Consider the following 227,923-nt stretch of genomic DNA (forward strand, 5'->3'; position numbering starts at 1 on the left):
GCCACCAAGGCGGGCGTGGACGCGGTCGTCGGCTCCGCCGAGGACCTGCCCGAGTTCTACCGGCTGCTGGGGATCACCGAGGAGCGCGACGGTTTCCGCCTCGGCCGCTCCCTCGCGTACTACCAGCGCCAGTACGAGGCACTCAACGCGGAGGAGCCCGGCCGCATGCGCCTCTACCTGGGCATGTACCAGGGCGAGATACTCGCCGCCCACACGATGATCGTGGCCGGGCACCGGGTCTGGTACCAGACCGGGGCCTCCGCCGACCACCGCCGCGAGGTGCGGCCCAGCAACGCCCTGCAGTGGCGCATGATGTGCGACGCCCACGCCCTCGGGGCGGAGGAGTACGACATGCGCGGGGTACCCTCCACCCTTGACCCCGACGAACGCGCCTTCGGGCTGCTGCGCTGGAAGCTCGGCACCGGCGGGCAGGTCGTCGAGACGCTCGGCGAGTGGGAGACCCCGATGGACGGATACGCCAACACGGCGCTCTACAAGGCCTTCCAGGCCTACCTGGCCCGCCGGTGAACCAGGGCACGACAGCGGCGGCGGCCGCCGCGGGCGGCGTGGGCACGGCCTCCGCACCCGAGCCGCGGCACAAGAGCTCGGTGCTGCGCAGCGGCGCCGTCATGGCCGCCGGTTCGATCGTCTCCCGCGCCACCGGGTTCGTGCGCTCCGCGGTCGTCGTCGCCGCACTCGGCACCGGGCTGCTCGGGGACGGCTACGCCGTGGCCAACACGGTCCCGAACATCCTCTACATCCTGCTCATCGGCGGCGCCCTCAACGCGGTGTTCGTCCCCGAGCTGGTCCGCGCCGCCAAGGAGCACCAGGACGGCGGCGCCGCCTACACCGACCGGCTGCTCACGGCGTGCACGGCCGCGCTGCTGGCCGTCACCGCCGCCGCCGTGCTCGCCGCCCCGCTGATCGTCTCGGCGTACACCGGTTACAGCGGCGGCCAGGAGTCCACCACCGTCGCCCTGGCCCGCTACTGCCTTCCGCAGATCCTGTTCTACGGACTGTTCACGCTGCTCGGGCAGGTGCTGAACGCCCGCGGCCGGTTCGGCGCGATGATGTGGACCCCGGTCCTCAACAACCTCGTCGTCATCGCCGTCTTCGGACTCTTCCTCTTCCTCTCCCACGACGCCGCGGACGGCCTGACGGCCTCGGAGACCCGGCTGCTCGGCCTCGGTACGACCGCCGGCATCGTCGTCCAGGCCGTCGCCCTGATCCCCTCGCTGCGCGGCGCCCGCTTCCGCTGGCGCCCCCGCTTCGACTGGCGCGGCGGCGGCCTCACCCGCCCCCTGCGCAACGCGGGCTGGCTCGTCCTGCTCGTCCTGACCAACCAGCTCGCCTACTGGGTCGTGACCCGGCTCTCCACCGCCACCGGGCAGCGGGCCGCCGACGCGGGTCTGGCCGCGGGCGCCGGCTACACCGCCTACAGCAACGCCTACCTGCTGTGGATGGTCCCGCAGGGCATCATCACCGTCTCCCTGGTCACCGCCCTCATGCCACGGATGAGCGCCGCCGCCGCCGACGGCGACCTCGCCCGCGTCCGCGGGGACGTCTCCTACGCGCTGCGCTCCAGCGCGGCCCTCGTCGTCCCGGCCGCAGCGCTCTTCGCCGCCCTCGCTCCCTGGGTGATCGGCAGCGTCTTCGAGTACGGGCGCACCGGCGCCGCCGACGTCGCCGTCATGGCGGGCATGCTGGCGGCCTTCGCGCCGGGGCTGATCGCGTACTCCGCGCAGTACGTGCTCTCCCGCGGCTTCTACGCCCTGTCCGACACCCGGACCCCCTTCTTCCTCAACCTGGTCATCGCCGCCCTGAACGCCGGTCTCTCGGCGGCCGCATACCTCCTGCTGCCGCCGCGCTGGGCGGTCACCGGCATGGCCGCGGCCTGCTCGGTCGCCTTCACCGCGGGCGCCGCCGTCACCGCGTACGTCCTCGCCCGCCGGCTCGGCCCCCGCGCGGGAACCCGTACCCCCGGCGGACGGCGCACGAGCGCCGTCGCCACCCACCTGCGACTGCTCGCCGCCTGCGCGCCCGCGGCCGCCGCCGGGTACGCCGTCGCCCGCGCCGCCGACCCCTTCGGGAACTTCGCCGCCGTGGCGGCGGGAACCGCGGCCCTCGCGCTGGTCGTCGTCCTCCTCGCCGGGCCGCTGCGCCTGACGGAGATCACCGACCTGCTGGACTCCCTGCGGCGCAAGACCGGCCGGTAGGGGAGGCCCAGCCTGAAAAGATCTTGGATACTGACCGGATGCCACGCGTACTGCTGATCGAGGACGACCCTTCCGTCCGGGAAGGCGTCGGCCTCGGCCTGCGCCGCCGCGGCCACGAGGTGAGTGCCGCGGAGACGGGCGAGGACGGGCTCGCGCTGCTCACGAGCTTCCGTCCCGAGCTGGTCCTGCTCGACCTGATGCTGCCGGGGATCAACGGTGTGCAGGTCTGCCGCCGGATCCGCGACACCAGCGAGGTGCCGATCATCATGCTCACCGCGCGCGGCGACGACTTCGACGTGGTCGTCGGCCTGGAGGCCGGAGCCGACGACTACATCGTCAAACCCGCCCGCACCGAGGTCATCGAGGCCCGCATCAAAGCAGTCCTGCGGCGCCACAGCGACCCCACCGGCGGCCGCCCGGGGATCGAGTTCCACGCGGAACTGGCCATCGACCGGGGCGGCCTGACCGTCGCCAAGAACGGCGAGCGCGTACCCCTCGCCCCCAGCGAACTCAGGCTCCTGCTCCACCTGTCGGCCTCGCCCGAGCAGGTCTTCTCCCGCCAGCAGCTCCTCGAGTACGTGTGGGACCACAGCTACCACGCCGACGCCCGGCTCGTGGACGCCTGCGTCCGCCGCCTGCGCCACAAGATCGAGGCCCCCGACGCCGCCCCCCGCTACATACAGACCGTGCGGGGCTTCGGCTACCGCTTCGGCCCCCTGTAGGAGGCGGCGTTGAGACGGATCGCGCCACTGGGCCTGCGCACCCGGCTGATCGCGGCCTTCCTGCTGGTCGCCGCGATCACCGCGGTGTCCACGGCCGCCCTGACCTACCAGAAGGCGCGCAACGCGATCCTCACCCAGACCCAGGACACCGCCGTCTCCACCCTGCGCGACCAGATCGAGCAGGAGGGCATGCAGCTGCCCATGGACCAGAAGGAACTCCAGAGCCGCGTCAGCGACCTCGCCAAACGCGGGAAGCCGCACCCCTGGACGATCTTCGCCGAGTACGGAACCCTGCGCGCCTCCTCGGGCATCAGCCCGGCCACCTCCACCGTGGTCACCGACGCGCTCCGGACCAAGGTGACGGCACACCCGCACGGCGCCTTCCAGCGCGTCGGGGACCGGGCCGGGAACCCCTACCTGGTCGTGGCGATGCCGGCCGTCTTCGTCCGCGACGGCGTCCGCCAGGCCACCGGCGTCGTCTTCTACGCCACCATGCCGCTCGACGGCGAAGAGGCCACCGTCAAGGCCATGGTCGGCGCCGCCCAGCAGGGTGCCGTCCCCGGTCTCGCCATCGCCCTGATCCCCGCCCTGCTCGCCGCGCGCAGCGTGCTCCGCCCGGTACGGGACATGCGCAGCGCCGCCCAGGAGCTGGGCCGGGGCCGCCTCGACACCCGGATCGAGGTCAGCGGCGCCGACGAACTGGCCGGGCTCGCGCGCACCTTCAACGAGACCGCCCGCGCCCTCGAACAGTCCGTGACCGAACTCCAGGAGGCCGAGGTCAGGGCCCGCCGCTTCGCCGCCGACGTCTCGCACGAACTGCGCACCCCGCTCGCCGGGATGCTCGCCGTCACCGAGGTCCTCGACGAGGATGCCGAGCACCTCGACCCGGACACCGCGAAGGCGCTGCGGCTGATCAGCGCCGAGACCGGGAAGCTCGCCGTCCTCGTCGAGGACCTCATGGAGATATCCCGCTTCGACGCGCGCGCCGCCGAGCTCAACCTCGACGACGTGGACCTGGCCGAGGCCGTCGGCAAGACCCTGCAGCGCCGCCACTGGGACGACGGCCGGGTGGTCGTCGTCACCGATCCGGGCGCCGAGGTCCGCGCCCGCCTCGATCCGCGCCGCTTCGACGTGGTCCTCGCCAACCTCGTCGGCAACGCCCTCAAGCACGGCAGCGCGCCCGTACGGATCACCGTACGGACCGGACCCGGACCGGGTCCGGACGGCGATGGCAACGGCAACGGCGACGGCGACCGGCTGCTCATCGAGGTCGCCGACAGCGGACCGGGCATCGCCCCCGACGTGCTCCCGCACATCTTCGACCGCTTCTTCAAGGCCGACGCGGCCCGCACCCGCTCGGCGGGCAGCGGCCTCGGCCTTGCGATCTCCCTGGAGAACGCACGCCTGCACGGCGGCACCCTCCGCGCGGCCAACGGGCCCGCCGGGGGAGCCGTCCTCACCCTCGACATGCCCCTGGAGGCCCGCGCATGACCCGGACCCGGGCACGGGCGAAGGCCGCCGCCACGGCGCTGCTGGGCCCGCTGCTGCTCGCCGGGGCGGCCGGATGCGGGATCAAGCCCACCGGCCCGGTCGACAGCGGCTCCGCCGCCACCGTGATGGTGGCCGGCCCGGAGGGCTTCTCCATGCTCTGGTTCGTCGCCCCCGACGGCCGTCTCGTACCGTCCCCGCAGCGGGACCTGCCCAAGGTGACGCCGGTCGAGCTGCTCAACCGGCTGCTGGAGGGGCCCGGCCAGCGGGAGAAGGAAGCGGGCCTGACCACCGAGGTCCCCTCCGTCCACGGCAAACGCCTGGACGCCCCGGCCATCTCGTCCACGGCGAAGGACGTGATGACCGTCCACCTGCCCTTCGACGTCCAGGACCTGACCCCGAACGCCCGCCGCCAGCTGGTGTGCACCCTCGGCTCCGCGGCGTCCCGGGGGACCCGGCTCACGATCGCCCTCAGGGGGACCTCCGGCACCCTCGACCCGGTCGGCTGCGACGACAGGCCCTAGGGCCCGGGCCGCCGTTCCCCCCCCCCCCGCGGGCTTGCGCGAACGGCCCGGCGGCCGCCACCGTGGCCCCATGGACCACGCCGGTGACGTCCCCGACGTCTTCGACCCCCGCGTCTACGCCGAGGGCGTCCCCCACGAGCGCTACCGGCTGCTGCGCGAACGGCACCCGGTGGCCTGGCAGGCGGAGCCCGAGATCCAGGGCTGGCCCGCCGGCCCCGGCTTCTGGGCCGTCACACGGCACGCCGACGTCGTACGCGTCCTGCGCGACCACCGCACGTACTCCTCCTGGCTGGGCGCCACCCAGATCCGCGACCCCGACCCGGCCGACCTGCCCTTCCTGCGGCGCACCATGCTCAACCAGGATCCCCCCGGCCACGGCGGGCTGCGCCGGCTCGTCTCCCGCGCCTTCACCCCCGCCCGCGTCGACGCCTTCGCCGGCCGGGTACGGGAGCGCGCCCGCTCGCTGCTCGCCGCCGCCCGGGACGGGGCCGAGGACGGCTCCGCCGACCTGGTGCGGGCCGTCACGGACGAGTACGCCCTGCTGAACCTCACCGACCTGCTGGGCGTCCCGGCTTCCGACCGCGCCCTGCTGCTGGAGTGGACCGTACGGATCATCGGTTACCAGGACCCCGAGGACGCGCCCGCCCCCCTGCTCGGCCCCGACGGAAAACCCCTCAATCCGCGCTCCCCGGCGCTGCTCGGCGAGATGTTCGCGTACGCCCGCCAACTCGCCGCCCACAAGCGCGCGCACCCCGGCGACGACGTGATGACCGCCCTGGCCCAGGCCGGACTCGACCCGGCCGAACTGGAGATGTTCTTCTTCCTGCTGACCGTCGCGGGCAACGACACGGTACGCAGCGCCGCCCCCGGGGGACTCCTGGCGCTCGCCGGCGCCCCGGACGCCTACCGCACGCTCGCCGACGGCCGCGTCCCGCGGGACCGGGCCGTCGAGGAACTGCTGCGCGTCCACCCGCCGGTGCTCAGCTTCCGCCGCACCGCGGCCGAGGACACCACGCTCGCCGGGCAGCCGATCCGGGCCGGGGACAAGGTGGTGGTCTTCCACGCCTCCGCCAACCACGACGAACGCGTCTTCACCGACCCCGGCCGCCTCGACCTGGACCGCACGCCCAACCCGCACGTCTCCTTCGGCGACGGCCCGCACGTCTGCCTCGGCGCCCACTTCGCCCGGCTCCAGCTGCGCACCCTCTACGAGGAGTGGTGCGCGACCATGCCCCCGCCCGAACTGGCGGGCCCCCCACGCCGGTTGGTGTCCAACTTCATCAACGGGATCACGCGGCTGCCGCTACGGGTGTCCGGGCCGCCGAAGTGACGTCCGCGACCAGCTCCGACACGTCGGGCCCGTAGGCGTCCGAGTTGACGACCTTCAGCACCAGGCAGAAGGACTTCCCGTCGTACTTGCGGGCCAGCTCGCGGTGGTGCCGGGCCAGGTAACGGGCCGCGGCCTGGTTGCTGTTGGCGGTCTGCCCCGACAGCAGGAACACCGGCCGCGAGCCCCGCTCCGTCGTCAGCCGCGCCAGCAGCACGTACTCGACGAGGCCCTTCTCCCAGCGGTACGCCTCCCCGCCCACACGGATGGCACCGCGGTCCGGGCCCGGTTCGCTGGACACGTCGACCTGTACGCCGGGGAGCATGGAGGTCAGGTGCGCCGCCGTCCGGGCGTTGGACACCGGCCCGCCGACGCAGAACTCGGCCCGCTCGCCGAAGCCCTGGCGGGCGGTGTCGTGGGTGACGATCTGGAGGTTCGCCCCGCAGTCCTTGATCAGGGCGGATATCTCCAGCAGTGCGAAGGCATCGTTGCGGTGCAGGGAGACGTCGGTGCCGCCCATCTGCCGGTTGACCACGAACAGGCAGTCCGAGCCGGTGGGCAGGCCGAAGAAGGCCTGCTTGCGGCGCAGCGCCCGCCGCCACTGGTAGGTCCGGGTGAACCAGCCGAAACCGCCGCTGACGGCGGTGGCTATCACCCCGAGCACGATGTTGCGCAGGTCGTCGTCCATGCGCGGGATGCTAGGGCATGCGGTTGCGGGGGGCACCGGCCGGTGCGGCCCCGCGGCCGACCCCGGCGCGACCGGATCCGCGGGCCCGGCCGACGCGGGCGTGGGCGGCCCGCGAGCGACCGGCGGCCGGGCGCCCTGGTGGCGGCGGGAACCGGGCCGCGGTTCCGGGGCCCTGACGTGGTGGCAGCCCGGCCGCTAGGCTCTGCGCACGCTGCCACTGGAGGTCCGGATGCATCGCTTCCTCGCCCGCCCGTTACCCCTGCTGGCCCTTGCGGCCGCGCTCGTCTCGACCGGGGCGGCAGCCCCGCCCGGCACCGGGACCCCCGCCAAGGTCCCCGTCGCGTCGGGGTACGGCGGGGCCGTCGCCAGCGTCGACGCCGACGCCTCCGCCGCGGGGATCGCCGTCCTGCGCTCGGGCGGCAACGCCGTGGACGCGGCCGTCGCCACCGCCGCCGCGCTCGGGGTCACCGAGCCGTACTCCGCGGGCATCGGCGGAGGCGGCTACTTCGTCCACTACGACGCCAAGTCCCGCCGCGTGCAGACCATCGACGGCCGCGAGACCGCCCCCGCGACCGCCACCGAGACCCTCTTCCAGGAGAACGGCGTCCCGATCCCCTTCGCCGAGGGCCAGACCAGCGGCCTCGGCGTCGGCGTCCCCGGCACCCCCGCCACCTGGAGGAGCGCCCTCGACGCCTGGGGCACCCGCCCGCTCGCCCAACTGCTGCGGCCCGCCGAGAAACTGGCCCGCGACGGCTTCACGGTGGACGCCACCTTCCGCTCCCAGACCGCCGCCAACGAGGCCCGGTTCAGGGACTTCCCGGACACCGCGAAGCTGTTCCTGCCCGGCGGCGCCCTGCCGGTGGTCGGCTCCACCTTCAAGAACCCCGACCTGGCCGCCACGTACGAGGAACTCGGCCGCAAGGGCACCGGCGCGCTCTACCGGGGCCCGCTCGCCGAGGACATCGTCCGGGCCGTCCGCACGCCCCCGGTCGACCCCGCCGCCACCCGCAAGGTCCGGGCCGGCGACCTGACCACCGGGGACCTGAGGGCGTACGGGACCAGACGCCAGGCCCCGACCCGGATCGGATACCGCGGCCTGGACGTCTACAGCATGGCGCCCTCCTCCTCCGGCGGCACCACCGTCGGCGAGGCGCTGAACATCCTGGAGGGCAGCGACCTCTCGAAGCTCTCCGAGGCCCAGTACCTGCACCGCTTCATCGAGGCTTCCAGGATCTCCTTCGCCGACCGCGGCCGCTGGGTCGGCGACCCGGCCGCCCAGGACGTCCCCACGAAGGAACTGCTCTCCCAGGCGTACGCGGACTCGCGCGCCTGCCTGATCAAGCCCGACCGCACCCTGACGAGCCCGCTGGCCCCCGGGGACCCGCGGAGCCCCGCGCCCTGCGCGACGGGCGGGCAGGCCGCCCCGACCACGTACGAGGGGGAGAACACCACCCACCTGACGGTCGCCGACCGCTGGGGCAACGTGGTCTCCTACACCCTGACCATCGAGTCCACCGGCGGCAGCGCGATCACCGTGCCGGGCCGCGGTTTCCTGCTCAACAACGAGCTGACGGACTTCTCCTTCGCCCCGGCCGCCCCCGGCGTCCCGGACCCGAACCTGCCCGGCCCCGGCAAGCGGCCGCGCTCCTCCATGTCCCCGACGATCGTCCTCCAGGACGGCCGGCCGGTCCTGGCCGTCGGCTCCCCGGGCGGCGCCACCATCATCACCACCGTCCTGCAGACCCTGACCGGGCATCTGGACCGCGGCCTGCCGCTCGTCGACGCGATCGCCGCACCGCGGGCCAGCCAGCGCAACCAGACCACCACCGAGCTGGAGCCGGCCCTGTGGGACAGCCCGCTGCGCGCGGAGCTGGAGGCCCTCGGCCAGGCGTTCCGGCAGAACCCGGAGATCGGCGCCGCGACGGGCGTCCAGCGGCTGCCGGACGGCCGCTGGCTGGCGGCCGCCGAAACCACCCGCCGGGGCGGCGGCTCCGCGATGGTCGTACGCCCGTACGGCAAGCCGTAGAGGACCGGGCCGCACCCCTACAGGGCGGTCAGGATCCTCGGCCCGCGGGAGGTGATCGCGACCGTGTGCTCCGCGTGCGCGGCGCGGCTCCCGTCGGTGGTGCGCAGGGTCCAGCCGTCCGCGTCGCAGGTGTAGTCGTCCGTGCCGCCCGCGATCAGCATCGGCTCGATCGCCAGGACCATGCCGGGGCGCAGCCGCGTGCCGCGCCCCGGCGGGCCCTCGTTGGGCACGCCGGGGTCCTCGTGCATGGTGCGGCCCACGCCGTGGCCGCCGAAGCCGTCGGGGATCCCGTATCCGGCGCGGCGGCACACCGTGCCGATCGCGTGGGCGATGTCGCCGATCCGGTTGCCCGGCACGGCGGCCGCGATGCCGGCCGCGAGGGCCGCCTCCGCGGTCGCGATGAGCCGCAGGTCGGCGGGGCGGGAGCGGCCGACCGTGAAGCTGACGGCCGCGTCCCCCACCCAGCCGCCCAGCTTCGCGCCGCAGTCGATGCTGACCAGGTCGCCGTCGCGCAGCCGGTATCCGTCCGGGACGCCGTGCACGATCGCGTCGTTGACCGAGGTGCAGACCACCGCCGGGAAGGGCACCGGGGCGAACCGCGGCCGGTAGCCGAGGAAGGGCGAGGAGGCGCCCGCCTCGCGCAGGACGGCCCGTGCCACCCGGTCCAGTTCCAGCAGGGAGACACCGACCCGCGCGCTTTCGCGCACGGCGGCCAGGGCCTGCGCCACCACCCGGCCGGCGGCGCGCATCTCGTCGATCGACCGGTCCGTCTTCAGCTCCATCATGCCAATAACTATACCGGTATAACTCTACCGGGATAGTTATTGGCCCGGCGGGGTAGGCTGGCCGCATGGTGCGTACCCCTTTGACTCCGGAAGAGCGCGAGCGCGGCGAGCGGCTGGGCGCCCTGCTGCGGGAGGCCCGCGCCGGGCGCAGCATGGTGGAGGTCGCGGCCGGCGCCGGGCTGTCCCCCGAGACCCTCCGCAAGATCGAGACGGGCCGGGCGCCCACGCCCGCCTTCTTCACCGTCGCGGCCCTCGCCGAGGTCCTCGGCCTCTCCCTGGACGAGGTGGTCCGCCGCTGCGCCCTGGTGCCCGCCTGACGGCCGGGGGGCATGCCGTTCCGCCGCGCGCGGCGGTGACCGAGGGCTAGGCTCACGGCATGACTGGGACCGCGACACTCGACGAGCTGAACCGGGGCAAGTACGTCAGCCTCACCACCTTCCGCAAGGACGGCACGCCCGTGGCCACCCCGGTGTGGGCGGTGGTCGACGCCGCCGCCGGCGAGCTGTACGTGTGGACGCGCACGGACACCTGGAAGGTGAAGCGGATCCGCAACGACGCGCGCGTCACCGTCGCCCCGTGCGACCTGAAGGGGCGGGTGGCCGAGGGGGCGCCGGTGCTGGAGGGCGAGGCGCGGCTGCTGGACGAGGCGGGCCTGAAGCGGGTGCGCAAGCTGATGTCCCGCAAGTACACCTGGCAGTTCTGGGCGCTGGACCTGCCCGCCGCGGTGGCCCGGCTGGGCAAGCGTCCGCACACCGGGATCGCCGTCAAGCTTTGAGGTGCGCGTAGCCCGCCCGTAACACTCGTGCGATCCAATGCGGTCCATGGAGACCGCGATGTCGCTGGTGATCATGCAACTCGCCGATTATTTGCGGGGGTTGACGCAGAGACTGGATCCCGGGACGGGGTGGTACGGGGAGTTCCTGCGCCGGGACCCGGATGGTGTGCGGGCCTGCCTCGACGGGCGCGCGATGGTGCCGTGGGACGTGCTGGAGTCCCTTCTGGAGGACCTGGCGGCGGCCCGGGGCGCGGAGTTCGCGGAGCGGGAGACCGTGTACGCGGCCGGGCTGCGGGCGGCGGCCGTCACGGCGTGGGACCGGCTGCCGGGCGGCGAGGCGGAGCTGCGGACGCTGCTGGCGGCGTCGGCGGCGCAGCGTGCGGACTCGGAGGCGGCCCTGCGGCACCTCACCGCGCGGCTGTCCGCGGCGAGCGACCCGGCGGAGGCGGAGGGCCTGTCCCGGGAACTGGCGTGGACCCGCGACGACGCCACCCGCGCCGCCTCCCGCCACGCCGACCTGACGTCCCGCCTGGCGTCCGCGCCCCCTCCCGGGCCGGCAGCCTCCACACCTGCGCCCCCGTCGGCGCCGGACCCCTCCTCCGGCCCGTCGGGGCCGGGTCGTCTTTCGGGCCCGGCCCGGCCGGGGCCCGGGGCGCCCGGGACCCCCGGGCCGTCGGGGCCGGGGCCCCTTTCCGGACCGGCCCGGCCGGGGCCCGGGGCGCCGCCCGGGGGCTCCGGGCCGGCGGGTGCGCGGACCTGGTTGCCCGGGCACGCGCCGCTGGACGCGGTGCCGCGGCAGCGGGTGTCCGAGGACGCCGACCGGCCCGTCGAGCGGCCGGTGGAGCGGGCCGAGGGGCGCTGGCTGCGGGGCGGGCGCCGCGCGGGCGGGGCCCGGTACGCCGGGTCGGCGGCCCCCGAGCCCCCGGTCTTCACCACGCCCCCGGGTGCCGGCACCGGCCCCACCCCGGCCCCCGCCCCGCGGGGAGCCCGCTTCGGCCTCCCGCAGCCCCCCACGGAGCACATCGCCCACGCCTCGCCCCCGTCCGGCCGGGACCGCCCGGCGTCGGACGGCTTCCCGCGGGAGCCCGCGGAGGGTTCCCTGCGGGGGGTGGTGGAGGCGTTGACCGGCCTGCGGGCGCAGCACCGGAGCGGCGAGGCGCACGCCCTGCTCTGCGAGGCCGCGGCCGGCCCCGCCGGGCGGTTGCCCGGGCTGGCCGCCGAGTTGCACCGGGCCGGGCTCGCGGCCGACTGGGCCACCCTGCTCTGGGAGGCGGCCTCGCTCCCGCCCGAGCGCCTCGCCGCGGCCGCGGCCGCCCTCGGCGAGGCGGGCCGCGAGGCCGACTGCGACCTGCTGCTGCGCCAGGGCGCGGCCCGCCCCGCCGCCGAGATCGCCGACGCCGCCCTGGCCCTCGGCGGCACCGGCCGGGACCGGGAGGCCCAGGCCCTGCTCGGCGCCTACGTCCGGCTGCACACCGCCGAGGAGTCCGCCGTCCTGGCCCGCCACGACCCGCAGTGGTTCGCCCCGCGCCTGCTGCGCGCGGCCCGCGCCCTGTCCGGCACCCATCACCGCGACCTGTCCCACGCCCTGCGGGTGTCCGGCGTCGCCGTTCCCTGATCCAGCGCCGTGACCGGAACTAGAGGGTCTGTGCGAGCGGGGCTCCGTCCTTGAGGAAGAACAGGCCGGCGATGGCGGCGTCCTCGTGGAACGTCACGCGGAACTCCCCGCCCCGCCGCTCCATCCGCAGCGGCACGTCGACCACCGTCAGATCACCGAGCGCGGTGTCCTGCGGCCCGCCGTGCGACCGGTAGCGGCCCAGCTCCTCCTGGTAGGCCGCCCAGGCCCGGGCCAGGGCGGCCGCGGGCAGGAGGGCCCGCAGCGTCGGATCGAACCGGGCCGTCGCCGCGGTGAAGTCGCCGTGCACCACGGAGTCGAGGGTCTGCGTGGCGATCGCGTCGTAACGGCTGGGCGACCGGGCCGCCGCCGGGCCGCCGGCCGGCATCAGCGCGCCGACCGCCAGCACGGCCGCCCCTGCCACCCGGGCCAGCCGCCGCACGCCGGTGCGGGCACTGTCGCTGCGAGCCATGCTCCCATCGTGCTCCGCCCGCAGCACCCCCGCACGTCAGCCGCCCGTCAACCGGTCGCCCGGCGACCGCAAACGACCGCGTGGTGACGTAACTTGATCGACTACTCCAACTGCGCAAGGTGGTCTTGCCCCAGGCTGTGACGAGGCCTACGTTCTACTCCCTACGCACACCGTCTACGTGCGTAGAACCGGCGTTCCCGTCGCGAGGAGCAGCTCATGGCCCAAGTCGTCCGCGCCGCGCTGGTCCAGGCCACCTGGACCGGAGACACCGACTCGATGATCGCCAAACACGAGGAGCACGCCCGCCGCGCCGCCGCGCAAGGCGCGCAGATCATCGGTTTCCAGGAGGTGTTCAACGCCCCCTACTTCTGCCAGGTCCAGGAGCCCGAGCACTACCGCTGGGCCGAGGCGGTCCCCGACGGCCCGACCGTCCGCCGCATGCAGGACCTGGCCCGCGAGACCGGCATGGTCATCGTCGTCCCGGTATTCGAGCTCGAAAGCGCCGGCTTCTACTACAACACCGCCGCCGTCATCGACGCCGACGGCAGTTACCTCGGCAAGTACCGCAAGCACCACATCCCCCAGGTGAAGGGATTCTGGGAGAAGTACTACTTCCGCCCGGGAAATCTCGGCTGGCCCGTCTTCGACACCGCCGTCGGCAAGGTCGGCGTCTACATCTGCTACGACCGGCACTTCCCGGAGGGGTGGCGGCAACTCGGGCTGGCCGGTGCACAGTTGGTCTACAACCCCTCCGCCACCCACCGCGGCCTGTCCGCCTACCTCTGGCAGCTGGAACAGCCCGCCGCGGCAGTCGCCAACGAGTACTTCGTCGCCGCCATCAACCGCATCGGCCAGGAGGAGTACGGCGACAACGACTTCTACGGCACCAGCTACTTCGTGGACCCGCGCGGCCAGTTCGTCGGCGACGTCGCCAGCGACAAGGAGGAGGAACTCCTCGTCCGCGACCTCGACTTCGACCTGATCAAAGAGGTCCGCGACCAGTGGGCCTTCTACCGCGACCGCCGCCCCGACGCCTACGGAGGGCTCGTACAGCCGTGACCAACCCCACCCCGCTCCACAGCCGCCACCGCGCCGTCATGCCCGACTGGCTCGCGCTCTACTACGGCCGTCCCATCGAGCTCACCCACGGCGAGGGCCGCCACGTCTGGGACGCCGACGGCAACCGCTACCTCGACTTCTTCGGCGGCATCCTCACCACGATGACCGCCCACGCCCTGCCCGAGGTCACCAAGGCCGTCACCGAACAGGCCGGGCGGATCATCCACTCCTCCACGCTCTACCTCAACCGGCCGATGATCGAGCTGGCCGAGCGGGTGGCCGCCCTCTCCGGGATCCCCGAGGCGCGGGTCTTCTTCACCACCTCCGGCACCGAGGCCAACGACACCGCCCTGCTGCTCGCGACGGCGTACCGCCGCTCCAACCAGATCCTGGCCATGCGCAACAGCTACCACGGCCGGTCCTTCTCCACCGTCTCGATCACCGGCAACCGCACCTGGTCCCCGACCAGCCTCTCCCCGCTCCAGACGTACTACGTCCACGGCGCCGTCCGCACCCGCGGACCCCTCGCCCACCTCGACGACGCCGCCTTCACGGCCGCCGCCGTCGCCGACCTGGAGGACGTACTGGGCCAGGCCCGCGGGGGAGTGGCCGCCCTCATCGCCGAGCCGATCCAGGGCGTCGGCGGCTTCACCTCCCCGCCCGACGGCCTGTACGGGGCCTTCCGCGAGGTCCTCGACCGCCACGGCATCCTGTGGATCAGCGACGAGGTACAGACCGGCTGGGGCCGTACCGGCGAACACTTCTGGGGCTGGCAGGCCCACGCCCAGAACGGCCCGCCGGACATCCTCACCTTCGCCAAGGGCATCGGCAACGGCATGTCCATCGGCGGCGTCGTGGCCCGCGCCGAGGTGATGAACTGCGTCGACGCCAACTCCATCTCCACCTTCGGCGGGTCACCCGTCACCATGGCCGCGGGCGTCGCCAACCTCGCGTACCTCCTGGAGCACGACCTCCAGGGCAACGCCCGCCGTGTCGGCGGCCTGCTCCTGGAGCGGCTGCGGGCGGTCTCCGCGCACGTACCCGCCGTACGGGAGGTCCGCGGCCGGGGCCTGATGGCCGGCCTGGAACTCACCCGGCCCGGAACCGACCAGGCCGACCCCGACGCGGCCACCGCCGTACAGGAGGCCGCCCGCGAAGGAGGCCTGCTGATCGGCAAGGGCGGCGGCCACAACACCAGCGTGCTGCGCATCGCGCCGCCGCTCTCCCTCACCGTCGCCGAGGCGGAAGAGGGCGCCGACATCCTCGAACAGGCACTTCACCGAGTCCACGGGATCCAGTAGAGGGGGACGCACCGCACATGAGCATCCGCACCCTGATCCGCGGCGGCCTCGTCGTCACCGCCGCCGACGAACTGCACGCGGACGTCCTGATCGAGGACGGACGCGTCGCGGCCCTCGCCGCGCACGGCTCGGCGGCCGCCGAGGCCTGGACGGCCGACCGCACGCTCGACGCGAGCGGGAAGTACGTCATCCCCGGCGGGGTCGACGCGCACACCCACATGGAGCTGCCCTTCGGCGGGACCTCCGCCTCGGACACCTTCGAGACGGGCACCCGGGCCGCCGCCTGGGGCGGCACCACCACCATCGTCGACTTCGCCGTGCAGAGCGTGGGCCACGCCCTGCGCGAGGGACTCGACGCCTGGTACGCCAAGGCGGACGGGCAGTGCGCGATCGACTACGCCTTCCACATGATCCTCTCGGACGTCAACGAGGGCACCCTCAAGGAGATGGACCTCCTCATCGGGGAGGGGGTCACCTCCTTCAAGCTGTTCATGGCCTACCCCGGCGTCTTCTACAGCGACGACGGGCAGATCCTGCGCGCCATGCAGCGGGCCTCCGGCAACGGCGGGCTGATCATGATGCACGCGGAGAACGGCATCGCCATCGACGTCCTCGTCGAACAGGCCCTCGCGCGCGGCGAGACCGACCCCCGCCACCACGGCGAGGTCCGCAAGGTGCTCCTGGAGGCCGAGGCCACGCACCGGGCCATCCAGCTCGCCCGGGTGGCCGGTTCCCCGCTGTACGTGGTCCACGTCTCGGCGGAGGAGGCCGTCGCAGAGCTGGCCGCCGCCCGCGACAAGGGGCTGCCCGTCTTCGGGGAGACCTGCCCGCAGTACCTGTTCCTGTCCACCGACAACCTCGCCGAGCCCGACTTCCAGGGCGCCAAGTACGTCTGCTCCACCCCGCTGAGGCCGCGGGAGCACCAGGCGGCGCTGTGGCGGGGGCTGCGCACGAACGACCTCCAGGTGGTCTCCACCGACCACTGCCCCTTCTGCTTCCGCGGGCAGAAGGAGCTGGGACGGGGCGACTTCTCGAAGATCCCGAACGGTCTGCCGGGGGTGGAGAACCGCATGGACCTCCTCCACCAGGCGGTCGTCGACGGGCACATCGGCCGCCGCCGCTGGATCGAGATCGCCTGCGCGACCCCCGCCCGGATGTTCGGCCTCTACCCGCAGAAGGGCACCATCGCGCCGGGCTCCGACGCCGACATCGTCCTCTACGATCCGCACGCCGAGCAGGTGATCTCCGCCGAGACCCACCACATGAACGTGGACTACTCGGCGTACGAGGGCAAGCGGATCACCGGGCGCGTCGACACCGTGCTCTCGCGCGGCGAACTCGTCATCGACCGGCGCGAATTCACCGGCCGGGCCGGCCACGGCACCTTCGTCCCCCGCTCCACCTGCCAGTACCTGTAAGGAGGCGCCGGGGCCCGCACGCCCCGGCGCCCGTACTCCCCAGCAAGGAGCGACGTATGGACTTCGGCCTCGTCCTGCAGACCGACCCACCCGCCTCCCAGGTCGTCAGCCTGATGAAGCGCGCGGAGCGCAACGGCTTCCGCTACGGCTGGACCTTCGACTCGGCGGTCCTCTGGCAGGAACCGTTCGTCATCTACAGCCAGATCCTGGCCAACACGCAGAAGCTGCACATCGGCCCGATGGTCACCAACCCGGGGACCCGCACCTGGGAGGTCACCGCCTCCACCTTCGCCACCCTCAACGACATGTACGGCAACCGCACCGTCTGCGGCATCGGGCGCGGCGACTCCGCGATGCGCGTCGCCGGCCGGGCCCCCAACACCCTTGCCCGCCTCGGCGAGGCCATCGAGGTGATCCGCGACCTCGCCGAGGGCCGCGAGGCCGAGGTCGACGGCAAACCGCTCCGCATCCCCTGGATCAAGGACGGGAAACTCCCCGTCTGGATGGCCGCCTACGGGCCGAAGGCCCTGGCGCTGACCGGCCGGAAGGCGGACGGCTTCATCCTCCAGCTCGCCGACCTCTACCTCACCGAGTGGATGGTCAAGGCGGTACGGCAGGCCGCGACCGAGGCGGGCCGCGACCCGGCGTCCATCATCATCTGCGTGGCCGCCCCCGCCTACGTCACAGCCGACGACTCGCCCGAGGCCCTGGCCCACGCCCGGAACCAGTGCCGGTGGTTCGGCGGCATGGTCGGCAACCACGTCGCCGACCTCGTCGGCCGCTACGGGGAGCACTCGTCGATGGTCCCCGACGAGCTCACCGAGTACATCAAGGCCCGACAGGGCTACGACTACAGCCACCACGGCCGTGCCGGGAACCCCTCCACCGACTTCGTCCCCGACGAGATCGTCGACCGCTTCTGCCTCCTGGGCCCGCCCGAGGCGCACATCGAGAAGCTGCGGGCCCTGCGCGACCTCGGAGTGGACCAGTTCGCGGTCTACGACATGCACGACGCGAAGGAGGCCACGATCGACGCGTACGGGCAGGACGTCATCCCGGCACTGCGCGACTGACCGGCCGACGGCCGACGGCCGACGCCGCACGCCGGTCCGGTGCGGGTTGCGGCGCGAGTAGCCCGGGCCCGGCGCGAATGCGCGCCTCCGGCCCGGGTAGGCGCCGTACGCAGCCACATGTGGAAGGGGACCCCCATGGATTCCACAGCGGAGGGTGACCGGTTCACCGTCGAGGTGCGACAGGTGCCCGGCGCGACGGTGCTCAAGCTCGGCGGCGAACTGGACCATGACACGGCCGAGCCGCTGCGGGAGGCCCTGGGACTCGTTCCCGCCACCAGCGGCGAGCGGGTACTGGTGGACTTCTCCGACGTGGGTTTCTGCGATTCGACGGGACTGAACGTCCTGCTGCAGGGCCGTCTGACGGCCGAGAAGGCCGGGACCACGATCGAGGTCGTGGGCCTGCGCCGGCCGGTCCAGCGCATGTTCCGCATCACCGGCGTCGACGAGATCTTCCCCGTCTACGCCGACGTCGACGAGGCACTGGCGGGACGCCCGCAGCACCACTAGCGGAGGCGCACCATGAGCGAGCGCCGTTCACCGGAACGGAGCCGGGTCTTCGTACTGGGCCCCGAGGACGAGAACGTCGTCACCCTGTGCCTCGACTTCACCCGGCGCGCCCTGGCCGACTGGAAGTGGCTGCCGGCCTCCGACGACGACGCCGCCGAGTACGCCGAGGACGTGCTGCTCCTGGTGTCCGAGCTGGTGGCCAACGCCCGTCTGCACGGCGGCGGGCCCCTCTCGCTCGCGCTCCTGCGCACCGACGACGGTCTGCGCATCGAGGTGACCGACCGGAGCTCCGTGCTCCCGGTCCGCCGCCGCAACGCGCACCCCGCCCGCCCCGGCGGCCACGGACTGCTCATCGTCGACCGGCTGGCCCGGCGCTGGGGCGCGGAACGGCGGGACGGCGGGAAGTGCGTGTGGCTGGAGGTCTCCGTACCCGGCCGGATCGTCCCGGAGGGCGCGTGATCCACTCCTCCGGGACCGCCGCCCTCTACTCCTCCGGCTCCGCCGCGGGCTCACCGTCGGTCAGCAGCCCGGTCCGCAGCGTCGTCATGATCCGGCCGAGCAGCCGGGACACCTGCATCTGCGATACGCCGAGCCGGTCGCCGATCTCCGCCTGGGTGAGGTCCTCCCCGAAGCGCAGCGAGAGGATCAGCCGGTCGCGTTCGCCGAGCTGCGCGAGGAGCGGCTTGAGCGACTCCAGGCTTTCGATCAGGTCGTACGCGGGCTCCTCGACCCCGAGCGAGTGCGGCGCGGTGCCGCCCTCAGGCTCGTCGCCGGCCGGCCGGTCGAAGGATCCGGCGGTGTATCCGTTGGCGGCCCTGCGTCCTTCGACCACGGAGGTGTCGTCGATGCCGAGCCGCTCGGCGACCTCGTGGTCGGTGGGCTGCCGGCCCAGGCGCTGCTCCAGCAGGTCGTGCGCCTTGGCGATGTCGAGCCGCAGCTCCTGCATGCGCCGGGGCACCTTCACGGCCCACGAGGTGTCACGGAAGAACCGCTTCATCTCGCCGACGACGGTGGGCAGCGCGAACGTCGCGAACTCGACGCCGCGCTCGACGTCGTACCGGTTGATGGCCTTGATCAGACCGATCGTGCCGACCTGGACGATGTCCTCCAGCGGCTCGCTGCGGCCCCGGAACCGCCGTGCGGCGTACTTCACCAGGCTGAGGTTGAGTTCGACGAGCGTGTTGCGCACGTACGAGTACTCGGCGGTGCCCTCGGTGAGTTCGTTCAGCCGCCGGAACAGTGAGACCGACAGGGTCCGGGCCTCGGAGGTGCTCACTCCGAGCGGATCGTCGGGGATGTCCGGGGCCGTGGCCCTGCACAGGGTATGGACGGGCTCCGCGGTGTCGCGGGTACTGGTCGACATGGGGATCCTCCGACGGATCGGTTCCGGCGCCTGCCCGGCGCTTCGGGGCCGTCGTGGCCTTCTAGGGGGATATACCCGCCGATGGGCGATCCGACCCGTCCGCGTGGGACAGTGGATTCAGCGAGGTCACACATGAACGATTCCGACCGGATCCTGGAAAAGCTGCTGGCGAGCCTCACCGCCGTCCATGACGGGGACCTCTCGGCCCGGCTGCCGGACGACGCCGAAGGCCTCCCGGGCGAGATCGCGGCCGTCTACAACCGCATGGTCGAGCGCCTGTCCCTGGTGACCTCCGAGGTCACCCGCGTCGCCCAGGAGGTCGGCGGCCAGGGCCTGCTCGGCGGGCACGCCCGGGTCCCGCGCACGGGCGGCGTCTGGAGCGAGCTCACCACCGGCGTGAACAGCATGGCCGACAACCTGACCTCCCAGGTGCGCAACATCTCGCAGGTGGCGACTGCCGTGGCCCGCGGCGACCTCACCCAGAGGATCCGGGTGGACGCGAGCGGTGAGATCCTGGAGCTGAAGGAGACCATCAACACGATGGTCGACCGGCTCTCCTCCTTCGCGGAGGAGGTCACCCGGGTGGCCCGCGAGGTGGGCACCGAGGGCAAACTGGGCGGCCAGGCCACCGTCCACGGGGTTTCCGGCACCTGGAAGGACCTCACCGACAACGTCAACTCGATGGCGACGAACCTGACCAACCAGGTCCGCAACATCGCCCAGGTCACGACGGCCGTGGCCGGCGGCGACCTCACCCGCAAGATCGACGTCGACGCGCGCGGGGAGATCCTGGAGCTCAAGACCACCATCAACACCATGGTCGACCAGCTGTCCTCCTTCGCGGCCGAGGTCACCCGCGTGGCCCGCGAGGTGGGCAGTGAGGGCCGCCTCGGCGGCCAGGCCGAGGTGGCCGACGTGTCGGGCACCTGGAAGCGCCTGACGGAGAACGTCAACGAACTCGCCGGCAACCTCACCCGGCAGGTACGCGCCATCGCCGAGGTGACCGGAGCCGTCGCCGAGGGCGACCTGACCCGCTCGATCACCGTGGACGCCCCCGGCGAGGTCGGCGAGCTCAGGGACAACATCAACGCCATGGTCGAGTCGCTGCGCGCCACCATCCGCGCCAACGAGGAGCAGGAATGGCTGGGTTCGAGCCTGGCGCGGGTGTCCCGGCAGATCCAGGGGATCCGTGACCTGCCCGCGGTCGCCCAGCTGATCATGCGCGAGGTGCCCCCGCTGGTGAACGCCCAGTACGGCTGCTTCTTCCTGGCCCAGGAGGGGCCGGACGGCACCGAACTCGTGGCCATCGCCACCTACGGGCTGCCCGACGGACCGGGCACCGGCCCGCGCCGCTTCAGGATCGGCCAGTCCCTCGTCGGCGAGGCCGCGGCCGGCCGCCGGGCCATCACGGTGGACGGCCTGCCGCCCGGGTACGCGACCATCGCTTCCGGTACGGGGGCCGTCGAGGCGACGTCCCTGACCGTGCTGCCGATCGTCGCCAAGGACCAGGTGCTGGGCGCGGTGGAAGTCGCGGCCCTGCACCCGATGAGCCCCCTGCACCGCGACTTCCTCGACCAGCTCACCGAGATGCTGGGCGTCAACGTCCGCTCGCTGATCGCCAACGCGCGCACGGACGAGCTCCTGGAACGCTCCCAGCAGCTGACGGCCGAACTGCGCTCCCGCTCCCACGAGCTGCAGGTGGGGCAGCAGGAGCTCCAGCGGTCGAACGCCGAACTGAAGGAGCAGGCGGCCCTGCTGGCCGACCGCAACCGCGACATCGAGCGGAAGAACCTGGAGATCGAACAGGCCCGCCAGGAACTGGAGGAACGCGCCCAGCAGTTGTCGCGCACCTCCATGTACAAGTCGGAATTCCTGGCCAACATGAGCCACGAACTGCGCACCCCGCTCAACAGCCTGCTCATCCTCGCCCAGCTCCTGGCGCACAATCCCGACGGCAACCTGACCGAGAAGCAGGTCGACTACGCGACCGTCATCCACTCCGCCGGATCCGACCTGCTGCAACTGATCAACGACATCCTCGACCTGTCCAAGGTCGAGGCCGGGAAGATGGACGTCCATCCCGAGACGATCTCGGTACGGCGCCTGCTGGGCTACCTGGACACCACCTTCCGGCCCGTCGCCGACGAACGGAAGCTGGAGCTCACCGTCGCGGCCGCCCCGGACGTCCCGGACGACGTGGTCGTCGACGAGGCCCGGCTGCGGCAGGTGCTGCGCAACCTGCTCTCCAACGCGCTGAAGTTCACCGAAGCCGGCCAGGTCAACCTGCACGTGGGCCGGGCCGCCCCCGACGAGCTGCCCCCGACCCTCGCGGACCGTGGGGACGTGCTGGCCTTCCACGTCACCGACACCGGCATCGGCATCCCCGCCGACCGGCTGGAGTCCGTCTTCGGAGCCTTCCAGCAGGGCGACCCCTCGACCTCCCGCGCCTACGGCGGGACCGGCCTCGGCCTCTCCATCAGCCGTGAGGTCGCGCGGCTGCTCGGCGGCGTCCTGACGGCCAAGAGCACCGAGGGCCGGGGCAGCCGGTTCACGCTGTACCTGCCCGCGCGCGACGGCCGGGCCGGGGCCGGAGCCGTACCCGGTATCGCCGAGCTGCCGGCCGGAGCCCCGGCCGGGGGCCAGCAGGCGGAGCCGGACACCGAACCGGCCGGCCGGACCGTCCTCGTGATCGACGACGACGCCCGCAACGTGTTCGCGATGACGGAGATGCTCCAGGAGGCGGGCGTGCGGGTCCTGGCCACGGACAACGGGGAGGCCGGGATCGCCCTGCTCACGAGCGGCGAGCCGGTGCACCTCGTGCTGATGGACCTGATGATGGCCGGAATGGACGGCTACGCGGCCACCCGCGCCATCCGCGGCCTGCCCGGCCTCGACGGCCTCCCCGTCATCGTCGTCACCGCCAAGGCCATGCCGGACGACCGGGCCGAAGCGCTGGCCGCCGGGGCGACCGACTACATCGCCAAGCCCGTCGCCCCCGAAGTCCTCATCGCCAAGATCCGCGCCTGCCTGGCCGCCCCGGAGCGGTGAGGGCCTTTGCCGCAGGCCCCGCCCGCCGCCGCAGCCGCACCGGCCCGCACGGGTCAGCAGACCCGCAGCACCACCAGGCTGGTGTCGTCGTCCGTGTCCCCGCTGACCCCTTCCATCAGCAGGTCCGCCAGCTCGTCCGTACGCTCCACCCCGAGCCGCTCGGCCGCCCGCCGCAGCACCGCCAGGCTCTCGTCCAGCCCCTCGTGCCGCCGCTCGACCAGCCCGTCCGTGTAGAAGAGCAGGAAGTCGCCGGGGCGTACCCCGGTCTCCTCCTCCGGGTACACGGCGCCCGGCAGCGCACCGAGCAGGATGGTGTGCGGCGGTTCCAGGAACCGGCCGCGCCCCTCCCGTACCAGCAGGGGAGGCAGGTGCCCGGCCGTCGTCCAGCACACGGCCCGGGCGGCGGGGTCGTACAGCGCGCACACCGCGGTGGCGGTCGGCTGGCCGGGCGCGCTCAGGGTCACCTCGTTCAGCCAGCCCATCAGCTGTCCGGGGCCGGCCCCCGTGAACGCCAGTCCGTGCAGCGCGTTGCGCAGCGCGGTCATCGCCGTCGCCGCGCCGATCCCGTGCCCGGCGATGTCACCGACCGAGACCAGGACCCGGCCGCCCGGCAGCGGATGCACGTCGTACCAGTCACCGCCCACCCGGTACTCCGCGAGGGCCGGGCGGTAGCGGGCCGCGATCTCCAGACCGGGCAGCGTCTCCAGCGGCGGCGACTCCGGCTGGAGCGCCTGCTGGAGCCGGAGCACCACCTGGTTGCGCACCTCGGCCTCCGCCTGCGCGGCGGTGAGCCGGTCGAAGCTGGCGCTGAGGGCCACCTCGGTGTGGTGCTGCGCCGTGACGTCCTGGTAGACGCCCGCCACCCCGGTCAGTACGCCCTGCGTCAGGACCGGCTCGGCGGAGATCTGCAGGCGGCGCACCCCGCCGTCGGGACGCATGACCCGCAGCTGCGCCTGGGCGCCCTCCCGCCGCTCCGTCAGCGCGGCCAGCAGCTGCTTCAGGACGTCGCCGTCCTCCGTGTGCACCCGTGGTCCGAGCGTCCGCAGCGGCAGGGGCTCCGTCCCCGGCGCCAGACCGAAGATCGCGTACGCCTTCGGGCTCCACATGGACCGGCCCGTCACCAGATCGTCCTCGAACCAGGCGATCCGGGCCAGCCGCCCGAGCACGCGCACCAGGACCGGGCTCGTGTCGACGGTGTCCCACACCACCGCGGCCCGTTCCCTGGCCAGCGCCAGTACCTTCACGTGCGCCAAGGACCCCGACTCGGGAGCCAGGCCGTCCTCCGGAAGAGCGGGAGCGAACTGCGGCCCACCGCCCTCGCCCGCCGCCGTGATCAGCCGTACCAGACCCTCGTGGGCGTACGGGAACACCTGCGCGGTCGGCCTGCCGACCGGCTCGTGGACCTCGCCGACGGCCTTGCGGGCAGCCGCGTTCACGTACTCGACGACCTGCTGGTCCCGGCCCGGGCCGACCGCCCCGACGATCGCCGCGGGCTGCTCCAGCAGGTCCAGCACGGCGGACAGCACGCGGGGCCCGCCCTCCTCGTCCCGGGCCCAGTCCACGACGCGCCCCGCGGGCTCCGCCAGATCGGCGAACTCCCGGCGCAGCCCTTCGTCCAGGGCCACCGGTCCCTCCCACGCGGCCAGGAGCAGCCCGGCCGTGCCGCCCGGCCGCCGGATCGGGAACAGCACCCGGGCGCCGTCCCGGGCGGCGCCCGGCAACCGGGGAGGCCCGCGCGGGCCGGTGGTCCCGCCGCCCTTCTCCGTGCCGTCGGGCAGCCAGACGGGCAGACCCCCTTGCATCGCCCGGTGCAGCGGCCCGCCGCACTCGGGCGGCATCCACTGCCAGTGGGCGGCCTCCGGCCGGCTCGCACCGGCCTGCCCCACCAGCTCCAGGCAGCCCGTCTCGGTGCGCCGCCACAGGAAGACCGCGCGTACGCCGAGCGGGCCCAGGCCGTTCTCCAGCAGCGTGTCCAGGGCCTCACCGACACTGTCCGAGACGAGGGCGGCCGCCACACCGCGGCGGGCCCGGCGCGCCTCCGACAGGGCGCCGGGCGGCCCCTGCGGGACGTCGACCAGACGACTGCCGGTGGCGGCGTTGACGATGTCGGCGGCGGTGTCCACGGCCCCGAGCCCCGTCGAGACCGCCAGGTGCACCAGGTGGTCCGCGGCCTCGTCGGGCGGGATGGACAGCTGGGCCGAGAGAGCCCCGGTGGCGAGGTCGAGCACCCGTCGGCGGGCCCGGTCGGCGTGGAGGGCGGCGATCTCGGCGGTCAGATCGGCGACGGCGGCGGCCAGGGCGTTGACGGAGGGGACACCGGCCGGGCCGGGCTCCGTCATGACATCACCTCCGCCGCTCGTTCCCCTCCCGTCGACGCGTCTGCCCCCACCCCCCAGTGTGAAACGGCACGGGGCCGGTACGCCATCGACCCGGTTCCCCGGCAGGCCGGGCGGCGGAACCTTGAACTCCCGGCAGGGCGGCCCGTTCATCCGGAGTACACCGGGCGTCCGGGCGGCCGCCCGGACCGGCGGTGGGGATTGTCGTCCGGGCGTGCTTTGCTAGAAACATGATCAATGAGTTCCTGGCCCAGGGCCTGTCCGATGTGGAAGAAGCCGTCCGCAAGGCGGCGGCGGTCGAGATCATGCCGAGGTTCCGGCAGTTGGCCGAGCACGAGGTCGACCAGAAGAGCGGCCCGCACGACCTGGTGACCGTCGCCGACCGGAAGGCCGAGGAGCACCTGACGGCCTCCCTCACGCGGCTCCTGCCCGGGTCCGTAGTGGTCGGCGAGGAGGCCGTGCACGCCGACCCGACCGTCTACGGGGCGCTGCGCGAGGGCGCCCCCGTGTGGATCGTGGACCCGGTCGACGGCACCCGGCAGTTCGTCGAGGGCGACCCCGCCTTCTGCACCCTGGTGGCGCTCGCCCGGCGCGGCGAGATCCTCGCCTCCTGGACCTTCGCCCCCGCCCTGGACGAGCTGGCCACGGCCGTGCGCGGCGCGGGCGCGTACGTCAACGGCGAGCGGATCCACACCGGTTCGCCCGAGCCGGGCGCCGACCTGCGCGTCGCCATGGCACACCCGCTCTACACCTCCGACGAGCACAAGCGGATCCTCTCCCGGCTGGACGTGCCCGGCGTCGCGGCCCGGCCGTGCGGTTCGGCGGGCCTGGAGTACCTGAAGGTGGCGCGCGGCGAGATGGACGGCCTCGCCTTCACCTGGCCCTCGGCCTGGGACCACGCGGCCGGCCTGCTGCTGGTCACCGAGGCCGGCGGCACGCACAGCACCGTCGACGGGGTGCCCTTCCGGGTGGACCGGGACAACGCGCTGCCGTTCGCGGTCGGCCGCGACGAGGCCACCACGGTCCGTATCCGTGACCTGCTGCGCTCGCAGTAGCCCGTACGCACACCGCCCGCAGGGCCGCCGCGGTCCCGACGGCCGGTGCGGGCGCCATATCCTGGAGGCGCAGGCGCCGCCGGACGAAGGAGTCGCAAGTGCCGTCGATTCTCGACGCGGTCGTGGTGGGGGCGGGGCCCAACGGGCTGACGGCCGCCGTGGAACTGGCCCGGCGCGGCTTCTCGGTGGCCGTCTTCGAAGCCGGCGAGACGGTCGGCGGCGGGGCCCGCACCGAAGAGCTCACCCTCCCGGGCTTCCGGCACGACCCCTGCTCGGCGGTCCACCCGCTCGGCGCCGGCTCACCCGTCTTCGCCACGATGCCGCTGAAGCGGTACGGGCTGGAGTGGCTGCACGCCCCACTGCCCCTGGCGCACCCCTTCGACGACGGCACGGCCGCCGTGCTCTCCCGCTCGGTCGCGGAGACGGCCGCGTCCTTCGGGCCGCGCGACGCGGGCACCTACCGGCGCCTCGTCGCGCCCTTCCTCGGCAAGTGGGACACCCTCGCCCGGGACTTCATGTCCCTGCCGAGCACCGCGCTGCCCCGTGACCCGCTCACCCTGGCCCGGTTCGGGCTCACCGGGCTGCCGCCCGCCACCTGGCTGATGCGCCGCTTCCACGACGACCGCGCCCGGGCGCTGTTCGCCGGGCTCGTCGCGCACGTCATCGCCCCGCTCGGCGGGATCGCCACCGGCGCGGTCGGCATGGTCTTCGCCCTCGCGGCGCACGCCAACGGCTGGCCGATGCCGCGCGGCGGCTCGCAGTCCATCTCCGACGCGCTCACCGCGTACCTGCGCGACCTCGGCGGCACGGTCCACACCGGGTTCGAGGTCAAGCGGCTCGACGACCTCCCGCCTGCCCGGGCGTACGTCTTCGACACCTCGCCGACCGCGCTGGCGCGGATCGCCCGCCTGGGGCGGGCGTACGACGGCTACAAGTACGGCCCCTCCGTCTTCAAGATCGACTACGCGCTCGACGGACCCGTGCCGTGGACCGCGCCGGAGGCGCGCCGGGCCGGCACCGTCCAGATCGGCCCGGGCAGCCGGGACGTCGACGCGGCCCTGCAGCTCACCTCGGGCGGCCGGGCGCCGCGCAACCCCTTCCTCATCACGGCGCAGCCCACCCTCGTCGACCCGGGCCGGGCGCCCGACGGCAAGCACGTGTTCTGGGCCTACGGACACGTGCCCGCGCGCTGGGACGGCGACCTCACCGAAGCCGTCGAACGCCAACTGGAGCGCTTCGCCCCGGGCTTCCGCGACCTGGTCCTGGCCCGCGCCACGGCCGGCCCGCCGCAGCTCGCAGCCCGCAACCCCAACTACGTCGGCGGGGACATCGCCTGCGGCTCCGCCGCCGGACTCCGGCTCCTGCTCCGCCCGAAGCTCTCCCTCACCCCGTACGCGACGGCCCACCCGGCGGTCTTCCTGTGCTCCTCGGCCACCCCTCCGGGGCCGGGCGTGCACGGCATGTCCGGCCACAACGCGGCGAAGGCGGTCTGGCGCCGGCTGCGTGCCACTTCCTGAGAAAGGCGCAGTCATGGTGCGCGTGACCCTGGTCCAGGGGGACATCACCACCCAGCAGGCGGACGCGATCGTCAACGCCGCGAACTCCTCCCTCCTCGGCGGCGGCGGGGTCGACGGTGCCATCCACCGCCGCGGCGGCCCGGAGATCCTCGCGGCCTGCCAGGACCTGCGCCGCTCGCACTACGGCAAGGGCCTGCCGACGGGCCGGGCCGTGGCCACCACCGCCGGCCGGCTCCCGGCCGCGCACGTCATCCACACCGTCGGCCCGGTCTGGTCGAAGGGCGAGGACCGCTCCGCGCTGCTGGCCTCCTGCTACCGCGAATCCCTGCGCGTCGCCGACGAACTGGGGGCGCGGACGGTCGCCTTCCCCGCCATCTCCACCGGCATCTACGGCTGGCCCATGGACGACGGGGCGCGCATCGCCGTCGAAACGGTCCGCGCGGCCGACACCCGGGTGGAGGAAGTGCGGTTCGTCCTCTTCGACGCGGCGGCGTACGCGGCCTTCGAGGCCGCCGCCGGGTGATCCGCCCCGTCTGTGTTCACCCTGTGTGTTCACCCTGTGGAGAAGCGGGAAGTGATCATCCCGACGCCGAGTGCTCCACGGCCCGGCCGTCGTAGCCTGAGGGCCTCACGGGGGAGGGGGATCGACTGATGGAACGACTCGGCGCCGCCGATCCGTTACGCATCGGGCCCTACGCGCTGGCCGGACGGCTGGGGTCGGGCGGGATGGGCACGGTGTACCTCGGGCGGTCGGCCGGCGGCCGGACCGTCGCGGTCAAGGCCGTACGCCCCGAACTGGCCGGGGACACCGGGTTCCGGGACCGGTTCCGGCGCGAGGTGGCGGCGGCCAGGCGGGTGTCGGGGGCGTTCACGGCCCCCGTGGTGGACGCCGACCCGGAAGCCGAAGTCCCCTGGATGGCAACGGCGTTCGTCGTGGGCCCCTCACTGCACCGGGCGGTCGTCGCCCACGGCCCGCTGCCGGGGGCCGCGCTCGGGATGCTGACGGCCGGCCTCGCCGAGGCGCTGGTCTCGGTGCACGGCGCCGGGGTGATCCACCGGGACCTGAAGCCGGGGAACGTGCTGCTGGCCCTGGACGGCCCCCACGTCATCGACTTCGGCATCGCCCGCGCCGCCGAGGGCACGGTCCTCACCACGACCGGCTCCGTGATCGGCTCGCCCCCGTACATGTCCCCGGAGCAGGCGACGGGGCGCCACCTGACCCCGGCGAGCGACGTCTTCTCCCTCGGCTCCACGGTCGCGTTCGCGGCGAGCGGCACGAGCCCCTTCGGCGACGGGGCCGGTGCCGCCGTCCTCTACCGGGTCGTCCACGCCGAGCCGGACCTGTCCGCCCTGCCCGGCAGCCTGCGGCCGCTGATCGAGCACTGCCTGGCCAAGGAGCCGGGCGACCGCCCCGCCCCGCACGAGATCGTCGCCCACATCGCGCGGGCGGCCCCGCCCGGCCCCGCACAGGGCTGGCTGCCGGGGCCGGTGGCGGCCGACATCCTCGCGCTGCGGGCGGACCTCACGGCACTGCCCGCACCCGCGCCGACCCTGCAGCTCACCGGCCCGACGCAAGTCCTCCCCGGCGGGTCCGGCGCCCCGCCGGACCCGCCGGGGGAGGGCCGGGGCCCGAGCCGCCGCAAACTGCTCCTGGGCCTGGCCGGCGGCACCCTCCTCGCCGGGGCTGCCGGGGGCACGGTGTGGGCACTGAACCGGGACACGCCCAGGAAGGCAGCGGCCCCCGGCGCCCGCAGGCCCTCCGGGGACGACGTGCTCGACGCGGACCTGGGCTGGCAGGTGCGCCTGCCAGCAGCGTGCCCCCAGGTCCGCTCGGCCGACGGCGCCGTCGCGTGCGTGTCGCTGCGCCAGGTCTGGGCCTTCGACGGCACGGGCCGCGCGAAGTGGACGGTGAACGGGGACGACCACGGGATCACCTTCTCCGTCACCGGGCCCGGCCCGACGAGCGTGGCGGCACTGGACGGCGGCCGCCTCCACGTGGGCGGGACCACCGCGGGCGCCGCCAGGACCGCCGTCCTCGGCATCCGGATGACGGACGGCAAGGACCCCTGGACCGCCGTCCTGGACGAGGCGGAGGGCTCGGGGGTCTCCGCCTTCTGCGGGGTGCGCGGCGGCCGGGCGTACGCGATCTCCCGTGCGCCCGCGAGCGGTTCCGCAGCCGAGGAGCACGGCGTGTGGGCCCTGGACCTCGGAACGCGCGCCACCGCCTGGTACCGCAAGGCCGAGACCCCGCCGCTCCTGCAGGCGCTCCCGTACTCCGGGAACGGCGTCCTGTACGCGGGCGCGGACCGGCTGGTCGCCCTCGACGCGAAGGGCACCGTCGCCTGGTCGCGGCAGACCGGGGCGGGCGCGCTCGCCACCACCGCCCGGTACGTCGTACTCGTCGACGCGCAGGGCGTGATGTCGGGTCTCGACCCGGCGACGGGCGAACCGGCCTGGCGGGTGCGGGACGCCCGGGCCGTCGCGGCGTCCGCCCGGGGCGACGGCATCGCCACCGACGAACAGGGCACCGTCGTCCACGCCCTGTGGCGCGACGCGGACGGCGGCCTCTCGCTGGCCGCCACGGACGCGGCGACCGGCAGGACCAGGTGGCGCACTGCGCTCCCGGCCGACGCCCCGGGGTCCGCCCCGCTCGGGGCCCGGCTGCTGTACGCCGACGGCAACGTGTACCGGATGGGAGCGGACTGCGTGCTCTGGGCCTTCGACGCGTCGAACGGCAGACCCCGCTGGAAGTACCCCGGCTGGAAGGGGATCGATCCCGCGACCCTGGCCTGGGGCGCCGGCGACGGCCGGCTCTGCCTCACCAATCCGCACACGACGACGGTCGCCGCCCTGCACGCGAACGGATCCTGATGACGAACCCGCCAGAGCCGGCGCGCACGCCGGAGCCGTTGGAGCCCCTCGGCTCCTCGGATCCGGCCCGGGTCGGCCCGTACACCCTCCTCGGCAGGCTGGGCACCGGCGGCATGGGCGCCGTGTACCTCGGGCGCTCGGCGGGGGGCCGGACCGTCGCCGTGAAACAGGTACGGCCGGAGCTGGCCGCGGACCCGGGATTCCGGGCCAGGTTCCGCGCCGAGGTGACGGCCGCGCGGGCCGTCTCGGGCGCCTTCACGGCTCCCGTCGTCGACGCGGACCCCGAGGACCCGGCGCCGTGGATGGCGACCGCGTACGTCCCGGGCGTCCCGCTCGGCCGGGCCGTGGACCTGGCGGGCCCGCTGCCGCGGCCGGCGTTACGGGCGCTCGCCGCCGGGATCGCCGAGGCCCTGGAGTCGATCCACGCGGCGGGCCTGACCCACCGGGACCTCAAGCCGGGCAACGTGCTGCTCGCCCTCGACGGCCCGCACGTCATCGACTTCGGGATCGCACGGGCCGCCGACGGCACCGTGCTCACCGCGGCCGGCACCGTCCTGGGGACCCCGGGGTACATGTCGCCCGAACAGGCCACGGCCGGCCGGGTCGGCCCGGCGAGTGACGTGTTCTCGCTCGGGGCCACCCTCGCCTTCGCCGCGCGCGGCGTGGGGCCGTTCGACGGCGGGCGGACCGTGGACGTCCTCAAGCGGGTGGTGCGGGAGGAGCCGGAGCTGTCGGCGGTCCCGGAGGAGCTGAGGCCCCTGGTCGCCGCGTGCCTGTCGAAGGACCCGGCCGACCGGCCCACCCCCCGCGAGGTCGTCCTGTACGTCGAACGCGGCGCGGCCCCGCCCCCGGCGGGAGCGTGGCTGCCGCCCGCCCTGACGGCGGCCGTCGAGGCGGCCGCGGCGGTCATGGCACCCGAGGCGGCCCCGGCACCCGCACCGCCGGGCCCGTCCCTCCCGCCGGGGCCGCCGTCCTTCCCGCCCGCGCCGCCGTCCCTCCCGCCCGGGCCGCCGCCGGGAGCCCCGCCGGAGCCGCCGCCGAGCATGCCGTCCGACCCGCCGCCGGGCCCGCAGTCGGGTCCGCGGGACGCCGGGCCGGGCCGTCCGAGCCGTCGTGCGCTGCTGCTCGGCGTGGCCGGCGGAGCCGTGGCGCTGGCGGGCGGCGGCACGGCCGTGGGGCTGTGGCTCGGGCGCGGGCGCTCCGCCGGACCGGGTGACGCGAAGCGTTCCGGGCACGCCCTGACCGACCCGGCGCGCCCCCTCGGCACCGGGGCGGAGGCGAGCCCGCTGTGGACGGCACCGGTCACCGAGCCCCTCGTACAGATCACCGGCGAGGGCGAGACGGTCCTCGCGCTCAGCGCCAAGAACGCCTGGGCCGTCGGCCGCACGGGCCTGCCCGTCTGGGGTCCGGTGGCCGTCTCCGGAGGCACGCCCTACGGCGCGCTGGTGAGCACCGTCGCGACCGTCGCGGACGGCACGCTGTACACGGTGGTGACCAGCGGCGCGAGCGGTCGGGAGTCGGTCCTGCGGGCCATCCGGACCGACACGGGCGCCGACGCCTGGACCGTGTCCCTCAACCCCCAGCAGTCGTCCCTCGTGCCGACCGAGATCGCGTCCGGCGTGTCGGTGCTGGGCGTGCTCGGCGGAAAGGTCTACGTCTCCGGCACGACGACCTCCACCACCGTGAATCCCTCGGCCGACCCGGCGAAACGCTACGAGATCCGGACCGGCCCGACGATCTGGGCGGTGGACCCGGCGGAGCGGAAGGTCACCTGGAAGGTCCGGCTCTCGGACCCGGACGTGCAGTACAGCCAGGGCAGGATGCTCCTGCCCTCGTCCGGGACCCGGATGATGTGGGTGACGACGAACAGCGACGGCAGCGCCGCCAGGATCGCGGGCATCGAGACGGCCGGCGAGGGCAAGGTCGCCTGGGAGCAGCCCTCCCCGGGCGCCGGGAAGAGCACGATCGACCAGCTGGTGCAGGACTCCCGGCGCCGCCTGAACGACGGGCCGCACTCCTCGGCCGGCGGCTACTTCCTCCACGTGACCGACGGCCTGTACGTCATCGACCAGGCCAACGGACAGATCGCCTGGCGCTCGCCCAAGACCGCCTTCGGGACCGTGGTGGCGAGCCCGGACGGCAGGACGGTCTACGCCGCGGGCATGGCCAGCCCCGTGGACGTTCCCGGGGTGCAGGCCATTCCCGGCCTCGCCGCCCTCGGCATCGTCGTCTACGCCTTCGACACCGCCGACGGTTCCGTCCGCTGGGCGGGTTCGGTCGAGCACCAGATCCCCGGCACCCTCACCCTCCTGAGCGCGGACGACACCGTCTACCTCGGCTCCGGCGGCCAGCTCTGGGCCCTCGACGCCGAGGACGGCAGGACCCGTTGGAAGTACGTGCTGAACTCCGGCCTGACCTACGGCGGCGCGGTCCCCGTCTGGGCGGGCGGCGGCCGGGTCTACGGCGCGGGCACGAACGGCCTGGTGGCGCTGAGCGCGAAGTGAACCGCCCGGACCCCGGACCTCAGAGGCGGCGCGCGGAGGCGCCCGGGGTGGGCCTCGGGTAGGTCCGGGACTGCTTCACGCTGCCGTACGCGAAGCTGGACTCGATCGAGGCGATGCCGGGGATGGCGTGGATCCGGTCGCGGACCAGCGACTCGTACGCCTCCAGGTCCTCGATGACGATCCGGAGCAGGTAGTCGCTGCTGCCCGCCATCAGGTAGCAGTCCTGGATGTGCTCGATGACGTGGACGTGCTCCTCGAAGGTGCGGACCGCGTCCGCCGTGTGGCGTTCCAGCCGGATGCGGACGAAGACGGTGATCGGCAGTCCGAAGGCGACCTGGTCGACCATGGCCGTGTAGCCGCGGATCAGGCCCGCCTCCTCCAGCCGCCTCACCCGGCGCAGACAGGGTGAGGGGGAGAGGCGCACGCGGTCGGCGAGGTCCTGGTTGGACAGCCGTCCGTCGGCCTGCAATTCCCGGATGATCTGCAGATCGACTGCGTCCATGGCCACTCCTTGGCAGATTCTGCCCCAAACGTATGTCCGGACGGCAGAACTGGCAATCGACTGCCCCGGCCCAGGCCCTAGCGTTGCGGGTGTACGGAATCCCGTACGCGTGAGCCCGAAGCTGGAGCCGCCACCCTTGGTCGCCATCGACACCACGGCCGCCGCCGCACACCCCGCGGCGGCCGGCCGTCTCCGGCTCTCCCCGCAGGCCCAGGGCATGGCCGCCCTGCTGGTCACCGTGGCGATCTGGGCCGCCTTCGCGCTCAGCGCCCGCGCGCTCAGCGCCTCGTCCCTGCTGCCGGCCGACGCCGCCCTGCTCCGCTTCGGCGTCCCCCTGGTCGTGCTGGCCCCCGCCCTGTGGCGGCGCAGGCACCGCGTCGCGGCGGTCCGGCCGGGCGCGGCGATCAAGATCGTGTGCGGTGCCGGGGTGCCCTTCTTCCTCGCGGCGATGCACGGCGGCGCCCTGACCTCCGCCGCGTTCGTCGGTTCGATCGTCCCCGGGATGGTCCCGCTCTTCGTCTCCGCGCTCATGACCGCCCGCGGGCGCAGCGTGCCCCGGGGCACGCAGGCGGCCGGGCTCGTGCTGATCGCCGCGGGCGTGGCCGCCCTGGTCTGGCGCTACGTCGTCCCCGTGGACACGGACGTCCTGGCGGGCTCCGGCATCCTGCTGGTGGCCAGCGGGCTGTGGGCGCTGTACACGGTCGGGCTCAAGGAGGTCGACCTCGACCCCGTCGGGTCCATCGGCCTGCTGTGCCTGCCCTCCTTCGCGATCATCGGGCTCCTCGTCCTGACCGGGGTGCTCCCGACGGGCCTCGCCCACGCGGCCGGCTCCGACATCGCGACGTTCCTCGTCGTGCAGGGCCTCGGGGTCGGCCTGTGCGCCGGCCTGCTGTACGCCTTCGCCATCCGCCGGCTGGGTGCCGAGCGCAGCTCCGTGGTCGGCAGCCTCAGCCCCGTCGCCGTCGTCCTGCTCGCGGTCCCCGTGCTCGGCGAGTCGCCGACCGTCGCCGTCCTCGTCGGCGTCCCCCTCATCACCACCGGCGTCGTCCTCGCCAACCGCCGCCCACGACACAAGGTTCCCGCAGATGCTTGAGCTCCTCCCGCCGCCGCCCGCCGACCCGCTGTGGGTCCTCACCGACGAGTTCGGCGCCGACGAGCGGCCCGAACGCCTCAACCTCGTCCTCGGCGTCTACCGCGACGAGTCGGGCCGCACCCCCGTCATGGCCGCCGTACGGGAGGCCGAGATACGGCTGGCGGAGCGTTCCGCCTCCAAGGAGTACCGGGGCCTGTCCGGCAACACCGCCTTCAACCGGGCCCTGCTGACGATGGTCCTGGGCGCCGGAGGCCCCGCGGAGCGGGCCGCGGCCGTGCAGACCGTCGCCGGCTCCGGGGCCCTGCGCCTGCTGGCCGACCTGATCTGCCGGACCCGGCCGGGCACCACGGTGTGGATCAGCGACCCCGCCTACGTCAACCACCGCCCCATCCTGGAGGCCGCCGGGCTGAAGGTGCGCACGTACGGCTGGCGCGACGCGGGAGGCGGCTTCGACACCGAGGGCGTGCTGCGCGAGCTCGCCGGCGCGGGCCGTGACGACGTCGTCCTGCTCCAGGGCTCCTGCCACAACCCCACCGGGGTCGACCCGCTCCTCGACGACTGGGAGGCGCTGGCCGAATCCGCCGTCGTCGGCGGCTGGGTGCCCTTCGTCGACCTCGCCTACCACGGGCTCGGCGACGGGCTGGAGGCCGACCTGCTGCCCACCCGGATGCTGGCGTCGCGCGTGCCGGAGATGCTGATCGCCGTCAGCTGCTCCAAGAACTTCGGTCTCTACAGCGACCGCGTCGGCTGCGCCATCGTGCTCGGCGCCTCGGCCGGCGCCGCGCGGCACGCCGAGACGGCCCTGCAGAACGCGGCCCGCACGCAGTACTCGATGCCGCCCGAGCACGGCGCGGCCGTGGTGACCGCGATCCTGGAGGACGCCGGGCTGCGCGACCTCTGGCGGGCCGAACTGGAGCTCATGCGCAGCCGCATCACGGCCAACCGGGCCGTGCTGACCGCGCACCTGAGCGCGCTGGGCCGGGGCGCGGAGGCCCGGACGCTGGCGCGGCAGAAGGGCATGTTCTCGATGCTGCCGCTCACACCGACGCAGATGCTGGCGCTGCGCAGGGAGTTCGCGGTCTACGGGACGACCTCGGGCCGGATCAACATCGCGGGCGTCCCGGGCGAGCTGATCCCGCGCCTGGCGCAGGGCATCGCCGCGGTCATGCCGTAGGCAAGACAGTCCCCGGCGGTCGCGTCGGTCCACGAGCCATCCGCCGTCGCGGGTGGCTCCCATGGTCGAACGCGGTCCGCCGGGGGCCTGGCCAGAGCCTGGACAAGGGTCGTGCGGGCCTCTGAACGTCTCCAGAGGGCGGCTTCGGCTCTATCCGGTGATCCGGTGTAATGACGAGTTTCCTCCCTATTCGTCCAGAGTCAAGAGGTTCCCGGACGTAAGCTGAAAGAGATCTGCGTCGTGCTCCGGGAGGAGCCCGAACGAAGGTGCTGCCATGACCGCATGGTCGATTTCACGCGGACCCGGAGCCACCGCCTGGGCGCCCGAAACGGTGACGTCCGAGCCCTACAACGCGCAGACGCCACCCGCCGCCCTGATCGAACCCGTCACGCCCGCGGGGGCCTTCTTCGTACGCGACCACTTCGGCATCCCGCAGACCACCCCCCAGCTGTGGCGGATGCGCCTCGGCGGCGCGGTCGCCACACCCTTCGAGATCGGCTACGAGGAGCTGCTCGGGCTGGAGCGCCGCGAATTCGACGCCGTACTGGAGTGCGCGGGCAACGGCCGCGCCCTGATGACCCCCCGCCCGCCGGGCCTGCCCTGGAGCCTGGGCGCCGTGGGCTGCGCGCACTTCGCCGGAGTCCCCTTCCGCGCCCTCGCCGCCCGCGCCGGGATCGGTCCGGCCACCGTGGAGATCGTCTTCACCGGGGCCGACTCCGGCACGGTGCACGGCCTGCCCACCCCCTTCGAACGCAGCCTGCCCCTCGTCGCGGCCCTGCACCCCGACACCCTCCTCGTCACCCACATGAACGGCGAGCCCCTCGCCCCCGAGCACGGCGCCCCGGTGCGCCTGGTGGTCCCCGGCCGGTACGCGGTCGCCGACGTGAAGTGGCTCGTGGGGGCACGGGCCGTGACGGAGCCGTTCGCCGGGGTCTTCCAGGCCGAGGAGTACGTCTACACCGCCTCGCGCGGCACTCCCGAGGGTCCCGTCACCTCCGTCCGCGTCAAATCGCTCATCACCGAACCCGAACCGGACGCCGCCGTGCGCCGCGGCCACGGGACGCTCGTGCGCGGGCGGGCCTGGTCCGGCGACGGCGTGTCCGTACGCCGGGTCGAGGTGAGGGCCGCGTACGACGGCGACGACGCACCCGGCGGCGGGACCGGAGACCTCGGCCGGCTCGGCGACCGGCACTGGAACGACGCCGTGCTGGAGCCGCCGCCCGGCCCCTACGCCTGGACCGGCTGGTCCTACCGGTGGACCCCCCAGCGCCCCGGCCCGTACCGGCTGCTGGCCCGCGCGACCGACGAGCACGGCGACACCCAGCCGCCGCGCGCGCCGTGGAACGCCCGCGGCTACGGCTGCAACCCGGTGGCCTCCGTCGAAGTGGTCGTCGTCTAGGAAGCCGGCGACCCGGTCAGGGGCCGGCCCGCATCCCCCGGGGCGGTGAGGCGCACATGAGCGAGATCGAGGTCATGACCACCGCGTCGCTCGGAGACACCAGCTATCTCCTCGTCAGCGGTGACGAGGCCGCCCTGGTCGACCCGCAGCGCGACAGCTGGGAACTGCTGGAGTCCTGTACGTCCAGGGGGGTGCGGATCCGGTACGTGCTGGAGACGCACGTCCACAACGACTACGTCTCCGGCGCCCTGGAGGTCCGCGCGGCGACCGGCGCCACCGTGGCCGGCCCGGCCCGCGCGCCCTACGCCTTCGACCACCTGAAGATGGCCGAGGACGACGAGATCTCCGTCGGCGAGGTCGTCGTTCGGGCCATGGAGACCCCCGGGCACACCGCCGAGCACACCTCCTACCTCGTCTTCGACGACACCTCCCGGCCACCCGGCGCGGTCTTCACCGGAGGCAGCCTCCTCGTCGGCAACGCGGGCCGCACCGACCTCGCCGGCCCCGGGCGCGCGGAGGAACTCGCGCGCGCCCAGTTCCGCACCCTCGGCCGCCTCGCGCTGCTGCCCGACGACACCCGGGTGCTCCCGACGCACGGCGCGGGCAGCTCCTGCGCGGCCGGGCCGGTGGCGGGGGAGCGGACCAGCACCCTCGGCGCGGAACGGCGCACCAACCCCGTGCTGGCCGCCCGTGACGAGGAGGAGTTCGTCCGGGGGAGGCTGACGGGCCTGCCGCCGTACCCCGCCTACTACCGCCACATGGCGCCGATCAACCGCAGGGGACCCCGCGTGCTGGGCGGCCCGCCCACGCCCCGGCCGCTCACCCCGGCCGTGGTGGAAGGGCTCGCCGGGGGCGGCGCGCAGATCGTCGACGGGCGCGGCCGCGCCGAGTTCGCCGCCGCCCACCTGCCCGACTCGCTCTGCGACGAACTGGACGACCGCTTCGCGAGCCTGGTCGGCGAGATCGTGCCCTTCGGCACCCGCCTGGTCCTGGTACTGCCCGAGCCGGAGGAGGAAGCGGCCCGCGAGGCCATGACCCAGCTCCTGCGGATCGGCTACGAGGACGTCGCCGGCCACCTGGCGGGAGGCATCGCCGCCTGGGCGGACGCCGGCCGCCCGCTGCGCTCCTTCCCCGCCGCGGCCGCCGCCGAACTGGCCGGCCGTCTCGACGGCCGGCGCGTGCTCGACGTGCGCCCCGGGCACCCGGAGGACGGGTTCCCCGGCACGCTCCGCGTACCGCTCGCCGAACTCCCGCACCGGCTGGCCGAACTGCCCCGGGAGCAGGAGGTCTGCGTGGTGTGCGGCACCGGCCGCCGGGCGGTCATCGCGGCGGGGCTGCTCGACCGCGCCGGGATCCCCGTGACCGCGGTGATCAGCGGCGGCGTACACGAACTGATGCGACACGAGAGGAGCGGACCATGAGCGGCAGCGGATACGCCCGTCCGGACACGCTGGTGGACACGGAATGGCTGGCCGCGCACCTGGACGACCGGACGGTACGCGTCATCGACGTCGACGAGGACACCACCGCCTACGAACAGGGCCACATACCCGGCGCCGTCGGCTGGAACTGGACCACCGACCTGCATACGGCCGTGGGCCGGGACTACCTGGACCGCGAGGCGCTCGGCCGGCTGCTCGCGGACGCGGGGGTCGGCTACGACACGACGGTCGTCCTGTACGGAGGCAACAACAACTGGTTCGCCGCGTACGCCTACTGGATCATGCGGCTGCGTGGCTTCAACCGGGTCAAGCTGCTCGACGGCGGCCGCAAGAAGTGGGAGCTGGAGGGCCGGGAGACGACCCGGGACGTCCGGACGTACGCGCCCACCGACTTCGCGGTGACGGGCCAGGAGAACCCGCAGTTCAGGGCGATGCGCGCGGAGGTCCTGGAAAGCGTCGGCCGCGGGGTGCACCTGGTCGACGTCCGCTCGCCGGAGGAGTACCGGGGCGAGAAGCTGGCGCCCCCGCACCTGCCGCAGGAACAGGCCCAGGTCCCCGGACACATCCCCGGGGCCGCCAACGTCCCCTGGGCGCAGGCCGCCAACGACGACGGCACCTTCAAGTCCGCCGACGAACTGCGGATGCTCTACCTGGGCAAGGGCATCACCCCGGACCGGGAGGTCATCGCCTACTGCCGGATCGGCGAGCGCTCCTCCCACACCTGGTTCGCCCTCCACGAACTGCTCGGCTACCCCGACGTCAAGAACTACGACGGCTCCTGGACCGAGTACGGCTCGCTGGTGCAGGCCCCCGTCGCCCTGGGCTGAGCCGCGTCTCGCGCCCGGGGCGTCCCGGCATCCGACACGGAGCCCCGCGTCCACGCCTCGGATAGGGTGAATCGGTAGGAATCGGGCCCCCCGGGGTGAGGTCGGTGCATTGGACACGTACCAGTCGGCGAGCGAGGTGCCGGACCAGCCGGCCGCGGCTGTCGGGTACGCGGGCGTGCTCCGCGAACTCCTGCCGATCGCACTGTGGCGGGAGGACGCCGACGGTCGGGTCGTGGAATGGTCGCTGGCCGCCCAGGACCTGCTCGGACACCGTCCCGAGGACATCATCGGCCGCATCGGCGCAGACGTGCTCGTCCCCGAGGCCAACCACGAACTCGCGGGTCAGCTGACCCGCCGCGTCCAGTCCGGCGAGACCGTCATCGGCACGCTGCCCGTACGCCACCGCGACGGGCACCGCGTCCCGATGGAGATGTGGATCGTCCCCGCCGCCGATCCGCGAGGCCGCACGGGCGCCATGCTCGTCGCCGTGGAGACCTCCGAGGTCCTCCACATGCGTGACTCCCTCGCCGCCCTCCAGAGCCTCTTCACGCAGTCGCCCATCGGCCTCGCCACCCTCGGCCCCGACCTGCGCTTCCTGCGCGTCAACGACGCCCTGGCCCGGATGAACGGCGTCCCCGCGGCCGAGCACCTCGGCAAACGCCTCACCGAGGTGGTCCCCGGGGTCAACGCGACCGCGCTGGAGGCCACCATGCAGCAGGTCCTCGACCGCGGCACGGCCGTCGTCGACGTACGCCGCACCGGACGGACCCCCTCCGACCCCGGGCAGGACCACACCTGGTCCTGCTCCTACGCCCCGCTGCTCGACGGCTCCGGGCGGCCCCTCGGCCTGATCGCCTCACTCATCGACATCACCGAGGGCCAGCGGGCCCAGGCCGCCGCCGACCGGGCCCGCCACCGCTTCGCCCTGCTCGCCGAGGCCGGCACCCGCATCGGCACCACCCTGGACCTGCACCAGACCGCCCAGGAGATCGTGGACGTCCTCGTACCGCAGCTCGCCGACTCGGCCGACGTCCAGATGCTGGTGGCGGTCCTCGAACCCGACGACACCGCCGCGGCCGGATCCTCCCGGGGCGTCCTGCGCCGGCTCGCCGCCGTCTTCCCCGACCCGGCCGCACCCACCGCGAAGCTGGCCGCCGGACAGACCTTCCAGCTCCCCGTGGACAGCGTCTACGAACAGGTCCTCGCCGAGGGCCGGCCCATGGCCCTGTACTCCTCCGACGTCCCCGCGCTGATCACCGACCCGCGCGCCGGAGCCCTGCGCGAGTACCTCGCCACCCTCGGCTCGGCCCGGATGGTCCCCCTCGTCGCCCGCGGCAAGGTGCTCGGCGCCGTCGCCGTGACCCGGCTGCGCACCCGCGAGCCCTTCGACGAGCAGGACTGCGTGCTCATCGACGAACTGGTCGCACGCGCCGCCCTCAACATCGACAACGCCCGCATGTTCACCGCCCAGCGCAGGGCCGCCCTCACCCTCCAGCGCAGCCTCACCAACAGCGCGCTGCCCGAAGTCGCGGGCCTCGAACTCACCGGGCGCTACCTGCCCGCCAGCGACCACGACGTCGGCGGCGACTGGTTCGACGCCATCCGCCTCCCCGGCGGACGCACCGGACTGGTCATCGGAGACGTCATGGGCCACGGCATCCACGCCGCCGCCGTCATGGGCCAGCTGCGCACCGCCGTACGGACCCTCGCGCGCCACGACGTGCCCCCCGACCGGCTGCTGCGCTCGCTCGACGCCGTCGTGGCCGACCTGGGCGCGGACGAGATGGCCACCTGCGTGTACGCCGTCCACGACCCGGCCACGGGCGGCTGCGTGATCGCCCGCGCCGGGCACCCGCCGCCCGCCGTGGTCGCCGCGGACGGGACCATCACCTTCCTCGACGGCCCGCCCGGCACCCCCCTGGGCACCGGCACCGGCCCCGGAGGCGGCCAGGACTTCCGCACCGAGGAGGTGCGGCTGCCGCCGGGGAGCCTGCTCGCGCTCTACACCGACGGGCTCATCGAGGCCCGTGACCGCGACCTCGACGAGGGCATGGCCCAGCTCGCGGCGGCCCTGCAGGGGCCCGACCGGCCGCTGGAGGTGCTCTGCGACCGGATCCTCGCCCACCTGCTGCCGGTGGCCCCGCAGGACGACGTGGCGGTGCTGCTGGCCCGTACCCGGCCCCTGTGAGCCCGCGCGGGGGCGCCGGGCACCGGGCCGGTCACCAGGCCAGGTCCTCCAGCGCGTCCAGGTCCAAGGGCGCCGCCGGCAGCTCGGCGCCCCCGGTGAGCGGCAGCTCCGCCCAGATCACCTTGCCCCGGTCCGTGTAGCGGGTGCCCCACCGCTCCGCGTACTGCGCGACGAGGAACAGCCCGCGCCCGCCCTCGTCGGTCGTGGCCGCGTACCGCAGGTGCGGCGAGGTGCTGCTGCCGTCGGAGACCTCGCAGATAAGACTGCGGTCGCGCAGCAGGCGCACCCGCACGGGCGCGCTCCCGTACCGGATCGCGTTGGTGATCAGCTCGCTGAGGATCAGTTCGGTGGTGAACGAGATGTCCTCCAGGCCCCAGGCCGCCAGCTGCGCCGCGCCCGCGTTGCGCACCCTGGAGACGGCCGAGGCCTCGCCCGGCACCTCCCATTCGGCGATCCGCTCCGCCTCCAGCCGCCGGGTGTCCGCGATCAGCAGGGCGATGTCGTCGCTCGGCACCGGGAACAGCATCGTGGCCAGGACCTCGGAGCAGGCCTCGTCGGGGTCGCGGCCCGGCCGGGAGAGGATCTCGGCCAGCATCCGCACCCCGGTGTCGAAGTCCCGGTCGCGGTCCTCCACGAGCCCGTCGGTGAACAGCACGAGCCGGCTGCCCTCGGGCAGCCGCAGCGCGGCGGTCTCGAAGGGCATGCCGCCCACGCCGAGCGGGAGCCCCGTGGGCAGCTCCGGGAACTCCACCCGCCCGTCGGTGTGGACGAGGGCGGGACCCGGGTGACCGGCGCTGGCCATCACGCAGTCCCCTGAGACCGGGTCGTACACCGCGTACAGGCAGGTCGCGCCGGTGACCCCGGCCCGCTCGCCCAGGCCCTCGCCCTCGTCGTCGCGGGAGCCGTCCCCGTTCTGCCCGTCGCCCCCGTTGTCGGTCTGGTCGATCCGGCTGATCAGCTCGTCCAGGTGGCCCAGCAGCTCGTCCGGCGGCAGGTCCAGGGTGGAGAAGTTGTGCACGGCGGTCCGCAGCCGGCCCATCGTCGCCGCCGCGTGCACCCCGTGCCCGACGACGTCGCCGACCACCAGCGCCACCCGGGCCCCCGGCAGCGGGATCACGTCGAACCAGTCCCCGCCCACCCCCGCCTGCGCGGGCAGGTAGCGGAAGGCCACGTCGACGGCGCTCTGCTCGGGCAGCACCCGGGGCAGCAGGCTGCGCTGGAGCGTCACCGCGGTCGCGTGCTCACGGGTGAAGCGGCGGGCGTTGTCGATGGAGACGGCCGCGCGGGCCCCCAGCTCCTCCGCGAAGGACAGGTCCTCGTCGTCGAAGGCCTCCGGGGTGTCGGCGGCCCGCCAGAAGTTCGCCATGCCCAGGACGACGCCGCGCGCCTGGAGCGGTACGGAGATCAGCGAGTGCAGCCCGTACTCCAGGGCCACCCGGGTAGCGACCGTGTCGTCCGCCCGCCAGCCCATGGCGGCGTGCAGGTCGGGTGCGAGGATCGCGTGCCCGGCGTCCAGGGCCGCGGCCATGGGGGCCGTCGGCACGACGAACCGGATGAGGTCGCCGACCGGCTGCAGCGGGGAGTCGTCGCGCACCCCCGTGATCGCCGCCCGGCGCATCTCCGTGTACAGGCCCCCGGTCAGCGGCTCGTCACCGCGCAGCACGGGTTCCAGCAGCTCCACCGTGACGAAGTCCGCGAAGCGGGGGACGGCGACCTCGGACAGCTCCTCGGCGGTGCGCACCACGTCCAGGGTGGTGCCGATCCGCACCCCGGCGTCGTACAGCAGCTGGAGCCGGCTGCGGGCCTCCTCGGCCCGGCCGGAGAGGGCGGAGAGCTCGGTGGAGTCGCGCAGGGTCGTGACGGTGCCGGTGGGCCGGCCCCGGTACGGCTTCGTGGGCCGTACGTTGACGGCCAGCAGCCGGTCGCCCGCCCGGTGCACCTCATCGGTCGCGGCCCGGCCGGAGGCGAGCAGCTCGGCGGTGCGCGGCTCCAGGCCGAGGTCCCCGACGTACTGTCCCTCGGCGTCGGGAGGCAGGTCGAGGAGGCGCCGGGCCTCGTCGTTGGCGAGGTCGAGACGGTGGTCGGGGCCGATGATCAGCACGCCCTCGCGGACGGCGTGCAGAACCGCCTCGTGGTGTTCGTTCATCCGGGTCATCTCGGCGGCCCCCAGCCCCCGGGTCTGGCGCAGCAGCCGCCGGCTGACCAGGGCGGCGCCGGTCGTACCGAGCAGCAGCGCACCGGCCGCCGCGCCGAGGAGCAGGGGCAGCTGGCCCTGGACGGTGTCGGACACGTTCCGCACCTCTATGCCCGTGCCCACCAGCCCGATCACCTTCCCGTCGGCGTCCCGCACCGGAACGACGGCCCGGACCGCGTCGCTGGGCTGGCCCCGGAAGGTCTCGGTGAAGGACTCCCCGGCGGCGGCGCGGGCGATGTCACCGGAAGCGCGCTGCCCGATCAGCTCGGGCCGCGAGTCCGTGTAGCGGATCCCGCTCGTGGTCATGACGGCGATGAAGTCCAGCCCCGAGGCGATCCGCGCGGCATCGGCCAGCGGCTGGAGCGCGGCGGTCGGATCCGGCGACCTCAGGGCCGCCGGGAGACCGGGGGCGTGCGCGAAGGCCTCGGCGGCGGCGAGGGAGCGGTCTCGGGCGTCGCGCTCGCTGTCGTATCCGGCCTGGATCACCAGGGCCGACGCGGCCGCGGCGATCAGCAGCAGCACGATCACCGCCGTGAGGGCGAAGACCTGACCGGCGACGCTGTGTCCCCACCGGGACGGGCGCGCCAGCAGGCGCGAGCCCCACCCGGTCGGCTGGCGACCAAAACGTCCGGTCATGAGCCCTTTCTAACACTCTCCCGGAAGTTTGGAGCGGCTGCTGCAGCCGGCGGGGCCACCCGGTACGCGCGGGGACCCCGGCGGGGACACGGCGGAGGCCCGGCACCCCTCAAGGGAGTACCGGGCCTCAGCCGTGTCAGGGGGCCGTCGGGCTGGAGGCCGTCGGGCTGGAGGACGTCGGGCTAGAGGACGTCGGCGGCGATGGCGGCCGCGACCTGCTCCAGCAGGGGACCCGCGTTCGGGATGGACTTCGCCGGGTCCGGCTCCAGGGCGGTCAGCGGGTACGCCTTGCGGATACCGGCTCCCTCCAGCGCCTCCTGGCTCAGCAGCAGCCGCCCGCAGACCGCCACCACCGGCTTGCCCGCGGCACGCGCCGCCGCGGCGACACCGGCCGGGGCCTTGCCGTGCAGGGTCTGCTCGTCCAGCGAGCCCTCACCGGTGATGACCAGCGTGGCCCGCTCCAGCGCCGGGGCGAAGCCGAGCACGTCCAGCATCAGCTCGATGCCCGGACGGAAGCTCGCGCCCAGCAGCAGCGCGCCGTAGCCGATTCCGCCCGCGCCGCCCGCGCCCGGGGAGGCCGCGAGCTCGGTGGCCTTCGAGCCGATCGACTTCTCGAGCACCTGCGCGTAGTGCGCCAGCGCAGCGTCCAGCGTCGCCACGTCCTCGGGGGAGGCCCCCTTCTGCGGGCCGTAGACCGCCGCGCAGCCCTTCGGGCCGGTCAGCGGGTTGTCCACGTCGCTGGCCAGCACGAAGTCGACCTCCGCGAAGCGCGGGTCGATCCCCGACAGGTCCGCCGAGGCCAGCTGCGCCAGCGCGCCGCCGCCCGGACCGACCGGTTCGCCGTTCGCATCCAGGAACACCGCGCCCAGCGCCGCCAGCATGCCGGCGCCGCCGTCGGTGGTGGCGCTGCCGCCCACGCCGAAGACGATCGAGCGCGCGCCCGCGTCCAGCGCGGCCTTCAGCAGCTCGCCCGAGCCGTACGTGGTCGCCGTCAGCGGGGCGAAGGTGCCCGTGGGCAGCAGCTGGAGACCGGAGGCCTCCGCCATTTCGACCACCGCAGTGCCCTCGCGCAGCGCGAAGGCGGCCGTGACCTGGTCGCCGAGGGGGCCGGTGACCCGGACCTCGCGGCGTTCGAAACCGGCCGCCACAGCGGCCGCGACCGTGCCGTCGCCGCCGTCCGCGACGGGGAGCGTCTCGATCTCCACGTCCGGTACGGCCTTGCGAAGGCCTGCCGTCACCCGCTCCGCGACCTGAACGGCCGTGAGCGAGCCCTTGAATTTGTCCGCGGCGATGAGCACGCGCGCGGCCTCAGTTACTGCTCCGTCCGTCACCTTGCTATTCCCTTGCTATCGAACAGTGCAGTCGCGCCCCCATGAGCTTATCCGGAGGATCCTCCTATGCCCATGAGTGGCCTGGGACACACACGGCGTGCCATGCGCCTAAATAGGGATATATGCCTGCATAGTGTGGCCGCATGAGCGCGGAATCACTGGAACAGGCACGTCCGGATGGGCCGGCGGGGGGACCGGACGACCCTGCGGACGGCGCCCCCGACCGGCAGGTCGTCACCATCGGGGTGATCGCCGTACTCGCCGTCGTCGCCTGGGCGGCCCTCGCCAAGAACTCCTTCGACAAGGTGTCGAGCACCGCGCTCGCCTGGGTGCTCGCCGATTTCGCCTGGCTCTTCGTGATCGCCGCGGACGTCTTCCTGGTGATGTGCGTCGTCCTCGCCCTCAGCCGTTTCGGGAGGATCCGCCTCGGCCGGGACGACTCCGAGCCCGAGTTCACCAACCTCGCGTGGATCGCGATGATGTTCAGCGCCGGCATGGGCATCGGTCTGATGTTCTACGGGGTGGGCGAGCCGCTCACCCACTACCTGGCCCCGCCACCGGCCTCCGGCGCGCGCCCGGCCTCCGGCGCCTCCGCCCTCGCGGCCATGGAGTACTCCTTCTTCCACTGGACGCTCACCCCGTGGGCGATCTACGGGATCGTCGGCCTGGCCCTCGCCTACGCGACCTTCCGCAAGGGCCGCGGCAACCGGCTCAGCTCGGCCTTCGTCCCGCTGATGGGCGAGGAACGGGCGAACGGACGACCGGGCAGGGCCATCGACCTGCTCGCCGTCTTCGCCACCGTCTTCGGCACCGCGACCAGCCTCGGCCTCGGCGCGCTCCAGGTCTCCAAGGGCCTGAACATCACCACCGGCATCGAGGACTCGACCTCCGTCGAGCTGGTCATCATCGTCGCCCTCTCGGCGGCGTTCGTGCTCTCCGCCTTCTCCGGCCTGCACAAGGGGGTGAAGTGGCTGAGCACGATCAACATCGTGCTCGCCGCCACCCTCATGCTCTTCGTGTTCGTGCTCGGCCCCACCGTCTACGTCCTCGACGTGATCCCCGCCGGCGTCGGCGGCTACCTGCACGAGCTGCTGCCCATGGCCACCCGCACCGGGGCCTTCACCGACGCGCCGTGGCTCGGCGCGTGGACGATCTTCTACTGGGCCTGGTGGCTCTCCTGGGCCCCCTTCGTCGGCACCTTCATCGCCCGCATCTCGCGCGGCCGCACCATTCGCGAGTTCCTCGTCGGCGTCCTGCTCGTGCCCAGCGGGGCCACCGTCATCTGGTTCTGCGTGATGGGCGGCACCGCCATCCGTCTGGACTCCACGGGCGCCGTCGACTTCGCCGCCGTGCTGAAGGACGGCACGGAGGCCTCGCTCTTCGCGATGCTGGACGCCCTTCCGCTCGGCACCCTCACCTCGTGGGTCGCCATGCTCCTGGTCATGACCTACTTCGTCACCAGCGCCGACTCGGCCTCCCTGGTGATGGGCTCGCTGACCAGCCGCGGCTCCCTGCACCCGCCCACCTGGCTGGTCGTCACCTGGGGCGTACTGATGGCCGCCGTCGCCGCCGTGCTCCTCGTGGCGGGCGGCCTGAAGTCGCTGCAGACCGCCACGATCCTGGTGGCGCTGCCCTTCGTCGTCGTCATGATGCTGCTCTGCTGGGCCCTGCTGAAGGAACTCCGCGAGGACCCCGGAGCCGGCCCCGCCCGCCACCACGCCCTGCACGGCATGCGGGACGCCGTCCGCGCCATGGTCGGCGACGCCGTCACCGAGCAGAACGCGGCCCGCCACCGGGGACCGCAGCGCGTCGCGGAGTCCCGAACGGCGGACAGTGGCGGGACGGGCACCCCGGGGACCTGAGCGCCCCCGGCCCGGGCCCCGGCGCTAGGGTTGCCGCGTGACCACCACGGATGACTACGCCACCTACATCGCGAGCCTGCCCCGCGTGCTGGCCGGAGCGGCCGCCCTCTACCGGGACGCCGAGGGGCGGGTGCTGCTCGTCGAGCCCAACTACCGCGAGGGCTGGGCGCTGCCCGGCGGCACCATCGAGTCCGACCGGGGCGAGTCCCCGCGCACGGCGGCCCGGCGCGAGAGTGCCGAGGAGATCGGCATCGACGTACCGCTCGGCAGGCTGCTCGCCGTCGACTGGTCGCTGGACGCGGGGCGCCCTCCGCTCGTCGCGTACCTCTACGACGGCGGAGTGCTGACGGCGGATCAACTGGCCTCCATCAGGCTCCAGGAGGCCGAACTGCTCTCCTGGAAGCTCGTCGAGCCCGCCGAACTCCCCGCCCACCTCCTCGGGGCGCTCGGCCGGCGCGTCCAGGAGGCCTGCCGGGTGCTGGAGTCGGGCGAGGGCGCGGTGGAGCTGGAGAACGGCCGCCGCCCGTCCGCGTCATAACGCGACGTTTACCGCGACCGGGACAGAATCAGCTGATGATCACGATGTACGCCTGGCCCAGTACCGCCGACGGGCCCGACGCCCTGCCCATGGTCCACTTCACGACCGACCGGCAGGAGGGCGGGGAGGTCACCCCCGACGGAACGCCGGTCTGGATGTTCGACACCGCGATACGCGACGGCGGCTGGGCCCTGTTCACCGACTTCGACGGATGGTCCGCGCCGGCCCCCGGATGGGAAGCCCTCTACCGCCGCGAGGACGACCTCTTCGCGGTCAGCGGCCCCGGCGCCTGCGAGGGCTGGTACCAGGGGAACCTCGGCGCCGACGCCGACTGGGTGGCGGCCGCCGCCGCGCAGCACAGCGTGGTCCTGCTCGCCGCCCCCGTCCAGCACCCGTCCCTCTACGGCTACGCCGTGGAAGCCGGCGCCGCGTTCGCCCTGCTCGTGCCGCTGATGGTGGTCTGACGGGCCGTCCGCGACGCGCGCCTTTCGGACTCGAAGTCCAGCAGCCGCACCTTGCGGTCCACCCCGCCGCCGTAGCCGGTCATGCCGCCGGAGGCACCGATTACCCGGTGGCACGGGACGATGATCCCGACCGGGTTCCTGCCGTTGGCCAGGCCCACCGCGCGCGAGGCGCCGGGCTTGCCCAGCCGCGTGGCGAGCTCCCCGTACGACCACGTCTCGCCGTAGGGGATCCGTACGAGCTGGTCCCAGACGCTCCGCTGGAACTCGGTGCCCTCCAGCCGCAGCGGCAGGTCGAAGGCCGTGAGCGCGCCGGCGAAGTACGCGGTGAGCTGCCGCACCACTTCGGGGAAGGGCTCCTCGGTGGCGGCGACCCGCTCCCCGAAGGACTCCTCGGCCGGCCGGTGGCGCTGCCCGGTCATGTAGAGGCCGCTGAGGACGCCCTCAGTGGCGACCAGGGTGAGCGGGCCGTAGGGGCTGTCGACGACGGTGTGCTGCTTGGCGGTCATGCCGGGTGCTCCTCGGACGGGTCAGACGGGCAGGTGGTTGATGGGGTGGCTGTCGGTGGCCCACAGGTACTGGACGGCGTACGCCCGCCAGGGCCGCCAGTCGGCCGCCCGCGCGGTCAGCGCGGCCGGGGTGGACGGCAGCCCGAGCCCCCGCGCGGCACGCCGGACCCCCAGATCGGACGGCAGGAAGGCGTCGGGGTCGCCGAGCGCGCGCATCGCGACGACCTCGGTGGTCCACGGGCCGAAGCCGGGCAGCGCGTTCAGCTGCACGCGGGCCGCCTCCCAGTCGCTGTCGATGCCGAGCGGCAGCGAGCCGTCGGCGAGGGCCGAGACCAGGGTGGTGAGCGTGGTGCGGCGGCTGCGCGGCAGGGCCAGGGACTCCGGGTCCAGCTCGGCGAGCGCCCGCGGGGAGGGGAACAGGTGGGTCAGCCCGCCCAGCGGGTCCTCGACCCGCTCGCCGTGCGCGGTGACCAGCCGGGCGGCGTGCGTGCGCGCCGCCGCCGTGGACACCTGCTGGCCGAGGACGGCCCGTACGGCGAACTCCGCCGCGTCGACGGTACGGGGCACGCGCCGCCCGGGCGCCTTGTCCACGAGCGGGGCCAGCAGCGGGTCGGTGCGCAGCTGCCCGTCCACGGCCTCGGGATCGGCGTCCAGGTCGAGCATCCAGCGGCAGCGGCTGATGGCGATGGTCAGGTCGCGCAGGTCGGTGAGGGCGAGACGGCAGCCGATGTGGTCGGGCGCCGAGGTGAGGGCGACGACGCCGGTCCCGTACGGCAGCCGCAGCGTGCGCCGGTACGCCCCGTCCCGCCACTCCTCCACGCCGGGGACGGCGGTCGCGGCGAGGTGCCCGAAGAGGTTGTCGGGGTTGAGCGGGGCCCGGTAGGGGAGCCGCAGATTGATGGTCCCGGGGATCCGGGGCTGCCGGTCGCGGCGGTTGCCCTTCTCGGAGCGCAGCCGCAGTTCGCTGGGGGAGAGCGCGAAGACCTCGCGGACGGTGTCGTTGAAGGTGCGGATCGAGGAGAAGCCGGCGGCGAAGGCGACGTCGCCCATCGGGAGCTCGGAGGTCTCGATCAGCAGCCGGGCGGTCTGGGCGCGCTGGGCCCGGGCGAGGGCGAGCGGGCCGGCGCCGAGCTCGGCGCGCAGCTGCCGCTCGACCTGGCGGGTGGAGTACCCGAGGCGGGTGGCCAGGCCGGGGACCCCTTCGCGGTCCACCACCCCGTCCTGGATCAGCCGCATCGCGCGGGCGACGGTGTCGGCGCGGGCGTTCCACTCGGGCGAACCGGGGCTGGTGTCGGGCCGGCACCGCTTGCAGGCCCGGAACCCGGCCTGCTGGCAGGCGGCCGCACTGGGCAGGAAGGTCATGTTCTCGACCTTGGGAGGCACGGCGGGGCAGCTGGGCCGGCAGTAGATCCGGGTGGTCAGCACGGCCGTGAAGAACCAGCCGTCGAACCGGGCGTCCTTCGACTGCACGGCCCTTACGCAGCGCTCGGTGTCGGTGTGCATGTCCCTAAGCATCCGGGGTCGGTCCACCGCCGGCTGGCGGTTTTCCGACATCAAGCCTACGTGCCCCGGCGGGCGCGGGCCGTGCCCACGGCTCAAGCGGCGGCGAGGCCGAGATGCCGCCACGCGGCCCCCGGGGCTCCGCCCCGCACCCCGCCTCAGACGCCGGCGGGGCTGGTGGCGGCGTGCCTGCGCTGCTCGGTGCGGCGCCGTTGCGGGGGCTCCGCCCCCGACCCCCCCGCGCCTCAAACGCCGGCGGGGCTGGGATTGACCCGGCCGATCCAACCCCGCCGGCGTTTGAGGCGGGGCGCCCGGCGGGGGGCACGCGAAGGCCCCGGGGCCAGTGGCACCCGGGGCCTTCGCGGACAGCGAAGCTAGCGCAGCGTCGCCGCGCGGGCCTCCCGCCGGTTGTGGCGGAACGTGTTCGCGCGACGGGTCGTCGCGAACAGCGGAATCGTCGCCGCCAGAGCGATCTGCAGCGCGCAGCCCGTCTGGAGGAGCAGCTGACCGCCCGGCGCGTCGAACGCCCAGGCGGCGAGGAGCCCCATGGCCCCGACGATCCAGCTCAGCATCGCCACCGCGAGGACACCCCGCGGCTTGGGGTACTCGACCCGGCTCACCATCAGCCAGGCCACCCCGATGATCGCCAGCAGCGTCGGCACGAACGGCAGCTCCAGCAGCACGATCGAGACGACCGTCAGTGCTCCGAAGGGGCTCGGCATGCCCTGGAACATGCCGTCCTTCATCGTCACGCAGCTGAATCTCGCCAGCCGCAGGACCACCGCCAGCAGCACGACGATCGCCGCGAGCGCCGACATCTTCTGGTGCGCGTCGTCGGCGACCATGCCGTAGACCAGCACGAAGTACGCCGGCGCCAGCCCGAAGCTGATCAGGTCGGACAGGTTGTCCAGCTCGGCGCCCATCGGCGAGCTGCGCAGCTTGCGGGCCACGATGCCGTCGAAGAGGTCGAAGACCGCCGCGAGCAGCATCAGTATCACCGCGGTCGCCGCGCTGTGCCGGGCCATGCCCGACTCGCCGCTGCCGGTGAGGTGCGGGATGAGGATTCCGGTGGTGGTGAAGTACACCGCCATGAACCCGCAGGTCGCGTTGCCGAGGGTGAGGGTGTCCGCTATCGACAGCCGCAGCGAGAGCGGCATGTCGTCCTCGGGGGACTCCTCCTCGGCGGCGGACTCCGGAACCCAGCCCGCGGCCGGAGTCTCAGGGTCAGTCACGGTCAATTCGGGTCACCCCCGCGGTGGTGGCCTGCCCGACCTCGACCGCGACCTCGACACCCTCGGGAAGGTAGATGTCGACGCGGGAGCCGAAGCGGATCAGACCGATGCGTTCGCCCTGCTCCACCTTGGTGCCGGCCGGCAGGTACGGGACGATGCGTCGGGCGACGGCGCCGGCGATCTGCACCATCTCGATGTCACCGAGCTCGGTGTCGAAGTGCCAGACGACGCGCTCGTTGTTCTCGCTCTCCTTGTTGAACGCCGGGACGAACCCGCCGGGGATGTGCTCCACGGACGTCACCGTGCCCGCCAGGGGCGCGCGGTTGACGTGGACGTTCAGCGGGCTCATGAAGATCGCGACCCGGGTCCGTCCGTCCTTCCACGGCATGATGCTCTGCACCACACCGTCGGCGGGGGAGATGACCCGGCCCTGGGCGATCTCACGCTCGGGGTCGCGGAAGAACCACAGCATGCCCGCGGCGAGCGCGGTGGCGGGCACGGCCGCCGCGGCCCAGCGTCCGGACTTGCGGGCCCGGGAGAGGCTGAGTGCCGCGGTGGCGACGGTCGGCAGAAGCCACGGCGATGCTCCGCGCGCGAGGCGTACGCCAAGGAGGCTGTCGCGAGGTGCAGAGGTTTGGCTGTGGGGCATGGATGACCTTCGTAGCGGGTGATTGCCGCGCCGCAAACAGGGGGACGGGACGGCGGCTTTACTGGAATGCTATCGGTTGCGCGCAACAACTGGGCAAGCCAGAAGCCGAGTCGATGGCCGTCAGCCAGTCGCCGGAAGTGGTCCTTATGCGGCGAATCGCTGGATGATTCGCCGCAAAAGGGACTTTCAGCCCTGGAGTCGGTACTCCTCGAGCAGGCGTCGCCCGATGATCATTTTCTGGATCTCGGCAGTACCTTCACCGATGAGCAGCATCGGAGCCTCCCGGTAGAGACGCTCGATCTCGTACTCCTTCGAGAACCCGTATCCGCCATGGATACGGAAGGCGTCCTCCACCACCTCCTTGCAGTACTCGGAGGCGAGGTACTTCGCCATGCCGGCCTCGAGGTCGTTTCGTTCCCCGGAGTCCTTTTTGCGTGCTGCGTTCACCATCATGGCATGGGCGGCTTCGACCTTGGTAGCCATCTCGGCCAGCTTGAACTGGATCGCCTGGTGTTCGGCGATGGCCTTGCCGAAAGTGTGACGTTGCTGGGCATACGAGACACCCAGCTCGAACGCACGCTGAGCGACGCCGCAGCCACGCGCCGCCACGTTGACGCGGCCGACCTCGACCCCGTCCATCATTTGGTAAAACCCTCGGCCGGTCTGCCCGCCGAGCACCCGATTGGCCGGAATGCGCAGTCCGTCCATGATGAGTTCGGTCGTGTCGACGCCCTTGTAACCCATCTTGTCGATCTTGCCCGGGATGGTCAGGCCCGGACGGACCTCACCGAAGCCCGGCTCCTTCTCGACGAGGAAGGTCGTCATCGACTTGTGCGGGGCCGTGCCCTCGGGGTGTCCTTCGTCACTTCGCACGAGGACCGCCACCAGCGTGGAGCTGCCGCCGTTCGTCAGCCACATCTTCTGGCCGTTCAGGACGTACTCGTCGCCGTCCTTCACCGCCTTCGAGGTGATGGCCGACACATCGGAGCCGAGCGCCGGCTCGGACATCGAGAACGCGCCGCGCACCTCGCCCAGCGCCATGCGGGGGAGGAAGTAGTCCTTCTGCTCCTGCGTGCCGTGCTGCTTGAGCATGTACGCCACGATGAAGTGGGTGTTGATGATGCCCGAGACGGACATCCAGCCGCGGGCTATCTCCTCCACGCACAGGGCGTAGGTGAGGAGCGACTCGCCGAGGCCGCCGTACTCCTCGGGGATCATGAGGCCGAAGAGGCCGAGCTCCTTGAGGCCGTCGACGATGTCCTGCGGATACTCGTCGCGGTGCTCCAGCTCGGTCGCGACCGGGATGATCTCCTTGTCGACGAACTCGCGGACGGTCTTGAGGATCTCCCGCTGGACGTCGGTCAGCCCGGCGGTCTGGGCGAGTCGGGCCATGGCTACTTCCCCTGTTCCTTCAGCTGCGGGCGGCCGGGCTGCTCGCCGCCGCGCTCCTTGATGTACGTCTCGGTCGGGACCATCACCTTGCGCCGGAAGACGCAGACGAGGGTGCCGTCCTGCTTGTAGCCCTTGGTCTCCACGTAGACGATGCCGCGGTCGTTCTTCGACTTCGACGGGGTCTTGTCGAGGACCGTGGTCTCGCCGTAGATCGTGTCGCCGTGGAAGGTCGGCGCCACGTGCCGCAGGGACTCGATCTCCAGGTTGGCGATGGCCTTCCCGGAGACGTCCGGGACGGACATGCCCAGCAGCAGTGAGTAGATGTAGTTGCCCACGACGACGTTCTTGCCGAAGTCGGTCGTGTTCTCCGCGTAATTGCTGTCCATGTGGAGCGGGTGGTGGTTCATGGTCAGCAGACAGAAGAGGTGGTCGTCGTACTCGGTGACCGTCTTCCCGGGCCAGTGCCGGTAGACGTCTCCGACGGTGAACTCTTCATAGGTGCGGCCAAACTGCATGGTGCCCCCTCCGGGGTGCTTGCCCGGGCCGTGCGGGGCCCGGGGCTGGGGATGGGTGCGCCCGACACTGCGGGATCGCCTCAGGCGGTGGGGACCTCGAACTTCGATGTCCGCTGCATACCGGCGGCGCGGCCCTTGCCCGCGATGACCAGGGCCATCTTGCGGCTGGCCTCGTCGATCATCTCGTCGCCGAGCATCGCGGAGCCCTTCTTGCCGCCGGCCTCCGAGGTGCACCAGTCGTACGCGTCGAGGATCAGCTCGGCGTGGTCGTAGTCCTCCTGGGAGGGGGAGAAGACCTCGTTGGCCGCGTCGACCTGGCCCGGGTGCAGCACCCACTTGCCGTCGAAGCCCAGGGCGGCGGCGCGGCCGGCGACCTCGCGGTAGGCGTCGACGTCGCGGATCTGGAGGAAGGGGCCGTCGATCGCCTGCAGGTTGTGCGTGCGGGCCGCCATCAGGATCCGCATCAGGATGTAGTGGTAGGCGTCCGCGCCGTAGCCGGGCGGCTGCATGCCCACGACCAGGGATTTCATGTTGATCGAGGCCATGAAGTCGGCCGGGCCGAAGATGATGGTCTCCAGGCGCGGGGAGGCGGCGGCGATCTCGTCGACGTTCACCAGGCCCTTGGCGTTCTCGATCTGCGCCTCGATGCCGATCTTGCCGACCTCGAAGCCCATGGTCTTCTCGATCTGGGTCAGGAGCAGGTCCAGGGCCACGACCTGCTGGGCGTCCTGCACCTTCGGCAGCATGATGCAGTCGAGGTTCTGGCCGGCGCCCTCGACGACGGTGATGACGTCGCGGTAGGTCCAGTGGGTGGTCCAGTCGTTGACGCGCACGACCCGGGTCTTGCCCGTCCAGTCGCCGTTGTTCAGCGCGTCCACGATGGTGTGGCGGGCGCCTTCCTTGGCGAGCGGCGCGCAGGCGTCCTCCAGGTCGAGGAAGACCTGGTCGGCCGGCAGGCCCTGGGCCTTCTCGAGGAACCGCGGGTTCGAGCCGGGCACCGCGAGGCAGGAGCGACGCGGGCGAAGGCGGTTCACCGGGTGGACTGGCGTGGTCATGCGGGGACCTCCGTGCTTGCAACGATTTCGAGAGGGTGGAGCTTGTTGGCCTTGCGGATCTCGTCGACGATACGGCCGATGATCTCCGTGATGCCGAAGTCCTTCGGCGTGAAGACCGCGGCGACTCCGGCAGCCTTGAGCGCCACGGCGTCGGCGTTCGGAATGATGCCTCCGACGATGACGGGGATGTCACCCGCCCCCGCCAGGCGGAGGCGTTCGAGGACATCCGGGACGAGCGCGCTGTGCGAGCCGGACAGGATGGACAGTCCCACGCAGTGCACGTCCTCGGCCAGCGCCGCCGAGGAGATCTCCTCGGGTGTCAGCCGGATGCCCTGGTAGACCACCTCGAAGCCCGCGTCGCGGGCTCGGACGGCGATCTGCTCGGCGCCGTTGGAGTGCCCGTCCAGGCCAGGCTTGCCGACCAGCAGGCGCAGCCGGCCCGTGCCGAGCTCGTCGGCCGTCCGGGCCACCTTCTCGCGGACCTCGTGCAGCGGGGTGCCGGGCTCGGCCGTGACCGCCACCGGGGCCGAGGAGACCCCGGTCGGGGCACGGAACTCGCCGAACACCTCGCGCAGCGCCGTCGCCCACTCGCCGGTGGTGACACCGGCGCGGGCGCACTCGAGGGTGGCCTCCATCAGGTTCTCGGTGCCGGCCGCGGCCTCCTTGAGGCGCTCCAGCGCCTGCCGGGTGGTGGGGAAGACGAACGGGTCGCCGTTCCCCTGCCGGTCCGAGGACTCCTCGCGCTCGGCGCGCCAGCGGACGATGCGCTCGACGGTCAGCGCCTCCACCGCGGGGTCCACCGTCATGATGGCGCCGTCCAGGTCGGCGGTGAGCGGGTTCTCCTCGGTCTGCTGGAAGCAGTTGACTCCGACGATCTTGTCCTCGCCGGCCTCGATCCGGGCGCGGCGCTCGGCGTGGGAGGAGACGAGCTGGGACTTCAGGTACCCGGACTCGACGGCGGCCATCGCGCCGCCCATCTCCTGGATCCGGTCGATCTCGGCCAGGCAGTCGGCGACCAGGGAGTCGACTTTGGCCTCGATGACGTGGGACCCGGCGAAGATGTCGTCGTACTCCAGCAGGTCGCTCTCGTGGGCGAGGACCTGCTGGATGCGCAGCGACCACTGCTGGTCCCAGGGCCGGGGCAGGCCCAGCGCCTCGTTCCAGGCGGGCAGCTGCACGGCGCGGGCGCGGGCGTCCTTGGAGAGGGTGACGGCCAGCATCTCCAGCACGATGCGCTGGACGTTGTTCTCCGGCTGCGCCTCGGTCAGACCCAGGGAGTTGACCTGGACGCCGTAACGGAAGCGGCGCTGCTTCGCGTTCTCGATGCCGTAGCGCTCCTTGGTGATCCGGTCCCAGATGCGGCCGAAGGCGCGCATCTTGCACATCTCCTCGATGAAGCGGACGCCCGCGTTCACGAAGAAGGAGATGCGGGCGACGACCTCGCCGAAGCGCTCCTCGGGCACCTGGCCCGAGTCGCGCACCGAGTCGAGGACGGCGATGGCGGTGGACATCGCGTACGAGATCTCCTGGACCGGTGTGGCCCCGGCCTCCTGCAGGTGGTAGCTGCAGATGTTGATCGGGTTCCACTTCGGGATGTGGTTGACCGTGTACGCGATCATGTCCGTCGTCAGGCGGAGCGAGGGCCCGGGCGGGAAGACGTGCGTCCCGCGCGAGAGGTACTCCTTGACGATGTCGTTCTGCGTGGTGCCCTGGAGCTGCGAGATGTCCGCACCCTGCTCCTCGGCGGCCACCTGGTAGAGCGCCAGCAGCCACATGGCGGTGGCGTTGATCGTCATCGAGGTGTTCATCTGTTCCAGGGGTATGTCCTGGAACAGCCGCCGCATGTCGCCCAGATGGGAGACCGGGACCCCGACCCGGCCCACCTCGCCGCGGGCGAGGATGTGGTCGGGGTCGTAGCCGGTCTGCGTCGGGAGGTCGAACGCGACCGACAGGCCGGTCTGGCCCTTGGCGAGGTTGCGGCGGTACAGCTCGTTGGACGCCTCGGCCGTGGAGTGGCCGGCGTACGTCCGCATGAGCCACGGACGGTCCTTCTGGCGCTCTGTCATCTCAGGCGATCCTTATGGCCTTTGAGCGGACTCAGACGTTGCGGAAGCGGTTGATCGCGTCGAGGTGCTGGGCGCGCATCTCGTGGTCGCGGACGCCGAGGCCCTCCTCGGGGGCGAGCGCGAGGACGCCGACCTTGCCCTGGTGGAGGTTGCGGTGGACGTCGTAGGCGGCCTGGCCGGTCTCCTCCAGGGAGTAGACCTTCGACAGGGTGGGGTGGATCTTGCCCTTGGCGATCAGGCGGTTGGCCTCCCACGCCTCGCGGTAGTTCGCGAAGTGCGAGCCGACGATCCGCTTGAGGGACATCCACAGGTAGCGGTTGTCGTACTGGTGCATGTAGCCGGAGGTCGACGCACAGGTGGTGATGGTGCCGCCCTTGCGGGTGACGTAGACCGAGGCGCCGAAGGTCTCGCGGCCCGGGTGCTCGAAGACGATGTCGATGTCCTCGCCGCCGGTCAGCTCGCGGATCTTCGAGCCGAAGCGCTTCCACTCGCGCGGGTCCTGGGTGTTCTCGTCCTTCCAGAACTTGTAGCCCTCGGCGTTGCGGTCGATGACCGCCGTGGCGCCCATGGACCGGCAGATGTCGGCCTTCTCCGGGGAGGAGACCACGCAGATCGGGTTGGCGCCGCCGGCCAGCGCGAACTGGGTGGCGTAGGAGCCGAGGCCGCCGCTGGCGCCCCAGATCAGGACGTTGTCGCCCTGCTTCATGCCGGCGCCGTTGTTGGAGACCAGCTGGCGGTAGGCGGTGGAGTTGACCAGGCCGGGGGAGGCGGCCTCCTCCCAGCTGAGGTGGGCCGGCTTCGGCATCAGCTGGTTCGACTTGACGAGGGCGATCTCCGCCAGGCCGCCGAAGTTGGTCTCGAAGCCCCAGATGCGCTGCTCGGGGTCGAGCATCGTGTCGTTGTGGCCGTCCGAGGACTCCAGCTCGACCGAGAGGCAGTGCGCGACGACCTCGTCGCCCGGGTTCCAGGCGTTGACGCCGGGGCCGGTGCGCAGGACGACGCCCGCGAGGTCGGAGCCGATGACGTGGTAGGGGAGGTCGTGGCGCTTGGTGAGCTCCGACAGGCGCCCGTAGCGCTCCAGGAAGCTGAAGGTGGACACGGGCTCGAAGATCGAGGTCCAGACCGAGTTGTAGTTGACCGAGGAGGCCATGACGGCCACCAGGGCCTCGCCCGGGCCGAGCTCCGGCACCGGGACCTGGTCCAGGTGGAGGGACTTGCGCGGGTCCTTCTCGCGTGTCGTCAGCCCCGAGAACATCTCGACCTCGTCCTTGTGCACGGTGATCGCGCGGTACGAGTCGGGCAGCGGCAGGGCTGCGAAGTCTGCGGCGGTGGCGGACTGCGACTGAATCGCGTCCAGGATGTCCTTCACGGTAGAGCCTCCGGCTAGCGCTGATGAGGGTGCGCTGAGGTGAGCGGGGGGTGCGTGGGTGTGCCGTCGGTCCGGCTGGTGCGGTGGTGCGGCGACGCCCGTGGTGGGGCGTGCGGTGGCCTGGTGACGCAGGCATCCGGGGCGCGTTCCGTGCCGAGTGGGCGTGGACCGCGGGGACGTCCGGATGAGATTCAACGTATGGCACCCCGTGTCACTCAGCAAGGCACCGCGTGCCAAAACTTTCTCTCATTTGCCGATTGACCTGCACCGATGAGCGATGATCGATCAGAGTTACCCGTGAGTAGGGGCAAGGCGGACAAAGCAAAAGGCCGCCCCCGGTGACGGGGGCGGCCTGTGTGACGAGCGTCGCGCGAGGTGCTTTCTGACTACTTGTTGCGCAGGGCTTCCTCGATGGTCCGCATGACCTCGTCGAGGGGGGCGTCCGTGCGGGCCACCGCCACCAGGACCTCGCCCTGGGTCCGCGCCTCCGCCGGGGCGGGCGGCGCGGTGGCCAGGGTGCGGCCGGCGCCGATGCCCGTGCCGAAGGTCCTGCGCACGATCGAGAAGGCGTGGTCCAGCTGCGCCTCCACGTCGCCCTGCCCGCCCGCGCGCAGCCAGCGCCGCAGCACGTGGTTGTGGGCGGTCACCACCGCCGAGGCGGCCACCTCCGCCAGCAGCGGGTCGTCGTTGCCGTCGTGGTGGTCGGTCTCGTCGAAGTGGGCCAGCAGGTAGCGGGTGAACAGCCGCTCGTACCGGGCCACGGAGGCGATCTCCCGCTCCCGCAGCGCCGGCACCTCGCGGGTCAGCCGGTAGCGCTCCACCGACACCGCCGGCGAGGCGGCGTACATCTTCATGACCTCCTTGATCCCGCGGCACACCGTGTCGAGCGGGTGCTCGTGCGCCGGGGCCACGTCGAGGACGGCCTCGGCGCGGGTCAGGGTGTCGTCGTGATCGGGGAAGATCGCCTCTTCCTTGGAACGGAAGTGGCGGAAGAAGGTCCGGCGGGCCACCCCGGCGGTCGCGGCGATCTCGTCGACCGTCGTGGCCTCGTACCCCTTGGTCGCGAACAGCTCCATGGCCGCCGCGGCGAGCTCGCGCCGCATTTTGAGCCGCTGCGCGGCCGCCTTGGTGCCGGCCGCGCTCTCCGGCGCGTCGGATGCCGTGGCGGCACGGGGTGAGGTCTTGGCGGGCTGGGACATAGAGCGAAAGTACTTCATTCGCGCGGGTGAGCGCGCCTGAGGGTGGTGGGACGGGGATGGATGCGGGGGAGGGCCCGCACTGGGCTCGGGAGGGTATGTCCGCCGTGAGGGTCCGGCGGACCCGAGCAGCCCTCCCCACGCATCCTGCTCATGAGGCCCTTGGCCAGGGGGCTGATTACCGACGGGCGTACTCACGGAATCCGCGGCCGGTCTTCCGGCCCAGGCAGCCCGCCGCCACCAGGTGCTCCAGCAGCGGGGACGGGGCCAGGCCCGGGTCGCGGAACTCCTTGTGGAGGACCTTCTCGATGGCCAGCGAGACGTCGAGGCCGACCACGTCGAGGAGCTCGAAGGGGCCCATCGGGTAGCCGCCGCCCAGCTTCATCGCCGCGTCGATCTGGTCGAGGCTCGCGTAGTGCTGCTCGACCATCTTGATCGCGTTGTTGAGGTAGGGGAACAGCAGCGCGTTCACGATGAAACCGGCCCGGTCACCGCAGTCCACCGGGTGCTTGCGCACCTTCGCGCAGACCTCGCGGACCGTGGCGTGCACGTCGTCCGCGGTCAGGACCGTCCGGACCACCTCGACGAGCTTCATCGCCGGCGCCGGGTTGAAGAAGTGCATGCCGATCACGTCCTGCGGGCGCGAGGTCACGCGGGCGACCGCGATCACCGGCAGCGAGGAGGTGGTGGTGGCCAGCACCGCACCCGGCTTGCAGACCTTGTCCAGGGCGGCGAACAGCTCCTGCTTGACCGCCAGGTCCTCGGCGACGGCCTCCACGGCCAGGTCCACCTCGGCGAAGGCGTCCAGCGAACCGGCCGGGGTGATCAGCTCCAGGGTCCGGGCCGCACCCTCCTCCGTCAGCCGTCCCTTGGCCACCGCACGGCCCAGGGACTTGCCGATGGCGGCCTTCGCGGCGTCCGCCTTCTCCTGGCTGCGGGCCGCCAGCACGACCTGGAAGCCGGCCTGCGCGAAGACCTGCGCGATCCCGCTCGCCATGGTGCCGGAACCGGCCACGCCGACCGACGTGACCGGGCGGCCCTCGCCGAGGCGGGCCCCGTCGGCCGGGGTCTGCGCGTCCGGGACCACCGTGGAGCTGCCCGGCGCCTCGTAGGTGTAGAAGCCGCGCCCGGCCTTCTGCCCGGTCAGGCCCGCCTCGGCGAGCTGGCCCAGGACCGGGGCCGGGGCGTGCAGCCGGTCGCCGGAGGAGGCGTACATGGCGTCCAGGACCGTACGGGCCGTGTCCACGCCGATCAGGTCCAGCAGCGCGAGCGGGCCCATGGGCAGGCCGCAGCCGAGCCGCATGGCCGCGTCGATGTCCTCGCGGGAGGCGTACTTCGCCTCGTACATGGCGGCGGCCTGGTTGAGGTAGCCGAAGAGCAGGCCGTCGGCGACGAAACCGGGCCGGTCGCCGACCGACACGGGCTCCTTGCCGAGCTCGCGGGCCAGCTCGGTGACCGCCTCGACGGCCGGCGGGGCGGTGAGCACGCAGGAGACGACCTCGACCAGCTTCATCGCCGGGGCCGGGTTGAAGAAGTGCATGCCCAGCACGCGCTCGGGCCGCTGCGACTCGGCGGCCATGCGGGTCACCGACAGGGCGTTCGTGCCGGTGGCCAGGATGGTGTCGGGCCGGACGATCGCGTCGAGCTCGCGGAACACCTGCTGCTTGAGCTCGTAGTTCTCCGGGACGACCTCGATGACGAGATCGGCCTCTGCGGCGGCGCCCAGGTCGGAGTAGGTGCGGAAGCGGGCCAGCACGTCCGACCGCTCCTGCTCGGTGAGCCGCTCCTTGGTGACGGAGCGCGCGGTGGACGCGGCGAGGGAGTCCACGGCCCGGCGGGCGGCGGTCTCGCTGATGTCGATGCCGACGACCTCGCGGCCGGCGCGGACGAGGACCTCGGCGATGCCGGTGCCCATCGTGCCGAGGCCGACGACGGCGATGGTCTGGAGGGCGGGCTGACTGGACGGACGGTCCATCGAGGGACTCCAGTGGAAGAGGGTGACGACTGAGGGGCGCGCGCGGTGCACAGAGGCGCGCGGATGCCGTGTCCCCGCGCGCGGGAGGCGGGCAGGGGCGGGCCGGTACGGTCCGGGGCTCCGGTGAGGGCCGGGAGGTCCCGGTGCGGGCCCGGGAGGGATCCCGGTGGTGTACGGGGCGTCCCGGTGAGGTCCGGGGAAATCCCGGCGCGGCATGCGCGGGACGTCCCGGAGGGGAGCGGCACGGACCCCGTCCCGGGGCCGCGCCGTGCAGGCGTAACGGACCGACTGACACGGGGCGGCTGCGTCACCAGGCCGCCTTCGTGCGTATGCAAGGACAGTAACCCGGCGGTAACTGCTGCGCCAGAGCGCGGAGATGTGACCTGTACCGCCCAAATGTACCGATCATCGATCATCGATCAGACGGCTCTCGGGTGAGGTCTCCCCGAACCCGGCGCGGCGGCCGCCGCGCGCCCCTAGGGTGGCCGCGTGAACGACGTACTGGAGCGCCTGCGGGCCGAGTCCGGGCGGTCGCCCGAGTACGAAGTGCTGCTCGCGGCCGGCGCCGACGACCTGGCCGCCTCCCTGACGTCGGCCGGACTGCCCCTCTGGGCCCGCGAACTGGCCGCCTACCGCCTGGGCCTCGCCGGGGACCGCCGCGCCTTCGAGTCCCTCGTCCTGCTGCTCAACCACCGCGACCCGCCCCGCTGCGCCGCCGCGGCCGAGGCGCTGACCGTGCTCGGCGACCCGCGGACCGCCCGGGCGGCGGCCGCCCTCGCCACCAACAGCCTGCGCACGGCCTACGCCCTCCAGCCCGTACGGCTGCTCACGGCCCTGCGGGCGCCGGAATCCGCCCCCGCCCTACGGGCGACCCTGGCCCGGCTGCTCTCCCCGAACGACCCGTACTGGCGGGTGGCCCTCGCCTGCGTGGAGGGCCTCGGCGCCCTGGCCGACCCCGACGCCCGCGAACTCCTCACCCGAGCCCAGTCCCACCCCCGCCTCGCCCTGGCGGCGACGAAGGCACTGCGCGAGCTCGGCTGACATGATCACCGCATGAGCGAACACAGTGGCAGCCACCTCACCCGCATATCGGCCCCGGAGGGCGTCAGCCCCGGCAGCGGCTACCACCACGTCGTCTGGGGCACCGGGCGGTTCGTCGCCGTCTCCGGCCAGTGCGCCTTCGACGAGAAGGGCGGCATCGTCGGCGAGGGCGACCCGGCGGCGCAGGCCCGCCAGGTGTTCGAGAACCTGCGCCGGTGCCTGGCCGCCGCGGGGGCCGGCTTCGACGACGTGGTGAAGCTGACCTACTTCGTCACGGACGTCGCCCACCTCCCGGCCGTCCGGGAGGCGCGCGACGCCGTCATCCCCGCCGACAGACTGCCGGCCTCCTCGGCCGTCCAGGTCGCCGCCCTCTTCCGGCCCGAACTGCTCCTGGAGATCGAGGCGTTCGCGGTACTGCCCGACTGAACGTCGGCCGGCGGCCGACGGCCGGCGGCCTAGCCCCGGTAGCCCAGCAGGCCGTGGAGGGCCGCGCCGCCCGCCGACGAGGGCACGGCGCGGGTCGCCGCCGCCGGGACCGGGGCGGGCTGGGCCGGGCAGGTGGCGTCCGTGGCCGCGCCCGTCCGCAGGTACGCCGAGACCTTCTCGTCCAGGCACTTGTTGCCGGCCAGCGAGACGCCGTGGTTGCCGCCGCCCTCCTCGACCACCAGGGCCGAACCCTTCAGCTTGTCCCGCATGCTCAGCACCCCGCCGAACGGGGTCGCGGCGTCCTCCGTCGCCTGCAGGAGGAGGGCCGGCGGGAGGTCCGCGTTCGTCACGTCCGGGGCCTGCAGCGGCGCCTGCGGCCAGAACGCGCACGGAGCGTTGTACCAGGCGTTGTTCCAGGTCATGAACGGCGCCTTGGCGTGGGTGCGCCACATGTCGGAGCGCCACACGTTCCAGTCCTTCGGCCACGCCGAGTCCCGGCACTGCACGGCCGTGTAGACGCTGTACGCGTTGCCCGCGGAGGGCTCCACCGCGCCGAACCGTTCGTACGCCGCCACCAGCGGCTTGGGGTCCTTGTCCACCGCGTACGCCGCGAAGGCCGCGGCGAGGTTCGGCCAGTAGCCGTTGTAGTAACCGCCCGGCATGAAGGTGTCCTCCAGCTCGGACGGGCCCACCTTGCCGCCCGCCGGGTCCTTGCGCAGCGCGTTCCGCATCTCGTACCAGCGCCGCTCGACCACCGCCCGGTCGGTGCCGAGCCGGTAGGTGGCGTCGTACTTGGCCACCCAGGCCAGGAAGGCCTTGTGGCGGGCGTCGAAGGCCTGGTCCTGGGCGAGGTTGTCCTCGTACCAGACCCCGCCCGGGTCGACGACGGAGTCCAGGACGAGCCGGTGCACGCGGGTGGGGTGGAGCTTGGCGTACACGGCGCCCAGGTAGGTGCCGTAGGAGTAGCCGAAGTAGCTGATCCGCTCGGCGCCGAGCGCCCCGCGCAGCAGCTCGATGTCACGGGCGGCGGCGACCGTGCCGATGTACGGGAGCACGTCCGCGTGCTTGGTCCGGCAGGACTCGGCGAAGGAGCGCACCCGGTCGAGGTTGGCCCGCTCGGTGGCCGCGTCGCGCGGCACCGAGTCCGGGCGCACCGCGGCGAAGTGGCCGGCCCCGCAGTCGAGCGCGGGTTCGCTCCTGCCGACGCCGCGTGGGTCGAAGCCGATCACGTCGTACTGGGCGGCCACCTCCTTGGGCAGGGCGGAGGCGATGAACCCGGCCAGGCCGCGGCCGCTGCCGCCGGGGCCGCCGGGGTTGACCAGCAGGGGACCCTGGGAGGTGGCGGCGGTGTGCGGGACGCGGGTCAGGGCGAGGGAGATCTGCCGCCCCTCCGGGCGGTCGTGGTCGAGCGGGACCCTGAGGGAGGCGCACTGCAGCGTCGGGTAGCGCGAGGTCGCGCAGCCGGTCCAGTTCAGGGCGGCCGCCCGCGCGGGCGCCTCGGTGGCGGGCGCGGCGGATCCGGCGGACGCGGACGAGGCGGCGGGCGCCGCCGTGACCGGGCTCGCGAGCGCGGCGGCGACCACGGCGGTGGAGATCGACATCAGGACGGCGGCGCGCTTCTTCAAGGGGTGGAGCATGGGGCCTCCCAGCCAGGGGTTCTGGGCGGAATCGTCCCGGAAACCGGGCCCGGAAGGCGGGATTGGAGTGCGGATTGGCCCGATGTGATGAGGCTTCAGGGGCCGTACGAGTTCACAGGAGCGACAGCTGCGTCGCCCCGGCGGGCGCGGGAGCGGGGGCGTCGGGGCGCACCGGTACGAGAGCGGGACGGGTCGTGCCGCGGCGGGCGGGCCCGATGCCGAATTCGGCCGCGAGTTCGTGCACCTGGCGGGTGATCCGGCGCTGGTACCAGGTGGGGGCGTACGACCCGCCCGCGTACATCCGCTCGTAGCGGGGGACGAGGTGCGGGTGGTGCGTCCCGAGCCAGGACATGAACCACTCGCGCGCACCGGGCCGCAGATGGAGTACCAGGGGTGTCACGGAGGTGGCGCCGGACTCCGCGACGGCCGCGACCGTCTCCCGCAGCTGCTCCGGCGAGTCCCCGAGGAAGGGGATCACGGGGGCCATCAGCACCCCGCACTCGATCCCGGCGTCGGTCAGGGTCCGCACCGCGTTCAGCCGGCCGGCGGGGGAGGGGGTGCCGGGCTCGACCGTCCGCCACAGGGCGGTGTCGGTGAAACCGACGGAGACGGAGATCCCGACCTCGGTCACCGCGGCGGCCTCCCGGAGGAGCGGGAGGTCGCGCAGGATCAGCGTCCCCTTGGTGAGGATCGAGAAGGGATTGGCGTGGTCGCGCAGCGCCTCGATGATCCCCGGCATCAGCCGGTAGCGGCCCTCGGCGCGCTGGTAGCAGTCCACGTTGGTGCCCATGGCGATGTGCGCGCCGGTCCAGCGGCGCGAGCCGAGCTCGCGGCGCAGCAGTTCGGGGGCGTTGGTCTTGACCACGATCTGGGAGTCGAAACCGATGCCGGTGTCGAGATCGAGGTAGCTGTGGGTCTTGCGGGCGAAGCAGTACACGCAGGCGTGACTGCAGCCCCTGTACGGATTGACGGTCCACTCGAACGGCATCCGCGATGCGCCGGGCACCCGGTTGACGATCGAGCGGGCCCGCACCTCGTGGAAGGTGATCCCCCGGAACTCGGGGGTGTCGAAGGTGCGGGTGACGACGGCGTCGGCCCCGAAGAGCGCGGACGGCCCCTGCGGGCCCTCGGTCAGGTTGTCCCAGCGCATGGTGCGCCTCCCTCGGTACTGGCTGCCGCCGAGAATAGAACAAACGTTCCCATGATCGTGCGGACCGGGAAATGCGCTGGTCAGCGGCGTGTGCGAGGTGGCAGGCTGCGCCGCATGGCGGGATACAGACTCACGGTGTGCCTTCCGGGCGGAGCTCGGGACAGGCTGGAGGACGCGATCGGCCAGGCAATGGAGCCCTTCCGGATCGAGGGGGACCGTCCGTACTCGGACGACCTGTGGATCTGGGACGCCTGGAGGATCGCGGGCGGCGCGAGCGGCACCGGCCACCGGATCCGTCCGGGTCACGAGGCGGATCCCCGGATCATCCACGACCAGCCGCTGCCGGACGGCTCCTGGACGCCGAGCGTGCCCGGCCGGTGCGCGGGCGGGCCGCGCGGACTGCTCGTCGTGGGCGAAGCCCGCGAGCGCGCCGTACGGCTCGCCGGGATCGTCTGGGACGGCTGGCAGGAGCTGCTGCGGAATCACCCGCCCGGCCGGCCGTGGGAGGACTTCTGCCCGGTATGGGTGCCGGGAAACGACTACGCCGCCTACCGCGAAGCGTGCGAGCCCGTCTACGCCGAATACCTCGCGCAGACGCCCGCCGCGGCTTTCGAGCGGTGGGCGGACGGGCTGAGCGTCGACCCCGACCTCGAGGAGTTCCGGTCCCATTTCCGCGGTTTCATCGCGGACCCCCGCCGATGGATCGGCGAGCGCACCCGTGAGGAGTACGTCAGGACCGAGGCGCGCCGGGCCGACTGGCCGAGCAATCTGCTGACCCTCGACGGATGGTGGTGGGAGGAGGGCGGCCCGCCGGTGCACGGCGCCTGCGACGACCCCGCGACCTGCCCGCACACCCCGCCGTCCGCGGACGAGCCGGGAGGCTGCGCCTCCTATCTCGCCGGTCTCCCGGACGACACCCTCCTCGTCTGCGTCCACTGCCACGTCTGACCCGGATTTGGGCCGCCGCCCCTGAGGTGGTTGGCTTCGCGGTGACGAGCGGACACAACTGCTGGAGGAACAGCTATGGCGCAGGTCGAGGCCACCACGGAGCGGATCATCGCGGCCGACGCGGAGACCGTGTTCGACGCGCTGGCGGACTACACCGGGACCCGCGGGAAGCTGCTGCCCGAGCACTTCAGCGAGTACGAGGTGCGGGAGGGCGGCGACGGCGAGGGCACGCTGGTGCACTGGAAGCTCCAGGCCACCAGCAAGCGCGTACGGGACTGCCTGCTGGAGGTCACCGAGCCCACCGACGGGCAGTTGGTGGAGAAGGACCGCAACTCCTCCATGGTCACCACCTGGGTGGTCACCCCGGCGGGCGAGGGCAAGTCCAAGGCCGTGGTCTCCACCGTGTGGAACGGCGCCGGCGGTATCGGCGGCTTCTTCGAGCGCACCTTCGCACCGAAGGGCCTCGGCCGGATCTACGACACGCTGCTGGCGAACCTGGCCGCCGAGGTCGAGGCCTGAGCGGCCCCGTCCCTCGGTCGTCCGGGCCGGCCGGCCGGGCCTGAACCGGCCAGACAGGAGCCACCCCGGCCCGCCCGGACGAACGGCGGCCCGCCCGGACCGGCCCCGGCCCCTCCCGGCCGGACGGCGGCCCGCCTGGACCGCCCGGCCGAACGGCGGCCCGTCCCGCCCCGGCCCGACCGGAACGCAGCCAGTCCTGACCGGGACCGGCCCCTCTCGACCGGACAGCGACCCGCCCCGCCCCGGGCCGACCGGAACGCAGCCCAGTCCTGACCGGGACCGGCCCAGCAGGGGCCCCGGAGGCGCCCGGCCGAAGCGCGGACCGCCCAGGCCCGGCCCCGGGCCGTCCTGACCAGCCACTGGCCACCGGCCCGGACCGGTCCGGGCCGGTGGCCCGGCCCGGCCGGGCCCCGAACGCGCCCGTCGTGACCGGCACCGGCCCGGATGGGCGGCGGCCCGCCCCGGCCGTAGCACGGCCGCGCCCCGGCCCGGCGGCCCGGCCGGAGTGCGGCCTGATCGGGGCCGCCCCGGCCCGGGCATCGGACGTGCCCGGCCGGGGTGCGGCCCGTTCTGGCCCGGCACCGGCACCGGCACCGGCGCCGCCGCCGGACGGCGCGGCTCGTCCTGACCGGCCACCGGCCGGGCCGGCCGGGCCGGCCGGGCGGCGGTCCGTTCGGGGGAGTCGGTGGGGGCTCACCGGATCGGGTGGATTCCGGGGCCGGAGGCGGACCTTCCCGAGTCGCCGGGAGACGGGCGTGGCCGCGGGTCCGGGCGGCCGGGACGGTCTAGGCTGGGCGCCGCGCGTGCCGCCCGCGGCCCGCGCGACCGCGCGACCGCGCTACCGACCGCCCGGGGGCCCGATGAAAATCCTCATCTCCGCCGACATGGAAGGCGCCACCGGCGTCACCTGGCCCGCCGACGTGCTGCCCGGTACACCCCAGTGGGAGCGCTGCCGGGGCATGTTCACCTCGGACGTGAACGCCGCCGTCCTCGGCTTCTACGACGGCGGCGCCGAACAGGTCGTCATCAACGAGGCGCACTGGACCATGCGCAACCTCCTGCTGGAACGCCTCGACGCGCGCGCCGAGATGCTCACCGGCCGCCACAAGTCCCTCTCCATGGTCGAGGGCGTCCAGCACGGCGACGTCGACGGCATCGCCTTCGTCGGCTACCACACCGGCGCCGGCTCCGAGGGCGTGCTCGCCCACACCTACCTCGCCAACTCCATCACCGGCGTCTGGCTGAACGGCACCCGCGCCAGCGAGGGACTGCTGAACGCCCACGTCGTCGCCGAGTTCGGCGTCCCCGTCATCCTCGTCACCGGCGACGACCTGACCTGCCGGGACGCCGCCGGCTACGCCCCCGACGCGCTGACCGTCGCCGTCAAGGACCACGTCTCGCGCTACGCCGCCGTCTGCCGGACCCCCGCCCGCACCGCCGCCGACATCCGGGCCGCCGCCAAGGAGGCCACGGCCCTGGCGGGCCGCCGCGAACCGGCGCCCGGCGGCCCGTACACCATGGAGCTGGAGTTCGACGCCGAGCACCTGGCCATGGCCGCCACCGTGGTCCCGGGCGTCGAGCGGTCCGGGGAGCGGAGGGTCGCCTACACCAGTGGGACCATGTACGAGGGGATTCGCACCTTCAAGGCGGTCACGACGGTCGTCTCGGCGGCGGTGGAGGAGCAGTATGGCTGACATGCACGCAATCAGCAGCGAGGACACCGGTGAGGGCACGGGCGAGGACACCGCCGTCGACCGGGTGGCCCTCGACGAGGCCGTCGAGTTCACCTCCGGCCTCATCCGCATCGACACCACCAACCGGGGCGGCGGCGACTGCCGCGAGCGTCCCGCCGCCGAGTACGTCGCCGAACGGCTCGCCGCCGCCGGGCTGGAGCCCGTCCTGCTGGAACGCACCGCGGGCCGGACCAACGTCGTCGCGCGGATCGACGGCACCGACCCCTCCGCCGACGCCCTCCTGGTCCACGGCCACCTCGACGTGGTCCCGGCGGAGGCCGCCGACTGGAGCGTCGACCCCTTCTCCGGCGAGGTCCGCGACGGAGTGGTGTGGGGGCGCGGCGCCGTCGACATGAAGAACATGGACGCGATGGTGCTCGCGGTCGTACGGGCCTGGGCGCGCGCGGGCGTGCGGCCGCGCCGGGACATCGTGATCGCCTACACCGCCGACGAGGAGGACAGCGCCGTCGACGGCTCGGGCTTCCTCGCCGACGAGCACCCGCACCTCTTCGAGGGCTGTACGGAGGGCATCAGCGAGTCGGGCGCCTTCACCGTGCACCCGAACCCCGGCCAGGCCATCTACCCCATCGCGGCGGGCGAACGGGGCACCGCCTGGCTGAAGTTGACCGCCACCGGCACCGCCGGGCACGGCTCCAAGCCCAACCGCGCCAATGCCGTGAGCCGGCTCGCGGCCGCCGTCGCGCGGATCGGCGAGTACGAGTGGCCCGTCCGGCTCACCGACACCGTCGCCGCCTGCATCACCCAACTCGCCGCCCTCCAGGGGCTGTCGGTGGAGCCGCGCCGGCCCGGTTTCGACCTCGACTCGGTACTCGGCAAGCTCGGCCCGGCCGCCCTCCTGGTCGAGGCGACCGTCCGCAACAGCGCCAACCCGACCATGCTCAGCGCCGGTTACAAGCTCAACGTGATCCCCGGCGAGGCCACCGCCTACGTGGACGGCCGGATGGTGCCCGGCGGCGAGGACGAGTTCATCGCCACCCTGAACGAGCTCACCGGACCCGACGTGCGCTGGGAGTTCCACCACCGGGAGGTCGCCCTCCAGGCCCCCGTGGACGGGCGGACGTTCGCGGTCCTGCGCGAGTCCGTCGAGCGGTTCGACCCGGAGGGGCACGTGGTCCCCTTCTGCATGGCGGGCGGCACCGACGCCAAGCAGTTCTCCCGGCTCGGCATCACCGGCTACGGCTTCTCCCCCCTGAAGCTGCCGCCCGGCTTCGACTACTGGGCGCTCTTCCACGGCGTGGACGAGCGGGTCCCCGTCGACGCCCTGCACTTCGGCGTCCGCGTCCTCGACCGCGCGCTGCGCGCCCTGTGAACCGGGCCCGGTGACGGCGGTGGAGACCCGGCCCTACGGCAGCTGGCCCTCACCCATCGACGCCGCCCTCGCCGCCTCGCTCGACGGGCGGCCCGAGTACCTCGGCACGGTCGGCCCCGAGGTGTGGTGGACCGAACCCCGGCCGCGCGAGGCCGGCCGCCGGACCCTCGTGCGCCGCCGCACCGTCGACGGCAGCCCCGAGACCACCGAGCTGCCCGCCCCGTGGAACGTGCGCAGCAGGTTCACCGAGTACGGCGGGCTGCCCTGGACCGGAGCCGAACGGGAGGCGGGCGGGCCCCTGCTGGTCTTCGTGCACTTCGCCGACCAGCGGCTGTACGCGTACGAGCCCGACGCGCCCGGCGGCCCCCGGACCCGCCCGCTCACCCCCGTCTCCCGCGTGGGCGGCGGGCTGCGCTGGGCCGAGCCGGTGCTGCGCGGCGGCGAGGTCTGGTGCGTGCTGGAGGAGTTCACCGGGCCCGCCCCCACCGACGTGCGCCGCGTCCTGGCCGCCGTGCCGCTCGACGGATCGGCTGCCGAAGACCGCACGACGGTCAGGGAGTTGACCGACGACCGGCACCGCTTCAGCACCGGGCCCCGGATCTCCCCCGACGGCCGGCACGCGGCCTGGCTCGTGTGGGACCACCCCCGGATGCCCTGGGACGGCACGGAGCTGCGGCTGGCCGCGATCACCTCCGACGGCCGGCTGACCGGGGCGCGGACCGTGCTCGGCGGCCCGGAGGAGGCCGTCGCGCAGGTCGACTGGACGGCCGGCGGGAGCCTCCTCGCGGTGAGCGACCGCGGCGGCTGGTGGAACCCGTACCGGGTCGACCCGGAGACCGGCGAGGCGGTCAACCTGTGCCCCCGCGAAGAGGAGTTCGGCGGCGCGCTGTGGAAGCCGGGGCTGCGCTGGCTCGCCCCGCTGGAGGACGGGCTCGTGGCCGTGCTGCACGGGCAGGGCTCCTCGGTGCTCGGCATCCTCGACCCGGACAGCGGAGACCTGGTGGACGCCTCCGGGCCGTGGACGGCCTGGCAGCCGGCGCTCGCGGTGAGCGGCACCCGCGTCTACGGGGTCGCCGCCAGCCCGCGCAGCGCGTACGAGGTGGTGGAGCTGGACACCGCCACCGGGCACGCCCGGGTCGTGGGGGCGCATGCCGCCGACCCGGTGGATCCGGCCCACTACCCCGAACCGCAGAGCCGCACCTTCTTCGGCCCCGACAACCGGGAGATCCACGCCCACGTCTACCCGCCGCACCACCCCGCCTGCCGGGCCGCCGCCGACGAACTGCCGCCGTACGTGGTGTGGGCCCACGGCGGCCCCACCGACCACGTCCCGCCCGTACTCGACCTGCACATCGCGTACTTCACCTCGCGGGGCATCGGCGTCGTCGAGGTGAACTACGGCGGCTCCACCGGCTACGGCCGCGCCTACCGGGAGCGGCTGCGCGAGCAGTGGGGCGTTGTCGACGTGGAGGACTGTGCGGCGGTGGCCCGGGCACTGGCCGACGAGGGCACCGCGGACCCGGCGCGGCTCGCGATCCGCGGCGGCAGCGCCGGTGGTTGGACCGCGGCCGCCTCGCTGGCCGCAACCGGCCTGTACGCCTGCGCCGCGATCATCTACCCCGTGCTGGACCTGCTCGGCTTCGCCGAGGAGACCCACGACCTGGAGTCCCGCTACATCGACGGACTCGCGGGTCCCCCGCAGACGCTGCCCGTGCTGTGCCGCGAACGCTCCCCGGTGGCCCGCGCCGACCGGATCACCGCACCGTTCGTGCTGCTCCAGGGGCTGGACGACCCGGTCTGCCCGCCCAGCCAGGCCGAGCGGCTGCTGGCCGCCCTGCGCGGCCGGTCGGTGCCGCACGCCTACGTGGCCTTCGAGGGCGAGGGGCACGGCTTCCGGCGGGCGGAGACGATGGTCCGGGCGCTGGAAGCGGAACTGTCCCTGTACGCCCAGGTGTTCGGCATCGACCGCACGGACGTCCCCCGTCTGGCCCTGCACGACTGAGCCCGGCCGCCGCGCTGACCGCCGCGGCGCTGGGGTTCCCCTACGGGCTCTACTCCTCCCGGCGGCGCGGGTAGCGGGTCCGCCCGCTCGTGCGCAGCCAGACCCGCAGCGGGCCGATGGGGGTGAAGCCGTGCCGGACGGCGGCGGCGAGGCCGTCCCCGGACTCGTATCCGACCAGGTCGCGCCCGGGCCAGCGGGCGGCGGCCGCGCTGAAGGCGCCCGTCCAGGCGGCGTCGGCGTCGGCCCCGTCATGGGCGAACAGGTTGGACACGCCGACGACCCCCGCCGCCAGGTTCACGACGGCCCCCGCCACGACGCGGCCGTCGCGGCGGCCCGCCAGGAAGGCGATCTCCTCGCCGAGCAGCACCGGGCGGAACAGCCCGGTGCTCTCCTCGCCGTCCCAGGCGGCCTCCCAGTCCGCCAGCTCGCCCCCGTCCGCGACCTCGCGCCACTCCAGGCCCCGGGAAGGGGCGCCGCCAGCGGTGGGAGCGCCCGCCGGGCGGTGTATCCACTGGGCGTCGAAGAGGACTTCGAAGCCGTCGCCCTCCAGGTTCAGATCGGCGAAGCTGTCCTTCACCGAGCAGCCGGGGCTGTCCGTGTCCATCCGCCCCAGCAGGCTCTCCTCGGGCGTCCCCGGGGCCAGGGTCACGGCGTCCGGGTACAGCGGAGGGGTCCGGGCGGTGCTGAGCCAGAAGGACTCCCCGCCGAAGTCCGCGGGCAGGTCGTGCGCGCGGCAGACGGCGTGGCAGAAGAGGGCGTTGTTCAGCACCGCCGGGCGGAGGCGCGCATCGAGATCACCTGTGGTCACGCCGGTGATGGTGCCATACACGTAGCCTGGGTCCGTGACCTTTTCCCCCTACCTCCGCGAGGGTGCCCGCGTGGGCCTGCGGCCCTACCGGCCCGCCGACGGACCCGAGTTCACCGCCCGTGCGCACGAGAGCCGCGAACTGCACCGCCCGTGGCTGTTCCCGCCCGCCACGATCGAGGAGTACGAGCCCTACGCCGCCCGGCTGGCCGAGGGCGAGGGACGCGCCGGCTTCCTGGTGTGCGAGCGGGAGACGGGGGCCATCGCGGGCTTCGTCAACGTCAACAACATCGTCCGCGGCGCCTTCCAGTGCGGGGCCCTCGGCTACGGGGCCTTCGCGCACGCCGCCGGGCGCGGGCTCATGCGGGAGGCGCTCGCCCTGGTCCTCGCACATTCTTTCGCCCCGGAGAGCGCGGGCGGCCTCGGGCTGCACCGCCTGGAGGCCAACGTCCAGCCCGGCAACGCCGCCTCGATCGCCCTGGTCCGGGGCGCGGGCTTCCGGCTGGAGGGGCTCTCCCCGGACTTCCTGTACGTCGACGGCGCCTGGCGGGACCACGAACGCTGGGCCATCACCGCGGAGGCCTTTGCGTAATCCTGACCGGTGGTGATCCGCGGAACCCCTGTGCACCGGCCGCCGTGGCGTGTTCCATTTCCTCATGGCCACCACCGTCCGACGCGCCGTACTGACCCTTCCGGCAGCCCCGTTGGGCCCGGACAACCCACTGCCCCCGCTGCGCACCGCCGACGAGGTGCACCGGCTGGAAGAACGCTCGCGCGAGGGGATGCCCCGCGACATGGCGCGCCAGCTCGGGTACGAGCCGCTGCGCTCCCTGCTGCCCGCCCGGATCCGGGACGGCTACGGGCGGGACCGGACCAGGACGGAGTTCGACGCGGTCGTCATCGAGAACGAGCACCTGCGGGTGACCGTCCTCCCCGGCCTCGGCGGGCGGATCCACTCGCTGGTCCACCTGCCGACCGGCCGTGAACTGCTCTACCGCAACCCGGTGTTCCAGCCCGCGAACTTCGCCCTCAACGGCGCCTGGTTCTCCGGCGGGATCGAGTGGAACATCGGGGCGACCGGCCACACCACCCTGTCCTGCGAGCCGCTGCACGCCGCGCTCGTGCCCGCCCCGGACGGCGGTGCGATGGTCAGGCTGTGGGAGTGGGAGCGGCTGCGCGACCTGCCGTTCCAGGTGGACCTGTGGCTGCCCGGGGAATCGGAGTTCCTGTACGTGGGCGTCCGCGTGCGCAACCCGCACGAGCGGCCCGCGCCGGTGTACTGGTGGTCCAACATCGCCGTCCCCGAGGACGAGGGCACCCGGGTCCTCGCCCCCGCCGACGAGGCCTGGCACTTCGGCTACGAGCGCGCGCTGCGGCGCGTCCCCGTGCCGCGGTGGGAGGGCGCGGACCGCACGTACCCGCTGCGCAGCGAGTACCCGGCCGACTTCTTCTACGAGGTCGAGGAGGGCGCCCGGCCCTGGATCGCCTCGCTCGGTGCGGACGGGCGCGGGCTGGTGCAGACCTCCACCGGCCGGCTGCGCGGGCGCAAGCTGTTCGTGTGGGGTGCGGGGGGCGGCGGCCGGCGCTGGCAGGAGTGGCTGACCGAGCCGGGCACCGGCGGGTACGCGGAGATCCAGGCGGGGCTGGCGCGGACCCAGCTGGAGCACGTACGGCTGGAGGGCGGGGCGGAGTTCAGCTGGCTGGAGGCGTACGGCCCGCTGTCGGCGGAGCCCGGCGCGGTGCACGGGGAGGACTGGGCGGCGGCGCGGGGCGCGGCCGAGCAGGCGCTGGCCCGGGCGCTGCCGGACGAGAGGGTGGAGGCGGCGTACAAGGCGTGGCGGGAACGCGCGGACGCCGAACCGGGGGAGCGGCTGGCGGCCGGCTCCGGCTGGGGCGCGCTGGAAGTGATGTGCGGGGGCTTCAAGCTGCCGGGCACCCCCTTCGAGGAAGCCCGGCTCGGCGAGGAGCAGGCCCCGTGGGCGGAGCTGTGGCGCACGGGCGTGTTCCCCGCGCCGCGCCGGGTGGCGCCGCCGGGACCGAGCCTGGTGGGCACGCACTGGCGGGACATGCTGGAGACGGCCCCGGCGGACCCGCTGACCGAGTACCACCTGGGCGTGGCGCAGTGGCACGCGGGCGATGTGGCGCAGGCGGTGCGGAGCTGGGAGCGCGGGCTGGCGCTGGCGCCGTCGAGGTGGCCGCTGCTGCGGTGCCTGGCGGCGGCCGACGCGCTGGCCGGGGCGACGGACCGGGCCGCCGACGGGTACGCGGCGGCCTTCGAGGACCTCGTGGCTGAGAGCCGCGGCGGCGAGGCGTGGACGGCCGCGGAGTCCGCGCTGGGGCGGGAGGCGATGGCGGCCCTGCTCGCGGCCGGCCGCCTCGCGGGGGCGCGGTCGGTCTGGGACCGGCTCCGGCCGGCCCTGCGCGAACAGGGCCGCTTCCGGCTGCTCGCCGCGCGGTTGCTGGCGGCGGAGGGGCACGTCGCGGCGGCGCGGCGGGTGTTCGACGACGGGTTCGACGTCGCGGACCTGAGGGAGGGTGAGCTGACCCTGGCGGAGGTCTGGTCGACGATCACCGACTGCCCGCTACCGCCCCGCTACGACTTCCGCATGCGGCCGTAGCCCGCCGGGGGCGGGGAGGCCCCCGGCGGCAACGCCGCTACTTCTTGATCTCGTTGATGCAGAGCACGAACTGCTTGCCCGACCTGCGCCGGGAACCGCTGGTCTGCTCGTAGTAGCCGGTGTCCGACTTGCCCTCGCACTTGCCGCTGTCCAGCGTGTCGGGGATCACCTCGACCACCTTGTAGGTGGCTTTGGCGTCACCGCACCCCACCACCTGCAGGTCGGGGCTGATCTGGGTCCCGTTGTTCTTGAGGCAGTCCCCGGCCTTCGCGTGGTCGGCGTCGTCCTGGCTCAGGAAGTAGCCGACCGCGATGACGATGACGGCGATCACGGCGCCGACGATCTTCAGCTTCTTCAGGATGCCCATGCCGCCGCCCCGGGCCGGCGGCGCCGGCGGGGCGGACCACTGCTGCTGCGGCGGGTACATCTGCTGCTGCGGTACGCCGCCGTACGGAGGCTGACCCGGCTGCTGCGGGAACCCCTGCCCCGGCTGGGGCGGGTAGCCCTGCGGCGGCTGCTGCCCGTACGGGCCGGGGTAGGGGCCGGGGCCCTGCTGCGGCGGGTAGGTCATATGGGAGTCCCCCAGTGGCGTGCTCGCGATTCTTGACGTGGGCACGCTATATCAAGCGGTCAGCACCCCTCGAACCGCGTCCGCCGGGGCGGGGTCAGGCCCGGCACAGGATCTCGCCGTTCGGGACCATGAACCAGGCGTCGGGCTCCGCGCCCCAGGCCCGCCACGCGGCGGCGACGGATTCCAGGCCGGCGGCGGTGGCGTGGCCGCCCCCGGTGGCGATCGACGCGTACGACGAGGCCGTCGTACGGTCCGCCCACAGCGACGACCACCAGGCCGTCTCCTCCGGGGTCGCGTAGACCCAGTTCGTCGCGCTGGAGGCCACCTCCGTGAAGCCCGCCGCCCGGGCCCAGGCCCGCAGCCTGCGACCCGCGTCCGGCTCGCCGCCGTTGGCCCGGGCCACCCGCTGGTACAGGCGCTGCCACGCGTCCAGGCCCGGCGACTCCGGGTACCAGGTCATCGCCGCGTAATCGGCGTCCCGCGCCGCCACGATCCCGCCCGGCCGGCACACCCGCCGCATCTCGCGCAGGGCCCGCACCGGGTCGCCCACGTGCTGCAGGACCTGGTGGGCGTGGACCACGTCGAACGAGTCGTCGGGGAACTCCAGCGCGTGCACGTCCGCCGTGCCGAAGCGCACGCCCGTCACCCCGCGCTCCCCGGCGTAGGCGCGGGCCTGCTCGACGACGTCCTGCGACGCGTCGACCGCCGTCACGCTGCCGCCCGGTGCGACCAGCTCCGCCAGGTCGGCCGTGATCGTGCCCGGCCCGCAGCCCACGTCCAGTACGGACATGCCCGGCCGCAGCTCGCCGATCAGGTACGCCGCCGAGTTCCGCGCGGTGCGCCAGCGGTGCGAGCGCAGGACCGACTCGTGGTGGCCGTGGGTGTAGACGGCGGTCTCGTGGGCGTTCATCGCGTACTCCTCCTCGTCGAAGCACTGCTGTGCCGGCTGCTGTGCTCGCTGCTGTGCTCCCACCGTAAAGGATCATGTCGGCATGTGAGATATGCGTTTTGACATGTGGACACGAGCGTTGTCCGGACAGGGAACCGGGTCGGCCGGTGGCAGGGGAATGCGGGTGCGAGGAGAGTGGGCCGCATGGCGGGAATCGCGGGACATCCCGGTGGAAGGCGGTGAGGGGCATGTCCGAGACGCTGCTCCGGCTCCACGCCCAGGCGCTCCGGCTCTTCGGTGAGCGGCTGCGCGCGATCGAGGACGGCCAGTGGGGCGCGCCGACCCCGTGCACCGACTGGGACGTGCGGGCGCTCGTCAACCACGTCACGGGGGAGCAGCTCTGGATCCCGCCGCTGGTCACCGAGGGCCGTACCGTCGAGGAGCTCGGCGACGCCTTCTCCGGGGACGTGCTCGGCGACGACCCGCTCGCGGCCTGGGAGGCGGCCTCCGCCGCCGCGCACGCGGCCTTCGCCGCGCCGGGCGCGCTGGAGCGGACCGTGCGCCTCTCGTACGGGCCCGCCCAGGCCATGGCGTACTGCTCCGAACTGACCGCCGACTGCGTCGTGCACACCTGGGACCTCTCCCGGGGCATCGGCGGCGACGACCGGCTGCCGGACGACCTCGTCGAGTTCTCCATCAAGGAGGTCATGCCGTACGCGGACAGCCTCGCGGCCAGCGGCATGTACGCCGAGCCCCTGGAGGTCCCGGCGGGGGCGGACGCGCAGACAAGGCTGCTCGCGCTGCTCGGGCGGAAGGGCTGAGCCGGGTCGAGCGGGGCGGGCCGGGTTGAGCTGGGCTGAGCTGGGCTGAGCTGGGCCGATTCGTGCCGTACCGGCCCGGGCCGCGGCCGGGGGCAGCATCACAACAGGCATATCCGCTTGAATAATCGTATAAAGGGCAGCGTTGGGTGAGACGGGCGGTTCCGGCGCGGAAGGCGGGAAACGGTGGCGGGGATGCAGCGCACGGCGGCGGAGGGCCGCGGCCCGGTGCGGTACGGCCCGCCCGCCCCCCAGCCCGGCCTCCCCGTACTGCCCGAGCTCCTCGCCGTACTCGCCTCGGCCGCGGGACGCTCCGCCCCCGAGGCCCCCGGCGGCGGCCAGGCCCTGCGCGAGGCCGCCTGCCGGCACTGGGGGCGGCGCGGACTCCCCACCGCCCCGGAGGACGTGGCCGCCGGGCCGGGTGCGCCGGCCCTGCTGCTCGCCCTGCTCGGGGCCTTCGGCGGGGACGTGATGCTGCCGAGGCCCTGTCCCGCCTGGTGGACCCCCCAGGTCCGGCTGCTGGGACAGCGGGCCTACCACGTGCCCACCCCGGCCGAGTGCGGCGGCGTACCCGACCCGTACGCCCTGCTGGAGACCGTACGGCGGGTGCGCGCGGAGGGCGGCGACCCCCGGGTGCTGCTGCTCTCGGTCGCCGACGACCCGACCGCCACCGTCCCGCCGCCCGAGGTGCTGCGCGAGGCCTGCGAGGCCGCCGAGGCCGCCGGGCTGTTCGTCGTCAGCGACGAGAGCTGGCGCGACACCGTGCACCGGCCGTCCGACACGCTGGTGCTCAGCCCCGCCGAGATGCTTCCCGAACGGGCGGCCGTCCTCCTCGACCTCTCCGGGGCGCTGCTGCCCGCCGGCTGGCCCGCGGCCGTGCTCCGCTTCCCCGGCACCGGGCGCGGCACCTGGTTGCGCGCCCGCACCCTCGACGTGCTCACCGCGACCGGCGCGCTCGTCGCCGGCCCCGTCGCCGGGGCGGCGGCGCACGCCCTCGACGAACCCGAGGCCGTCGCGGTACGGGCCCGGCGGGCGGCCGCCCTGCACGGCGAGGTGGCCGCGGCCGCGCACCGCACGCTGCTGGAGGCGGGCGCGCTGGCCCTGCCGCCGGAGGCGGGCCGGCACCTGTACGCCGACCTCTCACCGCTGCGCGCCGGACTCGCCCGCCACGGGGTCGGCGACGCGATGGAGCTGGAGGACTGGCTCGGGGCCCGGCTGGGCGCGCCCACCCCGGGCGGACAGCGGTTCGCGGACGAACTCGGTGCGCTGCGGGTGCGGTTGTCGACCGGGCCGCTGCTCGGAGCCACCCACGAGGAACAGCTGGCCGCCCTCACCGCGCGGGATCCGCTCGCACTGCCGTACGTACGCCGCTCCCTGGACCTCCTCGGATCGGTCCTGGCGGGGCTGGCGTGACTCCTCCTCAGCCCGACCGACCGACGCGACCCGGTGAACGGAGACTACCGATGAGGGACCGGACGGAAGCCCCCACCGCAGCGCCCGCCGCCGCCCAGTACTCACCACCCCCCGCCCCGCCGGCCGTGCCCGCGCCCCCGCCCGGCGACCACCCCACCCCACGGGAAGCCCCGCCCGCGGCCCCGTCCGCCCTGGCCGGAGGCCCGTCCGCGCCCCAGCCGGTTCTGCCCGCGGGCCCACCCGTCCCGCCGGAAGCCCCGCCCGCGGCCCCGTCCGCCCCGGCGGGAGGCCCGGCCGCGCCCCAGCCGGTTCTGCCCGCCGGCCCACCCGCCCCACCGGAAGCCCCGCCCGCGGCCCCGTCCGCGCCCCAGCCGGTTCTGCCCGCCGGCCCACCCGCCCCACCGGAAGCCCCGCCCGCGGCCCCGTCCGCCCCGGCCGGAGGCCCGTCCGCGCCCCCGCCGGTTCTGCCCGCGGGCCCACTCGTTCCGGCGGAAGCCCCGCTCGCGGCCCCGTCCGCCCCGGCCGGAGGCCCGTCCGCGCCCCAGCCGGCTCTGCCCGCGGGCCCACCCGTCCCGCCGGAAGCCCCGTCCGCCCCGGCCGGAGGCCCGTCCGCGCCCCAGCCCGGTCCGGCCGCGGGCGGGGCGGACGCCGCCGCGGCCGTCGGCGGGTCCGGGGGGCTGCGGCCGCTCGGGGAGCACCGGCGGTGGCCCGCCTCGTTCGCGGACCGGCTGACCACCCCGCTCCCCGGTCTGCGCGCGTTCGCCCGGCTCGCCCGGGAGGGCGCCTTCCGGCCCGGTCCCGAAGGGCTGCGCGGCATCCCCGACCTGCCGTTCGCCCCCGCCCCGCTGCCCGCCGCGGAACCGGGCGCGGTCTGCGTCACCTGGGCCGGGCACGCCAGCTGGGTGCTGCGGACCGGCGGGCTGACCGTGCTGACCGACCCCGTCTGGTCCCGGCGCATCCTGGGCACGCCCTCCCGGATGACCCCCGTGGGAGTGCGCTGGGAGGACCTGCCGCCCGTCGACGCCGTGGTGATCAGCCACAACCACTACGACCACCTCGACGCCCCCACCATCAGGCGGCTGCCCCGGCACACCGCCTTCTTCGTCCCGGCCGGCCTCGCCCGCTGGTTCCGCCGCCGCGGCTTCACCCGGGTCACCGAGCTCGACTGGTGGGAGTCGGCCGAACTGGGCGGCGTGCGCTTCGAGTTCGTCCCGGCCCACCACTGGTCGAAGCGGTCCCTGATCGACACCTGCCGTTCCCTGTGGGGCGGCTGGATCCTCACCGGCACCGGCACCGGCACCGGCACCGGCACCGCCCCCACCCCCCGCAAGCTCTACTTCGCCGGCGACACCGGCTACGGGCACTGGTTCGAGGAGATCGGCCGCCGCCACCCCGGCATCGACCTCGCCCTGCTGCCGATCGGGGCCTACGCCCCGCGCTGGTGGCTCCGCGACGTGCACGCCGACCCGGAGGAGGCCGTCCAGGCCTGCGTCGACCTCGGAGCCCGCCGGATGGCCCCCATGCACTGGGGCACCTTCGCCCTGTCCGCCGAACCCGTCATGGAGCCCCTGCACCGCGTCCGGGCCGCCTGGGCCCGCGCCGGCCTGCCCCGCGAGCACCTCTGGGACCTCCCCATCGGGGCCTCCCGCAGCCTCGGCCGGGAGGACGTCACCGGGCCGGTCCGCCGCGCACCCGCCGCCACCCCGCCGGACCCGCGCTGATCAGCAGGGTCAGCGCGACCGCCAGGGCCACGCCCTTCCACGGCTCGGCGAACAAGGAGCCGCCAAGGATGCCGATCAGCCCGTACGTGGCCGCCCAGGCGAGGCAGGCGGGGGCGTCGCCGCGGGCGAAGCGGCGCAGCGGCAGCTCGGCCAGCAGACAGGCCACCATCACCGGGATGCGGCCCGCCGGGACCAGCCGGGACAGCACCAGGACCAGCACCCCGTGCTCGTCGAGCCGCGTCTGCGCCTGGTCCAGCCGCTCCGGCGCGGCCCGCCCCCGCAGCCGCTCCAGCCACCGGGAGCCGCCCCGTGAACGCACCCCGCGGTGCCCGAGCCAGTACAGCGTGACGTCCCCGGTGAAGGCGGCCAGCGCCGCCACCGCGAACACCAGCAACACCCCGAACGGCAGCGACTGCTGATGGAACGCCACCACCGCCGCCGAACTCACCAGCGCCCCGGTCGGGATCACCGGCACCAGCGCGCCCAGTGCCACCAGCACGAACAACGCCGGGTACCCCACCACCTGCTGGGTGCTCTCCTGCGGCACCTGGCCGGCCGCCGCCGCCATCGCCCCCCAGGTCACGGGAGCCGCACCCGTTCCCCGTGGCCGGGCAGCCGCACCGCCACCTGCGGCGCGAGCCGTCCCGCCAGGCGCACGAACTCCCCGCCGGGCGCGTGGAATTCGTGCGGCCGCACCGCGTCCAGTCCGATCGGCCAGTACGTCCCGTAGTGCACCGGCACCGCCGCCGCCGGGGCCAGTTCCGCCAGCGCCCGCGCCGCCCGCCCCGCGTCCAGGTGCCCCGGACCGAGGTACGGGCCCCAGCCGCCCACCGGGAGCAGGGCCACGTCCACCGGCCCTACCTCCTCGGCCATCGTGTCGAACAGCCCGGTGTCCCCGGCGAAGTACGTCCGCGCCGCGCCCTGGACCACGAACCCGAGGGCCCGCGCACGGTGCGGCCCGAACGGCAGCCGCCGCCCGTCGTGCCGCGCGCTCACGGCCCGCACCCGCACGCCGTCCCGTACGTCGACCACCTCGCCCGGGGCCACCTCCGTCACCCGGAGCCCGCGCCTCCCCGCCGTCCGCGCCAGCCCCGGCACCGCCCGGCACGCACCGCGCGGCACGACGAGCCGGGTCCCGGGCCCGAGCCGGGCCAGCGACGGCAGGTGCAGGTGGTCGGAGTGCAGGTGCGAGACGAGCACCACGTCGGCCACGGCCGCCTCCGGCGGGGGCACCGCCCCGGCCCGCCGCCGCAGATGGGCCAGGCGCCGCGCGAACAGCGGATCCGTCAGGACCCGGACCCCGGAGTCCTCGACCGTGCACGTGGCATGCCCCCACCAGGTGATCTCCACCGTCACCCGGCCTCCCTCCCTCGCCCGTCCCACGAGCCTAAGCCGTGCCCCGCGGATCCGCCCGGAACCGGAGCCTCCCGCCCCCTCCTCCCCGGCGGCGGATCGGAGTAGGGTCGGGCGGCATGGATGAGCTGCGCGTGGCCGCTATCTCCAGCCTGGCCCCGCTCGAAGATCTGGACGCCGACCCCTTCGCCGTGGACACCCGCAGCCAGCAGGCGATGTGCGCCCGCTGGGCAGCGGCCCGGGGCTACGTCGTGACGAGGCAACTGCTCGTCTACGGGCTGCGCGCCGACCACTGCGGGCTCTGGTCCGACGTCGACGCCGGCCAGGTCGACCTGTTCGTCGCCGCCAACCACCGGGTGCTCGCCCGCGCGCTGCGCTCCGTGGAGGAGTTCAGCGCCGAGTGCGCGCGGCGCGGCGTACGGCTGGAGACCGCCGGGCACGACGAACCCCGGTACACCTCCGCGATGAAGGCCGAGGTGCACCGCAGGCTGTCGATGCCGACCGCGGGCTACGACGGCACCTGACCGCCCCGCCCACCCCGCACCCCGGCCCCGGGCCGAGGCCCCCGGACCACGCCCCCTGACAAGGCCCCCGCGTCCCGAATCGTCCGGCCGCGGGGTGGGCCCGCCTGTGCGAGCCTGGAGGCGGGACGGGGCTCGCGGGAGGTTGCGGCGTGGTGCGAGGACGATGGCGGGCCGCGGGCAGCGCCCTGGTGCGAGTGGTCCTCGTATGGGCGGTGTCCACCCTGACCATGCTCGCCCTGGCCGGCGTCCTGCCGGACTTCAGGCTCCAGTCCGGCGACGGCGACAGCATCACGCAGATCGCCCTGACCGCGGCCTGGGGAGCGGGCGCCTTCGGCCTGCTGAGCGCCCTGGTCTGGCCCCTGCTCGTACGGGCCCTGCTGATCCTGCCCGCGCTGGTGCTCGGACTGCTCGTCTTCTCCCTCAACGGCTCCCTGCTGCTCATGGCGCTCCGGCTGATCCCGTCCGGGCGGGGCCAGGTGGATCCCGACACCGCCGTCGTCGTGGCCGCGGTGATGTCCGCGGTGGCGTCGGCCACCTCCACCGCACTCGCGATGCGCGACGACGACGCCTACCGCAGGCGGCTCTACCGGCTCGCCGACCGCCGCCACCGCAAGCTCCCCGGCCCGCGCGCCCCCGGAGCGGACGGGGCGGGGCCCGCACTCCTCTTCCTCCAGCTCGACGGGCTGGGCTACGAGACGCTGCGCCGCGCGGCGGACGGCGGGCTGATGCCCACGGTCGCGGGGTGGCTGCGCGGCGGCCACCGCCTCACGTCCTGGCACACGGACTGGTCGAGCCAGACCGGCGCCAGCCAGCTCGGCATCCTGCACGGCTCCACCTTCGACGTGCCCGCCTTCCGCTGGTACGAGAAGGACACCGGCCAGGTGGTCGTCTGCAACCGGCCCGCCAGCGCCGCCGAACTCCAGCGCCGCGCCGTCGCGCGCACCGGCGACGCCGGACTGCTCACGCGCGACGGGGCCAGCCGGGGCAACCTGTTCAGCGGCGGAGCCGACCAACTGGCGCTCGTCCTGTCCGTGTCGGCCCGGCGCGGCCGGGCGAACCGATCCCGGGCGGGCTACTTCGCGTACTTCTCCGATCCGGCCAACGCCGTCCGCACGGCGGTGTCCTTCGTCGCCGAGGTGCTCCGGGAGGTCGGCCAGTCGGTGGGGGCCCGGCTGCGCCGGGAGACCCCCAGGGTGTCGCGCGGCGGGCTGTACCCGCTGCTCAGGGCCTTCGCGACCGTCGTCGAACGGGACGTGGTCGTGGCGGCGGTGATCGGCGACATGCTGGCCGGCCGCGCCGCGGTCTACGCCGACCTGGTCGCCTACGACGAGGTGGCCCACCACTCCGGCCCGCGCGGCAGGGACGCCGACCGGGTCCTGGAGCGCCTGGACCGGAGCATCGCGCTGATCGCACGGGTCGCCGAGCACGCGCCGCGCGAGTACCGGATCGTGCTCCTCTCCGACCACGGACAGAGCCCGGGGGAGACCTTCCTGGGGCGGTACGGGCTCACCCTCAAGGACCTGGTCCGGGCCGGCTGCGGGCTGCCCGTCTCCCGCCGGGCCGGCCGGACCCGCAGCGGGGCCGAGGCCCGCAACGCCGTGCGGACCGCGCTGCACCGGCCGGTGGAGCCGGACGGGGAGGCCCCGCCCGAGCCGGGCTCCGACCCGGTGGTGCTCGCCTCCGGGAACCTCGGGCTGATCTCCTTCCCCGGCGTTCCGGGCCGCGCCACGCGCCGGTTCGTGGAGCGGGCCCACCCCGCCCTGCTGCCCACCCTGGCGAACCACCCGGGGGTCGGCTTCCTGCTGGTGGACGGGGTGCTCCTGGGCCCCGGCGGAGCCGAGGCCCGGCTGGACGTTCCCGGCGAGGCGGAGGAACTGCTGGCCCCCTTCGGCCCGGGGGCGGCCGAGGCCGTCCGGCGGACCGACGCCTTCCCGCACGTGGCCGACATCATGGTGAACTCGGCGTACGACCCGGTCACGGGCACGGTGCACGCCTTCGAGGAGCAAATCGGCTCGCACGGCGGCCTGGGCGGGGAACAGGGGCACCCGTTCCTGATGTGGCCGCAGGAGCTGGCCGGGCCGCCGGCCGGCCTGGTCGGCGCGGAAGCGGTCCACAGGGTCCTGCGCGGCTGGCTGCGCGACGCGGAACGGGACGGCCCGCAGATCCCCCTGGGCCTGGGGGGTAGTTTGGAATGAGAGCCAGGCCAGGGGGATCCAGGGGGGATCCAGAGGGGACCCAGGGGGTCGCCATGTCAGCGATCAGCAACACCATCGACATCTCCCGCAGCCCGGACGAGGTCTTCACCTACGTCACGGACCCCACGCACCTGCCGGAGTGGCAGGACAGCGCCGTATCCGCCGTCCCGATGGGCGATCTGCCCGTCCACGTCGGTTCGCAGGTCGTCGTCACCCGCAAGGTCGGCAGGCGCCGGATCCCCACGAAGATGGAATTCACCGAGCTCGACCGGCCGCGCAGCTGGCACCTCCACGGCGTCGAGGGGCCGGTACGGCCCGAGATACAGGGAACCATCGAACCCCTCGACGGCGGGGCCCGCTCCCGCCTCACCCTGTCCGTCGACTTCGCGGGACACGGCCTGGGCCGGGCGCTCGTCCCCCTCGCGGTCAGGCCCATGGTCCGCAAGGAGATGCCCCGCAGCGAGGAGAAGCTGAAGAACCTCCTGGAGCACACAGCCGCCTGAGCGGAAAACCGGATGCTCCCGGGCTCGTGGTGCGACCACACCGGGCGCACCACGTACCCCGCCGCACCCTGAGGCCCGACCGCTTCGCCCTCGCCGCCCGCTGCGCGGTCGCCAACCGCTTCCTGCTGACCTTCCCCGTCGGCCGGGCCCCGGAACACCTCCCGGCCGGCTGTCCCGGCGGGGACGAGGAGCTGATCGCCGCCCGCCGGCGCCGCGACGGCATCCCGCCCGCCTACGAGAACTGCGGCACCGCCGGGGACCAACCCGACCAGGTCCTGGTCGGCTGCTCGGTCCCCGACCGGGAGACCGCCTTCGCGCACGCCCTCACCCGGGCCGTCTCCGCCACCATGGCGGTGTCCGGCGGCCACGAGGGCCGCGTCCCGCGCCCCTGGGACCGCGCGCTGAACTGGTTCGTCTCCTCCTACCCCCTGCTCGGCGGGCCGGCGTCCGGCCTGACCCTCGTCGCCGACGCCGAGCCGGCCCGCGCCCAGGGCATCGCCGTCGCCGCCGTCAGACCATCGCCGGGGAGATCTACATCAAACTCGGTCGAGGAGGTCTACGACCGGATCGCCGGCGACCTGCGCCGCATCCGGCGGCTCGCGACCCTGCGCGGCAAGGGCCGCGGCGACATCCTGGGCGAGCCGCTCCCGCACGGCGCGCACCGCCCGTACGCGGACCTCGACGAGTTCTACCGGCGCGGCCTGGTCCAGGGCTTCGACCTGCACGTGCACGAGGACCGCGGGCTCCTGCCCGCCGGGCAGGTCCAGGAGATCCGGGCGCTGGCCCACCCGCCGGTGCCGTGGGACGCGAAGCTCGCCCGCTGGTTCGACGAGTTCGTGCCGCGCCCCGACCCCGTACGGTCGTACGCGCGCCCGGCGCCCCGCCAGGCCTCCACCCCGGACATCCCGCGCGCGGGGCCGCTGGTTCGCGCCCGAGGAGGTGGCCCGCTGCACCTTCGGCGTGGTGCCGGACACCTCGGGCTCGATGAACGCCGCCCTGCTCGGCAAGGCGCTGGGCGCCATCGCCTCGTACGAGCAGGCCCGCGACGTACCGGCGGAGGGCTGGTGCGACACCCTGCGGATCCGGCGCGAGCACGCCCACCTCGTCCCGGAGGGCGCCACCCTGCCGTTCACCCCGAAGGGGCCGGTCCTCCGCCTGACCTGACCGCGTCCGGGCCTCCCGTGAACGGCGACGCCCCCGCACCGCCGGGCGGCGGTGCGGGGGCGTCGTGTGCCGGGGGCCGGCTCAGTCGAGGTAGTCGCGCAGGACCTGCGAACGCGACGGGTGGCGCAGCTTCGACATGGTCTTGGACTCGATCTGGCGGATGCGCTCACGGGTCACCCCGTACACGCGGCCGATCTCGTCCAGCGTCTTCGGCTGGCCGTCGTTGAGGCCGTAGCGCATGGAGACCACGCCCGCCTCGCGCTCCGACAGCGTCCCCAGGATCGACTGGAGCTGCTCCTGGAGGAAGGTGAAGGAGACCGCGTCGGCCGGCACGACCGCCTCGGAGTCCTCGATGAGGTCACCGAACTCGCTGTCGCCCTCCTCACCCAGGGGGGTGTGCAGGGAGATCGGCTCACGGCCGTACTTCTGGACCTCGATGACCTTCTCGGGGGTCATGTCGAGTTCCTTGCCCAGCTCCTCCGGGGTGGGCTCACGGCCCAGGTCCTGGAGCATCTGGCGCTGCACGCGGGCGAGCTTGTTGATGATCTCGACCATGTGGACCGGGATGCGGATGGTGCGCGACTGGTCGGCCATGGCGCGCGTGATCGCCTGCCGGATCCACCAGGTCGCGTACGTGGAGAACTTGAAGCCCTTGGTGTAGTCGAACTTCTCCACGGCGCGGATCAGGCCGACGTTGCCCTCCTGGATCAGGTCCAGGAAGAGCATGCCGCGGCCGGTGTAGCGCTTGGCGAGGGAGACCACGAGGCGGAGGTTGGCCTCCAGCAGGTGGTTCTTCGCGCGGCGGCCGTCCTCGACCAGGATCTCCAGCTCGCGCTTGAAGGCGGGCTTGTGGTCCTCCTCCTCTTCGAGCTTGTACTCGGAGAACAGGCCCGCCTCGATGCGCTTGGCGAGCTCGACCTCCTGCTCGGCGTTGAGGAGCGGCACCTTGCCGATGAGCTTGAGGTAGTCCTTGACGGGGTCGGCGGTGGCACCGGCGACCATGACGGTCTGCGCCGGGGCGTCGTCCTCGTCGTCGTCGGACAGCACGAAGCCCTGACCGCCGCCGGCCTTGGGCGACTCCTCCTCGGGCTCGTCAGCGAGGTCCTCGACCGCCCAGTCCTCGCCCTCGACGACCGGGTTCTCGCCCTCGTCGGCGTCCTTGGCGGTGGTCTTCTTCGCGGCCGCGGTCTTCTTGACCGCGGTCTTCTTCGCGGCGGTCTTCTTGACCGTGCGCTTCTTCGGCTCGGCGGCGACCGTGTCGGACGCCGCCTCGCCGGCGGGAGCGGCAGCGGCCGGCGTGGCGGATATCGCCGAGGCCGTGGCCGGCGTGCTGGTGGCGGCCGTCTTGCGCGCGCCGATGGGGCGCGGCGGGGCGACGGCCTTCTTGGTCACGGTACGGGCAGGGGCTGCGGCCGCCTTGCGGGGCTTCTTGGCGGCAGCCTTCGTGGCGGGGGCGGCGCTGACGTGGAGGGCGACGCCCTCCTCGTCCAGGACCTGGTTCAGGCTGCGCAGGACCCGCTTCCACTGGTCCACCGGGATGCGGCCGGCCTCGAAGGCCTGGCGCACGTCGTCACCGTTGATGTGACCCTGCTCGCGGCCGCGCTCGACGAGCGCGACGAGGGCCTCCGATTCGGCGATCTCCGGAGGGAACGTACGGGACGGGCTGAGCGACACAAGGAGCCTCTCGTTGCGAGCAGATAAGGGATCGGCGGGACATCATCGCGCGAACTTGGGAAACAGACCCGAGGGGGTCTGTATTCCGGGCCGCGCGAGGACACCTGTCGGTTCATCGCACGCTCGAGTCGATTCGTTACGCGCTGAATTGAGTGACCTGCGCCACGCCGCCGACGGGCAACCTGCCGACGGGGATTCCGTCCGCCCCCGCCGTCAGTCCGTTTTGCGGGCTTCGATGAGGAAACGGGCGGTATGTGCGACGAACGGACCTTCGCGTTCGATCTGTTCGTGCAGCTCGCGCAGCCGGTCCCGGTACTGCCCGACCGTGAAGCCGGGCACCATCCAGATCACCTTCCTGAGGAAGTAGATCACGGCTCCGATGTCGTGGAACTCCGTACGGAGCCGTTCGGAGCGCAGGTCGACGACCTCCAGGCCGGCCTTCGTGGCGTCGCTCACGGCGTCGTCGGGGTGGCGTGCGCCCCGGACCTCCTCCGGCTGGGGCCCCAGGAAGTACTCGACGAGCTCGAAGACGCTCGCCGGCCCGACCTGCTGGGAGAGGTAGGTGCCCCCGGGGGTCAGGACCCGTGCGATCTCGTCCCACCAGATGGTCACCGGATGGCGGCTGGCGACGAGCTCGAAGGCCTCGTCGCCGAAGGGCAGGGGCGGCTCGTCCGTGTCGGCCACCACGACCGCGCCGAGCGGGTGCAGCAGCCGGGTCGCCCGGTCGATGTTGGGCGGCCAGGACTCGGTGGCCGCCGTCAGCGGCGGCAGCGGGCCGGCCCCGGCCAGGACCTCGCCCCCGCCGGTCTGGATGTCCAGGGCGGACCGGACGCGGGCCAGCCGCTCGCGCAGCAGCCGCTGGTACCCCCAGGAGGGACGCTGCTCGGTCGCCCGGCCGTCGAGCCAGGAGAAGTCCCAGCCGTCCACGGAGACCGACTCGGCTTCCGCGACAAGATGGTCGAAAGTACGCGTCATGCCCTGATCCTCGCAGGCCGGGCCCCGGTCGACCACCGGATATGTCGACTACAGTGGACGCGGGCCGTGACTGGCGTTCGGGTGGATCACCACCGGGGAGCGGCCCGGCGTACTCCGGTACGTCGTCTGCCGCGCGCCTGGGCGAACCGCGATCCGCAGCGACGTTCAGGAGACCCCGTGACGACTGCCCAGACTGCCCCCGCCGCCGCTCCCGCCGCCGGCTCCGCCCGGCTGATGGACGGCACGGCCCTCGCCCGCCGCATCTCGGAGCGGACGGCCGCCTACGCGGCGAAGATCACCGAGCGCACCGGCACCGCGCCCTGCCTCGCGACCGTACTGGTCGGCGAGGACCCCGCCTCCGTGACCTACGTCCGGATGAAGCAGAACCGTTGCGCCAAGGCCGGGATCACCTCCCGCCACGTGGAGCTGCCGGCCGCGACCACCACCGAGGAACTGGTCGCCGCGATCACCGCGCTCTCCGAGGACCCGGAGATCAGCGGCATCCTGCTCCAGCACCCCGTCCCGCACCACATCGACGAGCGCGCCGCCTTCGAGGCCATCGCCCCCGGCAAGGACGTCGACGGGGTCACCATGCACTCCTTCGCGGCCATGGGCTTCGGGCTGCCCGGCTTCGTCTCCTGCACCCCGGGCGGCATCATGCGCCTGCTCGCCGAGTACGACGTGGACCTGACCGGCAAGCACGCCGTGGTCGTCGGCCGCAGCGCGATCCTGGGCAAGCCCGCCGGGATGCTGCTGCTGGAGCAGAACGCCACCGTCACCTACTGCCACTCCCGCACCAAGGACCTCTCCTCGATCGTGCGCCAGGCGGACGTGCTGGTCGCCGCCGTCGGCAAGGCCGAGTTCATCCGGGGCGAGGACATCAAGCCGGGCGCGGTGGTCCTGGACGCCGGTTACAACGAGGGCAACGTCGGCGACGTCCACTTCGAGTCGGCGGCCGCCCGCGCCTCGCTGATCACCCCGGTCCCGGGCGGGGTCGGCCCGATGACCATCGCGGTCCTGCTGGAGCAGACCGTCCAGGCGGCCGCGGCGCAGGCCGGGCTGGACCTCGCGGACCTCTGACCCGCACCGCGCCCGCGCGCACGGCGAACGCCCCGGACCCTTCGGCCCGGGGCGTCCCGTTTCCCGCGGCCGGGCCGCATGACCTCACAGGTAATCGACCCGTCGGCGGCGGCGCGGCAGGGTGGGGGCATCGGGTTCCGGAGCTGCGCACTCAGAGCCGGGACCCGGTACCCACCCCGCGTTCCTACCTCGATGGAGGCTGACCAGCCATGTCCGCGACCCTCATCGGTACCCTCGCCCGCACCACCGAGCCGCAGACCGCCCTGCGCCGCTTCCTCGCCCTCGACTCCGTCGTCACCACCGGCAACGGGCTGGCGTACGCGGCCTTCTCCGCCCCGCTCGGGAGGCTGCTCGGGGTCGGGCAGGGTCTCCTGCTGGGACTGGGCGTCTTCCTGGCCGTCTTCGGCGCGGGGGTGGGCCGGCTCGCCTCGCGGCGCCGGCCGGCCGCCTTCCCCGTCAAGTTCGTCATCGAGGCGAACTACGCCTGGGCCGTGCTCAGCCTGGTGTCCCTGCTCGCCTGGTTCACGCCCACCACCGCCGGCCTGGTGTGGATCCCGGCGCAGGCCCTCACCGTGGCCTCGTTCGCCCTGCTGCAGCAGCTCGCCCTGCGCTCAGTCGCCGAGTGAGCGCAGGTACTTCACCGTCGCCGGGTCGGCCGGGAGCATCGTCTCGATGGCCAGCTCGGCGACGGTCACGTCCATGGGCGTGTTGAAGGTCGCGATCGAGGACACGAAGGACAGCAGGTGGCCGTCGTGCTCGATGACCAGCGGCAGCGCGATGTACGGGACGGCTTCCTCCGGCCCGGCGCCGCCGGGCCGCTCCGGGACGGGGTAGGCAGACACCTCCTCGTACAGCGCGCGCAGCGGCTCGGAGCGGGCCAGCGCGATCTGCCGCTCCATCTGGGCCAGCAGGTGTCCGCGCCACTCCTTCAGGTTGCGGATCCTCGGCGCCAGGCCCTCGGGGTGCAGGGTGATCCGCATGGCGTTCAGGGGCGGCGCCAGCAGGTGCTCCGGCAGCCCCTCCATCAGCATCATGACGCCCCGGTTCGCGGCGATCACGTGGTACGTGGCGTCCACGACCAGCGCCGGGTAGGGCTCGTAGCCGGTCAGCAGGCGCTGAATGCCCTCGCGCAGCGTCTCCATCGCCGGGTCGTCCAGAGCCGTCTGCGCGTAGCGGGGGGCGTAACCCGCCGCCAGGAGGAGCGCGTTCTGCTCCCGTACCGGTACGTCCAGGCGGTCGGCGAGCCTCAGTACCATCTCCTCGCTCGGCCGGGACCGTCCGGTCTCGATGAAACTGATGTGCCGCGACGAGGAGTCGGCCCGGCCCGCCAGTTCCAGCTGGCTGATCCCGCGCCGCTCCCGCCAGGCGCGCAGCAGGGCCCCGACCGTGGGTGCGATGGTGGTCATGTTCACGACCGTAGCCGAGATGTCCGTCCCAAGTGGGGCCGGTTCAGCCCACGTCGAGGACGTTCCGCAGGCCGAGACGGTAGCGCCACAGGTCGTGCCGCTTGGCGGACTCGACCTCCGGAGCCCGGTACAGCGGCCGGATCGCGCAGCGCGCGCTCGGGGAGCCGTCGCGGTCCAGGAGGGCGTTGACGGCCGCCCGGGCCGAGGCGTTCGCGCCCTCCATCGTGGCGAGGTCGATGTCCACCGCGACGTAGTCCCCGCTGAGGAAGAAGTTCGGGACGCGGGTGCGGGCGCTCGGCCGGTTGTGGAGGGTGCCGACGGGGTGGATCAGCAGCTGGTCCTGGTTGGTGGGGTTCGGGGTGCCGAGCCCGTCGACACCCGGGTCCAGGTGCCAGGAGTGCAGGGTGGAGTCGCGCAGGAGGGTCTTCCCGCTGTCGTTCAGGGAGGCCTTCAGCTGGGCCCACACCTCGCGGGCCACCTCGTCGCGCGTGCACTGCTTTGCCGTCTTCCCGTACAGGATCCCGGGCTTGTCCCACTCCGAGATGTCCACCGACAGGCAGTCGGCCGCCGCCCCGTCGCCGTAGTCGGCGGGGAAGTCGCGAGCGGGCCAGTGCTCCGCCTGCTGGATCGCGGTCAACGACCAGGGCGAGTCGATGCAGTTGAGGTGGCCGTGCACCAGCGCGGCGCGTTCGGTGAGGTAGAACTGGATGCCCGTCATCCAGTCGGTCTGCAGCTGGTCGCAGCGCCCCAGCATCGGGTCGGCGGCGCGCAGAGCGGCACTCCAGGTGCGGCGGGCGTGCTCCACGGGCAGGGCGCTGACGTAGTGGTCGGCGGTGACGGTCTGCCGGGCGCCGTCCGGGCCCTCGACGGCGACCCCGCTCACCGCGCCGTCCCCGTACCGCACCTCGCGCACCGTCCAGCCGATCCTGAACTCCACGCCGAGGGAGCGCAGATGGGCCTCCCAGGGGTCGATCCACGCCTCGTTGGTCGGCAGGTTCAGGATCCGGTCGGGCGGGCCGTCCGCGCCGCGCCCCAGCAGGTTGAAGACGAAGGCCTCGCCGAGGGTGCCGACCGTGCGGGTGGAGGCCTCCTCGGCCTTGGTCGCCACGATGTTGCGGGTCACGCCGACCGCGAGGATGCGCTGGTACTCGCTCGACATCTGCTCCGCGCGCACGAACTCCCACCAGGGGGTCCGCTCCCAGACGTCGTTGCGGCGCTCGTCGCAGCTGGTCAGGAAGACGAGGGCGCGGTTGACGAAGTACGCCGTCTCGTGCGGCGGCAGCCGGACCAGGGACTGCAGGATCCCGGTCAGTGCGCGGCGCAGCTCGTCGGGCGTCAGCTCGGCGGAGGAGTGCTCCGGCCACGGGATCGGCCCGCGCAGGTCCTCGCGGCCGCCCGACCGGGCGAACATCATCTCGCGCGGTGCGACGAGGTTGTCCCAGACGCCGTTCGCGTTCCCGGGGAAGGGGATGCGCCGCATGGTGTCGGGCAGGTTGTGGTAGATCCCGGGGATGAAGCGGAAGCCGTGCTCCGCGGGCAGCGGACGGCGGCCGCCGCGCGCGCTGCCCGGCACGTCCATGCTGCGCGCCTTGCCGCCCAGCGCCCGGCGCTCGTAGACGGTGACGGCGTAGCCCCGCTCGGCGAGTTCGTGCGCCGCGGTCAGTCCGGCCACCCCGCCCCCCAGCACGGCGACCCGCCGGCCCTTCTCCGCCGCCCGGGCGGGGGAGGCCGTGGCGGCCGCCGCCGGAGTCGGCGCCACGGCGGCGGACAGGGCCCCCGCGGTGGCCGCCGCGCCCGCGATGAACGTACGCCTGGAACTGCCTGTGCCGGTCATGTCGATGCCGCCCCTCGTCCCGTGCCCGTCACGTGATCATCGAAGACGTGCTGGCAATGCCGCCGTTACCGGTGGTAACAGCCGCATCGGCGAAGGAGCATATGGGGGGCGGGGCGGGCACGGAAGGCGCAGGAGCACCCGAGCGCACTATGGCGCGAAAGGGTTGCCCGGGCGTGCGCTGTGGGAACCTTGACTACACGTCACGGGGAAAAGGAGCCGGTGCATGCCGAGTGAGCCGCTGTCGCAGAAGGAGATCGAGGACCGGTTGCGGGAACTTCCCGGCTGGGCCTTCGAGGACGACCGCATCCTGCGCACCTACCGGCTGGACACGCACTTCGCGGCGAGCGCCCTCGTCGCCCACATCGCCAGCGTGCAGCAGGAGTTGAACCACCACTCCGACCTGACCCTCGGCTACAACACCGTCCGGCTCTCCGTGAACAGCCACGACGCCGGAGGCGTGGTGACCGCCACCGACTTCGCGCTCGCCGAACGCGTCGAAGCCCTCGCCCCCGCCCACGGCGCGAGCTGATGACCACGCACACAACGGACCTCAGACCGTTGCTCGACTACGACGCGGAGGCCGAGGTCTACGACGCCACCCGCGGCGGCGTCCCGCGTGCCGAGGCCGCCGCCGCGGCGGTCCTCGGTCTGCTTCCCGCCGGCACCCGCACCCTGCTCGACCTCGGCTGCGGCACCGGCATCGTCACCGCCCGGCTCACCCGCCCCGGACTCAGCGTCCTCGGCGTGGACGCCTCGCCCGGCATGGCCGCCACGGCCCTGCGGCGCGGGGTGCCCGTGGTGCTCGCCGACGCGGCCCGGCTGCCCGTGCGATCGGCCTCCCTCGACGCGGTCAGCGCGGTGTGGCTGCTGCACCTGCTGCGCGCACCCGGCCTGGTGCCGGCCGTGATCGCCGAGGCCGCGCGGGTGCTGAGGCCCGGCGGGGTGTTCGTCACCACCGTCGACAAGGACTCCGCGCACGACGTCGGCAGCGACATCGACGCCGTCTTCGCCGCACACCTGACCCCGACCCCCGCGGACTCCTCCGGGGAGGTCGAGGCCTACACGGCGCGCGCGGGCCTGCGCCCCGCCGGTGAGGCCCGCTTCCGGGGCCACGGCCAGGGCCGCAGCCCCCGCGCCTCCGCCGAGGCGCTGCTCGCGGGCCGCTACGCCTCGCGCGTGGTCCCGCGCGGCATCACCGCGGCGGACCTCGCCGCCCGCCTGGAACTCCTGCCCGACCAGGACGTGCCGCGCGCGGAACCGACGTACCGGCTGCGCGGTTTCGTACGCCTCTGACACCGGCGGGGCGGGGTCAGGCGGGTTCCAGCCGCCACCACTGGGCCGGCGAGTCGGTGTCCTCGCCCTGCCGGGCGCGGCCCTCCTCGTCGGCCTCCAGCAGCAGGTCGCTGATGCACGCCACCAGCGACACCACCCCCGGATCGTCCACGTGCCGCTCGACGAGCCACTCCTGCGCGCCGAAGGCGTTGGCCCGCCACACCTGCACCCGGGCACCGCTCTCCGTCGAGGCGTTGGCGACGTCCAGACGCCGCTCGTTGTCCTCGCTCACCACGTGGAAGACCCCGCCGCCGCTGTGCACCGGCGCGATCCGCCAGCGACGGGCCGCCTCCGGCGCGGGCGGCCCGTCCGGACCCACCCGCACCCGGGAGGCGCCCTCCAGCTGCAGTACCAGCCCGCTCTCCACGTTGCGGATCCGGTATACCCCCTCGGGAGGATTCACCCGCCCGGCCTCACACGTCGAATGCGGCCGGGTCCGGCCCGATCCGCCGGCCCGCGGGCCCCGCGCCCAGCGCCTCCAGCGCGGCGACGTCCTGCGCCTCCAGCTCGAAGCCGAAGACGTCCAGGTTCTCCCGGATGCGCGAGGGGGTCACGGACTTCGGGATCACGATGTTCCCGAGCTGCAGGTGCCAGCGCAGCACGACCTGCGCGGCGCTGCGCCCGTACTTCTCGGCGAGGGCGGTGACGGCCGGCAGGGTGAGCAGCTCCTGACCCTGGCCCAGCGGGGACCAGGCCTCCGTGGCGATCCCGCGCCGCGCGTGCTCGGCACGGAGCTCGGCCTGCGGGAACAGCGGGTGCAGCTCGATCTGGTTCACGGCCGGGACCAGCGGGCTCTCGGCGGCGATCCGCTCCAGGTCCTCGGCACGGAAGTTCGACACGCCGACGGCCTTGGCGCGGCCGCTCTCGGTGATCTCCTCGAAGGTCTTCCAGATGGAGACGAAGTCGTCGCGCATCGGGCGCGGCCAGTGGATCAGGTACAGGTCCAGGTGGTCGAGGCCCAGCCGGTCGAGGGACTCGTCGAAGGCGCGCAGCACCGCGTCCCGGTCCCACGTCCGCGAAGGCCCGTTCCACAGCTTGGTGGTGACGAACAGCTCCTCGCGCGGGATCCCGGAAGCGGCGATGGCCTTGCCCGTGCCGGTTTCGTTGCCGTAGATGGAGGCCGTGTCGATGCTGCGGTAGCCCGCCTCCAGCGCCGTGCCGACGGCCCGCTCCGCCTCCGCGTCCGGAACCTGCCAGACGCCGTAGCCGAGCTGGGGCATGAGCGTGCCGTTGTTGAGCTTGATGGTGGGGACCTGGTTCACGTGTCCTGATTCCTCGCGTCGGCGGTACGGCTTCGTACGAGGGGCCACAACCGGCCCCCCGTACGACGTATTCCCGGCCGCCCGCCCCGGCCGGGTCCCACCACCCGGCCGGGTCACCGGGTCCCCAGATAGGCCTCCCGCACCGCCGGATCGGCCCGCACCTGGGCCGCCGTGCCCTGCGCGAGCACCGAGCCGAGGTCCAGTACGACCACACGGGCGCAGAGGTCCATCACGAAGGCCACGTCGTGCTCGACCAGCAGCACCGCGCAGCCCTCCTCCTCGGCCAGCCGCCGCACCACCCGGGCGAGTCGCTCCCGCTCAGGCGCGGACATCCCCGACGCGGGCTCGTCCAGCAGCAGCACCCGCGGCGGGTCGGCCACCGCGCGGGCCAGCTCCACCATCCGGGCCTGCCCGACCGGCAGACCACCGGCGTACGAGGCGCCGAGCGCACCGATCCCGCAGTCCGCCAGCACCCGCTCGCCGCGCGCCCGGCGCTCGCGCTCCCGGCGGCGCCGGGCCGGCGAGGCGAGCAGATCGGCGGCCAGCCCGCCCCCGCCGCCCCGCCACTCCTGCGCGACCAGCACGTTGTCGGCCACGCTGAGCTGCCCGAAGAGCTGCTGCCGCTGGAAGGTCCGGCGCATGCCGTGCCGGGCCCGCCAGACGGGGGAGCGGCGTGTGATGTCGGCCCCGTCGAGGAGCAGCCGCCCCTGGTCGGGGCGCCGGATCCCGGACAGGACGTCGAACAGGGTGGTCTTCCCGGCCCCGTTCGGTCCGATCAGCCCGCACACCTCGCCCGCGCGGATCCCGAGGTCCACTCCGGCCAGGGCCTGGACCCCGCCGAAGTGCACGCCGACGCCGCTGGCCCGGAGCACGTAGCCGTCTCTGTCCTCGCTCATGTCCCCGTCCCCAGGTAGGCCTCGGCGAGCCGGTCCGCCTCCACCTCGGCGCGCGGGCCGCACCAGGAGACCCGGCCCTGCGAGAGGCAGGCCACGGTGTCGGCGATGCCGAGGATCTCGGCGGCCTTCTCCTCCACCAGCAGCAGGGCGGTACCGGCGTCGCGGAGCTCGGTGAGCACCGCGTACACCTCGTCCACGACGCGGGGGGCGAGGCCGAGCGAGGGCTCGTCGGCGATGAGCACCCGCGGTGGCCGCTGCAACAGCGGCGCCAGCGCCAGCATCTGCTGCTCCCCGCCGGACAGCGCCCCGGCCGGCACCCCGCGCCGATCCCGGAGCCGCGGGAAGCGGTCGTACACGGCGGCGCGGGCGTCGGGTGCCCCGAGGTACAGCGCCAGGTTCTCCTCGATGGTGAGCGCGGGGAAGATCCCCCGGCCTTCGGAGGCGAGCAGCACGCCGGCGCGCGAGCGGAGCACCGGGCCGTCGCGGGTGACGTCGCGGCCGTCGGTGAGGACCGCGCCGGTGGTGACGGGCAGGGCCCCCGCCGCCACCCGGCAGGCGGTGCTCTTGCCGGCGCCGTTGGGCCCGAGCACGGCGAGGATCTCCCCTGCCCGCACGGCCAGGTCCACTCCCTGGAGCACCAGCCCCCCGTCGTACCCGGCCGTCACGCCACGCAGCTCGAGGGCGGGTGCGGAGGCGGGCCCCGCGGGCGGCTCGTCCCCCACCCCGCCCCTTCCCGAACCGGGGCTCCGCCCCGGACCCCGCTCCTCAAACGCCGGAGGGGCTGGAATTCGGCCGCTGCCGTCCGTGATCACAGCGCCGACGGGGACGAATTCAGCCTCGCCGGCGTTTGAGGCGCGGGGGTCCGGGGGCGGAGCCCCCGACGGGTCCGGGGCGGAGCCCCGAGGTTCGGGAAGGGGCGGGGTGGGGGAGAGCCCCGCAGGGGTACGGGCCGCGCGCCGCTTGGCCAACCGCACCGGCACGGCCGCGCAGTACCCGTCGGGGTCATTGGCGAGGGCCAGCCCGGCGAGGCCGAACAGGATCACCGGCAGGTGCGCGGACGAGGTCACGTAATCCGCCAGCAGCCTCGGCGCGGCGGCGAACACGAGCCCCGCCACCACCGCGTACACCGGCCGCCGAACCCCCGCCGCCACCACCACCGCGAGCCACACCAGCCCCGTCATCGCCGTGAAGTCCGTCGCCGTGATACGGGTGTTGTACGAGGCGTACATGACGCCCCCGAAGCCCGCCAGCCCCGCCGACAGCGTGAACAGCGTCAGCTTGGTGCGCAGTACGGACACACCCGAGGCCATCGCCGCCGCCGGGGCCGAGCGGACCGCCAGCATCGCCCGCCCCGACGGGGAGTCGCGCAGCGCGCCCAGCCCCGCCGCCACCAGCGCGACCAGGACCACCAGGGCCACCCCCATCGCCCGGTCGTCCGAGAGGTCCACCGGACCGAACACCGGCCGCGGGACCGACCATCCCGAGTCGCCGTTGCGCAGCCACCGCAGCTGGAACAGGACCTGGTCCGCGAGGAACGCCAGGGCGAGCGTGGCCAGTGCCAGCGACCTGCCGCCCAGCCGCAGCGCCGGCAGGGCGACCAGCGCCCCCAGCAGCGCGGCCACGCACGTGCCGACCGCCAGCGCCGCCACGAACGGCCAGCCCCGGCTCATCAGCAGTCCGGCCACCAGCGCGGCCGCCGTCACGAACGTGCCCTGCGCCAGCGAGACCATCGCCCCGAGCCCGGTCACCACGGTGAAGGACATGAACACGAGCGCGATGGCCAGCCCCTGGGCCAGCATCCCGCTCCAGAACGGTGTGGTCACGGTGTAGAACGCCACGCAGAGCAGCACGGCGCCGACCGCCCACACCCCCCACCGGCGCCCCCACGAGGCACCGGCGAGGTGGTCCACCGGCGGCGCGTCCGCGGCCGCGACCCCCGCGGCCCGGGCCCGGCGGGTCAGCACCAGCAGCCCGCCGAAGAGGATGAGGAAGGGCACGGCCGTCCGGAAGCCGGTGACGGATTCGGCGAAGGAGGCGTAGCCAGCGACCAGGTTCTGCAGGACGCCCAGCCCGAGTCCGCCGGCGAAGGCGAGCGGCACGGACGCGAACCGCCCGATGACCGCGGCCGTCGCCGACACGAACAGGAACAGGGTGAAGTCGTGCGCCGACAGACCGAGCAGCGGGGTGGCCAGCACGCCCGCCAGGCCGGCCAGCCCCGACGAGATCATCCACGCGACCGAGGACAGCCGGTCGGCGCTGATCCCGCGCAGCTCGGTCAGCGAGCGGTTGTCGACGGCGGCCCGCAGTTGCAGCCCCAGCCTGGTGTGCCGCATCAGCACCCACAGGCCCACCGCCACGACCGCCGTCACCGTCCAGGTGATCAGCTGGTCGGAGTCGATGCCGACCCCCTCGGCGAGCTGCCAGGACCTCGCGGGGCTCGGCCCCACTCCCGGCAGCCCAAACTGGTTCTCCGCGGGTTTCACGGGGGCGCCCGCGTCGGAGAGGAGTTCGACGGCCCACAGCCCGGCGGCGGGCAGGGCCACCAGCAGTCCGATGGTGGCCACGATCTGCGCCGTCTCGCCGACCCGGGCGAGCCGCCGGAACATCAGCCGGTCCAGCGCCCACCCGAGGGCGGGGGCCAGGACGAACACCACCAGCAGCGCCGAGGGCACCGCGGGCCAGTCCAGACCCGAGTGCACTTCGTAGAAGGTCAGGGCGCACAGGTAGGCGGTGGCCCCGTGCGCGAAGTTGAACAGCCCGGACGCCGAGTACGACAGCACCAGCCCCGTGGCGAGCAGGGCGTACAGGGCGCCGGAGACCAGGCCGCTCAGTACGAAGACGAGCAGATCACCCATGGTCCTGCCCCGCCCCTACTTGAAGGGGATGGGCTCGTAGCACTTGAACGGTACGGAGACCTCGTACGCGCCGTTCTTCAGCTGTACGAGCGCTCCGCAGCCGAAGCTGTCCTTCTGCCCCTTGGGCTCGGCCCGGTCGCCGACGAGCGTGCCCTTGTCGGAGAAGGCCTGTGCGGCGGCCTGGAAGGATTCGACGGTCAGATCCCGGCCGGCCTTCCCGGCGATGGACACGAACAGGTCGGCCGACATGTAGCCGGTCAGCATGTGCATGTTGAGCGGGACGTCCTGGCCGCCCGCCGCCGCCTTGATGTCGGCCTTGAACTGCGCCATCTGCGGGTCCGTGGACTCGAACGGCTGGAACTGGAGCAGGACGTGCACCCCGTCGAGGGCCTGCTTGGTGGCGTCCTTGGCGAGCAGACCGGGGTCGTAGTCGGTCGGGTCGGACAGCACTCCCTTGTACCCGGCGCGCTTGAGGGCGGTGAACAGCCCGATGTTGTTGGGGGTCTGCATGACGGAGACGACGGCGTCCGGGGCCTTGCCGCCCTCGCCCTCCAGGATGTCCTTGACGTAGGCCGACCAGTCGCTCGGCACGGCCGTGGAGGGCACGGAGGCCTTGGCGTAGGAGACCTTGAACCCGGCGCTGGTGAAGCCCTGCTGGAAGGTGCGGATGCCGAACTTCCCGGCGTCGCTGTCGTTGGCGATGATCGCGACCGACTTGCCCCGGGCGCCGCCGAGGACCTGCCCGATGCCCTCGGGCCAGGTCTGGTTGAGGGTACCGCCGGGCGTGGGCACCAGGCATCCGTTGAAACCGTAGATGTACTTGGGCCCGCAGAACGAGGGCAGGGTGCCCCAGCCGAAGGTGGGGACCTTCTCCTGCTCCAGGAAGTCGGCGCCGGAGAAGGTCACCGAGCTCATGGGCGCGACGGCGAAGACCTTGTCCTGCTGGACGAGTTTGCGGGCGGCGCTGAGGTTCTTCGCCGGGTCCTGTCCGTCGTCCTCCGCACCGAGGTACTCGATCTTGCGGCCGTTGACGCCGCCTTCGGCGTTGGCTCTCATGTAGCGGGCCCTGGCGCCGAGATCGGTGTCCTTCTTGCTGTAGCCGCTGGCGCTGGTCATCGACACGATGCCGCCGACCTTGACCGACTCGGCGGTCACCCCGCGGCGGTCGCCGGGCGCGTCGCCCGCGCCGCCCTTGGAGTTCCCTTTGGTGGAGGCGGAATTGCAGGCGGCTACGAGCGCGAGCGCCGCTGCCGCGGCGGCCAGGGTGCGGATCGGACGCAACATGTCGGGGATCCCCTCCGGTCGGAATCCCCGCATTCTGTGCGTGACCTGACGGTCCGTCAATATCCATCACACAGGGAAGTGACGAACCGTCAGTTCGCGTTACAGGCTCTGGGGAGGGCGGTGGCGCCCCTGGTCAGGACTCGTAGAGCGCCGCGACCTCCTTCGCGTACGCCTTCTCGATCGCCCGGCGCTTCAGCTTCAGCGAGGGGGTCAGCAGCCCCCGCTCCTCCGTGAACTGCCCGGCCAGCACCCGGAAGGCGCGGATCGCCTCCGCCTGCGAGACCAGCGTGTTCGCGGCCACCACCGCCCGCCGGACCTCCGCCGTCAGATCCGCGTCCCGCACCAGCTCCTCCGCCGCCCGCTGCGGCCGGCCGCGCATCGACAGCCAGTGCGCGATCCCCTCCACGTCCAGGGTGACCAGGGCCGCGATGTACGGCCGGTCGTTGCCCACGAGCACGCACTGCGAGACCAGCGGATGCGAACGGACCCGCTCCTCCAGTGCGTTCGGGGCCACGCTCTTGCCGTTGGAGGTCACCAGGATCTCCTTCTTGCGCCCGGTGATCGTGAGGTAGCCGTCCTCGTCCAGCCGCCCCAGGTCACCGGTGGCCAGCCAGCCGCCGCGCAGCACCTCCTCCGTGGCCCTGGGGTCGCCCAGGTACCCGGAGAAGACGTGCCCGCCGTGCAGCCAGATCTCCCCGTCGTCCGCGATGTGCACGGTGCTGCCCGGGATCGGCCGCCCGACCGTGCCGTACTTCGTCGCCCCGGGAGGGTTCGCCGTCGCCGCCGCGCACGACTCCGTCAGGCCGTACCCCTCGAAGACCGTGATCCCGGCGCCGTCGAAGAAGAGCCCCAGGCGGCGCGACATCGCCGACCCGCCCGACATGGCGTGCCGCACCCGGCCGCCCAGCGCCTCGCGGACCTTCCCGTAGACGAGCTTCTCGAAGAGCTGGTGCTCCATCCGCAGCGCGGCCGAGGGGCCGGGCCCGGTGCCGAAGGCCTTCTGCTCGCGCGCCTCCGCGTACCGCACGGCCGTCTCCACCGCCCGGTCGAAGGGGCCCGTACGGCCCTCCGCCTCCGCCTTGCGGCGTGCCGCCGCGAAGATCTTCTCGAAGACGTACGGGACCCCGAGCACGAACGTCGGCCGGAACGCGGCGAGGTCCGGCAGCAGCTCCGCGGCCGCCAGCACCGGCTGGTGCCCGAGCTTGACCCGCGAGCGGACGGCGGCCACCTCCACCATCCGCCCGAAGACGTGCGCCAGCGGCAGGAAGAGCAGGGTGGACGGCTGCTCGCCCTGCCGGGCCTGGAACACCGACTCCCAGCGGCTGACCAGGGTGTCCGTCTCGTACATGAAGTTCGCGTGGGTGAGCACGCACCCCTTGGGCCGGCCGGTGGTCCCGGAGGTGTAGATGACGGTCGCCGTCGCATCGGGCGTCACCGCGCGGCGGTGCCGGTCCACCACGTCCTCGGCGACCCCCGCCCCGTCCGCGACGAGTTCCCCGACCGCCCCGGCGTCGAGCTGCCAGAGCCTGCGCAGCAGGGGGAGCCCGTCGACGACCGAGCCCACCGTCATCGCCTGGTCCTCGTTCTCCACGACGCAGGCCGTGCACGCGGAATCGGACAGGATCCACTGCACCTGTTCGGCGGAGGCGGTCGGATAGACGGGGACGGGCTGCGCGCCGACCGCCCAGAGGGCGAAGTCGAAGAGCGTCCACTCGTACCGGGTACGGGACATGATCGCGACCCGGTCCCCGAAGCGGATCCCCTGCGCCAGCAGCCCCTTGGCGAGCGCCAGCACCTCGGCGGCCAGCTCCCCGGACGTCACGTCCTGCCAGACCCCGCCGCTCTTGCGGCCCAGGACCACCCGGTCGGGCTCCTGCCGCGCGTACTGGAACACGACGTCCGCCAGTCCGCCGACGGGCGTGCCCGTGACGACGGGCGGGACGGTGATCTCCTTCAAGCCCCCGCTCCTCTCCGCGCGCCGCGGTGAACCTACCGCACGGTAAACGGGGGTTGATCTGCAGCGGAAGACCTCCACAAGACCTCCCCAGAGCCCTGCTCGCCGCTGCGTCCCGGCCCCGCCGCTGCCGGGGGCCCTGCCCCCGGACCCCCGCGCCTCAAACGCCGGCGGGGCTGAGAGTTCCAGCCGTCCGGCGTTCGAGGACCGGGGACCGGGGCCCGGGGCGGAGCCACGGGAAACGGAGAAAGGGCGGGATGGGGCCCGGCTCCGCGCAGCGGCACCGCACGCGGCGCCCCCGCACCCGTACCCGCACCGCGGTCACGCCGGGCGGCTCAGCCGGTCGCCGCCGGCGAGCACGGCCGCGGCCAGGGCCTCCGCGGCAGCGGACGGCCGTGCCCCGCGCAGCAGCGCGAACTCCACCGGCCCGAGCTCCGGCAGCCCGCCGACCCGCACCAGCCCCGGCGGGATCAGCCCCCGCGTATGGGCCATCACGCCCAGCCCGGCGCGGGCCGCCGCGATCAGCCCGCTCAGGCTGCCGCTCGTACACGCGATCCGCCACGCACGCCCCTCCCGCTCCAGCACCTCCAGCGCCCGGGCCCGGGTGATGCCCGGGGGCGGGAACACGATCAGCGGGACCGGCCGTTCGGGATCCACCCGCAGCCCCTCGGCCCCGATCCACACCATCCGGTCCCGCCACACCAGCCGCCCGCGCTCGTCCCCGGGTCCGCGCCGCTTGGCCAGCACCAGGTCGAGGCGCCCGGCGTCGAGCCGCTCGTGCAGGGTCCCCGAGAGCTCCACCGACAGCTCCAGGTCCACTTCGGGGTGCTCGTGCCGGAAGCCCTCCAGGACCTCCGGCAGCCGGGTCAGCACGAAGTCCTCGGAGGCCCCGAACCGCAGCCGCCCCCGCAGCCGGGTCCCGGTGAAGAAGGCCGCCGCCCGCTCGTGCGCCTCCAGGATGGTCCGCGCGAAGCCGAGCATCGCCTCGCCGTCCTCCGTCAGCTCCACGCTGTGCGTGTCCCGGACGAACAGCGGCCGGCCCGTCGCGTCCTCCAGCCGCCGCACGTGCTGGCTGACGGTGGACTGCCGCACGCCGAGCCGTCCGGCGGCCTGCGTGAAGCTCAGCGTCTGGGCCACGGTCAGGAAGGTGCGCAGCTGGACGGGGTCGTACACACCGGCCAGCGTACGCCGCGCCCATCACGCGGCGCGATGGCAGTGAGCACGGTGTACGGGTTTCCCGATCACCGCCCGACCCGCGACGATGGAACGCAGACGTCCACCCCACCGCGCCCGCACGGCTCGTGCTCCGCGCAGCCCCGTCCCGCCCAGGCAGGCGCCCGCGCGGCATCCGGCCCGCCCAGGCCCGGGCCCGTGCGGTACCCGGCCCGCAGGCCGGGCGCCCGTGGGCATCAGGCCCGCGCAGGGCCGACGCCCGTGGGGCATCCGGCCCGCCAGGCCGGGCGCCCGTGCGGTACCCGTCCCGCGCAGGGCGACGACGCCCGTGCGGCATCCGGCTGCGCAGGCCCGGCGGCCGTGCGGAAACTGGCCCGCGCGGGCCGGCCGCCCGTGGGGTACTCGCCCCGCGCAAGCGGCGCGCCCGTGCGGCATCCGGCTGCGCAGGCCCGGCGCGGGTACCTGGCCGTGCAGGCCGGCCGCCCGTGCGGCTCCGGGCCGCGCGGGACGGTGTCTGGCGGGTACCGGCTCGGCGGCATCGCCGCGCGCGAAACCGCACCGTCCGTCCGTCCCCGAGCCCCCGACAGCGAAAAGAGCACCCGCACATGCGCCGCCCGCACCTCCCCGCCCGGCTGCCCCTGGATCCGTACGTCCTGGCCCTCCTCGGCACCGTCGGCCTCGCCGCGCTGCTGCCCGCGCGCGGCCCGGCCGCCGGCGTAGCCGAAGGGGCCTCCACCGCGGCCGTGGCCCTGCTCTTCTTCCTCTACGGCGCCCGCCTCTCCACCCGCGAGGCCCTCGACGGCCTGCGCCACTGGCGGCTGCACCTGACCGTGCTCGCCTGTACCTTCCTCCTCTTCCCCCTCCTCGGCCTGGCCGCCCGCGGCCTCGTCCCCACCCTGCTCACGCCCCCGCTCCACAGCGGTCTGCTCTTCCTCTGCCTGGTCCCCTCGACCGTCCAGTCCTCCATCGCCTTCACCTCGATCGCCCGCGGCAACGTCCCCGCCGCGATCTGCGCCGGCTCCTTCTCCAGCCTCGCCGGGATCCTGCTCACTCCGCTCCTGGCCGCCGGCCTGCTCGGCGGGGACGCGGGCGGCTTCTCCCTGCATTCCTTCCTCAAGATCGTCCTCCAGCTGCTGCTGCCGTTCCTGCTCGGCCAGGCCCTGCGCCCCTGGGTCGGCGGGTTCCTCGTCAGCAACAAGAAGGTGCTCGGCCTCGTCGACCGCGGTTCGATCCTGCTCGTCGTGTACGCGGCATTCAGCGCCGGCATGGCCGCCGGGATCTGGCACCAGGTCAGCCTCCCGCGCCTCGGCGCCCTGATGGCGGTGGAAGCCGTACTCCTCGCCGTGATGCTCCTCGTCACCTGGTACGGATCCCGGCGCCTCGGCTTCGCCCGCGCGGACCGCGTCGCCATCCAGTTCGCCGGGTCGAAGAAGAGCCTCGCCGCCGGACTCCCCATGGCCAGCGTCCTGTTCGGCGCCCAGGCGAGCCTCGCGGTGCTCCCGCTGATGCTCTTCCACCAGATGCAGCTGATGGTGTGCGCCGTCCTCGCCCGCCGCCGCGCCCAGGACCCGCCGGAGCCCGGCTCCGCCGCAGACCGTGTGGCGGAGGTCTCCCTCCCCTCCCAACAGCCCACCGGCCAGGCCCGATAACGTTCGGTGGTGACCTGGATACGCCCGCTCGCCGCCCACGCCGAACGCCCCTGCACCCTGGTCGTCTGCCGCGGCTGCTGCTGCGGCGACCCCCGCAAGAACCCCGGCACCGACCACGCCGGACAGCTCGCCCGGCTGCGCGAGGCCGCCGCGGCCTCCGGGGGCCGGCTGGCCGTCCGTACGAGCGACTGCCTCGGCCCCTGCGCCCAGGCCAACGTCATCGTGGTCCAGCCCACCAGCGAGGCGCGCCGCCGCGGGGCGCGCGCGGCCTGGTTCGGCTGGGCCCTGGACGACACCGCCACCGACGAGATCATCGCCTGGGCCGAGTCCGGCGGCCCCGGCACCGCCCCGGTGCCGGCCACTTTGGACCTGCACCGCATCGAACCGCCGGAACCGAAGCCGAAGCCGGACTCCACCCGCCGTGGCCGGCGCGGCCGCCGCTGAACCGCGCCGGCACGGGCCGGGCCGCCCCTACCGGATGATCCGCTCCTCGCCCGCGTAGATGTTCATGTCAGGCCCCCGCAGGAAGCCGACGAGCGTCATCCCCGACTCCACGGCCAGGTCCACGGCGAGGGAGGACGGCGCGGAGACCGCCGCCAGGACGGGGATGCCCGCCATCACGGCCTTCTGGACCAGCTCGAAGGAGGCCCGGCCCGACACCAGCAGGACCGCCCCCGCCAGGGGGAGCCGTCCCGCCTGGAGGGCCCGGCCGACTATCTTGTCCACCGCGTTGTGCCGGCCCACGTCCTCCCGCAGGTCCAGCAGCTCGCCCCCGGCCGTGAACAGCCCGGCCGCGTGCAGCCCGCCCGTGCGGTCGAAGACCTTCTGCGCGGCGCGCAGCCCGTCCGGAAGCCCCGTGAGGACCTCCACGGGAACCCGGACCGGATCCGCCGCCGCCCCCGCGAACCGGGTCGCGGTACGGACCGCGTCCAGGCTCGCCTTCCCGCACAGGCCGCAGGAGGAGGTGGTGTAGACGTTCCGCTCCAGCGTGATGTCCGGCACCTGAACCCCGGCGGCCAGCTGCACGTTGACCACGTTGTAGGTGTTCGACCCGTCCTCGGCCGCGCCTTCGCAGTAGGTGACGGCCTGGACGTCCGAGGCCGCCGCCAGCACGCCCTCGCTCACGAGGAAACCCACCGCCAGCGCGAAGTCGTCGCCCGGCGTCCGCATGGTGATGGCCAGCGGCTTTCCGTTCAGGCGGATCTCCAGGGGCTCCTCGGCCACCAGCGTGTCCGGGCGCACACCCGCCACTCCGCCCCGGATCCGGACGACGCGACGGCGCTCGGTGACCCGTCCCATGGTGATCAGTCCAACCTTCTGTTCCTCGTCCGCATCCGACGGAGCCATTGTCCCGGTTCCGCTTCGAGCGCCGCCCCCGGCAGCCGGATCCTCGGGAATCTCCAAAATGCAGCCCCGGAATCCTGTCGGGTCACACGCACACGTACCCGTCAGTAGCAGGCAAAGCTGGGTGATCCTGACTTCCGTACGAGGGGGGACCCCGCCCATGACCGGTTCACGAGTGGTGGCGCTAGGGCACTACCAGCCCGCGAAAGTGCTCACCAACGAGGACCTCGCGGCCATGGTCGACACCACCGACGAGTGGATCCGCTCCCGCGTCGGCATCCGCACCCGCCACGTGGCGGGCCCGGACGAGCCGGTCGACGAGCTGGCCTTCCAGGCCGCGGGCAAGGCACTGGCCGGCGCCGGTCTGACCCCGGACGACATCGACCTCGTCCTGGTCGCCACCTCCACCGCGATCGACCGCTCGCCCAACATGGCCGCCCGTGTGGCAGCCAAGCTGGGCATGGGCGGCGGCCCCGCCGTGATGGACATCAACGTCGTCTGCTCGGGCTTCACCCACGCCCTGGCCACGGCCGACCACGCCATCCGGGCCGGCTCGGCCACCCGCGCGCTGGTGATCGGCGCGGACAAGATGACCGAGATCACCGACTGGAGCGACCGCACCACCTGCGTGCTCACCGGCGACGGAGCCGGCGCGGCAGTCGTCGAGGCCAGCGAGGAGCCCGGCATCGGGCCCGTGCTGTGGGGATCGGTCCCGGAGATGGGCAACGCCGTCCGCATCGAGGGCTCCCCGCCGGTCTTCGCGCAGGAGGGCCAGTCCGTCTACCGCTGGACCACCAGCCAGCTCCCGCCGCTCGCCCGCAAGGTCTGCGGGAAGGCCGGGATCCTGCCGGAGGACCTCGCCGCGGTCGTCCTGCACCAGGCCAACCTGCGGATCATCGAGCCCCTCGCCGCCAAGATCGGCGCCGTCAACGCCGTCGTCGCCCGCGACGTCGTCGACTCCGGCAACACCTCGGCCGGCAGCATCCCGATGGCCCTGTCCAAGCTGGTCCAGCGCGGTGAGATCCCCTCCGGAGCCCCCGTCCTCCTCTTCGGCTTCGGCGGCAACCTCTCCTACGCGGGCCAGGTCATCCGCTGCCCCTGACCCCGGCCGCCCGTACGGCGCGCCCCTCCACGGCCAGCGCGCCGACGAGCACCAGCACCAGCGCCACCAGCTGCCACGCGCCGCCCAGCCGCATCCCGGCGGCGGCGGTGGCCAGCACCGGCACGACCGCCGCCGCGCGGAAGCGCACGGGCCTGATGCCCAGCACCAGCCGGAAGGCCACGTCCCCGGCCAGGTAGCAGGCCACCCCGCCCGCGAGGGCGGCGGCCGGGCCCGCGGCGAGGTGCTCCCCGAGGTGCCCGATGGTCTTCTTCACGCCCGCCGAGAAGGCGGCGATGCCCAGCAGCATCGGGATGAACGCGTAGTAGTACGCGCGCAGCGCCGGCTTGAACCGCCGCTCGGGCGGCGTGCCGGAGAACACCTCCTCGGCCCGGCCCTCGTCGCGGACGAAGTACATCCACCACAGGGCGGCGCCGACGGCCAGCGTCAGGAACGCGCCGGTGACGATCCCGAGGGTCGGCGGCACCGGGCCCACGCCGATGCCGATCGCGATCACCGACTCGCCGAACACGATGATCAGCAGCAGCCCGTGCCGTTCCACGAAGTGCGGGGCGCTGATCGCACCGTGCTGGTCCCCGGTCCGGGCCTGCGGCCCCCGCGCGGCCAGCCGCCGCACGATGGAGGCCGTCGCGAACTGCAGCACGAGCGCCAGCACCCACAGCCCCCACGCGGCCGGCCCGTCGAACAGCCCGGCCGCGGTGACCGACAGCGCGGACAGCGTGTTCGGCAGCGCGAACCAGACCACCCCGCGCCCGTGGGCCTCCGTGAACAGCGCGGCGTGCACCAGCACGACCATGAGGTAACCCAGCCCGAAGGCCACACCGCCGCCCCCGAAGGCGGTCGGCACGGCCAGCGCGCACACCAGGAACGCGCCCATGGCCAGCAGGAGCAGCACCCGGCGCACGGGCCGGTCCGGCGGCACCTGGTTGGTCAGATAGGCGTAGCCCCCGTACATCCAGAACAGCACCGTGAAGATCAGCAGCACCTGCCCCGCGCTGCGCAGGCCGATGTCGTCCGCCAGCAGCACCGTCAGCTGGGTGATCGTGAAGACGAAGACGAGGTCGAAGAAAAGCTCCAACGTGCTGACGCGGTGCTCGGATTGATGCTCGGTTCCCATGCGCGGCTCCCCCCGGACGTGTGCGTGCACATCCGACCGCCCGGGGCGCCCCGCTGTCCAGCCGGTCTCGCCATCCGGGAGCCGCTCTCCGCATGCCTGCAGGTCAGCACGGCGTGGCGGAACACGGGCCGCGCGGATAAGTGGTCTGAGCCCCGTCAATCCTTTGCTATTGTTGTCCATGTCGCCGCGGGAAACCGGGCGGTCACCTAGTCCGGGTGGCGGAATGGCAGACGCGCTAGCTTGAGGTGCTAGTGCCCTTTATCGGGCGTGGGGGTTCAAGTCCCCCCTCGGACACAGAAAGAAGAACCCCACTTCGGTGGGGTTCTTCTGCGTTTCCGGACGGTCTTCGCGCACGGTCCTCCCGCGTGGCCCTTCCCGCACGGGTCCGTCCGTCACGTGCGCAGCACCACCAGCCCGCCCGGAGTCGTCAGGCTGCCCGGGGTGACCGGGGTGAAGGTGTGGGGGAGGGCCAGGCCGGGCCCGCCGGCCGCGGCGGCGTCGAAGAGGTACGCCGCGCCCGCCTCCGGGTCGCTGACCAGGTGAGGGCCGTCGGCCGGGCCGGCGGAGCCCGTGAGCGGGGTCCGGAACAGCCGTCGCAGGTGGCGCAGGGTCTCCGCCGTGACCGGCGCCCTGACCGGCGGGGGCGGCACCGGAGCCGCGTCCCCGGATCCGGCGGGGGCGTCCGGCGGGATCGCCCCCGACAGGAGCAGCGCCAGCAGCACCGGGACGGCCTTGCGGCGCAGGGCCTCGGTGGCCGGGCGCAGCCGGTGGGCGTGGGCGGCGGGCAGGGAGAGCGCCAGGCTTCCGGCGGCGTCGCCGGTGGCGATCGGGACCGCCGAGCACACCACCCCGGGGGCGTATTCGCGCAGGTCGAAGACGGGTGCGCCGGGAGCGACCGCGTCCAGGGCGGTGAACAGGGCCCGGCTGTCGGTGATGGTGCGCGGGGTGAGCCGGGCCGGGCGGTGGCGGGCCACGTGGTCGGCGCGCCGGTCGTGGTCGAGCTGGGTCAGCAGGCACTTGCCGACCGCGCTGGCGTGCGCGGCGGCCCGGAAGTCCACCCACTCCCGCACCGGCGGGGCCCCCGGCCCGTCCGCCATCTGCGTGATCCGGACCTCGCCCTCGGCGTAGCGGCTCAAGTACACGGCGGCGCCCGCGCTGTCCCGGGCCAGGGCCAGCGTGCGCTGGAGCTGGTCCGCCAGGCCGTGGCCGCCGGGGGCCGCGAGCCGGTCCAGAGCCTCCCCGCGCCCGTACACCCCCGCGCCCGGCCGGTACGCGTACTCCTCCTCGCACAGCATGGACAGCAGCGGCCGCAGCTCCGCCTCGGCCAGCCCGGTCTCCCGCGCCAGCTGCGCGGTCCGCACACCGAGCGGGTGCCGTTCGAGGACCCGTACGACGGCCAGCGCACGCCGCGCCTCCGCCAGGGCCTCCCCGGCCCCGGCCTGGACGACGGTGCCGCGCGCGGACGCCGTCAGCGCCGGGTGGCGCAGCGGACCGACGGCCGGCCGGGCGGCGGGCGCCGCGGGCCAGGAGGGCGCGGTCACCGTGACGGCGGGCACGGGCAGCAGCGGCCGGAACGCCGCCAGCACCCCGGACAGCCCGGGCCTCGGCAGCGGCACCGGGCCCAGATCCGGGTCTTCCCGCTGGTCCACGTGCCGCAGGACGGCGGCCTGTGCGCACAGCCGTACCTCGCGCAGGTCCCGCCGGCCGCCCGGCCGGAAGCCGCGCCGGCCCAGCTCGCGCGCCCAGTGCCGGGCGTCGTGGTGCTCGCCGCGCCGGGAGTGGTCGAGGAAGAGGCAGTAGGCGGCGGCCGTGGTGCGAGCGTTGCCCCAGCCGGCGGCGAACTGCCACCAGAAGAGGGCGCCCTCGCGCAGCCCCGCCAGGTGCAGCACACAGCCGAACACGGTGGCCCCGGCCAGGTCGGTGTGCCCGCCCATGACGAAGGAGTCCAGCTGCGCCACGGCCCTGGGCGCGCACACGGCGGCCAGGCAGGCTGCCTTGAGGTCGCGGCGGGCCCGTTCGGCGTCCAGCGGGCAGTCCCGAACCGGGTCGCTCCAGCCGAAGGCGGCGCGCCACCGGGCGCGGTGTCCGGGGACGGGCGTGTGCGGGGTGGCGCGCAGCAGCCGGGCCTCGGCCGCGCCGAGGTCGTAGTGCGGGTAGCGGTCGCGGACACCCGCCCGGGCCAGGAACCGGGCCAGGGAGCGGGGGGTCTCGTCGCCGTCCTGCCGTTCGTCTCGCTTCATGATCCGGCTGATTCCGCTGATTCCGCTGATTCCGACGACTCCGCCGGTTCAGCGGAGTCGGCGCCCTCGGTCCGCTCGGCCCGGTCCGCCGAGGCGTCGAGCAGGCGGGCGAGCCGCCGGTGGGCCTGGCGGAGGTAGGAGCGGACGGTGGCCTCGTCCACGCCCATCACGGCGGCGGCCTCGCCGGGGGAGCAGCGCAGTCCGTACCGCAGGAGTACGGCGTCGCGCTGGCGCTCGGCCAGCCGGGCCACCGCGGAGTAGAAGCGGATGGTGTCGGTCAGCACCTCGTACTGATCGGCCTGCGCCTCCTTGAGCGCCGCCTCGAAGGCGCTGATGTCCATCGGCTCCGGCCGCCGCCGCCAGGGGTTCAGGAGGTGCTGCCGGCTGACTATGCACTGCTTGAGGACGGTCCAGGCGTAGGCGTCGAGGCGGTCCATGTGGAGCATCCGGAGCCACTCGCCCATGATCGAGTCGAAGGCGGCGTCCACCGCCTCCTCCGCCGCCGCGTCCGATCCCAGCTGCAGGTACGCGAAACGCATGTACGAGGGCCGCCTGTTGGCGTGGAACGCCCAGTACGAGACGCGCGCAGCCGGGTCCCACTGGCTCATGGGCGTCGGCCGTCGCCGCCGGCTCGGCAGTCCCACGGCCCCACCGGACTCCTCCGGTCCGCCATCGCTCACCGTTCCACCTCATCCCCTGTGCGGGGACACGTAATCAGCGCGGGCGCACTCCGGGGGCGCAGAGGAGAAACCTGGAAATATTACGTTCGGTGATGATCGTTTCGTGATCGAAGTCGATCACACGGGGGCTCCGCCGGACGCTTACGCATATGCCCTTCGCTTATCCCTGCAGGTCGCCGCCGACTCGGCCGCCTGTAGCATGGGCTTTCTATCCGGATCGTCACGTCACGTAGTTCCGCACGTACCGCACAAATGAAATGGAGCATCCGAGGATGGCTCGACACCTGATCACCAGCGCGCTTCCCTACATCAACGGGATCAAGCACCTGGGCAACATGGTCGGGTCGATGCTTCCGGCGGATGTGTACTCCCGGTACCTCCGCCAGCGCGGCCACGACGTCCTCTACATCTGCGCCACCGACGAGCACGGCACCCCCGCCGAGCTCGCCGCGAAGGAGGCCGGCCTCTCGGTCGCCGAGTTCTGCGCGCAGGCCCACGACGCCCAGAAGGCGGTCTACGACGGCTTCGAGCTGTCCTTCGACTACTTCGGCCGCAGCTCCTCCGAGCAGAACCGCGAGATCACCCAGCACTTCGCGCGCAGGCTCCAGGAGAACGGCTTCATCGAGGAGCGCGCGATCCGGCAGGTCTACTCGCCGGTCGACGGCCGCTTCCTGCCGGACCGCTACGTCGAGGGCACCTGCCCGCACTGCGGCTACGACAAGGCCCGCGGCGACCAGTGCGAGAACTGCACCCGCGTCCTGGACCCCACGGACCTGATCGAGCCCCGCTCGGCCATCTCCGGCTCCACCGAGCTGGAGGTCCGCGAGACCAAGCACCTCTTCCTGCTGCAGTCCAAGCTCCAGCACGAGGTCGAGGCCTGGGTCTCCGAGCACGAGGAGGAGTGGCCGCAGCTGGCCTCCTCCATCGCCCGCAAGTGGCTGACCGAGGGCCTGCACGACCGCGCCATCACCCGCGACCTCGACTGGGGCGTCCCGGTGCCGGCCGACACCTGGCCGGAGCTCGCCGCCGAGGGCAAGGTCTTCTACGTGTGGTTCGACGCGCCGATCGAGTACATCGGTGCGACCAAGGAGTGGTCCGACCTGGACCCGGCCACCCGCGACTACAAGTCGTGGTGGTACGAGGCCGAGGACGTCCGCTACACCGAGTTCATGGCCAAGGACAACGTCCCGTTCCACACGGTGATGTTCCCCGCCACCGAACTGGCCACCCGCGAGCCGTGGAAGAAGGTCGACTACGTCAAGGCCTTCAACTGGCTGACGTACTACGGCGGCAAGTTCTCCACCTCGCAGAAGCGCGGCGTCTTCACCGACCAGGCGCTGGAGATCCTGCCCGCCGACTTCTGGCGCTACTTCCTCATCGCCAACGCCCCCGAGTCCGACGACTCGTCCTTCACGTGGGAGCACTTCGCCGCCACGGTCAACAAGGACCTCGGAGGCACCCTCGGCAACTTCGTCAACCGCGTGCTCACCTTCTCCCGCAAGAAGTTCGGCGACGAGGTCCCCGCGGGCAGCCCGGCGGGCGAGGCGGAGGCGAAGCTCGGCGAGCAGATCGCCGAGCTGCTGGCCGAGTACGAGGGCCACATGGACACCCTCCAGTACCGCAAGGCCGCGGCCGCGCTGCGCGCCCTGTGGTCGGCCGGCAACGCCTACCTGGACGAGAAGGCCCCCTGGCTGGAGGTCAAGACCGACCTGGAGGCCGCCGCCCTCACCCTGCGCACCGCGATGAACCTCATCCACCTCTACTCGGTGGTCTCCGAGCCGTTCATCCCGGCCTCCGCGCGCGCCATGCGCTCCTCGTTCGCGCTGGCCGACGACAACGCGGCCTGGATCACCCCCGAGCGGGCCAGGGCCCTGGACGCGGTCCCGGCCGGGACCCCGTTCACGGTGCCGCCGGTGCTCTTCGCCCGGATCACCGAGGAGGACCTGGAGTCCTACCGCGAGCGCTTCGGCGGCTCCCCGGAGGCCTGAGGTCCGGTCTCGGGCGGGGGCCGCGGGGGCGCCGCGGTCACCGGGCTTCCCCCGCTGCCCGGTAGTCCGCCGCGTACTCCCGTACGAAGGCGGCCATCGCCACGACCGTGTTGCGCAGCTCGGTGAGGAGGACGCGCTCGTTGGGGGCGTGCAGGTTGCACATGCTGTCCTGCGCGCCGAACAGCAGCACCTCGGCGCCGGGAGCCGCCTTCGCGAGACCGTGCACCAGCGGGATGGAGCCGCCCGCGGCCACGTACGAGGCCTCCGTGCCCCAGGCCTCCTTCAGCGCGGTGAGCGCCGCGCGGTACGCGGGACCGCCCGTGCGGGCCTCGAAGCCGGGCCCGGTGTCGCCCGGGGTTACCTTCAGGGCGACGCCGAACGGACGCTGCGCGCGCAGGTGGGCGACCAGTGCGGCCCGCGCCTCGATCGCGTCCCGGTGCGGGTGGAAGCGCAGGTTCAGCTTGGCCCGGGCGTACGGGACCACCGCCGAGGCGGCGTGCTCCACGGAGGGCGCGTCGAGGCCGATGACGGTGATGGCCGGACCGCTCCAGAGCCGTTCGCCGAGGGACCCGGTGCCGATGAGGGGGACGTCCTCCAGGACGGAGGCGAGCTCGCGGAACTCCTCCTCGGTGTAGGTGGTCCCCTCCCAGGGGTCGCGGCGCAGCACCGGCACGGCCACGTCGCCGTTGGCGTCGTGCAGGGTGGCCAGGGCCCGGAGCAGCACGAGCAGCGCGTCGGGTGCGGCGCCGCCGAACTCCCCGCTGTGGCGCGGTTCGGCGAGGGTGCGCACCTCCACCGTCACCTCGCAGGCCCCGCGCAGGCCGGTGGTCAGCGTGGGGGTGCCCGGGCGCAGGTTGCCGAGGTCGGCGATGACCATGGCGTCGCAGGCGAAGCGGCCCGGGTCGGAGGGCGGGTAGTCGTCGAAGGCGCTGCCGTACTCCTCCTGCCCCTCGATCACCAGCTTGATCCCGACGGGCGGGCGGCCGCCGTACAGCCGCAGCATGCCGAGGAGGGCGATCACGTTCGACTTGTCGTCGGCGATGCCGCGGGCCCGCAGGCCGCCGGGGACGGGGGTGGGCTCGAAGGGCGGGGAGAGCCAGAGGGTGGGGGCGCCGGGCGGCTGGACGTCGTAGTGCGCGTAGAACAGGACGGTGGGCGCGTCCGGTTCCGGGGGCGGGATCTCGCCGTAGATCACCGGGGCCGTGTCGGGGAGGTCGATCCGCTCGACGGTGGGCACCCCGGCCTCGCGGAGCAGGGCCGCGATCAGGTCGTGCGCCTCCTCCACGGGCTCCGGGTCGTAGCCGGGGAAGGCGATGGAGGGTATCGCCGCCAGCCGTTCGAGGTCGGCCCGCAGGCCGTCCATCAGGGCATCGGCCCGGGATTCCACGGATTCCATGCTCCGAGCATGGGGCGGGGCGGGGGAGGACGCCGTGGCGTGCTGGGCCGGACGAGTGAGCGAAAAAGGGGAGCGGCGGGGAGCGGCAGGGGGCGGAGGCGGGGCGGGGCGGGGACGGAGGCGGGGCGGGGACGGAAGCGGGGCGCGGACGGAGGCGGGGAACGGAGGCGGGGCGGGCACGGGAATCGCGGCCGGGGTCCGGAAGCGGCGGCCTATACCTCGCACTGTCCCGGACCGGTGGTCACCGGCTGGGCGCCCGCGACCGGCCGGGCCGCCGCGCCGGCCGGCAGGAGGCAGTCCTCCAGGAAGCCGAGGCAGCGCAGGTGGTAGGAGCGGGCCGCGTATCCCAGGCTGATGTTGTGGCCCGCCCCCGGCTGCCGCTCCACGCACAGCCGGGGCGCCGCGGACAGCAGCGACCTCAGCTCCACGAGCGCCTCCGGGTCGTGCCGCCACCACGTTTCGTGCTCGGCGAAGGTGAAGCGCACGGGCACGCGGACGCGGCTCGCGACGTCCTCGAACAGCCCCGGCCAGCGGCCCATGTCCGCCTGTTCCAGGGCCGGGACGGGGGAGATCACCGAGCCGCTGGTCACGAAGGTGGTCGGCGGGTAGAGGTTCAGCGGCCCCCAGCTCCGCCTGCCCCCGCGGGCCGCCTCCGCGCCCGAGGGGGCGTCCGGCGCGTACCGGTGGCCGCAGCCGGACACCTCCACGCCGAGCAGGTCCGGCGGGGCGTGGCCGGCCGCGGTGAGCAGGGCCACCTTCCCGCCGAACGAGTGCGCCAGCAGGAAGACCCCCGCGCCCGTGCGGAACCGCGAGCGGTAGTCGAGCAGGGCGGCGGCGAGGGTGGCCGCCTGCTCGGTGAGCCCCTGCCCCTCGGGGAGGGGGCCCGCGGACTGCCCGTATCCGGGCCGGTCGACGGCGAGCACGGTGAAGCCGAGCCGTGCGCCGAGGGTGAGCAGGGAGAGGTCGGGCAGGGCCTGGCCGTCGAAGTAGCCGGCGCTCATGCCGGCCCCGTGCACCGCGACCACGGTGGCCCGCGGGGCGCCGCCCCGCGCCTCGCAGAGCAGGGCGGACAGCGGGATCCCCGCGGCGTCCAGGCTGATCCGGCGCACTCCCGGGGACGGGCCGGCGGGCGCGGGGGTCATGGCGCCGTCGCCGTGCGGAGCGCTGTGCGGCGGGCTGCGGGGCTGAAGGGGTCCGTGTCCACGGGGTTCATCCTGTGCTCGGAGTTTCGTGTCCGTCGGTTGACGCGCCGGACGGGCTGCGCGGGCCGGGGGATCTTGGGACGCCCGACGCGTATCGAACCCACGCCGTGATCGTTTCTTCAGACGTAACCCCTACATCTGCTGCGGAACTCGGGAGGACGCGCGGTGACCGCTTGGCAGTACTTCGCCGGGGCCGGTCTGGTGGCGGCGCTCTGCCCCCTGCACGGCCATGTGGCGGTCGCGGGCGACGGCGACGGGCACGGCGCCCGGGTCGACGTGTGCGTACCCGCCGGCAAGCCGGGCCGGCCCGTGGTGCGGCCTTCCGGGACCCCTCCGGTACGGACACCCCTGCCCGGGCCGGGCCGGCCGACCGTGCACCACCCGGGGGCGGGCCCCGCCCCGGCGGGCCCGCCCGGGCCGCCCGCCCCCGGGCCGCCGGAGCCCGCCGTGCCCGGGGCGAAGGCGGAGCCCGCGGACGCGAAGCCGCGGCCACCCGCGCCGGAGCCCGGGCCGCAGGCGGGTGACGCCCCGGCGGACGCCGCCGCTCCGGCTCCGGCGAAGGCCGCCGCCGCGCCTGCGAGCGCGTTCCACGTGCGTCCGTACCGGTCCGTGGCCCTGGAGCGGCGGGGGCCGGGCGGACTGTCCACCGTGATGCTCATGGTGGTCGTCACCACCCCGGCCGTGCTCGCCGCCGCGGCTCTGCGTCCGCGCTCCAAGAGCCGCGGCTGACCGGTGCCGCGGCCGCGCACACCGTCCACCTCACCCATCCCACCCACACCACGGGAGAATCCACGTGTCCGAATGGCTGGTCCTGGCCGTCGCCATGGCACTCGTCTGCGCCCTCGTCCTCGCCATGACCCTGATCCGGCACCGCCGGGCCGCGGCCGACGAGGACACCAGCGAAACCCCCGACGTCATCGAGTACATGACGATGATGGTGGGCGTGGTCTACGCGATCGTGCTGGGCCTGGCCATCGCGGGCGTCTGGGAGGCGCGCGGCGCCGCCGAGGACAGCGTCCGCCGCGAGGCGCAGGCGCTGTACGAGGTCACCCAGCGCGCCGATGTCTATCCGACCGCCGTACGGGACCGGATCCGTGGCGAGGTGGACGCGTACGTCACCCACACCGTCTCCGTGGACTGGCCGCGGCTGACCTCCGGCGAGGCGGCCTCCACCGAGGGGGCCCGGCTGCTGGGCAAGCTGCGCAGCGACGTCACGCACCAGAGCCCGGCCACCGAACTCCAGGCGCAGGCCTACCAGCCGCTGCTGGACCAGATCGCCACCGCCGACGACGCCCGCCACGCGCGGACGCAGAGCTCGGAGTCGACGCTCCCGGGCGTGGTGTGGTTCGGGCTCCTGGTGGGCGGGGTCGTCACCGTGGGGCTGATCTTCACCCTGCAGATCCGGCGTTCGGGGCGCGAGCTGCTGCTGGCCGGGCTGTTCAGCGCGCTCATCGTGTTCCTGCTGTTCATGGTGTGGAGCTTCGACGCGCCGTTCGGGCGGGACGGGATCGACTCGGCAGCGCCCTTCCAGGACCTGTTCCCGACGATGGCGATCGCCTCCGACGGGTGACCGGAGCGGGACCGGGGAGAGCCGGTCTCAGGAGAGCCGGCTCCCGGAGAGGGCCGCGCGCTGGCGGACCGCCTGCACCACCGGCGAATGCCGCAGGGCGTGCGAGATCCGCAGAAGGTCGCGCGGCCCTTCGACCGCGTCGGCCGGGTTCTCCTCGCCGGCCTCGATGATCCGTCCCTCGGGGTCCGCGGAGCGGGCCTGCACGGCGGCCGCGACCATCGCGGCGTCGGCGACCGCGCGGGCGGTCTCCCCGTCGGTCCCGTCCGCGAGCGCGCGCTCGTAGGTGTCCTCGCGCAGCTGCCGGTCGAAGTACGGGCCGAGGTGCAGGAACCCGTCGTGGATGTCCGACTCGCGCTGGATCACCCGGAGTTCGGCGGCGGACCACCAGGCCATGTGCACGGTGGGGGCGTGGCCGGGTGCGGAGATCTGCACCTCCTGCCAGAGCCAGCCGAGCCTGCGGTACGTCGTCCAGATCTCCCAGTTGTCCGACAGCTTCTGGCAGACGAGGGGGAGTACGAATCCGATCGCGCTGACCAGCGCCCCCAGCGAGGCCAGCGGCGGGGCGACGAACGTGCTGAGGTAGTCGAGGTCGTGGCCGGTCCAGCGGGCGACGACCGCGGTCATCTTGGTCGCGTCGTAGCTGAGGTTGAACATGTAGCCCGCGACGATGATCATCAGGCCGGCCCGCAGCCAGCCACGCACCTGGAGCGACCAGCGCCAGCACATGGCGACCATCACCAGCGCGGCCACGTTGTGCGCCACCAGGTAGAGGGCGATCATCTCGCGGATGTAAGGGGTCTTGGCGTAGTAGGTGTCCAGGTCGCGCAGCCGCTCGACCGGGGCGTCGCCGAGGGCGAAGAGCACGATCAGGGCCAGGCTGACGGCGCTGTAGCCGAGGATCCACCGCTGCGAGGTACGGCGGGTCTCCTCGGCCGGGCCGCCCCTCCAGTTGACGACCAGCACCAGGCAGCAGGCGCTGAACCCGGTGATCAGGGAGTACACCAGCGGCGCCGAGATGTTCGGCACCCCGGTCCAGCGGTTGACCGCCGCGATGGTGGGCGGGGCGGCGAAGGCGAACACCGCCGCCGCCATGGTCAGCAGGGCCACTACCGAACGCAGCAGCGGATCACGCCAGTTGTGGCGCAGGGCCGGCAGCTTGAAAGCGAGCGCGACCGCCATCGCGATCGCCGGTATGTAGTAGTCCTTGCCGTTCAACGGTCGTTCCTGTGCCCCCGGTAGCCGAGCGATGCCTCGATCCGGCCCGCCAGGTGGTCGCGCTGCGCCGGGGCCCGGTGGCTCGACGATCCGGCCAGCCAGGTGCGGCACCGGCTGCCCAGCAGCAGGCCGAAGGTCTCGGCCTCGGTCTCCTCCCGGACGTCGGCGCGCGTGCGCGCCGCGACGCTGCGGACCGTCTCGCCGATGTCGGCGCCGTGGGAGAGCAGCCGGGCGGCGACGGCGGCGCCGTCGACGTGGTGGCTGCAGTGACCGGCCTTCATGTGCCACAGCTCGTGCCCGAGGATCACCAGCTGGTGGTCGGGTGCGGTGCGTTCCTCCACGACCACGAGATCACGGTCCGCCATGTCGAGCCACAGGCCGCTGGCCGTCCCCGTCGGGAACGCGGCCATCCGGAACTCCACCGGGCGGCCCCGGTGCTTGCTCATGCCCGCGCACAGGGCGGCGTAGAGGTCCACGGGTTCCACGGGTGCGGTCAGCCGGATGCCGGCCACCAGCTCCCCGCACAACCGCCGTTGCTCTCTGCCTATGCTCACCGTTCTCCCCGTCGGAATGGATCCGGATCAGGACTCAAGGATCAGACCCAGACTCGCGACTGGGTCAGGATTCATTCGGTTTGACGCTCTCGAGGAGCATGTCCAGCCATTCGGTGACCTTGTCCCGGTGCTTGTCGCTGGGCAACTGGGCGGCGCGCCAGGCGATGCCCCGTACGCCGTGGTTCTGCAGGAGTCTTGCCAGGGGATCGCCCGTCGAAGCGGCCGCGGCCGGTACGGTTTCCCGCGCGCGGCCCGCGAAGTCCTGGAGCAGCTGCTGCTCGGTCCGCTGGAGGGCGTCGGTGAGGGCATCGGCGTCGTGGGCGGTGAGGAACCCGGCGTGCACGCCGAAGAAGCGCTGGATGGCGTCGCAGTGCTCCATGGTGGGCCGCCGGTCGCCGTTGATCAGGGCGCCCGCCTGCTGCCGGGACATGCCGGCGCCGTCGGCGATCTCCTGCTGGGTGTAGCGGCGGCCGTTGGGCTTGACGCGCGTGCGCCGGAGCAGGTCGAGACGCTGGAGGAAACGGGCCTGCAGATCGGGTTCGCCGGCCGGCCTGCCGTCGAGCAGGGTCCTGACCACGTCCGTGGGCACACCGGAGGCCTCGGAGAGGCGTCGCAGGTCGAAGACCTGGCTCCGGTCGCGGCCCATCTTGGCTGCGAGTTCGGCAACGCGCGCGACGGTGGCTGCCAGGGGTGCGTGGGCCACCGCGACGGGAGCCGGGAAGCCGTCTGTCACCAGTGGTTCTCCTAGATCGCGCGAAGTCGGTTCGGACACGTGGTCGGCTTCTGGAATCTAGCCGTTCCGGCCTCGAAGGGCTAGAACGTGCCACAGCTGTGGCGGGAATGAGCTGTCAAGAGGCTGGAATTGCCACAATAGTTGACACTCGAATGAAGTCGGTAGCAGGATCGCCACACGGAAATGAAGATCCAGACCGTGAGGGAGGGGGAGCTCTCGGTGCCACATCTCGCAGCGGTGGGCCCGTCCGATGGCCTCGCCCGAGCCGGTGAAGAGCGCCTGGCGGCCGATGAGTCCGCACGCGGCGCCGTACGGGCGGAGCGACGCAAGGAGATTTTGCGCCAGCGCCGTGAGGAACTGGGCCTGAGCCAGGAGGACCTCGCCGCCCGTCTGCGCATCAGCGTGCGTGCGTACGGGAACTGGGAACGCGGCCTGGTCAAGGAGTGGACGGACCGCAAACTGCTCGCCCTGGCCGAAGCCCTGGAGATGAGCGAGCGGCAGTGCTTCTGGCTCTTCCGCGTCATGGTCGACCGCGATCCGCCGCCCACCTGGAGGGCCGACGAGGACAGCCGGCTGCCCCAGGACCCGGCGCAGCGCGACTACCTGTGCGACTACGCGGCCCTCATGGAGGCCATGCCCTACCCGAGCTTCCTCGTGGACCACCGCTGGGACGTGGCGCTCACCAATTCGGCCTTCGACCAGCTCTTCCAGTCCGTACGGCCGCATCCGACGGCCCTGCCCGACGACAACTTCCTGCGCTTCGTCCTGTTCCACCCGGACGCGGCGGGCGTACTGGAGGACCACGAGCCGGCCTGGTGCGTACCGCTGCTTGCCCAGCTGGCCACCGCGCTGGCCGAGGCGCCGCAGGACGAGGGGCTGAGCAGCATCCGCCAGGAGGTGGCCCGCGATCCTTTCATGGAGGCGGCCTACCGCTACGGGGTCCCGCACTGGCTGAGCAAGCGCGGGACCGAGGCCGCCGAGCAGGACGGTGCGGTGCGCACCGTGCGCCACCCCGACCCGAGGTGGGGCCTCGTGCGCTGCCGGATGGTGGCCGAATCCAGCCGGATGCTGGAGGCGATGGGGCTGACCCGGATCACCCTGGTCCTCTCGGCGCCGCAGGGCGGATCCCCGGGTCCCGTCCGCGACAGCGGGCTCGTGCACCAGCGGGGCGCCAGACTGCGCGCCGTGCCGCCGCTGGGGGAGTGAACCGGCGGCGATGACCGGCCGCGGGCGGCCGGCCGGAGGAGACTGGTGCCCGCAGCCGGTGCGCCGCCGCCGGATCGCAGGAGTGCCGGACGGATACCGGCCCGGTGTCACGGATCGTGGCATCCGGTGCGGGTGCGCGTCGGGCCGCGGTCCCGGTCGTGCCACGGTCCGCGGCGGCGCCGGCACGCCGCACCGGTGATGGCTCGCGGCGGCTGCGGTACGGCTGCGGTGACGGCAGGGACGGCTTCGGTGAAGGGCGGTAAGGGCGTGCGGCTGACGATCCTCGGCGGAGGCGGCTTCCGCGTGCCGCTCGTCTACGGGGCCCTGCTCGGCGACCACGCCGAGGGCCGGGTGTCCCAGGTGACCCTGTACGACGAGGATCCGGTCCGGCTCGCCGCCATGGCCCGCGTGCTCACCGACCAGGCAGCGGCCGCCGCCGTGCCCGACGCCCCCGTCGTTTCGGCCACGCGGGATCTGGACGAGGCCCTGCGCGGGGCCGACTTCGTCTTCTCCGCCATCCGCGTCGGCGGCCTGGAGGGCCGCGCCGCCGACGAGCGGATCGCCCTGGCCGAGGGAGTGCTGGGCCAGGAGACGGTGGGCGCGGGCGGGATCGCGTACGGCCTGCGGACCGTGCCGGTGGCCAGGGAACTCGCCCGCCGGATCGCCCGCATCGCCCCCGAGGCGTGGGTCATCAACTTCACCAACCCGGCCGGGCTGGTCACCGAGGCGATGGCCGAGGAGCTCGGCGCACGCGTGATCGGCATCTGCGATTCCCCCGTGGGCCTCGGACGGCGCATCGCCCGGCTGCTCGGCGCCCGTCCGCAGGAGGCCTGGATCGACTACGTCGGCCTCAACCACCTGGGGTGGGTGCGCGGGCTGCGGATCGCCGGCCGCGACGAACTGCCCCGTCTGCTGGCCGACACCGAGGCGCTGGAGTCCTTCGAGGAGGGCCGGCTCTTCGGGGCCGAGTGGCTGCGCTCGCTCGGTGCGATCCCGAACGAGTACCTGCACTACTACTACTTCAACCGTGACACCGTACGGACGTACCAGGAGGCGAAGCAGACGCGCGGGGCCTTCCTGCGCGACCAGCAGCGCGGCTTCTACGCCGAGGCCGGCCGGCCCGGGCAGCCCGCCGGTGCGGCCCTCGCCGCCTGGGACCGGACCCGGGCCGAGCGCGAAGCCACGTACATGGCCGAGAACCGCGAGGCGGCCGGCGTCGGCGACCGCGACGAGAGCGACCTGGAATCGGGGGGCTACGAGAAGGTCGCGCTCGCCCTGATGCGGGCCATCGCACGCGACGAGCGGGCCACGCTGATCCTGAACGTCCCCAACGGCTCCACGCTGCGCGTCCTCGACGCCGAGGCGGTCATCGAGGTGCCCTGCCTCGTCGACGCCAACGGCGCCCACCCGCTGGGCGTCGCGCAGCTGCCGCTGCACGCGGTGGGCCTGGTGACGGCGGTCAAGGCCGTCGAGCGGGAGGTCCTGGCGGCCGCGGCGAGCGGTTCGCGGGCCGATGCGGTGAAGGCCTTCGCGCTGCACCCACTGGTGGACTCGGTGGCGGTGGCCCGACGGCTGCTGGACGGGTACGCGGCGGCCCATCCCGGCCTGGCCCATCTGCGCTGATACCGCACGCCCCCGGCCGTACGCCCCTCGTCCGTACGGCGGTACGCCGCATGCGTGCGGCCGGGTGCGCTGTGAGAGTGCGAGATGTGACCACAGCCCCCGCAGCGACCTCGGCGTCTCCCGCCCTCGACCGGCGGCGGCGCAACGTCATCTTCGGCACGATCATGCTGGGCGTGCTCCTGGCCGCGCTGGACCAGACGATCGTGGGCACGGCCCTGCCCACGATCGTGGCCGACCTCGGCGGCGCGGCCCACATGTCGTGGGTGGTGACCTCCTACCTGCTCGCCGAGACCGTGGCGACGGCGCTGGTCGGCAAGTTCGGTGACCTCTTCGGCCGGAAGCTGATCTTCCAGGTCTCCGCGATCGTCTTCATCACCGGCTCCTTCCTCTGCGGCCTCGCGAGCAACATGACCCTGCTCATCGTGTGGCGGGGCCTGCAGGGCATCGGGGCGGGCGGCCTCATGGTGACCTCCATGGCCCTGATCGCGGACGTGGTCCCGCTGCGCGAACGCGGCAAGTACCAGGGCGCGATCGGCGCGGTCTTCGGCGTCGCCACCGTGATCGGACCGCTGCTGGGCGGGTTCTTCACCGACCACCTGAGCTGGCGCTGGTGCTTCTACGTGAACGTCCCGATCGCCATCCTGGTGGTCGTGGCGGCGGCCCGGACGATCCCCGCCATGCGGGCGTCGGGCCGGCCGGTGATCGACTACCTGGGCATCGCGCTCGTCACCGCCGGGGCCAGTGCGCTGATCCTGGCCACGAGCCTGGGCGGGAACGAGCTGGCGTGGACTTCGCCGACGATCATCGGCCTCTTCGCGGGCGGGGTCGTGGCCCTGGTGCTCTTCTGCCTGGTGGAGGCCCGGGCCGCGGAGCCGATGCTGCCGATGCGGCTGTTCCGCAATCCCGTCTTCGCGGTCTGCTCGGTGCTCAGCTTCGTGGTGGGCTTCGCGATGCTGGGCGCGATGACGTTCCTGCCGACCTATCTGCAGTACGTGGACGGGGATTCGGCCACGGTCTCGGGGGTCCGGACGCTGCCACTGGTCATCGGCCTGCTGATCTGCTCCGTCTTCAGCGGCAACGTCACCAGTAAGACGGGGCGGTACCGGATCTTCCCGATCGTGGGCAGCGCCGTCATGGGCCTCGGCCTGTACCTGCTCTCCCTGATGGGACCGGGCACCGGCGCCTGGCTGGAATCGCTGTACATGTTCGTCCTCGGCGCCGGCATCGGCCTGTGCATGCAGGTCCTGACGATCGCCGTGCAGAACACCGTCGACTACGCGGACCTCGGCACGGCCACGTCCGGCGTCACCTTCTTCCGTACGCTCGGCAGCAGCTTCGGGACCGCCGTGTTCGGCACGATCTACGCCAACAGCCTGGAGCCCGCGCTCACGGCGGGCGTGGCGGAGGCGGCCCGGGCCACCGGTGGGGACCCGGCGCAGCTGGGCAGGGCGGCGACGAGCCCCGAGGGGGTCCACGGGCTCGATCCGGCGGCCGCCGGCCCGATCATCGACGCGTACGCGCACGCCCTGCACACGGTGTTCCTGTGGACGGTGCCGGTGGCGCTGGTCGGCTTCGTGGTCTCCCTGTTCCTCAAGCAGGTCCGGCTGCGCGACACCGCCCGGGCCGCCTCCACGGACATGGGCGACGGCTTCGGCTCGCCGGCCACGGCCTCGGGGGACTCGGCCAAGCTGCTGGAGCTGGCGGTCGGCAAGCTCGTGCGGAACATGGGGCCGGAGGAGGCGCGCGCGATCGTCGACGCCTCCGACACACGGCTGGACATGGCGGGCGCGTGGGCCGTGATGCAGGTGGACATGATGACGCGGACGGTCGGCCACGCCAGCCTCGGGCTGATCGCGGGACGGCGGTCGCTGCCGCCGGAGGTTCTGCTGCCGGTGTTCGAGCGGATGGTCGACGAGGGGTACCTGACGCGGCAGAACGGATTCTTCGCGCACACCCCGGCCGGGGAGCGCGAGGCCGGGGTCATCTCGGCCGCGTGGGCGGAGTGGCTGAAGGACCGGCTGGAACAGGACCGGGGCCGGCCGGGGAGCTCCGAACTGCGGGTGGCGGCGGACGCGATCGCGAAGCGGCTGCTGGCGGAGGACCTGGGCGAGGGGAACTTCGCGCCGCGGGTGGTCACGCGGGCGTAGGCGCGGGGGGTCAGGCCGCTTCGGGCGGCGGGGCGGTCGGGTAGTCGTACGGGGACACGGGCGGCAGGGTGTCGAGGTCCGGGCGCCAGGTGCGGAGCACGCCCGCCGACGGTGCGTAGAGCGCGGCGGGGATCGACTCGGGGGCGAACCACTCCCACCGGACGATCTTGTGCGGCTCGGTGACGACGGGCACGCCCGTCGCCGTGGTGGTGACGGCGGCCGCGGTCAGCCTGGTCACGCCGGCCTGCGCGTCGATCCGGACGCCGAGCACCCGGATCCCCCCGGGCTCCGCCCGCAGGTCCGTCTCCTCGGCGAGCTCCCGCGCGGCCGCCTGCTCGAAGCCCTCGCCGGGGTCGACCTTGCCGCCGGGCAGCTCCCAGCGGCCGTCGTGCGCCTGGCCCAGCAGCACCCGGCCGTCCGGGGACACGACCACGAGCCCGACGCCGACGACCCCGTTGGGCCGGGGCTCGGCGCGCTCGGGGCGCTCGGGCTGCTCGGGGTGCCGGTCGGTGGCGGTGTGGTTCATCGGCGTCCTTCCGGTGACGTGGTGGGCCGGGCCCGGACGTGCATCCTCTCGCCCTGCGGGCCGAAGAGGCTCAGGAACTCGGCGGGGCGCGGCCCCGCGTTGGAGAAGGCGTGCGGCGTACGGGTGTCGAACTCGGCGGCCTCCCCGGGGCCGAGGACCAGATCGTGCTCGCCGAGCAGCAGCCGCACCTGCCCGGACAGCACGTACAGCCACTCGTAGCCCTCGTGGACCTGCCGCTCGGGCTCGGGATCGCCCGCCGGGCTTCCGGCGGGCGGCAGGATCGTCTTGTACGCGTGCAGACCGCCGAAGTCGCGCGTCAGCGGCACATAGGTCCTGCCGTGCCGGACGAAGGGCCGCGGCCGGATCCGGGGGTCCCCGGTCTCCGGCGCGCCGACCAGCTCGTCGAGTGCCACCCGGTGCGCCCGGGCGAGCGGGAGCAGCAGCTCCAGCGTCGGCCGGCGCTGCCCCGACTCCAGCCGGGAGAGGGTGGAGAGCGAGATCCCGGTGGTCTCGCTGAGCTGCGCCAGTGTGGTGCCGCGCTGCCGGCGCAGGGCGCGCAGCCGTGGTCCCACGGCGGTCAGCACGCCCGCGAGTTCCTCGTCGTGCTCCTCGGTGGCCATGGATCCATTTGCCACTTCGGCAAGGACATTTGTCAAATGTGCACGGCCGGGCGGAGGCTCACAGCCATGGACGACGCAGAGGGAACGAGGGACGACGTGTTCGACGTGGTGGTCGTGGGCGGCGGGGCCGCCGGGCTCGCCGGGGCACTGACCCTGGTCCGGGCCCGCCGTTCGGTCCTCGTCATCGACTCCGGCAGCCCGCGCAACGCCCCCGCCGCGCACATGCACGGCTATCTCGGCCACGACGGGCGCGGCCCGGCCGAACTGCTGGAACGTGGCCGGGCCGAGGTGACCGGCTACGGCGGGCTGGTCCGGCGGGGCACGGCCGTCGCCGCGGATCGGCTGCCCGGCGGGGGATTCCTGGTGCGCTGCGGGGACGGTTCCACCGTCCGGGCCCGCCGGCTGCTGGTCACCACCGGGCTGGTGGACGAGCTGCCGGCGGTGCCGGGGCTCGCGGAGCGCTGGGGGCGGGACGTGCTGCACTGCCCGTACTGCCACGGCTGGGAGGTCCGGGACGCGCCGGTCGCGGTGCTGGCCGGGGGCCCCGTGTCCGTGCACCAGGCGCAGATGTGGCGGCAGTGGAGCGACCGCACGACCCTGCTGGCGCACACCTGGCAGCCCACCGCGCAGGACCGCGAGCTGCTGGCGGCCCTCGGGGTCGCCGTGGTCGAAGGGGAGGTGACCGGCCTCACGGTCGATGCGGAGGACCGGCTGGCCGGGGTGGACCTGGCGGGCGGGGGCAGGGCCGAGTGCCGGGCACTGGTGGTGGCCCCGCGGTTCACCGCCCGTTCCGGAGTGCTGACCGGCCTGGGCCTGCCGACGACCGTCCTGGAGCGGGACGGCCAGGTGATCGGCACCTGCGTGGAGTCGGACGCCGCGACCGGGGCCACCGCGCTGTCCGGCGTCTGGGCGGCGGGGAACGTGACGGCGCCGATGGCGCAGGTCGCGGGCGCCGCCGCGCAGGGCGTACAGGCAGCCGTCGCCATCAACGCGGACCTGATCGAGGAGGAGGGCTGCCGGGCCGTCGAGGCGTACCGGGCGGCCCGCTGATCCCGGGGCCGTCCGGCCCTCGGACGGCTGTGCGAGTTTCGGCCAGGTCCCGTCCGCGCAGGCTCTGGGCGGTCTGATCGTCGTACCGTACTTCGGCTCAGGGGGCGCAATGGCACATGTGCTGGTCATCGGCGGAGGCATCGGAGGCCTGGCCACCGCCCTGATCGCGGCACGGTACGGGCACACCGTCGAAGTGTTCGAGCGCGACACCCGTGCCCCCGGCACCGCGCTCGACCGCGACTTCTTCGGCTGGCGCCGCCCGTCCGTGCCCCAGGCGAGCCAGCCGCACGCCCTGCTCGGCGCCGCCCGGAGCGTCCTGCGCGAGGAACTGCCGGATGTGTACGAGGAGATGCTCCGGCTCGGCGCGCGCGAGCGGCACGAGCTGGACTGGTTCGACGTACGTCCCCCCGCGCGCCCCGGCGACGAGGACCTCGTCATGATCCAGGCCCGGCGGATCCTGCTGGAGAGCGCCCTGGCCACGGCCCTGCGCGGGGAACCGGGGGCAGTCTCGCGGTACGGCGAGCCGGTCACCGGACTGACCACGGCCCCCGGGATCAGGGTCACCGGGGTGACGACCGGCGAAGGGGACTACCCGGGGGACCTCGTGGTGGACGCGGGCGGCCGCCGGGGCGGCACCGAGCGGTGGCTCGCCGCGGCGGGCTGCCGCCCGGCCGCGGTGGAACGCCACCGCACCGGACTGGCCTACTTCTGCCGCTGGTACCGGTTGCCCGAGGGCGTGGACGAGGGACCGCGCCGGCCGTGGGCGGTGGCCGGTGGGGCCTTCGCCGGGTGCGCCGTCTTCCCCGCCGACAACCGGGTGTTCGCCGTCACGCTGTTCGTGCACACCACCGACACCACGCGCTCGGCACTGCGCGATCCGGCGGTCTTCGAGGCCGCGGCCCGTTCCTTCGCGCCGGGCCAGGCCTGGCTGGCACTGGGCGCGCAGCCGCTGTCGGACGTACTCGCGACCGCGAGCCTGGACAACCGGTGGAGCCCGCAGGCCGACGAGCGCGGCCCGGTCGTGAGCGGACTCGTACCGGTCGGCGACGCGATCACGCACACGAACCCCACCCTCGGGCAAGGCACTTCGCTCGCCCTGTGGGCGGCCCGCAGGGTGGCCCGTACGGCCGGCCGCGATCCGGGATCGGAGCGGTACGCCGCCGACTACCACGACTGGGCGGTGCGCACCCTGAAGCCCTGGTTCGACTTCCAGGTGGTCGCGGACTCGGCCATCGGGGAGCGGTTCGCGACCCGGGCCGTGCGCTCCGGGCCGCAGCGGGAGGTGGCGGCGCTGTTCGAATGCGCGCTGGAGGACCCCGAGGTGATGCGGGCCCGGGCGAGGGTCCGCCACCTGGCCGAGCCCCCGGAGCGCGCGTACGCCGATCCGGAGGTCCGGGCCCGGGTGGCGCGCTGGCTGGAGGCGCGGCCGGACTACGCGCCCAGGCCGGCGGGACCGGAGCGGGGGGAGTGGGAGAAGCTGACCACGGGCTGAGCGGGGTCCGGCCCGGTGGTCCACGGCCACGCCGCCTCGCGGCCGGCCTCGACGAGACCGACCATCCGGAACGCGGCGTCGGTGAGGCCGCCGAACGTGTGCCGGTTGGGGCCGGCGGGGCCGTGGGCGGGCCGGTAGCCCGCCAGGTTCCACGTGTAGACCGGGACGTGGGCCGGGACCGGCTCGGCCGGTCCGCCGCGCCGGCCGGGTACGGCGGCGGCCTGCTCGTCGGTGACGATCAGGACCCGGTCGTGCCCCCGGTAGTGCTTGCGCACCGCCGTCGTGGTCTCCGTGCCCCCGAGGCTGTGGAACCGTTTCAGCACGTCGAGCACCGGCTCGCCCCGCTCGAACGGCACCGTTCGGCTGCCCCAGCCGAACTCCACCAGGTCCGCCTCGTCGGCACGCATGGCCAGCGCGGTGCCGAACACGGCGGCCGCGTCCGCCCGGCTCAGCCCGGACCGCTCGGAGGAGGTGTCCCAGAACATGGAGTCCGACCGGTCCACCAGGATCAGGGTCCGGCCGGGCAGGGACGGCACGTTGGTGAGGGAGTGGCCCAGCGCCCGTTCCAGCGCGGCCGACCAGCGCTGGGAGGGCGCGTGCTGATGGGCGGCCAGGTAGCGGAAGGGGAACTGCCGGGACCGGGCGACCTCGGAGGCGTCCGAAAGGCGGGCGGCGACGCGGGCGGCTACGTCGTCCGAGACCCCCGCCTCGTCGAAGTTCCGCAGGTTCCGCAGGAGCGCCATCGGCCCCATGGCGGGGATCACGGCCTCCCAGACCGCGGCGTCCATCGGTCCCCGGAGCCAGCCCGCCAGGGCCTCCCAGGTCATGCCCGCCTCGGTCAGGCGCTCGGAGCCGCCCGGTCCGGTCACCACCGCCCGCCGCTCCTCCACCGCCGACGCCATCAGCGCGCGGTGGGCGCTCAGCAGGCGGTCGGAGGCCGGCGGCACGGCCTGCTCCGGGTGGTGGCGGCGGTCCAGGGCGTACCGGAAGAGCGCGCCCTGCCAGGGCTTGTCCGGGTCGGGGGAGGCGTGCACCAGGTTGAGCACGTCGCCGAAGCGGAAGGCCTTGGACGCAGTGTCGTACTTGAGCAGGGACCGGGACGTGTACAGCCGGCGTACGCCGTCGGCGATGCCCCGCTTCACGGGTGTCGGCACCCTCCGCCCGTACGCCGAGATCCAGTGGGCGAGCAGCTCGCCGGGTTCGTCGGCGCGCTGGAGCACCGAGTCGATCACGGACCGGTTGGACGGCCCCTCGCAGGCCCCGGCGGCGAGCCGGGCGCGTACGTACACGGCGGCACCCACCAGGGACGCGGTGCGCATGTTGCCCTCGCCGCGGAGCCAGCGCAGCAGACCGGCCGTCCAGACCGGGTCCTGGACGGCGAGTTCACCGACGAGGCGGGAGAAGCGGCCGTCCCGCTCCTCGCCGCTCTCGTAGAAGGTCCGCTGGGAGACGAAGTTGCCGACCGCGAGGAGGAAGAGCTCCTCGCGCGGCTCCCGGACGAAGCCCGGGCCGCCCTGATGGGTGCGCAGATCCGGCCAGGCGGGCCGGTGGTGGAGCCCTGGAGCGGGCAGGGAGCGTGCGGCCGCCGAGATGTGCGGCGCCACGAGCATCTCGGACCAGACCTTGGAGACGCGCGGGGTGTGACGAGGCAGTGAATCCCCCCGGATTCAAAGGACGGGACGCCCCGGACGAAGCGTCGACGGGGCGAAGGCGCGCCCGCGCCTGCCGAGATCAAAAGGGGCGGCGGCGTCACTTGGTTGTCAGAAGGAAGTAGCCGCAGCCGGGCGCATCGTCAGGCGCGGTCGCACGGTGAAGCTACAAGGCCACCGGACCGGGCACCACCGATTTAAAGCGGGTCGGGCCGGCTGGCCGGCTGGCTCGCCGGCGGGCCGGCCGGCCGAGGCCCGACCCGCCCGCGCGGCGGGCCGGGCCCTTGGCGCGTCGGCTCAGTGGAACAGCACGGACGCGTCCCCGGCCGGTGTGGTGACCGAGCCCGGGCACAGGAAGCTGCCGGAGGTCTTGGTGGCGGTGAAGGCCCGGTTGACGTACTTACGGGTCACGCCGTCGCGGTCCCACACGATGTTCGCCGCCTTGTAGCGGCAGGAGATGAAGCTCTGCTTGCCGGTGATGTCGATCAGATCGGTCCGCGCCGTGCCGGCGGCGTCGTCGAACGTGAAGGCGGGGTTGTTGTTGAGGGCGGCGGCGATGCCGCCGCCGCAGGCCAGATTTCCTCCCGGTGCGTTGACGGTGGTGCGGTCGATGGTGAGGGCGGCCGGAGCGGCCGCGTTGGTGCTCGCGTTGGTCCAGGTGCACGTGCTGCCGGCGACCACGATCACGCCGTCGGCCTTCAGATCGGCGGCCGAACCGTGCGCGAGGGCGGTGCCGGCACCGGCCAGGGCCAGAACCGCCGCGAGCGCCGGCGGAAGGATCCGGGCCGTTCCGCGCGTGAAGTACCTCATGATTCGCTCCTCCATGCCGTACTGGTGGGGGTGGGCGAGGCGCTGGGCCTCTCAGAGGGTGCGGAGTGCGTGCCGGGAGGGTCCCACAGCGATCATGAAGTGTCAGGAGCATGTCATGGCTCGGCGGCGAATTGGCTGAATTGCCACCCGGTACGGGCGGGAGGGGGGAGCGAGAGGCGGAAGCCTAATCCGAGCCCGGACCGGGTCCGAGGACCTCCGCCAGGTCGTAGCCCACGACCTCCTCCAACTGGGTGTACGTACAGCTCTCCGGCGCCCGGTCGGGACGCCACCTGCGGAACTGGGCCGTGTGCCGGAAGCGGTCCCCCTCCATGTGGTCGTAGGCCACCTCGACGACCCGCTCAGGGCGCAGCGGCACCCAGGACAGGTCCTTCTTGCCGGTCCAGCGGCTCGTCGCGCCGGGCAGCCGGGCGCTCTCGTGCGCGGACTCCTCGGCCCAGGCGGCCCAGGGGTGCCCGGCCGGGTCCTCCATCCGCAGTGGCGCGAGCTCCTCCACCAGCTCGGCGCGGCGCTTCATCGGGAAGGCCGCGCACACCCCCACGTGCTGGAGGGCGCCGTGAGCGTCGTACAGGCCCAACAGCAGCGATCCGACAATCGGACCGCTCTTGTGGAAACGGAAACCCGCGACGACGGTGTCGGCGGTACGTTCGTGCTTGATCTTGAACATGAGGCGCGCATCGGGCCGGTAGGGCAGATCGAGCGGTTTGGCGATCACCCCGTCGAGCCCGGCGCCTTCGAACCGCTCGAACCATTCCTGCGCGAGCGCGCGGTCGGTGGTCGCGGGCGCGAGGTGAACGGGGGGCCGGGCGGTGGAGAGGGAGCGGACGAGGGCGGCACGGCGCTCACCGAGCGGCGTGTCGAGGAGCGCCTCGTCGCCGAGTGCCAGCAGGTCGAAGGCGACGAAGGCGGCGGGGGTGGTCTCGGCGAGCAGCTTCACGCGGGAGGCGGCGGGATGGATCCGCTCGGTCAGCCGGTCGAAGTCCAGCCGTCCGTCATGGATGATGACGATCTCGCCGTCCACGACGCACCGGTCGGGCAGATTGGCCTTCAGCGCCACCGCCAGCTCCGGGAAGTACCGGGTCAGGGACTTGCCCGTGCGGCTGCCGATCTCGACCTCGTCGCCGTCGCGGTGCACGATCGCCCGGAAGCCGTCCCACTTGGCCTCGTACTGCATGCCGGGCGGGATCCTGGCCACGGACTTGGCGAGCATCGGTTTCACGGGGGGCATCACCGGCAGATCCATGCTGTCGATTCTGCGGCGGTACGTCCGGAGGCGCCCGGTATGCGCGACCGGTCGGGCCCGCCTAACGTGGCCCACATGGGTGCTGCGGGCAACGCGATCGAGCTGGAGGCGGGCGGCCGTACGGTCCGGCTGTCCAACCCGGACAAGGTGTACTTCCCCGAGCGGGGGCTCACGAAGAGGGACGTGGCCGAGTACTACCTCTCGGTCGCGGAGGGCGTCACGCGCGCCCTGCGGAACCGGCCCACGACCCTGGAGCGCTACCCGGACGGGGTGGAGGGGGAGTCCTTCTTCCAGAAGCGCGCCCCGAAGAACCTCCCCGACTGGATCCCGACCGCCCACATCGCCTTCCCCAGCGGCCGCACGGCGGACGAGATCTGCCCCACCGAGCCCGCGGCCGTACTGTGGGCCGCCAATCTGGGCTGCCTCACCTTCCACCCCTGGCCGGTGCGGCGCGACGACACCGACCGCCCCGACGAACTGCGCATCGACCTCGACCCGCAGCCGGGCACCGACTACCGCCACGCGGTGGCCGCCGCCCACGAACTGCGGCCCCTGCTGGAGGAACTGGGCCTGCGCGGCTGGCCCAAGACCTCGGGCGGCCGCGGCCTGCACGTCTTCGTGCCCATCGCCCCGCGCTGGACCTTCACGGAGGTCCGCCGGTGCGCGATCGCCATCGGCCGGGAGCTGGAGCGCCGGATGCCGGGCAAGGTCACGACGGCGTGGTGGAAGGAGGAGCGCGGCGAGCGGATCTTCTTCGACTACAACCAGACGGCCCGCGACCGCACGATCGCCTCCGCCTACTCCGTCCGGCCCCGCCCGCACGCCCCGGTGTCGGCCCCGCTGCGCTGGGACGAAGTGGACGACGTGGAGCCGCGCGACTTCGACATCGTCACGATGCCGGCCCGCTTCGCCGAAGTGGGCGACCTGCACGCGGACATGGACGACCACGCTTTCACCCTGGACGCCGCACTGGAGCTGGCCTCCCGAGACGAACACGACCACGGCCTGGCGGACATGCCGTACCCGCCGGACTACCCGAAAATGCCGGGCGAACCCAAACGCGTCCAACCGAGCCGCGCCAAACAGGACCCCTGACAGCACCGCGCAACGCGTACCGCTGGGTGGACGGGGAGCGGCCCGTCACCTGGTGTTGTTGATCAGGCGTTGATCGGACGTCCATCGGCGGCGGTGAGTATCACCGGCATGTCGATGAACACCTCCGCTCCTGAAGCTGCCACCGCCTGGTACGACCTCGCCCTGTGCGCCCAGACGGGCCCGGGCTTCTTCTTCCCGGAACCGGGCTCGTCACTGCGCGACGCTAAGCGGCTGTGCGGGGCGTGCGAGGGGCGGGTGGCGTGCCTGGAGTACGCCCTGGCGAACGACGAGCGCTTCGGCGTCTGGGGCGGCCTGTCGGAAACGGAACGCCAGGCCCTGAGGCCGCGCCGCTGATCAGGTGCGGGGACGCGAAACCCTGGCAGAGCGGTGCTCTGCCAGGGGAATCCGCCTCAGCCCTTGCGGGCGGCGATGCGTGCCGCGCGGGCGGCCAGGCGCTCGTCGAGCTTGCGGGCCTCGGCGTCCAGGCCGTTCATGAAGAGGCCGAGCTCATCCTGGGCCTTCTGGCCGTCGGGGCCCAGACCGTCGATGTCCATGATCTTCAGGAAGCGGATCACGGGGCTCAGCACGTCGTCGTGGTGGATCCGCAGGTTGTAGACCCCGCCGATCGCCATCTGCGCGGCCATGCGCTCGAAGCCGGGCATGCCGTGTCCGGGCATCCGGAAGTTGACGACGACGTCCCGCACGGCCTGCATCGTGAGGTCCGGGGCGATCTCGAAGGCAGCGGCCAGCAGGTTGCGGTAGAAGATCATGTGCAGGTTCTCGTCCTGCGCGATGCGCGCCAGCATCCGGTCGCAGACCGGGTCACCGGACTGGTGGCCGGTGTTGCGGTGCGAGATGCGGGTCGCGAGCTCCTGGAAGGCCACGTACGCCACCGAGTGCAGCATCGAGTGGCTGTTGTCGGACTCGAAGCCCTCCGACATGTGCTGCATCCGGAACGCTTCCAGCTTGTCCGGGTCCACGGCGCGCGAGGCCAGCAGGTAGTCGCGCATCACGATGCCGTGGCGGCCCTCCTCGGCGGTCCAGCGGTGCACCCAGGTGCCCCAGGCGCCGTTGCGGCCGAAGAGCGTCGCGATCTCGTGGTGGTAGCTCGGGAGGTTGTCCTCGGTCAGCAGGTTCACGACCAGCGCGATCTTGCCGATCTCGGTGACCTTGGACTGCTGCGGGTCCCAGGCCTCGCCGTCCTCGAAGAAGCCGGGGAAGTTCCGGCCGTCGCTCCACGGGACGTACTCGTGGGGCATCCAGTCCTTGGTGACCTTCAGGTGGCGGTTGAGCTCCTTCTCGACCACCTCTTCCAGCGCGAACAGCAGCTTGGCGTCGGTCCACGCCTCCGAGCTGCCGAGGTGGGGAGAAGTGATCGTCACGGGTACTCCTGGATGTAAAGCGAACTACCTACGGTTCCGTAGCCTACGGAGTCGTAGGTTAAGTGTGACATCAAGACGAGCCAAGTCCCCGCCAGGTGTATGTCTGGTTACATCCGGTTATCGATGCAGTTCGAGGGCGGGGTGAAGGGCTCACGACGGGGCGAAGTCACGCCAGGAGGTGGTCGGCCGCCCCCGCTTTGACCGCGGAGATCAGTGCCCGGAGGGCGTCGATCGAGTCGGTGACGTACATCGCGGACTCTGTCGTTCCGATATAAGCCTTCCCCTCGCCGTCACGCCCGAAGCGGAAACAGTTGGCTCCTTCGCTGCAGAAGCCCTCGTCCCAGGTGATCGCGGTGATCCCGGCCTCCGGACGGGCGGGGAGCGCAACGGTGCGGGTGGTCGTGTTCATGGCTTCTCTCCTGCTCGGCCCGGTCACAGGCTCTGTGCGACGGCGTGGATGAAATCGCGGGAAGCGGCGGCGGGCAGCGCCAGGGAGCGCAGCCGCTCCAGCAGCCCTCGGTAGCGCAGCAGCTTCATGTGGGAGTCCAGCAGCATCGAGCCGTGCGAGCTGTCCAGCTGCACGGTGTCCAGCCGGCGCGTCTCGGCCACGGCGTACGTGAACGACTGCCCGGCCCCCGGGAAGCCGCCGGCGGTGAAGGGGATGACCAGCACCGTCGTACGCGCCCGCTCCGACTGCTCCAGGATGTGCCGCAGCTGCGCCCGGGCGACCTTCGGTCCCCCGAACTGCATGCGCAGGGCGGCCTCGTGCACCACCGCCGCGTACAACGGGGGCCGCTCCCGCGCGAACACCTGCTGCCGGCTCATGCGCAGTGCGAGCCGCGCCTGCAGGTCCGGCTCCGGCAACGGCGGGTAGGCGGTGTCGAAGACCGCCCGCGCGTGGGCCTCGGTCTGCAGCAGCCCCGGTATGTGCGTGGTGACCGCGGTGTGCAACTCGACCGAGTGGTGCTCCAGTTCGCAGATGTCGAGCAGCCCCGGCGCCAGCACCCCCCGGTGCTGCTCCCACCATCCCTTGTCCCGTTCCTGCGCCATCGCCGCGAGCAGGTCGACGAGGCCCTTGTCGGGGCAGTCGTAGTTGAAGGCGAGGGTGCGGACGCGCTCGGCCGTGATGCCGATCCGGCCGGATTCGATGTTCGGGATCCGTGTGCGGTCCACTCCCAGCAGGGCCGCGGCCTGCTGCACCGTCACCCCCGCCTCCTCACGGAGTCTGCGCAGCTCGGACCCCAGGCGCCGCTGCCTCGCGGTCGGCGTGCTCCTGGGCGGCACGGGGACCCTCCTCCGGATCACGCTACGTTCGGTAGCGCAAGTCTCACACAGAGAGACCAGGTGGGCCCGTGCGACCCTCCAGCGACCGACCGGTCTTCGTGCTGCCGAACCCTGGTCCCGACCTCGACGGGAGGCACCAAGTCGTGGGCCCTACCGCCGCGTCGCACCGGTGATCATTCGTGCCACAGCGTCTCCCGGACCTCCTCGGCCGTCGTCGGCCGCAGTTCGCCGTCCAGCAGCAGCCACCGCGTGATGCCGATCGACTCCAGGAACGGCACATCGTGACTGGCCACCAGGAGCGCGCCCTCGTAGGACTCCAGGGCGTCGGTCAACTGCCGCACGCTCGACAGGTCCAGATTGTTCGTCGGCTCGTCGAGCATCAGCAACTGCGGAGCGGGCTCCGCGAGCAGCAGGGCCGCCAGTGCCGCCCGGAACCGCTCGCCGCCCGACAGCGTGCCGGCCGGCCGGTCCGCGCGGGCGCCGCGGAACAGGAAGTGCGCGAGCCGCGCCCGGATCATGTTGTTCGTGGCCTGCGGGGCGAACCGCGCCACGTTCTCCACCACCGAACGGCTCTCGTCCAGTACGTCCAGGCGCTGCGGCAGGAACCGCGTGGTCACATGCCGCACCGCCTCGCCGGACACCGGGTCGAGCTGACCGGCGACCGTGCGCAGCAGTGTGGTCTTGCCCGAACCGTTGCGCCCCACCAGTGCGATCCGTTCCGGGCCGCGCAGTTCCCACTCCCCCCGCACGGCCGCCCCGTGGGCCAGCCGCACGTCGCTGAGGGTCAGGACGCGCCGCCCGGGCGGGACCTGGGTGGCGGGGAGCTTGATGCGGATCTCGTCGTCGTCGCGCACCGCCTCCACCGCCTGGCCGAGCCGCTCCTTCGCCTGCGCGAGCTTCTCGGTGTGCATGATCCGGTGTTTGCCGGCCGATTCCTGCGCCGCGCGCTTGCGCGCGCCCATCACGATCTTCGGCTCGCGCTTGTTCTCGTACATCTTCTGGCCGTACCGTTTGCGCCGCGCCAATTTGACCTGGGCGTCCGCCAGTTCGCGCTTCTGGCGCTGCACGTCGGCCTCCGCCACCCGGACCATCCGCTCGGCGGACTCCTGCTCGGCCGCGAGCATCTCCTCGTAGTCCGTGAAGTTCCCTCCGTACCAGCGGACTTCACCGTCGCGCAGATCGGCGATCTGGTCGACCCGCTCCAGCAGCTCCCGGTCGTGGCTGACGAGGACCATCACCCCGGTCCAGGACTCGACGGCCGCGTACAGGCGGCGCCGGGCCCGCAGGTCCAGGTTGTTGGTGGGCTCGTCCAGCAGCAGGACGTCGGGGCGGGCGAGCAGCAGCGCGGCCAGCCGCAGCAGTACGCACTCGCCGCCCGACAGTTCGCCGACGGTGCGGTCCAGCCCGATGCGGGCGAGCCCAAGCTGGTCGAGCATGGCGGTCGCCCGCTCCTCCACGTCCCAGTCGTCGCCGACGGCCGTGAAGTTGGCCTCGGTGGCCTCGCCCGCCTCGATGGCGTGCAGGGCCGCGCGGGCCGTGTGGATGCCGAGGGCCTCGTCGACCCGCAGCGCGGTGTCGAGGGTGAGGTTCTGCGGCAGGTGGCCGATCGTGCCGGCGACGGACAACTCGCCTTCGCGAGCGGTGAGTTCACCGGCGATCAGCTTCAGCAGGGTGGACTTGCCGCAGCCGTTGAGGCCGATCAGGCCGGTCCGGCCCGGGCCGATGGCCAGGGAGAAGTCCTCGAAGACGGGGGAACCGTCGGGCCAGTCGAAGGACAGGGCGGAGCAGGTGATGAAAGCAGGGGCGTGACTCATAGAGGCCTCCAGGTTGCGTGAATGGTGCGTGCAACGCGGGGAGACAGCCGACGGTCAGCGGTGGGCGGTGACGGTGGTCGGTGTCTCGGACCTCAGAAGTCCAATGTCCTGCTCCGTTTCGACGGCGATGGGGCGTCTACGAAGCTACGGGCGGCCGGAGCCGCCCGCAAACGATTAACGGCACCTCGGTGTACGGCGCTCAGCAGCCGTCGCGCATCAGCTCGGCCAGGCTGTGGTCCATGTCGAGGTAGAGGTGCTCGAGGCCGGGCGGGACGATGGCGGAAGCCCGCTCCAGGAAACGGTGCAGCTCGGCGGTGAGCATCAGCACGATCGCGACGCCCTCGGGGGCGTGGAACTCGATCGTGGTCCGGTCGCCGTCGTACGGGCGCACGCGCACGTCGCCGTAACCGGACGGGCGGTCCAGCCCGGACTCCAGCAGCTCCCGCGCGAAGGTCCACGAGACCTCGACGCCCTCCAGCGTGGCCGGAGCGGGGAAGGCCATGCGGACGGCGAACGGGTCCGCACGGTCGTAGCAGAGGGTGACGGGCACGGTCTCGACCTTCGGCGCGGTGGCGACCAGACGGGCCTGCACGGCCTGCTCGATGACAGTGATCAAGGCTCACTCCCTTGCGGCGGATCTGCTACCGGGCCGTGGGGTGGAGCCCGGCAACTCGGTAGACGCCGGAATCGGCAAATGCGTGCATGGAAGGTGACGTGAGCTGTGTCACCGATTGGCCGGAACCCGCCTGTGTGATCGCACAGGGTGACCGTCGGTGGGGTGCGGAGAAGGGACGGTCACTCGCAGTGGCGGCTGTCCGAGAGGTCGCAGAAGGGCTGATTAGCGCTCACTCCACAGGCGCAAGGCACGGCCCGGGGGTCCCGTATGACGGTGGCCGGCCTGGCCGGCTCCTTCCCGGGGCCCTCGGCCGGCCGGTACGGGGAGGCCCCCGAGGGCAGCGGGGACGGCCCGTGGGGACGGCCCGTGGGGACGCACCCTGGACGGAAAAACGGCCGTGCGTTAGCTTCCGGCGCCATGAGACTTCTGGGAGTTGGCATGTGCGCGGCAGTTTTGACGGTGGGCTTACTGGCGGTGCCCGCCCAGGCGGACGCGGCCGCGGGGACGGCGCAGCTGCACGGCGCCGGCTGGGCGCTGAAAAGCACCGGCAAGGAGGTCCGCTTCCGCGGGCTGTCGGCCGTCAGCCGGTCCACGGCCTGGGTGGCCGGCTCCAAGGGGACGGTCCTGCGCACCCTGGACGGCGGCCGTAGCTGGAGTGACGTCTCCCCGCCGACGGCCGTGGCCGACGGCCTGGAGCTGCGCGACATCGAGGCCTTCGACAGCCGCCGGGCCGTGGCCCTGTCCATCGGCGAGGGCGAGGCCTCCCGGGTCCTGCGCACCGAGGACGGCGGTGCCACCTGGACCGAGACCTTCCGCAACCCCGACCCGCGCGCCTTCTACGACTGCCTCACCTTCTTCGACAGCCGTCACGGACTGGCCGTGAGCGACCCGGTGGACGGCAGGTTCCGCCTCCTCTCCACGGCCGACGGCGGCCGCACCTGGCAGCCCCTCCCGGCCGACGGCATGCCGGAGGCCCTGCCCGGCGAAGCCGGCTTCGCCGCGAGCGGCCAGTGCCTGGTCAGCGCGGGCCCGAAGGACGTCTGGCTCGCCACGGGCGGCGGTGCGACCGCGCGCGTCCTGCACTCCGCCGACCGCGGCCTGCACTGGACGGCCACGCAGTCCGCCGTCCCCGCCGGCGACCCGGCACGCGGGGTCTTCGCCCTCGCCTTCCGCGACCGTACGGGGGGCCTCGCGGTCGGCGGCGACTACCGTACGGGCCGGCCCTCCCCGCAGGCGGCGTCCCGCTCCGCCGACGGCGGCCGCACCTGGGCCCCGGCCACCACCCCGCCCCCGGCCTACCGCTCGGGCGCGGCCTGGTACCCGTACGGACCGGACACCGCCCTCGCGGTGGGCCCGACGGGAACGGACCTCACCACGGACGGCGGCCGCAACTGGCGCCCCCTGGATTCCGGTTCCTTCGACACGGTCGACTGCGCGCCGGACGCGGGCTGCTGGGCGTCGGGGGAGAAGGGCCGGGTGGGTCGGCTGGAGGTGCGGGGTAGATAGCGGTGGGGGCGGGCCGGGGGTGAACAGCCGGCCCGGCGGGCCCCCGCACGGCCCGCCCCACGGCCCGCCCCCCGTCACACCCCTCAGGACCCGACCGGGTTCTCCCGTACCGCCGACAGGTCCGCCGACGTCCTCGACGCGATGAACTCCGTGATGCGGTAGGAGCAGACGCCCGCCACCGCGAAGGGGTCCTCGGCCGCGATGCTCTCGATCTCCGCCCGGGAGACGCCGCCGGCCAGGATCACGCCCCCCTCGCGGGGGACCTTGCGGCCCGAGGCGAGGAAGACGCCGGCGGCGTAGTGGCCGTCCAGCCACGCGATGTGGGCGTCCATCTGTTCCTCGACCGCTTCGAGGGGTGCGGTGTAGCTGAGCTCCATGACGAACATGATCGCCAGGCTACTCTCGCTCATCATGACGAGTGTGAAGACCCCCGCCGACGAGGCCGAAGCCCGGGCGATACAGGACGTACTGCGGCACCAGGTCGTACTCGACGAGCCCGGACCGCCGCCCGGGCGCGGCCTGGTCACGGGTGTCGACGTCGCCTACGACGACGAGCGCGACCTGGTCGCGGCCGCGGCCGTGGTGCTCGACGCCGCCACCCTGGAGGTCGTCGAGGAGGCCACCGCCGTCGGGCACGTCAGCTTCCCCTACGTGCCCGGGCTGCTCGCCTTCCGTGAGCTGCCGACCGTGCTCGCCGCCCTCGACGCCCTGACGGCGGCCCCCGGCCTCGTCGTCTGCGACGGCTACGGGCTCGCCCACCCCCGGGGCTTCGGCCTCGCCTGCCACCTCGGGGTGGTGACCGGGCTCCCGGCCATCGGCATCGCGAAGAACCCCTTCACCTTCACCTACGAGGAACCCGGCGCCCGGCGCGGTGACGCCGCCCCGCTGCTCGCACCCGACGGGGCCGTCGTCGGCCGGGCGCTGCGCACGCAGGACGGCGTCAAGCCGGTCTACGTCTCCGTCGGGCACCGGGTGTCGCTGGACAACGCCTGCGCCCACGCGCTCGCCCTCAGTCCCCGCTTCCGGATCCCCGAGACCACCCGGCACGCCGATTCCCTGTGCCGCCGGGCCCTGCGCGAGGCGGCCGCGTGAGACGGGCGTCGTCGGCTCAGCGTTCGTCCGCGACCCGGAAGACGATCCCCGCCTTCCGGAGCCGGTCGAGCAGCGCGTCGCCCATCGCCACCACCGTGGTGAGCTGACCCGCACGGTCGGGCAGGGCGTCGTGGGCCAGGCAGAGCGCGGACTCGGCCAGCATCTTCGCCGTCTCCCCGTAGCCCGGGTCACCGCCCGAGACCTCGGTGAGCACGCGCCGGCCGCCGCCCTCGCCCACGAACCGCACGGTGAACCAGCTGCGCGCGCGGCGTTGCGCGTCGGGACCCCGGCCCGACTCCCAGCGGTTCATCAGCCACCGCCGGGCGGGCGGCACCTGGGCCGCGGCCAGCGTCGCGGCCACGGCCGCCGTACCGCCCACCGCGACGGGCAGGTGCTTGACGGAGGCGTAGTGCCGGTAGCGGAAGTCCGGGCCGTACCGCTCCAGCGCGGCCGCCGACCGCGCCACGATCGCCGGGTCCAGCGTGGGCAGCGGCAGGGCCCAGGTGCCGGTCTCCCGGCTGAACCGGGGCGCACCGACCGGCCCTCGTGCCCGCCGGCCCAGCAGCCGGGGTTCGTGCAGCCGGCGGGCGCGCGCGGCCGCGAAGGTCTGGGGGCCGCGCCCCATGGCGGTCAGCGCGGAGGCCAGGGTGCCGCCGGAGAAGACGGCGTTGGACCGCATGAACCCGTCGACCCGCAGGTGGACCCCCTCGGGGAGCCGGGACACCGTGAAGTACGCCCCGAGGTCCGCCGGGATCGAGTCGAAGCCGCAGGCGTGCACGATGCGGGCGCCGGTCTCCCGGGCGCGGGCGTCGTGCTCCACGTACATCCGGTCCACGAACTCCGGCTCGCCGGTGAGGTCCAGGTAGTCCGTGCCCTCTTCGGCGCAGGCGGCGACGAGCTCCGCGCCGTACCAGACGTACGGTCCCACGGTGGTGGCGAGCACCCGGGTGGACGCGGCCAATCGGCGCATCGCCCCCGCGTCACCGGCGTCGGCCGGGAGCAGGGGGAGGCCGGCGCACGCGGGGTCGATGACGGCGAGCCGCTCGCGCAGCCGCTCCAGTTTGGCGAGGTCCCGGCCGGCCAGTGCCCAGCGGCAGCCGGCGGGTGCGTGCGCCGCCAGGTACTCCGCGGTCAGTGCCCCCACGAACCCGGTCGCCCCGAAGAGCACGATGTCGTAGTCCCGTTCCGGATGGTCCTGCGGTCCCCGAGGGCTCCGCACCGTTGCGTTCATGACCGCTCCTCCCAGCTGGTGTCGGTGGCTGAGGCTAGCGCGGTGCGCGCGCGGGACGAACAGCGCCCCGGGAGCGGCGGTGGGGCCGTTCCCGGGGCGCTTCGCGATGAGGACCGCGGCCGTGGCCGCGGTCCTCACGGGGCGTCAGCCCTTGCCGTAGAAACCGAAGATGTCGACGACGAGGTCGGTGTCGTTCCAGCCCCGGTTCCAGAAGTCGATGATGCCGTTGTAGCCCATGGTCGTCTGGACCAGGTTCGGGACGGTGGCGCCCTTCGTCCAGTTGAGGTTGGAGGAGTTCGGCGGCGTCGGCCAGAAGTCGGTGCCGTTGTTGTAGCTGTCGATCGAGTTCGGGTCCGGGCTGACCGTGAGGTAGCCGGTGCCCTGCGTGTTGGTGACGGTGCTGTTCAGCACCACGCCCGTGATGTTGGGCGACTTGGTCGTGAGCGGCATGTAGATGTAGCCCTGGCCCTCGAGGGGGCCGTAGGCCCACTGCGAGGAGTCGCGGGTGTCGAGCAGGCGCTCCGGGACGAGGCGGACGTAGGCGCTTGCGCTGTCCGGGCTGTAGTAGCCCACGACGTCGACGACCACGTCGGCCCCCGACCAGGCGCCGTTGAAGACGCTGATCCTGCCGTCGGCGGAGACGGGCACGATCACCGAGTTGGCGATCGTCTGGCCGGCGGTGAAGTTCAGGTTGGACGAGCCCGGGACCGAGCCGCCGCCCGGGTAGACGGACAGGTAGCCGGCCTGCTTGGGGTTGGTCACCGTGACGTTCAGAGCGACGGCCTTGATGCCCGCGGGCACGTTGCGCAGGCCGCCGATCTGGGTGGTGAAGGACTTGCGGGCGCCGAGCTGGCCCTTGGCCGTGCCGAGGCCCTCGCGGGTGTCGACGAAGCGGGTCGGGTCGACCGGCGTGTAGCCGCTGGACGCGGTCTTGGAGAAGAAGCCGGTGACGTCGGCGATCAGGTCGACCGACTCCCAGCCGCCGTTGAAGAGCTCGACGTAACCGCTGGCACCCACCGGCACGATCACCAGGTTCGGTACGGTCTGGCCGGCGGAGAAGTTCACGTTCGACGTGGTCGGCCGCTCCTGACCCTCGGCGTAGGCGGTGACGTGCCCGCCGCCGGCGGTGTTGGTGACGGTGATGTTGAGGGCCACGGCGGTGACGCCGGCCGGGATGTTCGCGTTGCCGGCGATCTTTACCCGGGTGGTGCCGCGCCCGGCGACCTTGCCCTGCGGGGCGCCGGTCCCGTCACGGGTGTCCAGGAGGCGGGTCGGGGTGTGCGGCGTGAACTCGGAGCCGCGGGTGACGACGGCGACCTCGTTGACGGCCGTGACGTTGTTGGCGGCGTCCGTCACGGTGTACTTGACGGTGTACGAGCCGACCTCGGCGTAGGTGTGCGCCAGCGTCCGCGCGTCGTTCCCGTAGGCGCCGAACTGCTCGTTCGTCCCGTCGCCCCACTCGACGGTGACGGACAGGTCGGTGTCCGCGCTCGTGATCACGCTGTCGATCTCGAGGCCGTGCGCCGTCGTGCCGTACGCCGTCAGCTGGACCGCGAGGCCCGGGTTGTCGGCGGCGACGCCCGGCGTCTGGGCGGTGGCGGTCTTGCCCCCGGCGGAGGGCAGGGCCTTGCGGACCGTGCGGTCGGCAGGGCTGGTGAACTTGTTGGAGGACGACTTGTCGTCCCGGCCCTGACCCAGCTTCAGGTCGGGAGCGGTGGTGCCGTGCGCGTCCGGCTTGACCGGATCGGCCGCCTGGGCCGTACCCGGGATGAGACCTACGCTCGCCGCGATGACGGCGGCGGAAACTACGAGTCGGTGATTGCGCACCGGCCCCCCCTTGTTGTTTTCAATCGAACGCTTGAACAGGTTCGAAACCGTGCTCAGAGTACACAGTCGCCCTGGAGTTGATCAGGGGGGTGCCCCTCTTTTCAAGCGAAAATCGGACGGTGCGGGGAACCGGCTAAGCGCTTGCTCTTGTGCTGAGTGGAACACGTTCCTAGCATCACCGGTGTTACATCAGTTGTGTCACATGGTGGTCCTACGGATGCTGGGGGCTCGATGGCAGTGACAGGGAACGGGACCGCGGGCGCGAACGCGGCCGCGGGCGCGGGCGGGCGGGGGCCGCTCGCCGGGGTGCGGGTCGTCGAGCTGGCGGGCATCGGACCCGGCCCGTTCGCCGCGATGCTCCTCGCCGACCTGGGTGCGGACGTCGTCCGGGTCGACCGGCCCGGCGGCGGCGGGCTCGCGGTGAACCCGGCGTACGACGTCACCAACCGCAACAAGCGCTCCGTCCTGGTCGACCTCAAGTCCGACGGGGGCCCGGCCCGGGTCCTGGAGCTGGTCGAGCGCGCCGACATCCTCATCGAGGGCTTCCGCCCCGGGGTCGCCGAGCGGCTCGGCGTCGGTCCGGCCGACTGCCACGCACGCAACCCGGCGCTGGTCTACGGCCGGATGACCGGCTGGGGCCAGGAGGGCCCCCTCGCCCACACCGCCGGGCACGACATCGCGTACATCGCCGTGACCGGGGCCCTGGGCATGATCGGCGACCCGGACGGACCCCCGGCCGTGCCCGCCAACCTCGTCGGCGACTACGCGGGCGGCTCGCTCTACCTCGTGATCGGCGTCCTCGCCGCCCTCCAGCACGCCCGGACCACCGGCGCCGGCCAGGTGGTCGACGCCGCCATCGTCGACGGCACCGCCCACCTCACCGCCATGATCCACGGCATGATGGCGGCGGGCGGCTGGCAGGACCGCCGCGGGGCCAACCTGCTCGACGGGGGCTGCCCCTTCTACGGCACCTACGAGACCTCCGACGGCGGGTACATGGCCGTCGGTCCGCTGGAGCAGCAGTTCTACGACACCTTCGTGGAACTGCTCGGCATCCGGGACCGGGCACCGGCCCGCAAGGACCTCGCCCGCTGGGGCGAGCTGCGCGAGACGGTCGCCGGGCGCTTCAGGACCCGTACGCGCGCGGAGTGGACGGCCGTGTTCGAGGGTACGGACGCGTGCGTGGCGCCCGTGCTGTCCCTGCGCGAGGCCCCGGAGCACCCGCACCTCGCCGCCCGCGGCACCTTCACCGACTTCGGCGGGATCGTGCAGCCCGCCCCCGCCCCCCGGTTCTCGGCGACCCCCGCCGCCGTCACCGCCGGCCCGGCCCTGCCGGGCGCGCACACCGGGTCCGTGGCCGCGGACTGGGACGTCCCGGCCCTGCTGAAGGACGCACCGGAGAAGGCGCCGGAGAAGGCACCGGGGAACGCGCCGGAGAACGCGCAGAAGGACGGCTGATGGAACTCTCCATGATGCTCGACTACGCCGGCGACGCCCGCCGGGCCGCCGACCGGGCGGTGGAGCTGGAGTCGGCGGGGCTCGACGCGGTGTGGGTGGCCGAGGCCTGGGGCTTCGACTCCCCGACGATCATGGGCTACCTCGCCGCCCGCACCGAAAGGCTCAAGATCGGCTCGGCGATCCTCAACGTCTACTCCCGCACCCCCGGCCTCATCGCCCAGACGGCCGCCGGGCTCGACGCCGTCTCGGGCGGCCGCGCGCTGCTCGGCCTCGGCGCCTCCGGCCCGCAGGTGGTGGAGGGCTGGCACGGGAAACCGTACGACCGGCCGCTCGGCCGGACCCGCGAGACGGTGGACCTGTGCCGGCGCATCTGGCGCCGGGAGACGATCGACCACCACGGGATCACCGACATGCCGCTGCCGCCCGAGAAGGGCGGCCGGCACGGGAAGCCGCTGAAGATCCTGACCCGGCCGGTGCGCAGCTCGATCCCCGTCTACATCGCCTCGCTCGGCCCGGCCAACGTGGCCATGACCGCGGAGATCGCCGACGGCTGGCTGCCGACCCTCTTCATCCCCGAGAAGGCGCGCGAGGTGTGGGGCGAACCGCTCGCCCGGGGCGCCGCAGGCCGGTCCCCGGAGCTCGGCCCGCTGCAGACGGTGGCGGGCGGCCTGCTCGCCATCGGCGAGGACGCGGCGGCCGCGCGGGACCTGGCGCGCCCGCAGATCGCCCTGTACGTCGGAGGCATGGGCGCGGTCGGCAAGAACTTCTACAACGACCTCGCCGTGGCCTACGGCTACGGGGAGGAGGCCCGCCGGATCCAGGAGCTCTACCTCTCCGGCCGCAAGCGCGACGCGGCGGCCGCCGTCCCGGACGAGTTCTGCGAGCTGATGACGCTGTGCGGGCCCGAGGGCTACGTACGCGAGCGGGTCGAGGCCTTCCGCGAGGCGGGCGTGACCATGCTCAACGTCACGCCCGTGGGCCCCGAGCCGGCCCGGCTGATCGAAACCGTCAGGAACTGGCTTTAGGGAGCCCCGTCCGATGAACCTTGTGATGAAGCGAGCCGCACGATGAAGCGCCGGATCTTCGACGCCGAGCACGAGGCGTTCCGCGAGACCGTCCGCACCTTCCTCGCCAAGGAGGTGCTGCCGCACTACGAGCAGTGGGAGAAGGACGGCATCGTCAGCCGCGACGCCTGGCGGGCCGCCGGCCGGCAGGGACTGCTGGGCCTGGCCGTCCCGGAGGAGTACGGGGGCGGCGGCAACACCGACTTCCGCTACGCCGCCGTGATCGCCGAGGAGTTCACCCGGGCGGGCACCCCCGGGCTGGCCATCGGCCTGCACAACGACATCATCGGCCCGTACCTGACCTCGCTGGCCACCGAGGAGCAGAAACGCCGCTGGCTGCCAGGCTTCTGTTCGGGCGAGATCATCACGGCCATCGCGATGACCGAGCCCGGGGCGGGCTCCGACCTCCAGGGGATCCGGACCAGCGCCGAGGACCGCGGCGACCACTGGGTGCTCAACGGCTCCAAGACCTTCATCTCCAACGGCATCCTCGCCGACCTGGTCGTGGTCGTCGCGAAGACCACGCCCGAGGGCGGGGCGCACGGTCTGTCGCTCCTGGTCGTCGAGCGCGGCGCGGAGGGCTTCGAGCGCGGCCGCAACCTCGACAAGATCGGGCAGAAGTCCCAGGACACCGCCGAGCTCTTCTTCAACGACGTACGCGTCCCCAAGGAGAACCTGCTCGGCGAGCTCAACGGAGCCTTCGTCCACCTGATGACCAACCTCGCCCAGGAGCGGATGGGCATCGCGATGGCCGGCATCGCCGCCGCCGAGCACCTGCTGGAGATCACCACTCGGTACGTCAAGGAGCGCGAGGCCTTCGGGCGGCCGCTCTCCAAGCTCCAGCACATCCGGTTCGAGATGGCGGAGATGGCCACCGAGTGCGCGGTCACCCGCACCTTCCTCGACCGGTGCATCGTCGACCACTCCAACGGGGAACTGGACCACGTCCACGCCTCGATGGCCAAGTGGTGGGCCACCGAACTCCAGAAGCGGGTCGCCGACCGCTGCCTGCAACTGCACGGCGGGTACGGATACATGACCGAATACCGGGTCGCGCGGGCCTTCACCGACGGCCGCATCCAGACCATCTACGGCGGCACGACCGAGATCATGAAAGAGATCATCGGCCGTTCCCTGCTCGGCTAACTCCCCTCGAAAGGCTTGACCAGTGAGCACCGAAGCGTACGTGTACGACGCGATCCGCACCCCGCGCGGCCGGGGCAAGGCCAACGGCGCCCTGCACGGCACCAAGCCCATCGACCTGGTCGTCGGCCTCATCGACGCCCTGCGCGAGCGCAACCCCGGCCTCGACCCCGGCACCATCGACGACATCGTGCTCGGCGTGGTCGGCCCGGTCGGCGACCAGGGCTCCGACATCGCCCGTATCGCGGCCATCGCCGCCGGTCTCCCGGACACGGTGGCGGGCGTGCAGGAGAACCGCTTCTGCGCCTCCGGCCTGGAGGCCGTCAACCTGGCCGCCGCCAAGGTCCGGTCCGGCTGGGAGGACCTCGTCCTGGCCGGCGGCGTGGAGTCGATGTCCCGGGTCCCGATGGCCTCCGACGGCGGCGCCTGGTTCAACGACCCGATGACCAACTGGGACGTCAACTTCGTCCCGCAGGGCATCGGCGCCGACCTGATCGCCACCATCGAGGGCTTCTCCCGGCGGGACGTCGACGAGTACGCGGCCCTCTCCCAGGAGCGGGCGGCCGCGGCCATCAAGGACGGCCGCTTCGCCAAGTCCGTCGTACCGGTCACCGACCGCAACGGCCTCGTCGTACTCGACCACGACGAGTTCGTCCGCCCGGGGACGACCGCCGACACCCTCGCCAAGCTCAAGCCCTCCTTCGCCGACATCGGCGAGCTCGGCGGCTTCGACGCGGTCGCCCTGCAGAAGTACCACTGGATCGAGAAGATCGACCACGTCCACCACGCCGGCAACTCCTCCGGCATCGTCGACGGGGCCTCGCTCGTCGCCATCGGCTCCCGCGAGGCGGGCGAACGCAACGGCCTGACGCCCCGCGCCCGGATCGTCTCGGCGGCGGTGTCCGGCTCCGAGCCGACCATCATGCTCACCGGCCCCGCCCCCGCCACCCGCAAGGCCCTCGCCAAGGCCGGGCTGACCATCGACGACATCGACCTGATCGAGATCAACGAGGCCTTCGCCGGCGTGGTCCTGCGCTTCGTCAAGGACATGGGCGTCTCGCTCGACAAGGTCAACGTCAACGGCGGCGCCATCGCGCTCGGCCACCCGCTCGGCGCCACCGGCGCGATGATCCTCGGCACGGTCGTCGACGAGCTGGAGCGCCAGGACAAGCGCTACGGGCTCGTCACTCTCTGCGTCGGCGGCGGCATGGGCGTCGCCACCGTCGTCGAGCGTCTCTGACCAGCGTCCTGTATCCCCCAGACCTCCTCTCTGACACGGAAGTAGCGAACATGAGCGAGTCCACCACGATCCGCTGGGAACAGGACGAGACCGGCGTCGTCACCCTGGTCCTCGACGACCCCGGCCAGTCCGCGAACACGATGAACCAGGCCTTCAAGGACTCCATCGCGGCCATCGCGGACCGCGCCGAGGCCGAGAAGGACTCCATCCGCGGCATCATCTACACCTCGGCCAAGAAGACCTTCTTCGCGGGCGGCGACCTCAAGGACATGATCCAGCTGCGCCCCGAGCACGCGCAGCTGGCCTTCGACACGGGCACCGCCATCAAGCACTCGCTGCGCCGCATCGAGACGCTCGGCAAGCCCGTCGTCGCCGCCATCAACGGCACGGCCCTCGGCGGCGGTTACGAGATCTGTCTGGCCTCTCACCACCGCGTGGCCCTCGACGCCCCCGGCACCAAGATCGGCCTGCCCGAGGTCACCCTCGGCCTGCTCCCGGCCGGCGGCGGCGTCACCCGCACCGTCCGCCTCATGGGCATCGCCGACGCGCTGCTCAAGGTGCTGCTCCAGGGCACCCAGTACAACCCGAAGCGCGCTCTCGACAACGGGCTGGTGCACGAACTGGCCGCCACCCCGGAGGAGATGCTGGCCAAGGCCCGCGCCTTCATCGACGCGAACCCGGAGTCGAAGCAGCCCTGGGACGTCCCCGGCTACAAGATCCCGGGCGGCACCCCCTCCAACCCGAGGTTCGCCGCCAACCTGCCGGCCTTCCCGGCCAACCTGAAGAAGCAGCTGAACGGGGCCCCCTACCCGGCGCCGCGCAACATCCTCGCCTGCGCCGTCGAGGGCGCCCAGGTGGACTTCGAGACCGCGCTGACCATCGAGGCCCGCTACTTCACCGAGCTGGTCACCGGGCAGACCGCGAAGAACATGATCCAGGCGTTCTTCTTCGACCTCCAGGCCGTCAACGCGGGCCGCAGCCGCCCACAGGGCATCGCCCCGCGCAAGGTCACGAAGGTGGCCGTGCTCGGCGCCGGCATGATGGGCGCGGGCATCGCCTACTCCTGCGCCCGCGCCGGCATCGAGGTCGTCCTCAAGGACGTCACCGCCGAGGCCGCCGCCAAGGGCAAGGCGTACTCCGAGAAGCTGCTCGACAAGGCGCTCTCCCGCGGCCGCACCACCGAGGCCCAGCGTGCCGAGCTGCTCGCCCGGATCACGCCGACCGCCGACGCCGCCGACCTGGCGGGCTGCGACGCCGTCATCGAGGCGGTCTTCGAGGACACCGCCCTCAAGCACAAGGTGTTCCAGGAGATCCAGGACGTCGTCGCGCCGGACGCGCTGCTGTGCTCCAACACCTCCACCCTGCCCATCACGGGCCTGGCGGAGGGGGTTTCGCGCCCCGCCGACTTCATCGGGCTGCACTTCTTCTCGCCCGTCGACAAGATGCCGCTCGTCGAGATCATCAAGGGCGAGCGGACCGGCGACGAGGCCATCGCCCGCGCCTTCGACCTGGTCCGCCAGATCAACAAGACCCCGATCGTGGTCAACGACTCGCGCGGCTTCTTCACCTCGCGCGTCATCGGCCAGTTCATCAACGAGGGCGTGGCGATGGTGGGCGAGGGCATCGAGCCCGCGTCGATCGAGCAGGCCGCGGCCCAGGCCGGGTACCCGGCCAAGGTCCTCTCGCTGATGGACGAGCTCACCCTCACCCTCCCGCGCAAGATCCGCAACGAGACGCGCAAGGCCGTCGAGGCCGAGGGCCGTGCGTGGACCGAACACCCCGCCGACCGCGTCATCGACCGCATGGTCGACGAGTTCGGCCGTCCCGGGCGCAGCGGGGGGGCCGGCTTCTACGAGTACGACGAGACCGGCAAGCGCACCCGGATCTGGCCGGGGCTGCGCGAGCACTTCGCCAAGCCGGACGCGGAGATCCCGTTCGAGGACATGAAGGAGCGGATGCTCTTCTCCGAGGCCCTGGACACCGTCCGCTGCCTCGACGAGGGGGTCCTGACCTCGATCGCCGACGCCAACATCGGCTCGATCATGGGCATCGGCTTCCCGGCCTGGACCGGCGGTGTCATCCAGTACATCAACGGCTACGAGGGCGGCCTGCCCGGCTTCGTGACCCGCGCCCGCGAACTCGCCGCGCAGTACGGGGAGCGCTTCACCCCGCCGGCCTCCCTGGTGGAGAAGGCCGGCCGGGGCGAGACGTACACCGACTGACGCGGCGCGCGGAGGGCGGGCCGGTTCCTTCCCGGCCCGCCCTTCCGTGTTCCAGCAGTTCAGGGCAGGGTCCAGAACTGCCGGGTCACGAGGTAGAAGACGACCGCCCAGAACCCGAGCGCCGCCGCGACGATGCCGAGTCCGACGAGGTTGGTCCGCAGCGGCGGCGCATCGGGTGCGGGCCACAGCCACCGTTTCAGCAGCCGGTTGACGTAGTAAGGCATCGTGAAGAAGGTCATGGCGAGGCTCGACAGCAGGTTGCCCACGAGCAGCCCGATCCAGATCGGCAGCCTCAGCGGGGACAGGGCGAGCGCCAGTAGTACGACGGTCGGATAGAGACCCACCCAGACCGCGATGGCCGTCTTGGTCTCCGAGGGCGGCGGTGCCTCCCTGCCGTTCTCCTCGAAGGCGAACCAGCTGCCGAAGGAGTTGTCGATCGTGTGCAGCTTGAAGTCGTGGAACCGTTCGCCTTCGGCGAGCAGCTGCCGCCGTTTCTCCGACGTGAGCCAGGCGTCGAGGTGTTCGGCGTTGTCGTAGCGGTACAGGGTGGTCCACTCGTCCTGGAGGCCTTCGACCGGGCGGAAGACCTCCGTGCCGCGGAAGCCCGGGAACCGGCCCTCCTCCTCGCTCATTCGGCGCTGCCATCGCATGAACTCGTCGACGTGTTCCGGGCGCACCCGGTGGGTCACCACCACGGTCACCAGCTGGTCCGTGGGCCGGCTGCCGCCGCTGATGACCTGCTGGGTGCCGGGGCCGTCGAAGAACTTCTCCCCGATGTCGAGGAGCCGCTGCCGGGTCGCGCCGTTCATCCAGGCCTGCAGGTGGTCGACGGAGTCGAACCGGTAGACGACGACCCAGTCCGGCTGGAGCTCCGTCGGCGGGGTCACCTCGACGCCGAGGTGACCGGGATACCGGGTGGCGGCGGCGTTGACGTCCTCCTGCCACCGCTCGTACTCCGCGTCCATGCCGGGCCGGATCCGGTGGCCGATGATGACGGTGGCGGCCGTCTCCGCCTGCCGGCCGGTGGTCATCGTCCCGGGCCCGTCCGGGCCGACCGGCTGTCGGCCAGCCTGCTGTAGATCCGCTCCGGGGTGAGGGGCAGCTCGCGGTAGCGGACGCCGGTGGCGTCGCGGACCGCGTTCGCAAGCGCGGGCGCCACCGGGTTGATGCAGCACTCCGCCATCCCCTTCGAGTGCATGGCCCCGACGGAGTCGGAGGAGCCCACCAGGAGCAGGTCGGTGCGCGGGACGTCGGCGTACGTCGGGATCCGGTAGTTGCGCAGGTTCGGGTTGGTCATGACCCCGTCCGCGTCGACCATGTAGTTCTCGGTCAGGGCGAACCCGATGCCCTGGGCGACACCGCCGTCCACCTGGCCGCGGACCTGCTCGGGGTTGATGAGCACGCCCGCGTCGGCCGCGTGGACGCTGTGGAGGATGCGGATCTCGCCCGTCACCGGGTGGACGGCGACGCGGAAGCCCTGGGTGTTGGAGGTGACGCTGCGGGGCGAGCCGTAGGCCCTGCGGGCGGCGGTGAAACGGATGCCGCGGTCGCGGGCCGCGGCGACGAGATCGGCCAGGGGCACGCGTTCGTCGCCGCACATGACGTGGTCGTCGTCCATCGAGCACATCACGACGTGCACACCGGTCTGCGCGGCGGCGAACTCCAGGACGCGGTCGCGCACGGCGTTGGCCGCCCGGAGCACGGCGTTGCCCGCCACGAACAGTCCCGCGCTGGCGAAGGCGCCGGTGTCGAACCCGGTACGGTCGGTGTCGGACTGCACCAGGCGGATCCGGGACGGTGTCGTCCCCAGCTGGTTGGCTGCGATCTGGACGTGCGCGGTCGACGTTCCCTCGCCGAACTCGACGGTGCCGATGGCGAGTTCATAGACCAGATCGTCGCCGAGCGTGACCCAGGCCTCCGAGATGTGCTCGGTCGGGGGTGCAGTCTCGTGCAGGGAACTGGCCACGCCGGTCCCCAGGAGCCAGCCGGGGCCGGGGGAGGGCTGGTCGGCCGTCCGGGCCAGCTCTCCGGCCACGAGGTCGATGCACTTGGCGAGCCCGTCCTCGTTGAACATCACGTCGTCGGGGCCGTCGTGGAGCGCGATGAGCGAATCGCCGGGGCGCACGATGTTGCGGCGGCGCAGTTCGAGCGGATCCATGTGCAGGGCGAGGGCCAGTTCGTCCATCGCGCATTCCACGGCGAAGGCGGGCTGGGTCATCCCGTACCCGCGCAGCGCGCCGCTCGGAACGGTGTTCGTGTAGACGGAGTAGGCGTCGTACTTCTTGTTGGGGCAACGGTAGAGCATGACCGCGGCACCGCCCGCGTACAGGGTCTCCCCGCCGTGGTTGCCGTAGGCGCCCGTATTGGAGACGTTGCGGACCTGGACGGCCGTGAGCGTGCCGTCGTTCTTCGCGCCGAGTCTGACGGTCAGCTTCATCGGGTGCCGAGGCGAGGCTGTGGTGAACTCCTCCTCGCGCGTGAACTCGAAGCAGACGGGCCGCCCGGTGTCCAGCGCCGCGAGGGCGGCCAGGTCCTCGGTGATCACCTCCTGTTTGCCGCCGAAACCGCCGCCGACGCGCTTGCAGAACACGCGGAGCTGGTCCGGGCGCAGCGCGAACAAGTAGGCCAGTTTGACCTTGGCGATGGACGGCGACTGCGAGCTGGTGCGGACGTTGAGCCGACCGTCCTCCCACCAGGCGATCGAGCCGTGGGTCTCCAGGTGCGCGTGCTGCACGCGCGGGGAGAAATAGGTGCCCTCGTGGATCGCGTCGGCCGCCGCGAAGCCCGCGCCGACGTCGCCGATGTGCGAGTGGAGCTCCACCAGCAGGTTGTGGACGGAGTCCCGGACGAACGGGTCGGGCGAGTCGTGTAGTTGGGGCGCCCCGTCCGCCATGGCCTCCTCGGGGTCGAAGACCGCCGGCAGCACCTCGTACTCGACGTCCAGCCTGCGGCAGCCCTCCTCCGCGGCCCCGACCGTGTCGGCGAGGACGGCGGCGACGCGCTGCCCGGCGAAGCGGACGGTGTCGTCGAGGACGTACGTGTCGTCGGGATCGACGAGATGGTCCGTGTGGATCGCCGTGGTGAACCGTCTGCGCGGCACGTCCTGCCAGGTGTAGACGCGCCGGACACCGGGGACCTCGAGCGCGGCGGTCTTGTCGATCGAGACGATCCGGGCGTGGGCGTGGGGGGAGTGCAGCACTTTGAGGTGCAGCATCCCCTCCATGCTGGTGTCCATGGTGAACTCGGCCCGGCCGGTCACCACCTCCTCGGCGGCGGGTGCGCCGACGCTCCTCCCGACGGCCTTGCCGGGGGCGGCCGACTGCACGTTCGCCACGCCCTGGACGGCGTCCTCGACCGCCCGGTAGCCGGTGCAGCGGCAGAGGTTGCCCTTCAGGGCCCGGGGCAGGTCTGCCCTCTGCTCCTCCGTGAAGGTCGCCGAGGTCATGATCATCCCCGCGGTGCAGAACCCGCACTGGAAGCCGGGGGCGTCCCGGAACCGCTGCTGCGCGGGGTGCAGGCCGCCGGGCGATCCGAGCCCCTCGATCGTGGTCACCTCACGGCCCTCCGCGCGGAAGGCCGGGGTGATGCAGCTGTGCACCGGAACGCCGTCCAGCCACACGGTGCACGCGCCGCAGTCGCCCGCGTCACAGCCCTTCTTCACGCCGAAGTGACCCAGCCGGCGCAGGAACGTCCGCAGGCACTGGCCGGGGTCGGGCTCCGCGTCGAAGCCCCTTCCGTTCACGAGGTAGGTCATGGCGGGCCCCCAGCGATGAATTCACTGCGGATCTCTTCGGCGAAGTGCCGCGTCAGGTGGCGGCGGTGGTCGGGGGTCCCGTTGGGGTCGGAGAACCACACGTCGGCGGGGACGGCGTCGATGCTCTCCCGCAGGGTGCCGGCATCGGGCATGGACTCAAAGGCGAACCGCACCGGCCGCGTGGTGCCCGCGGTGACGGTGAGCAGCAGGTTGTCCGTCCCGGGCGTGTGCGTGCCGATGAGGAACACGGTCGAACGGCCGAGACGGGTCAGGCTGAAGCGGCGGTGTGCGGCGCGTTTGCGCAGGGCGTGCGCCGGAACGTCGATGCGGCGCAGGATCTCCCCGGGCGCGAGGACGTTGCGGTTGTTCCCCGTCACGAAGTCCAGCGCGTCGACCGTGCGCACGGACCCGTCGGCGGCCCACAGCTCGTACCGCGCCTCCAGCGCGGCCGTGAGAGTGATCATCGGGCCGGCCGGCAGCGACATGCAGATGTTCCCGCCGACGGTCGCCGCGTTCCAGACCTTGAACGAGGAGAGGAACGCCTCGCAGGCCGTCCGGATGAGAGCGCCCGCGGTCCACTCGGCGGGCGGGGAGAAGGCGTACAGGTCGCGGACGGTGCACGTGGCACCGATCTCCAGGCCGGCGTCGCCCGGGACGAGGGGCTCCCAGGGCAGCGCCGTCAGGTCGACCAGGCGGCGCAATCCGGGCTGTTCCGTGGAGAACAGCCAGGTGCCGCCGGCGAGCCAGGCGTCCCCGTCGTGCCAGTCGGAGCCCGGCCGGTCGGCGGGCCGCCGGACGACTTCGGTGATGGTGTTGAGGTCCATGGGGATCGAGCTCCCTCACGAAGGCGATCGTGAACTGCTCGGGGGTGGACCGGCCCGGCACGGAGCTTCCTTCCCACGGTACCCACGCCGGTCCGGCCCCGCGCGGCGGGGCCGGACCGGGCCCGCGCGTCCTATCCGCCGGATTCGAACGCCGCCCGCAGTTCCTCGCGCAGGGACCGCTGGAAGGCCGTCACCAGGGCCTGCACCACCATCGGCTGCATGTGCGCCGACAGCGCCTTCATCGACTCCACCCGCTCCGGGTCGCTCTCGCCCTCGGTGAACGGTCCCCACACCTCGTCCCGGAACAGCGCCGTCAGCTCGTGCGCCGCCGACCGGGTGTGCTCGATCAGCACCGTGCGCGCCGCCAGGATCGTCTCGTGGGCGATCGGTACGTCGAGCAGCGCGACCCCCAGCCGCAGCAGCCCCACGTCCACCCGGAACCCGTCGCCCGAGGCGGCGAGCACGTTCATGGCGGTCAGCCGCCGGACGTCGGAATCCGACAGGCTCCGCCCGGCCCGCTTCTCCAGGTCCGCCCGCGACACCTCCTGCGCCGAGTCCGGTGCCCAACTCGCCACCATCGCCCGGTGGATCGCCAGGTCGTGCGCGCTCAGGTCGTCCGGGAGGGCCTCCAGGTAGCGCTGGCAGGCCGACAAGGTCATCCCCTGGTGCTGGAGCTCCTCGATCAGGGCCAGCCGGGACAGGTGCTCGGGCCCGTAGTGGCCCACCCGACGAGGTCCGATCACGGGAGGGGGCAAAAGCCCGCGCGTGCTGTAGAACCGTACGGTGCGCACGGTGACGCCCGCCCTGGCCGCCAGTTCGTCGACGGTGAGCATCGGCTCGGGTGCCTGGTCGGCCATCGTCTGCGCCTCGCTCTCTGCTCCACAGCTTGGGTTCAACAGTATTGCTGTCGCACCAACGATGTGAAACGGCCAGGAGCTGCCCATGACCACGACCCTGCGACTGCCCGGACGACCCGAAGAGATCACCTTCCCCGCCCTGCTGGCCCGCAACGCCGCCGAACACGGGGACCTGCCGGCCCTCTCGTGGCGCTCGGGCGACGGCTGGGAGACCCTCACCTGGAGCGAGGTCCGCCGCAAGGTGGCCGTCCTCGCCTCCGGATACGCCGCCCTCGGCGTCGAGCGCGGCGAGCACGTCCTGATGATGATGGGCAACCGGCCGGAGCACTGGCTCAGCGACCTCGCCCTCGTCCACCTCGGCGCCGTCCCCGTCACCGTGTACGGGACCTCCGCGCCCGAGCAGATCGCCCACATCGCCCGCCACAGCCGCGCCAGGACCGCCGTCGTCGAGGGCGCCCGGGAACTGGCCCGGTGGGAGCCGCTGCTGGCCGACGACAGCGTGCCCCTGGAGCGCCTGGTCGTCGCCGAGCCCGCCCAGGCCGGCCCGCACCGCACCTACGGCTCCCTGTACGCGAGCGGTGCCCGGCTGCACGCCGCCGAGGCCTTCGAGAAGGCCTGGCGGGAGACCGCCCCGGAGGACCCGCTGACCGTCGTCTACACCTCGGGCACCACCGGCGACCCCAAGGGCGTCCGCCTCACCCACCGCAACCTCGTGCTCCAGGCCGTCCGCCTCGACCGGCACGTCGATCTGCCGGAGCACGCCGAGCACATCTGCTACCTGCCCTTCGCGCACATCGCCGAGCGCGTCCTCGGGATCTACCTGCCCCTCCTGCGCGCCGCCCACGTCCGGCTGTGCGCGGACCCGACCGCCGTGTCGGCGGCCGTCCGCGAGCTGCACCCGGTGCAGTTCTTCGGGGTGCCCCGGGTCTGGGAGAAGCTCGCCGCGTCCGTACGGGCCGTCCTCGCGCAGCTCCCCGAGGAGCAGCAGCGGTCCATCGAGGCCGCGGGCGACCTGGCCCGCGCCCGGGCCGGCCACCGGGAGCGGGCCGAGGAGGTCCCGGCCGCGCTCGAGGCCTCGTACACCAAGGCCAAGGAACAGGTCCTGGACCCGCTGCTGCGCCTCGCGGGGCTCGACCGGCTGGTCTGGACGGCCAGCGCCACCGCGCCGATGCCCCTCGACGTGGTGCACTTCTGGGCCGGCTGGGGCATCACCATCATGGACGCCTGGGGGCTCACCGAGACCTCGGGTGTGTGCACGGTCAACAGCCCGGACGGCTTCCGGCTCGGCTCGGTCGGCCGCGCGATCGAGGGACTGGAGCTCAGGCTCGCCGAGGACGGGGAGGTCCTCGCCCGGGGCGAGACCGTCTTCGCGGGCTATCTGCGCCCCGACGGTTCGGTGGACAGCGCCTCGGACGGCGACGGCTGGTTCCCGACGGGGGACATCGGCCGCCTCGACGAGGACGGATTCCTCTGGATCACCGACCGCAAGAAGGAACTGATCATCACCTCGAACGGCAAGAACGTCTCGCCGGCCCTGGTGGAGAACACCGTCAAGGAACACCCGCTGATCGGCCAGGCCATGGTGCACGGCGACGGCCGCTCCTACCTCGTCGCCCTGCTCGTCCTGGACGCGGAACTGGCCCCGGCGTGGGCGGCGGCCCGCGGCATCGAGGCCGCCTCGCCCGGCGCGCTCGCCGGACACCCGGCCGTCCGCGAGGAGGTCGCCCGCGCGGTCGAGGCGGCCAACGCGAGGCTGAACCGGACCGAACAGATCAAGAGGTACCGGCTGCTGACCGAGGAGTGGGGCCCCGAGACGGGAGAGCTCACCCCGTCGCTGAAGCTCCGCCGCCGGGTGGTCCGGGAGAAGTACCGGGACCTGATCGAGGGCCTCTACGAGGAGATGTACGAAGGCGTGTGACCGGGACGGCCCCGTCCGGTGGGCGGACCACCGTCCACCGGACGGGGCCGGGCGCCCCGAGGGCTGCGTGCCGTGCCCCGCCGGTGTGTACTGGCGTCATGGCTTTCTCCGGTTTCCCCCAGGAGGCGTTCGCCTTCTACGAGGCTCTGGCCGCGGACAACTCCAGGAGCTACTGGACCGCGCACAAGGAAACGTACGAGTCGGCCGTCCGCGAGCCGATCCAGGAGCTGTGCGCCGAGCTCGAGGCCGAGTTCGGCCCGGCGAAGATCTTCCGCCCGTACCGCGACGTCCGGTTCTCCGCCGACAAATCGCCCTACAAGACGCAGCAGGGCGCGCACACCTCCCAGGGCTACTACGTCGCGGTCGACGCCGACGGTCTCCTGGTCGCCGCCGGGCTCCACGGCCCCTCCGGCGAGCAGCTCGCCCGCTACCGGGCCGCCGTGGACGCGGACGGCCCCGGCACGGAACTGGCCGCCGTCCTCGAAACCCTGCGGGCCGACGGTTTCGAGCTGGCGGGCGAGCGGCTGAAGACCCGGCCGCGCGGCGTCGCACAGGACCATCCCCGCCTCGACCTGCTCCGCTACCGCAGCATCTACGCCCACCGAGGCTGGCCGCCCGACGCCTGGGTCAGCACCCCCGAGGCCCTCGACCGCGTCCGCACGTCGTGGCGGGCCCTGCGCCCGTTCGCCGAGTGGTGCGCCACGCACGCCGGCGCTCCCGGGGAGCGGTAGCGGGACGGCGGGGGTGCGATCCGCCGGGACCGGGGTCCCACCCCCGGCTCCGCACTAGCGTCCGATGAGCGGGTAGTGGTCGGAGAGGTTGGTGTAGGTGTAGGAGGTGCCCCAGCTGGAGACGGTCCAGGGCGCCGACTGCTCCTTGACCACGTTGTTCTCCCAGCCCGCCGGACGGGCGTTGCCCTTGCGGTACAGGACGTAGTCCAGGTCCTCGCGGGGGTCCGTCGGGTAGCGGTAGTTGGCGATCGAGTTCAGCGCCGTGTCGAAGGAGTACGGGTGGCCCGTGCGGGTGTCGGAGGGCGCCAGGTCGGCGTCGGCCAGCATGGAGGCGAGCTCCGGCGTGCGCGAGTCGACGTTCATGTCGCCCGCCACGATGACCTGCTCGTCCGCCGGGATGTTCTTCGCGTCCAGGAAGGCGTCCATGGCCCGGAACTGGCGGGCGCGCATCTGTGCCGCCTCGCCCGCGCCGCAGCCCGGGTCCGTGGACTGGGCGTGGGTGCCGACCACGTGCACCTTGGTGCCGTTCACGTTGAGCACCACGTAGGCGAAGCCCTTGTTGGACCACCAGTCGGCCCCGCAGGCGTCCTTGTAGACGACCTGCTCCTTGCGGAGGATGGGCCACTTGCTGAGGATCGTGACGCCGCCGTCCTCAGGGGTGGTGGAGGAGTACGAGCCGCCCGTGGCGTCCCAGCCGCTCTTGCTGCGGCCGACGACCGGGGTCTGGTACGGGTACCGGTCGGCCGCGTTGGCCTTGAGTGCGTCCGAGGCGCCGTTGTCGAAGGCCTCCTGGAGCACGACCACGTCGTGGCCCTGGAAGAAGGCGGCCTTCGGGATCTCCGCGGCCCGGTGGTCCTGGCCCCAGTTCGGGTACAGGTTCTTGCTCATCAGGAACACGTTGTACGAGAGGACGCTGAGCCGCGGCGCGGTCGCGCTCTCCGCGGCCGTGGCGGCGGGCGCGGAGGTGGCGGCCAGGGTACCGGCGGCGATCGCGGCCACGGCAGCGGCGACGGCGCGGTGGCGTCGGGAGGAAGGCAGCATGAGGACTCCATCGTTCCTGCGGGGGAAGATCGGCTCCGCCATCCAAGCAGCCGCGGTTACCTCTGGGTAACACCCGTGCAGCGACTTTCTGTCCGGGCCACGACAAGGTGGCGACCCGGCCGGTTCCGGCCGCGGGTCATACTGGAACCGGCGAGATCGACACCAGGGGGCGCACATGAGCCGGACCGAACGGCGGGCGTTCTCCGCGCCCGGCGCGCACCGGACGCCCGGCGGCCGGACCGACCCCGAGCCGCCCCCGCCCGGCGGGGTGCTGTGGACCATCGCGGGCGACGTCCGGGCCCTGCTGATGCTGCCCGCCGCCTTCACCCTGCAGGTCGCCCATCCCGCCATCGGGGCCGGCGTCGACCAGTACTCGGTCTTCCGCACCGACCCCTGGGGCCGCGGAGAACGCTCCCTGCGCTCGGTCCAGCTGTGGGTGTACGGCGGCGAGGAGGCCGCCGAGGAGGGCCGCCGGGTGCGCCGCCTGCACAAGGACATCCGGGGCACCGACACCCGCGGCCGCCCGTACCACTCCCTCGACCCCGCCTGCTACGCCTGGGTGCACGCCACCGGCTTCCCCGTCTACCTCTACGCCGGGCGCTACCTGCTGCGCCGCTTCACGCCCGCGCAGGAGCGGCAGCTCTACCGGGAGTGGCTCCAGGTCGGCCGGATCCTGGGGCTGCGCGACCGGGACATGCCGCAGAGCATCGAGGAGTACTGGACGTACTGGCGGCGGATGCTGGCCGAGGAGATCGAGCCGACCGGGGTCGCCCGCGAGCTCGTCGCCACCGACGTGCCTCTGCCCCCGCCCGAGGGCGGGGGCCCCGCCGTGCGGCTGCTGCTGCGGCTCACCTGGCCGGCGCTGCGGGCGGCGTTCCTGCGCCTGCGCGCCTTCGTCACCGTCGGGTACATGCCGCCCGAGGCGCGGGCCGTCCTCGGGCTGCGGTGGAGCCCGGCCGAGGAACGCCGGCTGCGCGCGTTCAGCGCCGTCGTGCGGATCCTCGTACCGCTGCTGCCCGAGCGGCTGCGGTACCTGCCCATCGCGCGGGCGGCGCGCGCCCGGTGGCACGCCGCCGCCCGCTGACGGGGCTCAGTGCCCGCCGTGCTCCCCGTGCTCGTGGATCGTGTTCGTCTCCGCGATCTTCTTCCATGACTTCGGCTCGGTCCTGTTGACCGGGGCCGCCTGCAGGGAGCGGGCCGAGGGGTTCGCCGCCGCCGGGTTCAGGGCCGAGGCGTCGGGCTTGCCCGGGGTGTACAGCCAGGTCTGGAAGAGCTCCGCGAGGGGCTGCCCGGAGACCTTCTCCGCGTACGAGACGAAGTCCGCGACCTTCGCGTTGCCGTAGGCGCGCTCGGTCGGCCAGCCCTTGAGGATCGCGAAGAACTTCTCGTCGCCGATACGGTTGCGCAGCGCCTGCAGGGCGATGCCGCCGCGGTCGTAGACGGCCCCGTGGAACTGGTTCTCCGGACCGGGGTCACCCGGCTTGACCTGCCAGAACGGGTCCTCCGCCGGGCGCAGGGAGTAGGCCCAGTCGGCGAGCTCCTGCGCGGTGCCCTCGCCCTCCTTCTCCGACCACAGCCACTGGCTGTAGCGGGCGAAGCCCTCGTTGATCCAGATGTCCTTCCAGCCGTCCACGGAGACGCTGTCGCCGTACCACTGGTGGGCCAGCTCGTGCACGACCACCGATACGTTCGAGCCGTTCTGGAACTGGCGCGGGCTGTAGAACGGGCGGGTCTGGGTCTCCAGCGCGAAGCCGGAGGGCACGTTCGGGACGTAGCCGCCCAGCGCGTTGAAGGGGTACGGCCCGAAGACCCCCTCCAGCCACTCCACGACCTCGGCGCTGCGCTCCACGCTCGCGCGCGCCGCGCCCGCGTTGTCGCCGAGGTCCTTGCTGTAGGCGTTGAGGACCGGCAGCCCGCTCGCCGTCTTGTCGGTGGTGATGTCGAACTTGCCGACGGCGAGAGTGGCCAGGTAGGTGGCCTGGGGCTTGTTCGAGCGCCAGTTGTACCTGGTCCAGCCGAGCCGTGAAGTCTGCGACTGGAGCACGCCGTTGCTGATGGCCTGGGTGCCGTCGGGGACGTTGACGGAGACGTCGAAGGTGGCCTTGTCGAGCGGGTGGTCGTTGCTCGGGAACCACCAGATCGCCGAGTCGGGCTCCTGGGCGGCCACACCGCCGTCGGGGGTGCGCTGCCAGGCGGTCCAGCCGTCCACCTTCAGCTCGGAGGGCTTGCCCGCGTACTTGACGACGACGGTGAGCGGGGTGTTGCGGGAGACCGGCTTGGCCGGGGTGACCTCCAGCTCCTGGGCGCCGGAGGTGGCGAACTTCGCCTTGGCGCCGTTGACCCTGATCTCGCTGACCTGGAGCCCGAAGTCGAGGTTGAAGCGGGAGAGGTCCTGCTTGGCGGTGGCGAGGAGGGTGGCGGTCCCTTCGAGCAGGTCCGTCCGCGGCTGGTACTGCAGCCGCAGGTCGTAGTGCGACACGTCGTATCCGCCGTTGCCGCTGGCCGGGTAGTAGGGGTCGCCGATACCCGGCGCGCCCGGACCGTAGCTCGCCGCGGACGCCGGGATCACCAGCAGCAGGGAGGCGGCGAGCACGCTCGGGGCGATGACTTTGCGGTGCACGAATGGCTCCAAGTGGTAGGGGAGACAGATCGGTTGGCTCTCGTCGTCCGACCGTATTCACGCGTGGCGCATCAGGTCATGTCCATGGCCCCTGCTGTCACACGATCGCCATTCGGCCGTCACGCTCCGCTGAGCGGTGCGGTGCCCCCGGCCGTGCCGCCGGGTGCGGGCTGCGCCGCCGCGAGGCCGTGGCCTGCGGCGCGACCGCAGAAGCGGGGCCCGAGGACGCGGCCGCGCGGGCCCCCGGGTGGGACGACGGGCGCGACGGGGCCGCCGCCGGGGCCCTGCGGATCGGCCGAATCGCCCCGCATCCCCGTCCGGAAAAACACCCCGCTGCCGCGCCGTCCTCGGGCCCGGGGCCCGTCCACCACCCGGCGCGGGCCGACCCGCGCCGGGTGCTCCGAACGGCCCGGCGCCGCCGAGCACCGGGGGTCCTGCGGAGCCCGCTCCCACCGCACCCCCCGGAACCGCGGGCTCCGCCCGCAGCCCCCGGTCCCCGAACGCCGTTTGCGCCGGCGCCCGTTCCGCCGGGCGGGCTCGTCGGACGGCCGCGCCCCGCAGCCGGGCGGACGGGCCGGCAAGTGGCCGCGGGGGCCGGTGCCCGCCGGGCACCACGGCCCGGCCGCCCGCGAGGGTTCCCGACATACTGAGCAGTCGGTAACCTGGCCGCCATGACGATTCCCCCGCTCGCGGCCCGGCATTGTTGGCACGCGGCCATCAACCCGCTGCACTCCACGATCTACTTCTCGCCGGACACCGCCAAGGAGTTCGCCGGCCTGGGTATCACCGACCCCGTCGCCGTCAACCTCGCCCAGCGCTCCGCCGCCATGGGCGCCGTCGGGGCAGGGGCCGTGACGGCCACGTTCTACAACTACCGCCACGACCACGTCGCGCGGCACCTCCCCGCCGTCTGGGACACCGCCACCCCCGAGCAGGTCCTCGCCGCCCGGCTGCGCGCCGCCGACGCCACCCTGCGCCGGCTGCTCGGCCCCGGGACCATCGCCTCGCCCGAGCTCGCCGAGGCCGCGGACCTGGCGATACGCGCGACCGAGGGCTGCACCCGGCACGCCCGCACCCTCTACGCCGCCCACGCCGACCTCCCCGTCCCCGAGGAGCCGCACCTGCGGCTCTGGCACGCCGCGACCCTCCTGCGCGAGCACCGCGGCGACGGCCACCTCGCCGCCCTGCTCCTCGCGGGACTCGACCCCCTCGAGGCGCTCCTCAGCCACACCGCCACCGGCAAGGGCATGAGCCCCAAGTGGATCAAGCGCATCCGCGGCTGGGACCAGGCTGACCTGGACGCCGCCGCCGACCGCCTGCGCACACGCGGCGTGCTCGACGCCGACGGGGCCCTCACCGAGCACGGCGCGGCACTGCGCGAGCAGCTGGAGACCGACACCGACCGCCTCGACGCCGCCCCGTACGAGCACCTCGGCGCCGAAGGCCTCGCCCGCCTCGCCGAACTCGGCGGCGCCGTCGTCCACCAGGCCCTCGCCGCCGGAGCCTTCCCGCCCGACCTGCGGGGCTGACGGGCAGGGCTCCCGCCGTCCGCCACCGCCACCTGCCACAATTGGCAGCCTTCCAGTGCAAACGAAGGCAGGCGGGACCCGATCGTGACGACGTCCATCGAAGGCAGGATCGCCGAGGAGCTCGGCGTACGGGAGCGGCAGGTCAAGGCGGCCGTCGAGCTGCTCGACGGCGGCTCGACCGTGCCGTTCATCGCGCGCTACCGCAAGGAAGCGACCGAGATGCTCGACGACGCCCAGCTGCGCACCCTCGAGGAGCGGCTGCGGTATCTGCGCGAGCTGGAGGACCGGCGCGCGGCGATCCTCGACTCCGTACGGGAACAGGGCAAGCTCGACGCCGAGCTGGAGGCGCGGATCAACGCGGCCGACACCAAGGCCCGGCTGGAGGACATCTACCTCCCGTTCAAGCCCAAGCGCCGCACCAAGGCGCAGATCGCCCGCGAAGCGGGGCTGGAGCCCCTCGCCGAAGGCCTGCTGGCCGACCCGTCCACCGAACCCGCCGCCGCGGCGGCCGCGTTCGTCGACCCCGGCAAGGGCGTCGCCGACCCGGCCGCCGCCCTGGAGGGCGCCCGCGCCATCCTCACCGAGAAGTTCGCCGAGGACGCCGACCTCATCGGCGAACTGCGCGAGCGCATGTGGGGCCGCGGCCGGCTCGCCGCCAAGGTCCGCGAGGGCAAGGAGGAGGCGGGCGCGAAGTTCGCCGACTACTTCGACTTCGCGGAGCCGCTCACCGCACTGCCCTCCCACCGCGTCCTGGCGATGCTGCGCGGCGAGAAGGAGGACGTCCTCACGCTGGAGCTGGAGCCGGAGGAGCCGGGCGAGACCCCGGGCCCGTCCACGTACGAGGGCATGATCGCCCGCCGCTTCGGCATCGCCGACCGCGGCCGCCCGGGCGACAAGTGGCTCGCGGACACGGTGCGCTGGTCCTGGCGCACCAAGATCCAGGTGCACCTCGGCATCGACCTGCGGGCCCGGCTGCGCGCCGCCGCCGAGGACGAGGCCGTACGGGTCTTCGCGTCGAACCTGCGCGACCTGCTGCTCGCCGCCCCCGCCGGCACCCGCGCCACCCTCGGTCTCGACCCGGGCTTCCGCACCGGGGTCAAGGTCGCCGTCGTCGACGCCACCGGCAAGGTCGTGGCCACGGACGTGATCTACCCGCACGTGCCCGCCAACAAGTGGGACGAGTCCCTCGCCAAGCTGGCCCGCCTCGCGAAGGAGCACGCGGTCGAGCTGGTCGCCATTGGCAACGGCACGGCCTCCCGCGAGACCGACAAGCTCGCCGGGGACCTCATCACCCGCCACCCCGAGCTGGGGCTCACCAAGGTGATGGTCTCGGAGGCCGGCGCCTCCGTGTACTCGGCCTCCGCCTTCGCCTCGCAGGAACTGCCCGGCATGGACGTGTCCCTGCGCGGCGCCGTCTCCATCGCCCGCCGCCTCCAGGACCCGCTCGCCGAACTCGTCAAGATCGACCCGAAGTCGATCGGTGTCGGCCAGTACCAGCACGACCTGTCCGAGGTGAAGCTCTCCCGCTCGCTCGACGCGGTCGTCGAGGACTGCGTGAACGGCGTGGGCGTCGACGTCAACACCGCTTCCGCGCCGCTGCTCTCGCGGGTCTCGGGCATCAGCGGCACCCTCGCCGAGAACATCGTCGCCCACCGCGACGCCAACGGCCCCTTCCGCAGCCGCAAGGGCCTCAAGGACGTGGCCCGCCTCGGCCCGAAGGCGTACGAGCAGTGCGCGGGCTTCCTGCGCATCCGCGGCGGTGACGACCCACTGGACGCCTCCGCCGTGCACCCCGAGGCGTACCCCGTCGTCCGGTCCATGGGCAAGACGGCCGGCGGCGAGGTGGCGGCCCTGATCGGCAACACCGCCGTACTGCGCTCGCTGCGCCCGGAGCAGTTCGTCACCGAGGCCTTCGGCCTGCCCACGGTCACCGACATCCTGCGCGAGCTGGAGAAGCCGGGCCGCGACCCGCGCCCCGCCTTCAAGACGGCCACCTTCAAGGAGGGCGTGGAGAAGATCGGGGACCTGGCCCCCGGGATGATCCTGGAGGGCGTGGTCACCAACGTGGCCGCCTTCGGCGCCTTCATCGACATCGGCGTCCACCAGGACGGGCTGGCGCACGTCTCGGCCCTCTCGAAGACCTTCGTCAAGGACCCGCGGGACGTGGTCAAGCCGGGCGACATCGTCCGCGTGAAGGTCATGGACGTGGACATCCCGCGCAAGCGCATCTCGCTGACGCTGCGCCTGGAGGACGAGGCCGAGCGCCCGGCGGGCGGCGCCCCGCGGCAGGACCGCCAGGAACGCCGCTCCGGCGGCGGCCGCCCGCCGCAGCAGCGCGGCGGCGGTGGCGGAGGCCAGGGCCAGGGCCAGCGCGGCGGCCAGGGACAGGGCCAGCGGGGTCAGGGCCAGCGGCAGGGCGGCGGCAGCGCCCCCGCACCCGCCAACAGCGCGATGGCGGACGCCCTGCGCCGGGCCGGCCTCACCGGCCCCGAGGACCGCCGCAAGCGGTAGGCGAACGCCCTCCCGCACGTCCCGCGCGGGCCCGCGCCCGGCATGGCCGAATACCTTCCCCACCTGGGGAGTTGCCTTGCCAAGGGCGGCAGAAGATATGTAGGCATGTGGAACGCCCGTTCGTCACTCGGCGGACGGGCTTCCGCATTCCCCTCAGGACCGTGTTCCCCGAGGCCGCTTTGAAGGCACAGGACACCATGCCCACGCCCCCGCACGCCTACAGACGCTGCCCGAGAAAGGGTCCGAAGAGGGATCACATGTCCCACCGGCGAGTCAGTCTGCGCAAACGGTGCGAGAACATTCTCGGCCATCTGGAATTACCTCATCCGTTCTCCCTGGATGAACTCTGCGACCGAATAGCCGAGCAGCGCGGCCGCCCCATCCGGCTCCACCCGCTTCCCAAGGAGGCGGCGGAGACGGGGGTCTGCGGACTCTGGGTGGGGACGGTCAGCGTCGACTACGTCTTCTACGAGGCGCAGACCACCCCGCTGCACCGGGAGCACATCGTGCTCCACGAACTCGGCCACATCCTCTTCGGACACCACTCCGTGGAAGCCGACGACGACGCCGACGTGCACGACGGCCGCACCCTCACCGTGCTCGGGCGCACCAACTACACCACCCGTCAGGAGCAGGAGGCGGAGATGCTCGCCAGCATGATCCGCATCCGCACGGCGAACACCGGCCCGCACGCCGCAGCGGTCCCGCCGCGCGACACCCTGGCTCGGCTGGAGTCCGCCATGGGGTACGAGCGGAGGAACGGTGGCCGCTGACCTGACCGCCTTCGGCAACTGGCTCGCCGTCCCCAGCGTGGTGTGCCTGTGGATCGCCCTCCTGCTGCGCGCCCCCGGCGCCCTGCGCTCCCCGCACCAGCGCGGACTGTGGCTGGCCGTGGCCACCGCGGCGGCCGCGATGACCCTGAACCTGCCCGACGTGGTCGCGTACGCGATGCGCCGCGGCCCCGGCTACGCCCACGCCATCGGCCTCTTCCGCAACGTCACCGGCGTGCTGTCGGCGGGCGCCGTGCTCTACTTCGTGGCCGCCACCACCAAGGGCCGCCGGCTCCAAATCGTCTCCTGCGCCGCCACCGTGGGATGGCTCGCCGCCCTGTACGCCCTGGACGCGGCCGCCCCCGCGCACGGCGGCCACACCATGCCGCCGGTCGGCGAGCCGGTGCCCTCCCTCGCGTACTGGCTGGTCCTGATCTCCGCGCACCTGGTGGCCAACACCGTCTGCGTGGCCCTGTGCTGGCGCTACAGCCGGCGCACCGAGAGCCGCGGACTGGCCGCCGGACTGCGGCTGTTCGGGCTCGGCACCGCGCTCGCGGGCCTCTTCTGGTTCGCGTACCTGCTCAAGGGCCTCTTCGGCAGCACCTGGGCGATGCCCGCCCTGCCGCTGCTGATGAACCTGCACGGTCTGCTGCGCGCCGCCGCGATCCTCGTGCCCACGCTGTTCACCTTCCGCCGCGGCGCCGCCGACATCGCCACCGCGTGGCGGCTGTGGCCGCTGTGGCGCGACCTGGTCCAGGCCGTACCGCACGTGGCCCTCAACAAGCCGCGGGCCGGGCGGGTGGTGGAACTGCTGTGGCCGCCCGTCCCGCGCAACCTGCTCGTCTACCGCAAGGTCATCGAGACGCGCGACGCCATCCTGATCCTGGGGGAGTACGTCGCCCCCGGCGCCCTGGAGCAGGCCCGCGGCCACGTCGCCGGCCGCGGGGTCCCCGAACAGCGGCGCACCGCCGCCGCGCTGGCCCGCGTACTGCGCGAGGCGCGGCAGGCCAAACTCGACGGACTGCCCGGTCAGGCGGGCGAGGCGGCCGCGTTGGAACTTCCGGCCGCGATCCAGACCACGAAGGCGGACGGAGACCTGGCGGACGAGGCGGCGTTCCTCGTCGACGTCGCACAGGAGTACGCCGCCGCGGCACCCACCGGGAAGTGAACCCGTCTTGACGACGAAGACGACCACCGTACTGATCACGGGCGCGAGCGCCGGACTGGGCGCCGCCTTCGCCCGCGGCTTCGCCGCCAAGGGCTGCGACCTCGTGCTCGTGGCCCGCGACACGGCCCGCCTCGACGCCCTCGCCGGAGAACTGGGCCGGCAATTCGCCGTGTCCTGCGAGGTGTTGCCGGCCGACCTCCTGGATCCGGCGCAGTGCGCGTCGGTCACCGAGCGCCTCGCGGACCGGGCCCGGCCCGTGGACGTGCTGGTCAACAACGCCGGCTTCGGACTGCCCGCGCCCTTCCCCCACAGCCCCGTGGAGGACGAGGAACGGATGCTGGACCTGCTGGTCAAGGTCCCGCTCCGGCTCACCCACGCCCTGCTTCCGGGCCTGCGCGAGCGCCGCCGGGGAGCCGTCCTCAACGTCTCGTCGGTGGCGGGCCTGTTGCCCACCGGAACCTACGGAGCGGCCAAGGCCTGGATCACCGCCTTCAGCGAATCCCTCCGGGTGGACATGGAGCCGTACGGTGTCCGCGTCCTCGCGGTGGTGCCAGGTTTCACCCGCACCGAGTTCCAGGAGCGGGCCGGGATGGACGTCAGCGCACTGCGCGACGCGGTCTGGCTGGAACCGCAGGCGGTCGTCGACCGCGCCCTGCGCGACCTGGCGCTGCGCCGCCCCCTCAGCATCACGGGCGGCCGCTACCGCGCCTACGCATGGGCGGTCAGGCACCTCCCGCGCGATTTCGTGGCCCGCAGGATGGCACGCAAGCGGCGCGCCCCCGCGGACCGTCCGGACGGCGGCTGAAGCCGCCCGGCAGGCCGGTGCGCGGCCCGGTCACGGGCCGCGCCGGCCTGGGGTGAAGGGACTAGCCGCAGTCGTCGTCGTCCCAGCCGTTGTCGTGGTCGTGGTCCCAACCACCGTGGTGCCAGCCGCCGTAGCCGCCGTGGCCACCGTAGCCGCCCCAGTCGTCATCATCGTCGTCCCAGCCACCGGCGACATAGCTGACGTGCTGGGTCGGAGTTGCCGCGGAGGCGGTGCCCGCGGTCGCGAGGGCGGCCCCGCCGGCCATCAGGACACCAGCGGCGGAAACCGCGAACAGGCGCTTCGCTCTCTGTGCAAACATGAGAATTTCCCTTTCCTCCCGCCCTCTCCCGCACCTCTTCGGGGTGTGAGGGGACGGAACCGCAGCCGCAAATCAGAATGCGCAGCGCGGATCGGATACAGGGCCGCGGGAAATGCGGAAGCTCGATACCGTCGACGCGGGACTGCTGCCCGCGCGGGTGTGCTCCGCGGTTGCGGCTCTCACTCACAAAGGCTAGTCCGGTTCGAGGCGATCGGCACCTCGGGATCTGCCCCTCCCGCTACAGCTCGACGACCTTGCCGGCCGCGACCCGCAGGCGGCGCGTCACCCGGACGGCGTCCAGCATCCGGCGGTCGTGGGTGACCAGCAGGAGCGTGCCCTCGTAGGACTCCAGGGCGGACTCCAGCTGCTCGATCGCGGGGAGGTCCAGGTGGTTGGTGGGCTCGTCCAGGACCAGCAGGTTCACCCCCCGGCCCTGGAGCAGGGCCAGCGCCGCTCGGGTGCGCTCGCCGGGGGAGAGCGTGGCCGCCGGACGCAGGACGTGGGCCGCCTTGAGACCGAACTTGGCCAGCAGGGTGCGGACTTCGGCGGGCTCGGTGTCCGGGACCGCCGCGCAGAAGGCCTCCAGCAGGGACTCCTCGCCGAGGAACAGACCGCGGGCCTGGTCGACCTCGCCGACCAGGACGCCGGAGCCCAGGGTCGCGGAGCCGGAGTCCGGGGCCAGCCTGCCCAGGAGCAGGGCCAGGAGCGTGGACTTGCCGGCGCCGTTCGCGCCCGTGATCGCGACCCGGTCCGCCCAGTCGATCTGCAGGCTCGCCGGGCCGAAGGCGAAGTCCCCGCGCTTGACGGCCGCCTCGCGCAGGGTGGCCACCACCGAGCCGGAGCGCGGGGCCGCCGCGATCTCCATGCGCAGCTCCCACTCCTTGCGCGGCTCCTCCACGACCTCCAGCCGCTCGATCGCCCGCTGCGTCTGGCGGGCCTTCGCGGCCTGCTTCTCGCTGGACTCGCCGCGCAGCGCCTTGCCGATCTTGTCGTTGTCGCTCGACTTCCGGCGGGCGTTGCGCACGCCCTTGTCCATCCAGTTGCGCTGCATCTGCGCGCGGCCCTCGAGGGCGGACTTCTTGTCCGCGTACTCCTCGAACTCCTCGCGGGCGTGGCTGCGGGCCCGGGCCCGCTCCTCCAGGTAGGACTCGTACCCGCCGCCGTAGAGGTTGATCTGCTGCTGGGCCAGGTCCAGTTCGAGGACCTTGGTGACCGTCCGCGTCAGGAACTCGCGGTCGTGGCTGATCACGACCGTGCCCGCGCGCAGCCCCTTGACGAAGCGCTCCAGCCGCTCCAGACCGTCCAGGTCCAGGTCGTTGGTGGGCTCGTCGAGGAGGAAGACGTCGTAGCGGGAGAGCAGCAGCGAGGCGAGGCCCGCGCGGGCCGCCTGGCCGCCGGAGAGCGCCGTCATCGGCAGGTCCAGGCCCACCGTGAGGCCGAGGTCGTCCGCGACCTCCTCGGCACGCTCGTCGAGGTCCGCGCCGCCGAGGTCCAGCCACCGGTCCAGCGCCGTCGCGTACGCGTCGTCCGCGCCCGGCGCCCCGTCCACGAGGCCCTGCGTGGCCGCGTCCAGCTCCGCCTGCGCGGCGGCCACGCCGGTGCGGCGGGCCAGGAAGTCGCGTACGGACTCCTCCGGCCGGCGCTCGGGCTCCTGCGGGAGGTGGCCCACGACGGCGGTGGGCGGCGAGAGCCGCAGCTCACCGGTCTCGGGGGTGTCCAGCCCGGCGAGCAGCCGCAGCAGGGTCGACTTCCCGGCGCCGTTGACGCCGACGAGACCGATGACGTCGCCGGGCGCGACGACGAGGTCGAGATCGGCGAAGAGCGTGCGCTCACCGTGCGCGGCGGTGAGCTTCTTGGCGACGAGGGTTGCAGTCATGATGCGCCGATCCTATCGGGCCGGCCGCCGGGGCCCGGGCCCGCGACCGGCCCCCCGGACGGCGTACGGTCACGCGCCGATCACCCCGCGGACCGGCCGACAGCGCGGTCACGGCGGGCCGGACCGCGGGGCCGGGGGCGTCGTCCGCACCTGTCCCGTCCCGGCATGGCGGTATAGGTGGGAAGCCCGTCATTGCGGCCATCGCGCGGGGCGCCCCACCATGAACGCATGAGGTTGCCGCCGCGAAACGACGTGCTCGTCCTTCTCTACGACGGGGTGCAGAGCCTGGACGTGACCGGCCCGGTGGAGGTCTTCGCCGCGCTCGCCCGCTTCCCCGGGCGCCCGGCGTACACGATCCGGACGGTGTCGCCGGGAGGCGCGCCCGTGCGCACGAGCAGCGGCCTCACGCTGGTGCCCGACGGGGACCTGGAGAGCGCCCGGCCAGGCGCCGGGACCACGCTGCTGGTGCCCGGGGGCCGCTACCGGGGCGACTTCGAGCCGCGGCTCACCGACTGGCTCCGCGCCCACGGGGGTGCCGCGGAGCGGCTTGTGTCGGTGTGCACCGGCGGGCTGCTGCTGGCGGAGGCGGGACTGCTGGACGGGCGGCGGGCGACGACGCACTGGTACGTGTGCGACCGGATGGCGCGGGACTATCCGGCCGTCGTGGTGGAGCCGGACCCCATCTACGTGCGCGACGGACCCGTGGCCACCTCGGCCGGGGTCACGGCGGGGATCGACCTCGCGCTCGCCCTGGTGGAGGAGGACCACGGGCGCGACGTCGCGCTGACGATCGCCCGGCACCTGGTGGTGTTCCTGCGCAGGCCCGGCAACCAGGCCCAGTTCAGCGCGCAGCTCGCGGCCCAGACGGCGCGCCGCGATCCCCTGCGGGACGTACAGCAGTGGATCACGGAGCACCCGGACGGCGACCTGAGCGTCGACGCCCTCGCCGCGCGGGCCCGCCTCTCGCCGAGGCACTTCGCGCGGGCCTTCCAGGCGGAGACGGGCGTCACCCCGGGCCGGTTCGTGGAACGGGTCCGCGTGGAACACGCCCGCCGGCTGCTGGAGGAGGGCACGCAGGGGGTCGCCCAGATCTCCCGCGCCTGCGGCTACGGCACGCCGGAGGCGCTGCGGCGCGCCTTCGTGCGGACCCTGGGCCAGGCGCCGGCCGAGTACCGCCGGCGCTTCGGCCCCACCCCCCAGACCACCAGGACCTGATCCGTCCACCACCGCTCCGGAGGAACCATGCAGATCGCCGTACTGCTCTACGACCGCTTCACCGCGCTCGACGCCGTCGGGCCCTTCGACACCCTCGGCCGGCTGCCCGACGCCGAGGTCGTGTTCGTGTCCGAGCGTCCCGGGCCCGTGCGCACCGACAACGGGTCGCTCGCGCTCGTCGCCGACAAGGGGCTCGACGAGGTGACCCGGCCCGACGTCGTCATCGTGCCCGGGGGGCCGCACCCCGAGCTGGAGATGGAGAACCCCGCCGTCATGGAGTGGCTGCGGGCGGTGGACGCCACCACCACCTGGACCACCTCCGTCTGCACGGGATCCCTGCTGCTGGCGGCCGCCGGGCTGCTCGACGGGCGGCGGGCCACCAGCCACTGGCTGTTCCTGGACAGGCTGTCGAAGTTCGGCGCCGAGGCCACCGGGGAGCGGGTGGTCACGGACGGGAAGTACGTCACGGCCGCGGGGGTGTCCTCCGGGATCGACATGGGGCTCACCCTGCTCGGCCGGATCGCGGGGGACGAGTACGCCCAGGCCGTCCAGCTGATGACGGAGTACGACCCGCAGCCGCCCTACGACGCGGGTTCGCCCGCGAAGGCCCCGGCCGCGCTCGTCGCGCACCTGCGCGCGACCAATCCGCTGGGCTAGGAGTGGGCCGGGACGTCCCTGCAGGATCTCGCCCGACGCTGCCGGGGCGCTGCCCCGGACCCCGCGCCTCGACCGCCGGCGGGCCGGGCGGCTACTTCGGCCGACCCGCAGGCCGACGGGGGCTCACGGTGTCCACGTGAACACCGGCGGGCGGCGTTCCAGGAACGCGGCGACACCCTCCGCGGTGTCGTCGCTTCCGGCGGCCTGTTCCTCCCAGTGGCCGTCCCGGTCCGTCCGGCCGTCCGCGAACTCCTTCGCCGCCGCCTGCGTCAGCTGCGAGCGCGAGGCCAGGATCCGGGCGAACTCGGACACCCGCTTGTCCAGTTGGCCGGCCGGCAGCAGCTCGTTGAGGAATCCGGCGCGCAGCGCCGCCTCCGCGCCGATCAACTCGGCGGAGAAGAGCAGGTACTTGGCCCAGGCCGGACCGACCAGCGCGGCCAGTCGGCGGGTGGAGGACGCCGGGTAGACGATGCCCAGCTTCGCCGGGGTCACCCCGAACGACGCACCCTCCTGCGCGAAGCGCAGATCGCACGCCGCCGCCAGCTGGCTCCCGCCGCCCACGCAGAACCCGCGGATCGCGGCCAGCGTCGGCTTGGGGAAGGCGGCCAGCGCCTCCTCCGCGGTGACGGCGAGGGCCCGCGGGTCCTCGTCCCCGGTCAGCGAGGAGATGTCCGCGCCCGCGCAGAAGGTCTCTCCGGCCCCGGTCAGCACGAGCACCCGTACCGCGGGATCGTCCGCCAGGCCGGTCAGCAGCCCGGGGAGCGCCCGCCACATCGCCGCCGTCATGGCGTTGCGCTTGGCGGGATGCGAGATGACCACGGTCGCCACTCCGTCGGCCACGGTGTGGAGGAGTGCGGGATCCCCGGCTGAGTTCATGCGCCGGATGGTATCCAGCGGATCAGGAACAGTCGAAAACTGACTCCGTCATACGCCAACGGTCGGAATGCGTCCGATTGGCGCTGACTTCTGGTCAGCGGTTCGGTCCGGACCAGCCCGTTCACCACCCTTGACGCGTGGAGACGATCGAGCGCGAAGACGGGGGACGGAATATGGATGTCAGCGGGAGCGTCCCGCAGGCCAGGGAGGCGGAGCCGGCGGCCCCAGCCGACCCCCTCGCGTACGAGGGGGTGTGGAGGTTCACCGCCCCGGCGGTAGAAGAATCCGTTCCGCAGGCCCGCCGTGCGGTGCGGGACCTGCTCGGGCGCCAGGGGGTGCCCGCCCACCAGGACATCGTCCACTCCCTGCTGCTGATCGTCTCCGAACTGGTGACGAACTCGGTCCGGCACGCCGCCCTGCTCTCGCCCGAGGTCGCGGTCGAGGTGGCGATCGGCCGCTCCTGGGTACGGGTGGCCGTCGAGGACAACCACCCGTACCGCCCGAAGGCGCTGGAGGCCGATTTCGGTCAGACCGGCGGCCGGGGCCTGCTCCTGGTCCGCGAGGTCACGCTGGAGGCCGGCGGGGTCTGCGACGTCGAGCACACCTCGACCGGCGGCAAGGTCATCTGGGCGGCCCTGCCGCTCACCGCGCCCGCCGGGCCGGCCCCGGCCCCGGCCGGCTGAGGGGCGTCGCGGGGGCTACCAGCCCGCCGCGTCCCCCGTCAGCTCGCGGATCGCGGGCCGCGCCGCGTCCAGCACGGTCATGAACCAGGCCGAGAACGGCACTTCGGCGTGCCGCTTGGCCAGCTCCTCGGCGGTGACGAAGGCGGTGTCCGCGATCTCCTCCGGATCGGGGCGCACCGAGGCCTGCGCGAGTCCCACGAAAAGGTGGTTGAACTCCTGCTCCACCAGACCCGACGCGGGGTCCGGGTGGTTGTAGCGGACCGTTCCCGCCTCCGCGAGCAGCGAGGGCGAGAGCCCCAGCTCCTCGTGGGTCCGCCGGGCGGCCGCCGCGAAGGGCGACTCCCCCGGGTAGGGGTGACCGCAGCAGGTGTTCGACCAGACGCCGGGGGAGTGGTACTTCCCGAGCGCCCGCTGCTGGAGCAGCAGCCGGCCCTGCTCGTCGAAGAGGAACACAGAGAACGCCCGGTGCAGCTGCCCCGGCGCCTGATGGGCGGAGAGCTTCTCCGCCGTGCCGATCGTGTTGCCGGACTCGTCGACCAGTTCGAGCATGATCGGTTCTTGGGTCCCGGTGCCGTCGGTCGCACTGTTGGCGGCGGTGGCTGGTGTGGTCGGCATACCCATCCTTCGCTTCGGACTTCGGCCTTCAGTCTGCCGTACAAAAGGGGCTTGTCCCCACTTCGAAGATCTGTCCGCGTCCGCTCCCCGCCGCGTGATATGCGGCGGGGAGCGGATCATCAGACTCCGAACGGGGCCGCATAGCCGATCGTGCCCGCCGGCACCGGAACGGAAGCGTCCAGCACGAGCGCCATCACGGCCTCGTCCGGTACCTCGAACGGCGCCCGGATCCCGAACCGCGACGCCGGTACGAAACCGAAGCGCGGGTAGTACTCCGGGTGCCCGAGCACGAGGACCAGCGACTCCCCGCGCTCCCTGGCCGCCGCCAGCAGCGCCCGGACCACCGCGCTGCCCGCGCCCGAACGCTGGAGCGCCGGATCGACCGCGACCGGGGCGAGCGCGAGCGCCCGGACCCCGTCCACCGCGCAGGCGGTCAGCAGGGCGTGCGCCACCACCGACCCGTCCGGGCCCTCGGCCACGTACGACAGCCCGGGCAGCCACGCCCCGTCCGTGCGCAGCGCGTCCACGAGGTCCGCCTCCAGCGGGGTCCCGAAGGCCGCCAGGTTGACGGCCCGCACGGCGGCCGCGTCGGCCGCCGTCTCCGGGCGGGCCGGCCAGGCCCCGCCCTCCCCGGCGGTCACCGGGCGCAGCACGTAGCCGGTGTAGCCGTACTCGTGCCCGTGGCGGGCCCGTACGGCGAGCTCCTCGCGCGTGGCGGCAAGCGCGGCCTCCACCGCGGGGGAGCCGCCGCCCGACCGGGTGCGGACCCGCTCGGCGAGCGGTCCGTAGTACTCGGCCCAGTCGGAATCGGGCAGGTGGTGCACGCCGAGCACCCGGTACCCGGCGCTCTGGGCGGCGGCGAGGTTCCCGGCGGTGGAGCGCAGCGGGCACTGCGCGTCCCAGAAGGCGCGCGCCCCGGCGGACGGCTCGGCCACGGTCCACTCGCACTCGGTCAGCACGATCGTGCCGCCCGGTGCGAGCAGCCGCCGCCAGCGGGCGAGCGCGGTGCCGAAGCCGATGGTGTAGGCGGAACCCTCGGCCCACACGAGGTCGAAGGAGCCGTCGGGGAACTCCTCCGGGGGAAGCGCGCCCATGTCCGCCCGGACGGTACGGACCCGGTCGGACAGCCCGCGGGCCTCCGCGGCGGCGCGCAGTTCTCCGAGGAAGGGGACGTGCAGGTCGACGGCGGTCACCTCGGCGCCGTCCGCACCTGCCTCGGCGGCCAGCAGCAGGGCGCTGCGGCCCGGCCCGCAGCCCAGGTCGAGGACGCGCGGCCGCTCCGGGAGCGGTCCGCACAGGGACAGCAGCTGCCGGGTGCTCGTGTCGGAGCCGGGGGCCTGCCGGGGCAGGCCGTGGTGCAGGGAGAAGAAGGCCTCGATGAAGGCGTCGGAAGAATCGTCCGTGATGTCGGTCAACGTGAACCCTTGAACGGGGGCTCCGGCCGACCCGGGGTCTGTCAGCGGTGTGATCAGGCCCGGCGGTCGGATGCCCTGGAGGAATGGGGGACGCACCGGAGTTCGCTGCGCATGGCCGCGACCACTGCGACGGTCATCGACCCACCTCTTCCTCACTCGTTCACCTACAGGGCGTGTCCACCGTAACATCCACGCCGTTTGTGGTACGGAGCCATGATCGTCAATGATGGCCGGGCCGGGCCCCGCCGGGGGTCCGATCCGGGGCCGGTCGCCCGGGAATATTCCGCTTATCGGGGCGTAAACGGGTGATGAACCCCGGCTTCCATTCATCCGATAGCCTCAGCCGACGTGCCGCGCCCCCACGGGGGCGCCCGTCCGCAATCCGTCACAAGGAGTGAGTTCGTCTGCCGACCGTCATCCTCACCGGCCTGCCGGTCCCCGGATCACCGCTCGCTGACGAGCTGCGCTCCCTCGGCTTCGACGTCCGCCCCGCCGCCGGTCCCCGGGAAACCGCCGCCGCGCTCGCGGGCGTCCCCGCCGACCAGCGCGTGGCCGTCGTCGACAGTGCCTTCGTCGGGCACGTGCACGCCCTGCGCCTCGCGCTGACCGATCCGCGCTTCGACGCCTGCGCCGTCACCGGCGCGTTCTCCGTGCAGCCCGGCGCCCGCGCCGCCCTCGACGAGGCCGCCGCCAAGGCCGCCGCGCTCGGTTCCGACGGCTCCGTCCCCTACGCGGACCTCCTCGCCGACACCGTCGAGGCCGGCGGGACCACCGTGCAGCGTCCCGAGCTCGGCACCCTCGTCGCGGCCGTCCCGGCCGCCGGGGCCGAACGGGAGGCGGCGACCGCCGCCGTCGCCGCCGTGGACGACGAGGCCGTGCGGCTGCGGACCGCCGTGAAGTCCCGCGACGGGTTCTTCACCACCTTCTTCATCAGCCCGTACTCGCGCTACATCGCCCGCTGGTGCGCGCGCCGCGGCCTGACCCCGAACCAGGTCACCACCGCCTCGCTGATCACCGCGCTGATCGCGGCCGGCTGCGCCGCCACCGGCGAGCGCTGGGGCTACGCGGCGGCCGGCGTGCTGCTCCTCGTCTCCTTCGTACTGGACTGCACCGACGGGCAGCTCGCCCGCTACTCGCTGCAGTACTCGACGATGGGCGCCTGGCTCGACGCCACCTTCGACCGCGCGAAGGAGTACTCCTTCTACGCGGGCCTGGCCCTCGGCGCCGCCCGCAGCGGCGACGACGTGTGGGGCCTCGCCGTCGGGGCCATGGTCCTCATGACCTGCCGGCACGTCGTGGACTTCTCGTTCAACGAGGCCAACCACGACGCCACGGCGAACACGAGCCCCACGGCGGCCCTGTCCGACAAGCTCGACAGCGTCGGCTGGACGGTCTGGGTCCGCCGGATGATCATCCTGCCGATCGGTGAGCGCTGGGCCATGATCGCGGTGCTGACCGCCTTCACCACCCCCCGGATCGTCTTCTACGCCCTGATCGCCGGCTGCGCCTTCGGCGCGCTCTACACCACCGCCGGCCGCGTGCTGCGCTCCCTGACCCGCAAGGCGAAGCGCACGGACCGGGCCGCCCAGGCCCTCGCCGACCTCACCGACTCGGGCCCGCTCGCCGAGCTCCAGGCCCGGCTGCTGCGCGGCCGCGCCGGGACCTTCGGATCGGTGTACGTCGCGGCCCTCGGCGCGCTGCTGATCATCGCGGCCGCCCTGTACCTGCCGTTCGGCGACGCGCGGCTGACCGCCGTCGCGGTGATCTACGCCATGACCGCCGGCCTCGCCGTCGCGGCCCCCCTCAAGGGCGCCCTCGACTGGCTGATCCCGCCGCTCTTCCGGGCGGGGGAGTACGTGACGGTCCTCGTGCTCGCCGCCAAGGCGGACGTCCCCGGGGCGCTCCCGGCGGCATTCGGCCTGATCGCGGCGGTCGCCTACCATCACTACGACACGGTGTACCGCATCCGCGGCGGCACCGGAGCGCCCCCGCACTGGCTGGTGCGGACGATCGGCGGCCACGAGGGCCGGGTCCTGCTGACCGCGGTCCTCGCCGCCGTCCTCGCCGGGCGCGCATCGGACTTCCCCGTCGCGCTCACGGTCCTGGCCGTGTTCGTGGCACTCGTGGTGCTCGCGGAGAGCATCCGCTTCTGGGTCTCCTCCGGGGCACCCGCCGTACATGACGAAGGAGAACCAGCATGATCGGCCTTGTACTCGCTGCCGGTGCCGGACGCCGCCTGCGTCCCTACACCGACACCCTGCCCAAGGCCCTCGTGCCCGTCGGCCCCGAGGGCGACGAGGAGAGCCTGACGGTTCTCGACCTGACCCTCGGCAACTTCGCCGCGGTCGGCCTCACCGAGGTCGCCATCGTCGTCGGCTACCGCAAGGAAGCCGTCTACGAGCGCCGGGAGGCCCTGGAGGCCAAGTACGGCCTCAAGATCACGCTGATCGACAACGACAAGGCCGAGGAGTGGAACAACGCCTACTCCCTGTGGTGCGCGCGTGAGGTCCTGGGACAGGGTGTGATCCTCGCCAACGGCGACACCGTCCACCCCGTCTCCGTCGAGCAGACCCTGCTCGCCGCCCGCGGCAACGGCCAGAAGATCATCCTCGCCCTCGACACGGTCAAGAACCTGGCCGACGAGGAGATGAAGGTCGTCACCGCCGACGGTCAGGGCGTCCGGAAGATCACCAAGCTGATGGACCCCGCCGACGCCACCGGCGAGTACATCGGCGTCACCCTCATCGAGCCCGAGGCCGCCGAGCAGCTGGCCGAGGCGCTGAAGACCACCTTCGAGCGCGACCCCGACCTGTACTACGAGGACGGCTACCAGCAGCTCGTCAACGACGGCTTCACGATCGACGTGGCCCCCATCGGCGACGTCAAGTGGGTCGAGATCGACAACCACGACGACCTCGCCAAGGGCCGGACGATCGCATGCCAGTACTGACGAGGCTCATCCCCTCGCCCGTCGTCGTCGACATCAGTCGCGGGGCGATGGACGACCTGGCCGGCCTCCTGGCCGACCAGCGCATCTCGGCGTCCGGCAAGCTCGCGATCGCGATCAGCGGCGGGTCCGGCCAGGTGCTGCGCGCCAAGCTGGAGTCCGTGTTGCCGCACGCCGACTGGTACCCGGTCGTCGACGGCACCATCGACTCCGCCGTCAAGCTGGCCGACGACATAAAGGGCCGCCGCTACGACGCCGTCGTCGGCCTGGGCGGCGGCAAGATCATCGACGTGGCGAAGTACGCCGCGGCGCGGGTCGGGCTTGCCATGGTGGCGGTCGCCACCAACCTCTCGCACGACGGCATCTGCTCGCCGGTCGCGACCCTCGACAACGACAACGGCCGCGGCTCCTACGGCGTGCCCACCCCGATCGCGATGGTCATCGACCTCGACGTGATCAAGGAGGCGCCGGTCCGGTTCGTCCGCGCCGGCATCGGCGACGCGCTGTCCAACATCTCGGCCATCGCCGACTGGGAGCTCTCGCACCGGATCAACGGGGAGACCGTCGACGGCCTGGCCGCCGCCATGGCGCGTACCGCCGGCGAGGCGGTCCTGCGCCACCCCGGCGGCTGCGGCGACGACGAGTTCCTCACCGTGCTCTCCGAGTCGCTCGTGCTCACCGGCATCGCCATGTCGATCAGCGGGGACACCCGCCCCGCCTCGGGCGCCTGCCACGAGATCAGCCACGCCTTCGACCTGCTCCACCCCGGGCGCTCCGCGCTCCACGGCGAGCAGGTCGGCCTCGGCGCCGCCTTCGCGATGCACCTGCGGGGGGCCGCCGAGCAGTCCGGGCTCTTCGCGGAGGTGCTGCGCCGGCACGGCCTGCCCGTCCTCCCCGAGGAGATCGGCTTCAGCGTCGACGAGTTCGTCGCGGCCGTCGAGTACGCCCCCCAGACGCGTCCGGGACGCTTCACGATCCTGGAACACCTCAACCTGTCCGCCGCCGAGATCAGGGACGCTTACGCCGACTATGCCAAGACCATCCGTAGCTGAACTCCGCCCCGTCGTACACCCGGCGGGCGTCAAGGACCGGGTCAGCGGCGAGCACTGGGGCGGCCGCCTCTACATGCGTGAGATCTCGCTGCGCATCACCCGCATGCTGGTCACCACGAAGGTCACGCCGAACCAGCTGACCTACGTGATGACCCTCGCCGGCGTCCTCGCCCTCCCGGCCCTGCTGGTGCCGGGCGTCCTGGGCGCCGTCCTCGGCGTCGTGGCCGTCCAGCTCTACCTGCTGCTCGACTGCGTCGACGGCGAGGTGGCCCGCTGGAAGAAGCAGTTCTCGCTGTCCGGCGTGTACCTGGACCGGGTCGGTGCCTACCTGTGCGACGCGGCGGTCCTGACCGGCTTCGGCCTGCGCGCCGCCGACCTCTGGGGCGGCGGCCGGATCGACTGGCTGTGGGCCTTCCTGGGCACCCTCGCGGCGCTCGGCGCGATCCTGATCAAGGCCGAGACCGACCTGGTCGGCGTCGCCCGGCACCAGGCGGGCAAGCCCGTGGTCAAGGACGCCGCCGCCGAGCCGCGCTCCTCCGGCATGGCGCTCGCCCGCCGGGCGGCCGCCGCGCTGAAGTTCCACCGCCTCGTCCTCGGCATCGAGGCCTCGCTGTTCATCCTGGTGCTGGCCGTCGCCGACCAGATGCGCGGCGACCTGTTCTGGTCCCGGGTCGGTGTCGCCGTCCTCGCCGCGATCGCGATGCTCCAGACCGTGCTGCACCTGGTGTCGATCCTGGCCTCCAGCAGGCTCAAGTGAGTACGCCGATGCGGCTGGGCGCCGTGATCATCACCATGGGCAACCGCCCCGACGACCTGAAGGCTCTGATCGACTCCGTGGCCCGTCAGGAGGGCGACCCCATCGAGGTCGTCGTCGTGGGCCAGGGCGTGAAGGTCACCGGTGTCCCCGAAGGCGTCCGCACCGTCGACCTGCCCGAGAACCTGGGCATCCCCGGCGGACGCAACGTCGGCATCGAGGCCTTCGGCCCGGGCGGTTCCGACGTGGACGCCCTGCTCTTCCTGGACGACGACGGTCTGCTGGAGCGCACCGACACCGCCGAGCTGTGCCGGCAGGCCTTCGCCGAGGACCCGGGGCTCGGCATCATCAGCTTCCGGATCGCCGACCCTGAGACCGGTATCACCCAGCGCCGCCACGTGCCCCGGCTGCGCGCCTCGGACCCGATGCGGTCCTCGCGCGTGACCACCTTCCTCGGCGGCGCCAACGCGGTGCGCACGAAGGTGTTCGAGCAGGTCGGAGGCCTTCCGGCGGACTTCTTCTACGCGCACGAGGAGACCGACCTCGCCTGGCGGGCCCTTGACGCGGGGTGGTCGATCGACTACCGGGCGGACATGGTGCTGCTGCACCCGACCACCGCCCCCTCCCGGCACGCCGTTTACCACCGTATGGTGGCCCGTAATCGTGTGTGGCTCGCCCGCCGCAACCTGCCCGCTCCTCTGGTCCCGGTCTACGTGGGCGTCTGGCTCCTGCTGACGCTCCTGCGCAAGCCCTCGGGCCCGGCGCTGAAGGCCTGGTTCGGCGGATTCCGGGAGGGGTGGACGACTCCCTGCGGTCCCCGCCGCCCGATGAGATGGCGTACGGTCTGGCGGTTGACCCGTCTGGGCAGACCACCTGTCATCTGAACAGCCCGCGTCTGCGAACATGACGCGATCATGGGCCTCGTGCCACCTGCCTGATGCCCGAGACCTGGCCGCATCTTGAAGACGAAAGTTTCAACTTGTGAGTGACACAACCCACGACGGCGCCCTCGCCACGAGCAAGCCGCCGTCCGCCGACGCGGGACTGAGCGCCGCGGAGCTCGCCAGGAAGTACGGCCTCTCGGTGAGCGGTGCCCGGCCCGGTCTGGTCGAGTACATGCGCCAGCTCTGGGGCCGGCGCCACTTCATCATGGAGTTCTCCCGGGCCAAGCTGATGGCGCAGTACAGCCAGGCGAAGCTCGGCCAGGTCTGGCAGGTGGCGACCCCGCTGCTGAACGCCCTGGTCTACTACCTGATCTTCGCGCTGATCCTCAACGCGGACCGCGGCATGCAGAAGGGGGTCTACATCCCCTTCCTGGTGATCGGGATCTTCGTCTTCACCTTCACGCAGAGCTCGCTGATGGCGGGTGTCCGGGCGATCCCCGGGAACCTCGGGCTGGTCCGCGCGCTGCACTTCCCGCGCGCCGCCCTGCCGATCTCGTTCTCGATGCAGCAGCTGGGGCAGCTGCTCTACTCGATGGTCGTCGTGTTCATCACGGTCATGGCCTTCGGGAACTTCCCGCGGCTCTCCTGGCTGCTGGTCATCCCGACGCTCGTGCTGCAGTTCGCCTTCAACACCGGCCTCGCCATGATCTTCGCGCGGATGGGCTCCAGGACGCCCGACCTCGCGCAGCTGATGCCGTTCGTGACCCGTACGTGGATGTACGCCTCCGGTGTCATGTTCTCGATCAGCACGATGCTCCAGGACAAGCCGGCCTGGATCGCCGACGTGCTCCAGTGGAACCCCGCCGCGATCTACATGGACCTGATCCGGTTCGCGCTGATCGACAACTACGGCGCGGAGAACCTGCCGCCGCACGTCTGGCTCTTCGCGGTCGGCTGGGCCGTCGTGATCGGCCTCGGCGGTTTCGTGTACTTCTGGAAGGCTGAGGAGCGTTACGGCCGTGGCTGAGAACAACCAGGGGCGCGTCCCCACCGTCATCGCCGACGACGTGCACATCGTCTACCGCGTGAACACCGGCAGCTCCGGCAAGGGCAGTGCCACCGCCGCGCTCAGCAAGATCATGCGACGGGGCAAGGGCGACGCGCCGGGCGTCCGGCGGGTCCACGCCGTGCGCGGGGTCTCCTTCACCGCGTACCGCGGCGAGGCCATCGGCCTGATCGGCTCGAACGGCTCCGGAAAGTCGACCCTGCTGCGCGCCATCGCGGGTCTGCTGCCCTGCGAGGCGGGCAAGGTCTACACCGACGGCCAGCCCTCGCTGCTGGGTGTGAACGCCGCCCTGATGAACGACCTCACGGGTGAGCGCAACGTCGTCCTCGGCGGTCTCGCGATGGGAATGAGCCGCGAGCAGATCAAGGAGCGCTACCAGGACATCGTCGACTTCTCGGGCATCAACGAGAAGGGCGATTTCATCTCCCTGCCGATGCGCACCTACTCCTCCGGTATGGCGGCGCGTCTGCGTTTCTCGATCGCGGCCGCCAAGGACCACGACGTCCTGATGATCGACGAGGCGCTCGCCACCGGTGACCGCAGCTTCCAGGTGCGTTCCGAGAACCGTATCCGGGAACTGCGGGAGAAGGCCGGCACGGTCTTCCTGGTGAGCCACAACAACAAGTCCATCCGCGACACCTGCGACCGGGTGCTGTGGCTGGAGAAGGGCGAACTCCTCATGGACGGGCCCACGGAGGAAGTCGTCTCGGCCTACGAGAAGGCGTCCAACGGCTGACCGCGAACCGGTTTCATCCGGGCCCCCGCCGCTTCGCGCGGCGGGGGCCTCGGCGTGTTTTTCCGTATTCCGCGGCGACATTCAGAGGCGCGACGAATACCCCGGAGGCCGTCGCCGCGTTGTACAGCGTAAGCTGAGGCGGTCCTGAATCGAGCCAAGAGGGGACGATTCCCCACAGGTGAGCGGCCGTGGAGAGTTCCGGGAACAGCCCCGGGATACCCCGGCGGCGTGTCCGAAATGGGATGTATTGGGTCGGCAGTGTAGAACGGGAGATGTGACGGCAATGGCTACGGGAATTCTCCGGCCCCCAGGCTCTACGGCCGTCCCCGCCCCGGGCGGCGGGCGGTGACCCCGGGGCTCGGCATCCACCCGTCGTCCGACACCGTCCACGTGCGCGCCACCCTCGACAAGGCGGCCTCGGAGAACTTCCCCGTGGCCCCCGTCTTCCTCCCCCGCGCCTGGCGCGACGGCCTGACGGCGGTCTACGGCTACGCCCGCCTCGTCGACGACATCGGCGACGGCGACCTCGCCCCCGGCGGACTCGACGCCGTGCTCCTCGGCCTCGACCCCTCCGCCGCCGACGACCGGCTCGCCATGCTCGACGCCTTCGAGGCCGACCTGCTGCGCGTCTTCGGCGGCACGGACGGCCCGCCCCGGCACCCGCTGCTGCTGAACCTCCAGCCGGTCGTCCGCGCCCACGGCCTGACCCCCGAGCCGTTCCTCGGGCTCATCGAGGCCAACCGCCAGGACCAGCGCGTCGCCCGCTACGAGACGTACGCCGATCTGCTCGGCTACTGCGAGCTGTCCGCGAACCCGGTCGGCCGCCTCGTGCTCTCGATCACCGGGACCAGCACCCCCGAGCGGATCCGCCGCTCCGACGCCGTCTGCACCGCCCTGCAGATCGTCGAGCACGTCCAGGACGTCGCCGAGGACCTCGGCCGCGACCGGATCTACCTCCCCGCCGAGGACATGCGGCGGTTCCACGTCACCGAATCCCACCTGGCCGCCCCGTCCGCCGGCGCGGCCGTACGCTCCCTGATCGCCTACGAGGCCGAGCGCGCGCACGAGCTGCTGGACGAAGGCACCCCGCTGGTGGGCAGCGTGCACGGCAGGCTCCGCCTGCTGCTCGCGGGATTCGTGGGCGGGGGGCGCGCCGCCCTGCGAGCCGTCACCGCCGCCGGCTTCGACGTACTCCCCGGACCGCCGGGGCCCACCAAGACCGGCCTGCTCCGCGAGGTGGCCGCCGTCCTGCGCACCGCGCCGAGAAAGGGGTGAACCCGACCGTGGAGGGAACCACCCACGTGTCCGCACCCGTCCAGGCGGCCTACGGCTACTGCGAGGCCGTCACCGGATCCCAGGCGCGCAACTTCGCGTACGGCATCCGGCTGCTGCCCACCGACAAGCGGCACGCGATGTCCGCGCTGTACGCCTTCTCCCGGCGGGTCGACGACATCGGCGACGGCACGCTGCCGCCCGAGGCGAAGCTGGTCCGGCTGGAGGAGACCCGCGCGCTGCTCGGGCGGATCCGGGCCGAGGAGGTCGAGGAGGACGACACCGACCCGGTCGCCGTCGCCCTCGCGCACGCCTCGCGCCGCTTCCCGATCCCGCTCGGCGGCCTCGACGAGCTCATCGACGGGGTCCTGATGGACGTCCGCGGCGAGACCTACGAGACCTGGGACGACCTCAAGGTCTACTGCCGGTGCGTGGCCGGAGCCATCGGGCGGCTCTCGCTCGGCGTGTTCGGCACCGCGAACGCCGCGGGCCCGGACGCCGCGCGCGCCGCCGACTACGCCGACACGCTCGGCCTCGCCCTGCAACTCACCAACATCCTCCGGGACGTCCGGGAGGACGCGGGCAACGGGCGGACCTACCTGCCCGCCGAGGACCTCGCCAAGTTCGGCTGCGCGGAGGGCTTCCACGGCGACCGGGCCCCCGCCGGCTCCGACTTCCCCGGCCTCGTCCACCACGAAGTCCGGCGCGCGCGGGCCCTGTTCGTCGAGGGCTACCGGCTGCTGCCGCTGCTCGACCGGCGCAGCGGCGCCTGCGTGGCCGCCATGGCCGGCATCTACCGGCGCCTCCTCGACCGCATCGAGCGCGAGCCGGAGGCGGTGCTGCGGGGCCGCGTCTCGCTCCCGCCGCACGAGAAGGCGTACGTCGCCGTGCGCGGTCTCTCCGGCCTGGACGCCCGTACGATCTCCCGCCAGTCCTCCCGGAGGCGACCCTGATGACCGGCAGTTCAGCCCGTCCGGCGTCCGAGCACCGGCGTCCGGGGCGCAGCCCCGGGGAACGGACGAAGGGCGGTTCCGGGACGGCGACCGGCCCGCAGGGCCGCCTCACCGCCGGGGAGGACGCATGAGCGGCAGCGGCACCCGCGGCGGTGACGGCCGTGCCGTCGTCGTCGGCGGAGGGCTCGCCGGGGTCACCGCCGCCCTCGAACTCGCCGACGCCGGGCTGGAGGTGACCCTCCTCGAAGGCCGCCCCCGGCTCGGCGGGCTCGCCTTCTCCTTCAAGCGCGGTGAACTCACCGTCGACAACGGCCAGCACGTCTACCTGCGCTGCTGCACCGCCTACCGCTGGTTCCTCGACCGCGTCGACGGGGCCGCCCTGGCCCCCCTGCAGGACCGTCTCGACGTACCCGTCCTCGACGTGGCCCACCCGCGCGGCCCGCGCCTCGGCCGGCTGCGCCGCAGCGCCCTGCCCGTACCCCTGCACCTGGCCGGCTCGCTCGCCCGCTACCCGCACCTCTCCCTCGCCGAACGCGCGAGCGTCGGCCGCGCCGCCCTCGCCCTGCGCCGCCTCGACCCCGCCGACCCGGCCCTGGACGGCGTGGACTTCGCGACCTGGCTCGGCCGCCACGGCCAGTCCGCCCGTACCGTCGAGGCCCTCTGGGACCTCGTCGGCATCGCCACCCTCAACGCCACCGCCCAGCACTCCTCGTTGGGCCTGGCCGCCATGGTGTTCAAGACCGGCCTGCTCTCCGAGAACGGCGCCGCCGACATCGGCTGGGCCCGCGTCCCCCTCGGCGAGCTCCACGACACCCTCGCCCGCGGACAGCTCGACAGGGCCGGCGTCCGGACCGCGCTGCGCACCCGCGTCACCGGCATCCGCGCCACCCCCGAAGGGACCTGGCGGGTCGACACCGAGGGCGAATCCCTCGACGCGGGAACCGTCGTCCTCGCCGTCCCGCAGCGCGAGGCGCACGGACTGCTCCCCGCGGGCGCCCTCCCCTACCCCGACGCGCTCCTGGACATCGGCACCGCGCCGATCCTCAACGTCCACGTCGTCTACGACCGCAAGGTCCTGCGGCAGCCCTTCTTCGCCGCGCTCGGCTCACCGGTGCAGTGGGTCTTCGACCGCACCGACTCCTCCGGACTGCCCGACGGCGGCCAGTACCTGGCACTGTCCCAGTCCGCGGCCCAGGACGACATCGACGAACCCGTCTCCGTCCTGCGCGCCAAGTACCTTCCCGAGCTGGAGCGGCTGCTGCCCGCCGCGCGGGGCGCCAAGGTACGGGACTTCTTCGTCACCCGGGAGCGGACGGCCACGTTCGCCCCCACCCCCGGCGTCGGCCGGCTGCGCCCCGGGGCGCGGACCGACACGCCGGGGCTCTACCTGGCCGGTGCGTGGACTGCCACCGGTTGGCCCGCGACCATGGAGAGCGCCGTCAGGAGCGGACTGAGCGCGGCACACGCCGCGCTCGCCGCCCTCGGCCGCCACCGCGAACACCCTCTGCAGGAGGCGGCATGACGACCATCAGCACGACCGCAGCACGTACAGGAACCAGAGGAGAGCCAGTGAACCCGGGGAATCCGGCTGTCGAGAACACGGGTGCCGGTGTGGGCACGGCCGGAGGGGGCGTCGAGACGGCCGACACGCTCGCGCTGCTGGAGCGTGGCCGCACGCTGTCGACCCCCGTGCTCCGTGCCGCCGTGGACCGGCTCGCGGCGCCCATGGACACCGTCGCCGCCTACCACTTCGGCTGGATCGACGCCCAGGGCAACCCGGCGGACGGCGACGGCGGCAAGGCCGTGCGCCCCGCCCTGGCACTGCTCTCCGCCGAGGCCGCCGGCGCGCCCGCCGAGGTCGGCATCCCGGGCGCCGTCGCGGTCGAGCTCGTGCACAACTTCTCGCTGCTGCACGACGACCTGATGGACGGCGACGAGCAGCGCCGCCACCGCGACACGGTGTGGAAGGTCCACGGACCGGCCCAGGCGATCCTGGTCGGCGACGCGCTGTTCGCCCTCGCCAACGAGGTCCTGCTGGAACTCGGCACCGTCGAGGCGGGGCGCGCGACGCGCCGGCTGACCACGGCCAGCCGCAAGCTCATCGACGGCCAGGCGCAGGACATCTCGTACGAGCACCGCGAGCGCGTCAGCGTCGAGGAGTGCCTGGAGATGGAGGGCAACAAGACCGGCGCCCTGCTCGCCTGCGCCGTGTCCATCGGAGCGGTGCTCGGCGGCGCGGACGACCGCACGGCCGACAAGCTGGAGGAGTACGGCTACCACCTGGGCCTCGCCTTCCAGGCGGTGGACGACCTGCTCGGCATCTGGGGCGACCCGGAGGCCACCGGCAAGCAGACGTGGAGCGACCTGCGCCAGCGCAAGAAGTCCCTGCCGGTCGTCGCCGCCCTGGCGGCGGGCGGGCCGGCCTCGGCCGAACTGGCCGAACTGCTCGCGGCGGACGCGAAGAGCAGCGACTTCGAGAACTTCTCCGAAGAGGAGTTCGCGGCCCGCGCGGCGCTCATCGAGGCGGCGGGCGGCCGCCAGTGGACGGCGGACGAGGCGCGCCGCCAGCACGCGATCGCGATCCGCGCGCTGGACGACGTGGACATGCCGCAGAGGGTGCGCGAGCAGCTGGTCGCACTCGCCGACTTCGTCGTCGTGCGCAAGAGGTGACCGCCACCCGACGGCGGATATGACTCGCGAGTCGCCGGCCGGCGCGGACGCGCCGGCCGACGGCGGACCCCAGCACAGCAGAGGACCGACTGCACGAAGGGGAAGCCATGACAGCGACGACCGACGGCAGCGCGGACCGCGCCGACGCCGGCAGCGAATACGAACCGGGCCCGGCCGCAGCGGCGGGGCCCGGCACGCCGGACACCCGCCGTCCGGCCCCGGCGGGGCAGGCCGGGGCAGCCGCCCCGGAGCCCGCTACCGGGCGGCCCGGCACCCCGCGCACCAGCGCGGACGCCCTGCCCGGCCGGACACCGGACCGCCCGCGGCCGAAAGCCCCGGCACCCGCCGACCCGCCGGGGCCGCGCGAGCCGCTGGACGCGGGGACGCTCGCCGCGCAGGAGGCCGCCGCGCGGGCGACCCGGCATCTGCTGGAGCGGCAGGACCCCGCCGGGTGGTGGAAGGGCGACCTGGAGACCAACGTCACCATGGACGCCGAGGACCTCCTCCTGCGGCAGTTCCTCGGCATCCGCGACGAGGCCACCACGCGCGCCGCCGCCCTCTTCATCCGCGGCGAGCAGAACGAGGACGGCACCTGGGCCACCTTCCACGGCGGGCCGCCCGAACTCTCCGCCACCATCGAGGCGTACGTCGCGCTCCGCCTCGCCGGGGACGCCCCCGACGCCCCCCACATGGTCCGGGCCTCCGCCTGGATCCGCGCCCACGGCGGGATCGCCGCCGCCCGCGTCTTCACCCGGATCTGGCTCGCCCTCTTCGGCTGGTGGAGCTGGGACCACCTGCCCGAACTCCCGCCCGAGCTGATGTTCCTGCCGTCCTGGGTGCCGCTGAACATCTACGACTTCGGCTGCTGGGCCCGCCAGACCATCGTCCCCCTCACCGTGGTCTCCGCGCTGCGCCCGGTCCGCCCGGCCCCCTTCGCACTGGACGAGCTCCACACCGACGCCCGCACCCCCCACCCGCCCCAGCGGCTCGCCCCGGCCACCACCTGGGACGGCGCCTTCCAGCGCATGGACAAGGCCCTCCACGTCTACCGTCGCTTCGCCCCCCGCCGGCTGCGCAAGGCGGCCATGGCAGCCGCCGGCCGGTGGATCGTCGAACGCCAGGAGAACGACGGCTGCTGGGGCGGCATCCAGCCCCCCGCCGTGTACTCGGTCATCGCCCTGCACCTGCTCGGCTACGACCTCGGCCACCCCGTGATGCGCGCCGGGCTGGAATCCCTGGACCGCTTCGCCGTCTGGCGCGAGGACGGCGCCCGCATGATCGAGGCCTGCCAGTCCCCGGTCTGGGACACCTGCCTGGCCGCGATCGCGCTCTGCGACGCGGGTCTGCGCCCCGACCACCCGGCACTGGTGAAGGCCGCCGACTGGATGCTCGGCGAGGAGATCGTCCGCAGCGGCGACTGGGCGGTGCGCAGGCCCGGACTGGCCCCGGGCGGCTGGGCGTTCGAGTTCCACAACGACACCTACCCCGACATCGACGACACCGCCGAGGTCGTCCTCGCGCTGCGCCGGATCCAGCACCCGGACCCGGCCCGGGTCGAGGCCGCCATCGCCCGCGGCGTCTCCTGGACCCTCGGCATGCAGTCCCGGAACGGCGCCTGGGCCGCGTTCGACGCCGACAACACCAGCGTCCTGCCCAACAGGCTGCCCTTCTGCGACTTCGGGGAGGTCGTCGACCCGCCCTCCGCCGACGTCACCGCGCACGTCGTGGAGATGCTCGCCGTCGAGGGCAAGGCGGGCCTGGCCCGCACCCGGCGGGGAATCGCCTGGCTGCTCGCCCAGCAGGAGCCGGAAGGCTGCTGGTTCGGCCGATGGGGCACCAACTACGTCTACGGAACGGGGTCGGTCGTGCCGGCCCTGACCGCCGCCGGCATCGCCCCTTCGCACTCCGCGATCCGGCGGGCCGTGCGCTGGCTGGAATCCGTACAGAACGAGGACGGCGGGTGGGGCGAGGACCAGCGCTCCTACAAGGACCGCGCCTGGGCCGGGAGGGGCGCCTCCACCGCCTCGCAGACCGCATGGGCGCTGATGGCCCTGCTGGCGGCCGGCGAGCGGGACGGCAAGGCCGTGGAGCGGGGCATCGCCCACCTCGTACGGACGCAAGGCCCGGACGGCTCCTGGGACGAGCCGCACTTCACGGGCACCGGTTTCCCCTGGGACTTCTCCATCAACTACCACCTGTACCGGCAGGTCTTCCCGCTCACCGCGCTCGGCCGCTACCTGCACGGCGAACCGTTCACCGCCGCCGGGGAGCCCTGATGTCCGCCGCCGGGGCGGGCCCGGCCGAGAACCCGGACCCGCTGCTGGTCGCCTGCGCCCTGCGCATCGAGCAGGCCGCCCTGCGCAGCGCGGGCCGGGGCGCCCCCCAGGCGTACGGGCTCCTGCGCACCGGCATGGGCCCGCGCGCCGCCGAACGGGCCGTGGGCAGGGCCCTGGAGGAGCCGGGGATGGGCCGGGCGGCCGTCCTGGCCACCGGCTTCTGCGCCGGACTGGTCCCCGGCATGCACCCGGGCGACCTGGTCGTCGCCGAAGAGACCCGGGACCGGCGGGGGAGCGTCACCTGCACCGGCAGCGCCCTGCTCGCCGAGGCACTGGCCCGGGCCGCCCCCGGCCGGACCGTGCACACCGGCGCGCTGACCGGATCGGACCACGTCGTCCGCGGCCAGGAGCGCGCGCACCTGCGCGCCACGGGCGCGATCGCGGTCGACATGGAGTCGGCGGCCACCCTGTGGACCGCGACCCGCGGTCACGGCCCTCCGCCCGGAGGGGGACGGCCGGTTGCGGCCGTCCGGGTGATCGTGGACGCTCCGGAACATGAGCTCGTCCGTATCGGCACGGTTCGCGGTGGAATATCGGCCTTCCGTGTTCTCCGTGCCGTGCTGCCCGCGTTCTACGACTGGCACCGTTCTTTGCTGCTCCCCAGGAGGTGAGCCAGATGGCCATGCCGCTGCGACAGTCCATCAGGGTCGGGACCTATCTTCTCGAACAGAAGCTCCGCAGGCGTGAGAAGTTCCCGCTGATCGTCGAACTCGAACCGCTCTACGCCTGCAACCTGGCCTGCGAGGGCTGCGGGAAGATCCAGCACCCCGCGGGAGTGCTCAAGCAGCGCATGCCGGTAGCCCAGGCGGTCGGCGCCGTGCTGGAGTCCGGGGCGCCCATGGTGTCCATCGCGGGCGGCGAACCGCTCATGCACCCGCAGATCCACGAGATCGTCCGCCAGTTGGTGGCGAAGCGGAAGTACGTCTTCCTCTGCACGAACGCGATGCTGCTGCGCAAGAAGATCGAGAAGTTCACGCCCTCTCCCTATTTCGCCTTCGCGGTGCACATCGACGGCCTGCGCGAGCGGCACGACGAGTCCGTGGCCAAGGAAGGCGTCTTCGACGAGGCGGTCGCGGCCATCAAGGAGGCGAAGAGGCGCGGATTCCGGGTGACCACGAACTCCACCTTCTTCAACACCGACACCCCGCAGACCGTGATCGAGGTCCTCAACTACCTCAATGACGACCTGCAGGTCGACGAGATGATGATCTCACCCGCCTATGCGTACGAAAAGGCCCCGGACCAGGAGCACTTCCTGGGCGTCGAACAGACCCGCGAACTCTTCAGGAAGTCCTTCGCGGGCGGTAACCGCCGGCGGTGGCGGCTCAACCACTCCCCGCTCTTCCTGGACTTCCTCGAAGGGAAGGCCGATTTCCCCTGCACGGCCTGGGCCATTCCGAATTACTCCCTCTTCGGCTGGCAGCGCCCCTGCTATCTGATGAGCGACGGCTACGTTCCCACCTACCGGGAACTCATCGACGACACCGACTGGAGCAAGTACGGCCGCGGCAAGGACCCGCGCTGCGCCAACTGCATGGCGCACTGCGGCTACGAACCCACCGCGGTCCTCGCCACCATGGGCTCCCTCAAGGAATCGCTCCGTGCGGCCCGCGAGACCGTCAGCGGCAACCGGGACCGGTCGGCATGACGGCGGACCCACGAGGGGGGAGGGGCTTCGACCTCGGCGCCCTGCTGGCGGCGCGCGGGGCCGAGCGGTACGAGCTGCACGCCAGGCACCTCAACCACCAGCTGCCCCGGATGCTGCACACCATCGGCTTCGACAAGGTCTACGAGCGGGCCGAGGGCGCCCACTTCTGGGACGCCGAGGGCAACGATTACCTGGACATGCTGGCCGGCTTCGGGGTGATGGGCCTGGGCCGCCACCACCCCGTCGTACGGCAGGCGCTGCACGACGTCCTGGACGCGCAGCTCGCCGACCTCACCCGCTTCGACTGCCAGCCGCTGCCCGGCCTGCTGGCCGAGAAGCTGCTCTCGTACAGCCCCCACCTGGACCGGGTCTTCTTCGGCAACAGCGGCACCGAGGCCGTGGAGACCGCCCTGAAGTTCGCCCGGTACGCCACGGGGCGGCCCAGGATCCTCTACTGCGACCACGCCTTTCACGGGCTGACCACCGGCTCGCTCTCGGTCAACGGGGAGAGCGGCTTCCGCGACGGCTTCGCCCCGCTGCTCCCCGACACGAAGATCGCGCTCGGAGACCTGGACGCCCTGGAGCGCGAGCTGCGCGAGGGCGACGTGGCCGCCCTCGTCGTCGAACCGATCCAGGGCAAGGGGGTCCTCGCGGCCCCGCCTGGGTTCCTGCCCGCCGCGCAGGAACTGCTGCACCGGCACAAGGCGCTGCTGATCGCCGACGAGGTGCAGACCGGGCTGGGACGTACCGGCGACTTCTACGCCTACCAGCACGAGCCGGGCGTGGAGCCGGACCTGGTGTGCGTGGCCAAGGCGCTGTCGGGGGGTTACGTGCCGGTCGGCGCGACCCTGGGCAAGGACTGGATCTTCAAGAAGGTCTACTCGTCCATGGACCGGGTGCTCGTCCACTCCGCGAGCTTCGGCTCCAACGCGCAGGCGATGGCCGCCGGACTCGCGGTGCTCTCCGTCATGGAGGACGAGGAGGTCGTGGCCAACGCCCGGGCGATGGGTGACCTGCTGCGCGGGCGGCTGGCCGCGCTCGTGGACGAGTACGAACTGCTCCACGAGGTCCGGGGGCGCGGGCTGATGATCGGCATCGAGTTCGGCCGGCCGTCCTCGCTGGGGCTGCGCAGCCGCTGGACGATGCTCCAGGCGGCCCGCAAGGGGCTCTTCGCGCAGATGGTCGTGGTGCCGCTGCTCCAGAAGCACCGGATCCTCACCCAGGTCTCCGGGGACCACCTGGAGGTGATCAAGCTCATCCCGCCGCTGATCGTGGACGAGCGGGACGTCGACCGGTTCGTCGGGGCCTTCCGCGAGGTCATGGACGAGGCGCACGGCGGGTCCGGTCTCATGTGGGACTTCGGCCGGACCCTGGTCAAGCAGGCGGTCGGCAACCGCTGACGGGCGGCCGCGGAATAGGCGGGCGGGGGGCGGCGGGCGGGCGGGGAGGCGAGCGCGCGCGGCGCGCTCCCCTCCGGGCCGGCGCGTCAGTCGAGCAGCCGCTCGCGCAGCCGGCTCCTGGTCCCGTCCGTGAGCCCGAGGCCCTCCGCCAGGTAGCGGTCCACGCCGCCCCAGGTCTCCTCGATGGTGTCGAACGCCGCGACCAGGTATTCGGCGCGGGCGTCGAAGAGCGGGGCGAGCAGCTCCATCACCTCGGGCGAGCGGGCCTCCGCGGAGTCGTCGCCGCGGCGGACCCGGTAGCGGCGGTGCGGAGCGTTCGACTCCAGGTAGTCCGCGACGATCGCCTCGCGCTCGACGTCCAGTGCGAGCAGGGTGACGGCGATCGAGAGGCCGGCCCGGTCCTTGCCGGCGGCGCAGTGCATCAGGGCCGGGACGCTGTCCTCGGCGAGGGCGTGCAGGACCCGGCTGTGCTCCGCGGTACGGCTCTTGATCATCGCCCGGTACGAGTTCGTCATCCGGGCCGCCGCCTTCCCGTCGCCCAGGATCGAGCGGAGCTGCTCCAGGTCGCCGCCGCGGACCATCTTCCAGAACTCGCGGCCGTCGGCCGGATCCGAGAGCGGGATGTTGACGTTCCGCACGCCGGGCAGCTCCACGTCCAGGCCGTCGAGCGCGTGGTCGGCTCCGTTGCGGAAGTCGAAGACGGTGTGGAGGCCGAGCGAACCGAGGAACTCTGTATCGGTTTCCGTGGCATGCGCCAGATGTCCGCTTCGGAAGAGTCGCCCCGTCTTGACCCTTCGTCCATCAGAAGTCGGCAATCCGCCCACATCGCGGAAATTGCGCACTCCGGACAGTTCCGGCTCCTGTATCTGCTGGGTCAAGGGAACTCCTCCGTTTCGTGATGCTGCTCGTGGGTGCTCTGTCCGAATTACACTGTTTGGCGGCAACTTGCCATGAGCGGAGGCGAGATCGGGCACGTCCCCGTGAGCCAGATCATACGGTGACCGTGAGTGCCTGATCGCGAAAGCCGAATGCCCGCGCCGGAGGGGTTGTTGACGGACGGGAATGGACGGAGGGTGACCAGTATTCCCCCGGTTTCCGGTCCCTGTGAATCCGTCAGGAAATTCGCGGCTTGTTCGCCGCGGCCTTTTGGGATTACGTTCGCGACCGATCCGGGTGGATCGCCGAATCCTGCCGCCGCCCGGAAACCACCCGACCATTCACGCGCGGCAGGAGCGGGGGAACCAGGTAAGCCGCTGTCCCGGAACTCGACCCCGGGACGGCTAGGGGTGAAGCCGTACATGCTCCGTCCATGTACTGCCGGACATCTCCAGTCCGAACCCGACAGCTCACCTCGCAGGCGCCGGAGAGGAATGCGACATGCCTGCAAAGGGTAAGCACCGCCGCCCCAAGTCCCTTTCGATACCGCGCGGCTTCGTGGCCGCCGGCACCGGCGGTGCGGCCCTCGCGCTGCCGCTGATGGGAGCCGCAGGTGCCCAGGCGGCCGGTGCTCCGGCCGCCGCGACCACCGTGGCCCCCGTGGCGGCCCCGCAGGTCTCCGCCCCGCTCCGGGCCGAGGCCGGCGCGCCGACCGTCTACACGGTCGTGCCGGGCGACTACCTCTCCAAGATCGCCGCCGAGCGCCACCTGGCCGGCGGCTGGCAGCAGCTCTACGCCGACAACCGCGAGGCGGTCGGGGACAACCCCTCGCTGATCCACCCCGGCCTGAAGCTGCACCTCGGCGGTGCGGGCGAGGCGGCTCCGGCGCAGTCCGCCCCGAAGACCGCTCCGAAGGCCGCTCCGCAGACCGCCCGGAAGACCGCCCCCGACGCGGCCCCGAGGACGGCTCCGAAGGCGGCCGGGCAGGAGGCGCCGGCGCAGCAGCAGTCCGCGCCCGAGGCCCCCGCGGCCAAGACGTCGGCCTCCGGCTTCGTGGCCCCCCTGGCCAGCACCGGCATCTCCACCCAGTACAAGGTCGCGGGCAGCATGTGGTCCTCCGGCTACCACACCGGTGTCGACTTCATCGCGAGCTCCGGCACCACGGTCCGGGCCGTCGGCGCGGGCACCGTCGTCTCCGCCGGCTGGGGCGGCGCGTACGGCAACGAGGTCGTCATCCGGCACGCGGACGGCATCTACTCGCAGTACGCCCACCTCTCCTCGCTGTCCGTCTCGGTCGGCCAGAGCGTCACCGCCGGCCAGACCATCGGCCTCTCCGGTTCCACCGGCAACTCCACCGGACCCCACCTGCACTTCGAGATCCGTACGGGCCCGTCCTACGGCTCCGACATCGACCCGCTGAGCTACCTCCGTGCGAAGGGCGTCAGCATCTGACGGCAGCCGCCGCCGGAGCACAGACACGCGTGAGGCCGGGACCCGAGGGGGGCCCCGGCCTCACGTGTACGTATTCCTTATCCCCCGCGTGGTAAAGATCACGGCCCGTCAACCCCTCATTACGTTGGCGTAGGTTGGTTACGAGAGTGAAGGATGTCGTCTCGTGGCAGCGACGACGACGAAACTCAAGACCATCGGCTCGTACGCGGCGATCGGGGACAGCTTCACCGAGGGCGTGGGGGACCCGGGACCCGGGGACACTTATCTCGGCTGGGCGGACCGGCTCGCCGTGCTCCTGGCCGACCAGCATCCGGAGGGCGAATTCCGGTACGCGAACCTGGCCGTGCGCGGCAAACTCCTCGACCAGATCGTGGCCGACCAGGTCCCGCGGGCCAAGGCGCTCGCGCCCGACCTCGTGACCTTCTGCGCGGGCGGCAACGACATCATCCGCCCCGGCACGGACCCCGACGACGTGGCGGAGCGCTTCGAGGCGGCCGTCGCCGACCTCACCGGAGCCGTCGGCCGGGTCGTGATCACCACCGGCTTCGACACCCGGGGCGTACCGGTCCTCAAACACCTGCGGGGCAAGGTGGCGACGTACAGCGTCCACGTCCGCGCCATCGCCGACCGCTACGACTGCCCGGTGCTCGACCTCTGGTCCCTCAAGTCCGTACAGGACCGCCGGGCGTGGGACACCGACCGGCTGCACCTGTCGCCCGAGGGACACACCCGCGTCGCGCTGCGCGCCGCGCAGGTGCTCGGACTGGACGTGCCGGCCGACCCCGACCAGCCGTGGCCGCCGGAGCGGCCGCGCGGCTCGGTCGACGTGACCCGGGACAACATCCACTGGGCGCGCGAGCACCTGGTGCCCTGGATCGGCCGCCGGCTGCGCGGGGAGTCCTCCGGGGACCACGTCGAGGCGAAGCGGCCGGACCTGCTGCCGCTGTAGGCGGGGAGCGCGGGAGCGGGTGGGCAGGGGAACGCGGGAGCGCGGGCGAGCGCGGGGACGCGGGAGTACCCGGGGGACGGGGGAGCACCCGGGGACGACACGCACGGGGGCGGCGGAATCCTTCGGGGCCGGTGTGCGTTGGGATGCTCGTAGACCGACGGACGTCCCGATCGCGCCGTCACCCACCGCACCGTCCCTGGAGGCGCCTTGACCGGCTCTCGTCCCCTGCGTCCCCGGCTGCGCGCCCTGCGGCCCGAAGCCTTCGGCGCGGACCCCTCGGGGGCCCGGCTGGAGCGGATCCGCCGCTCGCCCAACTTCGCCGACGGCGTCTTCCAGAACCCGGTGGGTGCCCGGAACAGGCCCTCCGGGTCGATGGCGGAGTTCGCGAAGATCTACTTCCACCGCGAGCAGCGGATCCGGCGGGCCCCCGCCTCCGACATCCCGGTCTACCCGACCACCCTCGCCGAGCTGGCGAAGCCGCCGGTGAGCGGTCTGCGCCTGACGTGGATGGGGCACTCCAGCGTGCTCGCCGAGATCGACGGCCGCCGGGTGCTGTTCGACCCGGTGTGGGGCGGGCGCTGCTCCCCCTTCCCCTTCGCCGGTCCCAAGCGACTGCACCCCGTGCCGGTCCCGCTGGCCTCGCTGGGCACCGTCGACGTCGTGGTCATCTCGCACGACCACTACGACCACCTGGACCTGCCGACGATCAAGGCGCTGGCCGGTACGGACACGGTCTTCGCCGTCCCGCTGGGCGTCGGCGCGCACCTGGAGCACTGGGGCGTCCGGGCCGACCGGCTGCGCGAGCTGGACTGGAACGAGAGCACCAAGATCGCGGGCCTGACGCTCACCGCGACCCCCGCCCGGCACTTCTGCGGCCGCGGCCTGCGCAACCAGCAGCACACCCTGTGGGCCTCGTGGGTCGTCGCGGGCGACGAGCACCGGATCTACCACAGCGGGGACACCGGCTACTTCCCCGGCTTCCGGGAGATCGGCGCCGAGCACGGCCCCTTCGACGCCACGATGATCCAGATCGGTGCGTACTCGGAGTACTGGCCCGACATCCACATGACGCCCGAGGAGGGCGTGCGCGCCCACCTCGACCTGCAGGGCGGCACCCCGCACGGGGTGTTCCTGCCGATCCACTGGGGCACCTTCAACCTGGCCCTGCACCCGTGGGCCGAGCCCGGGGAATGGTCGGTCGACGCCGCCGGGGAGGCGGGACAGGCCGTGGCCACCCCGAGGCCGGGCGAGCCCTTCGAGCCCGGGGGCGTCGTCCCCGTCGACCCCTGGTGGCGGCCGGTGGCCGAGCCCATCGCCCACCCCTGGCGCCGCCGCCCCGAGGCGCCGGCCGTCACGCGTGACGTGGCGCCCGAAGGCGATCTGGACCTGGCCGGAGACCGGTGAGGTCCAGGGGCGACCGCGGGTAGCGGACCGAACGCACATGGTGGCGTTCGGTCCGTTCGGTCCGTTCGGTCCGTTCGACGGTGACGGGGCCGGTCAGGCGAGCGTGCGCAGTCGGCGCACGGCGCTCGTCCACAGCGCCAGCGGTGCCAGGAAGGCGGCGGCCGTGATCATCCACAGTGCGTCACGGGGGCTCGCCCAACCGGCCACGGCGCCGGAGACGAGGGCGCCGACCGGCACCGCGCCCCACGAAACGAAGCGCACGGTGGCCATCACCCGCGGCAGCAGTTCCGGCGGCGTCACGCTCTGCCGGTGGGTGCGGGTGAGGATGCTCAGCACGACGACTCCGGCCGTGAAGACCAGATTGCCCAGACCGAAGAGGACGAGGCCCGGCCCGGCGAAGCTGAGCGGCAGCAGTACGAGGCTCGCCGCCGCGATGAGCGTCGCCCACCGGATCGCCCGGGCGCTGCCGAACCGGTCGGCGAGCCGGGGAGTCAGTGCGGCCCCGACCAGACTGCCCAGCCCCTCGGTTGCGAACATGACGCCGACCAGGCTGACCGGGGTGGCGAGCGTGCGCACGAGGAAGAGTGGGGTCAGCGCCATCAGCGCACCACAGACGAAGTTCACCAGGGTCGCGGCGATGACGCACGGTCCGATCACCGCGTGCCGGGTGACGTAGCGCCAGCCCTCTTTGATCTGCTTCCCCATGGAGCCGCCCGTTCCGGCGGCCTGTCGGCCCTGCGGGCGCGGCAGGCTGAACAGCGTGGCGGCCGACACGAGATAGCTGACGGTGTCGACCAGAAGGCTCGCCGCCGCGCCGCAGAACTGGACGAGCACGCCGCCGAGCGAGGGGCCGCCGAGCTGGGTGACCGCGCTGGAACCCGACATGAGGCTGTTGCGCGCCGTCAGCTCCTCCTTGCTGACGATGGACGGCAGGAAGCTGGAGTTGCCGACGTCGAACACCACACCGGCCAGACCGACCAGCAGGGTTACGGCGACCAGTTGCCACAACCGGAGGATCCCGAGCATCGCGGCGACCGGCACCCAGGCCAGGGCGAGCGCCCGGACGAGGTCCATGGCGATCTGGGTGTCGCGCAGCGGGAGCCGCTGGACGATCACCCCGGCGGGCAGCCCGATCAGCAGCCAGGCGGCGAAGCGTGCGGCCGGCAGCAGGCTGACCTCGAAGGCGGATGCGTGGAGGGTCTCGAGGGCGACCAGTGGCAGGGCGACCGTGGTGACCGCGTCGCCGACGCTGCTGGCCGTCGAGGCGGTCCAGTAGCGCCAGAACATTCCGGCACTTCCCGACTTGACCGGTTGTGATTCTTCACTCAGCTCGGCGTGAGCCATCGCCACCCCCTGAATTTGCAAAGCCTTTGGTGAATTGCGCCTCGGTCCGGGCCGTCCGGGCGGGCGCGGAGCCGAGGGGGCGTACGCGTCTCCTGGGAATGCGCATGCGACCGTCGGCCCTGCACGGCGGATTAAGGCTCCGGGCCTTCCCGTGAGGGTAATCGTGACGTGTGCGCGGTGGTCGGCGAGGTCGCTTCTTCCGCGAGTGAACCCCGGGGATTCGCAAGGGTGGCCGGCATTCCGCTCGATTCGCGCGCCAGGCGCCCGTGTTTCCCCGTGGTCGGCGGGCGGTGCACCTCGTCCCCGTGTCGCCCGAAGGATGCTCGCGCGAACCAGCAGGTCACAGTGCATCAGAACCCGCTGTGCGTTGCAGTAACGTGCGTCACAGCCCTGCGAACCTGTCCGGATATATTCCGTTTGGCGGGTGGGGGTGGCGTTGTGTGCTTCACTCCGACTTGGGGAGTCTGTGGTGCGACGCTCCATTCGAAATGCATTTCCAGGGGCGGCTGTTGGTCCATGCTACTGTTCGGTACGGGCGGGGTGGGTGATTGCTGTCGCCTCGGCCGATAACCCGCGAAAGTGCCATTGCCGCATGGTGGTTGCCGGGTTCGTCCTCATGGGGGAATCGCATTCCACCGACCAAAGGCCACCCGTGAGGCGGCGGTTGTAGCCGATGAATGGCCCGGCTATGATCGAAAATTGATCAATGATCTTGGTCTGAATCGGCAGGGGCACCCGACTCGCGCAACTCGCCGGGCGGCGGCCCTGTGTGCATCGGGCTGAGCAGACGTCCCAGGGGAAGTGTCATGGCCGAAGGCCCAATCGAGGAATCTCCCGCCGCTTTCGCGTGGCCGACCCGCGGCCGTGTTCGTACGGGGCACCTGCTGGCGGCGAAGGCCGCGGGCCACCGTTGGGCCATGCTCACCAGCTACGACCAGTACACGGCCGGCATCTTCGACGCGGCGGGCGTACCCGTGCTGCTGGTGGGCGACTCGGCCGCCAACAACGTCTTCGGCCACGACACGACGATCCCGGTGACGGTGGACGAGCTGCTTCCCCTGGTCCGCGCGGTGTCGAGGACGGCGCAACGCGCCCTGGTCGTCGGCGACTTGCCCTTCGGCTCCTACGAAGGAGGAGGGAAGCAGGCGCTGAAGACCGCCGTCCGCTTCCTGAAGGAGGGCGGCTGTCAGGCCGTCAAGCTCGAAGGCGGGCGGAGCGTCGCCCCGCAGATCTCCCGGCTCGTACGCGCCGGCATCCCCGTGATGGCGCACGTCGGCTTCACACCGCAGAGCGAGCACCAGCTCGGCGGCTACAAGGTCCAGGGACGCGAGGAGGGCGCCGACGCGCTGATCGCGGACGCCCGGGCGGTGGTCGAGGCCGGCGCCTTCGCGGTGGTGCTGGAAATGGTGCCCGCGCAGCTGGCGAAGCAGGTGACGGCCGAATTGCCCGTGCCGACCATCGGGATCGGCGCCGGCGCCGAGTGCGACGCCCAGGTCGCGATCTGGCAGGACATGGCAGGACTTCGGACCGGTCGCACGCTCAGGTTCGTGAAGCGCTACGCCGACGTGGCCGGGACCCTCGAACGCGCGGTGAGGGAGTTCAGCGCCGACGTCCTCAGCGGTGCGTTCCCGGGCCCGGAGCACTCGTTCGAATGACCCGAGGGTCCGGCGGTCGCGCGGCGCAACGCACTGATGATTCGAGGAACAGCATGACCGTAGCCACCAACCCCCACGACGACGCCCCGGCCACCGCCGACTCCCGTCCGACTCCCGTCGAAGAGCAGCAGCCGGTCCGGCCGGGCATCTTCCACGACGGTGCGTGGAGGCACGGCGAGATCGCCCACGAGGTGCGCAGCCCGTACGACGGCAGACTCGTCGCCGTGGTCAGCCACGCCTCGGCCGGTCAGGTGCCCCGGGGACGCCGGGCGGTACGGGGCCTCGCCGCCACCGACCGCGCGAGGATCCTCCGCGCCTGCGCCGAGGGCTTCGAAGCCCGGCGCGCCGAGGTCGCCGCCCGCATCTCCGCGGAGATCGGCATGCCCGTCGTCGACGCGGAGAAGGAGGTCGACCGGTCGGTCCGCTGGCTGGTGCTCGCGGCCGAGGCGGTGCACCACCTCGGCGGCACTTCGACCACACTGGCCGGCCCCGACGGCGACCGGATGGCGGTGACCGCTCCGCAGCCCTTCCGCAGGGTCCTGGCGATCACCCCCTACAACCGTCCGCTGGCCCAGCTGATCGTCAAGGTGGCTCCGGCGATGCTCGCCGGAGCGCCGATCACCCTCAAGCCGTCGGAACGGGCGAGCGCGAGCGCCGTACTGGCGCTGGAGATCCTGCTCGAATCCGGCTATCCGCCCGAGTACATCTCGCTCTGGACCGGTGGACCGGAGGTGGCGCAGGAGCTGCTCGCGGACCCCGGAGTCGACTTCGTCGCGTTCACGGGCGGCGAGCGGTCCGCCCGGTCCGTCGCCGCGGCGGCCGGCGCGCGGCCCGGCTGCTACGAACTGGGCGACGTGGGCGCCCTGGTGGTCTGCGCAGACGCCGATGTGGCCGCCGCCGCCCGCGCGGCCGCGCAGGGCGCCTTCGGCAACGCCGGACAGTCCTGCCGCGGGGTCAAGCGCATCCTCGTCGCGGACGCCGTCGCCGACGAGTTCACCCGGCTGCTCGTCGGCGAGAGCGCCGCCTGGCAGGTGGGGGACCCGGCCGCGCGCACCACCCGCATCGGCACGCTCGTCGACACGGCCGCGGTGGACCGGGTGCGCACGGCGGTGGACGCGGCGGTCCGCGGGGGCGCGAGCGTCGTGGCCGGCGGAGAGCACAGCGGGGCGCAGTACTGGCCGACGGTCCTCACCGGTGTCGGTCCCGGCTCGCCGCTGGTCACCGAGGAGTTCCTCGCGCCGCTGGCCCCTGTGGTCGCCCTGGAGGACCGCCTCCTCGCCGATCTGCCGTCCGACTACTCCGGCGGCTTGCAGGTCGGGGTCTTCACCCGCGACTTCCAGCGCGCCATGGACCTCGCACAGCGGCTGCCCGTCGGGACGGTCATCGTCAACGACGGCCCCCAGTACGACCATCCGCTGGCCCCCTTCGGAGGCGTCGGGCACAGCGGCCACGGACGCGAGGGCGTGCTGGCGTCCGCCCGCAACATGTGTTTCTCGAAGACGATCGTCTTCCCCGCAACGACCGGAGGGCCGCGATGACGACCGGTGTGACCGTCAACCTACTCGCCGGCGGTGGTCTGGAACGGCGGGAACACCCGCTGCTGCCGCCGCGCCCCGGCGGGGCACTGCTCGCCGTCGAACGGGCCAACGTGTGCGGCAGCGACGTCCACCTGTGGCGCGGCGGACATCCGACGCTGCACGACTGCGTCCTCGGACACGAGTTCGTGGGGCGGATCACCGACACCGGGGGAGCGCCGCTGCACGACGCCAAGGGCGAACGGCTCGCCGAGGGGGACCGCGTCGTCTGCTCCTACTTCCGGGTGTGCGGACGCTGCGCGATGTGCGCGGCCGGCCGGCCCCGCCTGTGCGAGCACGCCTACGACTCCTGGGGCCGCTCCAGCCTGGCGCGGCCGCACTTCCGCGGTGCCTTCGCCAGCCACTACCAGCTGCACCCCGAGCAGTTCACCGTCAAGGTGCCCGCGGGGGTGCCGAGTTCACTCGCCGCGCTGGCCAACTGCGCGGTGGCCCAGGGCATCGCCGTCGTCGACGCGATCCGTCCGGACCTGTCGGCCGGTCCCCGCCTGGTCATCGGGGCCGGGGCGCTGGGCCTGTCGGTCGTCGCCGGGGCGCCGGCCGGCACGGCCTGGGACGTGTACGACCGCCTGGCCGCACGCCGTGCCGTCGCCGGACGGTTCCCGGCCGTCCGGGCCATCGAGGAGCTGCCGCCGGTGGAGGGTTCCCTGGACGGCACCTACGACGTCGTCGTGGTCGCGGCGGGGTCGCCCGAGGCGTTCGGGACCGCCCTGGAGCAGGTACGCCCCGGTGGCCAGATCGTCATGATGGGCATCATCAACACCCGTGACACTGATGTCGTCTCCTTCCGCCCCGGGGTGCTGACACGCAAGGGCGTCACCGTCACCAGCGTGATCCGTTACGACCGGAGCCAGCTCGTCGCCGCCGTGGACCTGTTGTCCCGGCCGACGCCGCTGAGCCTGGTGCCGCTGGCCGAGTACGGGCTGGACGCGGTGGAGGACGCCCTGGCGGCGGCCGAGCGTCAGGAGAGCGGGCGAGTGAGCCTCGTACCGGCTCCGATCGGCGGTGACCGCTGATGCGCGACGTACGGGAAGCGCTGGTACGCGACTGCCGGGCCACGCTGCTGGCCGAACTCGCCGCCGGCCGCATCCAGGGCGGCGCGGCCTGTATCCGCGACGTGGCTGCGGGCGAGCAGCAGACGGTGTTCGTCGGACGGAACTCGCCGGCCGGCCCCCCGGTCGGCCTGGACAGCGTCGTCCGCCTCTACTCGATGACCAAGGCGATGCTCGCGACGCTGGCACTGCGCCTGATCGACGCCGGTCTCCTGCCCGGTCTCGACATGAGCGCGGCGGAACTCGCGGCCGGCTTGGAGGGGGTGACGGTTCCCGACGGCATCACGCTGCGCCGGCTCCTGAGCATGTCCTCGGGACTGGCGGGATCCAAGGAACACGAGCGCATGCAGAAGGTGTACAGGGCGGCCGGTGTCCTGCCGTTCGACTACACCGACCGCGGCTACGACACGGACGAACACGACTTCCTGCGCCGGATATTCGGCTGTGAGCTCTCCGCCGCACCGGGTACGCAGTGGGAGTACGGCCGCTCGGCCGACGTGGCGGGCCTGCTGATCCAGCACTACCTCGGAACGCCGATCGACGTCCTCTTCGCACGTCACCTCTTCGAACCGCTCGCGATGACGTCGGCCGGGTTCGCCCTGCCGCCGGGCCTGGCGCCCGGCGCGGTGCTCCAGCCCCCGGCCGATCCGCCGACCGGGGAGTCGCTGAGCGCCCCACACCGAACCGGCGGGTTCCGGTCGGCGGGCAGCGGAGGACTGGCGAGCCTGCGGGACTACCTGACCTTCCTCGAAGCCGTGTTCCTGCCCGCACCGGACTCGGTCTTCCTCAGCGCGGCCGCACGCGCGGAGCTGCTGACGGACCAGATCACCGGGCTGCACGACACCGGACCCGACTACATCCCCGGCCCCGACTGGGGGTTCGGCCTGAACTTCGGGATCACACCGCGGGACTGCGGCCCCCGGGACGCCCGGCGAGTCGCCTGGCTCGGCCGGTGCGGCACCAGTTTCATCGTCGATTTGGAGAGAAAGTTGATCATGCTGTTCGCCGCGCCCAGCTACGGGCGGACGAGGATCCTGCAGGCCACGTTCGCGGAACTCGTGGACTCCCACCTGCCGCAGACTGCGAGCGCGCGATGAGGACACCGCCGATCGTCGCGTTCATCGGGCTGGACGGTGCGGGGAAGAGCACGCAGATCGAGATGTTGAAGGCCTCCTACGAGGCCAGGGGCTTCTCGGTGTTCGTCCACCCCAACCCGAGCCTGCAGGGACTCTCGGCACGACTCGACCAGGTCGCCGCCGAGAACGGCTACGAAGACCGGTTCGCGATGCTCGGACCCGACACCCACAAGGTCATGACCGCGGCGGTGAAGTGGATGGCGATGTCCTCACTGGGCACCGCTCCCGAGGGCACGGACCTGATCATCGCCGACCGCTACGCGTACTGCCAGATCGCGGCCGCCGACGCCCTGGGCGCGAGCAACCGTTGGCTGATCGAGGGCATGTTCCGCGGGCTGCCGGAGCCGAGCCTCACGGTGATGATGGACATCGACCCGACGGTCGCCGTCGCCCGGGTCAAGGCCCGCGACCCCGAGGAATGGATCGACCACGGCTTCCTGACCCGGATGCGGGCCGCCTACGCGGGCCTGGCACAGTCCTCCGAGTGGGCGTGGATCGACGCCGACGGTACCGCCGAGGACGTGCACGGCCTCGTGCTCGCGGCCGTCCGGGCGCAGCTGGGTGATCTCCGGTGAAGACGATCACCACGGCCCGGGAACTGGCGGCCGAGTGGGACGCGGCGCGCCGCTCCGGCGCCGTCATCGGATACGTCCCGACCATGGGCGCCCTGCACGAGGGCCACCTCAGCCTGGTCGACCTCGCCCGCGAGGAGTGCGATCTGGTGATCTGCAGCATCTTCGTCAACCCGCTCCAGTTCGGTCCCGACGAGGACTTCGAGTCCTACCCCCGGCCCGTGGAGCGCGACCTGGGCCTGCTGGAGGCGCGCGGTACGTCCGTGGCCTTCCTGCCCGGCTGGACCGAGATCTTCCCCCGTCGCGAGCGCGTCCTGGAGGACTTCGGCACCCACGTGTCGGTGCCCCGGCTGAGCCACCAGCTGTGCGGCCGGTCACGGGCTGGCCACTTCGACGGGATGGTCACCGAGAGCCTGCTCTTCCTCAACCTCGTCCGGCCCGACCGCACGTACTGGGGGGAGAAGGACTTCCAGCAGCTGCGCATCATCGAGACGCTGGTCCAGGACCTCCGCCTGCCGGTCAGCGTGGTCCGGGGCGCCACCAGGCGCGAGCCCGACGGCCTCGCCATGTCCTCCCGCAACAAGAACCTCACGCCCGCGGCACGGGCCGTGGCCCCCCACCTCCGACGGATCCTGCAGGAGGCGCGCGGCGCGCTGCTGGCCGGACAGGCGCTGCCCGCCGCGCTGGCCGCCGCCCGTGAGGAGCTCACCGGGCTGGGCTTCGAGGTGGAGTACCTGGTGGCCTGCGAGGAGGAGTCGCTGACCGAGGTGCGGACGCTGGACGGGGCGACCGCGGTCCGGCTGTTCGCCGCCGCGCCCCTGCACGGCGTCCGGCTCATCGACAACATCCGTGTGACGGAGGCGGGGCGTGGCTGACCTGGCTACCGCACCGATCGTCTACTCCTTCACCGATCACCGCGCGCACCGGCAGGAGCCGCCGCTGATCATCGCCGAGGGCGACGGCATCCGCATCCGCGACACCTCGGGCAAGGAGTACGTCGACGCGCTGTCCGGCCTCTGGCACGCCAGTCTGGGCTTCTCCGACGCGGAGCTGATCGAGGCCGCCACCTCCGCCTACTCCCGCCTCCCCGCGTTCGCCTGCGCCCTGGGGCGGACCAGCGCCGACACGGAGCTCCTCGCGCAGGAGCTGATCGCCGCCGCGGACGGACGCTTCAGCTCGGTGTACTTCGCGGCCTCCGGTTCGGAGGCCGTCGAGTCCGTGCTCAAGTTCCTCCGGCTGGCGAACAACACCGGCGGGACCCCGGACAGGAAGCTCGTCGTCACCAGGGACTCCGGTTTCCACGGCACCACGCTCGGCGCCGCGTCGCTGGCCGGGATACCCAACCAGCACGCGGGATTCGACCTGCCGCTGCCCTTCACCGTCCGTGTGCCCCGGGTCCACTTCTACCGCGACCACCTCGACGGTGAGACGGAGGAGGAGTACGTCGAGCGGATCGTCGGGACCACCCGCCGGCGCATAGAGGAGGCCGGGCCGGAGAACGTCGCGGCCATGGTCGCCGAACCCGTGATGGCCGCGGGCGGGGTGCTGGTGCCGACCGACGGCTACTGGCCCGCGATGGCCCGACTGCTGGCCGACCTCGGGATCCCCCTTGTGTCCGACGAGGTCGTCTGCGGCTTCGGCCGGCTCGGCCCCCTCTTCGGCTTCGAGCGGTTCGGCCTCGAACCCGCCGCGGTGACCGTGGCCAAGGGCATCACCGCCGGGTACGCCCCGCTGGGCGCGGTGCTCCTGGGCGACGGTCTCACCGGGGCCCTCGCGGCGGCGGCCGAGGAGCACGGGGTCCTCGGGCACGGCTCGACCTTCGGCGGCCACCCCGTGGCCGCTGCCGTCGCGCGCGTCCACCTGCGGGCGCTGCGGGAGCGGAACATCCGCCGGCGCGTTGCCGAGCTGGAGGCCTCGCTGCGGACTTCGCTGGAAGGCCTGCTGGACCTGCCGGTCGTCGGGGAGGTCCGCTGCATCGGTGGTCTGGCGGCAGTGGAGCTCATGGCGGACGGCGCGGCCCGTCGCCCCTTCGATCCGGAGCGCCGGACCGGTCGGCGGGTCGCGGCCAAGGCCCGTGAACTCGGCCTGATCGTCCGCGACCTGGGCGATGTGATCGCGCTCTGCCCGCCCCTGATCACCACTGCCGGTGAGGTGGGCGAGATCGTTTCGACACTGCGGAAGGCCATCACGGCCACGCTCCAGGAGGAGGCGTAATGGACGTTCCGACCAAGATGCGGGCCTGGGACCTCGTCGGCGAGAGCTACTGGAACTCGGGCTACTACGGAGGGCCCGCGAGTGAACACGGGCCGGTGTTCGCCCGGCTGCTCCGGCCGGGCGTGCGGACCGCCGTCGTCGGCGCCAGCACCGTCTCGCTGTCGAAGGCGGCCCAGCAGGCCGGCTCGGAGCTGCACGTCCTCGACTTCGCCCCCGGCATCCTGCGGTCCGCCGGGGAGTGGCTCGGGCTGGCCGAGGACCGGCAGCACCTCGTCGACGTGACCCGTACGGTGCCGCCCCACCTGAAGCACCGGTACGCGCTCGTCCTCGCCGACCGCCTGGTGAACCGTTTCAGTGCGGCCGACCTGCCCGACGGCCTGAGGGGATTGCGTGACCTCGTGGCGGCGGACGGCACCCTGGCCCTCACGGTCCGCTTCGGCTGGTACGCACGGGACCTGGAACTCCACGCCGCCCTCACCCCAGCCGAGCAAGAGCTGTTCTGGCGCCCCGACCCGGGCGAGATCGACTACGCAGCGCTTCCCGACCGGGACCTGCCCCTGCCGACCTGGGGCGGGATCTCCGGCGAGGTGATGCGCGAGCACATCCGCGCCAGGGGCCGCGAGGCCCGGTTCGGCAAGGACGAACTGCTCCGGACGCTGGCCCGCCTCGGCGGTCTGCACTGCGAGGAGGTCATCGACGCCGCGGACGGAACCGCGCTCGTCGTACTCCGGAGGACCGAGAACGATGACACTCCCTGAGGCCCCGCAGTCGATCCTCACGGAGCCGGTCACCGACGGCACGGCGTGGATGGCCGCGGACCTTCCGTCGCCCGAAGGCGCCGTGCACGAGCTGACGCCGTCCCACCTCGCCGAGGTGGCCGCCTTCACGAGCGCGCTGCGCACGGCTCCACTCGCGTGCGACGCGGAGCGGAACCTGTGGCGTTCCGTCGCCCACGAGACGATGCCCGGACTGTCGAGTCTGGCCCACATGGTGGCCCACCGCACCGAGACCCACATCGGTACGGCCGTCCTGCGCGGAGTGCCGGTGGACGACCTCTCGCCGGACGAGATCCGCGGCCTCTACCGCGCCCTCGGCGCGGCGATGGGCACCGCGGTCGTGCAGAACTCCGACGGCGAGTACGTCGCCGAAGTCCGCGACTACGGGTACGGGGACCTGGACAACAGCGACGTACGCGGATACCAGACCACCTCCGCACTGCGGTTCCATTCGGACGACGGCGACCTCGCGCTCCTGCTCTGCGTGCGGCCCGCGGACAACGGCGGCGGCTCGCTGATCGCCAGTGCCATGACGATCTACAACGAACTGCTGCACCGGGCACCGCACCTGCTCGGCCTCTACTACAACGGCTTCGTCTACGAGAACCGCGGCGAGGACGAGCCCCCGGCCTACCGCAACGCCGTCTTCGGCTACTACCACGGGCAGCTGACCTGCCGGTACTTCCTGCGGGACTACGTCGACTCGGCCTGGACCAAGACGTCCGTCCCGGTCAGCGACCTGGAGCGGTACGCCCTCGACCTCTTCGAGGCGCTCGCGGCGAGGCCCGGCGCGGCCACCGAGTACGCCCTGCGGGCCGGCGACCTCCAAATCGTCAACAACAACGTCGTCGTCCATGCGCGCCGGGCCTACACCGACGGCTCCGCCGCCGGACAACGGCTGCTGCTGCGGCAGTGGGTCAACCTCGACGGCGGGCGCGACTTTCCGACGACGCTCTGCCGGCACCGGTACGGCATGCGGAAGAGCCGCCATGCCCGCACCTGATTCCCGACTGCTCATCACCGCCGAACTGCCCGGACTCCCGGCCGTGCTGCCCGGGGGACTGCGCCCGGTCCGCTGGCCGGGCGGCGACCGGGACAGCCTGCTGAAGGCGGCGGCCGGGAGCACCGCACTGCTGGTGACCGCCAACGAGCCGGTGGACGGGGCCCTCCTGCGGGCGGCGGGCGAGGACCTGCGCGTGGTCGGCACCTACTCCACGGGGGTCGACCACATCGACGTGGAAGCGTGCGGGCGCGCCGGAGTACGCGTCGTCACGGCGGCGGGCGCGCTGGCTCCGGCCGTCGCCGAGCACACGCTCGGCCTCATGCTGTGCTGCGCCCGGCGGATCCTGGAGGCGGACCGGTACGTCAGGTCCGGTGCGGACTGGCGGTGGGAGGCCGACGCCTTCCTCGGCACACAGCTCTCCGGGCGCGGGCTCGGCGTGTTGGGGATGGGCGCGATCGGCCGGGAAGTGGCCCTGCGGGCACAGGCGTTCGGGATGGAGGTGCACGCTCTGCTGCGCCGCCCCGGTGAGCTGCCCCCGGGCGTGATCCCCCATACGACGCTCGCCGGCCTGATGCGGGTGAGCGACTTCCTGACGCTCCACGTCCCGCTCGACGCCGGGACCGAGCGGCTGATCGACAAGGCGATGCTCGCGGAACTGCCGGGCGGAGCGGTGGTGGTGAACACCTCGCGCGGCCGGGTGGTGGACGAGACCGCCCTCGTCGAAATGCTGGAGGCCGGCCATCTCGGCGGGGTCGCGCTGGACGTCTTCGAGGACGAGCCGTTCGTTCCCGTCGCACTCCGGCGCCATCCGCGCACGGTGCTGACCCCGCACATCGGCAGCGCCACCACGCTGGCCCGGCGGAGCATGACGGCCGCGGTCGTGGGACGGATCGGCCGGGCCCTGTACGAGTGAGCCGCACGGCGGACCGCCGGCCCCGGGGCATCCGCCGCGGGGCCGGTGACCAGCCTGGGCGATCAGTCCCGGGTGATCAGCCCCGGGTAGTCAGTCCTCCAGTTGTTCCAGCAGGGCGAAGCCGCTGCGGTCGAGCTGGTAGAAGACCCTGCCGCCGAGCCGCTGCCTCCATACGACACCCGCCGCCGTCAGCACCCCGAGGTGCTGGGAGACCGTGCTCTTCGCGAAGCCGAGGGATTCGGCGACCGCGGTGGTGGTCTTCGGTACCTGCAGCGCCCTGATGACCTTCGCCCGGCCGGTGCCGATGAGCAGCGCCAGCCGGTCGGTGCCCGGCTCGGCACCCCGCTCGTCCCCGACGAAGTGGAGGAAGCCGGTGGCCCTGGCCTGGTACGACATGGCCGTGGTGTGCGCGTCGGAGGTGAACAGGCGCGTCGCGGCGGAGAACACGCTGGGCACGAACACCAGCTTGGACCGGCGGACGGACCTCGTGACGTCCAGGTGGTAGGGGGCGGTCAGCCGGGGCCGCTGCCACAGCACGCGTCCTCCCAGCTCCGCCAGCATCGCCTCCGGACCGTTGACGGCCAGGGTCCGCCCCCTGAAGAGGACCTCGTCCTCCAGGGAGGTGCGGATGGACGGCCAGTACGGGCCGATCGCCAGGTTCCAGTAGTCCTCGATCAGACCGGCGACGCGTTCGCCCCCCGGCTCGTCGCCGTCCTGCAGCAGACAGTGGAGCTCGACTTGGAGCGAGGCCCGTGAGGGGTCGGGGACGTAACCGCGTGACCGTTCGAGGAAGGGCTCGTCCTGTCCGCGGACCAGCTCCAGGAGGGCGCCCATGAGCCCGGGGGGCACCGAGCGGCGGGCGTGGTGGGCCCAGGCCCCGTACGGGGACGGAACGGCGCCGCGGTACCGGGCCAGGAGCGCCAGGCTGCCGAGGGTCTCCCAGAGCGGGCTCGGAGCCAGCCGTATCGACCGCAGGCTCTCGTCGTCGAGGTCGAGCCGGATCATGACGCGGGTGGGGCAACGGGGTTGGGCGTCACCACGTGACGATCCCGTCGCCGGACAGGCCCACGAGGAACTCCGTGACGTCGGCCACCGCCTCGGCCGGGTCGAGTCCGTACTCCGCCGCCACGACGGCGGCGACCTCCTCGACCGTCCGGCGCCCGTCGACGGAGCGGTAGATGAGCTCCGCGGAATCGGACAGCAGGAGTGCCTGGTCCCGGAAGCCCAGCATCAGCCCGTCGTCGACCTTGCGCACCCGGATGCCGAGTCCCCTGCGGGGCACGTCCACGGGGCCGAGGGGCGGCAGGGTGCTCACGAGACCTCCACGCGCATCGATATCTCCTGGCACATCGTCAGCACCTGGTTGATCCAGGGGCGGGGGTTCGCGGGGTCGTAGCCCTGCATGGTCTCCAGAGCCCAGTACTCCTCGAAGGACAGGGCCGGCGGGCAGGCCGCCTTGAACCGCTTGGGCCGCCACTTGGGAGACTGGCTGCCGTACTCGCCCTGACCTTCGAGCAGCGCGTCGACCGCGAATCCCAGGGCCGCGCGTGCGGAGAGGGTGGCGCTCTCCAGGTTGCCCGACTCCATCTGCCCGAGCGCGTCCTCGACGCAGTCGTCGGCGGCGCCCAGCGAGCGCGCCACCACGAAGGAACGGAAGGCGGACCCGGCGAGCTGCTCCCGGCGGGCCTCGAACCACTCCTCGCCGTGCAGGACCACGCAGCGCTCCAGGCGGGCCACGGCGAGTTCCTCCCGCGGTGCCAGCACGCGGACCGGCGCGACACCCCGGTTGAACTCGTCCCACGAGACCTTGGCGAGCATCTGCTCGTACTGGCTGTCGAGCCAGTACGTCACCTCCCAGCGCCGGTCGCCCGCGTAGAACATCTCGGTGCGCACGCGGGGCGGATTGAGCGGCATGGTGATGCTTGACTGGCCGAGGGAATCCGTCTCGCCCGACGTCACGACGTAGATGTCGAAGTCGCTCTGGTCGTTGTGCCAGCCGTGCGCCACAGAGCCGACCACGGAGACGGCGAGGCAGCCTTCCGGAATCAGCCCGCGCTCACGGAGGAGCTGCAGCCAATTCGCAGTGTCGATTTCTTGCACCCGAGCACCTTTCGATTCTGTCACAGCCCCCGCGTGCCCGGGAGCCCGATGACTATAGATGATTCCCCGCAGCCCGCCGCCGGCCCCACGGGTCGTCCCGTATGCGTCCGAATTGCTCGGCTTCGTCGTGGCCGCCGGTACGTCCCGCGCCGGCCCGCCCGCCCGGGAGGGGTTGGCTATGTCACACGCGATCTGCGCTGGTGGAGGGCATGATCACGGCAGTGTTCGGCAGCCGCCGAATCCGTAGGTCTCGCACGTCGGCTCGGCTACTGTGAGCGTCAGCCGCCCCCGGCAGGCCCCGAAAAGGGCTGCCTGCCGTGAATTCTGCGGCGAATCCGATGAGTTTCTCAGGGGGGAGGTGGACCCATATGAAGAAGTACAGCAAGCCGACCGCTACGCCGGTTTCGCAGGGCACTGCTCTGAAGCGCGTTTCCTGAAAAATGAAAAAACGAGTGGGGGCTCCGGGAAACCGGGGCCCCGCTCTCGCCCGAGCCCCTCGCGGCACCGGGCGGTGGCTGGGGGTTTCGATATGTGTGGAATCGCGGGAATCGCTCGTCTGGACGGGCGGGAACTCGGTGCGGAGGCCGACGCCGCCCTGAATCGGCTGGCCGACATCCTGGACCACCGCGGGCCGGACGAGCGGGAAGTCCTGCGCGACGGCGCGGTGGGGCTGGCCTTCACCAGGCTGGCGCTCGTCAACCCCGAGGACGGCAGCCAGCCGCTGGTCAGCGACGACGGCTCGCTGGTGCTCGTGGTGAACGGCGAGATCTACAACCACCGCGAGCTCGCCGCCTCGCTGCCCGGCGGTGTGAAGCTGAAGACCGGATCGGACTGCGAGGTCCTGCTCTACCTCTACCGCCAGTACGGGCTGGAGTTCCTGCGCGACGTCCGGGGCATGTTCGCCCTGATCCTGTGGGACCGGGTCGCGGGCCAACTCGTGCTCGCCCGGGACCGCTTCGGCATCAAGCCGCTCTACCTGCACCGCAACGCCGAGCGCATCGTGCTCTCTTCGGAGATCAAGGGCCTCTTCGCGGACCCCGCCACACCCCGGCGCTTCGACTGGGAAGCGGCTCTGGCCAGCCCCTTGCTGGCCGCGGCGGGCAGCTTCAACGAAGCGGAGCCGACCACCTGGTTCGAGGGGATCGAGCAGGTCCCGGCCGCCACGATCCGGCGCATCGACCTCCGCGACGGCCGTACGTCCGACCACCGCTATTGGGAACTGCCCACCGACGCCGACGAGTCGGCGGACGCGGAGGAGTTCGTCCGGCGGTACGCCGAGCTGCTGGAGGACTCCGTCCGTGAGTGCGCCACGGCCGACACCGAGCTCGGTCTGTTCCTCTCCGGAGGCGTCGACTCGTCGGCCGTCCTCGCCCTGGCGGGCGACAAGCGCGAGGGCATGCACACCTTCACCGTGCTCACCGGCGGCACCCTCGACAACGGGGACGCCGAGAACGCCGCGTGGATCGCGCGCGAACTGGGCGTACCCAACCACCAGGTCGTCTTTCCGGCCGACCACGCGCCCACCCCCGAGGAGTGGCTGCGCCTCCTGTGGCTGACCGAGACCCCCATGTGCGGCCCCGAGGTCTACTACAAGCACGAACTCCACCGGTACGCACGCCGGGAACGGCCCGGACTGCGCGGTGTGCTCCTCGGCGCGGCAAGCGACGAGTTCAACGGCGGCTACGCGGGGGAGCTCGGCGGGGACTGGACCTCCTTCATGGAGAGCCTCGCCCTCATGGACCGCAACACCCGGATCGGTCGGCGCCCGGACCTGCGCCACTGGTGGGCGGAAGGGCCGTCCTTCATCTCCGAGAAGGCCCTCGGCGGCCCGCGCTCCGACGATGACGGGATCTACCGCGCCTACCTGCGGTCCGAGTACCTCCAGATCCAGCAGTACAACGTCTGGCACGAGGACCGCACCGCGGCCGGAAGCGGGGTCGAGGCGCGGGTGCCGTTCCTCGACCACCGTCTGGTCGAGCTGTCCGCGAGGATCCCGGAACGGCTGCGCCCGGAGCTGCTGTGGGACAAGCGGATCCTCCGCGAGGCCGTCAAGGGCCACCTGCCGGCGAGGATCGCCGAACGACCCAAGGGCCCCTTCTTCTACGGCTCCGGCACGCACTACGCCTACCGGATGCTGGCCCGCCTCATGCACGCGGATTCGCAGGCGCTCGTCGAGCGGGCGCTCGCCGCCCCCGGAGCGGCCGACTTCATCGACGCGGACCGCGTGCGCGGGCACCTGGCCCGGCTCGGAGAGGGCGCGACCGACGCTCCGGCCGTGGAGATGCTCATGCGGGTGCTCAACATGGGTCTGCTCGCGGACCTCGCGGCGAACCCGCCGCGCCTCGAGGACATTTCGGCCGGACCGATCCGTCGGGAGCTCGTCGGCGATCGTGTCACCTCCTCCGACATCGGTTCGGCCTTCCGCACACGGGAGTTGGGCGGCGAAGCGGTGTTCGCGTTCGCCGAGGGTCTGCTGCTGCTCACGGATCCGGCCGGGTCCCAGTGGTACCTGCTCAAGGACGGAGAGATCGAGTTCGAGCTGGAGGCCGGCACACCGACGCTGGCGGTCCTGCGGGCGATCGACGGGAAGACCGCGTTCGCGGACATCCTGGACGCCGAAGGCGCCGGACGGGAGGACGTGCACGACGACCTGTGCGACCTGCTCGACCTCGGCTTCCTCGTCCGGGACGAGTGATGTACCGGGGCAGGGCCGCCGAACTGCTCGTCCCCGCACGGGTGGAGGGCCGCGGGCGCAGCGAGGCGTACGACAGCAGGTTCGGCCGCTGGGACAGCCTGGCCGGTGTCCGCGCCAGGCCCCGGCGATCGTTCGAGGGCTCGGGTTCGCTCTACTTCCCTCCCGAGCTCCACCCCGTCGTCACGCATCCCCTGGTCGCCCGTCGAGGCGCCGAACAGGTGGAGTGGCTGCTGCTCCGACGCCTCCACGACTACCTGGACTTCACCTCCGAACTCGAAGCCCTGGCGGTGATGCCGGTCGCGACCGCGATCAGCAGGGGACGGTCGGGGCTGGACCTGCCCGAGGGCATGAGGGCCGACGCCTTCAAGATCGTCACGGACGAGGCCTGGCACGCCCAGACGTCCTACGACTTCGCGTCCGAACTGCGCGACGCCACCGGCGTGCCGCTGGGCCGGCCGGACGGCAGCCCGCCCGCCTTCACAGGACGTCTGGACGCCATCAGGGAGGGCCTCGCCCACGAGGTCAGGGGGGTCGAGGCGCTCGTCTTCGCGATCGTCAGCGAGACCCTGATATCCGGCATCCTCTCGGAGATCCCCCGCGACGAACGGCTGCCCGGGTCGGTGCGCGACCACGTGCGGGACCACGCGGAGGACGAGGGCCGCCACCACGTCTACTTCCGCTCCGTCCTGCGTCATCTCTGGGCCGCCCTGACCCCGGGGGAACGCAGACTGGTGGGGCCCCGGGTTCCGGCGGCGATCTACGCCTTCCTCGAACCGGACTACGCCCGAGCGGTGGGGGATCTGCGCCTGCTGGGGCTTTCGGCCGAGGACATCGAGCAGGTCGTGGAGGAATCCTGGCCGCGGGAACAGGTCGAACGCGACGTGGCCGAGGCCTCCCGTTCTCTCGTCCGCTATTTCGCCGAAGTGGGCGCTTTCGAGGACGGGATCACCCGGAATTCCTTCGAGGAGGCCGGACTTCTGGGCCGGGACTGAAAGAGAGGTGGTTCACGAGTCGAATTGCGGCCGGTGATGCACCGAATTCCGGGGCCGCGTCCGCCGGTTGGGGGCGCCGTTCACAGGAGCCGCGGCGGGAGATTCCGAATGTGCGGATTGGGCGGTTCCTGCCGGTGCCACCCCCACCGTGACGTGCATCTCTGTCGTCCGTGACGCTGCCGGTCGATCTTGACAGGGTGCCTGCGGGCGTGATGGCATGCCGGTGTGATGTTGCGTCAAGAGGCTATACGGGCCTTTTTGGCGAGCTCGCGAACAAGCGGAGGCCACATGCCGGGCGATTCGTCCTGGGCGGGCCCCGGCGCGTGCTCATTCGGCATCCCCGGTGTGTTGTGGTTCATATGTGATCGGTGCATTTCCTTGCGTGTGGCGACCATTGGATAAAGGGATTCGCTCCGCGCTGTCCGCTTTCGGCGGCCGGTCCGGGCCACGTGCGCGGCGACCTCCCTCACGGACGGCACCCGGGGCTGCCCGACCGACCGACCAGGCCAAGGACAGGGAGCAGCCTCGTGCGACCGGAGGATGGTTTCGCACGGCGGGCAGGTGCGCTGCTGCGTGCCGCCGCCAACGACCTGAAGCGTGACGACGAGAACGCCGAGCGTGAACTCGGGCTGGAAAAGGGTACTTTCGCACAGTACGCCGACGGGAGCCGGCCGCTCGACTGGGAGCTGATGCGCCGTGCCGCCGAGATCTGGCCGCTCAACGAGCGCGACCTGCTGCCGGTGCACGACGACTGCCCGCACGGTGTGGACGTCATGCGGGAGCAGGCGTCACGGGCGAGCTCGCGCGTACTCAGCAGGGCGGGACAGCCCTACTACGAGTACCGGGACACCGCGATGTCCCGGCTCGCCTCCTACCGTCCCGAGTGGATCCGCATGCTGCGGGTCGTCGGTGACAACGAGGCGGACAACCCCCTCGTCCAGTGGAACCGCGGCCACCTGCTGTACCAGTTCACGTACTTCATCGGCCCGGTCAACTACTACTACCGGTGGGAGGGGACCTCGCACTGCGTCCCCATGGAGACCGGCGACTCCGTCTGGGGCCTTCCCTTCGCACCGCACTCCTTCGCGGCGCGGACCGACGCCGAGCCCGCCTGCATCCTGGCCCTGACCTACGGTGGCGCCCTGGTCGGCGACGCGCAGCGGGAGCTGGCCGTCCTGGGCAGGGCGGCGACCCGGGCCCAGGCGGTCCCGCTGGCCGAAGGGTCCCGGGTGCCGGGCGCGATGATCCGGTCGTTCATGGACGCCGGAGCGGTGACCACCGCCGAACTCGCCGAGCGGACGGGCCTCTCGCCCCGGCGCGCCGAGGCACTCGCCGCTGGTGGGGCCACCCCGGAGGCGGAGGAGCTGGAGGTGCTGGCGGCCGGGCTGGGGGTGTCGGTGCGCGACCTGCTGCTTCCGCGCAGCTCATCGGTCGACGGCGTGTCCATCCAGCACGCCCGGACCGCGCGGAGCTGGGAGTTCCCCGGCGACGGCGCGGCGGCCTACCGGATCACCAGGCTCGCCGGCGATCCGCTGCACCCCCACACGTCGGCACTGCAGGTCGACGTGCTGCTCGACGACCCGGCGCGGGCGGCCGCACTGAGCACCTACCAGCACCAGTACCTGTACGTGCTCGGCGACGACCCCGTACGCCTCCGGTGGGAGTTCGAGGGGGAGCGGTTCGAGGAGACGCTCGCGGCGGGGGACTCCGCCTACGTCCGGCCGCAGGTTCCGATCACGTTCGCGGCGGCCGACGGGGGCCGCCCCCGGTTGCTGCTGCTCCGGATCGCTGGGGCGGTCACCCCGGAGGTGCGCCACGCCGTGGGCACCATGGCGGCCGGCGGCATCGACCGGTACGTGGCGGAGGACAGGCTTTGGTACAGCAAGGAAGGGAACTGATGTCGGAGCGGAGTTCGGGGGGAGTGCTCGCACGGCCGGCGTCGAAGACCGACCGGCTGCGGGACCTGCTGGCGGGGCCGTCGGCGGTCCGCGCGGTCGGAGCCCACGACGGGCTCACGGCGAAGCTGGTGGAGCAGGCCGGCTTCGACGCGGTCTGGGCGTCGAGCTTCGAGATCTCGGCGAGCCACGGCCTTCCGGACGCCAGCCTCGTGACGATGACGCAGTACCTGGACGCGGCCACCGCGATGGACGCGGTCACCGGCATCCCGGTGATCGCCGACTGTGACACCGGCTTCGGCGGGCCGATGAACCTGGCCTACGCGGTACGGCGCTACGCACGGATCGGCATCGCCGCGATGTGCGTGGAGGACAAGCTGTTTCCGAAGATCAACAGCTTCGCGGACGCCGCGCAGGACCTGGTCCCGGCCGAGGAGTTCGCCTTGAAGATCAAGGCCGGCCGGGAAGCGCTGGGCGACGACGACATGGTCCTGATCGCCCGCACCGAGTCGCTGATCAGCGGGCTGGACGTCGAAGAGGCCCTGGACCGCGGGCGGCTCTACGCCTCCGCCGGAGCGGACGCCGTGCTCGTGCACAGCAAGAGCCGCCGGCCCGACGAGGTGCTGGAGTTCGCCTCCCGGTGGGACCTGGACGTACCGCTGGTGGCGGTCCCGACCACCTACGGTTCGGTGAGCGAGCAGGAGCTCTACGACGCCGGGTTCCGCCTGGTGATCTACGCCAACCAAGGCCTGCGCGCCGCGGTCCGCGGGGTGCAGGAGGTCCTGCGGGAGCTGAACGCCGCCGGCACGGCCCGGTCCGTGGACGAGCGCATCGCCCCCATGTCGGAAGTGTTCGCGCTCCAGGGCATGCCCGCGGGCTACCGGACGAAGCCATGACCTCGGCCTCGGCCTTCGTGGCGGGGCTGCGGACGGCGGGCGTGAGCCTGGTCTCCGGGGTGCCGTGCTCGTACTTCGCGGGACCGATCCGGCAGCTCCAGGACCACCCGGACGTCCGCTACGTGCCCGCGGCGAACGAAGGGGCCGCACTGGCCGTGGCCGCCGGGGCGCGGCTGGCGGGCGAGCCGAGTGCCGTCCTGGCCCAGAACTCGGGCTTCGGCAACCTGGTCAACCCGCTCACCTCACTGGTGCTCCCGTACCGGATTCCGGTGCTGGTGCTGGTGAGCATGCGCGGCTGGCCCGCGGCGGACGCCGGAGAGCCCCAGCACCACTGGATGGGCAAGGTCGTGCCCGAGTGGCTGGACTCGCTGGAGGTGCCGCACTGGATGCTGCGGCCCGGCGGGCCCGGACTCGAAGAGGTGCTCCGAGAGGCCCGTCCGGTACTGGAATCGGGGCGTCCCGCGTTCGTCCTCGTCTCCAAGGGAGCCCTGGAGGACGATCCGAAGGCGCCTGCCGCAGCGGCCGTCCCCGACCCGGCCGTCCCCGACCCGGCCCGCCCCGACGCGGCCCGCCCCGACCGTGACGACCTGGTGGACGCCGTACTCGCCGAACTGCGCGACGAGCACGTGCTGTCGACCACGGGCTACCTCTCCCGCGCTCTGTACAACCGCGGCGACCGGCCCCGGAACTTCTACATGCAGGGCTCGATGGGCCATGTGTCCGCCATCGCGCTCGGGGCCGCCCTGAGCCGCCCGGCGGAGAACTTCGTGGTGCTGGACGGGGACGGCGCCGTGCTCATGCACATGGGCACCCTCGCCACGATCGGCCACCACGCACCGGGAAACCTGGTCCACATCGTCTTCGACAACGGTGCCTACGACTCGACGGGCGGCCAGCCGACCGGTTCCGCGGCCGTCCGCTTCGACGACGTCGCACGGGCCACGGGCTACCGCCACGTGGCCCGGGTCGATTCGGTCGGCCGGCTGCGCGGTGCCGTCCGGGCCGCGCTCGCCGCCGCAGGACCGTCCCTGCTGGTGGTCGACGGCCGGGTCGGCGGCTCGGCCGGCGAGCGGGCCTCCAGCGGACTCTCCGTGACGGAGATCGCGACCCGGTTCGGCCGGGGGCTCGGCGAGGCCGGGGAGGGCCGCTGATGCGCGCGTCCCCGCCGGCCCTCAGGGACCGGGTCCTGTCGGCTCCGGGGCCCGGGGAAGTCCGCCCAGACCCGTGCCGGGCGATGCGCTCCCTCGTGGCCGGTACCGGTCTGCAGCCCCTCGCGGGCCATCCGGCCGCCTACCTGGGGGCGGGCGCGGCCGGTCTGCTCGGCGCGGCACTGGAGGAACTCGGCTGCCGCCGGGTCCTGCTGGTGCACGGGCGTACGTCGTACCTGAGGTCCGGCGCCGGGAAGCTGGTCGAACGGTGGGCGGGCCGGTTCCGGACCGAGCACTTCGACGGCGTCCGGCCCAATCCCGACATCGGGCAGGTACGGGACGGCGTGGCTCTGGCCCGCCGCTTCCGCCCCGACGTGGTCGTGGGCATCGGCGGCGGCAGCAGTCTGGACGTGGCCAAGGCGGTCGCGGTGCTGAGCGCCCAGCCGGCCCGCCCGCTCGACTGCCTCCGGCAGCCGGAGCTGATCACCGAACCGCGTCGGGCGGCGCTCGTCCTGCTGCCCACCACCGCCGGCTCCGGCAGCGAGATGACCAGGTTCGCCACCGTGTACGTCGGGGGCCGCAAGCACTCCCTCGACCTCGCCCGGGCCCGGGCCGACGTGGTGTTGGTCGATCCGCTGCTCAGTGCATCGCTGCCCCACCCGGAATCCACCGCCGGCGGCCTGGACGCGCTCGCGCAGGCTGTCGAGTCGTACTGGTCGGTGTCGGCCGACGAGCGGTCCCGCGCGCTGGCCGTGCGCGCCCTGGAGCGGCTGCTGCCGGCCCTCGCCCGCGCCGCCGCCACGGGATCCTTCGAGGACCCGCAGGTCCGTACCGGCATGGCGTACGGCGCCTCCGTGGCGGGCACCGCCATCGACCTCACCAGGACCACCGCGGCGCACGCCCTGTCGTACGAGCTGACGGCGCGCCGCGGCCTGGCCCACGGCACCGCGGTCGCGCTGCACCTGGACTGGCTGATGGGCCGGCACGCCGTGCTCGGCGAGGACGAATGCCGGCATCCCGAAGGCGCCGCGGCGGTGCGGCGGCGGGTGGAGACCGTACAGCGCCTCACCCACGAGGCCACCGGGGGGAGCGTGGAGCAGCTGGTGCGACGGCTCTTGGCCGCGGCGGGGCTGCCGGTCGGGCTGCGCGAGCTGGCCCTTCCGGCGGACGAATGGCGGCAGCCGCTGACCGCGGCGCTCGCCTCGGGAAGGGCCTGGAACAACCCCTGCGTCCTCACCGAGGACGACGTCCTTCGCTTTCTCGTCTGAACCGACCGCTCACGCCGCCAAGGAGGCACCCCCGTGACCCGAACCCGTGTGCTGTACACCGATCCGCCGTGGCTCGTCGAGGGCGGACGCCTCGACCCCTCGCTGGCCACCGTGGAGCGAGAGGTCCTCGGTCCCGACGTCGAACTGCGCTTCGGCCCTCACGAGGACGGCCGCTACCGGATCACCGGCCCCGGGATGCTGGAGCGGGCCGCCGGGTGCGACGTCCTCGTCGTCTATCGCACACAGGTGACCGAGGAACTCCTCGACGCCGCCGGCGGGGGACTGAGGGTGGTGGTCCGGCAGGGCGTGGGCGTGGACAACCTCAACGCCGGCCTGCTGGCGCGGCGCGGACTGCCCGCCTACAACGTCCCCGACTACTGCGTGGACGAGGTCGCCACCCACACCTCCGCGCTGGCCCTCGCACTGGAGCGGCAGCTGGTGCCGCAGCACCAGACCCTGGTCGGCGGGACGTTCGACATCTACGCCGGCGGCACCCCCCACCGGACCAACCGCCGCACCCTCGGCATCGTCGGCTTCGGCCGGATCGGCCGCGCCGTCGCCCGGAGGCTGGGCGCCTTCTACGGCCAGGTCCTGGTCCACGACCCGTACGTGGGCCGCGACCTCGCCGAGGGGTACGGCGCCCGGAGCGTCGACACCCTGGAGGAGCTGCTCGCGCAGTCCGACATGGTGACCCTGCACTGCCCCCTGAACCCGGAGACCGACGGGCTGCTCGACGAGGCCGCCCTGAGCCGGATGAAGCCCGGTTCGTACCTGGTCAACGCGGCCCGTGGGCGGCTCGTCGAGCCGGAGGGCCTGCACCGGGCGCTCCGGGAGGGCTGGATCGCCGGAGCCGGCCTGGACGTGTTCTCGCCCGAGAACCCGCATCAGGACCCCCGCTGGCACCCCGTCCTCGCCCACCCGTCGGTGGTCGTGACGAGCCATCGGGCCTTCCTGTCCGAGGAGGCCGAGGCGAGCAGCCGGCGACGCGTCGCCGAACTGGTCCGCGCCGCGCTGGACGGGCGCACCCACGGGCTGGTCGGGAAGGTGGACCCGCCGGACGCGATCCGGTGACCGCCTCCACCACACCCGTCTGAGCCGGCCGCCGCACCGGAATCCGGTGCGGCGGCCGAGTGCCGCCTACACTGCGGCGGGCAAGGGCCAGGTGCTGTAGGCCCCCTGGCAGTACAGAAGGGGTTCCCGGGGCAGGACGGTCCCGGCGTCGACCCGTCCGATGATCAGGCAGTGGTCACCGGCCTCGACCGTCTTCTCCGTGCGGCACTCGGCGACGGCCAGGGCGACGTCGGTCAGCACGGGCGCGCCGCCCGCCACCGGGGACGGCTCCCACGGGATGCCGGCGAACTTGTCCTGGCCCTTGCCCGCGAAGGTCTGCGACACCTCGGCGCCGGACGCGGCGAGGAAGTTCACCGCGAAGGCCCCTGAGGACAGGATCGCCGGAAGGGTCTGGGACTTCTTGTCCACCCCGATCAGCAGCAACGGCGGTGAGGCGGACACGGCGCAGACGGCGTTGCAGGTGAACCCCCGGGGTTCACCGCTCTCGTCCATCGCCGTGATGACGGCGACGGCCGTCGGGAAGGAACCGAATATCTCGCGGAACTGCTGGGAAGTGACGGGCATGTGACTCACCGCGTTTCATAGGTGGGCAACCGCAACGAGCGTGCGATGTCAGAGGAGTTCGTGCTCCATCGCGCGCAACGCCTGGTAGGAGCGTTCGATCTCGGTGTCGTCCCGGTGGACGAAGAAGACCGCCCCGGGGGAGGAGTTGAGGTCGACCGTGCGGCTGGTGAGCGCGCCGTCGGCCTTGCGGAAGCGGACGCTCTGGAAGGCCGGGAGCCCCTCCAGCACCTCTCGTACGGCCTGTTCCGCCAGGGGGACAACCCGGTGCGCGATGAGGTTCGCGCAGCGCGCCGACTCCAACCGCTCGTAGCGCACCGGCCGTCGGGTCAGCTCCGGCGCGTCGGCGGTGTAGCAGTCCAGCGTGAGGCTCACCTGATCGGCGCCCGTGCACTGCCGGAGGGCGGCGGGATTGGCGAGCCCCGAGATCCGGGCACCGGTCTCCAGCAGCACGGGACCATCCGGCGTGAGGATCAGTTCGGTGTGGGCGGGGCCGTTGGCGATGCCGAGTGCCGCCAGGACATCGCTCACGTACGGCAGGATCTCGTCGAGGCGCGGGTCGTCCGGTGCGATCAGGTCCTCGTAGTCGTAGATCTTCCTCCCCTCGTCCACGACCGCCTTGCGGCTGATCCACACGTCGGTGAACCGGTGCGTGCCGTCCCTGCTGACCGAGTTGATGATGTACTCGTCACCGACGAGGTACTCCTGCCCCAGGGCGGCCTCGTTCGCCCGCAGCATGAGGTTGGTCTTGCCGATGACGGCCTCGACCGCGTCCTTGATCTCCTCGTCGGTGGCGCAGGTGAAGACGTCCTCGGAGCCGGCGCTGTCCAGGGGCTTGACGACGACCTTGTCGATGCCGTGCGCACGCCGCCACTCCAGCACCTCGTCCGCGTTCGCGGTCTCCAGCTGCCGGGGCGTGCGCACGCCCGCCGCCGCCAGGGCCTCCATCATGAGTGCCTTGTTCCGGCGGGCGGACGAGAGCGCGGGGTCGTTCCCGCGCAGGCCCAGCGCCGAGGCGAGCTCGTCGGCGGCCTCGACCCCGAACTCGCTCGCCGGGATGACGGCGACCGCTCCGATCTCGGCGAGCCGCCGCCGCACGTCCGCTTCGTTGCCCGGGTAGGTGAGGTCTTCCTCGAACAGTCCGGCCGGCAGGCTTGCGGCGAAGGTCGCCGGGAGCTCGCGGCGCGAGCGCACGTGGATGAGGCGGCAGCGGCCGGCGGCCTGGTGCGCCAGCAGGGCTCCGGTGGAGAACGCGTCCACCAACACGACGGCGGGCTGTTCGGGAACTTCTGGGGTCACTGGTGTTCGTCTCGCCAACTGATCGGAATCTGGGTTTGGTTGAGTCACGCCTCGGCGCGTGCCGCAGTGCGGTCGTACCGGTCGGCGACGTGGTTGAGCATCGTGTGGAGATGGC

193 protein-coding genes, 1 tRNA gene, 2 pseudogenes and 2 riboswitches (2 of these 198 running past the window's edge) are annotated in these 227,923 nt (G+C 73.0%); of the genes and pseudogenes, 118 read left to right on the top strand and 78 right to left on the bottom strand.

The annotated features are described in order from the left end of the window. The 6 genes from ACZ6Y1_RS06905 to ACZ6Y1_RS06930 all read left to right on the top strand — a co-directional run. A protein-coding gene (locus ACZ6Y1_RS06905; RefSeq protein ID WP_469624157.1) for a lipid II:glycine glycyltransferase FemX crosses the window boundary here: on the top strand, positions 1-528 show its 3' portion. 636 nt of this gene lie to the left of the window's left edge; the window shows 528 of its 1,164 coding nt (coding positions 637-1,164); its start codon lies beyond the left edge, outside the window; its stop codon occupies positions 526-528. Further along, complete coding sequence (gene murJ / locus ACZ6Y1_RS06910) at positions 525-2,216, top strand: murein biosynthesis integral membrane protein MurJ (protein ID WP_469624160.1); 1,692 nt, start codon at positions 525-527, stop codon at positions 2,214-2,216. Before ACZ6Y1_RS06905 ends, murJ begins: the two co-directional genes overlap by 4 nt. Positions 2,217-2,254: 38 nt before the next feature. Further along, positions 2,255-2,938, top strand: coding sequence for a response regulator (locus ACZ6Y1_RS06915; RefSeq protein WP_469624163.1), 684 nt, complete (start codon positions 2,255-2,257; stop codon positions 2,936-2,938). 9 nt (positions 2,939-2,947) lie between these two features. After that, positions 2,948-4,429 carry an ATP-binding protein gene (locus ACZ6Y1_RS06920; protein ID WP_469624167.1) on the top strand — a complete coding sequence of 494 codons (1,482 nt, stop codon included), beginning with the start codon at positions 2,948-2,950 and terminating at the stop codon, positions 4,427-4,429. Next, entirely contained in the window at positions 4,426-4,950 is a 525-nt protein-coding gene (locus ACZ6Y1_RS06925) for a hypothetical protein (protein ID WP_469624170.1), read from the top strand. Before ACZ6Y1_RS06920 ends, ACZ6Y1_RS06925 begins: the two co-directional genes overlap by 4 nt. Positions 4,951-5,020: 70 nt before the next feature. Beyond that, complete coding sequence (locus ACZ6Y1_RS06930) at positions 5,021-6,280, top strand: cytochrome P450 (protein ID WP_469624173.1); 1,260 nt, start codon at positions 5,021-5,023, stop codon at positions 6,278-6,280. Here ACZ6Y1_RS06930 and ACZ6Y1_RS06935 read toward each other — a convergent pair. Further along, the gene (locus tag ACZ6Y1_RS06935) at positions 6,240-6,965 is read right to left on the bottom strand and encodes a hypothetical protein (RefSeq protein ID WP_469624176.1); all 726 of its coding nucleotides are present in this window, start codon (positions 6,963-6,965) and stop codon (positions 6,240-6,242) included. The two genes, ACZ6Y1_RS06930 and ACZ6Y1_RS06935, sit on opposite strands and share 41 nt — an antisense overlap. Positions 6,966-7,194: 229 nt before the next feature. On the opposite strand from ACZ6Y1_RS06935, the gene ggt reads away from it, so the two are divergent. Next, on the top strand, positions 7,195-8,991 hold the full coding sequence (ggt, locus tag ACZ6Y1_RS06940; RefSeq protein ID WP_469624179.1) for a gamma-glutamyltransferase: 1,797 nt from the start codon (positions 7,195-7,197) through the stop codon (positions 8,989-8,991). 17 nt (positions 8,992-9,008) lie between these two features. Here the strand turns inward: ggt and map are convergent, their stop codons facing one another. Then, positions 9,009-9,776, bottom strand: coding sequence for a type I methionyl aminopeptidase (map, locus tag ACZ6Y1_RS06945; protein WP_469624183.1), 768 nt, complete (start codon positions 9,774-9,776; stop codon positions 9,009-9,011). A gap of 65 nt (positions 9,777-9,841) precedes the next feature. Here map and ACZ6Y1_RS06950 point away from each other — a divergent pair, with 65 nt between their 5' ends. Genes ACZ6Y1_RS06950 through ACZ6Y1_RS06960 form a run of 3 tightly spaced genes read left to right on the top strand, consistent with a single transcriptional unit; the run spans position 9,842 to position 12,166 of the window. Continuing rightward, positions 9,842-10,093, top strand: coding sequence for a helix-turn-helix domain-containing protein (locus tag ACZ6Y1_RS06950; protein WP_469624186.1), 252 nt, complete (start codon positions 9,842-9,844; stop codon positions 10,091-10,093). Between the two features lie 59 nt (positions 10,094-10,152). Further along, the gene (locus ACZ6Y1_RS06955; RefSeq protein ID WP_469624190.1) at positions 10,153-10,551 is read left to right on the top strand and encodes a PPOX class F420-dependent oxidoreductase; all 399 of its coding nucleotides are present in this window, start codon (positions 10,153-10,155) and stop codon (positions 10,549-10,551) included. Between the two features lie 46 nt (positions 10,552-10,597). After that, the gene (locus tag ACZ6Y1_RS06960) at positions 10,598-12,166 is read left to right on the top strand and encodes a hypothetical protein (protein ID WP_469624193.1); all 1,569 of its coding nucleotides are present in this window, start codon (positions 10,598-10,600) and stop codon (positions 12,164-12,166) included. 19 nt (positions 12,167-12,185) lie between these two features. On the opposite strand, the gene ACZ6Y1_RS06965 is transcribed toward ACZ6Y1_RS06960, so the two are convergent. Then, on the bottom strand, positions 12,186-12,635 hold the full coding sequence (locus ACZ6Y1_RS06965; protein ID WP_469624196.1) for a DUF3887 domain-containing protein: 450 nt from the start codon (positions 12,633-12,635) through the stop codon (positions 12,186-12,188). 216 nt (positions 12,636-12,851) lie between these two features. Here ACZ6Y1_RS06965 and ACZ6Y1_RS06970 point away from each other — a divergent pair, with 216 nt between their 5' ends. From ACZ6Y1_RS06970 to ACZ6Y1_RS06995, 6 genes are all read left to right on the top strand, one after another. Further along, positions 12,852-13,694, top strand: coding sequence for a nitrilase-related carbon-nitrogen hydrolase (locus ACZ6Y1_RS06970; RefSeq protein WP_469624199.1), 843 nt, complete (start codon positions 12,852-12,854; stop codon positions 13,692-13,694). A 38-nt stretch (positions 13,695-13,732) separates the two neighbouring features. Further along, positions 13,733-14,995, top strand: a complete 1,263-nt coding sequence (locus ACZ6Y1_RS06975) for an aspartate aminotransferase family protein (protein ID WP_469624865.1) — start codon at positions 13,733-13,735, stop codon at positions 14,993-14,995. Positions 14,996-15,012: 17 nt separating this feature from the next. Then, a complete protein-coding gene (hydA, locus tag ACZ6Y1_RS06980; protein WP_469624202.1) occupies positions 15,013-16,413 on the top strand; it encodes a dihydropyrimidinase in 1,401 nt (466 codons plus the stop codon). 56 nt (positions 16,414-16,469) lie between these two features. After that, complete coding sequence (locus tag ACZ6Y1_RS06985) at positions 16,470-17,486, top strand: TIGR03842 family LLM class F420-dependent oxidoreductase (protein ID WP_469624205.1); 1,017 nt, start codon at positions 16,470-16,472, stop codon at positions 17,484-17,486. Positions 17,487-17,621: 135 nt separating this feature from the next. Next, positions 17,622-17,993 carry an STAS domain-containing protein gene (locus ACZ6Y1_RS06990; RefSeq protein ID WP_469624208.1) on the top strand — a complete coding sequence of 124 codons (372 nt, stop codon included), beginning with the start codon at positions 17,622-17,624 and terminating at the stop codon, positions 17,991-17,993. Positions 17,994-18,005: 12 nt separating this feature from the next. Next, positions 18,006-18,452 carry an ATP-binding protein gene (locus ACZ6Y1_RS06995; RefSeq protein ID WP_469624211.1) on the top strand — a complete coding sequence of 149 codons (447 nt, stop codon included), beginning with the start codon at positions 18,006-18,008 and terminating at the stop codon, positions 18,450-18,452. Positions 18,453-18,477: 25 nt separating this feature from the next. Here the strand turns inward: ACZ6Y1_RS06995 and ACZ6Y1_RS07000 are convergent, their stop codons facing one another. After that, positions 18,478-19,356, bottom strand: a complete 879-nt coding sequence (locus ACZ6Y1_RS07000) for a SigB/SigF/SigG family RNA polymerase sigma factor (protein ID WP_469624213.1) — start codon at positions 19,354-19,356, stop codon at positions 18,478-18,480. A gap of 81 nt (positions 19,357-19,437) precedes the next feature. Here ACZ6Y1_RS07000 and ACZ6Y1_RS07005 point away from each other — a divergent pair, with 81 nt between their 5' ends. After that, entirely contained in the window at positions 19,438-22,404 is a 2,967-nt protein-coding gene (locus tag ACZ6Y1_RS07005; RefSeq protein WP_469624216.1) for a HAMP domain-containing protein, read from the top strand. 53 nt (positions 22,405-22,457) lie between these two features. Here ACZ6Y1_RS07005 and ACZ6Y1_RS07010 read toward each other — a convergent pair whose 3' ends face one another. Further along, positions 22,458-24,743: a SpoIIE family protein phosphatase gene (locus ACZ6Y1_RS07010; RefSeq protein ID WP_469624219.1), complete on the bottom strand. Its 2,286-nt coding sequence runs from the start codon at positions 24,741-24,743 to the stop codon at positions 22,458-22,460. Between the two features lie 227 nt (positions 24,744-24,970). Between ACZ6Y1_RS07010 and ACZ6Y1_RS07015 the strand changes: the two genes are divergently transcribed. The 5 genes from ACZ6Y1_RS07015 (at position 24,971) to ACZ6Y1_RS07035 (ending at position 32,687) form a co-directional block, all read left to right on the top strand. Next, on the top strand, positions 24,971-25,795 hold the full coding sequence (locus ACZ6Y1_RS07015) for an inositol monophosphatase family protein (protein ID WP_469624222.1): 825 nt from the start codon (positions 24,971-24,973) through the stop codon (positions 25,793-25,795). Positions 25,796-25,893: 98 nt separating this feature from the next. Beyond that, complete coding sequence (locus ACZ6Y1_RS07020; RefSeq protein ID WP_469624228.1) at positions 25,894-27,312, top strand: phytoene desaturase family protein; 1,419 nt, start codon at positions 25,894-25,896, stop codon at positions 27,310-27,312. 13 nt (positions 27,313-27,325) lie between these two features. Beyond that, entirely contained in the window at positions 27,326-27,835 is a 510-nt protein-coding gene (locus ACZ6Y1_RS07025) for an O-acetyl-ADP-ribose deacetylase (protein ID WP_469624231.1), read from the top strand. A gap of 128 nt (positions 27,836-27,963) precedes the next feature. Further along, positions 27,964-30,183: a protein kinase domain-containing protein gene (locus ACZ6Y1_RS07030; protein ID WP_469624234.1), complete on the top strand. Its 2,220-nt coding sequence runs from the start codon at positions 27,964-27,966 to the stop codon at positions 30,181-30,183. Further along, positions 30,183-32,687, top strand: coding sequence for a protein kinase domain-containing protein (locus ACZ6Y1_RS07035; RefSeq protein WP_469624238.1), 2,505 nt, complete (start codon positions 30,183-30,185; stop codon positions 32,685-32,687). The genes ACZ6Y1_RS07030 and ACZ6Y1_RS07035 overlap by 1 nt, the downstream gene beginning before the upstream one ends. A 19-nt stretch (positions 32,688-32,706) precedes the next feature. On the opposite strand, the gene ACZ6Y1_RS07040 is transcribed toward ACZ6Y1_RS07035, so the two are convergent. Continuing rightward, positions 32,707-33,189: an Lrp/AsnC family transcriptional regulator gene (locus ACZ6Y1_RS07040; protein ID WP_469624240.1), complete on the bottom strand. Its 483-nt coding sequence runs from the start codon at positions 33,187-33,189 to the stop codon at positions 32,707-32,709. Between the two features lie 109 nt (positions 33,190-33,298). Between ACZ6Y1_RS07040 and ACZ6Y1_RS07045 the strand changes: the two genes are divergently transcribed. From ACZ6Y1_RS07045 to ACZ6Y1_RS07070, 6 genes are all read left to right on the top strand, one after another. Continuing rightward, entirely contained in the window at positions 33,299-34,282 is a 984-nt protein-coding gene (locus tag ACZ6Y1_RS07045; RefSeq protein ID WP_469624245.1) for a DMT family transporter, read from the top strand. Then, positions 34,275-35,456 (top strand): aromatic amino acid transaminase, encoded by a 1,182-nt coding sequence (locus tag ACZ6Y1_RS07050; RefSeq protein ID WP_469624248.1) that lies wholly within the window; start codon positions 34,275-34,277, stop codon positions 35,454-35,456. The genes ACZ6Y1_RS07045 and ACZ6Y1_RS07050 overlap by 8 nt, the downstream gene beginning before the upstream one ends. Before the next feature lie 274 nt (positions 35,457-35,730). Beyond that, the gene (locus ACZ6Y1_RS07055; RefSeq protein ID WP_469624251.1) at positions 35,731-36,855 is read left to right on the top strand and encodes a molybdopterin-dependent oxidoreductase; all 1,125 of its coding nucleotides are present in this window, start codon (positions 35,731-35,733) and stop codon (positions 36,853-36,855) included. 56 nt (positions 36,856-36,911) lie between these two features. Continuing rightward, on the top strand, positions 36,912-38,276 hold the full coding sequence (locus ACZ6Y1_RS07060) for an MBL fold metallo-hydrolase (protein ID WP_469624254.1): 1,365 nt from the start codon (positions 36,912-36,914) through the stop codon (positions 38,274-38,276). Then, positions 38,273-39,124: a sulfurtransferase gene (locus tag ACZ6Y1_RS07065; protein WP_469624258.1), complete on the top strand. Its 852-nt coding sequence runs from the start codon at positions 38,273-38,275 to the stop codon at positions 39,122-39,124. Before ACZ6Y1_RS07060 ends, ACZ6Y1_RS07065 begins: the two co-directional genes overlap by 4 nt. Positions 39,125-39,233: 109 nt before the next feature. Further along, entirely contained in the window at positions 39,234-41,312 is a 2,079-nt protein-coding gene (locus ACZ6Y1_RS07070; RefSeq protein WP_469624261.1) for a SpoIIE family protein phosphatase, read from the top strand. Positions 41,313-41,343: 31 nt separating this feature from the next. Here ACZ6Y1_RS07070 and ACZ6Y1_RS07075 read toward each other — a convergent pair whose 3' ends face one another. After that, positions 41,344-44,142, bottom strand: coding sequence for a SpoIIE family protein phosphatase (locus ACZ6Y1_RS07075; RefSeq protein WP_469624264.1), 2,799 nt, complete (start codon positions 44,140-44,142; stop codon positions 41,344-41,346). A gap of 182 nt (positions 44,143-44,324) precedes the next feature. Beyond that, positions 44,325-45,473, bottom strand: a complete 1,149-nt coding sequence (locus tag ACZ6Y1_RS07080) for a glycerate kinase (protein ID WP_469624267.1) — start codon at positions 45,471-45,473, stop codon at positions 44,325-44,327. A gap of 143 nt (positions 45,474-45,616) precedes the next feature. On the opposite strand from ACZ6Y1_RS07080, the gene ACZ6Y1_RS07085 reads away from it, so the two are divergent. The 3 genes from ACZ6Y1_RS07085 to ACZ6Y1_RS07095 are packed head-to-tail and all read left to right on the top strand — an operon-like array spanning position 45,617 to position 48,337. Continuing rightward, a complete protein-coding gene (locus tag ACZ6Y1_RS07085; protein WP_469624270.1) occupies positions 45,617-47,335 on the top strand; it encodes a BCCT family transporter in 1,719 nt (572 codons plus the stop codon). Between the two features lie 37 nt (positions 47,336-47,372). Next, positions 47,373-47,873 (top strand): NUDIX domain-containing protein, encoded by a 501-nt coding sequence (locus tag ACZ6Y1_RS07090; RefSeq protein WP_469624273.1) that lies wholly within the window; start codon positions 47,373-47,375, stop codon positions 47,871-47,873. Between the two features lie 35 nt (positions 47,874-47,908). Then, the gene (locus tag ACZ6Y1_RS07095) at positions 47,909-48,337 is read left to right on the top strand and encodes a hypothetical protein (protein WP_469624275.1); all 429 of its coding nucleotides are present in this window, start codon (positions 47,909-47,911) and stop codon (positions 48,335-48,337) included. Here the strand turns inward: ACZ6Y1_RS07095 and ACZ6Y1_RS07100 are convergent. From ACZ6Y1_RS07100 to ACZ6Y1_RS07150, 11 genes are all read right to left on the bottom strand, one after another. Continuing rightward, positions 48,280-48,843, bottom strand: a complete 564-nt coding sequence (locus tag ACZ6Y1_RS07100; protein ID WP_469624279.1) for a methylated-DNA--[protein]-cysteine S-methyltransferase — start codon at positions 48,841-48,843, stop codon at positions 48,280-48,282. The two genes, ACZ6Y1_RS07095 and ACZ6Y1_RS07100, sit on opposite strands and share 58 nt — an antisense overlap. A 21-nt stretch (positions 48,844-48,864) precedes the next feature. Continuing rightward, on the bottom strand, positions 48,865-50,346 hold the full coding sequence (locus ACZ6Y1_RS07105; RefSeq protein WP_469624282.1) for a DNA-3-methyladenine glycosylase 2 family protein: 1,482 nt from the start codon (positions 50,344-50,346) through the stop codon (positions 48,865-48,867). Positions 50,347-50,717: 371 nt separating this feature from the next. Beyond that, positions 50,718-51,500, bottom strand: coding sequence for a CDP-diacylglycerol--serine O-phosphatidyltransferase (pssA, locus tag ACZ6Y1_RS07110; RefSeq protein ID WP_376657411.1), 783 nt, complete (start codon positions 51,498-51,500; stop codon positions 50,718-50,720). A gap of 67 nt (positions 51,501-51,567) precedes the next feature. After that, positions 51,568-52,224, bottom strand: coding sequence for a phosphatidylserine decarboxylase (locus ACZ6Y1_RS07115; protein WP_376657408.1), 657 nt, complete (start codon positions 52,222-52,224; stop codon positions 51,568-51,570). Positions 52,225-52,410: 186 nt separating this feature from the next. After that, positions 52,411-53,616: an acyl-CoA dehydrogenase family protein gene (locus tag ACZ6Y1_RS07120; protein WP_469624285.1), complete on the bottom strand. Its 1,206-nt coding sequence runs from the start codon at positions 53,614-53,616 to the stop codon at positions 52,411-52,413. A 2-nt stretch (positions 53,617-53,618) separates the two neighbouring features. After that, on the bottom strand, positions 53,619-54,131 hold the full coding sequence (locus ACZ6Y1_RS07125) for a MaoC family dehydratase (RefSeq protein ID WP_384751974.1): 513 nt from the start codon (positions 54,129-54,131) through the stop codon (positions 53,619-53,621). Positions 54,132-54,211: 80 nt separating this feature from the next. Further along, on the bottom strand, positions 54,212-55,186 hold the full coding sequence (locus tag ACZ6Y1_RS07130) for an HpcH/HpaI aldolase/citrate lyase family protein (protein ID WP_382640500.1): 975 nt from the start codon (positions 55,184-55,186) through the stop codon (positions 54,212-54,214). Next, complete coding sequence (locus ACZ6Y1_RS07135) at positions 55,183-57,252, bottom strand: protein meaA (RefSeq protein WP_469624289.1); 2,070 nt, start codon at positions 57,250-57,252, stop codon at positions 55,183-55,185. Before ACZ6Y1_RS07135 ends, ACZ6Y1_RS07130 begins: the two co-directional genes overlap by 4 nt. A gap of 31 nt (positions 57,253-57,283) precedes the next feature. After that, the gene (gene ccrA, locus ACZ6Y1_RS07140; RefSeq protein WP_469624293.1) at positions 57,284-58,621 is read right to left on the bottom strand and encodes a crotonyl-CoA carboxylase/reductase; all 1,338 of its coding nucleotides are present in this window, start codon (positions 58,619-58,621) and stop codon (positions 57,284-57,286) included. Between the two features lie 386 nt (positions 58,622-59,007). After that, positions 59,008-59,820, bottom strand: a complete 813-nt coding sequence (locus ACZ6Y1_RS07145) for a TetR family transcriptional regulator (RefSeq protein ID WP_469624296.1) — start codon at positions 59,818-59,820, stop codon at positions 59,008-59,010. Positions 59,821-59,995: 175 nt separating this feature from the next. Continuing rightward, entirely contained in the window at positions 59,996-61,792 is a 1,797-nt protein-coding gene (locus tag ACZ6Y1_RS07150) for a 3-hydroxyacyl-CoA dehydrogenase family protein (RefSeq protein WP_469624300.1), read from the bottom strand. 489 nt (positions 61,793-62,281) lie between these two features. On the opposite strand from ACZ6Y1_RS07150, the gene ACZ6Y1_RS07155 reads away from it, so the two are divergent. Next, positions 62,282-62,833, top strand: coding sequence for a HEAT repeat domain-containing protein (locus ACZ6Y1_RS07155; protein ID WP_469624303.1), 552 nt, complete (start codon positions 62,282-62,284; stop codon positions 62,831-62,833). 12 nt (positions 62,834-62,845) lie between these two features. Continuing rightward, a complete protein-coding gene (locus ACZ6Y1_RS07160) occupies positions 62,846-63,259 on the top strand; it encodes a RidA family protein (RefSeq protein ID WP_469624306.1) in 414 nt (137 codons plus the stop codon). A gap of 29 nt (positions 63,260-63,288) precedes the next feature. On the opposite strand, the gene ACZ6Y1_RS07165 is transcribed toward ACZ6Y1_RS07160, so the two are convergent. Both ACZ6Y1_RS07165 and ACZ6Y1_RS07170 read right to left on the bottom strand, forming a co-directional pair. Further along, positions 63,289-64,896 carry an alpha/beta hydrolase gene (locus ACZ6Y1_RS07165; protein WP_469624309.1) on the bottom strand — a complete coding sequence of 536 codons (1,608 nt, stop codon included), beginning with the start codon at positions 64,894-64,896 and terminating at the stop codon, positions 63,289-63,291. 112 nt (positions 64,897-65,008) lie between these two features. Then, complete coding sequence (locus ACZ6Y1_RS07170) at positions 65,009-66,046, bottom strand: Rv2578c family radical SAM protein (protein WP_469624312.1); 1,038 nt, start codon at positions 66,044-66,046, stop codon at positions 65,009-65,011. 114 nt (positions 66,047-66,160) lie between these two features. On the opposite strand from ACZ6Y1_RS07170, the gene ACZ6Y1_RS07175 reads away from it, so the two are divergent. The 5 genes from ACZ6Y1_RS07175 to ACZ6Y1_RS07195 all read left to right on the top strand — a co-directional run bounded on the left by ACZ6Y1_RS07175 (position 66,161) and on the right by ACZ6Y1_RS07195 (position 72,578). Further along, the gene (locus ACZ6Y1_RS07175; RefSeq protein ID WP_469624314.1) at positions 66,161-66,994 is read left to right on the top strand and encodes a hypothetical protein; all 834 of its coding nucleotides are present in this window, start codon (positions 66,161-66,163) and stop codon (positions 66,992-66,994) included. Positions 66,995-67,069: 75 nt separating this feature from the next. Further along, a complete protein-coding gene (locus ACZ6Y1_RS07180; RefSeq protein ID WP_384751947.1) occupies positions 67,070-67,513 on the top strand; it encodes an SRPBCC family protein in 444 nt (147 codons plus the stop codon). Between the two features lie 860 nt (positions 67,514-68,373). Next, complete coding sequence (locus ACZ6Y1_RS07185) at positions 68,374-69,207, top strand: M55 family metallopeptidase (protein ID WP_469624326.1); 834 nt, start codon at positions 68,374-68,376, stop codon at positions 69,205-69,207. A gap of 1 nt (position 69,208) precedes the next feature. Continuing rightward, positions 69,209-70,576, top strand: coding sequence for a M20/M25/M40 family metallo-hydrolase (locus ACZ6Y1_RS07190; protein ID WP_469624328.1), 1,368 nt, complete (start codon positions 69,209-69,211; stop codon positions 70,574-70,576). A 19-nt stretch (positions 70,577-70,595) separates the two neighbouring features. Next, positions 70,596-72,578 (top strand): S9 family peptidase, encoded by a 1,983-nt coding sequence (locus tag ACZ6Y1_RS07195; RefSeq protein WP_469624330.1) that lies wholly within the window; start codon positions 70,596-70,598, stop codon positions 72,576-72,578. Between the two features lie 49 nt (positions 72,579-72,627). Here ACZ6Y1_RS07195 and ACZ6Y1_RS07200 read toward each other — a convergent pair whose 3' ends face one another. Beyond that, the gene (locus tag ACZ6Y1_RS07200; protein WP_469624333.1) at positions 72,628-73,386 is read right to left on the bottom strand and encodes a hypothetical protein; all 759 of its coding nucleotides are present in this window, start codon (positions 73,384-73,386) and stop codon (positions 72,628-72,630) included. Between the two features lie 34 nt (positions 73,387-73,420). On the opposite strand from ACZ6Y1_RS07200, the gene ACZ6Y1_RS07205 reads away from it, so the two are divergent. Both ACZ6Y1_RS07205 and ACZ6Y1_RS07210 read left to right on the top strand, forming a co-directional pair. After that, positions 73,421-73,975 carry a GNAT family N-acetyltransferase gene (locus tag ACZ6Y1_RS07205; protein WP_469624335.1) on the top strand — a complete coding sequence of 185 codons (555 nt, stop codon included), beginning with the start codon at positions 73,421-73,423 and terminating at the stop codon, positions 73,973-73,975. A 64-nt stretch (positions 73,976-74,039) separates the two neighbouring features. Further along, positions 74,040-76,001, top strand: a complete 1,962-nt coding sequence (locus ACZ6Y1_RS07210; RefSeq protein ID WP_469624338.1) for a DUF5107 domain-containing protein — start codon at positions 74,040-74,042, stop codon at positions 75,999-76,001. A 37-nt stretch (positions 76,002-76,038) separates the two neighbouring features. Here ACZ6Y1_RS07210 and ACZ6Y1_RS07215 read toward each other — a convergent pair whose 3' ends face one another. Both ACZ6Y1_RS07215 and ACZ6Y1_RS07220 read right to left on the bottom strand, forming a co-directional pair. Beyond that, positions 76,039-76,572, bottom strand: coding sequence for an LppU/SCO3897 family protein (locus ACZ6Y1_RS07215; RefSeq protein WP_469624341.1), 534 nt, complete (start codon positions 76,570-76,572; stop codon positions 76,039-76,041). A 94-nt stretch (positions 76,573-76,666) separates the two neighbouring features. Continuing rightward, a complete protein-coding gene (locus ACZ6Y1_RS07220) occupies positions 76,667-77,482 on the bottom strand; it encodes a class I SAM-dependent methyltransferase (RefSeq protein WP_469624871.1) in 816 nt (271 codons plus the stop codon). 227 nt (positions 77,483-77,709) lie between these two features. Here ACZ6Y1_RS07220 and ACZ6Y1_RS07225 point away from each other — a divergent pair, with 227 nt between their 5' ends. From ACZ6Y1_RS07225 to ACZ6Y1_RS07235, 3 genes are all read left to right on the top strand, one after another. Then, positions 77,710-78,282, top strand: a complete 573-nt coding sequence (locus ACZ6Y1_RS07225; protein WP_469624343.1) for a TIGR03086 family metal-binding protein — start codon at positions 77,710-77,712, stop codon at positions 78,280-78,282. 192 nt (positions 78,283-78,474) lie between these two features. Continuing rightward, entirely contained in the window at positions 78,475-79,692 is a 1,218-nt protein-coding gene (locus ACZ6Y1_RS07230) for an aminotransferase class I/II-fold pyridoxal phosphate-dependent enzyme (protein ID WP_469624345.1), read from the top strand. Between the two features lie 551 nt (positions 79,693-80,243). Further along, positions 80,244-81,413: an MBL fold metallo-hydrolase gene (locus ACZ6Y1_RS07235; RefSeq protein ID WP_469624873.1), complete on the top strand. Its 1,170-nt coding sequence runs from the start codon at positions 80,244-80,246 to the stop codon at positions 81,411-81,413. Here the strand turns inward: ACZ6Y1_RS07235 and ACZ6Y1_RS07240 are convergent. Further along, positions 81,361-81,981: a DedA family protein gene (locus ACZ6Y1_RS07240; protein WP_469624875.1), complete on the bottom strand. Its 621-nt coding sequence runs from the start codon at positions 81,979-81,981 to the stop codon at positions 81,361-81,363. The two genes, ACZ6Y1_RS07235 and ACZ6Y1_RS07240, sit on opposite strands and share 53 nt — an antisense overlap. Before the next feature lie 11 nt (positions 81,982-81,992). Continuing rightward, the gene (locus tag ACZ6Y1_RS07245) at positions 81,993-82,769 is read right to left on the bottom strand and encodes an MBL fold metallo-hydrolase (protein WP_469624349.1); all 777 of its coding nucleotides are present in this window, start codon (positions 82,767-82,769) and stop codon (positions 81,993-81,995) included. Between the two features lie 116 nt (positions 82,770-82,885). On the opposite strand from ACZ6Y1_RS07245, the gene ACZ6Y1_RS07250 reads away from it, so the two are divergent. From ACZ6Y1_RS07250 to ACZ6Y1_RS07265, 4 genes and pseudogenes are all read left to right on the top strand, one after another. Further along, positions 82,886-83,290, top strand: coding sequence for a hypothetical protein (locus ACZ6Y1_RS07250; protein WP_469624352.1), 405 nt, complete (start codon positions 82,886-82,888; stop codon positions 83,288-83,290). Between the two features lie 149 nt (positions 83,291-83,439). Further along, the gene (locus tag ACZ6Y1_RS07255; protein WP_469624355.1) at positions 83,440-85,485 is read left to right on the top strand and encodes a phage holin family protein; all 2,046 of its coding nucleotides are present in this window, start codon (positions 83,440-83,442) and stop codon (positions 85,483-85,485) included. Positions 85,486-85,538: 53 nt separating this feature from the next. Further along, positions 85,539-85,988: an SRPBCC family protein gene (locus tag ACZ6Y1_RS07260; RefSeq protein WP_469624357.1), complete on the top strand. Its 450-nt coding sequence runs from the start codon at positions 85,539-85,541 to the stop codon at positions 85,986-85,988. A gap of 71 nt (positions 85,989-86,059) precedes the next feature. After that, positions 86,060-87,152, top strand: a pseudogene (locus tag ACZ6Y1_RS07265) (hypothetical protein); the annotation flags it as partial. 81 nt (positions 87,153-87,233) lie between these two features. Here ACZ6Y1_RS07265 and ACZ6Y1_RS07270 read toward each other — a convergent pair. Continuing rightward, positions 87,234-88,826 carry an RNA polymerase sigma factor gene (locus ACZ6Y1_RS07270; protein ID WP_469624360.1) on the bottom strand — a complete coding sequence of 531 codons (1,593 nt, stop codon included), beginning with the start codon at positions 88,824-88,826 and terminating at the stop codon, positions 87,234-87,236. A 213-nt stretch (positions 88,827-89,039) separates the two neighbouring features. Next, positions 89,040-89,801 (bottom strand): methyltransferase domain-containing protein, encoded by a 762-nt coding sequence (locus ACZ6Y1_RS07275; RefSeq protein WP_469624363.1) that lies wholly within the window; start codon positions 89,799-89,801, stop codon positions 89,040-89,042. A 56-nt stretch (positions 89,802-89,857) separates the two neighbouring features. Next, positions 89,858-89,951: riboswitch (ZMP/ZTP riboswitch) on the top strand. Positions 89,952-90,035: 84 nt separating this feature from the next. On the opposite strand from ACZ6Y1_RS07275, the gene ACZ6Y1_RS07280 reads away from it, so the two are divergent. Further along, entirely contained in the window at positions 90,036-90,881 is an 846-nt protein-coding gene (locus ACZ6Y1_RS07280; protein ID WP_469624877.1) for a bifunctional 5,10-methylenetetrahydrofolate dehydrogenase/5,10-methenyltetrahydrofolate cyclohydrolase, read from the top strand. A gap of 209 nt (positions 90,882-91,090) precedes the next feature. Next, entirely contained in the window at positions 91,091-91,507 is a 417-nt protein-coding gene (locus tag ACZ6Y1_RS07285; RefSeq protein WP_469624367.1) for a hypothetical protein, read from the top strand. Here ACZ6Y1_RS07285 and ACZ6Y1_RS07290 read toward each other — a convergent pair. Beyond that, a complete protein-coding gene (locus ACZ6Y1_RS07290) occupies positions 91,493-92,287 on the bottom strand; it encodes a helix-turn-helix domain-containing protein (RefSeq protein ID WP_469624370.1) in 795 nt (264 codons plus the stop codon). The two genes, ACZ6Y1_RS07285 and ACZ6Y1_RS07290, sit on opposite strands and share 15 nt — an antisense overlap. Before the next feature lie 43 nt (positions 92,288-92,330). Further along, positions 92,331-94,121 (bottom strand): hydroxysqualene dehydroxylase, encoded by a 1,791-nt coding sequence (locus ACZ6Y1_RS07295; protein WP_469624373.1) that lies wholly within the window; start codon positions 94,119-94,121, stop codon positions 92,331-92,333. Between the two features lie 223 nt (positions 94,122-94,344). On the opposite strand from ACZ6Y1_RS07295, the gene ACZ6Y1_RS07300 reads away from it, so the two are divergent. Together ACZ6Y1_RS07300 and ACZ6Y1_RS07305 are read left to right on the top strand one after the other, a co-directional pair. After that, a complete protein-coding gene (locus ACZ6Y1_RS07300; protein ID WP_469624376.1) occupies positions 94,345-94,650 on the top strand; it encodes a 4a-hydroxytetrahydrobiopterin dehydratase in 306 nt (101 codons plus the stop codon). Next, a complete protein-coding gene (locus ACZ6Y1_RS07305; protein WP_469624379.1) occupies positions 94,650-95,414 on the top strand; it encodes a class I SAM-dependent methyltransferase in 765 nt (254 codons plus the stop codon). Before ACZ6Y1_RS07300 ends, ACZ6Y1_RS07305 begins: the two co-directional genes overlap by 1 nt. 16 nt (positions 95,415-95,430) lie before the next feature. Here ACZ6Y1_RS07305 and ACZ6Y1_RS07310 read toward each other — a convergent pair whose 3' ends face one another. The 7 genes from ACZ6Y1_RS07310 to ACZ6Y1_RS07340 all read right to left on the bottom strand — a co-directional run bounded on the left by ACZ6Y1_RS07310 (position 95,431) and on the right by ACZ6Y1_RS07340 (position 104,877). Next, entirely contained in the window at positions 95,431-95,856 is a 426-nt protein-coding gene (locus ACZ6Y1_RS07310; protein ID WP_469624382.1) for an RICIN domain-containing protein, read from the bottom strand. Positions 95,857-95,866: 10 nt separating this feature from the next. Further along, positions 95,867-96,715 carry an aldo/keto reductase gene (locus tag ACZ6Y1_RS07315; RefSeq protein ID WP_469624385.1) on the bottom strand — a complete coding sequence of 283 codons (849 nt, stop codon included), beginning with the start codon at positions 96,713-96,715 and terminating at the stop codon, positions 95,867-95,869. A 113-nt stretch (positions 96,716-96,828) separates the two neighbouring features. After that, positions 96,829-97,611 (bottom strand): ABC transporter ATP-binding protein, encoded by a 783-nt coding sequence (locus ACZ6Y1_RS07320; protein ID WP_469624388.1) that lies wholly within the window; start codon positions 97,609-97,611, stop codon positions 96,829-96,831. Next, positions 97,608-100,466 carry an ABC transporter permease subunit gene (locus ACZ6Y1_RS07325; RefSeq protein ID WP_469624391.1) on the bottom strand — a complete coding sequence of 953 codons (2,859 nt, stop codon included), beginning with the start codon at positions 100,464-100,466 and terminating at the stop codon, positions 97,608-97,610. Before ACZ6Y1_RS07325 ends, ACZ6Y1_RS07320 begins: the two co-directional genes overlap by 4 nt. Before the next feature lie 15 nt (positions 100,467-100,481). Continuing rightward, on the bottom strand, positions 100,482-101,750 hold the full coding sequence (locus tag ACZ6Y1_RS07330; protein WP_469624394.1) for an ABC transporter substrate-binding protein: 1,269 nt from the start codon (positions 101,748-101,750) through the stop codon (positions 100,482-100,484). Between the two features lie 133 nt (positions 101,751-101,883). Continuing rightward, positions 101,884-103,707, bottom strand: a complete 1,824-nt coding sequence (locus tag ACZ6Y1_RS07335; protein ID WP_469624397.1) for an AMP-dependent synthetase/ligase — start codon at positions 103,705-103,707, stop codon at positions 101,884-101,886. A gap of 318 nt (positions 103,708-104,025) precedes the next feature. Beyond that, entirely contained in the window at positions 104,026-104,877 is an 852-nt protein-coding gene (locus tag ACZ6Y1_RS07340; RefSeq protein WP_469624400.1) for a LysR substrate-binding domain-containing protein, read from the bottom strand. Between the two features lie 605 nt (positions 104,878-105,482). Between ACZ6Y1_RS07340 and ACZ6Y1_RS07345 the strand changes: the two genes are divergently transcribed. Next, positions 105,483-106,526: a bile acid:sodium symporter family protein gene (locus ACZ6Y1_RS07345; RefSeq protein WP_469624402.1), complete on the top strand. Its 1,044-nt coding sequence runs from the start codon at positions 105,483-105,485 to the stop codon at positions 106,524-106,526. A gap of 9 nt (positions 106,527-106,535) precedes the next feature. Further along, on the top strand, positions 106,536-106,970 hold the full coding sequence (locus ACZ6Y1_RS07350) for a (2Fe-2S) ferredoxin domain-containing protein (RefSeq protein WP_469624404.1): 435 nt from the start codon (positions 106,536-106,538) through the stop codon (positions 106,968-106,970). Positions 106,971-106,997: 27 nt separating this feature from the next. Here the strand turns inward: ACZ6Y1_RS07350 and fdhD are convergent, their stop codons facing one another. Then, on the bottom strand, positions 106,998-107,825 hold the full coding sequence (gene fdhD / locus ACZ6Y1_RS07355; protein WP_469624879.1) for a formate dehydrogenase accessory sulfurtransferase FdhD: 828 nt from the start codon (positions 107,823-107,825) through the stop codon (positions 106,998-107,000). Between the two features lie 205 nt (positions 107,826-108,030). Here fdhD and ACZ6Y1_RS07360 point away from each other — a divergent pair, with 205 nt between their 5' ends. Continuing rightward, complete coding sequence (locus tag ACZ6Y1_RS07360; RefSeq protein WP_469624406.1) at positions 108,031-108,972, top strand: beta-ketoacyl-ACP synthase III; 942 nt, start codon at positions 108,031-108,033, stop codon at positions 108,970-108,972. Here ACZ6Y1_RS07360 and ACZ6Y1_RS07365 read toward each other — a convergent pair. After that, on the bottom strand, positions 108,956-110,107 hold the full coding sequence (locus tag ACZ6Y1_RS07365; protein WP_469624408.1) for a low temperature requirement protein A: 1,152 nt from the start codon (positions 110,105-110,107) through the stop codon (positions 108,956-108,958). The genes ACZ6Y1_RS07360 and ACZ6Y1_RS07365 overlap by 17 nt on opposite strands. Positions 110,108-110,316: 209 nt before the next feature. Between ACZ6Y1_RS07365 and ACZ6Y1_RS07370 the strand changes: the two genes are divergently transcribed. Next, positions 110,317-110,401, top strand: a tRNA-Leu gene (locus ACZ6Y1_RS07370). 407 nt (positions 110,402-110,808) lie between these two features. Here ACZ6Y1_RS07370 and ACZ6Y1_RS07375 read toward each other — a convergent pair. Beyond that, a pseudogene (locus tag ACZ6Y1_RS07375) lies at positions 110,809-111,528 on the bottom strand (IclR family transcriptional regulator domain-containing protein); the annotation flags it as partial. Between the two features lie 815 nt (positions 111,529-112,343). Continuing rightward, positions 112,344-113,027: a sigma factor-like helix-turn-helix DNA-binding protein gene (locus ACZ6Y1_RS07380; protein WP_469624411.1), complete on the bottom strand. Its 684-nt coding sequence runs from the start codon at positions 113,025-113,027 to the stop codon at positions 112,344-112,346. Between the two features lie 272 nt (positions 113,028-113,299). On the opposite strand from ACZ6Y1_RS07380, the gene metG reads away from it, so the two are divergent. Beyond that, positions 113,300-115,015 (top strand): methionine--tRNA ligase, encoded by a 1,716-nt coding sequence (metG, locus tag ACZ6Y1_RS07385; RefSeq protein WP_469624414.1) that lies wholly within the window; start codon positions 113,300-113,302, stop codon positions 115,013-115,015. Between the two features lie 37 nt (positions 115,016-115,052). Here metG and ACZ6Y1_RS07390 read toward each other — a convergent pair whose 3' ends face one another. Further along, on the bottom strand, positions 115,053-116,411 hold the full coding sequence (locus tag ACZ6Y1_RS07390; protein ID WP_469624417.1) for a M20/M25/M40 family metallo-hydrolase: 1,359 nt from the start codon (positions 116,409-116,411) through the stop codon (positions 115,053-115,055). Positions 116,412-116,623: 212 nt separating this feature from the next. After that, positions 116,624-117,553 carry an alpha/beta hydrolase gene (locus ACZ6Y1_RS07395; RefSeq protein ID WP_469624420.1) on the bottom strand — a complete coding sequence of 310 codons (930 nt, stop codon included), beginning with the start codon at positions 117,551-117,553 and terminating at the stop codon, positions 116,624-116,626. 225 nt (positions 117,554-117,778) lie between these two features. Between ACZ6Y1_RS07395 and ACZ6Y1_RS07400 the strand changes: the two genes are divergently transcribed. Together ACZ6Y1_RS07400 and ACZ6Y1_RS07405 are read left to right on the top strand one after the other, a co-directional pair. Next, positions 117,779-118,342, top strand: coding sequence for a hypothetical protein (locus ACZ6Y1_RS07400; protein WP_469624423.1), 564 nt, complete (start codon positions 117,779-117,781; stop codon positions 118,340-118,342). Between the two features lie 64 nt (positions 118,343-118,406). Beyond that, a complete protein-coding gene (locus ACZ6Y1_RS07405) occupies positions 118,407-119,183 on the top strand; it encodes a bestrophin-like domain (RefSeq protein ID WP_469624427.1) in 777 nt (258 codons plus the stop codon). A gap of 27 nt (positions 119,184-119,210) precedes the next feature. Here the strand turns inward: ACZ6Y1_RS07405 and ACZ6Y1_RS07410 are convergent, their stop codons facing one another. From ACZ6Y1_RS07410 to ACZ6Y1_RS07420, 3 genes are all read right to left on the bottom strand, one after another. After that, positions 119,211-120,398: an MAB_1171c family putative transporter gene (locus ACZ6Y1_RS07410; RefSeq protein ID WP_469624430.1), complete on the bottom strand. Its 1,188-nt coding sequence runs from the start codon at positions 120,396-120,398 to the stop codon at positions 119,211-119,213. Next, positions 120,395-120,952 (bottom strand): toxin-antitoxin system, toxin component, encoded by a 558-nt coding sequence (locus ACZ6Y1_RS07415; protein ID WP_469624433.1) that lies wholly within the window; start codon positions 120,950-120,952, stop codon positions 120,395-120,397. Before ACZ6Y1_RS07415 ends, ACZ6Y1_RS07410 begins: the two co-directional genes overlap by 4 nt. Positions 120,953-121,016: 64 nt before the next feature. Then, positions 121,017-121,685, bottom strand: a complete 669-nt coding sequence (locus ACZ6Y1_RS07420; protein WP_403885256.1) for a helix-turn-helix domain-containing protein — start codon at positions 121,683-121,685, stop codon at positions 121,017-121,019. Between the two features lie 183 nt (positions 121,686-121,868). Here ACZ6Y1_RS07420 and ACZ6Y1_RS07425 point away from each other — a divergent pair, with 183 nt between their 5' ends. The 3 genes from ACZ6Y1_RS07425 to ACZ6Y1_RS07435 all read left to right on the top strand — a co-directional run bounded on the left by ACZ6Y1_RS07425 (position 121,869) and on the right by ACZ6Y1_RS07435 (position 126,661). Beyond that, a complete protein-coding gene (locus ACZ6Y1_RS07425; protein ID WP_469624437.1) occupies positions 121,869-122,891 on the top strand; it encodes a helix-turn-helix domain-containing protein in 1,023 nt (340 codons plus the stop codon). 267 nt (positions 122,892-123,158) lie between these two features. Next, positions 123,159-124,514 carry a 6-phospho-beta-glucosidase gene (locus ACZ6Y1_RS07430; RefSeq protein ID WP_469624881.1) on the top strand — a complete coding sequence of 452 codons (1,356 nt, stop codon included), beginning with the start codon at positions 123,159-123,161 and terminating at the stop codon, positions 124,512-124,514. Between the two features lie 50 nt (positions 124,515-124,564). Further along, positions 124,565-126,661 carry an MDR family MFS transporter gene (locus ACZ6Y1_RS07435; protein ID WP_469624439.1) on the top strand — a complete coding sequence of 699 codons (2,097 nt, stop codon included), beginning with the start codon at positions 124,565-124,567 and terminating at the stop codon, positions 126,659-126,661. Between the two features lie 10 nt (positions 126,662-126,671). On the opposite strand, the gene ACZ6Y1_RS07440 is transcribed toward ACZ6Y1_RS07435, so the two are convergent. Continuing rightward, positions 126,672-127,187: a nucleotide triphosphate diphosphatase NUDT15 gene (locus ACZ6Y1_RS07440; RefSeq protein WP_469624442.1), complete on the bottom strand. Its 516-nt coding sequence runs from the start codon at positions 127,185-127,187 to the stop codon at positions 126,672-126,674. After that, positions 127,184-127,807, bottom strand: a complete 624-nt coding sequence (locus ACZ6Y1_RS07445) for a helix-turn-helix domain-containing protein (RefSeq protein WP_469624446.1) — start codon at positions 127,805-127,807, stop codon at positions 127,184-127,186. Before ACZ6Y1_RS07445 ends, ACZ6Y1_RS07440 begins: the two co-directional genes overlap by 4 nt. A 66-nt stretch (positions 127,808-127,873) precedes the next feature. Between ACZ6Y1_RS07445 and ACZ6Y1_RS07450 the strand changes: the two genes are divergently transcribed. Continuing rightward, positions 127,874-128,857 (top strand): NAD(P)/FAD-dependent oxidoreductase, encoded by a 984-nt coding sequence (locus ACZ6Y1_RS07450; protein WP_469624449.1) that lies wholly within the window; start codon positions 127,874-127,876, stop codon positions 128,855-128,857. Between the two features lie 109 nt (positions 128,858-128,966). Then, positions 128,967-130,349 carry an NAD(P)/FAD-dependent oxidoreductase gene (locus ACZ6Y1_RS07455; protein WP_469624452.1) on the top strand — a complete coding sequence of 461 codons (1,383 nt, stop codon included), beginning with the start codon at positions 128,967-128,969 and terminating at the stop codon, positions 130,347-130,349. Here the strand turns inward: ACZ6Y1_RS07455 and ACZ6Y1_RS07460 are convergent. The 3 genes from ACZ6Y1_RS07460 to ACZ6Y1_RS07470 form a co-directional block, all read right to left on the bottom strand. Further along, positions 130,289-131,959, bottom strand: a complete 1,671-nt coding sequence (locus ACZ6Y1_RS07460) for a TROVE domain-containing protein (RefSeq protein WP_469624455.1) — start codon at positions 131,957-131,959, stop codon at positions 130,289-130,291. The genes ACZ6Y1_RS07455 and ACZ6Y1_RS07460 overlap by 61 nt on opposite strands. A 336-nt stretch (positions 131,960-132,295) precedes the next feature. Continuing rightward, positions 132,296-132,808, bottom strand: coding sequence for a hypothetical protein (locus ACZ6Y1_RS07465; RefSeq protein WP_469624457.1), 513 nt, complete (start codon positions 132,806-132,808; stop codon positions 132,296-132,298). A gap of 184 nt (positions 132,809-132,992) precedes the next feature. Then, positions 132,993-134,069 (bottom strand): ATP-dependent DNA ligase, encoded by a 1,077-nt coding sequence (locus tag ACZ6Y1_RS07470; RefSeq protein ID WP_469624459.1) that lies wholly within the window; start codon positions 134,067-134,069, stop codon positions 132,993-132,995. Between the two features lie 75 nt (positions 134,070-134,144). Here ACZ6Y1_RS07470 and ligD point away from each other — a divergent pair, with 75 nt between their 5' ends. Both ligD and ACZ6Y1_RS07480 read left to right on the top strand, forming a co-directional pair. Then, positions 134,145-135,164, top strand: coding sequence for a non-homologous end-joining DNA ligase (gene ligD / locus ACZ6Y1_RS07475; RefSeq protein WP_469624463.1), 1,020 nt, complete (start codon positions 134,145-134,147; stop codon positions 135,162-135,164). Between the two features lie 108 nt (positions 135,165-135,272). Then, on the top strand, positions 135,273-135,518 hold the full coding sequence (locus tag ACZ6Y1_RS07480; RefSeq protein ID WP_469624466.1) for a WhiB family transcriptional regulator: 246 nt from the start codon (positions 135,273-135,275) through the stop codon (positions 135,516-135,518). Between the two features lie 56 nt (positions 135,519-135,574). On the opposite strand, the gene ACZ6Y1_RS07485 is transcribed toward ACZ6Y1_RS07480, so the two are convergent. The 5 genes from ACZ6Y1_RS07485 to ssgD form a co-directional block, all read right to left on the bottom strand. Then, positions 135,575-136,546, bottom strand: coding sequence for an acyl-ACP desaturase (locus ACZ6Y1_RS07485; protein WP_469624472.1), 972 nt, complete (start codon positions 136,544-136,546; stop codon positions 135,575-135,577). A 166-nt stretch (positions 136,547-136,712) separates the two neighbouring features. After that, a complete protein-coding gene (locus tag ACZ6Y1_RS07490) occupies positions 136,713-136,955 on the bottom strand; it encodes a hypothetical protein (protein WP_469624475.1) in 243 nt (80 codons plus the stop codon). Between the two features lie 23 nt (positions 136,956-136,978). Further along, positions 136,979-137,851, bottom strand: coding sequence for a helix-turn-helix domain-containing protein (locus ACZ6Y1_RS07495; RefSeq protein WP_469624480.1), 873 nt, complete (start codon positions 137,849-137,851; stop codon positions 136,979-136,981). Between the two features lie 152 nt (positions 137,852-138,003). Next, a complete protein-coding gene (locus tag ACZ6Y1_RS07500) occupies positions 138,004-139,644 on the bottom strand; it encodes an ABC-F family ATP-binding cassette domain-containing protein (RefSeq protein WP_469624484.1) in 1,641 nt (546 codons plus the stop codon). A 199-nt stretch (positions 139,645-139,843) separates the two neighbouring features. Continuing rightward, the gene (ssgD, locus tag ACZ6Y1_RS07505) at positions 139,844-140,260 is read right to left on the bottom strand and encodes a spore wall synthesis regulator SsgD (RefSeq protein WP_469624487.1); all 417 of its coding nucleotides are present in this window, start codon (positions 140,258-140,260) and stop codon (positions 139,844-139,846) included. Between the two features lie 438 nt (positions 140,261-140,698). Between ssgD and ACZ6Y1_RS07510 the strand changes: the two genes are divergently transcribed. After that, the gene (locus ACZ6Y1_RS07510; RefSeq protein ID WP_469624493.1) at positions 140,699-141,766 is read left to right on the top strand and encodes a WD40/YVTN/BNR-like repeat-containing protein; all 1,068 of its coding nucleotides are present in this window, start codon (positions 140,699-140,701) and stop codon (positions 141,764-141,766) included. A gap of 83 nt (positions 141,767-141,849) precedes the next feature. Here ACZ6Y1_RS07510 and ACZ6Y1_RS07515 read toward each other — a convergent pair whose 3' ends face one another. After that, positions 141,850-142,152: a YciI family protein gene (locus ACZ6Y1_RS07515; protein ID WP_469624882.1), complete on the bottom strand. Its 303-nt coding sequence runs from the start codon at positions 142,150-142,152 to the stop codon at positions 141,850-141,852. Positions 142,153-142,177: 25 nt separating this feature from the next. Here ACZ6Y1_RS07515 and ACZ6Y1_RS07520 point away from each other — a divergent pair, with 25 nt between their 5' ends. Continuing rightward, entirely contained in the window at positions 142,178-142,858 is a 681-nt protein-coding gene (locus tag ACZ6Y1_RS07520; protein ID WP_469624496.1) for an endonuclease V, read from the top strand. Between the two features lie 16 nt (positions 142,859-142,874). Here ACZ6Y1_RS07520 and ACZ6Y1_RS07525 read toward each other — a convergent pair whose 3' ends face one another. Together ACZ6Y1_RS07525 and ACZ6Y1_RS07530 are read right to left on the bottom strand one after the other, a co-directional pair. Continuing rightward, positions 142,875-144,089 carry a saccharopine dehydrogenase family protein gene (locus ACZ6Y1_RS07525; protein WP_469624501.1) on the bottom strand — a complete coding sequence of 405 codons (1,215 nt, stop codon included), beginning with the start codon at positions 144,087-144,089 and terminating at the stop codon, positions 142,875-142,877. Between the two features lie 144 nt (positions 144,090-144,233). Then, on the bottom strand, positions 144,234-145,916 hold the full coding sequence (locus ACZ6Y1_RS07530; RefSeq protein WP_469624504.1) for a PKD domain-containing protein: 1,683 nt from the start codon (positions 145,914-145,916) through the stop codon (positions 144,234-144,236). A 231-nt stretch (positions 145,917-146,147) separates the two neighbouring features. Between ACZ6Y1_RS07530 and ACZ6Y1_RS07535 the strand changes: the two genes are divergently transcribed. The 5 genes from ACZ6Y1_RS07535 to ACZ6Y1_RS07555 are packed head-to-tail and all read left to right on the top strand — an operon-like array spanning position 146,148 to position 153,043. Next, the gene (locus ACZ6Y1_RS07535; protein WP_469624507.1) at positions 146,148-147,374 is read left to right on the top strand and encodes a CaiB/BaiF CoA transferase family protein; all 1,227 of its coding nucleotides are present in this window, start codon (positions 146,148-146,150) and stop codon (positions 147,372-147,374) included. Further along, positions 147,374-148,399: an LLM class F420-dependent oxidoreductase gene (locus ACZ6Y1_RS07540; protein ID WP_469624510.1), complete on the top strand. Its 1,026-nt coding sequence runs from the start codon at positions 147,374-147,376 to the stop codon at positions 148,397-148,399. Before ACZ6Y1_RS07535 ends, ACZ6Y1_RS07540 begins: the two co-directional genes overlap by 1 nt. A 42-nt stretch (positions 148,400-148,441) precedes the next feature. Further along, positions 148,442-149,584: an acyl-CoA dehydrogenase family protein gene (locus ACZ6Y1_RS07545; RefSeq protein ID WP_469624513.1), complete on the top strand. Its 1,143-nt coding sequence runs from the start codon at positions 148,442-148,444 to the stop codon at positions 149,582-149,584. A 22-nt stretch (positions 149,585-149,606) separates the two neighbouring features. After that, complete coding sequence (locus ACZ6Y1_RS07550; RefSeq protein WP_469624518.1) at positions 149,607-150,821, top strand: acetyl-CoA C-acetyltransferase; 1,215 nt, start codon at positions 149,607-149,609, stop codon at positions 150,819-150,821. A 50-nt stretch (positions 150,822-150,871) separates the two neighbouring features. Beyond that, complete coding sequence (locus ACZ6Y1_RS07555) at positions 150,872-153,043, top strand: 3-hydroxyacyl-CoA dehydrogenase NAD-binding domain-containing protein (protein WP_469624521.1); 2,172 nt, start codon at positions 150,872-150,874, stop codon at positions 153,041-153,043. Between the two features lie 59 nt (positions 153,044-153,102). Here ACZ6Y1_RS07555 and ACZ6Y1_RS07560 read toward each other — a convergent pair whose 3' ends face one another. From ACZ6Y1_RS07560 to ACZ6Y1_RS07575, 4 genes are all read right to left on the bottom strand, one after another. After that, complete coding sequence (locus ACZ6Y1_RS07560) at positions 153,103-154,074, bottom strand: antibiotic biosynthesis monooxygenase (RefSeq protein WP_469624529.1); 972 nt, start codon at positions 154,072-154,074, stop codon at positions 153,103-153,105. Beyond that, positions 154,071-156,797 (bottom strand): molybdopterin-dependent oxidoreductase, encoded by a 2,727-nt coding sequence (locus ACZ6Y1_RS07565; protein WP_469624531.1) that lies wholly within the window; start codon positions 156,795-156,797, stop codon positions 154,071-154,073. The genes ACZ6Y1_RS07560 and ACZ6Y1_RS07565 overlap by 4 nt, the downstream gene beginning before the upstream one ends. Beyond that, complete coding sequence (locus ACZ6Y1_RS07570; protein ID WP_469624536.1) at positions 156,794-157,621, bottom strand: FAD binding domain-containing protein; 828 nt, start codon at positions 157,619-157,621, stop codon at positions 156,794-156,796. Before ACZ6Y1_RS07570 ends, ACZ6Y1_RS07565 begins: the two co-directional genes overlap by 4 nt. Before the next feature lie 131 nt (positions 157,622-157,752). Beyond that, on the bottom strand, positions 157,753-158,478 hold the full coding sequence (locus tag ACZ6Y1_RS07575; RefSeq protein ID WP_469624539.1) for a MerR family transcriptional regulator: 726 nt from the start codon (positions 158,476-158,478) through the stop codon (positions 157,753-157,755). 85 nt (positions 158,479-158,563) lie between these two features. On the opposite strand from ACZ6Y1_RS07575, the gene ACZ6Y1_RS07580 reads away from it, so the two are divergent. Together ACZ6Y1_RS07580 and ACZ6Y1_RS07585 are read left to right on the top strand one after the other, a co-directional pair. Then, positions 158,564-160,396 carry an AMP-dependent synthetase/ligase gene (locus ACZ6Y1_RS07580; protein WP_469624541.1) on the top strand — a complete coding sequence of 611 codons (1,833 nt, stop codon included), beginning with the start codon at positions 158,564-158,566 and terminating at the stop codon, positions 160,394-160,396. A gap of 98 nt (positions 160,397-160,494) precedes the next feature. Beyond that, positions 160,495-161,127 carry a DUF2461 domain-containing protein gene (locus ACZ6Y1_RS07585; RefSeq protein ID WP_469624544.1) on the top strand — a complete coding sequence of 211 codons (633 nt, stop codon included), beginning with the start codon at positions 160,495-160,497 and terminating at the stop codon, positions 161,125-161,127. A gap of 54 nt (positions 161,128-161,181) precedes the next feature. Here ACZ6Y1_RS07585 and sph read toward each other — a convergent pair whose 3' ends face one another. Further along, entirely contained in the window at positions 161,182-162,168 is a 987-nt protein-coding gene (gene sph / locus ACZ6Y1_RS07590; RefSeq protein ID WP_469624546.1) for a sphingomyelin phosphodiesterase, read from the bottom strand. Between the two features lie 175 nt (positions 162,169-162,343). Here sph and ACZ6Y1_RS07595 point away from each other — a divergent pair, with 175 nt between their 5' ends. Continuing rightward, on the top strand, positions 162,344-163,252 hold the full coding sequence (locus tag ACZ6Y1_RS07595) for an oxygenase MpaB family protein (protein WP_469624548.1): 909 nt from the start codon (positions 162,344-162,346) through the stop codon (positions 163,250-163,252). A gap of 6 nt (positions 163,253-163,258) precedes the next feature. On the opposite strand, the gene ACZ6Y1_RS07600 is transcribed toward ACZ6Y1_RS07595, so the two are convergent. Beyond that, positions 163,259-164,788 (bottom strand): M1 family metallopeptidase, encoded by a 1,530-nt coding sequence (locus ACZ6Y1_RS07600; RefSeq protein WP_469624550.1) that lies wholly within the window; start codon positions 164,786-164,788, stop codon positions 163,259-163,261. A gap of 671 nt (positions 164,789-165,459) precedes the next feature. On the opposite strand from ACZ6Y1_RS07600, the gene ACZ6Y1_RS07605 reads away from it, so the two are divergent. From ACZ6Y1_RS07605 to ACZ6Y1_RS07625, 5 genes are all read left to right on the top strand, one after another. After that, positions 165,460-166,317, top strand: coding sequence for an SCO6745 family protein (locus tag ACZ6Y1_RS07605; protein WP_469624553.1), 858 nt, complete (start codon positions 165,460-165,462; stop codon positions 166,315-166,317). Between the two features lie 84 nt (positions 166,318-166,401). Then, a complete protein-coding gene (locus ACZ6Y1_RS07610) occupies positions 166,402-168,828 on the top strand; it encodes a Tex family protein (RefSeq protein WP_469624556.1) in 2,427 nt (808 codons plus the stop codon). 257 nt (positions 168,829-169,085) lie between these two features. After that, complete coding sequence (locus ACZ6Y1_RS07615; protein ID WP_469624560.1) at positions 169,086-169,601, top strand: hypothetical protein; 516 nt, start codon at positions 169,086-169,088, stop codon at positions 169,599-169,601. Beyond that, on the top strand, positions 169,591-170,766 hold the full coding sequence (locus ACZ6Y1_RS07620; RefSeq protein WP_469624562.1) for an MAB_1171c family putative transporter: 1,176 nt from the start codon (positions 169,591-169,593) through the stop codon (positions 170,764-170,766). The genes ACZ6Y1_RS07615 and ACZ6Y1_RS07620 overlap by 11 nt, the downstream gene beginning before the upstream one ends. A gap of 7 nt (positions 170,767-170,773) precedes the next feature. After that, positions 170,774-171,571 (top strand): SDR family NAD(P)-dependent oxidoreductase, encoded by a 798-nt coding sequence (locus tag ACZ6Y1_RS07625; protein ID WP_469624564.1) that lies wholly within the window; start codon positions 170,774-170,776, stop codon positions 171,569-171,571. Positions 171,572-171,632: 61 nt separating this feature from the next. Here ACZ6Y1_RS07625 and ACZ6Y1_RS07630 read toward each other — a convergent pair whose 3' ends face one another. After that, positions 171,633-171,890, bottom strand: a complete 258-nt coding sequence (locus tag ACZ6Y1_RS07630; RefSeq protein ID WP_469624566.1) for a hypothetical protein — start codon at positions 171,888-171,890, stop codon at positions 171,633-171,635. A gap of 238 nt (positions 171,891-172,128) precedes the next feature. After that, positions 172,129-173,766 (bottom strand): ribosomal protection-like ABC-F family protein, encoded by a 1,638-nt coding sequence (gene abc-f / locus ACZ6Y1_RS07635; protein ID WP_469624568.1) that lies wholly within the window; start codon positions 173,764-173,766, stop codon positions 172,129-172,131. Positions 173,767-173,994: 228 nt separating this feature from the next. Between abc-f and ACZ6Y1_RS07640 the strand changes: the two genes are divergently transcribed. Together ACZ6Y1_RS07640 and ACZ6Y1_RS07645 are read left to right on the top strand one after the other, a co-directional pair. Continuing rightward, a complete protein-coding gene (locus tag ACZ6Y1_RS07640; protein ID WP_469624570.1) occupies positions 173,995-174,981 on the top strand; it encodes a GlxA family transcriptional regulator in 987 nt (328 codons plus the stop codon). 27 nt (positions 174,982-175,008) lie between these two features. Beyond that, entirely contained in the window at positions 175,009-175,638 is a 630-nt protein-coding gene (locus ACZ6Y1_RS07645; protein ID WP_469624572.1) for a DJ-1/PfpI family protein, read from the top strand. A 123-nt stretch (positions 175,639-175,761) separates the two neighbouring features. Here the strand turns inward: ACZ6Y1_RS07645 and ACZ6Y1_RS07650 are convergent, their stop codons facing one another. Then, positions 175,762-176,514, bottom strand: a complete 753-nt coding sequence (locus ACZ6Y1_RS07650; protein ID WP_469624575.1) for an enoyl-CoA hydratase/isomerase family protein — start codon at positions 176,512-176,514, stop codon at positions 175,762-175,764. A 173-nt stretch (positions 176,515-176,687) separates the two neighbouring features. On the opposite strand from ACZ6Y1_RS07650, the gene ACZ6Y1_RS07655 reads away from it, so the two are divergent. Next, positions 176,688-177,197 carry an ATP-binding protein gene (locus ACZ6Y1_RS07655; RefSeq protein WP_469624577.1) on the top strand — a complete coding sequence of 170 codons (510 nt, stop codon included), beginning with the start codon at positions 176,688-176,690 and terminating at the stop codon, positions 177,195-177,197. Positions 177,198-177,212: 15 nt separating this feature from the next. Here the strand turns inward: ACZ6Y1_RS07655 and idi are convergent, their stop codons facing one another. Continuing rightward, the gene (gene idi / locus ACZ6Y1_RS07660) at positions 177,213-177,812 is read right to left on the bottom strand and encodes an isopentenyl-diphosphate Delta-isomerase (RefSeq protein ID WP_469624579.1); all 600 of its coding nucleotides are present in this window, start codon (positions 177,810-177,812) and stop codon (positions 177,213-177,215) included. A 119-nt stretch (positions 177,813-177,931) separates the two neighbouring features. Next, a complete protein-coding gene (locus ACZ6Y1_RS07665) occupies positions 177,932-179,218 on the bottom strand; it encodes a GNAT family N-acetyltransferase (RefSeq protein WP_469624885.1) in 1,287 nt (428 codons plus the stop codon). 413 nt (positions 179,219-179,631) lie between these two features. Here ACZ6Y1_RS07665 and ACZ6Y1_RS07670 point away from each other — a divergent pair, with 413 nt between their 5' ends. The 15 genes from ACZ6Y1_RS07670 to ACZ6Y1_RS07740 all read left to right on the top strand — a co-directional run bounded on the left by ACZ6Y1_RS07670 (position 179,632) and on the right by ACZ6Y1_RS07740 (position 196,945). Continuing rightward, the gene (locus ACZ6Y1_RS07670; RefSeq protein ID WP_469624887.1) at positions 179,632-181,428 is read left to right on the top strand and encodes a DUF5941 domain-containing protein; all 1,797 of its coding nucleotides are present in this window, start codon (positions 179,632-179,634) and stop codon (positions 181,426-181,428) included. Next, a complete protein-coding gene (locus ACZ6Y1_RS07675) occupies positions 181,425-182,177 on the top strand; it encodes a phosphocholine cytidylyltransferase family protein (RefSeq protein ID WP_469624582.1) in 753 nt (250 codons plus the stop codon). The genes ACZ6Y1_RS07670 and ACZ6Y1_RS07675 overlap by 4 nt, the downstream gene beginning before the upstream one ends. Further along, on the top strand, positions 182,165-183,226 hold the full coding sequence (locus ACZ6Y1_RS07680; protein ID WP_469624584.1) for an iron-containing alcohol dehydrogenase family protein: 1,062 nt from the start codon (positions 182,165-182,167) through the stop codon (positions 183,224-183,226). The genes ACZ6Y1_RS07675 and ACZ6Y1_RS07680 overlap by 13 nt, the downstream gene beginning before the upstream one ends. Next, complete coding sequence (locus ACZ6Y1_RS07685; RefSeq protein WP_469624587.1) at positions 183,204-183,983, top strand: CDP-alcohol phosphatidyltransferase family protein; 780 nt, start codon at positions 183,204-183,206, stop codon at positions 183,981-183,983. Before ACZ6Y1_RS07680 ends, ACZ6Y1_RS07685 begins: the two co-directional genes overlap by 23 nt. Before the next feature lie 8 nt (positions 183,984-183,991). Then, on the top strand, positions 183,992-184,864 hold the full coding sequence (locus ACZ6Y1_RS07690; protein WP_469624889.1) for a glycosyltransferase family 2 protein: 873 nt from the start codon (positions 183,992-183,994) through the stop codon (positions 184,862-184,864). A gap of 97 nt (positions 184,865-184,961) precedes the next feature. Further along, positions 184,962-185,891: an ABC transporter permease gene (locus ACZ6Y1_RS07695; protein ID WP_469624590.1), complete on the top strand. Its 930-nt coding sequence runs from the start codon at positions 184,962-184,964 to the stop codon at positions 185,889-185,891. Next, positions 185,884-186,666 (top strand): ABC transporter ATP-binding protein, encoded by a 783-nt coding sequence (locus ACZ6Y1_RS07700; RefSeq protein WP_403888728.1) that lies wholly within the window; start codon positions 185,884-185,886, stop codon positions 186,664-186,666. The genes ACZ6Y1_RS07695 and ACZ6Y1_RS07700 overlap by 8 nt, the downstream gene beginning before the upstream one ends. A 345-nt stretch (positions 186,667-187,011) precedes the next feature. Next, positions 187,012-187,941 carry a squalene synthase HpnC gene (gene hpnC, locus ACZ6Y1_RS07705; protein ID WP_469624593.1) on the top strand — a complete coding sequence of 310 codons (930 nt, stop codon included), beginning with the start codon at positions 187,012-187,014 and terminating at the stop codon, positions 187,939-187,941. After that, the gene (gene hpnD, locus ACZ6Y1_RS07710) at positions 187,938-188,891 is read left to right on the top strand and encodes a presqualene diphosphate synthase HpnD (RefSeq protein WP_469624596.1); all 954 of its coding nucleotides are present in this window, start codon (positions 187,938-187,940) and stop codon (positions 188,889-188,891) included. Before hpnC ends, hpnD begins: the two co-directional genes overlap by 4 nt. A 127-nt stretch (positions 188,892-189,018) precedes the next feature. After that, positions 189,019-190,413 carry a hydroxysqualene dehydroxylase HpnE gene (gene hpnE, locus ACZ6Y1_RS07715; protein ID WP_469624599.1) on the top strand — a complete coding sequence of 465 codons (1,395 nt, stop codon included), beginning with the start codon at positions 189,019-189,021 and terminating at the stop codon, positions 190,411-190,413. A 47-nt stretch (positions 190,414-190,460) separates the two neighbouring features. Beyond that, a complete protein-coding gene (locus tag ACZ6Y1_RS07720) occupies positions 190,461-191,561 on the top strand; it encodes a polyprenyl synthetase family protein (RefSeq protein WP_469624602.1) in 1,101 nt (366 codons plus the stop codon). A gap of 107 nt (positions 191,562-191,668) precedes the next feature. Continuing rightward, positions 191,669-193,837, top strand: a complete 2,169-nt coding sequence (shc, locus tag ACZ6Y1_RS07725) for a squalene--hopene cyclase (protein ID WP_469624604.1) — start codon at positions 191,669-191,671, stop codon at positions 193,835-193,837. Further along, on the top strand, positions 193,837-194,508 hold the full coding sequence (locus ACZ6Y1_RS07730; protein ID WP_469624606.1) for a phosphorylase family protein: 672 nt from the start codon (positions 193,837-193,839) through the stop codon (positions 194,506-194,508). The genes shc and ACZ6Y1_RS07730 overlap by 1 nt, the downstream gene beginning before the upstream one ends. A gap of 5 nt (positions 194,509-194,513) precedes the next feature. Continuing rightward, on the top strand, positions 194,514-195,545 hold the full coding sequence (hpnH, locus tag ACZ6Y1_RS07735; RefSeq protein WP_469624608.1) for an adenosyl-hopene transferase HpnH: 1,032 nt from the start codon (positions 194,514-194,516) through the stop codon (positions 195,543-195,545). After that, positions 195,542-196,945, top strand: a complete 1,404-nt coding sequence (locus ACZ6Y1_RS07740) for an aspartate aminotransferase family protein (protein ID WP_469624610.1) — start codon at positions 195,542-195,544, stop codon at positions 196,943-196,945. The genes hpnH and ACZ6Y1_RS07740 overlap by 4 nt, the downstream gene beginning before the upstream one ends. Before the next feature lie 86 nt (positions 196,946-197,031). Here the strand turns inward: ACZ6Y1_RS07740 and ACZ6Y1_RS07745 are convergent, their stop codons facing one another. Beyond that, the gene (locus ACZ6Y1_RS07745) at positions 197,032-197,823 is read right to left on the bottom strand and encodes a tyrosine-protein phosphatase (protein WP_469624612.1); all 792 of its coding nucleotides are present in this window, start codon (positions 197,821-197,823) and stop codon (positions 197,032-197,034) included. A 322-nt stretch (positions 197,824-198,145) separates the two neighbouring features. Continuing rightward, positions 198,146-198,320, top strand: a riboswitch (cyclic di-AMP (ydaO/yuaA leader). Between the two features lie 2 nt (positions 198,321-198,322). Here ACZ6Y1_RS07745 and ACZ6Y1_RS07750 point away from each other — a divergent pair. The 3 genes from ACZ6Y1_RS07750 to ACZ6Y1_RS07760 all read left to right on the top strand — a co-directional run bounded on the left by ACZ6Y1_RS07750 (position 198,323) and on the right by ACZ6Y1_RS07760 (position 201,626). Then, complete coding sequence (locus tag ACZ6Y1_RS07750; RefSeq protein WP_469624615.1) at positions 198,323-199,273, top strand: M23 family metallopeptidase; 951 nt, start codon at positions 198,323-198,325, stop codon at positions 199,271-199,273. Positions 199,274-199,436: 163 nt separating this feature from the next. Further along, positions 199,437-200,222, top strand: a complete 786-nt coding sequence (locus tag ACZ6Y1_RS07755; protein ID WP_384580501.1) for an SGNH/GDSL hydrolase family protein — start codon at positions 199,437-199,439, stop codon at positions 200,220-200,222. A 207-nt stretch (positions 200,223-200,429) separates the two neighbouring features. Further along, positions 200,430-201,626 carry an MBL fold metallo-hydrolase gene (locus ACZ6Y1_RS07760; RefSeq protein WP_469624618.1) on the top strand — a complete coding sequence of 399 codons (1,197 nt, stop codon included), beginning with the start codon at positions 200,430-200,432 and terminating at the stop codon, positions 201,624-201,626. Between the two features lie 93 nt (positions 201,627-201,719). Here the strand turns inward: ACZ6Y1_RS07760 and ACZ6Y1_RS07765 are convergent, their stop codons facing one another. Beyond that, entirely contained in the window at positions 201,720-202,913 is a 1,194-nt protein-coding gene (locus ACZ6Y1_RS07765) for an MFS transporter (RefSeq protein WP_469624622.1), read from the bottom strand. A gap of 863 nt (positions 202,914-203,776) precedes the next feature. Here ACZ6Y1_RS07765 and panB point away from each other — a divergent pair. From panB to ACZ6Y1_RS07815, 10 genes are read left to right on the top strand one after another with little or no spacing between them, the layout of a single operon-like run. Beyond that, the gene (panB, locus tag ACZ6Y1_RS07770) at positions 203,777-204,625 is read left to right on the top strand and encodes a 3-methyl-2-oxobutanoate hydroxymethyltransferase (protein ID WP_469624624.1); all 849 of its coding nucleotides are present in this window, start codon (positions 203,777-203,779) and stop codon (positions 204,623-204,625) included. Between the two features lie 53 nt (positions 204,626-204,678). Continuing rightward, positions 204,679-206,163, top strand: coding sequence for an aldehyde dehydrogenase family protein (locus ACZ6Y1_RS07775; protein ID WP_469624626.1), 1,485 nt, complete (start codon positions 204,679-204,681; stop codon positions 206,161-206,163). Beyond that, a complete protein-coding gene (locus ACZ6Y1_RS07780) occupies positions 206,160-207,233 on the top strand; it encodes an alcohol dehydrogenase catalytic domain-containing protein (RefSeq protein WP_469624629.1) in 1,074 nt (357 codons plus the stop codon). Before ACZ6Y1_RS07775 ends, ACZ6Y1_RS07780 begins: the two co-directional genes overlap by 4 nt. Then, complete coding sequence (locus ACZ6Y1_RS07785; protein WP_469624632.1) at positions 207,233-208,366, top strand: serine hydrolase domain-containing protein; 1,134 nt, start codon at positions 207,233-207,235, stop codon at positions 208,364-208,366. Before ACZ6Y1_RS07780 ends, ACZ6Y1_RS07785 begins: the two co-directional genes overlap by 1 nt. After that, positions 208,363-208,980 (top strand): dTMP kinase, encoded by a 618-nt coding sequence (locus ACZ6Y1_RS07790; RefSeq protein ID WP_469624634.1) that lies wholly within the window; start codon positions 208,363-208,365, stop codon positions 208,978-208,980. Before ACZ6Y1_RS07785 ends, ACZ6Y1_RS07790 begins: the two co-directional genes overlap by 4 nt. Further along, positions 208,977-209,852, top strand: a complete 876-nt coding sequence (panC, locus tag ACZ6Y1_RS07795) for a pantoate--beta-alanine ligase (RefSeq protein WP_469624636.1) — start codon at positions 208,977-208,979, stop codon at positions 209,850-209,852. Before ACZ6Y1_RS07790 ends, panC begins: the two co-directional genes overlap by 4 nt. After that, positions 209,845-211,191, top strand: coding sequence for an aminotransferase family protein (locus tag ACZ6Y1_RS07800; protein ID WP_469624640.1), 1,347 nt, complete (start codon positions 209,845-209,847; stop codon positions 211,189-211,191). Before panC ends, ACZ6Y1_RS07800 begins: the two co-directional genes overlap by 8 nt. Beyond that, positions 211,191-211,949 (top strand): hypothetical protein, encoded by a 759-nt coding sequence (locus ACZ6Y1_RS07805; protein ID WP_469624642.1) that lies wholly within the window; start codon positions 211,191-211,193, stop codon positions 211,947-211,949. The genes ACZ6Y1_RS07800 and ACZ6Y1_RS07805 overlap by 1 nt, the downstream gene beginning before the upstream one ends. After that, entirely contained in the window at positions 211,936-212,970 is a 1,035-nt protein-coding gene (locus tag ACZ6Y1_RS07810) for a TauD/TfdA family dioxygenase (RefSeq protein ID WP_469624645.1), read from the top strand. Before ACZ6Y1_RS07805 ends, ACZ6Y1_RS07810 begins: the two co-directional genes overlap by 14 nt. Beyond that, positions 212,957-213,883, top strand: a complete 927-nt coding sequence (locus ACZ6Y1_RS07815; RefSeq protein WP_469624647.1) for a 2-hydroxyacid dehydrogenase — start codon at positions 212,957-212,959, stop codon at positions 213,881-213,883. Before ACZ6Y1_RS07810 ends, ACZ6Y1_RS07815 begins: the two co-directional genes overlap by 14 nt. A 90-nt stretch (positions 213,884-213,973) precedes the next feature. Here ACZ6Y1_RS07815 and ACZ6Y1_RS07820 read toward each other — a convergent pair whose 3' ends face one another. Genes ACZ6Y1_RS07820 through ACZ6Y1_RS07830 form a run of 3 tightly spaced genes read right to left on the bottom strand, consistent with a single transcriptional unit; the run spans position 213,974 to position 215,983 of the window. Then, positions 213,974-214,888 carry an ArsR/SmtB family transcription factor gene (locus ACZ6Y1_RS07820; RefSeq protein WP_469624649.1) on the bottom strand — a complete coding sequence of 305 codons (915 nt, stop codon included), beginning with the start codon at positions 214,886-214,888 and terminating at the stop codon, positions 213,974-213,976. A gap of 28 nt (positions 214,889-214,916) precedes the next feature. Next, positions 214,917-215,198, bottom strand: coding sequence for a PqqD family peptide modification chaperone (locus tag ACZ6Y1_RS07825; protein WP_469624653.1), 282 nt, complete (start codon positions 215,196-215,198; stop codon positions 214,917-214,919). Further along, positions 215,195-215,983: a hypothetical protein gene (locus ACZ6Y1_RS07830; protein ID WP_469624655.1), complete on the bottom strand. Its 789-nt coding sequence runs from the start codon at positions 215,981-215,983 to the stop codon at positions 215,195-215,197. Before ACZ6Y1_RS07830 ends, ACZ6Y1_RS07825 begins: the two co-directional genes overlap by 4 nt. A gap of 529 nt (positions 215,984-216,512) precedes the next feature. Between ACZ6Y1_RS07830 and asnB the strand changes: the two genes are divergently transcribed. From asnB to ACZ6Y1_RS07865, 7 genes are all read left to right on the top strand, one after another. Then, entirely contained in the window at positions 216,513-218,678 is a 2,166-nt protein-coding gene (gene asnB / locus ACZ6Y1_RS07835) for an asparagine synthase (glutamine-hydrolyzing) (RefSeq protein ID WP_469624657.1), read from the top strand. Continuing rightward, positions 218,678-219,670: a diiron oxygenase gene (locus ACZ6Y1_RS07840; protein WP_469624659.1), complete on the top strand. Its 993-nt coding sequence runs from the start codon at positions 218,678-218,680 to the stop codon at positions 219,668-219,670. The genes asnB and ACZ6Y1_RS07840 overlap by 1 nt, the downstream gene beginning before the upstream one ends. 527 nt (positions 219,671-220,197) lie before the next feature. Then, positions 220,198-221,568: a hypothetical protein gene (locus ACZ6Y1_RS07845; protein WP_469624662.1), complete on the top strand. Its 1,371-nt coding sequence runs from the start codon at positions 220,198-220,200 to the stop codon at positions 221,566-221,568. Further along, positions 221,568-222,461, top strand: coding sequence for an isocitrate lyase/phosphoenolpyruvate mutase family protein (locus ACZ6Y1_RS07850; RefSeq protein ID WP_469624665.1), 894 nt, complete (start codon positions 221,568-221,570; stop codon positions 222,459-222,461). Before ACZ6Y1_RS07845 ends, ACZ6Y1_RS07850 begins: the two co-directional genes overlap by 1 nt. Continuing rightward, positions 222,458-223,612 carry a phosphonopyruvate decarboxylase gene (gene aepY / locus ACZ6Y1_RS07855; protein ID WP_469624666.1) on the top strand — a complete coding sequence of 385 codons (1,155 nt, stop codon included), beginning with the start codon at positions 222,458-222,460 and terminating at the stop codon, positions 223,610-223,612. Before ACZ6Y1_RS07850 ends, aepY begins: the two co-directional genes overlap by 4 nt. 83 nt (positions 223,613-223,695) lie before the next feature. Then, a complete protein-coding gene (locus ACZ6Y1_RS07860) occupies positions 223,696-224,877 on the top strand; it encodes a phosphonoacetaldehyde reductase (RefSeq protein WP_469624668.1) in 1,182 nt (393 codons plus the stop codon). A 33-nt stretch (positions 224,878-224,910) separates the two neighbouring features. Continuing rightward, positions 224,911-225,948, top strand: coding sequence for a C-terminal binding protein (locus ACZ6Y1_RS07865; protein ID WP_469624671.1), 1,038 nt, complete (start codon positions 224,911-224,913; stop codon positions 225,946-225,948). 66 nt (positions 225,949-226,014) lie between these two features. Here ACZ6Y1_RS07865 and ACZ6Y1_RS07870 read toward each other — a convergent pair whose 3' ends face one another. The 3 genes in view from ACZ6Y1_RS07870 to ACZ6Y1_RS07880 are tightly spaced (at most 48 nt apart) and all read right to left on the bottom strand, a layout consistent with a single transcriptional unit that may run on beyond the window. Further along, complete coding sequence (locus ACZ6Y1_RS07870; protein ID WP_469624673.1) at positions 226,015-226,512, bottom strand: flavin reductase family protein; 498 nt, start codon at positions 226,510-226,512, stop codon at positions 226,015-226,017. Between the two features lie 48 nt (positions 226,513-226,560). Beyond that, entirely contained in the window at positions 226,561-227,808 is a 1,248-nt protein-coding gene (locus ACZ6Y1_RS07875; protein WP_469624675.1) for an ATP-grasp domain-containing protein, read from the bottom strand. 44 nt (positions 227,809-227,852) lie between these two features. Further along, positions 227,853-227,923: the final stretch of a methylaspartate mutase gene (locus tag ACZ6Y1_RS07880; RefSeq protein ID WP_469624677.1), read on the bottom strand. It continues 1,186 nt past the right edge of the window; the window shows 71 of its 1,257 coding nt (coding positions 1,187-1,257); its start codon lies beyond the right edge, outside the window — the gene reads right to left on this strand; the stop codon is at positions 227,853-227,855.

This window comes from Streptomyces sp. NPDC053432, assembly GCF_055585365.1.

Excerpts from the sequence above, each read along its gene's own strand:
- ACZ6Y1_RS07520 (WP_469624496.1), top strand. The coding sequence starts at position 142,178 with ATGACGAGTGTGAAGACCCCCGCCGACGAGGCCGAAGCCCGGGCGATA.
- ACZ6Y1_RS07330 (WP_469624394.1), bottom strand. The coding sequence starts at position 101,750 with ATGTTGCGTCCGATCCGCACCCTGGCCGCCGCGGCAGCGGCGCTCGCG.
- ACZ6Y1_RS06995 (WP_469624211.1), top strand. The coding sequence starts at position 18,006 with ATGAGCGAGCGCCGTTCACCGGAACGGAGCCGGGTCTTCGTACTGGGC.
- ACZ6Y1_RS07680 (WP_469624584.1), top strand. The coding sequence starts at position 182,165 with ATGCCAGTACTGACGAGGCTCATCCCCTCGCCCGTCGTCGTCGACATC.
- ACZ6Y1_RS06925 (WP_469624170.1), top strand. The coding sequence starts at position 4,426 with ATGACCCGGACCCGGGCACGGGCGAAGGCCGCCGCCACGGCGCTGCTG.
- hpnH (WP_469624608.1), top strand. The coding sequence starts at position 194,514 with ATGGCCATGCCGCTGCGACAGTCCATCAGGGTCGGGACCTATCTTCTC.
- panB (WP_469624624.1), top strand. The coding sequence starts at position 203,777 with ATGGCCGAAGGCCCAATCGAGGAATCTCCCGCCGCTTTCGCGTGGCCG.
- ACZ6Y1_RS07150 (WP_469624300.1), bottom strand. The coding sequence starts at position 61,792 with ATGGACCGTCCGTCCAGTCAGCCCGCCCTCCAGACCATCGCCGTCGTC.
- ACZ6Y1_RS07125 (WP_384751974.1), bottom strand. The coding sequence starts at position 54,131 with ATGCAGTTTGGCCGCACCTATGAAGAGTTCACCGTCGGAGACGTCTAC.
- ACZ6Y1_RS07025 (WP_469624231.1), top strand. The coding sequence starts at position 27,326 with ATGGTGCGCGTGACCCTGGTCCAGGGGGACATCACCACCCAGCAGGCG.
- ACZ6Y1_RS07655 (WP_469624577.1), top strand. The coding sequence starts at position 176,688 with ATGGATGTCAGCGGGAGCGTCCCGCAGGCCAGGGAGGCGGAGCCGGCG.
- ACZ6Y1_RS07395 (WP_469624420.1), bottom strand. The coding sequence starts at position 117,553 with ATGACCCCCGCGCCCGCCGGCCCGTCCCCGGGAGTGCGCCGGATCAGC.
- ACZ6Y1_RS07165 (WP_469624309.1), bottom strand. The coding sequence starts at position 64,896 with ATGCTCCACCCCTTGAAGAAGCGCGCCGCCGTCCTGATGTCGATCTCC.
- pssA (WP_376657411.1), bottom strand. The coding sequence starts at position 51,500 with ATGCCGCTCTCGCTGCGGCTGTCGATAGCGGACACCCTCACCCTCGGC.
- ACZ6Y1_RS07585 (WP_469624544.1), top strand. The coding sequence starts at position 160,495 with ATGGCTTTCTCCGGTTTCCCCCAGGAGGCGTTCGCCTTCTACGAGGCT.
- ACZ6Y1_RS07570 (WP_469624536.1), bottom strand. The coding sequence starts at position 157,621 with ATGGACCTCAACACCATCACCGAAGTCGTCCGGCGGCCCGCCGACCGG.
- ACZ6Y1_RS07305 (WP_469624379.1), top strand. The coding sequence starts at position 94,650 with ATGACCACGCACACAACGGACCTCAGACCGTTGCTCGACTACGACGCG.
- ACZ6Y1_RS07535 (WP_469624507.1), top strand. The coding sequence starts at position 146,148 with ATGGCAGTGACAGGGAACGGGACCGCGGGCGCGAACGCGGCCGCGGGC.
- ACZ6Y1_RS07565 (WP_469624531.1), bottom strand. The coding sequence starts at position 156,797 with ATGACCTACCTCGTGAACGGAAGGGGCTTCGACGCGGAGCCCGACCCC.
- ACZ6Y1_RS07120 (WP_469624285.1), bottom strand. The coding sequence starts at position 53,616 with ATGGCCCGACTCGCCCAGACCGCCGGGCTGACCGACGTCCAGCGGGAG.
- ACZ6Y1_RS07065 (WP_469624258.1), top strand. The coding sequence starts at position 38,273 with ATGAGCGGCAGCGGATACGCCCGTCCGGACACGCTGGTGGACACGGAA.
- ACZ6Y1_RS07525 (WP_469624501.1), bottom strand. The coding sequence starts at position 144,089 with ATGAACGCAACGGTGCGGAGCCCTCGGGGACCGCAGGACCATCCGGAA.
- ACZ6Y1_RS07060 (WP_469624254.1), top strand. The coding sequence starts at position 36,912 with ATGAGCGAGATCGAGGTCATGACCACCGCGTCGCTCGGAGACACCAGC.
- ACZ6Y1_RS07005 (WP_469624216.1), top strand. The coding sequence starts at position 19,438 with ATGGGCGATCCGACCCGTCCGCGTGGGACAGTGGATTCAGCGAGGTCA.
- ACZ6Y1_RS07820 (WP_469624649.1), bottom strand. The coding sequence starts at position 214,888 with ATGATCCGGCTCGACCTCGACGACGAGAGCCTGCGGTCGATACGGCTG.
- ACZ6Y1_RS07440 (WP_469624442.1), bottom strand. The coding sequence starts at position 127,187 with ATGAACCACACCGCCACCGACCGGCACCCCGAGCAGCCCGAGCGCCCC.
- asnB (WP_469624657.1), top strand. The coding sequence starts at position 216,513 with ATGTGTGGAATCGCGGGAATCGCTCGTCTGGACGGGCGGGAACTCGGT.
- ACZ6Y1_RS07280 (WP_469624877.1), top strand. The coding sequence starts at position 90,036 with ATGGACGGCACGGCCCTCGCCCGCCGCATCTCGGAGCGGACGGCCGCC.
- fdhD (WP_469624879.1), bottom strand. The coding sequence starts at position 107,825 with ATGGGACGGGTCACCGAGCGCCGTCGCGTCGTCCGGATCCGGGGCGGA.
- ACZ6Y1_RS07685 (WP_469624587.1), top strand. The coding sequence starts at position 183,204 with ATGCCAAGACCATCCGTAGCTGAACTCCGCCCCGTCGTACACCCGGCG.
- ACZ6Y1_RS07100 (WP_469624279.1), bottom strand. The coding sequence starts at position 48,843 with ATGACCGCCAAGCAGCACACCGTCGTCGACAGCCCCTACGGCCCGCTC.
- ACZ6Y1_RS07145 (WP_469624296.1), bottom strand. The coding sequence starts at position 59,820 with ATGTCCCAGCCCGCCAAGACCTCACCCCGTGCCGCCACGGCATCCGAC.
- aepY (WP_469624666.1), top strand. The coding sequence starts at position 222,458 with ATGACCTCGGCCTCGGCCTTCGTGGCGGGGCTGCGGACGGCGGGCGTG.
- ACZ6Y1_RS07740 (WP_469624610.1), top strand. The coding sequence starts at position 195,542 with ATGACGGCGGACCCACGAGGGGGGAGGGGCTTCGACCTCGGCGCCCTG.
- ACZ6Y1_RS07055 (WP_469624251.1), top strand. The coding sequence starts at position 35,731 with ATGACCGCATGGTCGATTTCACGCGGACCCGGAGCCACCGCCTGGGCG.
- ligD (WP_469624463.1), top strand. The coding sequence starts at position 134,145 with ATGGGTGCTGCGGGCAACGCGATCGAGCTGGAGGCGGGCGGCCGTACG.
- sph (WP_469624546.1), bottom strand. The coding sequence starts at position 162,168 with ATGCTGCCTTCCTCCCGACGCCACCGCGCCGTCGCCGCTGCCGTGGCC.
- ACZ6Y1_RS07500 (WP_469624484.1), bottom strand. The coding sequence starts at position 139,644 with ATGAGTCACGCCCCTGCTTTCATCACCTGCTCCGCCCTGTCCTTCGAC.
- ACZ6Y1_RS07630 (WP_469624566.1), bottom strand. The coding sequence starts at position 171,890 with ATGTTTGCACAGAGAGCGAAGCGCCTGTTCGCGGTTTCCGCCGCTGGT.
- ACZ6Y1_RS07775 (WP_469624626.1), top strand. The coding sequence starts at position 204,679 with ATGACCGTAGCCACCAACCCCCACGACGACGCCCCGGCCACCGCCGAC.
- idi (WP_469624579.1), bottom strand. The coding sequence starts at position 177,812 with ATGCCGACCACACCAGCCACCGCCGCCAACAGTGCGACCGACGGCACC.
- ACZ6Y1_RS07130 (WP_382640500.1), bottom strand. The coding sequence starts at position 55,186 with ATGACCACGCCAGTCCACCCGGTGAACCGCCTTCGCCCGCGTCGCTCC.
- ACZ6Y1_RS07010 (WP_469624219.1), bottom strand. The coding sequence starts at position 24,743 with ATGACGGAGCCCGGCCCGGCCGGTGTCCCCTCCGTCAACGCCCTGGCC.
- ACZ6Y1_RS07605 (WP_469624553.1), top strand. The coding sequence starts at position 165,460 with ATGACGATTCCCCCGCTCGCGGCCCGGCATTGTTGGCACGCGGCCATC.
- ACZ6Y1_RS07250 (WP_469624352.1), top strand. The coding sequence starts at position 82,886 with ATGGATGAGCTGCGCGTGGCCGCTATCTCCAGCCTGGCCCCGCTCGAA.
- ACZ6Y1_RS07260 (WP_469624357.1), top strand. The coding sequence starts at position 85,539 with ATGTCAGCGATCAGCAACACCATCGACATCTCCCGCAGCCCGGACGAG.
- ACZ6Y1_RS06915 (WP_469624163.1), top strand. The coding sequence starts at position 2,255 with ATGCCACGCGTACTGCTGATCGAGGACGACCCTTCCGTCCGGGAAGGC.
- ACZ6Y1_RS07180 (WP_384751947.1), top strand. The coding sequence starts at position 67,070 with ATGGCGCAGGTCGAGGCCACCACGGAGCGGATCATCGCGGCCGACGCG.
- metG (WP_469624414.1), top strand. The coding sequence starts at position 113,300 with ATGGCTCGACACCTGATCACCAGCGCGCTTCCCTACATCAACGGGATC.
- ACZ6Y1_RS07210 (WP_469624338.1), top strand. The coding sequence starts at position 74,040 with ATGGCCACCACCGTCCGACGCGCCGTACTGACCCTTCCGGCAGCCCCG.
- ACZ6Y1_RS07850 (WP_469624665.1), top strand. The coding sequence starts at position 221,568 with ATGTCGGAGCGGAGTTCGGGGGGAGTGCTCGCACGGCCGGCGTCGAAG.
- ACZ6Y1_RS06935 (WP_469624176.1), bottom strand. The coding sequence starts at position 6,965 with ATGGACGACGACCTGCGCAACATCGTGCTCGGGGTGATAGCCACCGCC.
- ACZ6Y1_RS07445 (WP_469624446.1), bottom strand. The coding sequence starts at position 127,807 with ATGGCCACCGAGGAGCACGACGAGGAACTCGCGGGCGTGCTGACCGCC.
- ACZ6Y1_RS07170 (WP_469624312.1), bottom strand. The coding sequence starts at position 66,046 with ATGCGCTGGGACAACCTGACCGAGGGCCCGCAGGGGCCGTCCGCGCTC.
- ACZ6Y1_RS07860 (WP_469624668.1), top strand. The coding sequence starts at position 223,696 with ATGCGCTCCCTCGTGGCCGGTACCGGTCTGCAGCCCCTCGCGGGCCAT.
- ACZ6Y1_RS07690 (WP_469624889.1), top strand. The coding sequence starts at position 183,992 with ATGCGGCTGGGCGCCGTGATCATCACCATGGGCAACCGCCCCGACGAC.
- ACZ6Y1_RS06975 (WP_469624865.1), top strand. The coding sequence starts at position 13,733 with ATGCCCGACTGGCTCGCGCTCTACTACGGCCGTCCCATCGAGCTCACC.
- ACZ6Y1_RS07480 (WP_469624466.1), top strand. The coding sequence starts at position 135,273 with ATGTCGATGAACACCTCCGCTCCTGAAGCTGCCACCGCCTGGTACGAC.
- ACZ6Y1_RS07470 (WP_469624459.1), bottom strand. The coding sequence starts at position 134,069 with ATGGATCTGCCGGTGATGCCCCCCGTGAAACCGATGCTCGCCAAGTCC.
- ACZ6Y1_RS07575 (WP_469624539.1), bottom strand. The coding sequence starts at position 158,478 with ATGGCCGACCAGGCACCCGAGCCGATGCTCACCGTCGACGAACTGGCG.
- ACZ6Y1_RS07175 (WP_469624314.1), top strand. The coding sequence starts at position 66,161 with ATGGCGGGATACAGACTCACGGTGTGCCTTCCGGGCGGAGCTCGGGAC.
- ACZ6Y1_RS07595 (WP_469624548.1), top strand. The coding sequence starts at position 162,344 with ATGAGCCGGACCGAACGGCGGGCGTTCTCCGCGCCCGGCGCGCACCGG.
- ACZ6Y1_RS07805 (WP_469624642.1), top strand. The coding sequence starts at position 211,191 with ATGGACGTTCCGACCAAGATGCGGGCCTGGGACCTCGTCGGCGAGAGC.
- ACZ6Y1_RS06970 (WP_469624199.1), top strand. The coding sequence starts at position 12,852 with ATGGCCCAAGTCGTCCGCGCCGCGCTGGTCCAGGCCACCTGGACCGGA.
- ACZ6Y1_RS07185 (WP_469624326.1), top strand. The coding sequence starts at position 68,374 with ATGAAAATCCTCATCTCCGCCGACATGGAAGGCGCCACCGGCGTCACC.
- ACZ6Y1_RS07275 (WP_469624363.1), bottom strand. The coding sequence starts at position 89,801 with ATGACGCGTACTTTCGACCATCTTGTCGCGGAAGCCGAGTCGGTCTCC.
- ACZ6Y1_RS07220 (WP_469624871.1), bottom strand. The coding sequence starts at position 77,482 with ATGAACGCCCACGAGACCGCCGTCTACACCCACGGCCACCACGAGTCG.
- shc (WP_469624604.1), top strand. The coding sequence starts at position 191,669 with ATGACAGCGACGACCGACGGCAGCGCGGACCGCGCCGACGCCGGCAGC.
- ACZ6Y1_RS06950 (WP_469624186.1), top strand. The coding sequence starts at position 9,842 with ATGGTGCGTACCCCTTTGACTCCGGAAGAGCGCGAGCGCGGCGAGCGG.
- ACZ6Y1_RS07115 (WP_376657408.1), bottom strand. The coding sequence starts at position 52,224 with ATGCCCCACAGCCAAACCTCTGCACCTCGCGACAGCCTCCTTGGCGTA.
- ACZ6Y1_RS07160 (WP_469624306.1), top strand. The coding sequence starts at position 62,846 with ATGAGCGAACACAGTGGCAGCCACCTCACCCGCATATCGGCCCCGGAG.
- ACZ6Y1_RS07345 (WP_469624402.1), top strand. The coding sequence starts at position 105,483 with ATGCGCCGCCCGCACCTCCCCGCCCGGCTGCCCCTGGATCCGTACGTC.
- ACZ6Y1_RS07790 (WP_469624634.1), top strand. The coding sequence starts at position 208,363 with ATGAGGACACCGCCGATCGTCGCGTTCATCGGGCTGGACGGTGCGGGG.
- ACZ6Y1_RS06955 (WP_469624190.1), top strand. The coding sequence starts at position 10,153 with ATGACTGGGACCGCGACACTCGACGAGCTGAACCGGGGCAAGTACGTC.
- ACZ6Y1_RS07780 (WP_469624629.1), top strand. The coding sequence starts at position 206,160 with ATGACGACCGGTGTGACCGTCAACCTACTCGCCGGCGGTGGTCTGGAA.
- ACZ6Y1_RS07285 (WP_469624367.1), top strand. The coding sequence starts at position 91,091 with ATGTCCGCGACCCTCATCGGTACCCTCGCCCGCACCACCGAGCCGCAG.
- ACZ6Y1_RS07215 (WP_469624341.1), bottom strand. The coding sequence starts at position 76,572 with ATGACCTACCCGCCGCAGCAGGGCCCCGGCCCCTACCCCGGCCCGTAC.
- ACZ6Y1_RS07325 (WP_469624391.1), bottom strand. The coding sequence starts at position 100,466 with ATGGGTGATCTGCTCGTCTTCGTACTGAGCGGCCTGGTCTCCGGCGCC.
- ACZ6Y1_RS07515 (WP_469624882.1), bottom strand. The coding sequence starts at position 142,152 with ATGTTCGTCATGGAGCTCAGCTACACCGCACCCCTCGAAGCGGTCGAG.
- ACZ6Y1_RS07490 (WP_469624475.1), bottom strand. The coding sequence starts at position 136,955 with ATGAACACGACCACCCGCACCGTTGCGCTCCCCGCCCGTCCGGAGGCC.
- ACZ6Y1_RS06985 (WP_469624205.1), top strand. The coding sequence starts at position 16,470 with ATGGACTTCGGCCTCGTCCTGCAGACCGACCCACCCGCCTCCCAGGTC.
- ACZ6Y1_RS07240 (WP_469624875.1), bottom strand. The coding sequence starts at position 81,981 with ATGGCGGCGGCGGCCGGCCAGGTGCCGCAGGAGAGCACCCAGCAGGTG.
- ACZ6Y1_RS07360 (WP_469624406.1), top strand. The coding sequence starts at position 108,031 with ATGACCGGTTCACGAGTGGTGGCGCTAGGGCACTACCAGCCCGCGAAA.
- ACZ6Y1_RS07840 (WP_469624659.1), top strand. The coding sequence starts at position 218,678 with ATGTACCGGGGCAGGGCCGCCGAACTGCTCGTCCCCGCACGGGTGGAG.
- ACZ6Y1_RS07050 (WP_469624248.1), top strand. The coding sequence starts at position 34,275 with ATGCTTGAGCTCCTCCCGCCGCCGCCCGCCGACCCGCTGTGGGTCCTC.
- ACZ6Y1_RS07810 (WP_469624645.1), top strand. The coding sequence starts at position 211,936 with ATGACACTCCCTGAGGCCCCGCAGTCGATCCTCACGGAGCCGGTCACC.
- ACZ6Y1_RS06930 (WP_469624173.1), top strand. The coding sequence starts at position 5,021 with ATGGACCACGCCGGTGACGTCCCCGACGTCTTCGACCCCCGCGTCTAC.
- ACZ6Y1_RS07540 (WP_469624510.1), top strand. The coding sequence starts at position 147,374 with ATGGAACTCTCCATGATGCTCGACTACGCCGGCGACGCCCGCCGGGCC.
- ACZ6Y1_RS07510 (WP_469624493.1), top strand. The coding sequence starts at position 140,699 with ATGTGCGCGGCAGTTTTGACGGTGGGCTTACTGGCGGTGCCCGCCCAG.
- ACZ6Y1_RS07300 (WP_469624376.1), top strand. The coding sequence starts at position 94,345 with ATGCCGAGTGAGCCGCTGTCGCAGAAGGAGATCGAGGACCGGTTGCGG.
- ACZ6Y1_RS07580 (WP_469624541.1), top strand. The coding sequence starts at position 158,564 with ATGACCACGACCCTGCGACTGCCCGGACGACCCGAAGAGATCACCTTC.
- ACZ6Y1_RS07650 (WP_469624575.1), bottom strand. The coding sequence starts at position 176,514 with ATGAACTCAGCCGGGGATCCCGCACTCCTCCACACCGTGGCCGACGGA.
- ACZ6Y1_RS07365 (WP_469624408.1), bottom strand. The coding sequence starts at position 110,107 with ATGGGAACCGAGCATCAATCCGAGCACCGCGTCAGCACGTTGGAGCTT.
- ACZ6Y1_RS07135 (WP_469624289.1), bottom strand. The coding sequence starts at position 57,252 with ATGACAGAGCGCCAGAAGGACCGTCCGTGGCTCATGCGGACGTACGCC.
- hydA (WP_469624202.1), top strand. The coding sequence starts at position 15,013 with ATGAGCATCCGCACCCTGATCCGCGGCGGCCTCGTCGTCACCGCCGCC.
- ACZ6Y1_RS07555 (WP_469624521.1), top strand. The coding sequence starts at position 150,872 with ATGAGCGAGTCCACCACGATCCGCTGGGAACAGGACGAGACCGGCGTC.
- ACZ6Y1_RS07230 (WP_469624345.1), top strand. The coding sequence starts at position 78,475 with ATGCAGCGCACGGCGGCGGAGGGCCGCGGCCCGGTGCGGTACGGCCCG.
- ACZ6Y1_RS07640 (WP_469624570.1), top strand. The coding sequence starts at position 173,995 with ATGAGGTTGCCGCCGCGAAACGACGTGCTCGTCCTTCTCTACGACGGG.
- ggt (WP_469624179.1), top strand. The coding sequence starts at position 7,195 with ATGCATCGCTTCCTCGCCCGCCCGTTACCCCTGCTGGCCCTTGCGGCC.
- ACZ6Y1_RS07765 (WP_469624622.1), bottom strand. The coding sequence starts at position 202,913 with ATGTTCTGGCGCTACTGGACCGCCTCGACGGCCAGCAGCGTCGGCGAC.
- ACZ6Y1_RS07190 (WP_469624328.1), top strand. The coding sequence starts at position 69,209 with ATGCACGCAATCAGCAGCGAGGACACCGGTGAGGGCACGGGCGAGGAC.
- ACZ6Y1_RS07035 (WP_469624238.1), top strand. The coding sequence starts at position 30,183 with ATGACGAACCCGCCAGAGCCGGCGCGCACGCCGGAGCCGTTGGAGCCC.
- ACZ6Y1_RS07815 (WP_469624647.1), top strand. The coding sequence starts at position 212,957 with ATGCCCGCACCTGATTCCCGACTGCTCATCACCGCCGAACTGCCCGGA.
- ACZ6Y1_RS07095 (WP_469624275.1), top strand. The coding sequence starts at position 47,909 with ATGATCACGATGTACGCCTGGCCCAGTACCGCCGACGGGCCCGACGCC.
- ACZ6Y1_RS07105 (WP_469624282.1), bottom strand. The coding sequence starts at position 50,346 with ATGCACACCGACACCGAGCGCTGCGTAAGGGCCGTGCAGTCGAAGGAC.
- ACZ6Y1_RS07295 (WP_469624373.1), bottom strand. The coding sequence starts at position 94,121 with ATGACCGGCACAGGCAGTTCCAGGCGTACGTTCATCGCGGGCGCGGCG.
- ACZ6Y1_RS06965 (WP_469624196.1), bottom strand. The coding sequence starts at position 12,635 with ATGGCTCGCAGCGACAGTGCCCGCACCGGCGTGCGGCGGCTGGCCCGG.
- ACZ6Y1_RS07320 (WP_469624388.1), bottom strand. The coding sequence starts at position 97,611 with ATGAGCGAGGACAGAGACGGCTACGTGCTCCGGGCCAGCGGCGTCGGC.
- ACZ6Y1_RS07730 (WP_469624606.1), top strand. The coding sequence starts at position 193,837 with ATGTCCGCCGCCGGGGCGGGCCCGGCCGAGAACCCGGACCCGCTGCTG.
- ACZ6Y1_RS07560 (WP_469624529.1), bottom strand. The coding sequence starts at position 154,074 with ATGACCACCGGCCGGCAGGCGGAGACGGCCGCCACCGTCATCATCGGC.
- map (WP_469624183.1), bottom strand. The coding sequence starts at position 9,776 with ATGATGGAGCTGAAGACGGACCGGTCGATCGACGAGATGCGCGCCGCC.
- ACZ6Y1_RS07545 (WP_469624513.1), top strand. The coding sequence starts at position 148,442 with ATGAAGCGCCGGATCTTCGACGCCGAGCACGAGGCGTTCCGCGAGACC.
- ACZ6Y1_RS07435 (WP_469624439.1), top strand. The coding sequence starts at position 124,565 with ATGCGTGCGGCCGGGTGCGCTGTGAGAGTGCGAGATGTGACCACAGCC.
- ACZ6Y1_RS07615 (WP_469624560.1), top strand. The coding sequence starts at position 169,086 with ATGTCCCACCGGCGAGTCAGTCTGCGCAAACGGTGCGAGAACATTCTC.
- ACZ6Y1_RS07030 (WP_469624234.1), top strand. The coding sequence starts at position 27,964 with ATGGAACGACTCGGCGCCGCCGATCCGTTACGCATCGGGCCCTACGCG.
- ACZ6Y1_RS07675 (WP_469624582.1), top strand. The coding sequence starts at position 181,425 with ATGATCGGCCTTGTACTCGCTGCCGGTGCCGGACGCCGCCTGCGTCCC.
- ACZ6Y1_RS07450 (WP_469624449.1), top strand. The coding sequence starts at position 127,874 with ATGGACGACGCAGAGGGAACGAGGGACGACGTGTTCGACGTGGTGGTC.
- ACZ6Y1_RS07040 (WP_469624240.1), bottom strand. The coding sequence starts at position 33,189 with ATGGACGCAGTCGATCTGCAGATCATCCGGGAATTGCAGGCCGACGGA.
- ACZ6Y1_RS07425 (WP_469624437.1), top strand. The coding sequence starts at position 121,869 with ATGAAGATCCAGACCGTGAGGGAGGGGGAGCTCTCGGTGCCACATCTC.
- ACZ6Y1_RS07290 (WP_469624370.1), bottom strand. The coding sequence starts at position 92,287 with ATGACCACCATCGCACCCACGGTCGGGGCCCTGCTGCGCGCCTGGCGG.
- ACZ6Y1_RS07455 (WP_469624452.1), top strand. The coding sequence starts at position 128,967 with ATGGCACATGTGCTGGTCATCGGCGGAGGCATCGGAGGCCTGGCCACC.
- ACZ6Y1_RS07460 (WP_469624455.1), bottom strand. The coding sequence starts at position 131,959 with ATGCTCGTGGCGCCGCACATCTCGGCGGCCGCACGCTCCCTGCCCGCT.
- ACZ6Y1_RS07750 (WP_469624615.1), top strand. The coding sequence starts at position 198,323 with ATGCCTGCAAAGGGTAAGCACCGCCGCCCCAAGTCCCTTTCGATACCG.
- ACZ6Y1_RS06990 (WP_469624208.1), top strand. The coding sequence starts at position 17,622 with ATGGATTCCACAGCGGAGGGTGACCGGTTCACCGTCGAGGTGCGACAG.
- ACZ6Y1_RS07870 (WP_469624673.1), bottom strand. The coding sequence starts at position 226,512 with ATGCCCGTCACTTCCCAGCAGTTCCGCGAGATATTCGGTTCCTTCCCG.
- abc-f (WP_469624568.1), bottom strand. The coding sequence starts at position 173,766 with ATGACTGCAACCCTCGTCGCCAAGAAGCTCACCGCCGCGCACGGTGAG.
- ACZ6Y1_RS07225 (WP_469624343.1), top strand. The coding sequence starts at position 77,710 with ATGTCCGAGACGCTGCTCCGGCTCCACGCCCAGGCGCTCCGGCTCTTC.
- ACZ6Y1_RS07785 (WP_469624632.1), top strand. The coding sequence starts at position 207,233 with ATGCGCGACGTACGGGAAGCGCTGGTACGCGACTGCCGGGCCACGCTG.
- hpnE (WP_469624599.1), top strand. The coding sequence starts at position 189,019 with ATGAGCGGCAGCGGCACCCGCGGCGGTGACGGCCGTGCCGTCGTCGTC.
- ACZ6Y1_RS07465 (WP_469624457.1), bottom strand. The coding sequence starts at position 132,808 with ATGAGGTACTTCACGCGCGGAACGGCCCGGATCCTTCCGCCGGCGCTC.
- ACZ6Y1_RS07075 (WP_469624264.1), bottom strand. The coding sequence starts at position 44,142 with ATGACCGGACGTTTTGGTCGCCAGCCGACCGGGTGGGGCTCGCGCCTG.
- ACZ6Y1_RS07645 (WP_469624572.1), top strand. The coding sequence starts at position 175,009 with ATGCAGATCGCCGTACTGCTCTACGACCGCTTCACCGCGCTCGACGCC.
- ACZ6Y1_RS07085 (WP_469624270.1), top strand. The coding sequence starts at position 45,617 with ATGAGCGCGGAATCACTGGAACAGGCACGTCCGGATGGGCCGGCGGGG.
- ACZ6Y1_RS06960 (WP_469624193.1), top strand. The coding sequence starts at position 10,598 with ATGGAGACCGCGATGTCGCTGGTGATCATGCAACTCGCCGATTATTTG.
- ACZ6Y1_RS07000 (WP_469624213.1), bottom strand. The coding sequence starts at position 19,356 with ATGTCGACCAGTACCCGCGACACCGCGGAGCCCGTCCATACCCTGTGC.
- ACZ6Y1_RS07390 (WP_469624417.1), bottom strand. The coding sequence starts at position 116,411 with ATGGAATCCGTGGAATCCCGGGCCGATGCCCTGATGGACGGCCTGCGG.
- ACZ6Y1_RS07015 (WP_469624222.1), top strand. The coding sequence starts at position 24,971 with ATGATCAATGAGTTCCTGGCCCAGGGCCTGTCCGATGTGGAAGAAGCC.